213 protein-coding genes, 1 tRNA gene and 1 pseudogene (2 of these 215 running past the window's edge) are annotated in these 229811 nt (G+C 63.3%); 86 read left to right on the top strand and 129 right to left on the bottom strand.

What is annotated here, in order from left to right; genetic code table 11:
* The 3 genes from gyrB to B015_RS0102725 all read left to right on the top strand — a co-directional run.
* A protein-coding gene (gene gyrB / locus B015_RS0102735) for a DNA topoisomerase (ATP-hydrolyzing) subunit B (RefSeq protein WP_018426123.1) crosses the window boundary here: on the top strand, positions 1-2360 show its 3' portion. It extends 88 nt beyond the left edge of the window; 2360 of the gene's 2448 nt are visible here — the last part of the coding sequence; its start codon lies beyond the left edge, outside the window; its stop codon occupies positions 2358-2360.
* A gap of 210 nt (positions 2361-2570) precedes the next feature.
* Entirely contained in the window at positions 2571-2732 is a 162-nt protein-coding gene (locus B015_RS33190) for a hypothetical protein (RefSeq protein ID WP_157632678.1), read from the top strand.
* Between the two features lie 326 nt (positions 2733-3058).
* Entirely contained in the window at positions 3059-3697 is a 639-nt protein-coding gene (locus B015_RS0102725; RefSeq protein WP_018426121.1) for a Pr6Pr family membrane protein, read from the top strand.
* Between the two features lie 54 nt (positions 3698-3751).
* Here the strand turns inward: B015_RS0102725 and B015_RS0102720 are convergent, their stop codons facing one another.
* From B015_RS0102720 to ubiE, 11 genes and pseudogenes are all read right to left on the bottom strand, one after another.
* Positions 3752-4444: a response regulator transcription factor gene (locus tag B015_RS0102720; protein WP_018426120.1), complete on the bottom strand. Its 693-nt coding sequence runs from the start codon at positions 4442-4444 to the stop codon at positions 3752-3754.
* Entirely contained in the window at positions 4441-7149 is a 2709-nt protein-coding gene (locus B015_RS0102715; RefSeq protein WP_018426119.1) for a sensor histidine kinase KdpD, read from the bottom strand. Before B015_RS0102715 ends, B015_RS0102720 begins: the two co-directional genes overlap by 4 nt.
* 63 nt (positions 7150-7212) lie before the next feature.
* Positions 7213-7782 carry a potassium-transporting ATPase subunit KdpC gene (gene kdpC / locus B015_RS0102710; protein WP_026226817.1) on the bottom strand — a complete coding sequence of 190 codons (570 nt, stop codon included), beginning with the start codon at positions 7780-7782 and terminating at the stop codon, positions 7213-7215.
* An 11-nt stretch (positions 7783-7793) separates the two neighbouring features.
* Positions 7794-9866: a potassium-transporting ATPase subunit KdpB gene (gene kdpB, locus B015_RS0102705; RefSeq protein ID WP_018426117.1), complete on the bottom strand. Its 2073-nt coding sequence runs from the start codon at positions 9864-9866 to the stop codon at positions 7794-7796.
* Between the two features lie 33 nt (positions 9867-9899).
* Positions 9900-11603, bottom strand: coding sequence for a potassium-transporting ATPase subunit KdpA (kdpA, locus tag B015_RS0102700; RefSeq protein ID WP_018426116.1), 1704 nt, complete (start codon positions 11601-11603; stop codon positions 9900-9902).
* A gap of 34 nt (positions 11604-11637) precedes the next feature.
* Positions 11638-11727: a K(+)-transporting ATPase subunit F gene (locus B015_RS30310; protein ID WP_040456474.1), complete on the bottom strand. Its 90-nt coding sequence runs from the start codon at positions 11725-11727 to the stop codon at positions 11638-11640.
* A gap of 420 nt (positions 11728-12147) precedes the next feature.
* Complete coding sequence (gstA, locus tag B015_RS0102685; protein ID WP_018426114.1) at positions 12148-12753, bottom strand: glutathione transferase GstA; 606 nt, start codon at positions 12751-12753, stop codon at positions 12148-12150.
* A 117-nt stretch (positions 12754-12870) separates the two neighbouring features.
* Positions 12871-14088 (bottom strand): bifunctional phosphopantothenoylcysteine decarboxylase/phosphopantothenate--cysteine ligase CoaBC, encoded by a 1218-nt coding sequence (coaBC, locus tag B015_RS0102680; protein WP_018426113.1) that lies wholly within the window; start codon positions 14086-14088, stop codon positions 12871-12873.
* Positions 14089-14097: 9 nt separating this feature from the next.
* Positions 14098-14211, bottom strand: a pseudogene (locus B015_RS33770) (type II toxin-antitoxin system VapC family toxin); the annotation flags it as partial.
* Between the two features lie 127 nt (positions 14212-14338).
* Entirely contained in the window at positions 14339-15913 is a 1575-nt protein-coding gene (gene ubiB / locus B015_RS0102675; protein WP_018426112.1) for a 2-polyprenylphenol 6-hydroxylase, read from the bottom strand.
* A gap of 13 nt (positions 15914-15926) precedes the next feature.
* The gene (gene ubiE, locus B015_RS0102670) at positions 15927-16703 is read right to left on the bottom strand and encodes a bifunctional demethylmenaquinone methyltransferase/2-methoxy-6-polyprenyl-1,4-benzoquinol methylase UbiE (RefSeq protein WP_018426111.1); all 777 of its coding nucleotides are present in this window, start codon (positions 16701-16703) and stop codon (positions 15927-15929) included.
* Positions 16704-16813: 110 nt separating this feature from the next.
* Here ubiE and B015_RS0102665 point away from each other — a divergent pair, with 110 nt between their 5' ends.
* The 3 genes from B015_RS0102665 to B015_RS0102655 all read left to right on the top strand — a co-directional run bounded on the left by B015_RS0102665 (position 16814) and on the right by B015_RS0102655 (position 19162).
* Complete coding sequence (locus B015_RS0102665; protein WP_018426110.1) at positions 16814-17788, top strand: adenosine deaminase; 975 nt, start codon at positions 16814-16816, stop codon at positions 17786-17788.
* Positions 17789-17890: 102 nt separating this feature from the next.
* Entirely contained in the window at positions 17891-18517 is a 627-nt protein-coding gene (gene upp / locus B015_RS0102660; protein WP_018426109.1) for a uracil phosphoribosyltransferase, read from the top strand.
* A gap of 102 nt (positions 18518-18619) precedes the next feature.
* Positions 18620-19162 carry a TIGR02281 family clan AA aspartic protease gene (locus B015_RS0102655; protein WP_018426108.1) on the top strand — a complete coding sequence of 181 codons (543 nt, stop codon included), beginning with the start codon at positions 18620-18622 and terminating at the stop codon, positions 19160-19162.
* Between the two features lie 3 nt (positions 19163-19165).
* On the opposite strand, the gene B015_RS0102650 is transcribed toward B015_RS0102655, so the two are convergent.
* Positions 19166-20122, bottom strand: coding sequence for an AraC family transcriptional regulator (locus B015_RS0102650; RefSeq protein WP_018426107.1), 957 nt, complete (start codon positions 20120-20122; stop codon positions 19166-19168).
* A 72-nt stretch (positions 20123-20194) separates the two neighbouring features.
* Here B015_RS0102650 and B015_RS0102645 point away from each other — a divergent pair, with 72 nt between their 5' ends.
* Positions 20195-21409, top strand: a complete 1215-nt coding sequence (locus B015_RS0102645; protein WP_018426106.1) for an MFS transporter — start codon at positions 20195-20197, stop codon at positions 21407-21409.
* A gap of 31 nt (positions 21410-21440) precedes the next feature.
* Here the strand turns inward: B015_RS0102645 and deoA are convergent, their stop codons facing one another.
* The 6 genes from deoA to B015_RS0102615 all read right to left on the bottom strand — a co-directional run bounded on the left by deoA (position 21441) and on the right by B015_RS0102615 (position 27687).
* Positions 21441-22760 (bottom strand): thymidine phosphorylase, encoded by a 1320-nt coding sequence (gene deoA / locus B015_RS0102640; protein WP_018426105.1) that lies wholly within the window; start codon positions 22758-22760, stop codon positions 21441-21443.
* An 84-nt stretch (positions 22761-22844) separates the two neighbouring features.
* A complete protein-coding gene (locus B015_RS0102635; RefSeq protein ID WP_018426104.1) occupies positions 22845-23651 on the bottom strand; it encodes a purine-nucleoside phosphorylase in 807 nt (268 codons plus the stop codon).
* Complete coding sequence (gene cdd, locus B015_RS0102630; protein WP_018426103.1) at positions 23648-24040, bottom strand: cytidine deaminase; 393 nt, start codon at positions 24038-24040, stop codon at positions 23648-23650. Before cdd ends, B015_RS0102635 begins: the two co-directional genes overlap by 4 nt.
* Before the next feature lie 2 nt (positions 24041-24042).
* A complete protein-coding gene (locus B015_RS0102625; RefSeq protein WP_018426102.1) occupies positions 24043-25014 on the bottom strand; it encodes an ABC transporter permease in 972 nt (323 codons plus the stop codon).
* A gap of 1 nt (position 25015) precedes the next feature.
* The gene (locus tag B015_RS0102620; RefSeq protein ID WP_018426101.1) at positions 25016-26158 is read right to left on the bottom strand and encodes an ABC transporter permease; all 1143 of its coding nucleotides are present in this window, start codon (positions 26156-26158) and stop codon (positions 25016-25018) included.
* Complete coding sequence (locus B015_RS0102615) at positions 26155-27687, bottom strand: ABC transporter ATP-binding protein (RefSeq protein WP_018426100.1); 1533 nt, start codon at positions 27685-27687, stop codon at positions 26155-26157. The genes B015_RS0102620 and B015_RS0102615 overlap by 4 nt, the downstream gene beginning before the upstream one ends.
* A gap of 165 nt (positions 27688-27852) precedes the next feature.
* Here B015_RS0102615 and B015_RS0102610 point away from each other — a divergent pair, with 165 nt between their 5' ends.
* Complete coding sequence (locus B015_RS0102610) at positions 27853-28062, top strand: SlyX family protein (RefSeq protein WP_026226816.1); 210 nt, start codon at positions 27853-27855, stop codon at positions 28060-28062.
* Positions 28063-28078: 16 nt separating this feature from the next.
* On the opposite strand, the gene B015_RS0102605 is transcribed toward B015_RS0102610, so the two are convergent.
* The 5 genes from B015_RS0102605 to B015_RS30305 all read right to left on the bottom strand — a co-directional run bounded on the left by B015_RS0102605 (position 28079) and on the right by B015_RS30305 (position 31596).
* The gene (locus tag B015_RS0102605; protein WP_018426098.1) at positions 28079-28450 is read right to left on the bottom strand and encodes a VOC family protein; all 372 of its coding nucleotides are present in this window, start codon (positions 28448-28450) and stop codon (positions 28079-28081) included.
* A gap of 87 nt (positions 28451-28537) precedes the next feature.
* Entirely contained in the window at positions 28538-29527 is a 990-nt protein-coding gene (locus B015_RS0102600) for a BMP family ABC transporter substrate-binding protein (protein ID WP_026226815.1), read from the bottom strand.
* A 194-nt stretch (positions 29528-29721) separates the two neighbouring features.
* Entirely contained in the window at positions 29722-30387 is a 666-nt protein-coding gene (gene msrA, locus B015_RS0102595) for a peptide-methionine (S)-S-oxide reductase MsrA (RefSeq protein WP_026226814.1), read from the bottom strand.
* Between the two features lie 41 nt (positions 30388-30428).
* Positions 30429-30749 (bottom strand): hypothetical protein, encoded by a 321-nt coding sequence (locus B015_RS0102590; protein WP_018426095.1) that lies wholly within the window; start codon positions 30747-30749, stop codon positions 30429-30431.
* A gap of 91 nt (positions 30750-30840) precedes the next feature.
* Positions 30841-31596, bottom strand: a complete 756-nt coding sequence (locus B015_RS30305; protein ID WP_018426094.1) for a hypothetical protein — start codon at positions 31594-31596, stop codon at positions 30841-30843.
* Between the two features lie 443 nt (positions 31597-32039).
* Here B015_RS30305 and B015_RS0102580 point away from each other — a divergent pair.
* Positions 32040-32129: transfer RNA gene (locus B015_RS0102580), tRNA-Ser, on the top strand.
* Positions 32130-32872: 743 nt separating this feature from the next.
* Here B015_RS0102580 and B015_RS0102575 read toward each other — a convergent pair.
* The 10 genes from B015_RS0102575 to murA form a co-directional block, all read right to left on the bottom strand.
* Positions 32873-33286: a GNAT family N-acetyltransferase gene (locus B015_RS0102575; protein ID WP_018426093.1), complete on the bottom strand. Its 414-nt coding sequence runs from the start codon at positions 33284-33286 to the stop codon at positions 32873-32875.
* An 86-nt stretch (positions 33287-33372) separates the two neighbouring features.
* A complete protein-coding gene (locus B015_RS0102570; RefSeq protein WP_018426092.1) occupies positions 33373-34491 on the bottom strand; it encodes an anhydro-N-acetylmuramic acid kinase in 1119 nt (372 codons plus the stop codon).
* Positions 34492-34493: 2 nt separating this feature from the next.
* A complete protein-coding gene (locus B015_RS0102565) occupies positions 34494-35507 on the bottom strand; it encodes a serine hydrolase (RefSeq protein ID WP_018426091.1) in 1014 nt (337 codons plus the stop codon).
* Between the two features lie 11 nt (positions 35508-35518).
* Positions 35519-37279 carry an ABC transporter ATP-binding protein gene (locus B015_RS0102560; RefSeq protein ID WP_018426090.1) on the bottom strand — a complete coding sequence of 587 codons (1761 nt, stop codon included), beginning with the start codon at positions 37277-37279 and terminating at the stop codon, positions 35519-35521.
* 1 nt (position 37280) lies between these two features.
* Entirely contained in the window at positions 37281-38114 is an 834-nt protein-coding gene (locus B015_RS0102555) for an ABC transporter permease (RefSeq protein ID WP_018426089.1), read from the bottom strand.
* Entirely contained in the window at positions 38114-39073 is a 960-nt protein-coding gene (locus B015_RS0102550; RefSeq protein WP_018426088.1) for an ABC transporter permease, read from the bottom strand. The genes B015_RS0102555 and B015_RS0102550 overlap by 1 nt, the downstream gene beginning before the upstream one ends.
* Before the next feature lie 151 nt (positions 39074-39224).
* Positions 39225-40742, bottom strand: coding sequence for an ABC transporter substrate-binding protein (locus B015_RS0102545; RefSeq protein ID WP_018426087.1), 1518 nt, complete (start codon positions 40740-40742; stop codon positions 39225-39227).
* Positions 40743-40793: 51 nt separating this feature from the next.
* Positions 40794-41726, bottom strand: a complete 933-nt coding sequence (gene murQ / locus B015_RS0102540; RefSeq protein ID WP_026226813.1) for an N-acetylmuramic acid 6-phosphate etherase — start codon at positions 41724-41726, stop codon at positions 40794-40796.
* A 123-nt stretch (positions 41727-41849) separates the two neighbouring features.
* Positions 41850-42740, bottom strand: a complete 891-nt coding sequence (locus tag B015_RS0102535) for an N-acetylglucosamine kinase (protein ID WP_018426085.1) — start codon at positions 42738-42740, stop codon at positions 41850-41852.
* Positions 42737-43993 carry a UDP-N-acetylglucosamine 1-carboxyvinyltransferase gene (gene murA, locus B015_RS0102530; protein WP_018426084.1) on the bottom strand — a complete coding sequence of 419 codons (1257 nt, stop codon included), beginning with the start codon at positions 43991-43993 and terminating at the stop codon, positions 42737-42739. Before murA ends, B015_RS0102535 begins: the two co-directional genes overlap by 4 nt.
* A 138-nt stretch (positions 43994-44131) precedes the next feature.
* On the opposite strand from murA, the gene B015_RS0102525 reads away from it, so the two are divergent.
* Positions 44132-44983 carry a MurR/RpiR family transcriptional regulator gene (locus B015_RS0102525; protein WP_018426083.1) on the top strand — a complete coding sequence of 284 codons (852 nt, stop codon included), beginning with the start codon at positions 44132-44134 and terminating at the stop codon, positions 44981-44983.
* 67 nt (positions 44984-45050) lie between these two features.
* Here the strand turns inward: B015_RS0102525 and B015_RS30300 are convergent, their stop codons facing one another.
* Genes B015_RS30300 through B015_RS0102505 form a run of 4 tightly spaced genes read right to left on the bottom strand, consistent with a single transcriptional unit; the run spans position 45051 to position 49827 of the window.
* Positions 45051-46331 carry an amidohydrolase family protein gene (locus B015_RS30300; protein WP_018426082.1) on the bottom strand — a complete coding sequence of 427 codons (1281 nt, stop codon included), beginning with the start codon at positions 46329-46331 and terminating at the stop codon, positions 45051-45053.
* Positions 46328-47578, bottom strand: a complete 1251-nt coding sequence (locus B015_RS0102515; protein ID WP_018426081.1) for an FAD-dependent oxidoreductase — start codon at positions 47576-47578, stop codon at positions 46328-46330. The genes B015_RS30300 and B015_RS0102515 overlap by 4 nt, the downstream gene beginning before the upstream one ends.
* A complete protein-coding gene (locus tag B015_RS0102510; protein ID WP_018426080.1) occupies positions 47575-48996 on the bottom strand; it encodes an FAD-binding oxidoreductase in 1422 nt (473 codons plus the stop codon). Before B015_RS0102510 ends, B015_RS0102515 begins: the two co-directional genes overlap by 4 nt.
* Before the next feature lie 18 nt (positions 48997-49014).
* Positions 49015-49827 (bottom strand): creatininase family protein, encoded by an 813-nt coding sequence (locus B015_RS0102505; protein WP_018426079.1) that lies wholly within the window; start codon positions 49825-49827, stop codon positions 49015-49017.
* A gap of 314 nt (positions 49828-50141) precedes the next feature.
* On the opposite strand from B015_RS0102505, the gene B015_RS0102500 reads away from it, so the two are divergent.
* Positions 50142-50531, top strand: a complete 390-nt coding sequence (locus tag B015_RS0102500) for a Rid family hydrolase (RefSeq protein WP_026226811.1) — start codon at positions 50142-50144, stop codon at positions 50529-50531.
* 22 nt (positions 50532-50553) lie between these two features.
* On the opposite strand, the gene B015_RS0102495 is transcribed toward B015_RS0102500, so the two are convergent.
* The 7 genes from B015_RS0102495 to B015_RS30295 form a co-directional block, all read right to left on the bottom strand.
* Positions 50554-51684 carry a mandelate racemase/muconate lactonizing enzyme family protein gene (locus B015_RS0102495; protein ID WP_018426077.1) on the bottom strand — a complete coding sequence of 377 codons (1131 nt, stop codon included), beginning with the start codon at positions 51682-51684 and terminating at the stop codon, positions 50554-50556.
* 15 nt (positions 51685-51699) lie between these two features.
* Complete coding sequence (locus tag B015_RS0102490; protein WP_051091887.1) at positions 51700-52596, bottom strand: carbohydrate ABC transporter permease; 897 nt, start codon at positions 52594-52596, stop codon at positions 51700-51702.
* A 1-nt stretch (position 52597) separates the two neighbouring features.
* Positions 52598-53542: a sugar ABC transporter permease gene (locus tag B015_RS0102485; protein WP_018426075.1), complete on the bottom strand. Its 945-nt coding sequence runs from the start codon at positions 53540-53542 to the stop codon at positions 52598-52600.
* Position 53543: 1 nt separating this feature from the next.
* On the bottom strand, positions 53544-54773 hold the full coding sequence (locus B015_RS0102480) for a sugar ABC transporter substrate-binding protein (RefSeq protein WP_018426074.1): 1230 nt from the start codon (positions 54771-54773) through the stop codon (positions 53544-53546).
* Positions 54774-54838: 65 nt separating this feature from the next.
* A complete protein-coding gene (locus B015_RS0102475; protein ID WP_018426073.1) occupies positions 54839-56794 on the bottom strand; it encodes a TIM-barrel domain-containing protein in 1956 nt (651 codons plus the stop codon).
* Complete coding sequence (locus B015_RS0102470; RefSeq protein ID WP_157632676.1) at positions 56787-57905, bottom strand: hypothetical protein; 1119 nt, start codon at positions 57903-57905, stop codon at positions 56787-56789. The genes B015_RS0102475 and B015_RS0102470 overlap by 8 nt, the downstream gene beginning before the upstream one ends.
* A 234-nt stretch (positions 57906-58139) precedes the next feature.
* Positions 58140-59207, bottom strand: a complete 1068-nt coding sequence (locus B015_RS30295) for an ROK family protein (RefSeq protein ID WP_018426071.1) — start codon at positions 59205-59207, stop codon at positions 58140-58142.
* 201 nt (positions 59208-59408) lie between these two features.
* Between B015_RS30295 and ugpC (B015_RS0102460) the strand changes: the two genes are divergently transcribed.
* The 3 genes from ugpC (B015_RS0102460) to B015_RS0102450 are packed head-to-tail and all read left to right on the top strand — an operon-like array spanning position 59409 to position 62482.
* Positions 59409-60500: a sn-glycerol-3-phosphate ABC transporter ATP-binding protein UgpC gene (gene ugpC / locus B015_RS0102460; protein WP_026226808.1), complete on the top strand. Its 1092-nt coding sequence runs from the start codon at positions 59409-59411 to the stop codon at positions 60498-60500.
* Positions 60493-61431, top strand: a complete 939-nt coding sequence (locus B015_RS30290) for a PfkB family carbohydrate kinase (RefSeq protein WP_018426069.1) — start codon at positions 60493-60495, stop codon at positions 61429-61431. Before ugpC (B015_RS0102460) ends, B015_RS30290 begins: the two co-directional genes overlap by 8 nt.
* Positions 61432-61456: 25 nt before the next feature.
* Positions 61457-62482 (top strand): hypothetical protein, encoded by a 1026-nt coding sequence (locus tag B015_RS0102450; RefSeq protein ID WP_026226807.1) that lies wholly within the window; start codon positions 61457-61459, stop codon positions 62480-62482.
* A gap of 211 nt (positions 62483-62693) precedes the next feature.
* Here B015_RS0102450 and B015_RS30285 read toward each other — a convergent pair whose 3' ends face one another.
* The 5 genes from B015_RS30285 to ugpC (B015_RS0102425) all read right to left on the bottom strand — a co-directional run bounded on the left by B015_RS30285 (position 62694) and on the right by ugpC (B015_RS0102425) (position 68315).
* Positions 62694-63749: a TIM barrel protein gene (locus B015_RS30285; protein WP_018426067.1), complete on the bottom strand. Its 1056-nt coding sequence runs from the start codon at positions 63747-63749 to the stop codon at positions 62694-62696.
* 76 nt (positions 63750-63825) lie between these two features.
* On the bottom strand, positions 63826-64728 hold the full coding sequence (locus B015_RS0102440) for a carbohydrate ABC transporter permease (protein ID WP_018426066.1): 903 nt from the start codon (positions 64726-64728) through the stop codon (positions 63826-63828).
* Positions 64728-65636 (bottom strand): sugar ABC transporter permease, encoded by a 909-nt coding sequence (locus tag B015_RS0102435; protein WP_018426065.1) that lies wholly within the window; start codon positions 65634-65636, stop codon positions 64728-64730. Before B015_RS0102435 ends, B015_RS0102440 begins: the two co-directional genes overlap by 1 nt.
* A gap of 98 nt (positions 65637-65734) precedes the next feature.
* Positions 65735-67168: an extracellular solute-binding protein gene (locus tag B015_RS0102430; RefSeq protein WP_157632675.1), complete on the bottom strand. Its 1434-nt coding sequence runs from the start codon at positions 67166-67168 to the stop codon at positions 65735-65737.
* Between the two features lie 79 nt (positions 67169-67247).
* Complete coding sequence (gene ugpC, locus B015_RS0102425) at positions 67248-68315, bottom strand: sn-glycerol-3-phosphate ABC transporter ATP-binding protein UgpC (protein ID WP_018426063.1); 1068 nt, start codon at positions 68313-68315, stop codon at positions 67248-67250.
* Between the two features lie 477 nt (positions 68316-68792).
* On the opposite strand from ugpC (B015_RS0102425), the gene B015_RS0102420 reads away from it, so the two are divergent.
* Positions 68793-69281, top strand: coding sequence for a DUF1993 domain-containing protein (locus B015_RS0102420; RefSeq protein WP_018426062.1), 489 nt, complete (start codon positions 68793-68795; stop codon positions 69279-69281).
* Positions 69282-69322: 41 nt separating this feature from the next.
* On the opposite strand, the gene B015_RS0102415 is transcribed toward B015_RS0102420, so the two are convergent.
* Entirely contained in the window at positions 69323-70261 is a 939-nt protein-coding gene (locus B015_RS0102415) for a LysR family transcriptional regulator (RefSeq protein ID WP_018426061.1), read from the bottom strand.
* Between the two features lie 134 nt (positions 70262-70395).
* Here B015_RS0102415 and B015_RS0102410 point away from each other — a divergent pair, with 134 nt between their 5' ends.
* From B015_RS0102410 to uraD, 10 genes are all read left to right on the top strand, one after another.
* A complete protein-coding gene (locus B015_RS0102410) occupies positions 70396-71460 on the top strand; it encodes an ABC transporter substrate-binding protein (RefSeq protein ID WP_018426060.1) in 1065 nt (354 codons plus the stop codon).
* 99 nt (positions 71461-71559) lie between these two features.
* Positions 71560-72549 (top strand): ABC transporter substrate-binding protein, encoded by a 990-nt coding sequence (locus B015_RS0102405; protein WP_018426059.1) that lies wholly within the window; start codon positions 71560-71562, stop codon positions 72547-72549.
* A gap of 63 nt (positions 72550-72612) precedes the next feature.
* Positions 72613-74199, top strand: coding sequence for an ABC transporter substrate-binding protein (locus tag B015_RS0102400; RefSeq protein ID WP_018426058.1), 1587 nt, complete (start codon positions 72613-72615; stop codon positions 74197-74199).
* Between the two features lie 65 nt (positions 74200-74264).
* Positions 74265-75233 (top strand): ABC transporter substrate-binding protein, encoded by a 969-nt coding sequence (locus B015_RS0102395; protein ID WP_026226805.1) that lies wholly within the window; start codon positions 74265-74267, stop codon positions 75231-75233.
* Entirely contained in the window at positions 75230-76294 is a 1065-nt protein-coding gene (locus B015_RS0102390) for an ABC transporter permease (RefSeq protein WP_018426056.1), read from the top strand. Before B015_RS0102395 ends, B015_RS0102390 begins: the two co-directional genes overlap by 4 nt.
* The gene (gene nikC / locus B015_RS0102385) at positions 76291-77181 is read left to right on the top strand and encodes a nickel transporter permease (protein WP_018426055.1); all 891 of its coding nucleotides are present in this window, start codon (positions 76291-76293) and stop codon (positions 77179-77181) included. The genes B015_RS0102390 and nikC overlap by 4 nt, the downstream gene beginning before the upstream one ends.
* The gene (locus tag B015_RS0102380; RefSeq protein ID WP_018426054.1) at positions 77178-78029 is read left to right on the top strand and encodes an ABC transporter ATP-binding protein; all 852 of its coding nucleotides are present in this window, start codon (positions 77178-77180) and stop codon (positions 78027-78029) included. Before nikC ends, B015_RS0102380 begins: the two co-directional genes overlap by 4 nt.
* Positions 78026-78802 carry an ABC transporter ATP-binding protein gene (locus tag B015_RS0102375; protein ID WP_018426053.1) on the top strand — a complete coding sequence of 259 codons (777 nt, stop codon included), beginning with the start codon at positions 78026-78028 and terminating at the stop codon, positions 78800-78802. The genes B015_RS0102380 and B015_RS0102375 overlap by 4 nt, the downstream gene beginning before the upstream one ends.
* Before the next feature lie 22 nt (positions 78803-78824).
* On the top strand, positions 78825-79850 hold the full coding sequence (pip, locus tag B015_RS0102370) for a prolyl aminopeptidase (protein WP_018426052.1): 1026 nt from the start codon (positions 78825-78827) through the stop codon (positions 79848-79850).
* A gap of 196 nt (positions 79851-80046) precedes the next feature.
* Positions 80047-80574, top strand: coding sequence for a 2-oxo-4-hydroxy-4-carboxy-5-ureidoimidazoline decarboxylase (gene uraD / locus B015_RS0102365; RefSeq protein ID WP_018426051.1), 528 nt, complete (start codon positions 80047-80049; stop codon positions 80572-80574).
* Between the two features lie 109 nt (positions 80575-80683).
* On the opposite strand, the gene B015_RS0102360 is transcribed toward uraD, so the two are convergent.
* Positions 80684-81604, bottom strand: coding sequence for a LysR family transcriptional regulator (locus B015_RS0102360; RefSeq protein ID WP_018426050.1), 921 nt, complete (start codon positions 81602-81604; stop codon positions 80684-80686).
* Between the two features lie 116 nt (positions 81605-81720).
* Here B015_RS0102360 and B015_RS0102355 point away from each other — a divergent pair, with 116 nt between their 5' ends.
* From B015_RS0102355 to B015_RS0102335, 5 genes are read left to right on the top strand one after another with little or no spacing between them, the layout of a single operon-like run.
* On the top strand, positions 81721-82836 hold the full coding sequence (locus B015_RS0102355) for a BMP family ABC transporter substrate-binding protein (RefSeq protein WP_018426049.1): 1116 nt from the start codon (positions 81721-81723) through the stop codon (positions 82834-82836).
* Between the two features lie 25 nt (positions 82837-82861).
* Complete coding sequence (locus B015_RS0102350; protein ID WP_040456462.1) at positions 82862-84451, top strand: ABC transporter ATP-binding protein; 1590 nt, start codon at positions 82862-82864, stop codon at positions 84449-84451.
* Complete coding sequence (locus B015_RS0102345; RefSeq protein WP_018426047.1) at positions 84451-85503, top strand: ABC transporter permease; 1053 nt, start codon at positions 84451-84453, stop codon at positions 85501-85503. The genes B015_RS0102350 and B015_RS0102345 overlap by 1 nt, the downstream gene beginning before the upstream one ends.
* Before the next feature lie 10 nt (positions 85504-85513).
* Positions 85514-86449, top strand: a complete 936-nt coding sequence (locus B015_RS0102340) for an ABC transporter permease (protein WP_026226803.1) — start codon at positions 85514-85516, stop codon at positions 86447-86449.
* Positions 86450-86503: 54 nt separating this feature from the next.
* The gene (locus B015_RS0102335) at positions 86504-87832 is read left to right on the top strand and encodes an amidohydrolase (protein ID WP_040455944.1); all 1329 of its coding nucleotides are present in this window, start codon (positions 86504-86506) and stop codon (positions 87830-87832) included.
* A gap of 220 nt (positions 87833-88052) precedes the next feature.
* On the opposite strand, the gene B015_RS0102330 is transcribed toward B015_RS0102335, so the two are convergent.
* From B015_RS0102330 to B015_RS0102305, 6 genes are all read right to left on the bottom strand, one after another.
* A complete protein-coding gene (locus B015_RS0102330; protein ID WP_018426044.1) occupies positions 88053-90497 on the bottom strand; it encodes a Wzz/FepE/Etk N-terminal domain-containing protein in 2445 nt (814 codons plus the stop codon).
* A gap of 130 nt (positions 90498-90627) precedes the next feature.
* Positions 90628-91533, bottom strand: coding sequence for a UTP--glucose-1-phosphate uridylyltransferase (locus B015_RS0102325; RefSeq protein WP_018426043.1), 906 nt, complete (start codon positions 91531-91533; stop codon positions 90628-90630).
* A 42-nt stretch (positions 91534-91575) separates the two neighbouring features.
* The gene (locus B015_RS0102320; RefSeq protein WP_018426042.1) at positions 91576-92526 is read right to left on the bottom strand and encodes a glycosyltransferase family 2 protein; all 951 of its coding nucleotides are present in this window, start codon (positions 92524-92526) and stop codon (positions 91576-91578) included.
* The gene (locus B015_RS0102315) at positions 92516-93442 is read right to left on the bottom strand and encodes a glycosyltransferase family 2 protein (protein WP_018426041.1); all 927 of its coding nucleotides are present in this window, start codon (positions 93440-93442) and stop codon (positions 92516-92518) included. The genes B015_RS0102320 and B015_RS0102315 overlap by 11 nt, the downstream gene beginning before the upstream one ends.
* Positions 93439-94419 carry a glycosyltransferase family 2 protein gene (locus B015_RS0102310; RefSeq protein ID WP_018426040.1) on the bottom strand — a complete coding sequence of 327 codons (981 nt, stop codon included), beginning with the start codon at positions 94417-94419 and terminating at the stop codon, positions 93439-93441. The genes B015_RS0102315 and B015_RS0102310 overlap by 4 nt, the downstream gene beginning before the upstream one ends.
* Before the next feature lie 25 nt (positions 94420-94444).
* Positions 94445-95617: a hypothetical protein gene (locus tag B015_RS0102305; protein ID WP_018426039.1), complete on the bottom strand. Its 1173-nt coding sequence runs from the start codon at positions 95615-95617 to the stop codon at positions 94445-94447.
* A gap of 167 nt (positions 95618-95784) precedes the next feature.
* Here B015_RS0102305 and B015_RS0102300 point away from each other — a divergent pair, with 167 nt between their 5' ends.
* Entirely contained in the window at positions 95785-97125 is a 1341-nt protein-coding gene (locus B015_RS0102300) for a polysaccharide pyruvyl transferase family protein (protein WP_018426038.1), read from the top strand.
* Here the strand turns inward: B015_RS0102300 and B015_RS0102295 are convergent.
* The 8 genes from B015_RS0102295 to B015_RS32420 form a co-directional block, all read right to left on the bottom strand.
* Positions 97072-98532, bottom strand: a complete 1461-nt coding sequence (locus B015_RS0102295; RefSeq protein ID WP_018426037.1) for a lipopolysaccharide biosynthesis protein — start codon at positions 98530-98532, stop codon at positions 97072-97074. The genes B015_RS0102300 and B015_RS0102295 overlap by 54 nt on opposite strands.
* Positions 98529-99710: a glycosyltransferase gene (locus B015_RS0102290; protein ID WP_018426036.1), complete on the bottom strand. Its 1182-nt coding sequence runs from the start codon at positions 99708-99710 to the stop codon at positions 98529-98531. Before B015_RS0102290 ends, B015_RS0102295 begins: the two co-directional genes overlap by 4 nt.
* A 15-nt stretch (positions 99711-99725) precedes the next feature.
* Positions 99726-100805, bottom strand: a complete 1080-nt coding sequence (locus B015_RS0102285) for a glycosyltransferase (RefSeq protein ID WP_018426035.1) — start codon at positions 100803-100805, stop codon at positions 99726-99728.
* Between the two features lie 28 nt (positions 100806-100833).
* Positions 100834-102165 (bottom strand): UDP-glucose/GDP-mannose dehydrogenase family protein, encoded by a 1332-nt coding sequence (locus B015_RS0102280; protein WP_018426034.1) that lies wholly within the window; start codon positions 102163-102165, stop codon positions 100834-100836.
* Positions 102166-102216: 51 nt separating this feature from the next.
* Positions 102217-103029 (bottom strand): family 16 glycosylhydrolase, encoded by an 813-nt coding sequence (locus B015_RS0102275; protein ID WP_198292839.1) that lies wholly within the window; start codon positions 103027-103029, stop codon positions 102217-102219.
* Positions 103030-103135: 106 nt separating this feature from the next.
* Positions 103136-103537: a hypothetical protein gene (locus B015_RS30280; protein ID WP_018426032.1), complete on the bottom strand. Its 402-nt coding sequence runs from the start codon at positions 103535-103537 to the stop codon at positions 103136-103138.
* 5 nt (positions 103538-103542) lie between these two features.
* The gene (locus B015_RS0102265; protein ID WP_018426031.1) at positions 103543-104586 is read right to left on the bottom strand and encodes a glycosyltransferase family 2 protein; all 1044 of its coding nucleotides are present in this window, start codon (positions 104584-104586) and stop codon (positions 103543-103545) included.
* Positions 104587-104875: 289 nt separating this feature from the next.
* Positions 104876-105316, bottom strand: a complete 441-nt coding sequence (locus B015_RS32420; RefSeq protein ID WP_081623422.1) for an exopolysaccharide production repressor protein — start codon at positions 105314-105316, stop codon at positions 104876-104878.
* 428 nt (positions 105317-105744) lie between these two features.
* Here B015_RS32420 and B015_RS0102250 point away from each other — a divergent pair, with 428 nt between their 5' ends.
* From B015_RS0102250 to B015_RS0102240, 3 genes are all read left to right on the top strand, one after another.
* Positions 105745-106419 carry a sugar transferase gene (locus B015_RS0102250; RefSeq protein WP_018426028.1) on the top strand — a complete coding sequence of 225 codons (675 nt, stop codon included), beginning with the start codon at positions 105745-105747 and terminating at the stop codon, positions 106417-106419.
* Between the two features lie 98 nt (positions 106420-106517).
* Positions 106518-107771: a polysaccharide biosynthesis/export family protein gene (locus B015_RS0102245; protein ID WP_018426027.1), complete on the top strand. Its 1254-nt coding sequence runs from the start codon at positions 106518-106520 to the stop codon at positions 107769-107771.
* 11 nt (positions 107772-107782) lie between these two features.
* Positions 107783-109033, top strand: coding sequence for an O-antigen ligase (locus B015_RS0102240; RefSeq protein WP_018426026.1), 1251 nt, complete (start codon positions 107783-107785; stop codon positions 109031-109033).
* Between the two features lie 603 nt (positions 109034-109636).
* Here the strand turns inward: B015_RS0102240 and B015_RS0102235 are convergent.
* From B015_RS0102235 to B015_RS0102215, 5 genes are all read right to left on the bottom strand, one after another.
* The gene (locus B015_RS0102235; RefSeq protein WP_018426025.1) at positions 109637-110308 is read right to left on the bottom strand and encodes a TetR/AcrR family transcriptional regulator; all 672 of its coding nucleotides are present in this window, start codon (positions 110306-110308) and stop codon (positions 109637-109639) included.
* A 116-nt stretch (positions 110309-110424) separates the two neighbouring features.
* On the bottom strand, positions 110425-111405 hold the full coding sequence (locus B015_RS0102230; protein ID WP_198292838.1) for a dihydrodipicolinate synthase family protein: 981 nt from the start codon (positions 111403-111405) through the stop codon (positions 110425-110427).
* A 251-nt stretch (positions 111406-111656) separates the two neighbouring features.
* Positions 111657-112355: a GntR family transcriptional regulator gene (locus B015_RS0102225; RefSeq protein ID WP_018426023.1), complete on the bottom strand. Its 699-nt coding sequence runs from the start codon at positions 112353-112355 to the stop codon at positions 111657-111659.
* Entirely contained in the window at positions 112352-113281 is a 930-nt protein-coding gene (locus B015_RS0102220) for an ABC transporter permease (RefSeq protein WP_018426022.1), read from the bottom strand. Before B015_RS0102220 ends, B015_RS0102225 begins: the two co-directional genes overlap by 4 nt.
* Positions 113278-114684 (bottom strand): sugar ABC transporter ATP-binding protein, encoded by a 1407-nt coding sequence (locus tag B015_RS0102215; RefSeq protein ID WP_245262283.1) that lies wholly within the window; start codon positions 114682-114684, stop codon positions 113278-113280. The genes B015_RS0102220 and B015_RS0102215 overlap by 4 nt, the downstream gene beginning before the upstream one ends.
* Here B015_RS0102215 and B015_RS33765 point away from each other — a divergent pair.
* On the top strand, positions 114625-114792 hold the full coding sequence (locus B015_RS33765) for a hypothetical protein (RefSeq protein ID WP_245262367.1): 168 nt from the start codon (positions 114625-114627) through the stop codon (positions 114790-114792). The two genes, B015_RS0102215 and B015_RS33765, sit on opposite strands and share 60 nt — an antisense overlap.
* Here B015_RS33765 and B015_RS0102210 read toward each other — a convergent pair.
* The 3 genes from B015_RS0102210 to B015_RS0102200 form a co-directional block, all read right to left on the bottom strand.
* Positions 114789-115700 carry a sugar ABC transporter substrate-binding protein gene (locus B015_RS0102210; protein ID WP_040455943.1) on the bottom strand — a complete coding sequence of 304 codons (912 nt, stop codon included), beginning with the start codon at positions 115698-115700 and terminating at the stop codon, positions 114789-114791. The genes B015_RS33765 and B015_RS0102210 overlap by 4 nt on opposite strands.
* A 42-nt stretch (positions 115701-115742) precedes the next feature.
* Positions 115743-117188: an FGGY family carbohydrate kinase gene (locus B015_RS0102205; RefSeq protein WP_018426019.1), complete on the bottom strand. Its 1446-nt coding sequence runs from the start codon at positions 117186-117188 to the stop codon at positions 115743-115745.
* A 119-nt stretch (positions 117189-117307) separates the two neighbouring features.
* Positions 117308-118294, bottom strand: a complete 987-nt coding sequence (locus B015_RS0102200) for an AraC family transcriptional regulator (protein ID WP_018426018.1) — start codon at positions 118292-118294, stop codon at positions 117308-117310.
* 198 nt (positions 118295-118492) lie between these two features.
* On the opposite strand from B015_RS0102200, the gene trpB reads away from it, so the two are divergent.
* The 5 genes from trpB (at position 118493) to B015_RS0102165 (ending at position 126738) form a co-directional block, all read left to right on the top strand.
* Positions 118493-119743, top strand: coding sequence for a tryptophan synthase subunit beta (gene trpB / locus B015_RS0102195; protein ID WP_026226800.1), 1251 nt, complete (start codon positions 118493-118495; stop codon positions 119741-119743).
* Between the two features lie 2 nt (positions 119744-119745).
* Positions 119746-120570, top strand: coding sequence for a tryptophan synthase subunit alpha (gene trpA, locus B015_RS0102190; RefSeq protein WP_018426016.1), 825 nt, complete (start codon positions 119746-119748; stop codon positions 120568-120570).
* Between the two features lie 829 nt (positions 120571-121399).
* The gene (locus B015_RS30270; protein ID WP_157632674.1) at positions 121400-122038 is read left to right on the top strand and encodes a hypothetical protein; all 639 of its coding nucleotides are present in this window, start codon (positions 121400-121402) and stop codon (positions 122036-122038) included.
* 179 nt (positions 122039-122217) lie between these two features.
* Entirely contained in the window at positions 122218-123852 is a 1635-nt protein-coding gene (locus B015_RS32095) for a helix-turn-helix domain-containing protein (RefSeq protein WP_018426013.1), read from the top strand.
* A gap of 474 nt (positions 123853-124326) precedes the next feature.
* Positions 124327-126738, top strand: coding sequence for a right-handed parallel beta-helix repeat-containing protein (locus B015_RS0102165; RefSeq protein ID WP_081623420.1), 2412 nt, complete (start codon positions 124327-124329; stop codon positions 126736-126738).
* Positions 126739-126838: 100 nt separating this feature from the next.
* On the opposite strand, the gene B015_RS0102160 is transcribed toward B015_RS0102165, so the two are convergent.
* Positions 126839-127873 (bottom strand): helix-turn-helix domain-containing protein, encoded by a 1035-nt coding sequence (locus B015_RS0102160; protein ID WP_018426011.1) that lies wholly within the window; start codon positions 127871-127873, stop codon positions 126839-126841.
* Positions 127874-128556: 683 nt separating this feature from the next.
* Between B015_RS0102160 and B015_RS0102150 the strand changes: the two genes are divergently transcribed.
* Entirely contained in the window at positions 128557-130026 is a 1470-nt protein-coding gene (locus B015_RS0102150; RefSeq protein WP_018426009.1) for a nucleobase:cation symporter-2 family protein, read from the top strand.
* 15 nt (positions 130027-130041) lie between these two features.
* On the opposite strand, the gene B015_RS0102145 is transcribed toward B015_RS0102150, so the two are convergent.
* Positions 130042-132516, bottom strand: coding sequence for an AMP-binding protein (locus B015_RS0102145; RefSeq protein WP_157632673.1), 2475 nt, complete (start codon positions 132514-132516; stop codon positions 130042-130044).
* Positions 132517-133033: 517 nt separating this feature from the next.
* Between B015_RS0102145 and recQ the strand changes: the two genes are divergently transcribed.
* On the top strand, positions 133034-134833 hold the full coding sequence (gene recQ, locus B015_RS0102140; protein WP_018426007.1) for a DNA helicase RecQ: 1800 nt from the start codon (positions 133034-133036) through the stop codon (positions 134831-134833).
* 94 nt (positions 134834-134927) lie between these two features.
* On the opposite strand, the gene B015_RS0102135 is transcribed toward recQ, so the two are convergent.
* On the bottom strand, positions 134928-135779 hold the full coding sequence (locus B015_RS0102135) for a hypothetical protein (RefSeq protein WP_018426006.1): 852 nt from the start codon (positions 135777-135779) through the stop codon (positions 134928-134930).
* A gap of 500 nt (positions 135780-136279) precedes the next feature.
* Here B015_RS0102135 and B015_RS0102130 point away from each other — a divergent pair, with 500 nt between their 5' ends.
* A complete protein-coding gene (locus B015_RS0102130) occupies positions 136280-137239 on the top strand; it encodes an AraC family transcriptional regulator (protein ID WP_018426005.1) in 960 nt (319 codons plus the stop codon).
* Positions 137240-137355: 116 nt separating this feature from the next.
* Here B015_RS0102130 and B015_RS0102125 read toward each other — a convergent pair whose 3' ends face one another.
* From B015_RS0102125 to B015_RS0102065, 13 genes are all read right to left on the bottom strand, one after another.
* Positions 137356-138144 (bottom strand): DUF1684 domain-containing protein, encoded by a 789-nt coding sequence (locus tag B015_RS0102125; protein WP_018426004.1) that lies wholly within the window; start codon positions 138142-138144, stop codon positions 137356-137358.
* A gap of 38 nt (positions 138145-138182) precedes the next feature.
* A complete protein-coding gene (locus B015_RS0102120; RefSeq protein ID WP_018426003.1) occupies positions 138183-138929 on the bottom strand; it encodes an ABC transporter ATP-binding protein in 747 nt (248 codons plus the stop codon).
* On the bottom strand, positions 138926-139735 hold the full coding sequence (locus B015_RS0102115; RefSeq protein ID WP_018426002.1) for an ABC transporter ATP-binding protein: 810 nt from the start codon (positions 139733-139735) through the stop codon (positions 138926-138928). Before B015_RS0102115 ends, B015_RS0102120 begins: the two co-directional genes overlap by 4 nt.
* Complete coding sequence (locus tag B015_RS0102110; protein ID WP_018426001.1) at positions 139732-140595, bottom strand: ABC transporter permease; 864 nt, start codon at positions 140593-140595, stop codon at positions 139732-139734. Before B015_RS0102110 ends, B015_RS0102115 begins: the two co-directional genes overlap by 4 nt.
* Entirely contained in the window at positions 140592-141542 is a 951-nt protein-coding gene (locus B015_RS0102105) for an ABC transporter permease (RefSeq protein WP_051091885.1), read from the bottom strand. The genes B015_RS0102110 and B015_RS0102105 overlap by 4 nt, the downstream gene beginning before the upstream one ends.
* Positions 141543-141667: 125 nt before the next feature.
* On the bottom strand, positions 141668-143209 hold the full coding sequence (locus tag B015_RS0102100) for an ABC transporter substrate-binding protein (protein WP_018425999.1): 1542 nt from the start codon (positions 143207-143209) through the stop codon (positions 141668-141670).
* A gap of 509 nt (positions 143210-143718) precedes the next feature.
* Positions 143719-144294: an S-(hydroxymethyl)glutathione synthase gene (gene gfa / locus B015_RS0102095; RefSeq protein WP_018425998.1), complete on the bottom strand. Its 576-nt coding sequence runs from the start codon at positions 144292-144294 to the stop codon at positions 143719-143721.
* A gap of 226 nt (positions 144295-144520) precedes the next feature.
* Positions 144521-146092: an ABC transporter substrate-binding protein gene (locus B015_RS0102090; protein ID WP_245262108.1), complete on the bottom strand. Its 1572-nt coding sequence runs from the start codon at positions 146090-146092 to the stop codon at positions 144521-144523.
* A 29-nt stretch (positions 146093-146121) separates the two neighbouring features.
* Entirely contained in the window at positions 146122-147747 is a 1626-nt protein-coding gene (locus B015_RS0102085) for an ABC transporter ATP-binding protein (protein WP_018425996.1), read from the bottom strand.
* Entirely contained in the window at positions 147740-148567 is an 828-nt protein-coding gene (locus B015_RS0102080) for an ABC transporter permease (protein WP_026226795.1), read from the bottom strand. The genes B015_RS0102085 and B015_RS0102080 overlap by 8 nt, the downstream gene beginning before the upstream one ends.
* Positions 148564-149568, bottom strand: a complete 1005-nt coding sequence (locus B015_RS0102075; RefSeq protein WP_018425994.1) for an ABC transporter permease — start codon at positions 149566-149568, stop codon at positions 148564-148566. The genes B015_RS0102080 and B015_RS0102075 overlap by 4 nt, the downstream gene beginning before the upstream one ends.
* Positions 149569-149637: 69 nt before the next feature.
* Positions 149638-150894, bottom strand: coding sequence for an FAD-binding oxidoreductase (locus B015_RS0102070; protein WP_018425993.1), 1257 nt, complete (start codon positions 150892-150894; stop codon positions 149638-149640).
* 25 nt (positions 150895-150919) lie between these two features.
* Positions 150920-152887, bottom strand: coding sequence for a prolyl oligopeptidase family serine peptidase (locus B015_RS0102065; protein ID WP_026226794.1), 1968 nt, complete (start codon positions 152885-152887; stop codon positions 150920-150922).
* A 304-nt stretch (positions 152888-153191) separates the two neighbouring features.
* On the opposite strand from B015_RS0102065, the gene B015_RS0102060 reads away from it, so the two are divergent.
* Positions 153192-153839 carry a TetR/AcrR family transcriptional regulator gene (locus B015_RS0102060; RefSeq protein WP_040456445.1) on the top strand — a complete coding sequence of 216 codons (648 nt, stop codon included), beginning with the start codon at positions 153192-153194 and terminating at the stop codon, positions 153837-153839.
* A gap of 181 nt (positions 153840-154020) precedes the next feature.
* Positions 154021-155373: a hemolysin family protein gene (locus B015_RS30260; RefSeq protein WP_051091883.1), complete on the top strand. Its 1353-nt coding sequence runs from the start codon at positions 154021-154023 to the stop codon at positions 155371-155373.
* Between the two features lie 77 nt (positions 155374-155450).
* Here the strand turns inward: B015_RS30260 and B015_RS0102050 are convergent, their stop codons facing one another.
* The 4 genes from B015_RS0102050 to B015_RS30255 all read right to left on the bottom strand — a co-directional run bounded on the left by B015_RS0102050 (position 155451) and on the right by B015_RS30255 (position 159288).
* Positions 155451-156674, bottom strand: coding sequence for a cyanate transporter (locus B015_RS0102050; RefSeq protein ID WP_018425989.1), 1224 nt, complete (start codon positions 156672-156674; stop codon positions 155451-155453).
* Positions 156675-156680: 6 nt separating this feature from the next.
* Positions 156681-157157 (bottom strand): nucleoside deaminase, encoded by a 477-nt coding sequence (locus B015_RS0102045; protein ID WP_018425988.1) that lies wholly within the window; start codon positions 157155-157157, stop codon positions 156681-156683.
* Positions 157154-157744, bottom strand: a complete 591-nt coding sequence (locus B015_RS0102040) for an ankyrin repeat domain-containing protein (RefSeq protein ID WP_018425987.1) — start codon at positions 157742-157744, stop codon at positions 157154-157156. Before B015_RS0102040 ends, B015_RS0102045 begins: the two co-directional genes overlap by 4 nt.
* Before the next feature lie 65 nt (positions 157745-157809).
* Complete coding sequence (locus B015_RS30255) at positions 157810-159288, bottom strand: MFS transporter (protein WP_018425986.1); 1479 nt, start codon at positions 159286-159288, stop codon at positions 157810-157812.
* 142 nt (positions 159289-159430) lie between these two features.
* On the opposite strand from B015_RS30255, the gene B015_RS0102030 reads away from it, so the two are divergent.
* From B015_RS0102030 to B015_RS0102005, 6 genes are all read left to right on the top strand, one after another.
* Positions 159431-160273 carry a LysR family transcriptional regulator gene (locus B015_RS0102030; protein ID WP_026226792.1) on the top strand — a complete coding sequence of 281 codons (843 nt, stop codon included), beginning with the start codon at positions 159431-159433 and terminating at the stop codon, positions 160271-160273.
* A 201-nt stretch (positions 160274-160474) separates the two neighbouring features.
* Positions 160475-161020 carry an RNA polymerase sigma factor gene (locus B015_RS0102025; protein ID WP_018425984.1) on the top strand — a complete coding sequence of 182 codons (546 nt, stop codon included), beginning with the start codon at positions 160475-160477 and terminating at the stop codon, positions 161018-161020.
* Entirely contained in the window at positions 161017-161424 is a 408-nt protein-coding gene (locus B015_RS0102020; protein WP_157632672.1) for a hypothetical protein, read from the top strand. The genes B015_RS0102025 and B015_RS0102020 overlap by 4 nt, the downstream gene beginning before the upstream one ends.
* A gap of 11 nt (positions 161425-161435) precedes the next feature.
* Positions 161436-161894 carry a periplasmic heavy metal sensor gene (locus tag B015_RS30250; protein WP_018425982.1) on the top strand — a complete coding sequence of 153 codons (459 nt, stop codon included), beginning with the start codon at positions 161436-161438 and terminating at the stop codon, positions 161892-161894.
* A gap of 69 nt (positions 161895-161963) precedes the next feature.
* Entirely contained in the window at positions 161964-163355 is a 1392-nt protein-coding gene (locus B015_RS0102010; RefSeq protein ID WP_026226791.1) for a DUF1800 domain-containing protein, read from the top strand.
* Positions 163356-163358: 3 nt separating this feature from the next.
* Positions 163359-164507, top strand: a complete 1149-nt coding sequence (locus B015_RS0102005; protein WP_018425980.1) for a DUF1501 domain-containing protein — start codon at positions 163359-163361, stop codon at positions 164505-164507.
* Between the two features lie 34 nt (positions 164508-164541).
* Here B015_RS0102005 and B015_RS0102000 read toward each other — a convergent pair whose 3' ends face one another.
* From B015_RS0102000 to B015_RS0101965, 8 genes are all read right to left on the bottom strand, one after another.
* Positions 164542-166116: an FGGY-family carbohydrate kinase gene (locus B015_RS0102000; RefSeq protein WP_198292885.1), complete on the bottom strand. Its 1575-nt coding sequence runs from the start codon at positions 166114-166116 to the stop codon at positions 164542-164544.
* Positions 166117-166255: 139 nt separating this feature from the next.
* Entirely contained in the window at positions 166256-167734 is a 1479-nt protein-coding gene (locus tag B015_RS0101995; protein WP_018425978.1) for a mannitol dehydrogenase family protein, read from the bottom strand.
* Between the two features lie 193 nt (positions 167735-167927).
* Positions 167928-168704, bottom strand: a complete 777-nt coding sequence (locus B015_RS0101990; protein WP_026226790.1) for an L-iditol 2-dehydrogenase — start codon at positions 168702-168704, stop codon at positions 167928-167930.
* Complete coding sequence (locus tag B015_RS0101985) at positions 168701-169699, bottom strand: ABC transporter ATP-binding protein (RefSeq protein WP_018425976.1); 999 nt, start codon at positions 169697-169699, stop codon at positions 168701-168703. The genes B015_RS0101990 and B015_RS0101985 overlap by 4 nt, the downstream gene beginning before the upstream one ends.
* Before the next feature lie 18 nt (positions 169700-169717).
* Entirely contained in the window at positions 169718-170542 is an 825-nt protein-coding gene (locus B015_RS0101980; protein ID WP_018425975.1) for a carbohydrate ABC transporter permease, read from the bottom strand.
* A 10-nt stretch (positions 170543-170552) separates the two neighbouring features.
* Positions 170553-171425, bottom strand: coding sequence for a sugar ABC transporter permease (locus B015_RS0101975; RefSeq protein WP_018425974.1), 873 nt, complete (start codon positions 171423-171425; stop codon positions 170553-170555).
* An 85-nt stretch (positions 171426-171510) separates the two neighbouring features.
* Positions 171511-172821 (bottom strand): sugar ABC transporter substrate-binding protein, encoded by a 1311-nt coding sequence (locus tag B015_RS0101970; RefSeq protein ID WP_018425973.1) that lies wholly within the window; start codon positions 172819-172821, stop codon positions 171511-171513.
* Positions 172822-173064: 243 nt separating this feature from the next.
* Positions 173065-174021 (bottom strand): sugar-binding transcriptional regulator, encoded by a 957-nt coding sequence (locus tag B015_RS0101965; RefSeq protein ID WP_018425972.1) that lies wholly within the window; start codon positions 174019-174021, stop codon positions 173065-173067.
* A 498-nt stretch (positions 174022-174519) separates the two neighbouring features.
* On the opposite strand from B015_RS0101965, the gene B015_RS0101960 reads away from it, so the two are divergent.
* The 3 genes from B015_RS0101960 to B015_RS0101950 are packed head-to-tail and all read left to right on the top strand — an operon-like array spanning position 174520 to position 179374.
* A complete protein-coding gene (locus B015_RS0101960; RefSeq protein WP_018425971.1) occupies positions 174520-176469 on the top strand; it encodes a PrkA family serine protein kinase in 1950 nt (649 codons plus the stop codon).
* A 22-nt stretch (positions 176470-176491) separates the two neighbouring features.
* Positions 176492-177808, top strand: a complete 1317-nt coding sequence (locus B015_RS0101955; RefSeq protein WP_018425970.1) for a YeaH/YhbH family protein — start codon at positions 176492-176494, stop codon at positions 177806-177808.
* Between the two features lie 9 nt (positions 177809-177817).
* The gene (locus B015_RS0101950; protein ID WP_018425969.1) at positions 177818-179374 is read left to right on the top strand and encodes a SpoVR family protein; all 1557 of its coding nucleotides are present in this window, start codon (positions 177818-177820) and stop codon (positions 179372-179374) included.
* A 6-nt stretch (positions 179375-179380) separates the two neighbouring features.
* Here B015_RS0101950 and B015_RS0101945 read toward each other — a convergent pair whose 3' ends face one another.
* Positions 179381-180121 (bottom strand): copper homeostasis protein CutC, encoded by a 741-nt coding sequence (locus tag B015_RS0101945; RefSeq protein WP_245262107.1) that lies wholly within the window; start codon positions 180119-180121, stop codon positions 179381-179383.
* Positions 180114-181028 (bottom strand): ROK family protein, encoded by a 915-nt coding sequence (locus B015_RS0101940; RefSeq protein WP_018425967.1) that lies wholly within the window; start codon positions 181026-181028, stop codon positions 180114-180116. The genes B015_RS0101945 and B015_RS0101940 overlap by 8 nt, the downstream gene beginning before the upstream one ends.
* An 84-nt stretch (positions 181029-181112) precedes the next feature.
* Here B015_RS0101940 and B015_RS0101935 point away from each other — a divergent pair, with 84 nt between their 5' ends.
* On the top strand, positions 181113-182111 hold the full coding sequence (locus tag B015_RS0101935; RefSeq protein WP_018425966.1) for a LacI family DNA-binding transcriptional regulator: 999 nt from the start codon (positions 181113-181115) through the stop codon (positions 182109-182111).
* Between the two features lie 68 nt (positions 182112-182179).
* Here the strand turns inward: B015_RS0101935 and B015_RS0101930 are convergent, their stop codons facing one another.
* From B015_RS0101930 to B015_RS0101890, 9 genes are all read right to left on the bottom strand, one after another.
* On the bottom strand, positions 182180-182977 hold the full coding sequence (locus tag B015_RS0101930; protein ID WP_018425965.1) for a transporter substrate-binding domain-containing protein: 798 nt from the start codon (positions 182975-182977) through the stop codon (positions 182180-182182).
* Between the two features lie 18 nt (positions 182978-182995).
* Positions 182996-183919 carry an isoaspartyl peptidase/L-asparaginase gene (locus B015_RS0101925; protein ID WP_018425964.1) on the bottom strand — a complete coding sequence of 308 codons (924 nt, stop codon included), beginning with the start codon at positions 183917-183919 and terminating at the stop codon, positions 182996-182998.
* Positions 183920-183929: 10 nt separating this feature from the next.
* Positions 183930-184661 carry an amino acid ABC transporter ATP-binding protein gene (locus B015_RS0101920; protein ID WP_018425963.1) on the bottom strand — a complete coding sequence of 244 codons (732 nt, stop codon included), beginning with the start codon at positions 184659-184661 and terminating at the stop codon, positions 183930-183932.
* Complete coding sequence (locus tag B015_RS0101915) at positions 184662-185333, bottom strand: amino acid ABC transporter permease (RefSeq protein ID WP_018425962.1); 672 nt, start codon at positions 185331-185333, stop codon at positions 184662-184664. It abuts the gene before it with no gap.
* Positions 185333-186004, bottom strand: a complete 672-nt coding sequence (locus B015_RS0101910; RefSeq protein WP_018425961.1) for an amino acid ABC transporter permease — start codon at positions 186002-186004, stop codon at positions 185333-185335. Before B015_RS0101910 ends, B015_RS0101915 begins: the two co-directional genes overlap by 1 nt.
* Before the next feature lie 196 nt (positions 186005-186200).
* The gene (locus B015_RS0101905; protein WP_018425960.1) at positions 186201-187319 is read right to left on the bottom strand and encodes a hypothetical protein; all 1119 of its coding nucleotides are present in this window, start codon (positions 187317-187319) and stop codon (positions 186201-186203) included.
* Positions 187320-187443: 124 nt separating this feature from the next.
* Positions 187444-188670 carry a TadE/TadG family type IV pilus assembly protein gene (locus B015_RS0101900; RefSeq protein WP_018425959.1) on the bottom strand — a complete coding sequence of 409 codons (1227 nt, stop codon included), beginning with the start codon at positions 188668-188670 and terminating at the stop codon, positions 187444-187446.
* Positions 188671-188789: 119 nt separating this feature from the next.
* Positions 188790-189578: a GGDEF domain-containing protein gene (locus B015_RS32415; RefSeq protein ID WP_157632671.1), complete on the bottom strand. Its 789-nt coding sequence runs from the start codon at positions 189576-189578 to the stop codon at positions 188790-188792.
* A gap of 154 nt (positions 189579-189732) precedes the next feature.
* Positions 189733-190437: a thermonuclease family protein gene (locus B015_RS0101890; RefSeq protein WP_018425957.1), complete on the bottom strand. Its 705-nt coding sequence runs from the start codon at positions 190435-190437 to the stop codon at positions 189733-189735.
* A 251-nt stretch (positions 190438-190688) separates the two neighbouring features.
* On the opposite strand from B015_RS0101890, the gene B015_RS30240 reads away from it, so the two are divergent.
* The 5 genes from B015_RS30240 (at position 190689) to B015_RS0101865 (ending at position 197519) form a co-directional block, all read left to right on the top strand.
* On the top strand, positions 190689-191609 hold the full coding sequence (locus B015_RS30240) for a transglutaminase-like cysteine peptidase (protein WP_245262105.1): 921 nt from the start codon (positions 190689-190691) through the stop codon (positions 191607-191609).
* Between the two features lie 335 nt (positions 191610-191944).
* On the top strand, positions 191945-193384 hold the full coding sequence (locus B015_RS0101880; protein WP_018425955.1) for a TolC family protein: 1440 nt from the start codon (positions 191945-191947) through the stop codon (positions 193382-193384).
* A gap of 31 nt (positions 193385-193415) precedes the next feature.
* Positions 193416-195551 (top strand): type I secretion system permease/ATPase, encoded by a 2136-nt coding sequence (locus B015_RS0101875; protein ID WP_018425954.1) that lies wholly within the window; start codon positions 193416-193418, stop codon positions 195549-195551.
* Positions 195552-195607: 56 nt separating this feature from the next.
* Positions 195608-196897, top strand: coding sequence for an HlyD family type I secretion periplasmic adaptor subunit (locus B015_RS0101870; protein WP_018425953.1), 1290 nt, complete (start codon positions 195608-195610; stop codon positions 196895-196897).
* Positions 196887-197519: a ribbon-helix-helix domain-containing protein gene (locus B015_RS0101865; protein WP_026226789.1), complete on the top strand. Its 633-nt coding sequence runs from the start codon at positions 196887-196889 to the stop codon at positions 197517-197519. Before B015_RS0101870 ends, B015_RS0101865 begins: the two co-directional genes overlap by 11 nt.
* Before the next feature lie 185 nt (positions 197520-197704).
* Here B015_RS0101865 and B015_RS0101860 read toward each other — a convergent pair whose 3' ends face one another.
* Positions 197705-198163, bottom strand: coding sequence for a hypothetical protein (locus tag B015_RS0101860; RefSeq protein WP_018425951.1), 459 nt, complete (start codon positions 198161-198163; stop codon positions 197705-197707).
* Positions 198164-198656: 493 nt separating this feature from the next.
* On the opposite strand from B015_RS0101860, the gene B015_RS0101855 reads away from it, so the two are divergent.
* A complete protein-coding gene (locus B015_RS0101855) occupies positions 198657-199244 on the top strand; it encodes a transglutaminase-like cysteine peptidase (protein ID WP_018425950.1) in 588 nt (195 codons plus the stop codon).
* Between the two features lie 41 nt (positions 199245-199285).
* Here the strand turns inward: B015_RS0101855 and B015_RS0101850 are convergent, their stop codons facing one another.
* The gene (locus tag B015_RS0101850) at positions 199286-199816 is read right to left on the bottom strand and encodes a GNAT family N-acetyltransferase (protein WP_018425949.1); all 531 of its coding nucleotides are present in this window, start codon (positions 199814-199816) and stop codon (positions 199286-199288) included.
* 143 nt (positions 199817-199959) lie between these two features.
* Positions 199960-200205: a YdeI/OmpD-associated family protein gene (locus tag B015_RS0101845; protein WP_245262104.1), complete on the bottom strand. Its 246-nt coding sequence runs from the start codon at positions 200203-200205 to the stop codon at positions 199960-199962.
* A 115-nt stretch (positions 200206-200320) separates the two neighbouring features.
* Between B015_RS0101845 and B015_RS0101840 the strand changes: the two genes are divergently transcribed.
* Positions 200321-200758, top strand: coding sequence for a DUF2214 family protein (locus B015_RS0101840; RefSeq protein WP_343122965.1), 438 nt, complete (start codon positions 200321-200323; stop codon positions 200756-200758).
* Here B015_RS0101840 and nth read toward each other — a convergent pair.
* Positions 200752-201564: an endonuclease III gene (gene nth, locus B015_RS0101835; RefSeq protein ID WP_018425946.1), complete on the bottom strand. Its 813-nt coding sequence runs from the start codon at positions 201562-201564 to the stop codon at positions 200752-200754. The genes B015_RS0101840 and nth overlap by 7 nt on opposite strands.
* Before the next feature lie 22 nt (positions 201565-201586).
* Here nth and B015_RS0101830 point away from each other — a divergent pair, with 22 nt between their 5' ends.
* The 8 genes from B015_RS0101830 (at position 201587) to B015_RS0101795 (ending at position 206999) form a co-directional block, all read left to right on the top strand.
* Positions 201587-202081, top strand: coding sequence for a DUF2244 domain-containing protein (locus tag B015_RS0101830; protein ID WP_018425945.1), 495 nt, complete (start codon positions 201587-201589; stop codon positions 202079-202081).
* A 102-nt stretch (positions 202082-202183) separates the two neighbouring features.
* Complete coding sequence (locus tag B015_RS0101825; RefSeq protein WP_018425944.1) at positions 202184-203077, top strand: bifunctional helix-turn-helix domain-containing protein/methylated-DNA--[protein]-cysteine S-methyltransferase; 894 nt, start codon at positions 202184-202186, stop codon at positions 203075-203077.
* Positions 203078-203534: 457 nt separating this feature from the next.
* Positions 203535-204008, top strand: a complete 474-nt coding sequence (locus B015_RS0101820) for a hypothetical protein (protein WP_018425943.1) — start codon at positions 203535-203537, stop codon at positions 204006-204008.
* 18 nt (positions 204009-204026) lie between these two features.
* Positions 204027-204416: a hypothetical protein gene (locus B015_RS0101815; RefSeq protein ID WP_018425942.1), complete on the top strand. Its 390-nt coding sequence runs from the start codon at positions 204027-204029 to the stop codon at positions 204414-204416.
* A complete protein-coding gene (locus tag B015_RS30235) occupies positions 204383-204886 on the top strand; it encodes a hypothetical protein (RefSeq protein WP_040455939.1) in 504 nt (167 codons plus the stop codon). The genes B015_RS0101815 and B015_RS30235 overlap by 34 nt, the downstream gene beginning before the upstream one ends.
* Before the next feature lie 2 nt (positions 204887-204888).
* Positions 204889-205350, top strand: a complete 462-nt coding sequence (locus tag B015_RS0101805; protein WP_198292837.1) for a hypothetical protein — start codon at positions 204889-204891, stop codon at positions 205348-205350.
* Positions 205351-205416: 66 nt separating this feature from the next.
* The gene (locus B015_RS0101800) at positions 205417-206316 is read left to right on the top strand and encodes a ribokinase (protein WP_018425939.1); all 900 of its coding nucleotides are present in this window, start codon (positions 205417-205419) and stop codon (positions 206314-206316) included.
* A 68-nt stretch (positions 206317-206384) separates the two neighbouring features.
* A complete protein-coding gene (locus B015_RS0101795; protein WP_018425938.1) occupies positions 206385-206999 on the top strand; it encodes a LysE family translocator in 615 nt (204 codons plus the stop codon).
* 79 nt (positions 207000-207078) lie between these two features.
* Here the strand turns inward: B015_RS0101795 and B015_RS0101790 are convergent, their stop codons facing one another.
* Positions 207079-208020 carry a nucleoside hydrolase gene (locus B015_RS0101790; protein WP_018425937.1) on the bottom strand — a complete coding sequence of 314 codons (942 nt, stop codon included), beginning with the start codon at positions 208018-208020 and terminating at the stop codon, positions 207079-207081.
* Between the two features lie 128 nt (positions 208021-208148).
* Here B015_RS0101790 and B015_RS0101785 point away from each other — a divergent pair, with 128 nt between their 5' ends.
* Positions 208149-208574, top strand: coding sequence for an Hsp20 family protein (locus tag B015_RS0101785; protein ID WP_018425936.1), 426 nt, complete (start codon positions 208149-208151; stop codon positions 208572-208574).
* A gap of 61 nt (positions 208575-208635) precedes the next feature.
* Entirely contained in the window at positions 208636-208893 is a 258-nt protein-coding gene (locus tag B015_RS0101780; RefSeq protein WP_026226786.1) for a DUF1150 family protein, read from the top strand.
* A gap of 114 nt (positions 208894-209007) precedes the next feature.
* Here B015_RS0101780 and ptsN read toward each other — a convergent pair whose 3' ends face one another.
* From ptsN to lptC, 6 genes are all read right to left on the bottom strand, one after another.
* The gene (ptsN, locus tag B015_RS0101775) at positions 209008-209472 is read right to left on the bottom strand and encodes a PTS IIA-like nitrogen regulatory protein PtsN (RefSeq protein ID WP_018425934.1); all 465 of its coding nucleotides are present in this window, start codon (positions 209470-209472) and stop codon (positions 209008-209010) included.
* A 67-nt stretch (positions 209473-209539) separates the two neighbouring features.
* Positions 209540-210124, bottom strand: a complete 585-nt coding sequence (gene raiA, locus B015_RS0101770) for a ribosome-associated translation inhibitor RaiA (protein WP_026226785.1) — start codon at positions 210122-210124, stop codon at positions 209540-209542.
* Between the two features lie 277 nt (positions 210125-210401).
* Positions 210402-211937, bottom strand: coding sequence for an RNA polymerase factor sigma-54 (gene rpoN / locus B015_RS0101765; RefSeq protein ID WP_018425932.1), 1536 nt, complete (start codon positions 211935-211937; stop codon positions 210402-210404).
* A 187-nt stretch (positions 211938-212124) separates the two neighbouring features.
* On the bottom strand, positions 212125-212946 hold the full coding sequence (lptB, locus tag B015_RS0101760; protein WP_018425931.1) for an LPS export ABC transporter ATP-binding protein: 822 nt from the start codon (positions 212944-212946) through the stop codon (positions 212125-212127).
* Positions 212946-213488, bottom strand: coding sequence for an LptA/OstA family protein (locus B015_RS0101755; RefSeq protein WP_198292836.1), 543 nt, complete (start codon positions 213486-213488; stop codon positions 212946-212948). Before B015_RS0101755 ends, lptB begins: the two co-directional genes overlap by 1 nt.
* 13 nt (positions 213489-213501) lie before the next feature.
* Positions 213502-214221, bottom strand: coding sequence for an LPS export ABC transporter periplasmic protein LptC (lptC, locus tag B015_RS0101750; RefSeq protein ID WP_018425929.1), 720 nt, complete (start codon positions 214219-214221; stop codon positions 213502-213504).
* Positions 214222-214502: 281 nt separating this feature from the next.
* Here lptC and sppA point away from each other — a divergent pair, with 281 nt between their 5' ends.
* Genes sppA through B015_RS0101730 form a run of 4 tightly spaced genes read left to right on the top strand, consistent with a single transcriptional unit; the run spans position 214503 to position 217181 of the window.
* Positions 214503-215477, top strand: coding sequence for a signal peptide peptidase SppA (gene sppA, locus B015_RS0101745; protein ID WP_026226783.1), 975 nt, complete (start codon positions 214503-214505; stop codon positions 215475-215477).
* Positions 215478-215519: 42 nt separating this feature from the next.
* Positions 215520-215804 (top strand): integration host factor subunit beta, encoded by a 285-nt coding sequence (locus tag B015_RS0101740; protein WP_018425927.1) that lies wholly within the window; start codon positions 215520-215522, stop codon positions 215802-215804.
* Between the two features lie 39 nt (positions 215805-215843).
* Positions 215844-216176, top strand: a complete 333-nt coding sequence (locus tag B015_RS0101735) for a LapA family protein (RefSeq protein WP_018425926.1) — start codon at positions 215844-215846, stop codon at positions 216174-216176.
* Between the two features lie 33 nt (positions 216177-216209).
* Positions 216210-217181, top strand: a complete 972-nt coding sequence (locus B015_RS0101730) for an ornithine cyclodeaminase family protein (RefSeq protein WP_018425925.1) — start codon at positions 216210-216212, stop codon at positions 217179-217181.
* On the opposite strand, the gene B015_RS0101725 is transcribed toward B015_RS0101730, so the two are convergent.
* The 3 genes from B015_RS0101725 to B015_RS0101715 form a co-directional block, all read right to left on the bottom strand.
* Positions 217165-217605: an EVE domain-containing protein gene (locus B015_RS0101725; RefSeq protein WP_018425924.1), complete on the bottom strand. Its 441-nt coding sequence runs from the start codon at positions 217603-217605 to the stop codon at positions 217165-217167. The genes B015_RS0101730 and B015_RS0101725 overlap by 17 nt on opposite strands.
* Positions 217606-217613: 8 nt before the next feature.
* Entirely contained in the window at positions 217614-218000 is a 387-nt protein-coding gene (locus B015_RS0101720; RefSeq protein ID WP_018425923.1) for a VOC family protein, read from the bottom strand.
* 67 nt (positions 218001-218067) lie between these two features.
* The gene (locus B015_RS0101715; RefSeq protein ID WP_018425922.1) at positions 218068-218760 is read right to left on the bottom strand and encodes a YafY family protein; all 693 of its coding nucleotides are present in this window, start codon (positions 218758-218760) and stop codon (positions 218068-218070) included.
* Positions 218761-218969: 209 nt separating this feature from the next.
* Between B015_RS0101715 and B015_RS0101710 the strand changes: the two genes are divergently transcribed.
* The 8 genes from B015_RS0101710 (at position 218970) to B015_RS0101675 (ending at position 226805) form a co-directional block, all read left to right on the top strand.
* The gene (locus B015_RS0101710) at positions 218970-220097 is read left to right on the top strand and encodes a class I SAM-dependent rRNA methyltransferase (protein ID WP_018425921.1); all 1128 of its coding nucleotides are present in this window, start codon (positions 218970-218972) and stop codon (positions 220095-220097) included.
* A complete protein-coding gene (locus B015_RS0101705) occupies positions 220094-220930 on the top strand; it encodes an RNA methyltransferase (protein ID WP_018425920.1) in 837 nt (278 codons plus the stop codon). Before B015_RS0101710 ends, B015_RS0101705 begins: the two co-directional genes overlap by 4 nt.
* A gap of 9 nt (positions 220931-220939) precedes the next feature.
* Entirely contained in the window at positions 220940-221431 is a 492-nt protein-coding gene (lspA, locus tag B015_RS0101700; RefSeq protein WP_018425919.1) for a signal peptidase II, read from the top strand.
* A 398-nt stretch (positions 221432-221829) separates the two neighbouring features.
* Complete coding sequence (locus B015_RS0101695; protein WP_157632668.1) at positions 221830-222573, top strand: SH3 domain-containing protein; 744 nt, start codon at positions 221830-221832, stop codon at positions 222571-222573.
* A 73-nt stretch (positions 222574-222646) separates the two neighbouring features.
* On the top strand, positions 222647-224929 hold the full coding sequence (locus B015_RS0101690) for a PAS domain-containing hybrid sensor histidine kinase/response regulator (protein ID WP_018425917.1): 2283 nt from the start codon (positions 222647-222649) through the stop codon (positions 224927-224929).
* Between the two features lie 162 nt (positions 224930-225091).
* Positions 225092-225961 carry a GNAT family N-acetyltransferase gene (locus B015_RS0101685; RefSeq protein ID WP_018425916.1) on the top strand — a complete coding sequence of 290 codons (870 nt, stop codon included), beginning with the start codon at positions 225092-225094 and terminating at the stop codon, positions 225959-225961.
* 149 nt (positions 225962-226110) lie between these two features.
* Positions 226111-226320 carry a hypothetical protein gene (locus B015_RS33760; RefSeq protein WP_245262103.1) on the top strand — a complete coding sequence of 70 codons (210 nt, stop codon included), beginning with the start codon at positions 226111-226113 and terminating at the stop codon, positions 226318-226320.
* A 17-nt stretch (positions 226321-226337) separates the two neighbouring features.
* Entirely contained in the window at positions 226338-226805 is a 468-nt protein-coding gene (locus B015_RS0101675; RefSeq protein WP_018425914.1) for an SRPBCC family protein, read from the top strand.
* Positions 226806-226808: 3 nt separating this feature from the next.
* On the opposite strand, the gene B015_RS30225 is transcribed toward B015_RS0101675, so the two are convergent.
* Positions 226809-227156, bottom strand: a complete 348-nt coding sequence (locus B015_RS30225; RefSeq protein ID WP_018425913.1) for a hypothetical protein — start codon at positions 227154-227156, stop codon at positions 226809-226811.
* 107 nt (positions 227157-227263) lie between these two features.
* Between B015_RS30225 and B015_RS0101665 the strand changes: the two genes are divergently transcribed.
* Positions 227264-227566 carry an autorepressor SdpR family transcription factor gene (locus B015_RS0101665; protein WP_018425912.1) on the top strand — a complete coding sequence of 101 codons (303 nt, stop codon included), beginning with the start codon at positions 227264-227266 and terminating at the stop codon, positions 227564-227566.
* Complete coding sequence (locus B015_RS32090; RefSeq protein WP_018425911.1) at positions 227563-228225, top strand: SdpI family protein; 663 nt, start codon at positions 227563-227565, stop codon at positions 228223-228225. The genes B015_RS0101665 and B015_RS32090 overlap by 4 nt, the downstream gene beginning before the upstream one ends.
* Before the next feature lie 2 nt (positions 228226-228227).
* Here the strand turns inward: B015_RS32090 and B015_RS30215 are convergent, their stop codons facing one another.
* Both B015_RS30215 and B015_RS0101650 read right to left on the bottom strand, forming a co-directional pair.
* The gene (locus B015_RS30215) at positions 228228-229523 is read right to left on the bottom strand and encodes an NAD(P)/FAD-dependent oxidoreductase (protein ID WP_040455935.1); all 1296 of its coding nucleotides are present in this window, start codon (positions 229521-229523) and stop codon (positions 228228-228230) included.
* A 67-nt stretch (positions 229524-229590) separates the two neighbouring features.
* Positions 229591-229811, bottom strand: partial view of a trimeric intracellular cation channel family protein gene (locus tag B015_RS0101650; RefSeq protein WP_018425909.1) — the final stretch only. The gene runs 412 nt beyond the window's last position; the window shows 221 of its 633 coding nt (coding positions 413-633); its start codon lies beyond the right edge, outside the window — the gene reads right to left on this strand; the stop codon is at positions 229591-229593.

Genomic DNA, 229811 nt, shown 5'->3' with positions numbered 1-229811 from the left:
GCAAGCGTCCTGGCATGTATATCGGCGACACCGACGACGGCTCGGGCCTGCACCACATGGTCTATGAGGTCGTCGACAACGCCATCGACGAGGCGCTGGCCGGCCACGCCACGCTGGTGACGGTGTCGCTCAATCCGGATGGCTCGGTGACCGTGACCGACAACGGCCGCGGCATTCCGACCGACATCCACCCCTCGGAAGGCGTTTCCGCCGCCGAGGTGATCATGACGCAGCTGCATGCCGGCGGTAAGTTCGACCAGAACTCCTACAAGGTTTCGGGCGGTCTGCACGGCGTCGGCGTGTCCGTCGTCAACGCGCTGTCCGTGTGGCTGAAGCTCAGGATTCGCCGCAAGGGCGAGATCCACGAGATGACCTTCAACCACGGCAATGCGGTCGCGCCGCTGAAGGTGGTCGGCGAGGCCGGCGACGAGACCGGCACGGAAGTGACCTTCCTGCCGTCGTCCGAGACCTTCACCATGGTGGATTTCGACTACGGCACGCTGGAACACCGCCTGCGCGAGCTGGCCTTCCTGAACTCGGGCGTGCGCATCGTTTTGTCCGACAAGCGCCATGCCGACGTGAAGGTGCAGGAGCTGCTTTATGACGGCGGCCTGATCGAATTCGTGAAATATCTCGACCGCGCCAAGAAGCCGCTGATCGACAAGCCAATTGCCATCAAGGCGGAGCGCGACGGCATCACGGTCGAAGTGGCGATGTGGTGGAACGAAAGCTACCACGAGAACGTGCTGGCCTTCACCAACAACATCCCCCAGCGCGACGGCGGTACCCATCTCGCCGGCTTCCGCGGCGCGCTGACGCGCCAGGTGACGGGCTATGCCGAAACCTCCGGCACCTCCAAGAAGGAGAAGGTTTCGATCATCGCCGACGACACCCGCGAGGGCCTGACGGCGGTGCTCTCGGTCAAGGTTCCCGATCCGAAATTCTCGTCGCAGACCAAGGACAAGCTGGTGTCCTCGGAAGTCCGCCCGGTGGTGGAGAGCCTGGTCAACGAGGCGCTCGGCACCTGGCTCGAAGAACATCCGGCGGAAGCCAAGACGCTGATCGCCAAGGTAGTGGAAGCCGCAGCCGCGCGCGAGGCGGCACGCAAGGCACGCGAACTCACCCGCCGCAAGGGTGTGCTCGACATCACCTCCCTGCCCGGCAAGCTTGCCGACTGCCAGGAACGCGACCCGGCCAAGTCCGAAATCTTCATCGTCGAGGGTGACTCCGCCGGCGGCTCGGCCAAGAGCGGGCGCTCGCGCCAGAACCAGGCGATCCTGCCCTTGCGCGGCAAGATCCTGAACGTCGAGCGCGCCCGCTTCGACCGCATGCTGTCGTCCGACATGATCGGCACGCTGATCACGGCGCTAGGCACGTCGATCGGCAAGGACGAGTTCAACGCCGACAAGCTGCGCTATCACAAGATCATCATCATGACCGACGCCGACGTCGACGGCGCCCACATCCGCACCCTGCTGTTGACGTTCTTCTTCCGCCAGATGCCGGAGCTGATCGAGCGCGGGCACCTCTATATCGCCCAGCCGCCGCTCTACAAAGTGACGCGCGGAAAGAGCTCGCAATACCTCAAGGACGAGACCGCGTTCGAGGACTATCTGGTCGATGTCGGCCTAGACGAAGCCACGCTGACGCTTGCCTCCGGCGAAGTGCGCAGCGGCCAGGATCTTCGGGCGGCGGTGACCGACGCGCTCGGCGTGCGCACGCTGATCGACGGTCTGCACACGCGCTATTCGCGCCCGGTGGTCGAGCAGGCGGCAATCGCCGGCGCGCTCAACCCCGACATCTTCAGCGACCTCGGCCGCGCCAAGGCGATGGCCGAAACGATCGCCCAGCGCCTCGACCTGATCTCCGAGGACATCGAGCGCGGCTGGACCGGCCATATCTCGACCGACAATGACGGTTCCGGCGGCTATGTGTTCGAACGCACGCTGCGCAGCGTCAAGGAAAGCGTCCATCTCGACATGGCGCTGATCAACTCGGCCGACGCACGCGCGCTCGACCGGTTTGCCGGCCGTCTCACCGAACTCTACGCCCAGCCGCCCTTGCTGCGCCGCAAGGAAAATTCGGAGACCCTGGCAGGGCCGCTGGCGCTCTTGAACGCAGTGTTTGCTTCAGGCCGCAAGGGCCTGACCATGCAGCGCTACAAGGGTCTGGGCGAGATGAACGCCGAGCAGTTGTGGGAAACCACGCTCGACCCGAACGTGCGCTCGCTGCTGAAGGTACAGGTGACCGACGCGACTGACGCCGACTCGCTGTTTGCCCGCCTGATGGGCGACGAGGTCGAGCCGCGACGCGACTTCATCCAGGAAAATGCGCTGAGCGTGGCGAACCTGGACGTCTGATCGCAGCAAACTGAACATCTGATCTTTCGCCCCTTTCGCTCAGCGGAGGGGGCGATTGTGTTTCTGAGGTCTGGTGAGACACGGGGCGCGAGATCGTGTGCGCTCGAAATCAACGGCTCGCGCTTGGGTTCTCTCAGGTTGCAATCCGACCAATTGCCCTAACAATATCCAAGCAAATGCTTATGCCTCTAGAATGGCAAGCATAGCTTCTTGCTCATCACCGTCGACGGTCCCGTCAATTATGTCTCCAATCTGGTCAAATCGCCCGATGATTTGCACGATCAATTCTTCGTCGACCGCATCGTAGTCGATGTCAATTGGGTACGCCGCACCGCTGGTATTCCCCGATACGTAACCACGCCGAACAAATGAAGCCCATCGCTGGACATCATCGGCACCAAAACGACCACTCCGCCAGTTCTTCAATACCCTGATCAAGGCGGATCGCGAGATAATTAACGGAGGCAGCGTTGCTGCAGCACCCAATAAATCCGGGTGGCTGGCTGCCCGGATCGTAGAGAGCCCGCCTAGTCACCTACCACAACGGCTGTGATCGCCGCTGCTAACGTCTTCATTTAGGCTCTCCATGCACCCAGTTTCATTCCATCAAGCCATTGGGATGTAAAACTGTTTGGTCCTGGCTTCTGATAGTACATTATCGCTGTAGCTTAGCACCGTAGACAGCAGGAACAGTTCGATTGACCCTCCGGCGCGGCATCGCCATCATCACCGCAATCGCTGCCTGGGCGTCGCTCGGGCTGCAGTTCGTGCTGCTTGTCGCCCAGATGACGAGCAACGGAACATCGCTCATCGAGGCGGTCTGGCGGTTCTTCGGCTTTTTCACCATCATCATGAACCTGATGGCCGCGGTGGTGGCCAGCGCCATGGTGACGAACCCAACCAGCCACCTTGCCGGACCGCGGTCGCGGCTGGTGACGGCGGCGGCGATTGTGTTCGGTGGCCTTGTCTATTCGGTGGCGCTGCGGGCGATCTGGCAACCGACCGGCTGGCAGGCCGTCGCCGACCATGGGCTGCACGACGTGACGCCGGTGCTGTTTTTCCTGACCTGGCTCGTGTGGGACCACGGCAGGCTGCGCTGGCGCGACGCGCTGTGGGCAGCAGTGCCGCCGCTGGCCTATTGCGCCTATGCCTTTGTCAGGGGTGCGGCCGACGGCTGGTACGCCTACTGGTTCCTCAATCCCGAGACGCTGAGCAGCCAGCAACTCGTCACCAGCATCACGCTGCTCGCCCTTGCCTTTATCGTCGTGGCGATCATGCTTGTCGGCATCGACCGGCTGCTGGCAAGCTGGCGCGGTGTTGCGCGGACCACGGCCTAGATCGCTCTTCCGAAATCCAGACGGAAAGCGCTTCACACCTTTATTGGAACTGCCCTAGTCGGGCTCGCGCAGCCTGTAGCCGACGCCGGTCTCAGTGGTGATGTATTGCGGCTCGTCGGGTGTCTTTTCGATCTTCTGCCTGAGCTGGCGAACATAGACGCGGAGATATTGCACATCGGCGCCTCCGCCCCAGACCTGCTCGAGCAGAAAGCGGTGGGTGAGCACCTTGCCGGCATGCTGCACCAGTGCGCGCAGGATGTCGTATTCCTTGGGCGACAGCTTCACCTCCTGGCCGGCCAGCCGGACGATGCGCTTGACCAGGTCGACCGACAATTCGCCGGTCTGGAACACCGGCTTTTCGCCCTGCTGCTGCAGCCGGTGGCGCAAGGCCGTGCGGATGCGGGCGATGAGTTCGTTCATGCCGAAGGGTTTTGTGACGTAGTCGTCGGCACCGAGCTCCAGCGCCTTGACGATGCCGGCCTCGTCGGTGCGGCTCGACAGGATGATGACGGGCACCGAAAGCCCTTCCGCCCGCCATGCAGCAAGCAGATCATGGCCGGCCATGTCGGGCAAACCAAGGTCGAGCAGGATGAGATCGGGCTTCTCGGCCTTGGCGATGACCAGCGCCGGCTTGGCCGCCGGCGCCTCGATGATTGTGTAGTCCTGCGTGCCGAGCCCGACGCGCAGCAGCTTGCGGATGGGGGGCTCGTCATCGACGACGAGGATCTTCACTCCGGCGTTGCTCATGCCAATCCTTCGAGCCTCGATGCCTCCGGCGGCACCGGCATGGTGATGGTGAACACCGCGCCCGGCCGGTCCGTCCTGTTGGAGGCGACGATGGTGCCGCCCATGACCTCGACGAAACCACGGCAGATCGACAAGCCGAGACCGGTGCCTGCACGGACATGGTCGCCCTTGCGGACTCTGTAGAACGTATCGAAGACCCGCTCCAGATCAGCCTGAGGAATACCGGGGCCCTCGTCCATGACCTGGAGGGCAACCGAGCCATGGTCGGCCCAACCGCGAATGCGGATCAGCGAACCCTCGGGCGCATATTTGGCGGCGTTGTCGAGCAGGTTGAACAGCACCTGCTCGAACAACACAGGGTCGACCTTGAGCATCGGCAGGTCGGTTGGCATGTCGACCTCGGTCTTGTGCTCTGCCGTAATCTTGGCGGCGCGGCGCAGCGCCGAGCCGACGATGTCGCCGGCATAATGAAGCGCGTAGTTGGGCTCCATCGCACCCGACTCGAGCTTGGTCATGTCGAGCAGGTTGGCGATGAAGCGGTTGAGCCGCTCGGACTCGTCGACGACGGTCGTTACCAGCTCCTCCCTGCCCTCCTCCGGCAGCGCGCCGCCGAATTCACGCAACGTGCCCGCCGCCCCCATGATGCCGGCGAGCGGCGTCTTGAGATCATGCGAGATCGAAGTGAGCAGCGCCGAACGCAGCCGGTCGGCCTCGACGGCGAGCTTGGCACGGTCGACATCGGCGACGAGTTGGATGCGCTCGATTGCAACGGCGGCCTGATCGGCCAGCGCGTCGAACAGGCGCTGCTGCTCGGGCGTCAGGATCGGACCCTGGCGGTCATTGTCGAGGCCGACGACGCCGACGGCCATGCGGCCGGTGCGCAGTGGCAGATAGAGCCGCTTGGCGCCTGGCAACGTGTCGGCGCCGCGGCCGGCGGCGCGGTTGTGCTCCCAGGCCCATTTGGCGGCGGCAATGTCGGCATCGACAAGCGTATCATCAGGTGGATAGCCGGCCTTGACGGCGATGGTGCCATCTTCCGGCAGGAGCAGCACGACGCGGACTTTCAGCATCGAGGCGATCTGGAAGGCGGTGGCCCACAACACGTCGTCGAGCGTGCCGGTGCCGGCGAGCTTCTTGGCGAAGAGATAGAGGTCCTCGGTCATGCGCGCCCGCTCGCGCGCGGCGGCGGCCTGGCGCTGGACGCGGCCGGTGAGGTTGGAAGCAATCACCGCGACGATGAGGAAAAAGAGCAGCGCCACCACGCTTTCGGGATCGGCGATGGTGAGCGTGTAGAGCGGCGGCAAGAAGAAGAAGTTGTAAGCCAGGGCGCTGAGCACCGAGGCATAGAGTGCCGGCCACAGCCCGAGCGTGACCGCCGAGGTCAGCACCGCCATGAGGAAGACGAGCGCGATGGAGCGCACATCGAGGAACTTGTCGAGCGCAAAGCCAACGGCCAGCGCACCGGTCAGATGAAGAGTGGCAAGGACATAGGGCCAAGGGTCGAGGCGGCGTCCCTGGGCTGCGGTCTTGATGTTGCGGGCGGCAAGGGCGGCATCCTGCTCGGCGCCCGAGGTGACGTGGACCGAGATGTTGCCGGCCTGGCGGATCAAGTCATGAGTGACCGAGCCCTCGAACAGCTCGCGCCAGCGTGATTTCGAGGGCCTGCCGACGACGATGTGGGTGAAGTTGTGGGTGCTGGCATGACGGACGATGTCTTCGGCGACCGACTGGCCGGGAATGGTGACGGCCTCGCCGCCGAGCTGTTCAGCAAGCCGCATAGTGGCAGCCAGCCTGTCCTTGTCGGCGTCGCCGAGATTGGCCGAGCGCGAGGTCTCGACATGGAGGGCCGCCCATGGGCAACGCAACCGGTCGGCCTGGCGGCGGGCGAAGCGCACCAGCGAAGCACTTCGGGGATGCTCATCGACAGCGACCAGCAGACGGTCGCCAGCGGCCCACGGCCCCTCGATGGCATGGGCCTGCATGTGGGTGAGCAGCTGCTCGTCGACGCGCTGGGCAGTACGCCGCAAGGCCAGTTCGCGCAGCGCCGTCAGGTTGCCGGGCGAGAAATAGTTCTCGATGGCGCGTCGCGCCGTGGTCGGGACATAGACCTTGCCCTCGTGCAGGCGCTTGATCAGGTCGTCGGGCGTCAGGTCGATGATCTCGACGTCGTCGGCACGGTCGATGATGAGGTCGGGCACGGTCTCGCGCACGGTGACGCGCGTGATCTGGGCGACGATGTCGTTGAGGCTCTCGACATGCTGGATGTTGAGAGTGGTGTAGACGTCGATGCCCTGCCCCAACAGCTCCTGGACATCGAGGTAACGCTTAGGGTGGCGGCTGCCCGGCGCATTGGTGTGGGCGAGCTCATCGACCAGCACCAGCTTCGGCCGACGCGCGATGATAGCGTCGAGGTCCATTTCCTCGAGCGCGCGGCCCTTGTAGTCGACCGCCTTGCGTGGGACGATCTCGAAGCCCTCGACCAGCGCCTGGGTTTCGCGCCGACCGTGGGTCTCGACCACGCCGATGACGACATCGGTGCCATCGGCAAGCCGGGCGCGGCCCGACATCAGCATCTCATAGGTCTTGCCGACGCCCGGTGCTGCACCGAGGAAGATCTTGAGACGACCACGGCCTTCTCGCTGGGCTGTTTCGAGCAGCGCATCCGGCGAAGGCCTGGCCTCCTTGTCTCTGCTATCGTCTGGCATCTATGCCTGCATCAGTGGGTGCGCCGGAGTTCGCAGCATTGTTAGAACCCCAGCGCTTACTTGTCAGCGTGCAATCGCGGCGTCGAGCGCAAGGTTGAGCTTGAGCACATTGACCACAGGTTCGCCCATGAAGCCGAGCTCGCGGCCCTCTACATGCTGGTCGACGAGGTTGCGGACGAAGGCCGGATCGGCGTTGCGCGCCTTGGCCACGCGGGCGACCTGGAAATAGGCCGCCTCGGGCGAGATGTGCGGGTCGAGGCCGCTGCCCGAGGTGGTGACCATCTCGATCGGCACGGGCGTGCCGGGATCGGTCTGCTTCAGCTTTTCAGCATCGGCTTTGATACGGTCGATGAGCTTGGCGCTGGTCGGGCCGAGGTTCGAGCCCGACGAAGCGGCGGCATTGTAGCCGTCGCCGGCGGCCGACGGACGGCCGTGGAAGTACCGGTCGCCTGTGAAGGCCTGGCCGATCAGCTCGGAGCCGATGACCTTGCCGTCCTTTTCTATCAGGCTGCCATTGGCCTGCCTGGGGAACAGCACCTGGGCGATGCCGGTCATGCCGAGCGGATAGGCAAGGCCGGTGATGGCGGTGAGCGCTACGATCATGACGAGCGCGGGTCTCAATTGCTTCAACATGGAAGACGTCCTTATGCGAGGCCGATGGCGGTGATCGCCATGTCGATGGCCTTGATACCGATGAAGGGCACGACGATGCCGCCGAGGCCGTAGATCAGCATGTTGCGGCGGAGCAGCGAGGCAGCACCGACAGCGCGGTATTTCACGCCGCGCAGCGACAGCGGGATGAGCGCCACGATGATCAGCGCGTTGAAGATGATGGCCGACAGGATGGCGCTTTGCGGGGTGGTGAGCCCCATGATGTTGAGCGCGCCGAGCTGCGGGTAGAAGGCCAGGAACATCGCCGGGATGATGGCGAAATACTTGGCGATGTCGTTGGCGATTGAGAAGGTGGTGAGCGCGCCGCGGGTCATCAGCAACTGCTTGCCGATCTCGACGATCTCGATGAGCTTGGTGGGATCCGAGTCGAGGTCGACCATGTTGCCGGCCTCGCGGGCGGCGACCGTGCCGGTGTTCATCGCGACGCCGACGTCGGCCTGGGCGAGAGCAGGAGCGTCGTTGGTGCCGTCGCCGCACATCGCAACCAGCTTGCCCTTGGCCTGCTCCTCTCGGATCAGCGCCAGCTTGTTTTCGGGCGTCGCCTGGGCGAGGAAATCGTCGACGCCGGCTTCGGCTGCGATGGCCGCTGCCGTCATCGGGTTGTCGCCCGTGATCATGACGGTGCGAATGCCCATGCGGCGTAGCTCGGTGAAGCGCTCCTTGATACCGCCCTTGACGATGTCCTTGAGGTAGATGATGCCGAGCAGGCGGGCATCACGCACGACGGCCAGCGGCGTGCCGCCGAGCTTGGCGATCTCGTCCGAAATCGCCTGGACGTTGCGAACGGCCTCGCTGTCAGCCGGCGTGCCCGAGGCGGAAGCCGCGATCGACTTCACATGGGCAAGCACCGAATCCACCGCACCCTTGCGGATCGATGAGCCGTCGAAATCGACGCCGCTCATCCGGCTCTGGGCAGTGAAGGGCACAAAATGGGCGTGCAGCGAGCCCATGTCGCGGGCGCGGATGCCGTACCGCTCCTTGGCGAGCACGACGATGGAGCGTCCCTCCGGCGTTTCGTCGGCGAGCGAGGCGAGCTGGGCGGCGTCGGCCAGTTCCTGCTCGCTGACGCCCTTGACCGGACGGAACTCGGTGGCCTGCCGGTTGCCGAGCGTGATGGTGCCGGTCTTGTCGAGCAAAAGCGTGTCGACGTCGCCGGCGGCCTCAACGGCGCGGCCGGACATGGCGAGCACGTTGAAGCGGACGAGACGGTCCATGCCGGCGATGCCGATGGCCGACAGCAGCGCACCGATGGTGGTGGGGATCAACGTCACGAACAGCGCGACCAGCACGATGACCGGAATGTAGCCGCCGGCATAGGTGGCGAAGCTCGGGATCGTGGCGACGGCCAAGACGAAGATCAGCGTCATGCCGGCGAGCAGGATGTTGAGCGCGATCTCGTTGGGCGTTTTCTGGCGCTCAGCGCCCTCGACCAGGGAGATCATGCGGTCGAGGAAGGTCGAGCCCGCAGCGGCAGTGATGCGCACGCGGATCCAGTCCGACAGCACCTGGGTGCCGCCGGTGACAGCCGAACGGTCGCCGCCGGATTCGCGGATGACCGGTGCGGATTCGCCCGTGATGGCGGCCTCGTTGACGGAGGCCACGCCCTCGATGACTTCGCCATCGGAGGGGATGATGTCGCCGGCCTCGACGAGAACGACCTGGCCGACCTTGAGGCTGGTGCCCGGAACCATCTTCCAGGCGGTACGGCTGTCGCCGTCAAGCAGCTTGGCCTGGGTTTCGGTACGTGCCTTGCGCAGCGAATCGGCCTGGGCCTTGCCGCGGCCTTCGGCGACAGCTTCGGCGAAGTTGGCGAACAGCACGGTGAACCAGAGCCAGATGATGATCTGGAGCGAGAAGCCGAGGCCGCCGGCGCCGGTGGCGAGGTCCCTGACGAACAGGACCGTGGTCAGAGCCGAGACGACCGCGACGACGAACATGACCGGGTTCTTGGCCAGGCTTCGCGGGTCGAGCTTCCTGAAGGCATCGCCGATCGCCGGAAGGAGGATGCGGGTGTCGAGAAGGCCCGCTGGTTTATGGGTGCTCATGTTGAGACTCCGTATTTTTCTCTGGCGACCGCTTCAGAAAACCTGGCCGACGATCATGGCGAGGTGTTCGACGATCGGGCCGACGGCGAGCGCCGGGAAGAAGGTGAGGCCACCGACGATGAGGATGACACCGGCGAGCAGGCCGACGAACAGCGTGCTGTCGGTCGGGAAGGTGCCGGCGGAAGCGGGAACCGTCTTCTTGGTGACCAGCGAACCGGCAATGGCAAGTGCCGGGATGATGACCAGAAAGCGGCCCATCAGCATGGCGAGGCCAATGGTGATGTTGTACCAGGGCGTGTTGCCGGTGAGGCCGCCGAAGGCCGAGCCGTTGTTGGCTGCACCCGAGGTGTAGGCATAGAGGATCTCGGAGAAGCCGTGCGGGCCGGGTGTGCCGACGGACGCCACGGCGCTGGGGATCAGCACTGCAATCGCGGTGAAGCCGAGCATGGCAAGCGGCAGGCACAGGATGGCAAGCACGGCCATCTTGACCTCCTTGGCCTCGATCTTCTTGCCGAGATATTCGGGCGTGCGGCCAACCATCAGGCCAGCGACGAAGATGGCGATGATGACGAACATCAGGATGCCGTAGAAGCCGGCGCCGACGCCGCCGACGATAACTTCGCCGAGCTCCATGTTGATGAGCGGGATCATGCCGCCGAGCGCGGTGAACGAGCCGTGCATGGCGTTGACCGCACCACAGGAGGCCGCCGTGGTGACGACGGCGAAGAGCGACGACAAGGCGATGCCGAAGCGGACTTCCTTGCCTTCCATGTTGCCGCCGTCGATGCCGAGCGCATGGACGAGCGGATTGCCGGCAGCCTCGGCCCAGTAGGTGACGACGACGCCGGCCAGAAACAGGATGCCCATGGTGGCAAAGATCGCCCAACCTTGGCGCTGATTTCCGACCATGCGGCCGAAGACATTGGTCAGCGCTGCACCAAGCGCGAAGATCGAAACCATCTGGAGGAAGTTGGAAATGGCGTCGGGGTTTTCGAACGGGTGCGCCGAGTTGGCGTTAAAGAAGCCACCACCATTGGTGCCGAGCATCTTGATGGCGAGCTGCGAGGCGACCGGTCCGAGCGCGATGGTCTGCTGGGCACCTTCGACAGTGGTTGCGGTGACATAGGCGCCGGTGGTCTGCGGCACGCCGAGCCAGACATAGGCGAGCGTGAGTGCGATACAGAGCGGCAGGAGCACGTAAAGCGTGGCTCTTACGAGATCGACCCAGAAATTGCCGATCGACTTGCCCGAGGCACGGGCGAAGCCGCGGATCAGCGCCATGCCGATGGCGATGCCGGTAGCGGCGGAGACGAAGTTCTGTACGGTCAGGCCGGCCATCTGCACCAGGTAGGACATGGTGCTTTCGCCGCCGTAGTTCTGCCAATTGGTGTTGGTGACGAAACTGACGGCGGTGTTGAAGGACAACTCAGGCGGGACAGCGGTCATGCCGGCTGGATTGAACGGCAGGTCGCCCTGGATGCGCTGCAACATGTAGAGCAGCAGGAAACCGGCGACATTGAAGGCCAGCATAGCCGCGGCGTAGCCGGTCCAATGCTGGTCCTCGCGCTCGCTGGTGCCGGCGAGGCCATAGAGCAGACGCTCGACAGGGCCGAGGATGGGGGAGAGGAACGTGCGCTCGCCGCTGAAGACGCGGTACATGTAACCGCCGAGCGGCTTCACGAGCAAAATGATGATCCCACAGAAGACGAGGATCTGTATCCAGCCATTGATTGTCATGACAAATGCTTTCCGAACATGCGCGGGACGGTCTTCAGAACCGTTCAGGGCGGATGAGCGCGTAGGTCAGGTAGGCGAGCAGGAACACGGTCACTGCACCACCGAGAATGTAATCGAACAACATCGGACGCTCTCGCTTGTTGAATTTGCGCATCGTGCTTTCCGAAAATCGTTTGCGATTTTCGGGCCGATGCTCAGAGGATGTCGCAGGCTTTGACGTAGGCGAAGCACATGGCGAAGAAGACGACGCCTATGGCGAGTACGAAGATGTCCATCTCCGGGGTCCTTTCCTGAAATCGTCCCGGCAGGCCGGGCGTTAAGTCGATGCACGACGCGACGACGCCAGCGGTGCGGGCGTCGTCGGCAGAACTGTCGATGTCAGGGAGAATCTGGGGCAGAACCGCATTAAGGTTCGAGAGCGCGGCGGAACCAAAGAAATAGGAATTGCATAAAGAAAACGGCCCTCTGGCGGGTGCCGGAGGGCCGTCTGGTCATCAGGTATGAGGTTGCCGCCTCAGGCGAGACGGCAACAGTCAGGCCGGGTTCAGGCCAGGCCTTCGGCGCGCAGCGCCTTCTGCACTGCCGGGCGGGCCGCCACGGTGCCAATGTAGCGCTGGATGTTGGCGAAGGACGAGAGGTCGATGCCGACATGCTTGGCCCAGCCGAGGATCGTCCAGAGATAGGCATCAGCCGCGGTGAAGGCATCGCCCATCAGGTAGGCGCGGCCGTCGAGCTTGCCGTCGACATAAGCGAGGCGCCTGGCCAGCAGCTCGCGGTTGATTTCCTTGGTGGCGTCGGGCGTGTTGGGCTTGAAGAAGGCGCCGAAGACCTTGTGCAGCTCGGTGGCGACGAAGGCCAGCCACTGCTGGACGCGGTAGCGCGCCATGTCGCCGGCCTTGGGCATCAGGCCGCTCTCTGGCTTCTGGTCGGCGAGGTACTGCACCAGCACGGAGGATTCGGTCATCAGCTCGCCGTCGCCGAGAACCAGCGCCGGCACGTAGCCATTGGGGTTGGTGACGAGGAAATCCTGCTGGGTTTCGGTGGTCTTGGTCTTACCGTCGACCTTGACGAGCTCGAGGTCGATGCCGACTTCGTTGGCAACGATGTGCGGAGCCAGCGAACAGGCGCCGGGCATATAGAAAAGCTTCATGTCGTAGAAAACTCCAGATGGTGGTCGGCCCTCCCCTCGCACGCGCGGGCAAGGCGGCCAAGCCACCATCCGGTGAACACTATGTTCGCCGCCGCGATGGGGCAGCGCAACGTTTGGTCAGACGGTGACGGTGCGGAGCCTGTCGGCGATCAGTTGTGCAAGACGCTCGGCGACCTCTTCCTTGGGCAAATCGGGCCATTCGTCGACGCCTGATTTGCTCACGATCTTCACCCGGTTGCGGTCGCCGCCCATGACGCCGCCCTCGTGGCTGACATCGTTGGCGACGATGAAATCGGCGCCCTTCCTGGCGAGCTTGGCCTGCGCGTTCCTGAGCACGTCCTGGGTCTCGGCGGCGAAGCCGACGACAAGGTACGGCCGCCTGGCGTGATGGCCGATGCCGGCAAGGATGTCGGGGTTCTCGACCATCTGCAGCGCCGGCGGCCCCTCGCCTGCCACCTTCTTGATCTTTTCGTCAGCGGAGGCTGCGGTGCGCCAATCGGCGACGGCGGCAACGAAGATGGCGGCATCGGCCGGCAACAGTTGCTCGACGGCGTCGCGCATCTCGCGCGCGCTCTCGACATGGACTGTCTTGACCCCGGCGGGATCGAGAATGGTGACCGGGCCGGAGACGAGGCGGACATCGGCGCCGAGCCTGGCGAGCGAGGCGGCAAGCGCGTGTCCCTGCTTGCCTGACGAGCGGTTGGCTATGTAGCGCACGGGGTCGATGGGCTCGTGCGTCGGACCCGAAGTGATGATGATCTTGCGGCCCGACAAGGGCTTCGGCCTGATGTCAAGCAGTTCCTCAATGGCGCCGACGATCTGCAGCGGTTCGGCCATGCGGCCCTCGCCTGCTTCGTTGTTCTCGGCCATCTCGCCCTTCATCGGGCCGATGAAATGGATACCGTCCTTTTCCAGCGTGGCACGGTTGCGGCGCGTCGCCGGGTTCGACCACATACGCGGGTTCATGGCCGGCGCAAACAGCACCTTCTTGTCTGTGGCGAGCAGCACGGCGGAGGCGAGGTCGGAGGCATGGCCGTTGGCGAGTTTGGCCATCAAGTCGGCGGTAGCGGGCGCAACGACGATCAGGTCCGCGTCGCGCGCCAGCCTGATGTGGCCGACATCCTGCTCGTCCTGGCGGTCGAAGAGATCGGTGAAGACGTGGTCGGCGGTGAGTGCGCCAACCGACAGAGGCGTGATGAACTCCTGGGCGGCAGACGTCATGACCGCCCGGACCGATGCGCCGCGCTCGCGCAGCCTGCGGATCAGGTCGAGCGACTTGTAGGCCGCGATGCCGCCGCCGATGATAAGCAGGATGCGCTTGCCGGAAAGGAACATGCTTGGCCCTCAGACCGGCTTCAGCGCCGGCTCGATGTCGGTATGGATGAAATCGTCGCTCTTGAAAAGCAGCCGCAGGATCCGGGTTTTTGCCAGCGCATAGGCGAAACAGTCGTTGAGATTAGCCCCGAACCGCGTCCGAAGCGGCGATGCGTGGCTCCTAGCTTACCCTAGAGATATCGCCGACGGACAATCCATTCAATGACAGCGCATTCAATGACAGCATTGCTGGCAATGCTGTCATGCCCAATCAGAGCAGTTGCCAGGCGATGTAGACCAGCGTCAGCGCCATGACCCACAGAGCGATGCGGCCGGAGCGGGTGTGGCGGGCTTCGGCCTTGCCGATGGCACGCGCCGTCGCCTCATCGAAGCGCAGGCCATTTTCGGCCATGGCGTCAATCTCGCGCGACAGGCGCTCGGCGCGGGCGGAGAGATCAGGGGCCTGACGAGCGAGCGACAGCAAGGCGCCGACGCCGTCGCGTGCGTCGATCAGCAGACCGCGCGGGCCGAGATTGCCTGCGATCCAGTTGCCGACCACCGGCTCGGCCGTCTTCCACATATTGAAGGCCGGGTCGAGCGTGCGGGCAACGCCTTCGACCACGACCATGGTCTTCTGCAGCAGCACCAGTTCGGGCCGCGTCTGCATGTCGAACAACTCGGTGACCTCGAACAGCAGGGTCAAAAGCTTGGCCATCGAGATGGTTTCGGCCGGCTGGCCATGGATCGGCTCGCCAATGGCACGGATGGCCTGGGCGAAGGCCGCGACATTGTGGTGGCGCGGCACGTAGCCGGCCTCGAAATGCACCTCGGCGACGCGCATGTAGTTGCGGGTGATGAAGCCGTAGAGGATCTCGGCGAGGAAACGCTGCTCCTTCTTGCCGAGGCGGCCGGAGATGCCGAGATCGACGGCGACGATGTCGCCATTGGCATCGACGAACATGTTGCCCGGGTGCATGTCGGCATGGAAGAAGCCGTCGCGCAGCGTATGCCTGAGGAACGACTGGACCAGCGTTGCGGCAATCGCCTTGAGATCGTAGCCCCCGGCGCGCAGCCCTTCGATATCGTTTAGCTTGACGCCGTCGATCCACTCCATGGTGAGCACATCGCGGCCGGTGCGCTCCCAGTCGACCTCCGGCACGCGGAAGCCCGGATCGTCCTTGGTGTTTTCGCCGAGTTCGGAATAGGCGGCCGCCTCGAGACGGAAATCCATCTCGATCTTGGTGGTCTGGGCCATCGTCTCGGTGATCTCGACCGGACGCAGCCGGCGGCTCGACGGGACGAAACGTTCCTGCAGCCGGGCGGCGAGGAAGTAACTCTCTAGATCCTGGAAGAAGCGGCGGCGCACACCGGGGCGGATGACCTTGACGGCGACCTTGCGGGGACCGTTCGGAGTGGCGACCTCGGCGGGGTGAACCTGGGCGATCGAAGCGGCTGCCACCGGGGCGTCGATGCTGGTGTAGAGATCGGCGACCTTGCGGCCGAGCGAGCCTTCGATGGCCTCGACCGCTTCCGCCATCGGGAAGGTCGCCATGCTGTCCTGCAGCAGCGCCAGGTCAAGCGCGATCTGGTCGCCGACGACGTCGGGACGGGTCGCCAGGAACTGGCCGAGCTTGACATAGGACGGACCGAGCCGGGCAACGGCATTGGCCAGCCGGTCGCTGCGGACGCTTTTGCGGGCCCGGCGACGTGTGAGCAACCTGGCCACGCGCCAGCCGAATTTCGGCAGGCCCGACAGCTGGTCGCCCGGCAGAGCCGCGACCACGCCCTCACGCACCAGAACCCAGCCCGCCCGCGCGAGCCGGAAAGACGCCCCGATACTGCTCATCGCGCGCCGTCCGTCAAAGCTTCCAGCCCGAGTGGAGGGCCGCGATGCCGCCGGAATAGTTGCGGAAGGTGACGCGGTCGAAACCGGCATTGGTCATCATTGCCGCGAAGTTCTGCTGGTTGGGGAACTTGCGGATCGATTCGACGAGATAGGCATAAGGCTCGCCGTCGCCCGTCACGGCCTGGCCGATGCGCGGAATGGCGTTGAACGACCAGGCCTCGTAGACCTTGTCGAGCAGCGGCATGTCGACCTCGGAGAATTCGAGGACCATGATGCGGCCGCCGGGCTTGAGCACGCGATAGGCTTCCGAAAGCGCGACGTCGATGCGCGGCACGTTGCGGATACCGAAGGCGACCGTGTAGGCGTCGAAGGTCTCGTCGGCGAAGGGCAGTTCCTCGGCATTGGCCTCGACGAAATCGGTCTTTTGCGCCAGGCCGCGCTTTTCAGCGCGCTCGCGCCCGACAGCCAGCATCGACCCGTTGATGTCGAGCACGGTCGCATGGGCGTTGTCATGCGAGGCCTCGACGATGCGGAAGGCAATGTCGCCGGTGCCGCCGGCCACGTCGAGCACCTTCCAGCCTGCACGGCGCGGCGGATTGAGCCAGGCGACCAGCCCGTCCTTCCAGACGCGGTGCATGCCGGCGGACATCAGGTCGTTCATCACGTCATAGCGGTTGGCGACCTTGTGGAAGACCTCGTTGACCAGGCCTTGCTTCTCACTCTCGCCGACATTGCGGAAACCATACGAAGTTTCCATGCCGCCGGCGGCGGTCGTCCGTTGTTCTGACATTTTCTTGTCCAATCAAATCCGGCGGGACCATAGCCGATCACACCAGCCGGCGCTATTGTCTGAGGCGCGGTTTTCAGCCGCGCCCGCGCCGACATGACGAGGAAGACCATATGCCTTTGAAAGCCGAGCTGCACTGTCACATAGAAGGTGCGGCGGCGCCTGAACTGGTGATCCGCCAGGCGCAGAAATACGACAAGGACCCCACGCCGTTCATCCAGAACGGGACTTTCGTCTGGAACGATTTCACCTCGTTCCTGGCAGCCTACGACTTTGCCGCCGACCTGTTCCGCACCGAAGAGGACTATGCGCGGCTGTCGGAACATTATCTCACCAGCCTTGCCCGCGATGGGGCGATCTACTCCGAAGTGTTCACCTCGCCCGACCACGCCATCAAGGCGGGCCTGTCGCCCAAGGCCTATACCGACGCGCTCGGCGAAGGCATGGAGCGGGCCAGGGCCAAGACCGGCATCGAAGGCCGCATGATCGTCACCGGCGTGCGCCATGTCGGTGTCGAATCGATCGAGGCGGCGGCGCGTTTCGCGGCCAAGTGCAACCATCCGCTGGTGACCGGCTTCGGTGTTGCCGGCGACGAGCGCATGGGCGACTTCGAGGATTATGTGCGTGCCTTCGAGATCGCCCGCGAGGCGGGCCTCGGCATCACCATCCATGCCGGCGAGCTGCTGGGCTGGGAAAGTGTTGCGGCCGCACTCGACCACATCAGGCCGTCGCGCATCGGCCATGGCGTGCGCGCCATCGAGAACCCCGACCTGGTCAAGCGCATCGCCGACGAAGGCATCGTGCTGGAGATTTGCCCCGGGTCGAACATCGCGCTGAAGGTGTTCGATAGTTTTGGCGAGCACCCCTTCCGCAAGCTGCGCGACGCTGGCTGCAAGGTGACGTTGAACTCCGATGATCCGCCCTATTTCTGGACCAGCCTGAAGCGCGAATATGACATCGCGACAGAGCATTTCGGCATGGACGACAAGGCGCTGATGGCAACAACGCGGACGGCTATCGAGGCGGCCTTTGTCGACCGGAAGACGAAATCGGCGCTGCTGGCCCGGCTGGACGGCTACAAACGCTGATTTCAGCCGACAAAACTGTGGTTCAAGGCTGGCGCGTCATTGGTCGACGGCGCGCCAGTCGATAGAATGGCGCCAATTTTCTGAGTTCCAGGAGCGTAAGCCATGACCGTAACCGTCGTCGACCATCCGCTTGTCCAGCACAAGCTGACCATCATGCGCGACAAGGAAACCTCGACGGCCGGCTTCCGCCGCCTGCTGCGCGAGATCTCGCTGTTGCTGGGCTACGAGGTGACGCGCGACCTCGAGCTGACCACCAAGTCGATCGAGACGCCGATAGAGACCATGGAAGCGCCGACGCTTGAGGGCAAGAAGCTGGTGTTCGCCTCGGTGCTGCGCGCCGGCAACGGCCTGCTCGAAGGCCTTCTCGACCTGGTACCGGCGGCGCGCGTTGCCCATGTCGGCCTCTATCGCGACCACGAGACGCTGGAGGCGGTGGAGTATTTCTTCAAGGCGCCGAGCGACCTCGCCGACCGCCTCGTCATCGTCGTAGACCCGATGCTGGCGACCGCCAATTCGGCGATTGCGGCCATCGACAAGCTGAAGGGCCGCGGCGCCACCAACTTGCGCTTCCTGTGCCTGCTCGCCTCACCCGAGGGCATCGAGCGCTTCACCAAGGCGCATCCCGACGTACCTGTGTTTACCGCCTCGATCGACCGCGCGCTGAACGAGAAGGGCTACATCGTGCCCGGTCTCGGCGACGCCGGCGACCGCATGTACGGCACCAAGTGAGCGGTTAACCCCGGGTTTACCGCAATCGGCAGTCGGCCCCGGCCGTTAAAGCCGCGAACACCATGAGCCGGCTAGCGTGACGCCTGGAACAAGAGGCGTCACATGCTGCGTAAAGTCATCATCTTCGGCGTATTTGCTACGGCTTCGGCGTCGCTGCCATCGCTTTACGAAAAGCACGGCGGCACGGTGCAGACGCTGCTCGGGACGAGTGCAAGCAGCACTGCGCCCGACGCTAGGCCGATCGAGGTGAGTGCAGCCACCGCCCCTGCAGCCGGTCGCCGGGTGGTGATCGACCAGGACATGCGCGGCCACTTCACCGCGACCTTCAAGCTGAACGGCCGCTCCGTCGACGCCATGGTCGACACCGGGGCGACGCTGGTTGCCATGAACCTTTCGACCGCGCGCCGGGCCGGCGTGAATGTCGCGCCAGGCGACTTCACCCAGGAGGTCAACACCGCCAACGGTGCGGCCAAGGCAGCAGTGGCGCGGATCGGGCGGATGGAGATCGGCCGGATCACCGTCGAGGACGTGCCGGTTGTCGTGCTCGAAGACAAGGCGCTGTCAGGCACGCTGATCGGCATGAGCTTCCTGTCGCGACTGAAGAAGTATCAGGTCGAGAACGGCGCGCTGCTTCTGGTGCAGTGAGTCTCAGTTGCCCTGGGCCTGATCCCAGGCCCTGAAATGCCCCGGCGGCTGGCCGATGACGCGCTTGAAGGCACGGCTGAAGGCCGCCTCGGAATCATAACCCAGCCGCGAGGCGACGACCGAAATCCTCAGGCGGTCGCGGACGAGCCACTGCCTCGCCTGATGCATCCTGACCTGAGTGACGTAGCGCGCCGGCGTTTCGCCGACGATTGACGCAAAGCGATCGGCAAAGCCCGAGCGCGACGCGCCCATCATGCGGGCCAGCGCCTCGACCGTCCAGTCGCGGCTCGGCTCGAGATGGATGGCAGCCAGCACCCTGCCTATCTTGGGATCCCGGATGGCAGCGATCCAGCCGCTCGCATCGCCGCAGCCGCGCTCGACCCAGCCGCGGATGATGACGGCGGCAATCACGTCGGCCAGACGCGCGACGATGCCGCCGGAGCCGACACGCTCGAGCCTGACCTCGCGCGCCATGGTTTCGAGCAGATGGGTAATGCCGGGATCGTGGGCCTCGAGCTCGGTGGTGCGCATGACGTCGGGCATCATGCCGAGCAGCGGATGGAGGCCGTCGAGATTGAAATACATGCTGCCGCAGAAAAGCAGCGTGCCCGGCTGGCAACCCTCACTCGACAGACAGAAGACCTTTTCGCAGATCTGCTTTATCTCGTAGCCGTTGATCGGCGACGACTTGGCGCCCGGCTCGCTGGCCAGCGCGTGGGCAACGCCGCGCGGCAAAAGCACCGCGTCGCCGCAGCGAAGCTCCACCCACTCGCCTGATGGCTGGCGCAGCCAGCACGCCTTCTGGCCGACGAAGTAGAATCGCGCCGTGGCCTGGGCTGGAAACTCGATGTTCCACGGCTCCTTCAGCTCCCAACGGCCGTACTCGACACCTTCGAGGCGCAGGCCCCTGAGGATGTCAGTCAGCGGGTCGCCGACAAGTTTGGACGAATGGTCATTCATGCTGGCGTTTCTAGCATGGAAACGCCAATTCGCCAGCCCCATGTTGCACCGCACCGCAATCGGAGAGCCATCATGAACGATATCGCGACCGCAACATTGGACGGTATCCCGCTCCAGCAATCAAAACCCGAGGAGCGCGCCGAACCCCTTTGGGGCGCCGTCGTATCGCTGTCGCTTGGCGTGTTCGGCCTGGTAACGGCCGAGTTTCTTCCGGCAAGCCTTTTGACGCCGCTGGCACAGGACCTCGGCATCAGCGAAGGCACCGCGGGCCAGGCAGTGACGGCGACCGCAGTCGTCGCGGCAATCGCAGCACCAACCATGGCGATAGCGACGCGGAAGATCGACCGGCGGCATGTGATGGTCGGACTGTCGCTGCTGCTTGTCGTTTCGAGCCTGCTCGCGGCCGTGGCCTGGTCCCTGCCGTCGCTTTTGTTTGCCCGTCTGCTGCTCGGCATCGCGCTCGGCGGCTTCTGGTCGATGTCAGCGGCGATCGCCATGCGGCTCGTGCCCAGCCATGTCTTGCCGCGTGCGATGTCGATCATCCTGACCGGCGTGTCCGTGGCCACCGTCTGCGCCGCCCCCGTGGGGGCCTATGTCGGTGACGTCTGGGGCTGGCGCAGCGCCTTCATCCTTGCGGCAGGCGTCGGCGTGGTCACGTTGATCGTGCAGTTCGCCACGCTGCCCAAGCTGCCGCCGGTTGGCATCGCCAGCTTCGGCGCCCTGTTCGACGTCTCGAAGAACCCGATGATCCGGGTCGGCCTGCTGCTGGTGATCCTGACCGCATCGGGCCATTTCGCCGGCTTCACCTACTTCCGCGCCTTCCTCGAGCAGGTGCCTGCGCTCGGCATCGAAACCATCTCCCTGGTGCTGTTGGCGTTCGGCATCGGCGGCTTCTTCGGCAACCTCGCCGGCGGCTTCCTCGCCGAGCGCAGCCTGAGGTCGGCCGTAACCTTGGCTCCCCTTTTGATGGCCGTCTCGGCGTTGGCGCTCCTGCTGGCCGGGTCGTCCGCCGGAGTGGCAACCGTCGCCATCGCCGCATGGGGCTTCGCCTTCGGCGCGGTGCCTGTCGGCGTGCAGACCTGGATGGTGCGGGCAGCACCCGAGCAGGCGGAAAGCGCCGGCGGCCTGATGGTCGCGACCTTCCAGGTGGCGATCGCGCTGGGTGCGGTGTTCGGCGGCGTGCTGGTGGACAATGCCGGCGTCAACAGCGCCTTCATCTACAGCGGTGCGGCGACGCTGCTGGCGGCAATCGCGGTGGCCTGCTTCGGCCGCAAGCACGCTCACTGATTGAAGCGAACCGTCGCGCCGCGTCGGCTGATCAGCCGCGCGGCGCAATACGTTTGGCGATGACCTTGGCGGCTGCTGGCTTTGTCTCGGCCATCGTGTAGGCCGACAGTACAGAAGCGGCGGCAACCTCGGCTGCAAGCGGGCTGCGTGCATGGACGACAGCCAGGGCATCGCCCGCCCGCACCTCGGCTCCGACAGGCAGCAGGCCCGTGATGCCGACGACATGATCGACCTTGTCCTCGGGCCGGGTGCGTCCGCCACCGAGCGCGACGACGGCGAGGCCGATGTCGCGGGTGGCGATGGCGCTGACATAGCCGGATCGCTTTGCCTTCACCGCAACCTCGACATCAGCTTTCGGCAGATACTTTTCCGGGTCGGCGACGAAGTCGGCGGGACCGCCCAGGATGGCAACCATGCGGCCAAAGATGTCGGCAGCCGTGCCGTCCTCAAGTGCGATGCGCGCACGCTGAAGCCCCTCGCGCTGCGTACCGGCACGGCCAGCGGACAACAGCATCTCGGCGGCGAGCGCCAGCGTAACCTTCTCCAGGCGCGGATCGCGGAAGCGGCCGGTGAGGAAATCGACCGCGTTGCGGACCTCGACGGCATTGCCGGCGGCGGAAGCCAGCGGCTGGTTCATATCCGTGATCAGCGCCGTCGTCTTCAGGCCGGCGCCATTGGCGACCTCGACCAGACTGGTGGCAAGCGCCGTGGCATCGCGCGCGCTTTCCATGAAGGCACCGTTGCCGATCTTGACGTCGAGCACCAGCGAGCCGAGGCCGGCGGCGAGCTTCTTGGACAGGATCGAGGCGGTGATGAGCGGCACCGATTCCACGGTCGCGGTGACGTCGCGAACGCCATAGAAGCGCTTGTCAGCAGGCGCGAGGTCCGAGGTCTGGCCAATGATGGCGCAGCCAGCCTCGCGCACGGTGCGGCGGAACAGGGCAAGGTCGGGCTGGCTGACATAACCTGGGATCGAATCCATCTTGTCGAGCGTGCCGCCGGTGTGGCCGAGGCCACGGCCGGAGATCATCGGCACATAGGCGCCACAGGCAGCGACGATAGGCGCCAGCATCAACGAGACATTGTCGCCGACGCCGCCGGTGGAATGCTTGTCTGTCGCAGGGCCCGGCAGGTCGGACCAATCGAGCACGTCGCCGGAATCGCGCATGGAGGTGGTCAGGGCAACAGCTTCGTCGCGGCCCATACCGTTGAAGAAGACGGCCATGCCGAAGGCAGCGATCTGTCCTTCGGAGACGGCGCCGGAGGTGATGCCTTGAACGAAGGCCGCGATCTCGTGGGCGGACAGCGCCTTGCCGTCACGCTTGCGGCGGATGATTTCCTGCGGGAGCATCAGAAGTCGCCTGCTGTGCTTGAGGGCTGGCGCTCGACGGAGGAGCGAAGGAGCGCAGCGTTTCCCGTTTGCGCCACCCACTGCTCACGCATCGAACGAGCCCTGTTCAAACGCTTTGCGAAGAACCGAGGCCAGGCGCGCACCGCCGATGGGGGCCATGTCCTTGGTCTCGCGATGCGACAGTTCAGCGCCGGTCATGCCCGCGGCAAGGTTGGTGATGACCGAGCAGGCCAGCACCTTGAGGCCGAGGAAGCGGGCGATGATGGCCTCGGGCACGGTCGACATGCCCACAGCATTGGCGCCGAACATGCGGGCCATGCGGATTTCGGCCGGCGTCTCGAAGGACGGGCCGGAGAACCACATATAGACGCCCTTGTGCAGCTCGATGCCGGCGTCGGCGGCGGCAGCCTCGAAGGCGCGGCGCAGGCCGGCGTCATAGGCCTCGGTCATGCCGACAAAACGGCGGTCCGTCGGCTCGCCGAACAGCGGGTTGGTGCCGGCGAAGTTGATGTGGTCCTCGATCAGCATGATCGAGCCGGGCAGCATTTCCGGATCGACCGAGCCTGCGGCGTTGGTGAGCAGCAGCTTGCTGACACCGATGCCGGCGAGCGTCTCGATTGCCGGGCGCATGACCGATGCGTCGCCATGTTCGTAGAAATGGGCACGGCCGGCCATCATGATGATGGGGCGGCCGCCGAACAGGCCGGCGACGATCTCGCCGGCGTGGCCCGTCACACCGCTGCGCGGAAAGCCGGGCAGGTCGCCATAAGGAATGCGGACAGCGTTCTCGACCTCGTCGACGAGCGTGCCAAGACCGGAGCCGAGCACGAGCGCGGTCGACGGAGCGAGCCCGCCGAGGCTCTCGACGAGACGATCGACGGCTTCCTTCATTTCAACACCTCGGCCTCGAAACCCAGCGGGAAGATGTCCTTCAGCAGGACGGTCTCGACGACGCCGTTGTTGTCGCAAAGATGCAGCGGCGTGTCGGGGCCGGCAAATTCTGCGAGGCGCTGGCGGCAGCCGCCGCAGGGCGTGCACTTGGCCTTCTTCTCGGCGATGACGGCGATCTCGGTGATCTTGCCGCCACCGGCCATGACGTAGTGACCAAGTGCCGTGGTCTCGGCGCACCAGCCCTCCGGATAGGAAATGACCTCGATGTTGGCGCCGGTGAAGACACGGCCATCGTCGCAGCGGATCGCGGCCCCCACGGGGAATTTCGAATAGGGCGCGTAGGCCTTGGCCATGGCGCTCTGGGCGGCTTCGAACAGATCGTGGGACATACTCACCGCTCCTTCACGTAAGGCACGCCGCCGGCGCGCGGCGGGATGGCTTTGCCGATAAAGCCGGCAAGCAGGATGACGGTGAGAACGTACGGCAACGCCTGCATGAACTGCACGGGCACCTTGCCGATGACCGGCAGCGGCGTGCCCTGCAGGCGGATCGACAGCGCGTCGAGGAAGCCGAACAGCAGGCAGGCAAACATCGCCGGCACCGGCTTCCACTTGGCGAAGATGAGAGCGGCGAGCGCAATGTAGCCGCGGCCGGCGGTCATGTCCTTGACGAAACCGGCATTCTGGGCGAGCGCCATGTAGGAGCCGGCGAGACCGGTGAGGATGCCGGTGCAGATGACGGCGCGGTAGCGCAGCCAGGCGACCGAGATGCCGGCCGTGTCGACCGCAGCCGGGTTTTCGCCGACGGCGCGCAGGCGCAGGCCGAAGCGTGTGCGGAACAGCACCCACCAGGTGAAGGGCACGGCGAGGAAGGCGACGTAGGTGAGCAGCGAGTGCCCCGAGAGCAGGCCCGAATAGATCTGGCCGATGACGGGCACGTCGCGGAGCGCATCGGCGCCCGGCAGGTCGATGGCGCCGAAGCGCGCCTCCGGCTCGAGCGAGGGGGTGCGGCCGCCCTGCTGGAACCAGGCCTGGCCGAGGATGATGGTGGAGCCGGCGGCGATGAAGTTGATCGCCACGCCCGACACGATCTGATTGCCGCGATGGGTAATCGAGGCGAAGCCATGGACCAGCGACATGCCGATGGAGACGAGAACCGCGACCGAAAGGCCGATCCAGGCGGAATCGTAGACGGCGGCGGCGGCAGCGCCGGCAAATGCGCCGGCGAGCATCTTGCCCTCGAGACCGATGTCGAAGACGCCGGCACGTTCGGAATAGAGGCCGGCCAGGCAGGCGAGCAGCAGCGGAACCGACAGGCGAACCGTCGAGTTCAGGACATTGATGAGCGTGTCGATGAATTCCATGTCAGGCACGCTCCCCTTTCGCGGCGGCAATGCCGACGGATCTCGGACTGAAGCTGGCGAAGATGCCCTGGATGGCCGGACGGAACATATGTTCGAGCGCGCCGGCAAAGAGGATGACCAGGCCCTGGATGATGACGATCATGTCGCGGCTGATGTTGGGCATCTCGAAGGAGAGTTCGGCCCCGCCCTGGTAGAGCATGCCGAACAGGATGGCGGCGGGCACGATGCCGGCGGGGTGCGATCGGCCCATCAGCGCCACCGCGATGCCGACGAAGCCTGCGCCGCTGACGAAGTCGAGCGGCACGTTGTGCTGGTCGCCGAGGATGGGGTTGAGCGCCATCATGCCGGCGAGCGCGCCCGAGATCAGCATGGTGATGATGGTGATACGGGAGGCCGAGATGCCGGCATAACGCGCCGCCTTCGGGCTGAAGCCCATGGTGCGGATCTCGTAGCCGAGCTTGGTGCGCCAGATCAGCACCCAGACCAGGAAGGCCATGACCAGCGCCAGCAGGAACGAGATGTTGAGCGGCGCCGACGGGCGGACCTTGAGGCCGAATTCGGCCAGCAGCCAGCCGAGCTTGGGCAGTTGCGCGCCCTCAAGGAACTGGCGGGTCTGTGGCGCCATGGCGCCGACCGGCTTCAGCACGTTGACCAGCATGTAGACCATCACGCTAGCCGCGATGAAATTGAACATGATGGTGGTGATGACGATGTGGGAGCCGCGCTTGGCTTGCAGATAGGCCGGGATCAGCGCCCAGAGCGCGCCGACAAGGGCCGAGGCGACGATCGCCAGCGGGAAGGTCAGCCACCACGGCAGCACGCTGTCGAAGGAAAGGGCGACGATGGCGATGCCGAGGCCGGCGATATAGGCCTGGCCCTCGCCGCCGATGTTGAACAGGCCGCAATGGAAGGCGACGGCAACGGCAAGGCCGGTGAAGATGAAGTTGGTGGCGTAATACAGCGTGTAGGCGAGCCCCTGGCCGCTGCCGAAGGCGCCATCGACGAGGATGGCGGCGGCGCGGAACGGATTTTCACCGACGAGCAGCACCACAAGGCCTGCAACGATGAAGGCGACCAGCAGGTTGATCAGCGGAATGAGCCCGTAATCGGCCCAGGCCGGAAGTTTTGCGTAAGGCGTGCTCATTCGGCGGCCTCCTTGTGTTCGACGCCTGCCATGAGAAGCCCCAGTTCGCCTTCGCTCGCGTCCGGCCCGCGCTCGCCGACGACGCGGCCGGCAAACATCACCAGGATGCGGTCCGAGAGCGACCGAATCTCGTCGAGCTCGACTGAGACAAGAAGCACGGCCTTGCCCTGGTCGCGCATGGCGATCAGGCGCTTGTGAATGAATTCGATGGCGCCGACATCGACGCCGCGCGTCGGCTGGCCGACGACGAGCACGCCCGGATCCTGCTCGATCTCGCGCGCGAGCACGATCTTCTGCTGGTTGCCGCCGGAGAAGTTGGCCGTCTTGAGGCGCGTGTTGGCGGGGCGGATGTCGTATTTCTCGATCTTTTCCTGCGCGTCCTTCTGGATGGCGTCGAGGTTGAGGAACGGGCCCTTCAGATATTGCGGCTTGTCGTGATAGCCGAGGATCGAGTTCTCGCTTTCCTCGAAAGCGAGAACCAGGCCGACATGGTGTCGGTCCTCGGGCACATGGGCCAGGCCGCGGTCACGCAGATCGGCCGGGTCGGCATTGCCGGTCACGTCGATCGGCCTGTTGTCGAGCAGCACGGTGCCCGACACCGCCTTGCGGATGCCCGAGATCGCCTCCATCAGCTCCGACTGGCCGTTGCCGGCAACGCCGGCGATGCCGACGATCTCGCCGGCGCGGACGTCGAAGGAGACGTCGTCGACCATGGTGACGCCGCGCGAATCCTTGACGGTCAGGTTCTTGACCAGGAGCTTGACGTCGCCGGGATTGGCCTCGCCCTTCTCGACGCGCAAGAGCACACGACGGCCGACCATCAGCTCGGCCAGCTCTTCTACTGTCGTCTCGCTGGTCTTGCGGGTGGCAACCATCGTGCCCTGGCGCATGACCGAGACGTTGTCGGTGATGGCCATGATCTCGCGCAGCTTGTGCGTGATCAGCACGACCGTCTTGCCCTGGTCCTTGAGCTGCCTGAGGATGCGGAACAGGTGGTCGGCTTCGGCCGGGGTGAGCACGCCGGTCGGCTCGTCGAGGATCAGGATTTCGGCGCCGCGATAGAGCGCCTTGAGGATTTCGACACGCTGCTGCAGGCCGACGGGCAGTTCCTCGATGATCGCGTCCGGGTTGACCTCGAGGCCATATTCCTGCTCCAGCCGGCGCAGCTCGGAGCGCGCCTTTGAGATCGACTTGTTGAGCAGGGCCTCGCCTTCGGCGCCGAGGATGACGTTTTCCAGCACCGAGAAATTCTCGACCAGCATGAAATGCTGGTGAACCATGCCGATGCCGGCGGCGATGGCGTCGTTCGGGGTCTTGATCGAGGCCGTCTTGCCGTTGACGCGGATCTCGCCGCTGTCGGCCTGGTAGAAACCGTAGAGGATCGACATCAGCGTCGACTTGCCGGCACCGTTTTCGCCGATGATGCCATGGATGGTGCCGCGCGGAACCTCCAGGGCGATGTCACGGTTGGCGCGAACCGCGCCGAAACTCTTGTTGATACCGATCAGCTCGATAGCAGCTTCCGCCATACGACCGTCCCACTCACGTTCTTATGTTCTTGTTATAGCTTGTCGGAAGAGCTAGCACGCCCATCCTGCCCTGCCAATCGGCTCGCTTTTGCGCCCTCGACAAACGAACGACGGGTGCTCAATTTCGAGCAGTTGCCGTTTGCTGCGGACCGAAAAGGAAAGACCATGACCACACCCGAGGACCGGCTGACGACGCTCGAAATCCGCAATGCGGAGCAGGAGCACCTGATCGAGGAGCTTTCCGGCCAGATCGCCCAACAATGGACCGTGATCGACCGGATGCAGAAGAAGCTCGACGCGCTGGCCGAACGCTTCCTCGCGCTCGAGGAAAGCTCCGCGCCCGACACACCGGTGACCAAGCCTCCCCACTGGTAGAACCCACCACCAACGCTCACGCCAGCCCGGCATGGTCAGACGGCTGCCACAGTTCGATCGGGTTGCCCTCGGGATCGTGGATGCGGCAGAAGCGCCCGACCTCAGAATCCCATTCGGCCCGCGTCTCGACTGAGATTCCCGCTGCCTTGAGTTCGGCCATCATGCCGTCGAGGTCGTCGACGCGCAGATTGACCAACCATTGCTGCTCAGCACGCCCGAAATAGTCAGTGTCCTGCTTGAACGGCGCGAAGATGGTCGGACCGGCCTCCTGCTTCCAGACTTCCCTTGCGATGTCGAGGATGCCGAGATGCTTCTCGTACCAGGCGGCGAGCGCCTGAGGATCCCTTGCCCGAAAGAAGAAACCGCCTATGCCGGTGACCTTAGCCATCGCGTTGTCCTACCTGCTTGCAGACCCCCTGAATGAAACGAACCACCAGGCACGGGCCTGGTGGTTCGCATTGAGGTCTTCAGCCGATCAATAGGGGCACTTGTCGTCCGAGGTGTAGTCGTGGACCTGGACGGTGCCGGCGATGATGTCGGCCTTGGCCTTCTCGACAGCGGCCTTCATCTCGTCGGTGATGAGTGCCTTGTTGTTGTCGTCGAGCGCGTAGTCGACGCCGCCTTCCTTGAGGCCGAGATTGTTCACGCCGCCGGCGAACTTGTCGTTCTTGACGTCCATGAAGGCGTTGTAGACGGCGGTGTCGACGCGCTTGAGCATCGAGGTCAGGACCTTGCCCGGGTGCAGGCCGTTCTGGTTGGAATCGACGCCGATGCCGAGCTTGCCGCCGTCGGCGGCAGCCTGGAGCACGCCAACGCCAGTGCCGCCGGCCGCGGCGTAGATCACGTCAGCGCCCTGCGAGATCTGGGTCTTGGCGATTTCGCCGCCCTTGGTCGGGTCGTTCCAGGCAGCAGGCGTGTCGCCGGTCATGTTCTGGATCACTTCGGTCGCGCCCGCAGCCTTGGCGCCGCCGACATAACCGCAGCCGAACTTGCGGATCAGCGGAATGTCCATGCCGCCGATGAAGCCGACCTTCTTGGACTGCGAAGCGTGCGCAGCCAGGACGCCGACGAGGTAGGAGCCTTCATTTTCCTTGAACACGACCGAACGGATGTTCGGCTTGTCCACGACCATGTCGATGATGGCGAACTTCAGGTCCGGATAATCGGCTGCGACCTTCTCAAGCGCTTCCGACCAGGCGAAGCCGGCCATGACGATCGGGTTGCGGCCGTCTTCGGCGAAGCGGCGAAGCGCCTGCTCGCGCTGCGAGGCGTTGGACACCTCGAACTCGACATAGGAGATGCCGGTCTCGGCCTTGAACTTTTCTGCGCCGTTGAAGGACGCTTCGTTGAACGACTTGTCGAACTTGCCGCCGAGATCATAGAGCAGCGCCGGCTGGATATCGGCCGCAAGCGCCGGAAGGCACATGGCGGTGGCCGCCAGAAGGCCAAGAACGATACGTTTCATGTGATCCACACCCTGTCGGTTGTCTTTTTTTCCGATCACCGCACGCACCGTTCCTCGGGCAGCGCGCGGCAACATGGCGAGGACCATCCCCCCGCGCATGGCCATATCTTGCATGGGCCAAGACAAAATTCACGCAGAATCTTGACCTTTTGGAAAAATGCTGTGGCCTCGTAAAGCCCCCGTAAAACGGGCGTTCAGGCCGGTGCGTCCTGCGGGATGGCGCAGGCGACGCCGGTGCCCTTCAGGCCGCAATAGCCATGGGGATTCTTGGCCAGGTACTGCTGGTGATCCTCCTCGGCGAAGTAGAAACTGGGCGCCGGCTCGATCTCGGTGGTGATCCTTTCCCGGCCTGCCTGCCGGAGGGCTGCATCATAGGCATCGCGCGACGCGCGCGCAGCCTCCTGCTGGGCGGCGCCGAAGGTGTAGATGACAGAGCGATAGGTGGTGCCGATATCGTTGCCCTGACGCATGCCCTGGGTCGGATCGTGGGCTTCCCAGAAGATCTTGAGCAGGCCGGCATAGGCAACCTGCGTGGGATCGAACACCACAAGCACGACCTCGGCATGGCCGGTGAGGCCGGTACAGGTCTCCTGATAGGTCGGATTGGGGGTGATGCCGCCGGCATAACCCACCGCCGTCACCCAGACGCCTGGGGTCTGCCAGAACAGCCGCTCGGCACCCCAGAAGCAGCCGAGACCAAACATCGCCTGTTCGATCCCCTCGGGATAAGGGCCTTTGAGCGGGCGCTTGGACACATGGTGCCTGGAGGCGGTCGGTATCGGCCGGTCACGGCCGCGCAGCGCCTCGGAGGGTGCCGGCATCTTGAGCTTCTTGTTCAGCATGTCGCTGAGGAAAAACATGTCCATTCTCCCTTCGCCGGCTGCCGGTAGCGGTGGGGCCGTCAGACTTCCGCGGTGAAGCGCCCCGGGCGCCGCCTGTGGCCTATGGCATACAACAGGAAGGCGAGCACGGCGAAGACCGCGAAGCCTGGCAGATTGAGAACGGGCATGATCACGGTGTCCCAGAGTGCAGCGCTCGCCTTGTCGCGAACGAAGGCTTCGGTGGCGGCCAGCGTGCTGGGCGACGCGGTCGACCAGCTGGTGTCGAGCGGCGTCATCACCAGCCTGGAGACGGCAACCGTGCGGGTGGCGTCGAGCACCGCCATGATGACAGCCACCGAAAGTGCGATCGCGGCGGCGAGACGGAACACGAAGCGGATCATGAAAGGCCCTGATTATCGGTTTCGGGACAAGAAATAGGGCTTGGCGCCGGCGCAGGCAATCGCCGGCACCCTGAATTGACAGGCAAATGACCTATGCCGGCTGCCTCGAGCGACGGCCCAGAACACGCCACAGCGCAAAGATGCCGCCCGATATGGCGCCGACGACAATGCCGGCGAGGCCCATGAAGACAACGAAATAGCCGCAGCCGCCCTCGAAGCAGCTTATGTCTGTTGCCGAGGCATAGAGCTGCCCGCCGCCCAGCCCCGTCGCAAGACCAAGGGCGCCGCCGAGCACAACACCGAGCAGGACAAGACCGATGGAGGCCACCACCGACAAGGCGGGTTTCGGATGGGCCGGCTGCGGTTGCGTCGCACCACCCTGCCCCGGCTGCGGCGCGGCCGATGCCGCGAGGCCGGCGGTGCGAGGCAGCAGCTCGCGCCTGACAAGCACGATCATTGCCGCGCCGATGACGATCTCGCCCAGGGTCCAGGCAAGCGCTGTCAGGCTGAAGCCGAACTCGGGTGCGACCACCACATAAAGCTGCTTCAGCACCAGCGCTGCGATGACCGCTCCCTGCCAAAGCTTGAACCGGCGGGCGAAGTCTGGCGAGCGCTGATAGACGAGCCAGAGCAGATAGAGACCCCAGGCAATGGTTACGGCACCGATCGCCATCGAGCCGTAGATGAAGACACGCACCGAGCCTGGGAACGAATAGCTCCAGACGCTGGCAAGACTGCCGTCGATGCCGCGCGCGGCAAGCGCCATGACAAGGCAGAGCCACACAACAGGCAGCCAGCCCAACATGCTCCTGTCGCCTGCACGACCGTCGCCGCCTTCATCAGACATTCTTGTCCCCGCAATCTCGCCGTTCCGCTGTCAGTCTGCGCAGGTCAGCGGCCGCTGGCAAGATGGGCAGCGAACCGGACAACGCTCGTGACGCCGATCCATGGGCGAACCGGGCGGAGCGGCACAGCCGGAGGCTCAGAGAGCGCGAATGCAGGCATGCGGACGCCGAAATCCCTGGCGCAGGAGCGACTATCCCGGCCTATTTTGCCGGCAAGGCCAATTCGCCGGCAAGTTTTGCAACGCAACCGCTTGGCAAGCGTCGCGGGATCGACTAGATGAGCCCCGCGGCGGAGTGCAAGCGATTGTATTCGGCCGCAGGCGGAAGGTGCAGGCAGGTTGACTGCATCCCGATTGCCGGCCCCAGCGGCCGCAAGCCACGCCCCAGGAGATGCACGCACTCCCAACCTGCCCGGCGAAACCGGCCGGCGCAAAGCGAGCGATGCGGAGAGGTGGCCGAGTGGTTGAAGGCGCACGCCTGGAAAGTGTGTATACGGGGAACCGTATCGCGGGTTCGAATCCCGCTCTCTCCGCCAGCTAATTTCTGACTCAACAAAGCCAGCAATACTAGATACTTAGCAGGACCTGCGGCTTGGCCCGGTCCCAGCCTTGTGTCCCAAAATCAACTGTGAGTGCACCCATCGGTCACAAGAAAGAGCCTTGGCCCGAAGCTTGAAGCCGCTCGTGCCGGAGGACCTCGGTGACCTCGTATTGGGTTCGTAGACGCGTCCCGCGCCGAGACTGTTTTGCCTTGAGACGCACTAGGAGGCTGTCACCTTTGCCGAACCTCTCGCTGCCCGCCTTCACTCGCTCCAGAAAGGTTGGGGCCAGCACCGAGGCCGTAAAGGGCCTACGTCCGTCACTGAAAGTCCACTTGGCTTCGCCTTCTAGGCTTCGTGGCGGTCAGCCAGATTTCACTTTCATTTTCGAGAAGCGCTTTGTCTGTCGCGACGGAGACCATGGTGGAGGCTTCCTCTCGACTCACGGTCGCTACCGGATCGGAATTCACCTGAACGGCAAACCCACTTGCCAAGCCTTGAGTTACCGGCTTCGCAACGCGCTCGATGCTGCCGCCAACGTCGCCGTTGACGACAAGGTTTGTTGTGACTGTTGTTTAGTATGCCGAGAGATGTGATTGGCTCTGAACTGCTGGGACTGAAATCCTTGGCGGCATTAAGCTTGGCGGCCTGCGTCCAGTATCCATTCGCCCGGAATCGATGTGGGCATCGACCTCACCTCACTGCGAAGAAACTGGCTACATCGGTAGGCCCGTGACGGGTTACAGCGCCTTCGACAAGAAAGTTCGTGTGCGCCCCTTGGGGAAGTCTTCCAGCACCCCAAACGGTCTGTAGCCCTGGCGTCGGTAGACCTTAAGCGCAATGGGACTGAAGGTGTCGATGTAGGCGCCGTGGCAGGCCCGCTTGACTGCTTCGGCTTCAGCCGCGTCCAGCATGCGTCCGGCAACGTTTTGTCTGCGCAGGCTTTCGTCTACCCACAGCCACTGCACATAGAGCCAGCCCCAGGCGGTGTAGCCGGAGATGCCGGCAATGACGGTGCCGCTCTCGTCACGTACCAGTACAGCCAATGCTTGCTTCTCGGCCGGCCCGACGTCGCTCGCATTGAAGGCAGTCAGGTGATTGCCGATGACTTTGATATCTTCGGACGATGGGGTGTCAGTGACTTCGATCTTCACGGCTGCCTCGACCTGCCCAGTGCTTTGACCTTTGCCAACATCTCAAGCCGGTGTCCGGGCGGTGTCTTCAACCCCGGCCCCACCGCTCAGCCGGCGACGCGCCCGCCCTGCATCGGCTCGGGAACGCCCGTCGTGCTTGGGAAGCTGATCGGCAGCCCGCGCAGAACACGTACTGCCAGGAATGCGAAGCACTCGGCCTCCACCGCGTCGCCGCGCCAGCCGATGGTGTCGGCTGAAACCGCTTCGACGCCCGCCCGCTCACGCAACATCGCCATGAAGGTCGGGTTGTGGCGACCGCCGCCGGAGACGAAGAGTTTTTTCGGACGCTGCGGCAAAAGGTCGAGCGCCTTGCCGACGCAGGACGCACTGAAAGCAGTAAGCGTCGCAGCACCGTCCTCATTGCTCAGCCCGTCGGCCATCGCTGCGGTGAAATCGAAGCGGTCGAGCGATTTGGGATAGGCAGCCGTGAGATAGGGATGTTCGAGCAGGCGCGCCAGCCTCGCCTCGTCGACGGTGCCGGTGGCTGCGAGCGCCCCACCCCGGTCCATCTCGCCCAGGCCCCTCACTTTTACGAAGTCGTTGATCGGCGCGTTGGCCGGGCCGGTGTCGAAGGCGACGAGGTCGGACTTGCCGTCCCACCAGGTGACGTTGCCGACGCCGCCGAGATTGAGGATGGCGCTGTCGCCACTTGCGCCGGCAGTGCCGAGCAGTGCTGCATGATAGGCGGCCGCCAACGGCGCGCCCTGCCCGCCGGCGCGAATGTCGGCAGTGCGGAAGTCATAGACGACCTTGGCGCCGAGGATCGACTGCATCAGCTGGCCATCGCCGAGCTGGCGGGTCTCGCCGCGCAAGCCGCCCTTGTGCGGGCCGCGATGCAGCACGGTCTGGCCGTGGAAGCCGATGACGCCGATGTCGGCCATCGTCATGCCGGCGCCCTCGACGACCTGCCTGACGGCAGCCGACTGGGCGCGGGTCAACATCTCTTCTGCCTCGGCGAAGATCGCCGGCTCGGGTCCCTCGAAGTTCCACACACGGGCTTCGGCCTGGGCCTGTTCCAGCATTGGCCGGACGGAGGCTTCGTAAGGCACGAGCGCGTAGGGACCGAAGGCCTCAATGCGCTCGCCGTCGGTCTTGAGCAGCGCGACGTCGATGTTGCCGTCGAGCACGGTTCCGGTCATCAGCCCGACCGACCAGATAGAGTTCATGTTCAAGCTCCGTTGATGGTGTCGCCGACCAGGCGGCGCAGATCCGTTATCCCGCTGTCGAAATGGCGGGTCGGGTGGATGCGATTGGTGAGCAGGGTCCAGGCGCGGCCGGCATCGAAATCGATCCAGAGGCCCGTACCGGTGAAGCCGGTGTGGCCGATGGTGCCGGCGGTGCAGTGATCGCCGCCGGACCAGCCGGCATACGGATGCTCCCAACCATGGGTGCGCTTGTCCGACAGGGGCGTGCGCATCAATTTGATGGTACGCTCGGACGCGCCACTACCGTCGAGCAGTCCTCTGGCAAGGTCCAGCACCGAGCCGACGGTGCCAAACAGGCCGGCATGCCCTGCCCCCTGAAGCGCCGAGCAATTGTCGTCATGGACCTCGCCCGACAGCACACGGTGTCGCCAGGTGCAGTCTTCCGTCGCCGCCGATTGGTCAGGATCAGCCGAAAAGGCAAAGCCCGGGCCGGCATCCATCTCGCGCATCGACTTGCCGGACAGGCGCTCCAAGGCAAAACCGAGCAGGATGAAGTTGATGTCTGAGTAGACCGGCGCGGCGAGCTTTCGCCATTCGCGCTGCAGGACGAAGGCCCGCAGCAGGTCGGGGTCGCGGCCATAGGTATAGATCGGCTCGACCGCCGGGAACGGCGTCTGGTGGCCGAGGCACTGGCGGAAGGTAACCTGCCGCTCCCAGGCATTGGGATCATACTGGCGCAGGTCGGGTAAGACGGTCGTCAGCGGCGCGTCGAGATCGATGGTGCCTGCCTCGGCCAGCGCCAGGATGCGCGGTGTGGTGAAGATGACCTTGGTCAGCGACGCCAGGTCGAACCAAGTGTTCTCGTGCATCGCGCGCTCGGGGGGAACGCGCTGCGCGTGGCCGATGGCGCGGGTGAACCGTTGGCCGCCCTTGTCAACGACACCAAGCACGCCGCCCGGGATCCGGCCAGCGGCGACAGCCTGTTCGAGCGGGACGAAGGCACGCTCGAAACGCTGGGCGATGTCGTCGCTGACCATGTTCGCTTCCCTCAGGCCTCGGCCCGGACCTTGTGATCGGCGCCGTATTGCATCCATGTCGCCGCTGGCGGCTCGTAGCCGACCGGGCGCACAAGCGACGGCACCTGGCGGGTGTCGAGCTCGAAATGCTGCTTGCGGCGGTCGATCGTCGGCACGGCCTCGATGAGTTTCCTGGTGTAGGGGTGCTGCGGGTTGGACAGCACCGATTTCGCATCGCCGATCTCGACGATCTGGCCGGCATACATCACCGCGACACGATGCGCGATGCGTTCGACCACCGCCATGTCGTGCGAGATGAACAGATAGGCGAGACCATATTCGCGCTGCAGGTCGACCAGAAGCTCCAGCACACGCGCCTGGACGGACACGTCGAGTGCCGAGACCGCCTCGTCAAGCACCACGACCGACGGGTTGAGCATCAGCGAGCGGGCTATGCACAGGCGTTGGCGCTGGCCGCCGGAGAACTGGTGCGGATAACGCGCCAGGCTATCCTCGGGCAGGCCGACGCGCTTGAGCAGCGTGACCATGCGCTCGCGCACCGTCGTATCGATCGGCGCACCGGTCGCTATCACCGGCTCCGCCAGGATCTGCTCGACGGTCAGTCGCGGGTTGAGCGATGCATAGGGGTTCTGGAACACCATCTGCACCGGCAGCCTGCTCTGGCCGGGCCTTGCAGCCTGAGCTTCGACCGAGAAGACACCACGTGTCGGTGAGACAAGTCCGAGCACGGCGCGTGCCGTGGTCGACTTGCCAGAGCCGCTTTCGCCGACGATGGCCAGCGTCTCGCCCGCAAGCAGGTCGAAGCCGACACCGTCGACGGCATGCACCGCACCGACCGGCTTGCTGAACCAGCCACCCTTCAGCGGAAAACGTACAACGAGATCGTCGACCTCGAGCGTCGGCTTGGGTAGCGGTACGACCTCGCGTGCGCCGTCGGCGCGAGCGGCGGCACCACTGGAGAAGTGCGGCACCGCGTGCAGAAGATGCTGCGTGTAGGGGTGCTGCGGCTTGTCGAGGATCTGGCTCAGCTCGCCCTGTTCGACGATCCGGCCGTCCTGCATCACCATCACGCGGTCAGCGATGCCGGCGACGAGGCCGATATCGTGGCTGATGAAGATCATCGACATGCCTGTCTCGCGCCTGAGCTCGGCCAGCAGCGCCATGATCTGCGCCTGCACGGTGACGTCGAGCGCAGTCGTCGGCTCGTCGGCGATCAGCAGGCGCGGATTGCAGGCCAGCGCCATGGCGATCATTACGCGCTGGAGCATGCCACCGGAAAGTTCGTTCGGCGTCGCCTTCAGCCGGCGCTCGGCATCCGGAATGCGCACCCGCTCCAGCGCTTCACGCGCCGCGGCGCGTGCCTGCGCGCCGGTCAGGCCGCGATGCAGGCGGAACGATTCCTCGATCTGGGCGCCGATTGATAGCACCGGGTTGAGCGAGGTCATCGGCTCCTGGAAGATCACGCCGATCTCGGCGCCGCGAATGCCGACGAGTTCCTGCTTGCCGGCCGCGGTGACGTCCATCACCGAGCCGTTGGCGCGCAGCAGCTCGATCTTGCCGCTGGTGATGCGCCCGTCGGCATAGTCGGTCAGGCGATTGGTGGAGAGCGCGGTGACGGATTTGCCCGAGCCGCTCTCGCCTACGATCGCCAGCACCTCGCCAAGGCCGAGGTCGAAGCTGACGCCATGCACGACCTCCTTGGTCGCGGTACCCTGGCCGAAGCTGACATGCAGGTCGTGGACCGAAAGGATCGGCTTGACGTCATTGGCCATGTCACGCCCTCCTCGTCTTGGGGTCGAGGATGTCGCGAAGCGCATCGCCGAGAAGGTTGAAGCCGAGGATGGAAAGCATGATGGCGACGGCCGGGAAGGCCAGCAACCACGGCGCCTGCTCCATCAGGTTACGGGCATCGCTCAGCATCAGGCCGAGCGACGAGGCAGGCGGCTGGGTGCCGAGGCCAAGGAAGCTCAGGCCCGCTTCGGTCAAGAGCGCCCAGGCGAGCGCCAGCGTCACCTGTACGGTCAGCGGCGCCACCAGGTTGAGCAGCAAGTGCCGGGTCAAGATGTAGCTGCGGCTCGAGCCGAAAGTGCGGGCGGCATCGACGAAGTCGCGCGCCTTGAGCGACAGCGCCGGTCCGCGCACCACACGGGTGAAGATCGGCGTGTAGACGATGCTGATGGCTGCGACGCTGGTCCAGGTGCCCGGGCCGATGATGGTGACGATCAGCAGCGCCAGGAGGATCGCCGGGAAGGCCAGCAGCACGTCCATGAGGCGCATAAGGAGCGTGTCCCAGCGCCCGCCATACCAGGCGGCGGTGAGGCCGAGCACAGTCCCGGCAAGGGTTGCCAGCGCGACGGAGAAGAAGGCAACGGTGAAGGACTGGCCGACGCCCTTCATCAGGCGGCTCATGACGTCACGGCCGAACAGGTCGGTGCCCATCCAGTAGGAAGACGTCGGCGCGTGCAGGCGGTCGATCCGATACTGCATCAGTGGGTCGTGCGGGGTCAGGCCGACGGTCCCCAGCAAAGCGACCAGCAGGTAGACCAGCACGATGGCGCCGCCGATGCGGCCGCTCGGATGGGAGAAAATGGACTTCAGGATGCGCATCAACGGCCCTCCAGGCGAATGCGGGGGTCGAGCGCGGCATAGGCGAGGTCGACGAGCAGATTGACGATCATGAAGTTGAGGGCGATGAACAGAACGGCGCCCTGCACCAGCGCATAGTCGCGCTGCAGGATGGCTTCCAGCACCATGCGGCCGAGGCCCGGCAAGGCGTAGATCTGTTCGACGATGACGGCGCCGCCGAGCAGGTAGCCGAACTCGATGCCGCTCAGCGTGACGACAGGCACCAGCGCATTGGGCAGGGCGTGGCGCCAGATGACCTGGCGCTCCGGCGTGCCCTTGCTGCGGGCGGTGCGGACGTAATCGTCGCTGAGAACGTCGAGCATGGCAGAGCGGGTGACGCGGGTGACCGAAGAGGCGAAGGCGCAGCCAAGCGTGATCGCCGGCAGGATCATCTGGCCGAGATTCTGCAATGGATTCTGCCAGATCGGGGTGAACGCGCCCATGGTGGGCAGAACGCCGAAGCCGGCCGACAGGATGTAGATGATGACGAGGCCGACAACGAAGCTCGGCGTCGACTGGCCGATCATGGCGACGATGCGCACGCCGAGATCGGCAGGACGTTCGTTGCGCGTGGCGGCAAAGACGCCGGCGGGCACGCCGATCGACAGCGCGATCAGCATGGCAAGCAGCGCGAGTTCCAGCGTCAGCGGGAAGCGTTCGAGGATGACCGTCAGCACCGGTTTGCCATAGGTCACCGATACGCCGAGGTCGCCGCTGAACAGGCCGGTGAACCAGCGCCAGTACTGGACCGGCCAAGGTTGGTCGATGCCGAAATAGACGGCAAGCGAATCCCGCTGCTGCGGGGTCAAAAGGCCGGCCTCGGTGCCCAGCATGGCCGTGATGGAATCGCCCGGCACGAGCCGGATGGCGATGAAGACGATGATAGAGACGCCGATGAGAACCAGGGGAAAGGCCCGTAGGCGACGTATCACGTAACTCATGGCGTGCGAACCATCTGGGGTTGAAGGAGCGTTTCGGCTCCCCGGCTGGATCGGTCTGGGAGCCGATCGCGGATTGCAGGGCGGTCGCCATCTTGTCGAAGGCGACCGCCTTCAGGCGACGACAGGGAGAGCGCGCCGCCTGAAGCTCTGGTTACTGCTGGACGGTGGCTTTGCCGAGGCTGACCAGCGAACCTGTCGGCATCGGCACGAAGCCCTGCACGTTCTTCTGCTGGGCAGTGTAGCCGTAGCCGGTGTAGAGCCAGATCCACGGCGCCTTCTCGGCGAGTTGCTTGTCCAACTCGGCGAAGATCACCTTGCGCTTCTCCGGATCGGTCTCGGCGCGGCCGTCCTGCAGCAGCTTGTCGAGCGTGTCGTCAGCGAAGTTGGACACCTTCTGCAGGTTACCGTTCTTGGTCCAGTAGCGGTTGTACATGGTGTAGGGGTCGGGACGGCCGCCATTCAGCGCCACGGCCATGTCGAAGTCGCCCTTCAGCCAGGTGTCGACATAGACGTTGAGCTCCATCATCTTGATGTCGAGCTTGACGCCGATCTCGGCCAGCTGCGACTGCAGCACCTGCGCTTCGGCGGCAGCCGTCGGCGGCTCACCGGTGGCAGCGATTACGGTAGCGCTGAAGCCATCGGCAAAACCGGCATCGGCCATCAGCTTCTTGGCCTTCTCGACGTCCTGCTTGTAGCAGAACAGCGAGTTCGGGTCGGACGCAAAGAACGGTGCGGTAATCGGCCCGGTCACCTTGCCTTCGCCCAGGGATGCCGTATCGAGCACAGCCTGGCGGTCAACGGCGCAGGAAATGGCCTGGCGCACGGCCAGTTCGTTCATCGGCTTGCGGGCCGGATTGAGCTGAAGCACGTGGTAGGCGAGCAGCGGTGCGCGGTTGAGCTGGAGCTTGGGCTCCTTGGGCACCAGCGTCGCAATCAGCGGATCGTTGAGCAGCGCGAAATCGACCTGTCCGGTGCGCATGGCAGCCAGGATCGCGGTCTCGTCGGGCAGAACACTGATCTCGATGCCGTCGACGCCGGTGGCGCCACCGGCCCAGTCCTTGTTGGCGACAAGCGCCGCCTTGGAATTGGGATCCCACTTCTCGAGCTTGAATGGACCCGAGCCGATCGCCTGGGTGCCGATGGTGCCAGCAGCGATCTCGCTTGCCGGAACGATCGACGAGTTGGTGTCGGTCATGGCGGTGAGGATCGGCGCGTCGGGCTGCTTGAGCTTGAAGACGACGGTGCCGGCATCGGGCGTCTCGATGGCCTCGATCGACAGGTAGTTGGCGCGGTTGGCGGCACCCGTCTTCTCGTCGAGGATGCGCTCGAACGATGCCTTGACGTCGGCCGAGGTCAGCGCGGCACCGTTCTGGAACTTGGCCTTGGGGTCGAGCTTGAAGGTGAGCTGCTTGCCGTCGGCGGAAAACTCCCACGACGTGGCGATGCCCGGAACGATCTTGAGGTCGGCATCGAGGCGCACGAGCGGTTCGTAGATCAGCTCAAGCAGGCGCAGCGACGAAAACGCGGTCTGCTTATGCGGGTCGAGTCCAGTGGCGTCCTGCGCCCAGGCCATCCGCAGCGTCGCTGCATCGGCATGGCCTGCGACACCCGACAGGCCGATCATCACGGCCGTGGTTGCCCCAAGGAAATATTTGAACTTGCTGGTCATTTCATCCTCCCTGTTACTCATTCTCTGGCGCGGCCGGAATGGCCGACCGGATCACATGGATGCCTGCTTCGCATCCCGGATTGCTTGCCGCAAGAAGCCTTTCGAACCCTCCAGCGCTGATCGCGCCGCGGCGAGGTCCATCCCCGTCATGACGATGAGGATTGCCAGCTTCACGTCGTTGTCTGTCTGGGCCAGCGCTGCCTGCGCCACTTCCAGCGTACATTCGGTCGCCTGCATGACGATGCGGGCGGCGCGTGCCACGAGTTTCTTGTTCGACGCCTTGAGGTCGACCATGAGGTTCTCATAGGTCTTGCCGATGCCGATCATGCTGGCCGTGGTCAGCATGTTGAGAACGAGCTTCTCTGCCGTGCCCGACTTCATGCGCGTCGAGCCGGTCAGCGCCTCAGGGCCGACGACGGGTGAAATGGCGATGTCGGCGATTTCAGCGATGGCGGACTGCGGGTTGCACGACAATGCAACTGCCGTCGCGCCGATCTTCTTGGCGTAGTCGAGGCCGCCGATGACATAGGGCGTGCGGCCGCTCGCCGCGATGCCGACGACGACGTCCTTGGCTGTCAGGCCGATTTCGGCCAGCGCCTCGGCGCCCTTGGACTGGCTGTCTTCCGCCCCTTCCGTCGCCTTCAGCAGCGCGCTGTAACCGCCGGCGATGAGCCCCACCACCATGGTGGACGGCACGCTGAATGTCGGCGGGCATTCGGAGGCGTCAAGCACGCCGATGCGGCCACTGGTGCCAGCACCCATGTAGATGAGGCGCCCGCCCTGCCGGAAGGCAGCGATGGTCCGGTCGACGGCAGCGGCGATCTCGGGGATAACCTGCTCGACCGCGTGTGCGACAAGCTTGTCTTCGTCGTTGATCTTCCTGAGGACCTCGACGGTCGGCAACAGGTCTATGTCCATGGTGCGCGGGTTCCGTTCCTCGGAAACCAAACGCCCCAGTTCCGAAATCAAGGCTTGTTCTGACACTTGTCGCTACCTGCCCGGTTCTCAAAATGCACAGCCTCGTGGAGCCGGTTCCCCTAGGCCTTCATTAACTTTCTAGAATGTACTATTCCTATTGTCAATAAATTTTGGAATGGATTATTCCTGTCAGTTAGGTAGCGGCTTGAGCCGCCTGGCGAGGATGATCGCCCCGGACACGGCGTCACCATCGGCCGGCTTGAGACGGCGCCGAACATCGGGGGCGAGCCACGGCTCGAGCGGACTGGCCAGGCCGCCGAGAAGCGTCACGCGCGGCGCACCCTTGCTGAACAGGGTGCGCACAATCGTATCGATCTGCTCAGCTGCGGATTGCACGATGCGGCGTCCGGCGGCGTCGCCCTGGTCGGCGTGGCGCATGACGGTCGGCGCCAGTGCGGCGTAGTCTGTCGCCGTTGCCCGGTCCATCCACGCCACCGCTTCCATAGGGTCGTTGTGGAAGCGCTGCATGATTTCGGTCAGCAGTGCGGACCGGTCGTGGCGGCCGTCATGGGCACGCAGCGCAAGCTGCACCACCTTCAAGCCGAGATCGGCGCCACTGCCTTCATCCGAGATGGGAAATCCGTAGCCACCGACCCTGAGATCCCGGCCCTCGACAAAGCCCAGGCCGATCGAGCCGGTGCCGGCAATGACGATGGCGCCATCCTTGCCCGAATGGGCGCCGAGGCAAGCCCCCATGCCGTCGCTGACAAAGTCGACGGCGGCGAAGGGGTGTTCGATCTGCCGCAGCGCCTCCAGCGCACCCTTGCGGCCGATGCCCGCAAGGCCGATGCCGGCGAAGGTTCGCGCCAGTTCCGCAGCGCCAAATCCGGCTTCTTCGGCAGCCTCGCCGAAGGCACGCGCCATCGATATCCAGGCGTTATCGATGCCGAGCCGTGTCGTCGCCGGGCCAGAAAGCCCCTGCCCCAGCACATTGCCTGCCATATCGACGATTCGCGCGCGGCAGCCAGTGCCACCGCCGTCGACGCCGAGAAAAAAGGGAGGATTGGAGGCGCTGGTCATCCGGGCAGCCGCTCGATGGTGGCGCCACACATGCGCAGCTTGCGGTCGAGGCTCTCATAGCCCCGGTCGAGATGGTAAACGCGATTGACGATGCTCTCGCCCTCGGCGACGAGCGCTGCCAGCACCAGCGACACCGAGGCGCGCAGGTCTGTGGCCATCACTTGCGCCCCACGCAGCGGCACGCCGCCGCGCACCAGCGCCGTCGTGCCTTGCAGCGTGATGTTGGCGCCAAGCCGGACCAACTCCGGCACATGCATGAAGCGGTTCTCGAACACAGTCTCGCGCAACAGCGACGCCCCCGGCGCACAGCACATCAGTGCCATGAACTGCGCCTGCAGGTCGGTCGGAAAGCCGGGATAAGGTTCGGTGGTGATGTCCACCGGCGTCAGCGGCCCGTCGCGCGACACGATCAGACCGCGATCGCCGGGCCAGACGCTGACCCCGGCCGCCTCCAGCACCTGCACGACCGATGCCATGTGTTCCAACCGTGCATTGGTCAGCTCGAGCTGACCGCCTGATATGGCGGCCGCGATGGCGTAGGTTCCTGCCTCGATGCGGTCGGGGATCGTATGATGAGAGGCCGCGCGCCACGAGGTGCCGCCCTGCACCATGATACGATGCGTGCCCGCGCCTTCAATGTTGGCGCCCATGGCCGCGAGACAGGAGGCGAGGTCCATCACCTCGGGCTCGCGCGCGGCATTGACGATCTCCGTCTCGCCGTTTGCAATGGTTGCCGCCATCATCGCCGTTTCCGTCGCGCCCACCGAAGGCGAACCGAGCACGATGCGCGCCCCTGTCAGCCCCTGGGGCGCGGAGGCGACGATCGAACCGCCGCGGACGCCGATGTCGGCGCCGAGTTGCCCAAGAGCCTTGATATGCATGTCGACTGGCCGCGCGCCGATGGCGCAGCCGCCGGGCAGCGACACCTCGGCCTTGCCGAAGCGAGCGAGCAGCGGCCCAAGCACCAGCACGGTGGCGCGCATCTTGCGCACCGTGTCGTAGCTGGTCTCGCGCGAAGACGCCTTGCTCGCATCGATACGGACGCAGCCGCCTTGGCGGCCGATCTCGGCGCCATGCTGGGCAATCACCCCGAGCATGTTCTCGACATCGCTCACTGCAGGCAGGTTGGTCAGTTCGAGAGGTTCCGGGCTCAGCAGCGACGCCGCGATCTGCGGCAATGCCGCATTCTTGGCGCCCGATATGGCGACCGCGCCCTGCAGCCTCTGCCCGCCGACGATGCGCAACTTGTCCATGTCAGAGAATCCGTTCATCAGCCGGACGGGACCTGCCGGACCGACAAGAGAGTTGATCGCATTATTCTTTGCTGTCAACCTCGACTGGAATATTCTATTCCTTGACGTCAGCTGGACGAGAGAGCCCCGAGGAGCTTCATGTCGGTTCTCACCAAAATCACTGCGACGCTCGACACCATGTCGCCGGCAGACCGGCAGATCGGCCAGTTCATCGTCGACAATCCAGACGAGATGCTGCGCCTCTCGTCTGTGGCGTTGGGCGAGCAGACCGGCCGCAGCCAGTCCAGCGTGGTCAAGTTCGCGCAGAAGCTGGGCTATCCCAGCTACCAGCAGCTGAAGCTTGCGGTCTCCGAGGCCAAGGCCCAGCAATGGCAGGCCCCGCCCGGCATGGTGCACGGTAGCATCGACCGAACAGACGGTTACGTCGCCGTCCAGCAGAAGCTGGTGGCGGGCAAGCTCGCGGCCATGCAGCAGACCATGTCGGTCAACAGCGAACAAACGGTAACGCGGGTGCTCGACATGATAGACCGGGCGGAGCGTATCCACCTCTCCGGCGTCGGCGCCTCATCGCTGGTGGCGCGCGACTTCGCCATCAAGCTGATGAAGCTCGGCCGCAACGTGCTGCATGACAGCGACAGCCACGTGCAACTGGCGAGCGCCACGTCACTGGGCCCCAGGGACATGCTGTTTGCGATCTCCCATTCAGGCGTGAGCATCGAAACGCTGCGCGTAGCCGAGATCGCACGGGGGCAACAAGCAACCGTGGTGGTGATGTCGTCGATGCGCGACAATCCGCTGAGTGCCATCGCCGACATCACGCTTCATTCGGTCAGCGACGAGGATAATGTTCGCTCTTCATCGATCACCGCGCGCGATGCGCAACTGGCGCTAACCGACCTCCTGTTCATCCTGCTGGTGCAGCGGCAGCAAGATGCGAACGAACACATCCATCGCAGCGAAGCAGCCGTATCGGCTCTCAAACTGCGCTAGGCCGTGACCAGGGCTTGTGGAGGCCAGCCTCTCGTGGCTGGTCACAGTCACTTCGGTGCCCCATCGGTTAATCGAACGAAAAATCGCGCGCCAGTGCTTCTCTCACGCGGACAGACTTCGTGCGGCTCGCCGCGCTTACGATATCGGTCACCTGTCCGGTGTTCCACAGGAGCAGATCTTCAACCGCTGCATGGTCGATGTCCGGCATCGCGGCCCCCAGTGCGCTGGAGGCTTGTCCCATTACGCAAGGCAGCCATTTGCCGAAGGGCGGTTCGAGCTGAGCGGCGAGTACCGCCATCTCAAGCGCCGATGCGGGGCTGTGAGTGCCGACAGGACAGAAGGCGTCTTGGACGTTATCTGTGCCAAAGACCATGTTGACGCCGCCACCGATCAGCTCTCGTATTGCCGTCACCCCCCGCCTCAGCGGCATACTTGCGCCACGGTCCTGCAGATAGAGATTGCTACTCGGCAAAGCCGCGACGGAGAGCTTCGCCGTGGCGGCCAGTTCGATGCGACGCGCGCGCGTTGCGGCATCGACCGTCCCCAGATTGCATACGTGACCGCAAAGCACCGGCCCCTCGTGGCGGGCGACGATGAGTTCGGTCGCAATGACCTCGAGGCCGTCGAGCGCCGGATCCATGCCCTCGTCGACGTGGAAATCGAGCGCAATTCCGTGCCTTGCCGCGGCGCGGATCATATTGCGAATGCCCGCACGCCTCTGTGGCTGGCTGGCGACGAATGCGCCCAGAACGCCGTTCGTCCGCGCGATCGCGCGCGCGACGCGATCGCAATAGTCTTCGCTAGCCAGCACATCGATGGGAAGCAGCCCCGCGCGCTGCAGCACGATGCTGTCCCGCCACGTTTCGGCAAGCTCCGCCAGGGTGGTCCACGCCAGCGGCAGGCGTTCCGGATCGGCCGGATCCACCTCCCAGTCCACATGGGTACGAACGAGCCGGGTGCCGGATATCGCCAATTCCTGAAGGCCGCGCGTCGCCCGGGCCGCGATGTCCTCGCGGCTCCAACTACGCTTGTCACTTGCCTGCGCAGCGATCGCCTGTTCCAGCGTACCGCCGACATAGTCCATCCGTTCGGCCGTGAAGCATTTGTCCAGGTGGCAATGAGCCTCGACAAAGGGTTGCGTAATCAGACGTCCCCGCAAATCCATGTCCATCGGAGCGTCAATGGACATGCCCACGGCATACCCGCCACGGATGACCAGATTTCCGGCGATGCAGTCCCGATCCGGCCGGCCGCCAAAGGCATCGGGGCTGCCGAGCAGTGAACGCGGAATCCGCACGTTTCCTAGGATCGCGTCCATCCGGTACGTGTTTTCAGGCGCTGTCGTCATGCTAAATGTCGCTCGCCGTCGGAGGTGGTCTGGCTCGACCACGCCTTGAACGCATCGTTCACGCGACCGGCGAGAATGTCTGCTTCCTCCGGCTGGTAGTTCGCAGCGATCATCTTGCGGCCAAGCATATGGTCGCCGGGCCGGTTGATCGTATCTACGCCTACGAGCCGGGCGTGTTTGAAATGATATACGGCAAAGGCCCCGCCCGTGGGATCGCCAGTGACAATTTGACGATCCGCATTTGCAGACAGACCGGCCATCTGCAGCTTCATGTTGCCAATATCCGACCAGAACCAGGGAACGGTGACATAGGGATTGGGCTTGCCCATGAGGACGCCGGCGACATGCCGCGCCTGGTCGGTGGCGTTCTGTACGGATTCCAGGCGCACTGGCTGGCCGAGCTGCCAATGCGGAAACCGGGCGCAATCCCCGATGGCGTAGACACCCTGCGCCGAACTGCGCAGCATGTCATCGACGACAATGCCGCCATCGACCTCTAACCCGGCCTCGACAGCCAGATCGACATCCGGATCGGCGCCGATTCCGACGATCACCATATCGGCCGCGGTGGTTTCGTCCTCACCGGTGAACACGCCCCGCACGGCATCGTCGCCGAAAAAGGCGCGAACCTGCGTTCCAAAGCGGACGTCGACACCGCAATCAGAGAGACGCGAGAGGACGTGGGTCGCGACGACGGGCGACACCGCCCGCGCCAAAAGCCGCTCGCCGATCTCCAGCACGGTGACCCGCTTGCCGAAGGCCGCCATGGTCGCGGCAGTTTCCAGCCCGATGAAGCCGCCACCCACGATGACAACGCTTTCAACATCCTTCATGTGCTGCCTGATGCGGCGCGCGTCTGAAGCGGTGCGCAGCGCGAAAATCCCGTCCAGACTGATCCCCTCGACTGCAGGCATCCTCGAGGCGGCACCTGTCGCGATGATAAGTTCGTCAAACGCTATGTCGCCGCCGTCCAGGACGCAGCGTCGTGTGCTGAGATCGATGCGATGCACCCGTCTTGCACGGTGATAGTCGATGCCACTCGCCTCGTAGACAGCTTCGCCGCGCAACGGCTGCAGCTTATCGTCGTCCTGCTTGAGGAATGCCTTCGAGAGAGGGGGACGGTGATAAGGGTATCCGGGCTCGGCGCCGATCAATGCGATGGCGCCCGCATAGCCTTCCTGGCGCAGCGAGACCGCGGCCTGCGAACCGCTGTGGCCAGCGCCGATTATGACGACGCCGGGCTTCACGATGCATTCCGTACGGCTTGATGGCTGGGCAGCTGCTCGATTTCCTCGGCTGGAAGGTGCTTTACCGCGTCCCAGAGCCGCGATTTCGCCGAATTGAGCAGCCCGTGCGGATCGAGCCGCTTCTTCCAGGCCAAGTGGCGGAAATCCGGCTTCATGGACCCGCCCTCGACATATGGCACATGCGGATTGGAGGTGGGAAAGCCATGGTCATCGTATATTTTCGCCAACTCGAACAGCCGTTCGTCGGTGGTGTAGCGCACCACGGGCAAGTCAAAGGCGACGAGCTGGTCGTTTAGCAGCGCGAACTCGTGGTGCATCAGCACCTCGTCGCCAACCACTGCCCGCAACTCGTCGATCCTGGATCCATCCAGCGGTGGCCGGACGGTCGCCTGCAGGTTGGTGACCGTGCGGTCCTGCTTCAGCACTTGCAGTGTCGTGTGATTGTAGGAAAACTCGGTTAGCGTCGGCAGGCCGGATGCCTTCATCGCCGCATTGTCGAGTTCCAGCTCCTTGACGCCGCCATGTCTTTCCAGAATGCGCATCCCCTCGCCCGCATACTCCTCGGCGATCATGACCAGCAGCAGGTGGCGGCGGCGTTCCGCGATCACACCGAGCTGCTTGATCGAGGCGGCGATCCGCCGGTCGATGGTCGTCAACAGCTTCAGATTGAGATGCCGCGCCGAGCCCAGCTCGACGCCGGCCTCGAAGGCCTGCCTGTAGGCGTCGAATGACGCGATAATGTTGCCCCACCGCGCCGAGGGCACAGTGCCGAGCTTGAGATCCGTAATCACCCCATTGAGGCCCCAGGCGTGATGGATCGCCGATATCTCCTTGCCTGAGAATTCATGCCGCTTCGGCTCGCACTCCACCGATAGCACCGCGATGCTCTCGATGTTTTTGCCGTCGCGCAGCATGCCGTGGCGGATCGAGCCGATGCCACCAGAACCTCCGGCGATAAACCCGCCGATCGTCGCTATTGCTTCGGTCGAGGGAAACAACGGAAGCTCCCGGCCCCTCTCGGCCAGCGCCTCGTTGATCGCACCGATCTTGGCGCCGGCCTGGACGTGCAGCGTCGTCTCCCCGATTTCGATGATCCGGTTCAGGCCGGTCATGTCGATGATCAGCCCACCCTGCATCGGCACCGCTTGGCCATAATTTCCGGTTCCGCCACCGCGAACGACGACTGGCACGTTCCAGGCAACTGCGGTGGCGAGGCATACCGACAACTCTTCCGCCGACTTCGGCACCGCGACCAAGTCGCCGAAGCACGATGCCAGGTCGCGATTGAGAATGGGACTGTACCAAAAGAAGTCGCGGGACCGCTTCTTCACGATCGACGGCGTGTCAATGGTCTCGACCTCGCCGAGCGCCGCCGCGAACGCCTTCCAGTCGATGTCGTTCTTTCCCGAGATGGACATATTTTCCTCCGGCGCGGCTCAGCGGGCGCGGTCTTGTTGGTCTTGCAGGTCGCAGAAGCGGTCGTACTCGCTCAGGAAACGAGCGAAGTTGCGGGCAGCTGTTGCGAGGAGCTCTTCACCGATCTCGCGCGCGGCGGCAGCTGCATTGCCGCAGGCGCCCGTTGCGCTGATGTCCTCGATGGTCCAGGCCGGCCGTGCGCGACCGGCAGACAGTCCGATATGAACGAAATCCCGCTGCCATGCCTCCGCCTGGCTGGAAAAATCGCCTGCCCGGTCCATTGCGACGAGATCGGGCTTCAGCGCCAGCATGGCGCTCGTCTCGATCAGCCCGGCATGGATGCCGAAAGCGTTCTCGCGCGGGTCGCCATGGCGCTCGGCCTCGTTGAAATTGTACCAGTTGCAAGTTGCGATCCTCAGACCGTGAGCGATCTTCAGGTCGCGGGCGGCGATCTCGAGAACCGGCGCGTTGCCGCCATGGGCATTGAGAAAGACCAGTCTGCGGAAACCGGTTGCCGCGAGGCTTGCGGCGAGGTCGCCAAGGAGAGCCAGCAGCGTCTGGGCTGAAAGCGAGAGTGTTCCGGGGATCGCAGCGTGCTCGTTGCTTTTGCCGTAGGCGAACCCCGGCATCGCCAGTACGGGCAGGTCGTCCGCGACATGAGCAAGCGCCCGCTCCAGAACTGCCTCCGCGAGATCGCGGTCGACGGACACCGGCAGATGTGGGCCGTGCTGTTCGATGGCGCCTATCGGCAGGACAAGCACTGTGCGTGCCCGGTCCAGGTTCGCGAAATCCGGGCGCGTCAGGTCGGCCCAGCGGAAAGCACTGCGTGTCATGCGAAAGGCCCCCTGGCGGTTGACTCGCAGGTGCGGCGACTGGATGCGTCGCCCGTGGTCAGATGATCGATGGAAAATGGGCTGGCATAGGCCTGGCTTAACATCCCGCTTCTCCGCTGATCGCTGCGCGACCGGTCGAATTGCGGCTCGTTTCCGGGAAGCCCTGTGCCATGGGGTGGAAGCAGTCTTGTCGATGGGGTCCCATCTGTCAAGGCGAGCAGCCCCGTGGTCCTGCCGGCGAAAGCTGACTGTACTAACCCCACGTAAAGGCGCTCGATATACGTGTTCATGCCAGTCTGCTGGGAGGTTCCGACATGAGTAAATCCGTTCTCGCGACCGACATCGCGCCACCTTTCTCCAACTACAGCCACGGCATGCTCGTGCCTGCCGGGGCAGACATCCTGTTCTGCTCCGGCCAGCTGGGTGTGGCAGCCGACGGGTCGGTTCCCGAGGGCTGCGCCGCACAGGCCGAACTGTGTTTCGCCAATATCGAAGCGGTATTGCGCGCTGCCGGCATGGACCTCGGCGATATCGTACGCATCAATGCCTATGTGACTGCGCGCGAACATATGGCTCCCTACATGGATGTCCGGAACCGCCTCATGGCAGCGCCGTATCCTGCATCCACCCTGATGATTGTCTCCGGCTTTTCGAGACCGGAGTTCGTCGTCGAGGTGGAGGCAGTGGCGGCTCGTCGGCCTTGAGCCAACGAGCCGCCAGCTTGGCTCATTGATAGGACGCGCCGGGGATGAATGGATATTTCCCGATCAGCCCCTCATCGATCTCCACGCCGAGGCCAGGACCTTCGGGCGCCACGATCGTCCCGTCGGTGACCTCGAGCGGTGTCCCCAGTTCGTCCCTGAAAGCATTGATCGCCGACACGTCGGCCTCGTAGATGAACGCGTTTGGCGCGACGGAGAGGACGTGCGTCGACGCGGCGGTGCTCAAGACCGACGCACTGGTGTGCGGGGCGAATTGCAGGTGCCATGCTCCGGCCAGCGCAGCGATCTTGAGGATCTCCGTGATTCCGCCGGTCTTGCAGCAATCGGCCTGCACGAACTGGATCACCTGCTCGCTGATCAGCGCCCGCAGTTCATGGCGGGTGAAGTGGTTCTCGCCGGCGGCGAGCGGCGTAGAGGTGACGTCGCGCAGTCGACGGTAGCCAGGCAGATTGTCGGGCGTGAACGGCTCCTCCAGCCAAGCCAGCTTGCCGGCTTCGCAGATCTCGGCGATGCGGTGCATATCAGCGGTGCGGTATCGGGTGCCGGCGTCTGCCGCGAGAACGATGTCGTCGCCAAAGGCCGCGCGCACACCCGAGACGCGCTCAAGGTCTTTTTCCAACGTGTCGCCGACACGCAGCTTCATAAAATTGTAGCCCTTGGCGATGTAGCGCTCTATTTCGGCCTTGAGCTGGTCGACGGGCTGGAAGCCGAGGCTGATGCCGCCAGCATAGGCCGCAATGGGGCGCCGCTTGCCACCCAGAAGCCTGTAGACAGGCTGGCTTAGATCCTTGCCCTTGATATCCCACAAAGCAAGGTCGACGCCCGACAGCCCGATCACGGCAGCGGCGCCCGGGCCGTGGGTGGCAATGAAGCGTCGATAGCTCGCGTCCCAGATCGCTTCGGTCTCGTGAGCGCACATACCCAGTATGGACGGCCCGAGCGCATCGTTGATGAAGGCTGCGATCGTGCTCGGCGTCTGGGCGTGGTGCGCCTCGCCATATCCGACGATGCCGTCCTGGGTCTCTATTCGCACCAGCACCATGTCGCGCTTGGCGGAGCGGCCGACCGCGAAGGTCGCGCCGCCGGGTGTCGGACAGGACAGGGCGTAGGCCCGAACGCTCTTGATCTTGGTCATTGAAAAGCCTTCCAGTCAGCCCTTCACCGCACCGCCGCCGACGCCGGCGACCAGATGCTTCTGAAGGAAGAAGAAGATGAGCAATATGGGTGCCGCCGTGATCACGCCGCCAGCCATCAGCATGCCCCAGTCGGTCGTGTACTGGCCGATCAGCCCGGAGAGCCCGAGGGGAAGCGTCCTGTTCTTGTCCGACAAGATGAAGGTCGAGGCATAGAGGAACTCGTTCCAGGTGTGGATCATCACCCAGGTCGCCACGGCGACGATGCCCGGACGCGCCATGGGCAGGATCACGCGCCAGAAAGCCTGCCAGCGCGTGCAGCCGTCCAGGCGCGCAGCGTCCTCGAGCGAGTGCGGCACCTGGGCGAAGAAGCCCCGCATGAGCCAGACGCATAGCGGCAGCATGTAGCTGAGATAGACCGGGATCAGTCCGTACAGGCTGTCCAGCCAGCCCAGGTAGCGCAGCTGGATGTAGAAAGGGATCAACAGCAGCACCGGCGGGAACATCTGCCCGTAGAGCATGAACAGCGGCAGCAGCACCGAACCCTTGAACCGGTGGCGCGCCATCGCATAGCCGGCGGTGACCGACAGAACGACGCTGATCGCTGTGACGCTGGCAGTCAGGATCAGGCTATTCAGGGCAAAGCGCCAGAACTCCGCTCCGACCAGCAGATCCACGTAGTTCTGGAAGGTAACCGAGTGCGGTACGATCGAGGGCGGTCGCGCGAAGATCTCGTCCTTGGCGCGCAGCGAAGTGGCGATCATCCAGTAGAAGGGAAAGACGCACCAGATGAATGCGGTCCAGAGACCGGCATAGAGCAGGCCGGTGCGCACCGCCTTCGGCATGCGTGTTCGCTTGAGCGGCGCGCTGGCGCGTGCCTCGGCCGATTTGGCCTCCATGGGGACGAGGCGCATCTCAGTCGGCTTCCTTTGCCTGGATCAGTTTGAGATAGATCGTCGTAGCGATGACCAGCCCGACGAAAAGCATCGTCGCGACTGCCGAAGCCATGCCGAGATCGAAACGCTGAAAGCCGTATTTGTAGGCCAGCGTGAACAGGATCTCCGACGAGTTGAGCGGACCGCCTTCAGTCATCAGCCAGATCGCGTTGAAGTTGTTCACAGTGAGGATGAAGGTCAGTACGGCCGAGATGGCAAAGGAGACGCGGATCTGTGGCAGGATCACATACCACAGCTTGCGCCAGCCCGAGGCGCCGTCCATGGATGCCGCCTCCAGGATGGATTTCGGCACCAGCTGCAGTGCGGCGAGCAGAAGCAGCATTACGAACGGCGTACCCTTCCAGATGCTTTCGACTGTCACGGCGTAGAGCGCGGTCGCCGTATCGCCCAGCCAGGGATGATAGGCGTCGATGATACCCAGGCGCACCAGTATCTCGTTCACGATGCCGACACTGGGATCGTACATCCACCGCCAGGTGAGGACTGCAACGACGCTGGGCACCACCCAGGGCACCAGGATACCGGAGCGGAAGAAGCCGATGCCCGGCACAATGCGATGCAGCAGCAACGCCAGCGCCAGCCCGAGGACGAGCTGCGCCACGACGTTGAGCACCACCCAGATCAGGGTGTTGAGCGAGGCGAGCACAAAGTTGGGATCGGCGAAGACCCTCTCGAAGTTGCGCATGCCGACAAACGGCATGTCGCCGCTGTTGAGGGTGCGCAGCGTCACGTCGTGAAAGGCGGAGGTGATGCCAGACACCACCGGGTAGACCACAACCCCGATGGCGATCACGATCGCTGGCATGACCATCAGGTAGGGGTAGAGACGCGCACCCGTGCCGTTCTCGAAAATCGAGGACCAGTGCGGCTTCAGTCTCGTCGTATCACGGGTGCTCGTGGTCATCTTACTTGGCCAGCAACTGCTCAATTTGCGTGTTGGCCTTGGCCATTGCCTCGGCTGCCGGCTCGCCGCGGATCACGGCATCCCACATGTTCCCGAATACGTCGCCATGCATCTGGCTCCACGACGCGACAACCGGACGGGGATGACCGACACCAGCCTGCGCCATGAACGGCTGCATTTCCTCTGGCAGTTTGGCGATTGCTTCCGGCGTGGTGGCCGCTGTCGTCGCCGACAGGCGATTGTACTTGGACATCAGTTCGATGCTGCGTTCGCCGGTGAGCCACTCGACCAGTTTGAAGGCCGCGTCGGGCGATGCCGTGCCCTCGCGGATGGCGAGGTTGTAGCCACCGATGACGGTCGCTGCTTCCTTGCCCTTGGGTAGCGGGTGGATCGAAAAGTCGAGGTTCGGCGCGTTCTTCTTGATGGCGGCAATTGCCCAGTCGCCGCTGACCACCATTCCTGCACGTTCCTGGACAAAGGGCGCATGGACCTCATCCCAGTTGCCTGCGGTCAGAACCGATTCCGGCATCGCTTTGTCTTCGGTGTAGAGCTTGGCCAGGAAGTCGACCGCCGCGATCGCTTCCGGATCGCCCACATGCGACTTACCGTTCTCGTCGATGATGTCGCCTCCTGCCTGCCAGATGAACGGATAGAGCTGGAACGCACCCATCCGGTTCGAGCCGAAGCTCAAGCCGTAGGTTCCCTTGCTCGCGTCGGTCATCGCGACCGCGGCCTTACGCAGCTCTTCCCAATTGGTGGGAGCCTTGTCGATGCCTGCAGCGGCCAGCATCTTGTCATTGACGATCAGGGCGACGTTGTTGGTGTAGAGCGGCAGCGCGTATTGCTTGCCCTTGTAGCGGCCGGCCGCCAGAGGTCCGGACTGGTATAGTGCGGCGAGCGGCTCCGACTGCGCGCTGATGTCTTTCAAAAGTCCCGCATCGGCAAGGCCTGCAACCCAGGCGATGTCGAGAGCCATGACGTCAGGCCCGGCACCGCCGGACAGCGCGACGAAAAGGTTGCGCTCCATCTCCATGTGCGGAACGGCCTGGACGGACACCGTGTGTCCCGTCTCCGCCTCGAACGCCTTGAGTTCGGCGTAGAGCGGCGCATCAGCACCTGAGGCAAGCGGGGCGTTCACCCACAGCACCAGATTGTCCGACCAGGCCGGAGCCGTTCCCATGCCGGCGGCGATCGCAGCGGCCATGGCGCTGCTTTTCAGCAAGTTCTTCATATACTTCCTCCCACAATTGCGCCTGAGGCGCGATCAATTGGCCCGGACAAGCTGGCCGAGCCGTATCATTCGACCACTTTCATCCATTCGATTGCGGTCCCAAACCAGCGCGAGAACGCAGCCAGCTCCTCCGGTTCCCCCGTGGTCGCCTTGATGCCACCCTTGACGATGCCAACCACCTCGACACGCCATCCCTCCTGGCCGCGCGTGCGCGACATGCCATCGCCATCACCGAACACGATCTCAACGGCACGGCGCGAAGCCGTATCCAGCGCCAGCACCAGACGCGCGCCTTTGCGTACGAAAATCGGCATCTTCTCCAGCTGCACGTCGTGTATGCGCCAAGTCGGTCCGGCGACGAAGTCGCCCGAAAGCACGTCCAGCCATTCGCCCTCGGGCAGATAGACCGCGCGTGTGTTGCCGTAGAATGCCACCGGCGCGACCAGCACATCGTCGCCAAGCATGTATTGCTGGTCCCAGTCGTTGATGCCGGACCACTCGACCTCCGGAAACGCCAAGGGCATCATGCGCATGAGCGGCAAACCACCGTCGGCGGCGTCCGTGCCATAGCGGTGGAAGACCGGCATCAGAGCAAGATGCAGCCGGGCGTAGTCCTGGTAGACAGCGACCGATGTCGCATCCATGTCCCACGGCTCGCGACAGCCAAGCCCATGAAGCATCATCAGCGGTGTGAAGCAGGAGAACTGCGACCACCGCGCAAAGACCTGCGTGGTCGGGGTGCCAAAATATCCCCCGAGATCGCTGCCGACGAACGACCAGCCACCGAATGCAGCGCTCTGCACGGCACGGACCGCCGACGGCAAACCGGTCTTGGGACAGAAATCGGATGTCTGGTCGCCGCTCCAGATGGGCGCGCGCACGCGCGGCGAACCAGATCTGCTGATGATCGCCGGCACCTCACCGTCGAAAGATGCGATCGTCGCGTCCAGGTATTGGCGCACGAAGGCATTGTGCGCACGCCCGCCCGTTTCGCCCGAATGCAATACGGCATGTTCCGGAAGCTGCTCGCCGAAATCCGCCTTGAAGCCTTTGATGCCTCGCTGCAGTAAGCTCCGCAGATTCTGCGACCACCACGCGCTGGCGTCGGGGTTGGAGAAATCGATCAGCGCGGCGACGATGTTGGGGTTGGCGCCCGGCCGCCGGGTAATGAGCGCTCCGTTCGCATCCTTGATCGTGTAGCCCTTAGCGCTCGCATAGGCGAAGGATTTGGTACCGACGACCACCCACGGGCACAGCCACAGATAGATGTCGGTTCCGTCCGCCGCCATGCGCGCGACCATGTCCCATGCGTCGGGATACTTGGCGATATCGAATTCGAACGAATGGACCTCGCCTGCCCAGTAGGCGTCGATCAGCTTGACCGCCATCGGCAGGGAGAGGTTGCGGTAGCCGTCGATGTCTGCCCCGACGGTCTTTGCGTTTTCGATGCGCCAGTCACCGGCTTTCCACAGGCCGAAGAAGGAGTCTTCCGGCATGATCGGAGGGCCGATGCGCTGGATGAGCGTCGCGTAGAGCTGCTCGAGCGTGCCGACATGGATCTCGACCTCGAGCCGGTTCCCTTCGACCTGGATCTTCAGCACATTCGGGTCGAGCGGGGCGGCTATGTGGAACATGGCAGCCGCTTCTTCAGGCAGGTAGACCCCATAACCTAGCGATGTGGCGATCCACGGCGACGGCAGATAAGTGCCGTTGCCCAGGCCGAAGTTCTCCAGATAGTACCGCACCGACTGACCACGAAGGTCGAGCGTCTCGAAGCGCTCGCCTCCGCCGAATGCCTGGAATGCCTTCGGCACCGCAAAGGCGATCTCGATAGCTTCGGCATGTGGATGCGAAGCAACGATGCGCCAGTTCTTGCCTTGGCGGGTGACCTCGACCGCAATCTCGCCGTCCCCCGGGAATGCGGCGCTGGACCACGATCCTCCTGCCACGCGCCAGCCGATGCTGACGGGGCGATGGACTGCGTCGGCCGGGATGGTCGCCGGGTTCAACGCCTCAGGCATGATCGACCTGCACGCCGAGTTGACGGCCGAGATGCAATACGGCATCCGCCCAGCGCCCATAGACGGCAGTCACGTGGTGCTCGTAACCTTCGTCGATGAAGTGGCGCACCAGGGTTTCTGCGTCCGCCATATCAGGCCGGAAGAAACCCGCCGCCCGATTTGCCTTCGATTTTTCCGATAGCATCTCGCCTTCACTGACGAAGATGCGCAGCTCCCCGTCTGCGCGAAGCGAGAGGCGCAACAACGTCATCGGCCCGGCTTTCAACGGAAAGGTTTCCTGCTTCAGCGCGGGATCCAGCGAGCGCGGCCCGTCGGCCAGGCGTGGGCTCACGCCATAATGCCAGAGCACAAGTCTGTTCCTGGCGCGATCGATTCCGGAGATGTCGGTCAGGAAGGGGAGCGATGTTGGGTCGAAGGCGCGGGCGACCAGCGCCGTCACGGCACCCATCACATCACCTTCCGGAGCCAGCGGCACACTGCGATCCGACAGCTCGCCCAGCGCTCCCCAGGTGCCCTTGAAATCTTCGGCGTAGAGAATTTCCGGCCAGTCGCGGATGGCGATCGCGTCCGCCTTGATCTTGTCCAGGCCGGCCCCAAGGCGGGCATATGTGCGCCCCAGAGCCTTGCGGCCGACTTCGTCGTCGCCTCCATCGAAGCTGGCCTTGGCCCAGAGCCGCGCGGCGTCGGCCTCCTGGTCGGGACTGGCCTTGCAGCCGTCGAGGAACTTGACGAGCGTCATCTGTTCGATCGTCACGTCCAGGTGTTGGCGGATCGTCCAGGGATCGACCGCGAGATTGGTGAACCAGTCGGCGTGCGCGCCGATGAGCGCGATGCGCGAGCCGCGGATCCGCCTGTGGGCGCGGGATGCCGCGGCGAAGGCGGCGAGCTGAGCCGCCAACCTTTCGTCGTCGGGATTGCCAAGCAGCAAGGTGAAGCGATGGCCGAAGCGGATAAGCGTCGACGCCCAGAGCTGAGCACCACACAGCGAGTTGGTGACAATCTGGTCGGTCTCCTCCAGCGCCCAAAGCGCGATCGGCAGGCGACGATCGCCGAGGTGCGACAGCACTTCATGTAGGAGCTCTGCCGTCGCAAAGGTCGACAGCTGGATCACCAGCCCATCGAGGCCATCCAGGTCCAGCTGCGCGAATGCCTCTGCGCAGCTCGCACGATCGCGCGCAAGTTTCGATCCGAAGACGAAGCTGCCGGCCAGCGCACCCGTACCGACGAGCGCCGACGTGCGCGTGACGAGTTCGCTGGCAGCGGCCTCGGAAAAAAGCGGCGAGGCTATGAACACTACGCCTGTGTGACCGGCGGTGTTGGCCTTCGGCGGATTTCTGGTCGGCATTCAGCTAATCTCCTCCTGCGCGGCAGCTAAACCGGATCTTTCGTCCAGGCCGCCACTGCGAACAAAACAATAGGCCGCGTAGTGCAGCGCGGCCTTGGGGTCGTTCCCGATGGCCGGCTCGATGAACGACAATTCCAGGCGCTCCGGCGCATATCCGCCGAGCAAGCTCTGGTTCAGTCCCTCTCCTATCGCCGCACGATCGTCTTCAGGCATCAGCGACGGCCAGCCGCTTACAACCACCTTTGGCACTGGATGAAGATTGAGCGCGTTGCCGAGCGCCAATCCGAGCAGGAACTGACGTTCGCGCAGCGTCTCGCGGGCCGCCGGATCGACGCCGAGGGCTTCCATGAAATGGTCGCCCTTGGTCAGGATGTCTGCGTCGCTCATACCGATGATCTGCGACACCGCGCGCAATGAGGTATACGCCTCGACACAGCCCTTGTGCCCGCAGCGACAGGGCAGGCCGTCGCGTTCGATAACCATGTGGCCGATTTCAAAGGCCTGGAAAGCATCGACCGGCGCGGTGTCGTTGACGATGACGCCCGCCACGCCGTGCCCGACGAAAAGGAAGAGATGTTCCCCAGAGATGCTGTAGCCGCCGGCGCGCGCGTAGCGATGGAATGCAGCCTGGGCAATCACGGAGTTGGTGAGGGTCAGCGGAACGTCCGGTAACGCCTCGCCCAGCAATGCCTGAAGCCGGCCCATGCTCCAGGGATAGATCGAGTTACCGGCCGCACGACCGAAGCCGGGGATCGACATGGCACCCTGGCGCAGGGCGAGGCCGCGCGCCGTCGCCCATGCGCTGACGGCGGTCGCACTGTCGGCAAACAGCTTCTCGAACTCCCGCTGGGGCAGCTGCGTCGAGGCCGGCACGCGCTCCACGTAGTCCAGCGTTCCCTTGAGGTCCCCCACCCCGAACGACAGGCGGCTGTTGGACAGTTCGATACCAAGAACCGCGATATCTTTGCTTAGTGTAACCAGTGCCGTCGGAGCACCCGCACCACTGGTCTGCTGGCGCGTTTCCTCGACGGTATTTTCCTTGCGCAACTCATTGAGGATGCGCGACACGCTCGCTTCGGAGAGGTTGCACTCCCTTGCGATATCCGTGCGAAATCCGCCCCTTGAGCGCAAAAGGCTTTCAAGGACGCTGGCTCGCGTCTCCCTTCTGCTGCGCGGAACAAATCGACCGGACATCTCTCGCCTACATATTTACACTGTGTAATTATTCTGCTTTACAAACGTCCGTTGTCAACAGGGAGCGAGAAGAAAATGGCTGAGTTGACACTGCGGGGGGTGCAGAAGCGCTTCGGGAATGTCGATGCGGTGAAGGCAGTCGACCTCGACGTCGGCGACGGCGAATTCGTCGTACTCGTCGGGCCTTCCGGCTGTGGAAAGAGCACGCTCCTGCGGATGATCGCGGGGCTGGAGGACATCAGTGGCGGCGAGATCAAGCTCGACAGCCGCAGTCTGAACGCGGTGGCGCCGCGTGACCGGGACATGGCCATGGTCTTTCAGGATTATGCCCTGTATCCGCACATGACCGTTGCCGAGAACCTGGGCTTCGCGCTCAAGATGCGCGACCTTGCCGCCAGCCAGATCGATGCCAAGGTGCGCGAAGTCGCACGGATACTCGAACTCGAGCCCTATCTCGCGCGCAAGCCTCGCGCGCTTTCCGGCGGCCAGCGTCAGCGCGTGGCACTGGGACGCGCGTTGATCCGCGATCCCAAGGTCTTCCTGTTCGACGAACCGCTTTCCAATCTCGACGCCAAGCTGCGCGTGGGCATGCGGATGGAAATCCGGAAGCTCCAGGCGACGCTCGGCACCACCAGCATCTACGTCACGCACGATCAGATCGAGGCCATGACCATGGCCGACAGGATCGTAGTGCTGCGCCTCGGCGAGGTGCAGCAGATCGGCACACCTAACGAGATCTATCAGCGTCCCGTCAACAGCTTCGTCGCCACCTTCATCGGCTCGCCGCCCATGAGCCTCGTCCCGGCGGCGATCAGGCACGAAGCGGCTGGCAGCGTGCTCGACTTTGGCGCGGACCAGCAGTTGCTGTTGCCAGCGAGCAGGAACGAGATCGTCAAGCGCGCCGGCGTCGACCGTGTCGAAGTCGGCTTGCGCGCCGAACACGTCGGCCTTGCAGGCGAAGCCGGGTCAGGAACCTTCGTGTCGGACATCATCCTGGTCGAGGACCACGGCGCCGATTCGATTGCCGTGGTCGGGCTGGGGGAACGCGAGGTGATGGCCCGCGTGCGCCCCGGCAGCGCCCATGCCGGCGAGAAGGCGCGGCAGTTCGCGGTCGATCTCGACGCTATCCATCTTTTCCACCCCGAGACGGGGATGCGACTTGTCTAGTCTGCGCCAGCGCTCCGTCTTCTGCGTCGGACTTGCCCTTCAGGACACGATCCTCACGCTCGACCGCATCCCTGATCGTGCGGTGAAGGTCTACGCCAAGGACCGACGCGAGGTCGGCGGCGGCCCCGCCGCAACAGCCGCCGTGACGGTGGCTCGGCTCGGCGGGCAAGCGTCCATCGCGGCACGAACGGGCAACGACAATGTCGGCGCCGCAATCCGCAGCGAATTTGAAGCGGCGGGTGTCAACGCCAGCTGGCTGCGCGCATTCCCCGATGTCCGCTCCTCCGGCGCGTCAGTACTGGTAGATGCAGATGGCGAGAGGCTGGTCGTCGCCTATGCCGACCCCCAGATGCCAGCGGGTGCGGACTGGCTCACGCCGGAAAGCTGGGGCGATGCCGTCCTGTGCGACCTGAGCTGGCCGGACGGCGCCCTTCGCTGCCTGAGCTCGGCGCGCGCCGCAGGCATTCCTTCGGTTCTCGACGCTGACATCTCGCGCCAACCGCCGGCTACTGTGGCGGCAATCGTCGAAGCGGCCGATCACGTTATCTTCTCGCGGCCTGGCCTTGCGCAGTTCGCAGGAACGGACTCGATAGAAAATGGGCTCGCCGCAGCACGGCGCCCCGGCCACGCCCTGGTCGGCGTGACGGACGGCGCGGCAGGGCTTTACTGGCTGGACGGAAACGTGCTCCGCAACGCACCGCCGCCTCGCGTCGACGTGGTCGACACGACAGGTGCTGGGGACGCATTCCACGGTGCCTTCGCACTGGCGCTGGCGCATGAACGTCCCATTGTGGAGGCCATCGCCTTCTCCAATGCCGTGGCAGCGCTCAAATGCAGCCGCCCAGGCGGGCGGGCTGGCCTTCCGGCTCCGGCCGACGTCGCTCGCTTCGCCTCCGAACTCAATCTCGACTGGATGATGACCGATGCATGACCAGGCTACCCCTCGCAGCGCGGCCATGACGCGCGACACCCGCCTCGACGAGAAGCTCGCAGCGATCCGACGCGATCCGTTCGGCAGCAAGGAATTCCTGATCTGCGACGCCAAGGACCCCGACATGGCGCGCGGCATCAATGCGCTCGGTCTGGTGCGCGGCACGGATGAGCGGGATCGACCGCAGGATCGCGGCGGTTTCCTCGAAACCGTTCGCGCCATCGTACGGCAGGACATCGTCGACCTGATGTTGTTGTCGCCCTACAACCTGCACCAGTTGGCGATCGACGAAGAGCTGTTCGCCGGCAGCAGCATGGCGCGCGCCGCGCGCGTCAACGACACCAGCGAAATATGGCTGCCGCGCCACGGGACCTATCGCGCGACAGCCTCAATGCCCTTCCGTACCGCCGACCTGTCACGTGTCATGCATGGCGGCCGACCACCGCTGGCAAACGGCGTGGCCGGAGCCGATCTCGGCCTCTACAGCCTGACATTCACCAATGACGTCGCGGCCGACCTGCGCACATTGGCCGCCTACAACGAGTTCCGGACCGACTGCAATGCTCTCGGCTTCCGCCATTTCCTCGAAGTCTTCAATCCGAATGTCGGTCAGTTGGCAGGAGTCGAGGTTGGCGAATTCGTCAACGACTGCATCGTGCGTTGCCTGGCGGGCGTGGACAGGGAGGCGGCGCCCTTGTTCCTAAAGGTCGCCTATAACGGCCCCCGGGCCATGGAGGAACTGGTCGGCTACGACGACCAGATGATCGTTGGCGTGCTCGGCGGCAACGCCGGCACCACACGTGACACCCTCGAACTGCTGCATCAGGCCAAGCGCTACGGCGCTCGGCTCGCGCTGTTCGGCCGCAAGATCAACCAGGCTGAATCGCCGCTCGATCTGATCGAGGTCCTGCGCCGCGTCGCCGACGGCGACGTGAAACCGGCGGAAGGCGTGGCGCTCTACCATGACCGTGTCGCCAAGGCAGGCTTGACCGCGCGCCGCCATCTCGACGACGACAACAGCGTCAGTCAGCCGGTGCTCAAGGCCGCGTGAACGACCCGCAAGGAGGCTGGCCGGCCGGTCTTCTGCTCGATCGCCATTGATCAGGTCCGTACTGTTGGGCCCGAAACAAGCGATCCGATCTTCATCTTAACGAGGTCGCAACCGCGAGGCTTGCTGCTACGGCAACACATTTACACCCTAGCAGGCAGGGTCTCTGGCGAACGTTCGCCGGGATTCTCCTGTAATCTGCGGCCATGCTTAGCTAGGCAAGCGCTTCGCAAGCTTCCCGGATATGGGCAGCACTTCGCATGATGTCGGCCACAGCCTCGCGGTAGCCGAATGGCCGTGAGCCTTGCAGAATGTCACTTGCCGTTCCCGCCGCGATGCGTGCCTGAAAGGCCATCATCATCGACGTGTAGGCGGCATATTCGGTCAGCGTCAGGTCGGGGTGAGCGGCCAGCCAGCTCTCGTCGTGGATTTCGAGCAGGCGGGCGGCATAGGGCTTCTCGCCCTCTTCCGACGGCTCCTCGTTTTCGATCGTCAGGTTGACATCGGGGTTGGCGGCGAGGATGACGGCCAGCACCGCGCGGAAGTCGACCACGCCCTGGCCGCAGGGCCGGAACTGCATCAGCGCTCCCCCCTGTGCCGGCACCACGGCAGCGTCCTTCAGATGCGTCTGGCGCACGTAAGGGGCGACACGACTGGCCGCCATCACCGGGTGCTCGCATCTCTGCAGGCCGTTGGAGGTGTCGTAGACGACGCCGAGCGCCTCGGTGCCAAAGGTTTCGAGGAGACGCAGGATCTCAAAGCTGGTGATCTCTTCATGGGTCTCGATGTTGATGTGAATGCCGAGGTCACGGGCGATCGGGACGAGCTTGCCGAGGAACTTCTCGATGGCGACCATCTGGTCGTCCCAGCTCACGTCGGTGCGGAAACGGTCCACCGACCATCGGCGCGGATAGATGCCCTTCGAGCTGGCGGTGCCGACCCAGAGCTCCCTGCAATCGATCTCGGCGCAGCTTTCCATCATGCGGCGGAAGCCGAGCAGGATGTCGCCGTCTCCGATGTGCCGCAGTTCGGGCGTCTCGGGCGTAGCATAGGGATTGATCTTGCCGAGGCCGGTTTCAAGATACATGCCAAGCTCGTCCGAACGCTGCCGGATGGCGCGGAGCTCACCACGGTCGAGCGCCGGGCTCATCTCGAGCACGGTGCGGAAGAACGTCCCTTCAAGCCCCAGTTCGGCTGCATGCTCGATGCTGCCTACCGGTCCCCTCTTGCGGGCTTCGGGAATCTTGCGGCCATCAATACCCAGGCGCATGGAAAGCTCCTCTGGAATGCGTCTATCGAAATTGGAAGGTCGTGCCCGGCCGCCAGGCGTGCGGCCGCGGCGAGGGCTAGCGGATGCCTGAGGTCATCAGGCCGCGCACATAGTGGCGCTGCAGGACAATGGCCATGACGATCAGCGGCACCGTCACGAAGGTCAGGCCGGCAAACAGCGGGCCGTCGAGCGAATAGTTCGGCGACCCCTTGAGGCCGGCAAGCATGACCTGGACGATCTGCCTGTTGGGGTCCTGCATGATCACCAGCGGCCACAGATAGGCGTTCCACGACCAGATGAACTGGATCAGCACGAGCGTCGCCAGCGCCGGTTTCACATTGGGCATGGCGATGCGCCAGAAGATGCGCCACGTGCCGGCGCCGTCGACGCGGGCGGCGTCGTCGAGTTCGGTGGGGATCTGCATGAAGCTCTGCCGCATCAGGTAGATGCCGAAGGGCTGGGCGGCAAAGGGCAGGAACAGGGCCGGATAGGTCGAGGTCAGGCCCATGCCCGAAACCACCTGGTAGAGCGGAACCAGGATCACCTCGAGCGGGATGAAGGCGGTCAACAGCGTCAGGGCGAAAAGAACCTCGCGCCCGGGAAAACGCAGGCGGGCGAAGGCATATCCGGCCAGCGTCGAGGTGATGACGACGAGGATGACCTGCCCGCCGCTGGCAATGGCGGTGTTGAAGAGGTAACGGCCGAAATTCAGCTCGGTGAACAGCGCCGAATAGTTCTCCAGCGTCGGCTCGGGCGGGAAGAAGCTCCAGACCGACAGGGGATAGCGTGTGGCGATCACCGAAGCCGTCGACTTGAAAGAGGTCAGGGCCGCCCAGACGACCGGGAAGGCAAAGACGAAGGCAATGAGCAGGAGGCTGAGAGAGCCGATCAGCTTGACCGGATCGCGTGCGGCAGCCGTCGACGCGGCGGCCTGGGGAAGTGCCGTCAGCTGCACCTCGGCGTTGACGTTTTCAGTCATCACGGCCTCCTGCCGTTCGGGTCGCGGATCAGATAGGCCTGCAGGACCGTGATCCCGATCAGCACGATCATCATGAACATCACGCTGGCCGAGGCGGTGCCCGGCGACGAGAACTCGAAGGCCTGCGCATAGGAATAGAATGGAAGGTTGGTTGTCTGGCCGTTCGGTCCGCCCTGGGTCAGGAGGATGATGGGGGTAAACAGCCGCGCCGCTGCCACCGTGACCATGAAGATGGCCAGTATGATGCTGGGCCGCAGCAATGGCAGGGTGATGCGGCGGAATATACGCCACGAGCTGGCGCCGTCGAGCGCGGCGGCTTCCATCACCTGCGGCGAGATCGCCTGCAGGCCGCCGAGGAAGATCAGCATGGGCAGGCCCACATCCTTCCAGGCGGTCATGACGACGATGGAAACGATGGCGTAGGGACCGGAGGTCAGGAACGGCTGCTCGGGCAGGCCGACCGCCTTCAGGATCGCGTCGAAGAGACCGGTGCCGGGCTCATAGAGCTGCCCCCAGATGAGAGCCGCCACGGCTTCGGAAGATGCCAGCGCACCCAGAATGGCGGCACGCGCAAGCATCGTTCCGCGCATGCGCTTGTCGAGCAGAATGGCAAGGCCGAGCGCCATCGGCACCACGACCACGATCATCAGGACGATGTAGACCAGCGTGATCAGCATGGCGTTGACGAACACATGATCGGCGAAGATCTGGGTGAAGTTGTCCCAGCCAGCCCAACCATTGGGGCGCTTGGTGAAGGCGTTGAAGGTGCGGAAACTGTTCAGCACCGCCGAAGCCAGCGGCCAGAACTGAAACAGGCCCAATCCCAGGAGCACCGGAAACACCATGACCGGACCGGCGAACACTTCGCCGCGCCGGGTGGGGTCGGGGGTCCACAATCCTTTGAACATTGGCCAAGCCTTTTTACGAATGAAGTTCTTGCCCTCCCTCGCCACATGACGCAGCGAGGGAGGTGAGCGGCTGTCCCGAGGGAGGCTGGGGGCCGCTGCTAGCGGTACTTGGCGAGCAGGCGGTCGATCTGGGCCGCGGTGGTGTGGAGGCGCTCGCCGACATCGACGCCGAGCGCGATGTCCTTGACCGCCGGGTTGACGGCATTGACGTAATCGAGCCAGCCGACCGACTTGGGCGAGCCATAGGCCCGCTCGCCTACCTTGGCGCAGAGTATGGCGACCGGATCGGTCTGGTAGGCCGGCGCTTCATCGGTCAACGACTTGCGCGAGGGCATCGAGCCGCGCACCTCGTAGAAGGCCCTGCGGTTGGCGTCGTTGAGCAGGAAGGCCAGGAGTGCTGCGGCTTCCGGAACATGCTGGCTGCCCGAATAGATGAAGGGCGCATCGGCGACGCTGGAGGCGAAGGGGATCTTGCCGCGGATCGGCGGGGAAACGCCCCAGTCGAAAGGCGCGCCGTTCTTGCGGAAGGTGTTGGCGAAAGCCATGGACGAGAAGTCGATGGCCGCAGCACCGCCCTTGTAGTGATCGGCGACGATCCCCTTGGGCGAGAGGCCCTCGGAGAACAGCGTCTGATAATTCTTCATGCCCTGGATCGCCTCGGGCGTATCGAGATATCCCGATGCGGTCAGCCCGTCCTCGGAAATGCCGGCAAAGGTCTTGTAGGCGGTCGAATCCCTGGGCGCGCCCGGATCGCCCATCATGCGCACCCACATGCTTTCCAGCTGCGAGTAGTTCGAGCCCGGCCCACGATTGCCGAAGCGCGACGAAGCCATGCCGAAGGTCGCCTGGTCGCCGTCCTTGCGCAGCTTCTCGGTGATGGCACGCAAGGCATCGAGCAACTGGTCGGCCGTCCAGCCGCCATCCACATCGGTGACCTCAGGTGGGGTGTTGACGCCGGCGCGCTTGAAGATGTCACGGTTGAAGTAGACGAAGCAGGAGTTCGATTCCCAGGCCAGGCACATGACCTTGCCGTCGATCGTGGCAGCGTCCCGCATCGCCGGATAGATGTCCTGGATGAAGTCCTGCGAGAAGTAGTCGTTGAGCGGCACGGCGATTTCGCCGGCGGCGTAGACCGGGGCCAGTTCGGTGCTGCCCATCATGATGTCGGGGGCAGAGCCCGAGGCGACGTAGAGCTGGACCTTCTTGGCGAGGTCGCCATAGGGCACGCGCTCTTCTTCGATGGTGATGTTGGGATAGGCTTCGCTGAAGGCCTTGTAGGCCGCCGCGATCGGGGCATTGATTTCCGGCGAGAACTCCTGGCGCATCACCTTGATGGTGATCGGGGCGTCGGTGAGCTCCGGCCCGGTGTAACCGCCAAGGTCGAGCTTGTATTTTCCCGGATTGGTGCCCGGTCCGGCGGCGAAGGCGCGCCGGGGCAGAATGGCCGCCGCCGCCAGAAGCGATGCGCCCCCCAAAAGCACCGAACGGCGCGACACGCCGGGGCCGGTTGTCATGCTCTTCTTGCAGTCCATGATGTTCTCCATCCCTGTTGGAACTTCACCTGGCCGGCGGGTTTGTTTTTCCTCCACCGCGTCGGCCCTTTCGAAAGACCTAGATCCTCTTGCCAGTCTCGCCGTCGAAGAGGTGCATTTTCGCCGTGTCGATGCGCAGCGAGATCTTCTCGCCGCGGCTGAGCTGTGCGCGGCCCTTGAGGACCATGGTGATGAGCTGGCCGTCGAGACTGGCGCTGACCTGGGTTTCGGGGCCGGTCGGCTCGACGACCACGACCTCCGCATTCGGCCCCCGATCGCCAACCTCCAGGTCTTCGGGGCGGATGCCGACTTCCACCCTGGCTCCCGCCTCGACCCTTGCCGACACCGGCAGCCGCGCGAGAATCTGGTTGCCCGCGGTGACGCATACGGGGCCCGTATCGCCGTTGGCGATCGTGCATTTCACCAGGTTCATGGCCGGGGAGCCGATGAAGCTTCCGACAAAGGCGTTGGCTGGAAAGTCATAGAGCTCAAGCGGCGTGCCGATCTGCTCGATGACGCCGGCGCGCATGACCACGATGCGGTCGGCCATGGTCATCGCCTCGAGCTGGTCGTGGGTGACATAGATCATCGTCGACTTGAGACGGGCGTGCAGGTCCTTGATCTCGGCGCGCATCTGCACCCGCAGCTTGGCATCCAGGTTCGACAGCGGCTCGTCGAACAGGAAGACCTTGGGATTGCGCACGATGGCGCGCCCCATGGCCACCCGCTGCTGCTGGCCGCCCGACATCTGGCGGGGGTAACGGTCAAGCAGCGCGTCCAGCCCCAGGACCGCGGCGGCCGATGCCACGCTTCGTGCGATCTCCGCCTTGCCGAGCCCTTGCATCTCAAGCGCGAAGCTCATGTTCTCACGGACGGTCATGTGCGGGTAAAGCGCGTAGTTCTGGAAGACCATGGCGATGTCGCGGTCCTTGGCGGCAAGGCCGTTGACCACCTTGCCGTCGATCGCAATGTCTCCGCCCGAGATCTGCTCCAGCCCGGCGATCATGCGGAGCAGGGTGGACTTTCCGCAGCCGGATGGCCCGACAAGGCTCAAAAACTCGCCATCACGGACGTCGACGTCTATGCCCTTGAGCACCGTCGCCACGCCGAACGACTTGACCAGCTTGCGCACGTTAACGTTCGCCATCGGCTCCTCACCTCCTATGCGGGGTCGTCTGATTGTATGTCATTTTGGGTGTTTGATTGCATCCAATGTTCTTCATTTTGGATACAATTTGACACTCCACTCGGCCATACTGGCAGCAGGCCGACGTGGTTTGCGGGCAACAACAATCACCTCGACCCACGTCGCGTGGGCCGGAATAATTATTTTAAATTCAAAATGTTATGGGTCTGAGTTCTACTCTCGCCACGAGCTCCGGCCTGGGGCGGCGCGGATCCTCTCGATGGCTGCCATCAACTCTTGACGGTTCGACATTCTCTCTCCTCCCGAGAAAGTGGTCTTATCAAAACGCTAGTGTATCAATTTGGTGTTGTCAATGGATACAAAAACTGCAACGAATTCGCTGGTCGGACAGCTTTCGCGAAGGCCCTGACCGCCCGACGAAGTGTTCGACGCAGGCCCGGCCGCACCCCCGAAAACGCGCAAAATCTGGAGATCGACATGCGTTCGCCAATCCCCGCCCTGGTCCGCTCCCTGGGGGCACTCGATGGCATCCTGCGCAAGGGCGAGCGCTTCTGCGTCGACAACGGGATCGATGCGTCGGAGCTGCTGGAGGCGCGCATCGCCCCAACCATGAAACCGCTGACGCACCAGATCAGGCTGTGCTGCAATCACGCGGTCGCGGCAGCCACGCTGCTGGCCGACAAGGAGGCGCTACGGATCGACGGGGCCTTCGACACCTTCCCCGATCTGCATGCCCGCATAGCGGCGACACGGACCGCCATCGGGGCGATTGCACCGGAAGCTTTCGACGCCGCCGACCAGTCGATCCTGCAGATCACCCTCGATGACGGGGTCACCTCGGTGCCGGCCTGCGACTATTTGATGGAGCACGCGATGCCGAACTTCTATTTCTCGATGACGACCGCCTACAACATCCTGCGCGGCAAGGGCGTGCCGCTGGGAAAGACGGATTTTCTTGGGGGGTGACGGGCAACGCGCCGAACGTCGATGTTCGGCCAGCTGGACGTTCACCCGTCAGCAGGCCCGTTGCGGGCTTCGCGCAACACGGTTTCCAGAACCCGCACGGCGCAATTTGCGACGATTTCCACGATCGAGCTTAGGGGCTTCGAGGCAGCCACGGCGACGCCCGAGGTCTGCCGTATCGCGTCGCTGTCCACAATCGGCACGAAGCGGAGCACGCCGCTGGCCAGTTCCTCGGCAGTGTCGAGTTCGGACGTCAGCGCGACGTAGTTGCCGCTGCGCGCTAGGTTCTTGACCAGATGCAGGGAGTTGGTTTCGACATGCCCCCGCGGCTCGGCGAAGAGCCAGCTGTAGCGCGTTTCCAGGAGCCTTCGGATCAGCAGCGATTTGCTCTGCAGCGCGATCGGATAGGCGATGACGTCGTGCAACCGGACTTCCGGCAGATCGAGAAGCGGATGGTTCGGACGAACCACGCATCCCAGCGGCAGGGTCGAATTCCAAAGCAGGCGCAATTCCCTGAGCACCGGCAGGTTGAAGGCGACGATCAGGTCCGTGTCGCCGTCGACGAGTGCGGCGACGGCCTCGTCGGTCGAGCCGATCTGAACCGACAGGCCGATGCGGGGATGGTCGACCGCAAGCTGCTGGACGAGCCGCGGCAGGATGCTGCTTGCGTGGCTGTCCATCGCGAAAATCTTGACCTTGCCCTGCTGGATCCCCTGCAAGCGAAAGATCTCGGTCACGGCCTTGCTCTCTTCGGCCTGCCAGCTGCGTATCAATCCGATGAGGATCTCGCCGGCCGCCGTCAATCGCATGCCCTTGGGCATTCTCTCGAACAGCCTGGCGTTCAGCCGGTCTTCCAGGCCGATGATCTGCCGGTCGATCGCCGAAGCGGCGATGTTCAAGCCGCGGGCCGCCCCCTGAATGGACCCCTCCGTCACGACTCGGTCGAAGTAGATGAGCGACACGGGAATCAGGGTGCGGGACATCGGCCAGCCAGCATTCTATTTTCGGCAATGGAGCGTTGCACATTCTGAAATAGACGGCAACGCCAGAAACGAGGAAGCTCCAGCAAGGTTCTTGGCCACCGCCAGACGCGGAGGCACCTTGGAGGAGGGGAAGCATGGGAACGACGCGTCGCGATATCGTCAAGGCAATGGGGGGCGCCGCTATCCTGGCGTCCGCGGTGTCCCCGGCTGTCGCCCAGGCTGCCGCTTCCGGCGACCTGTTGAAGGTCAAGCTCCTGTTGAACGGCGGCATATCCGGCCCGCACGCCTTTTTCTGCCTTGCGCATGAGCGCGGTTATTTCAAGGAAGCCGGGCTGGAGGTGGAGTTCTCGCCTGGCGACGGCGCGGCCTCGGTCGTCACGCGCATTCCCCAGGAAGGCTACGATGGCGGTTATGGCGACATGAACGCGCTGATCAAGCTTGCCGGCCTGCGCCCCACGAACTGTCCGACAGCCGTCTTCGTCGCCTTCAACACGACGCCGCTGACCATCGGGGTGCGGAAAGGTGGGCCGATCAAGCAGCCCGGGGATCTCAAGGACAAGGTCATCATCGGGCACCCGATCGACGCAGCGATCGAGGCCTTCCCGCCTTATGCGAAGATCGCCGGCATCAATGCGGAAGACGCCCACATCCTGCGCTCGAACTCGAGCATGGCGATCAACGCCAAGGAGGTTGTCGACGGCAACGTCGACGGCGTCTTCGGGTTCGTCAACACGATCATCGCCGCGCTACGCGGCATCGACATAGACGGACGCGAGAAGCTGGATTTCCTGGAATTCCAGGATCTGGTGCCGGAGTTCTACGGCAACGCGCTGATGATGAGCCCCGATTTCATCGCCAGGCACCCTGACGCGGTCAAGGGTCTGGTCGGGGCGGTCAACCGTGGTCTGGTGGAGACGCTGAAAGACCCCGAAGCGGCACTGAAGGCGGTCGAGAAGATGGCGCCGAATTTCCGCCGCGAAGTCGATGGTCCGCGCCTGATGGGCACCTTGCAGGTGGAGATGGCCCATCCGGAAGGCTTCATCCATGGCATCGGCGACGTCGACGACAAACGCATCGAGCGTTCGATCGCCTTGATGGCGGAGGCGTGTCGCCTGCCGCGCACGCCCAAGGCCGAGGAAATCTTCACGCGTGCATTCCTGCCGCCCCTTGAAGAGCGTGCGAAGCCGCTCGCCAAGTAACGCCGGATCGGAAACCGCGTGAGGGCCTGGCCTTGCCATTGCGACGATGGCTGCGTCCCGGGCTTTCACCTTCCATGAAACCGCATGGCCGGAGGGCGGATGCACAAGGTAAGGCTGCTGACGAATTCCGGCTTCACCGGGGCGAATGCCTGGTTCCCGCTGGCCCATGATCGCGGCTACTTTCGCGATGAAGGGATCGACGTCGAATTCATCGACGGCACTGGGGCATTCAGCGCGGCCGGGCGCATGGTGAAGGAAGGAGTCGAGTTCGGCTATGGCGACTTCCAGGCCCTGATCGAAGAAGCTGCCCGCAAGCCCGAAACCTCTCCGGTCGGCGTCTATATGGTCATGGACCAGTCGCCGTCGGTGGTTGTCCTGCCGGCCCGCTCGCAGGTCGCATCGCCTGCCGATCTGTCTGGTCTCACGATCACGGCACATGCGGTCGACGTCGGACTGAACACGTTCGAACAATATGCCAGCAAGGCCGGGCTCGATCCTCGGTCGGTCAGGGCGGTGAGCAATGACGGCGACTGGATCGCACTTCTCAGCCTGCTCAAGGAAGGCAAGACCGACGCGCTGTTTGGCTATCTTTCTACGGTGTCGGCGGCCATACGTGCGAGCGGCAGGGATGTTCGCTCCGAAGTCCGCTTCCTCAAATTCAAGGACTTCGCGCAGGATTTATATGGCAGCACCCTGATGGTCTCGCCGACCTTCGCGCGCGACAAGCCGGCAGTCGCAAAAGCATTCGTGCGGGCAATCAACAGAGGCGTGCTCGCGGCGGCCAGCGATCCGGACGCGGCCATCCGAGCCCTCGTCAACCACGCTCCCGATCGTTCGCTGCAAGTCGATCGGCTGCGCCTTCTCGAAACGATCGAGGAGGACATGGGTGGCTGGCAAAGGCTCGCCGATGGCGTGGGTGATATCGACAGAGCCAGGATGGAACGCCTGCTGAAACTGACTGCGGACACACGCAGCCTGCCCCGGCAACCGACAGTCGACGAGGTGTTCACGACAGCCTTCCTGCCCAACTCTGACGACCGCAGGATTGCCCCTGAGCGCGCCATGACGGCCGGTCACATACCCAAGTAACTTCCCCAAAAAAGCGGCTGAGTTCCGCAAGTTCTTCAACAAACACAAAACACCGAGGGAACCATGAAATCGCGCTTTCTGCACGGCGCCGCGCTGTCGGCCCTTCTTCTCACCAGTACCGCCTATGCCGAGACACCGGGAAACACGCTCGTCGTCGCCAAGGCGATCGATGACATCATCTCGCTCGATCCGGCGTCGAACTACGAACATTCCGGCACGGAAACGATCAACAACGTCTACGAACAGTTGATGCAATTCGAGCCTGAGGACGTAACCAAGCTCGTGGGTGGCGCGGTCGAGAGCTGGACCGTGTCTGGCGACGGCAAGACGTTCGAGCTGAAATTGAGGCCTGGCCAGGTGTTTCATTCTGGCAACCCGATGACGTCGGACGACGTCGTGTTCTCGCTCCAGCGCATGGTCAAACTGAACAAAACGCCGGCAATCGTCGTTGCTCAGTTCGGCTGGAAACCAGACAACATTGAAAAACTTGTCGTGGCGCGCGACCCGATGACGGTCGAGCTGGCCGTCACGGCCGAACTGGCTCCGAGCCTGGTGCTCAACGTTCTTGCCAACAACATCTTCTCGGTCGTGGACAAGAGACTGGTGCTGGAACACGAGACGGACAATGACCTCGGTGCCGGCTGGCTACGCAACAATTCGGCCGGGTCCGGTCCCTACGTCCTGAAATCCTGGCGCCCGAACGAAACGCTCGTGATGGACGCAAATCCGAACTTCCGACTTGGCGCCCCCAAGATAAAGCGAATCCTGATCCGCCATGTGCCGGAGCCTGCATCGCAGCGTCTCCTGCTGGAGCACGGTGATGTCGACATCGCCCGATCGCTGACCCCTGATCTCATGCAGGGTGTCGCGGGCAATCCGGACATCGCAATAGAGGAGTCGGTAGAGGCCTCCATACAATATCTGGGCCTTAATCAAAAGTTCGAGCCTTTCAAGAAGCCCGAGGTCGTCAAAGCCCTGAAATACCTCGTCGATTATCAGGGCATGGCCGACAGTTTCGTGAAGGGCCAATGGGCCGTGCATCAGTCGTTCTGGCCGAAGGGTTTCGACGCGTCGATGGACAAGATTCCCTACAAACTCGACGTCGAGAAGGCCAAGGAACTGCTGGCGAAGGGCGGCTATCCCGACGGGTTCACCGTCAAGCTGAACGTGCGCAACTACTCGCCCTATCTTGATATGGCGCAGTCCGTCCAGAACACGATGCGTCTCGCCAACATCAAGGTCGAGATCAACGCGACCGATTTGAAGCAAATGGTCACCGCTTACCGCGGGCGCCAGCATGAAATTACGCATAGTGCATGGATTCCGGATTACCGTGACCCGCAGTCCCATGCCTTTGCGTTCATCCAGAACCCCAATAATGCCGACGACTCCCCAGACAAGACCGTCGCATGGCGCAATGCCTGGGAAGCCCCACAGGACGTCAGGGAACTTGCCGACGCGGCGGTCAAGGAACGTGACACCGAAAAGCGCATGCAAATGTATGTGGATCTCCAAGAACGGCTGCAGGACGACAGCCCATACATATTCATGTTCCAGGGAATGACCCGCATTGCTTCCAGAAAGAACGTCCAGAACATCTCGATCGATCCCGCCAACGGCGTGCTCTACTACCGCCTGACCTCGAAGTAGCGATCGCACCGCCTGGGCCGAACCCGGGGTTCGGCCCATCTTTCCAATCCAAATTGAGTATCAACATGAAGAAGTTGCGTGTCCGGCTGAATCATACCCCAATGGGGCCCCTTGCAGGCTTCTTCCTCGCTGAAGACCGCAGCTACTTTGCCGATGAGGGGCTCGAGATCGAATGGTCCGGCGCTCGCGGGGCATCCGCCGCCATCGCCGATATCGCGACGGGGAACTATGACGCCGTCTATGGGGATATCAATTCGCTGACGACGCTGCTGGCGTCGCTCCCCGAAGGAACCGGCCCGCAGGCGGTTTTCGTGGCGTTCAACCGGACGCCACTGACAGTGTCGGTGCGCGCAGAAGGCCCCGTGCAGATGCCCCGCGACCTGATCGGCAGAACGCTTTACGGTCATCCCCACGATTCCGCGCGTATCTTCTTTCCAGCCTATGCGCGTGCTCTGGGCTTCGCTGTCACCGACGTGGATATCCGGGATGCCCAAGGCAGCCTTGGTGAGCTTGTGCGCGCCATGATCGAAGACAAGGCCGGCGAAGGTGTCTTTGGCTTCGTGAATTCCACCATTGCGTCGCTCAGCGATATGAACTCGCCGCACGAGGCCAATACGCGCTTCCTCGAATATTCCTCCGCCCTCCCGGACTTCTACGGCAACGCCCTCGTCGTGACGAGAGCGTTGCTCGACCGCGATCCTGAAGCCGTTCGCGGTCTTGTGCGTGCAGTGAGCCGCGGCTTCCGGGATGCGATCCGCGATCACCGCGCCGGGATCGATTCCGTCATGGCTCACGGAGCTGAGATGAGCTACGCGGTCAATCTTCGTCGGTTCACGGGAACCCTCGAGCGCGAGATGAGCCATCCGGAGCGGGAGCACCTCGGCATCGGCGACGTGGATCCGGCGCGGCTTTCCCGCAGTTGCGAGCAGGTGGTCACCGCCCTTAACCTTGCCCGACAGGTCAGCGCAGAGGAGCTTTTCTCGCCAACCTTCCTGCCCGCTCTCAACGAGCGCCGCTTCGAGCCTTCGACATGACGACGTCAGGCAACGACAGCGCAGCGGGCGGCATCTCGCTGCGACGATATGGTTCCACAGGCCGGATCCTTGTGCGCGAGACCTCGACGATCCTCGCCACCTTCTTCGGCCTGCTGGTCGTGACCTTCCTGATCGGCCGAGTCGTGCCGATCGATCCGGTTCTCGCCGTTGTCGGCGAGAATGCACCGGCCGACGTCTACGAGAACATGAAGACCGAGCTCGGCCTCGACCAACCATTGTTCGTCCAGTTTGGCGACTACATCGGCAAGGTTCTCCATGGCGATTTCGGCGTCTCGAACCTGACAGGCAATTCGGTTTTCTCCGACATTGCGACGGTCTTCCCCGCCACGCTGGAACTCGCGACCCTTGGGACAATCATCGGCGTGCTGATCGGTGTACCGATCGGCGTCATCGCGGCCGTGCACCGAGGGAAGTGGATCGATCATCTGGCGCGTGTCATCGGACTGTGCGGTTACTCCGTTCCTGTCTTCTGGCTCGGGCTAATGGGGCTGCTTCTCTTCTATGCGAAGCTGGGCTGGGTCGAGGGACCCGGGCGCCAGAGTGTGGCGTATGTCGATATGCTGACGCCCGTGACCGGTGTCATTCTTCTCGATGCCGCCATGGAAGGCGAATGGGAGGTCTTCCGGGACGCCTTTTCCCACCTGATCCTGCCGGCAACACTGCTGGGCTTCTTCAGCCTTGCTTACATCAGCCGGATGACGCGCAGCTTCATGCTGACCGAACTCCAGCAGCAATATATCACCACGGCCCGTGTCAAGGGATTGTCTGAGCGCCGGATCGTGTGGGGGCACGCGCTGGGTAACATCATGGCGCCGCTCGTCGCCGTCATCGCCCTTTCCTATGCAAGCCTGCTGGAAGGCTCGGTCCTGACCGAAACCATATTCGCCTGGCCGGGCCTTGGCCGCTACATCACCAACTCCCTGCTCAATGCCGACATGAACGCCGTGCTTGGCGGCACCGTGGTGATCGGCGCCATATTCATCGGCGTCAACCTCCTGTCCGACATTGCCGGCCGACTCTTCGATCCGAGGACGAGATGACAGATATACGCACCTATCTCCTCACCGACGAGGCGCAGTCGCGGATGCAATCGCGGCTTGGACAAGCCTATCGCCGATGGCTCGTGTTTCGCGGCAATCCGCTGGCGATGGTCGGCCTCGTCATCGTCGTGACGCTCCTTTTGATCGCTGCCTTCGCGCCGTTGATCGCTACACACGATCCGATCGACCAGAGCCTGGCGCAGCGTCTGCAGCCGGTGAGCGCCGAACACTGGCTCGGGACCGACTCGCTTGGCCGCGATATCTTCAGCCGCATCGTCTACGGTTCGCGCATCACACTCTTCATCGTCCTGGCGGTGGTGGTCACGGTGGGGCCGGTCGGGCTGCTGATCGGGGCCACAGCCGGCTATTTCGGCGGGTGGGTCGATACACTCCTGATGCGCATCACGGATGTGTTCCTCGCCTTCCCGCGCCTGATCCTTGCGCTAGCACTGGTATCCGCGCTCGGGTCGGGTCTTGAGAATGCGATTCTCGCCATAGCCCTCACCGCATGGCCTCCTTATGCGCGCGTTGCACGGACGGAAACTATGGTCATCCGCAAGTCCGACTATATCGCAGCGGCGCGCCTGCAGGGGGCATCGCCCGCCCGCATCATCCTGGGACAGGTGACGCCCATGTGCGTTCCGTCGGTGATCGTCCGCTCTGCGCTCGACATGGCCGGTATCATCCTGACGGCTGCAGGTCTCGGCTTCCTGGGTCTTGGCGCTCAGCCGCCGCTTCCCGAATGGGGTGCCATGGTGGCCACGGGCCGCGAGCAGGTCTTTGATCAGTGGTGGGTATCGGCTTTTCCAGGTCTTGCCATCTGCATCTGCGCCCTTGGCTTCAATCTGCTCGGCGACGGGCTTCGGGACGTGCTGGACGCCAGATGACCTTGCAGAGCACAGATCAGCCGCTGTTGGAAATCTGCAACCTCAATGTTCACTTCCACAGCAAGGTCGAAACGACCCACGCGGTACGGGGGCTGTCGTTCTCGCTCGGCCGGGAGCGCTTGGGTATCGTCGGAGAATCCGGTTCCGGCAAATCACTCACCGGCCGGGCCATTCTCGACCTGGTCCCTCATCCCGGACGCGTGAGCGCCGACCAGATGACCTTCATGGGTCAGGACCTGTTGACGATGGACGCAAAGCAGCGCGGTGCGCTACGCGGCGCCCACATGTCTATGGTCATGCAGGATCCAAAATTCTCGTTGAATCCGGTCATGACGGTTGGCCGCCAGATAGCTGAGTCCTACCGCGCCCACCGCAAAATGAGCCATAGGCAGGCGAAGGAAGAGGCGCTGCACGCACTTGAATCCGTCCATATCCGGGAGCCGAACCGGGTCTATGATCTCTATCCGCACGAAGTGTCCGGCGGCATGGGCCAGCGCATCATGATCGCTATGGTGCTTGCTGCCGAGCCCGAACTGCTCATCGCCGATGAACCGACATCCGCGCTCGACGTCACCGTCCAGATGCAGGTTCTGGCCATCCTTGATGATCTCGTGAAGGAGCGCGGCATGGGACTGATCTTCATCAGCCACGACCTGCCTCTGGTCGGCTCGTTTTGTGACCGAGTCATCGTTCTTTACAACGGAAGAGTCATGGAAACGCTCGAGGCCAAGGATCTGGCCAATGCCAAGCATCCCTACACACAGGGGCTTTTGAACTGCATGCCAGACCTCGACCACAGGAACGAGACGCTACCCGTCCTTCAGCGCGACAAGGCATGGCTGGTATGAGCGAACCCGCGATAAAAATCGAAAACCTCAACATCCATTTCGGCGGCTTGCATGCCGTGCGCGACGCAAGCTTCAGCGTGAACCGGGGTGAATGCTACGGTATCGTCGGGGAATCCGGCTCGGGAAAATCGACCATTCTGCGTGCCATATCCGGCCTCAATCCGAATTGGACCGGTACGGTCGAAATCGACGGTCAACCGCAAACACAGCACCGCCCGAAGAGCTTTTATAGAACCGTGCAGATGGTGTTCCAGGACCCCTACAGCAGCCTGCACCCGCGCCACACCATCGATCGCACCCTCTCCGAACCGATTTCGATCTTTGGCCTGGATCGATCCGAAGAGCGCATCCGCACAGCTCTCGAACGGGTCGGGTTGCGTGCCGGTTTCAGATTCCGCTATCCGCACCAGCTGTCCGGCGGCCAAAGGCAGCGCGTCGCCATCGCGCGCGCCGCCATCCTCGAGCCGTCGATCCTGCTGCTCGACGAGCCTACTTCGGCACTCGACGTGTCGATCCAGGCGGAGGTGCTTAACCTGCTGAAGGAGCTTCTCGCCAATTCCGGACTGACGATGATCCTGGTCAGCCACAACCTTGCCGTAGTCGCTCATATGTGCCAGCGCGTCGCCGTGATGAACGGTGGCCGCATCGTGGAGGAAACCACCTCTGACGCGCTACGTGACGGCCGTGTGCGAGAGGACTACACCGCTCGGTTGCTCGCAGCAACGCGTAGCTACAACCGCGCCGCAGCGCATGGCCTAAACACCTTCGACTGAAATCGGTTTTCGGGCGGCGTATTTGCGGCGGCGCTGGCCCATTTTCCTTTGTTTCGCCGCGGTGGTTCAGGACGGTGCCGACATGGATTCGACACAGGCGTTGCGCGAATTGTGGCCCGCTATCGAACCCTACAGAACGGGGCGGCTGCGGGTCAGCTCTCTCCACGAGCTGTATTTCGAGGAGTCGGGCAATCCGGCGAGTAAGCCCGTTGTGCTGGTCCATGGCGGGCCTGGATATGGGACCGAGCCCGAGGATCGTCGTTACTTCGATCCCGCGCGCTATCGCATCATCGCCTTCGACCAGCGTGGTGCCGGCAAATCCACGCCGCTCGGCGAGACGAGGGACAACACGACTTCCCTACTCGTCGAAGACATGGAAACCCTGCGCAGGGAGCTCGGCCTCGAACACTGGATGCTGTTCGGCGGCTCATGGGGTAGTACGCTCGCAATCGCCTATGCGCAAAGCCATCCCGACCAGGTCACGGCAGCGATCCTGCGCGGCATCTGGCTGAACAGCAAGGCAGAGATCGACTGGTTCATGACCGGCATCAGCCGGTTCTTTCCCGAACTATGGGAAACCTTCGCCAACTGTCTGCCTGAAGCCGAACGCGCCGACGTAGTTTCCGCCTATGCCAAGAGGCTTCAAGGCGACGACGCTGTGCTGCGCGACGCGGCCGCACGTGCGTGGGCCTGCTACGAGGGGGCATGCTCTACGCTCCTCCCCGATCCGGGAACAATGAACGGGTTCCAGGAGCCGCATGTCGTCGAAGCGCTCGCCCGGATCGAGGCATCGTACTTTATCAACGAGGCGTTTCTGCCGCCCAACCATCTCATGGACAACATGCACCACATGGCCAAGATCCCCGGCCTCATCATCCAGGGACGCTATGACATGGTCTGTCCACCGCGAACGGCCTTCGAAGTGCACAAGCGGTGGCCCGCATCGCGCCTGGAGATCATTCCCGATGCCGGCCACTCCAGCAGCGAGCCGGGCATTCGGCAAGCGCTGTTGGCCGCAACCGAACAATTCAGCTGGCAGGGTCGATGATCCTGCTTGAGACGATCGGTTTTCCGCCGTCGGAGACGCTCACTCGCTCCCCCCATTCAGCAGCGTTGATTGGGTGAGCACCTCGAACGCCGTTCCGGATGGACCGGCTGTAACGAGCTCTTTCGACAACTCAGTTGCAGCGGCTGCACGCCGCTGCTGACGGTAACCACCAACCCATCCAAGGGAATAGGAAGAAATGCTCACCATCGACAGGATCAACCGTATGGGATCCGAGGAATTCGTCTCCGCCTTGGGACTGATATTCGAGAACTCGCCGTGGGTCGCACGTAGCGCTTGGGACAGCCGTCCCTTCGTCAATGCCGAGACGTTGCATGGCGTCATGTTTGACCAGGTGCTCCAACGTGACGCCTCGGCTCGAATTGAGTTTCTGCGCGCGCACCCAGATTTGGCAGGAAAAGAGGCCAAAGAAGGACGAATGACAACAGAGTCTACCGCCGAGCAGGGAACGGCCGGCCTCGATCGCCTGTCTTCAGGTGAAGCTGCGCTCATAGACGATCTGAACCGCCGCTATCGCGCAAGACATGGCTTTCCTTTCGTCATCTGCGTACGTCATTACACCAAGGCCGGCATCTTTGCCGAGTTCACCCACCGACTTGAGCGTGGCACCGACATGGAACTGGAGGAAGCGCTGCGGCAGATCTCTTACATCAGCCGCTACAGGCTGGGGTCCATGCTTGCGCCAGCGGCAGCGCCGCACGAATGACCAACATGTCGCCTCGGCACTGTCAAATTTTGACGAGACTTCCAGCAGGTGAAGATGGTCTTCGGCAGGGGCTGCACACTGCTCCTGCAAGGAACTTTGGAGCATGCAATCAGGCACTGTTGAGTGATAACGCTTGGACCTCCTCCAGTGAACTGGCGATGATGCCGGCCATTGCCTTGCCGGCATCCGTCAATGCGTTCACGTCGCGGGAGCTGAGTGAAAGCGCCACTGACATGCGAGTTCCAGAAAGCGGCACAAAACCCAGCTCTCCGCGTCTGACTTCTTCATAAACATCAATCAATGTCAGTATGCTTATTCCCAGCCCTTCTTGAATTGTGGCCTTTAGAAGAGCAATGGAATTGGACACGGCGATTTTGTAAATCGGCGATCTCAGCCTCTGGATGAGCAGGTCGGCCATAGGACCTATCGTCAAGCTGTCGTCTGTCGAGATAAATCGCTCACTCAAAATATCTTCGATATCAACGTGCTTTCTCTTCATCAATTGATGAGACGGCTGCGCGACTATGCCAAGTCGCAAATGCGCAGTCTTGACAATATTTAAGCCTATGTCCTGGGGCGTATTGAACGCGATCGCCAGATCTATCGAGCCCGACTTGACCTTGTCGAGTATGAAGTTGGTGCCGTCGACATGCGCCCGTAGGCTGGCGCCGGGATGCTGGGCCTGAAGCCTGCGGAACGCCTTCGGCAGGAATCCTGTCGCCAGACATTCCATGATCCCGATACTGACCGTGCTGCCATGCGAGGGACGCAGTCCCTCCACCTCAGCACCCGTCGCGATGATCTCCTGCTGCAATTTCCGAACCTGCCCCACCAGGATTCGACCTGCTTCCGTCGGCCGCATGCCGCGTGGCAGCCGTTCAAAAAGCGGCTGCCCATACTCCAGTTCGAGGTTCAGTATCTGGCGGTTCACCGCTGAGGGTGTCGCGTTCATCTGCTCTGCGGCCTTACGGATCGACCCATATCGAGCGACCATCTCCAACGCCTTCGCGCCTTGCGTAATCAAGGGCATTCTCGACACCTGAAATGCGACCGTACGTTTTTTTGATACAGTAGTGACGCAAATATTCGCTGGTCAATAAGGGGTTTGAAAAACTAGCCTTCACCTCGATTTCGGGGGGAATTTCTATGAACTATCATCATGACTTTTCTCGTCGCCGGTTCTTGGCTCTTTCGGCCGCTGCTTCTACGTCGCTCATCATGCCGCACTGGATCGGCCAGGCGCGCGCCGCCCCTCTCGCAGCCATCAAGGAAGAGGATGCCGTCATAGCCTTTGCCTTGACGGGGCCGGTCTCGGACGAAGGCTGGAACACCAAGCAGAATGAAGGGGCCAAGGCGATCCAGGCGGCTTTCCCGAAAGCGAAGACGCTGGTGGTCGAAAGCATTCCGTTCTCTGCCGACGCAAGCCGCACGTTCCGGCAGTTCGTGCAGGAGGGCGCCCAGATGGTGTTCTCAACCTCGAACTATGGCGATTTCTTCTCGTCCGTCGTCGAACGATCACCTGAAGTCGCCTTTCTCGAGGCGGACGGGCGCAACGTCGCCGACAATCTCGGCTGGTATTACGCCGCCCATTGGCATCCAACCTATGTCGTCGGCGTGGCGGCGGGGCTGCTCAGCAAGTCCGGCAAGCTCGGATTCATCGCGTCCTTCCCCGTGCCCATGGCGATCTCGTCGAGCAATGCGTTCTTGATGGGTGCTCGCTCGGTCAACCCATCGGCCACCCTCCAGGTCATCAGCATCAACTCCTGGTTCGACCCACAAGGCGCCAACCAGGCAGCAAGCGCACTGATCGACAATGGCTGCGACTTCCTCTTTGGTGTCATGAACGAGGCCTCCTACCTGCAAGTCGCCGAACAGCGCGGCGTCCGGGCTGCGATGTGGAACACCGATATGCGGCGCTACGGCAAGAATGCCTATGTCAGCTCGATCGTGCCCGACTGGACGTCGTTCTATGTCGATCAGGTAAGACAGCGGCTAGCCGGCACATGGTCGGGTGGTGGCCAGACCCTGCTTCCCCTTGGCGGTGGCATCGACCGTGATGCCTGGGGCGAGACGGTTCCAGCCGACGTGGCGGCCAAGGCGGATGCCGTGCGCGCGAAGATCATTGGCGGCTGGAGCCCGTTCACCGGCGAGATCAAGGATACGACAGGGGCAGTGCGGGTGAAAGCAGGCGAAACGCTGGACGAGTTCGCGCTCTACAACTGGGACTGGTCTGTCGAGGGCGTATCCGGGCTCGTTACGTAAGCCTGGCCGATCAATGGACGCTGCAATGCCTGATCCAGTACCTCGCCTTGCGAGCAGCGACACTGCGCCGCCGCTCGTGTCGCTGCGCGGAATCGCCAAGTATTTTCCCGGCGTCGTCGCCAACGCGGATGTCGACCTCGACATCCGCGCCGGTGAGATCCATGCGCTTCTCGGAGAGAACGGTGCCGGCAAATCGACCTTGATGAACATCCTCACCGGGATCTATCAGGCCGATGCCGGGGAGATTGCCATCAATGGCAAGCCGGTTCGTTTCGGTTCGCCTCTCGATGCGATCGCGGCAGGCATCGGCATGGTTCATCAGCACTTCAAGCTGGTCCAGGCCTTCACCGTGGCCGAAAACATCCATCTGGGATGGGGGCAGACGCCACGGCTGGCGTCGGCCAGCCAATTGGAAGCAAAAACGGCTGCGATCGCCGAAAAATTCAATCTCGCCGTCAAGCCCAACGCTCGTATCCACACCTTGTCGGCGGGTGAGCAGCAGCGTGTCGAGATCCTGCGCGTGCTGGCGCGAGACGCGCGCCTTCTGATCCTCGACGAACCGACAGCCGTGCTGACACCGTCCGAGGCTCGGGAATTGTTCAAGGCACTCGACGCCTTCCGCAAATCCGGCAACGCCGTCGTCTTCATCAGCCACAAGCTTCATGAAGTCCTGGAGATTTCCGACCGGGTGACAGTTCTTCGCGGTGGCCGCAAGGTCGCAACCCACGAAACGAAGGACTGCGATCATCGCATGCTCGCCGGGCTGATGGTCGGACGCGAAATCGTTCTGGGCAACTACCGCGACCGATCGGAAGAACCCGCGCGCGATGCCAGTCCTGTCGTGTTGGAACTCAAGAATGTTTGCGCCGACGATCAACGCGGCCTGCCGGCACTCCGGAACATCGACCTCGTCATCCGGGCCGGCGAGATATTGGGAATTGCAGGCGTCGCAGGCAATGGCCAACGCGAACTGAGCCAGGTCATGACAGGTATCCGCCCACTTGTTTCGGGCGAGATATTGATCGGCGGAAAGGCCGAAAGCCGCAGGGATGCAGCGGCCTTCGCAGCACTTGGCATCGGCCATATACCCGAGGACCGCTTGCGTAGCGGCTTGGCGCCTTCGCTTTCAATCGACGATAATGTGGTGATCCGGGAATACAAGACCGACGCCGTCTCGCGCGGCCCGCTCTTCGATCCGCGAGCCGCCAACCGGCTGGCCCGGACGATCGCCGCAGACGCGGAGGTGGCGATTCCTGATTTTGGCATGCCGGTGCGAAACCTCTCAGGTGGCAACCAGCAGCGCCTTGTCGCCCGACGCGAGATCCGCATAGCGCGGAAAGTCCTGGTCGCAGCATACCCCAGTCGTGGCCTGGATATCGGCGCAATCAACACGATGCTTCGCCATTTCGTCGAACTTCGCAACCGGGGCGTCGCCGTCGTCCTGATTTCGGAAGACCTCGAAGAATTGCTCAGCCTTTCGGACCGTATCGCGGTTCTTTACGAGGGCCGGATCATGTCCGTTTTTGACACCGAAAGTGCCGATATGGAGACCATCGGTCTCTTGATGGGCGGGCAGACGGTGGGTTCGTCCGCAGCCAGCGGCGAGAGGTCGTGATGGCCTGGCGTCTGCAGCGCTTCCCTTCGCCCAAGCCTTCCGTCGCCATTGCGGTTCGCGTCGCGGCGATCATGCTTGCGCTCATCGTCGGCGGCGTCGTTGTCGCCGTCTCCGGGCACAATCCGCTTGCCCTCGGCGGCCAGGTCATCACGTCGACGTTTGGCTCGAGCTTCGGGCTGGAGGACCTCGGGCTACTTGCGACGCCGCTTATCCTGACAGGCCTTGCGGTCATGATCACCCGGCGCATCGGGCTTTGGAACATCGGCGCCGAGGGCCAGTTCTATGCAGGTGCGCTTGCAGCCGCGGCGATCGGCCTTTTTGTCGAAGGCCCGGCCTGGCTGATGCTGCCGGCGATGTTCCTGGCGGGCGTCGCCGGCGGCATGGCATGGATCACCATCCCGACACTCGCCCGGGCGTTTGTCGGCGTCAATGAGCTCATCACCACTCTGTTGCTGAATTTCGTGGCGACCCTGCTCGTCTACTACTTCGCCACCGGACCGTGGCGGGATCGGGGTGCCGGAACGCTCGGCTCCACCCCACGCATTCGCTACGAGATGCCGGAGCTGTGGGGCATGGTTCATTGGGGCTTTGCGATCGCGGTAGCATTGACGGTGCTGGTGGCGGCAGTGCTGTCCTTTACCCGGTGGGGGTACGAGGTGCGGATCAGCGGCGCCAATCCCGAGAACGCCCTCTATGCTGGCATACCGGTACGGCGGCGCATCATTGCGGTGATGCTGCTTTCGGGTGCGGTCGCGGGCATTGCCGGAATGCTGGAAGTGGCAGGAACGGTGCATCGCCTGCAGGGCGGTATCTCCAACAATTTCGGCTATCTTGGCATCATCGTTGCGGTGCTCGCACGCACCTCATGTCTTGGCGTCCTTGCCGCCGCAGCGCTGATGGCCTTCATTCTCAACGCCGGCATCATTCTGCAGACGCAGGGACTTACCACCAGCGCGATCGTTGCGCTGACCGGCCTCGTATTGATGTTCACCGCCATCGGCGACGAGTTTGCGCATTACCGCCTCGTCCGCACCGATCGGGTCACCGCATAGGGATGCCGCCATGGATCTCATAACGGGGTTGCTGACGACCGCCGTCCTTGCCGGAGGCGTCCTGGCACTGGCAGCACTTGGCGAGGTCATCTGCCAGCGCGTCGGAGTGGTCAATCTGGGCGTTGAGGGCTTGATGGCACTCGGCGCGGTGACGGCGGTCGCTGTCACCATCAGCGTCCCGAACCCGTCGATCGGCTTTGCTGCAGCGCTCTTGGTCGGGCTTTGCTTTGGCATGGTCTTTGCCGTGGCGACGGTGCTCTTCCGCGCCAATCAGGTGCTGTGCGGACTTGCGTTGACCCTGATGGGGACGGGGCTTGCCGCCACTGTAGGCAGGGCGTTTTCCGGCATGCCGGCCAAGGCGACCTTCCAGCCGGTGATCGTGCCCTACTTGAGCGAAATTCCCATTTTGGGACCGGCCTTCTTCTCCCAGAACGTACTTGTCTATCTGATCTTCATTATCGTGCCCGTCGCCATCCACTGCCTGATGTTCAAAACGCGTCATGGCCTCAACATGCGCGCGGTCGGAGAAAATCCCGCGGCGGCCGACGCGGCCGGCATCCCGGTCCTGGCGATGCGCTTCTGGTACGTATCGCTGGGCGCGGCACTGGCGGCTGGGGCCGGTGCATATCTCACTTTGGCTTTCGTCCCGTCATGGTCGGACGGAATTGTCGCCGGCCGGGGCTGGATCGCCGTCGCGCTGGTCATCTTTGCGCGCTACAGGCCGCTGAATGTCGTGATGGCAGCACTTCTGTTCGGGCTGATCACTGCACTTGGCTATGTCGGGCAGGCACGCAACTGGCCGGTCACCCCTGCCCTGCTCGGCATGCTGCCATATCTCGGGACACTGGGCTTCATCATCGTTCCCGTCATCGTCCTGCATCGCATGAGGCAATTGTCGGCGGCGCCAGCAGCACTAGGCATGCCCTATTTCCGCGATGTGCGCTGAACATCTGAATTTCTGAAAACCGGGTCCTGAAACGGATCGCGTAGGAGGATACGCATGACCATCGATATCGCCATCATAAACGGTACCGTAATGCCCATGGGCGGCGCCAAGCCGATCGAGCATGGAGCCATTGCCATCGCCGGCGGCAAGATCCTGGCCGTTGGGGCGCAGGAAAGCATCGACATTAGCAATGCTGCGAAAGTCATCGATGCTTCGAACTGCGTGGTCATGCCCGGTTTCTGCGACAGCCACACGCATATTGCCTCGAACCTGCTCCTGCGTGGTCTTCTGGAGGATGTCCGGCTGTTCGAATGGCTATCCACCATGTGGCAGCTCAAGCGCAATTTCGATCCCGAAACGCTTTACTGGGCAAGTCTGAACGGTCTCGTTGAAATGGTGAAATCGGGCGTCACCTCCTTCAACGAGCATTTCGATGCCTATGCAGTGGAGCCGCAGATCGAAGCACTTAAGAAGATCCCGCTTCGCGCTACCCTTGGCTATGGCTTCGCTGATCGCGGCGTTTACGCATCGATCACCGACTGGTCTTGGAAAACATTGCACAGCTTCGGCGATCTCATCGCCAAGCATCACAAGTCGCAAAATGGATTGCTGCAGATCGGGCTGTCGCCGCATGCCACATATTCGTGCGGGTCTGAAATGTTCCGCCTGTCGCGCGAGGTTGCAGACGCGCACAATGTGCCGATCCACATCCACCTCGCCGAGGCGCCCCAAGAGACCGTCTATGTCGCCGAAACCTACGGCACATCGGCGGTCCGCTGGCTTCATTCACTTGAATTCCTGAAGTCTGACGTAACTGCTGCCCACTGCACGCAGCTCGACGAAGATGACGTAAGGATATTGGCGGCAACCAACACAAAGATCGCCCATTGTCCATGCTGCAACGCCAAGGTGGCCTCCGGCACACTGCCACTCAAATGCGTGCGCGAGCATGGCGTCACGGTCGGCCTGGCAACCGATGGGCCAGCCAGCCACAACACGCTCGACATGTTCCAGGAAATGAAATTCGCCGGCCTAATTCACAAGGACAAGACCGCCGACCCGGAATTCCTGAGAACAACCGAAATCCTGGAAATGGCGACCTCCGAGGGGGCTAAGGCAATGAACCGCCCGGAAACCGGCAAGCTGGCACCCGGCATGGCCGCCGATGTCATCGTCGTAGACCTCGACAACGCCCACACGCAGCCGGTCTATGACACTGCTGCTGCGCTGGTTTATTCAAGCCGTGCCGACGACGTGCTTCATAGCATAGTCGGCGGACGGCTGCTGATGGAGAACCGCATCGTCGCCGGCATCGACGAGGCAGAAATCCGGGCCAATTTCCGCAGCAAGGCACACGCGCTGCGCAAGCGAAGCTTGGGGTGATCGAAGCGCAGGATGGCGGAGTTCACGCTCAATGACTTTGAAAGGTTCGATCTCCGATCCGAACAGCTTACTTGGTCGAGATTGGTTTTTCAGTCTGAAGCTGGATAAATTGCATGTTGGCCCTGACAGCAAACATCGTCGACCAACATGCTGGCGGTCGCGACTGCGCCTCTTGTGGACTTTCCAGGTGCCGCTCCAAAGCGGAACTGCCAAGCAGCTGCTAGGCCTCGGTACGATCCTTTTTCCGCTCGAACGGCGCTTTGACCCACTGCAGCAGCCCTTCATATGCGGCTTGGAATTTGTTCCGGGCCGCGGTGCCGCTGCCATTACGATCGAAATAATAGCTCGAATAACGGTCGAGAAACTGCTCCGAACCGCCGTAGGCACCGTAATGCGGCAGGCGCTTGAGATCGACCTTGTTGAGCACTAGTCCCAGCATCTTGGATGCGATCTGCGGCTCGGCTGCGAGCACCGAGCGCACCAGAGGGCGTGGCGTCGCGCCCCATTCGGCAACCAGCACGAAACCATCTACCAGCGGCGCAAACGCCTTGGCGTCCACCACCGGGCCAAGTGGCGGCAGATCGACCACGATGTATTCGAAGGTCGACTTGGCGTCCTCAACGAAGCGGCGCATGCCGGGCGACGACAGCAACTCGCTCGTATGCGAGAAGCGAGCGCGCCACGCCGCCGGCACAATGGCGAGCTTGGTCTGTCTGTCGACCTTAATCGCCGACTGCCAGCCCTGACCGTCGACCACGGCCTCGACCAGCCCGCGTTCCGTCACGATGCCGAGCGAGCGACTGAGGCCAGGATTGCGCAGGTCGGCGTCGATCAACAGTGTCCGTGCCCCATTGCCGGCAAGCAGGCCGGCGAGATTGGCGGCGACCATCGACTTGCCTTCGCCCGGCAGCATCGAGACGATGCCGATCACCTTGCAGGGCACGTCCTGCAGCACGACGTCGCCGGCAATCCTGGTATTGCGCAACGTCTCGGCAAACAATGACGCCGGTGCATCGACAGTCACCCGCATACGTGCCCGCCTTTCGCTCGCCGCCGACACCCGCGGTTGCTCGGTGCCTTCCGCCGGGACTGTCGGCTTCTGGTCGTAGCCGCCGAGCAGCGGCAGGTAACCGAGGAACTTGAGGCCGAGGCGCTCACGCACATCCTCGGCCGTGCGGAAGAAGCGCTCGTTGAACTCATTGAATGCGCCTGCGGCAGCGCCCATGATCAGACCGAGCACCAGCGACAGGCCGAGCACCAGCGAAGTTCGCGGGCTTGATGCGCTGCGCGGCAAGGTCGCCTCGGAGATGACCCGGACCTTCGCGATCGGGAACGAGCGCTGCTGCGAGGCCTCCTCGTAGCGAGACAGGAAGGTCTGATAGAGCGTGCTGAGTGCGGTTGCCTGCTGCTGCAATTCACGCAACCGCACCTGGGCCTGGTTGGCCGAGGAGTTTTGGCCCGTGGCACCAGCGACACTTTCGGAGAGTGTGGTTTCGCGCGAGCGCGCCACCTCATATTCGTTGCGATAGGTCTCCGACAGTTGGCTCAACTCGCGGAGGACCTGCTTGGCAATATCGGCCTGCTCCTTGCGCAACGCCGTCGCCTGTGGATGGTTCGGACCGAAGCCCGTGGCGATCTCCTGCTCGCGCTTGGAAACCGCCGCATAGCGCTTCTTGAGCTCGGACAGCACCGGATTGCCCGGGTCAGCGGCCGACAGCGTCGAGTTCTGCACGGCAGCCTCCGGCCCACCATCGACGATCGTGCGGTACTGCTCATAGCGTGCCCTTGCCTTGGCCGTGTCAGCCTTGGCAAGGGTCAGTTGGGCATTGAGATCGGAGAGCTGTTGCTCGGCGATGGTTTCGCCGCGCGCCGCCGCCAGCCCGTTGTCGGCGCGGAATTTCTCGACCTCAAGTGCAGCCGCCTGCGAGCTGGCGCGTAACTCCTCCAGTCGTCCCTGCAGCCAGACTGCCGCCTTCTCGGTGGCCTCAAAGCCGGCGTCCAACTGGTCGGCGACGAATGCATCTGCATAGGCCCTGGTAATTGCAGCCGACAGCTGCGGGTCGATCGAGCGATAGGCGATGGAAATGACGTAGCTGCGACCGATGCGCTCGGCCATGACATTGGCCTGCAGCGCCAGGACCGCCTGTTCCTTGCGCGCGGCCTCAGCTGCCGCCCTGCGCTCCGCCTCGCTCAACTCGGCTCCGACCGATGCATCGGGGCGCGAGCGGAAAATGCCGACGAAGCCGCGTGCATAGCCAACCAGCGTCGAGGCCAGGGATTGTGGCGGCTGCATAAAGGCAGGGTTTTGATCGAGCTTCTGCTTGTCGACGACGACGGCTGCCAACCGCGCCGATTTGATGATCTCGATCTGGCTGAGGATCGCCGCATCGGTCTGCATGTTGACCGGGGCCGCCGATACCTCGTCGACGATCTTGTTCATGCCTTCGTCGATCAGGACGCGCGTGGTCGCGGTGAAGCTCGGCGGCGTCGTCTGGAGATAGACGAGCCCGAGAACAATGCCGATCGCAGCGCCCGCGCCTACCACCTTGACCTGGCGCCGAGCCATGGAGAACAGGCGTTCCAGGTCGATGAAATCGCTCCCTTCGCGCGCCTCGTCCTGCTCGGCGTTGCGGCGATTGCTGAAGGCGAAGCTGGCATAGTTCATAGGCATTCCAGTCTTTTGCGGAGCACGAAGCTGCACTCGGAAGGGTCAGACGCCCTCTGCAACGTGCTGCCCTGAAACAGAAAGCCGGCCCCGGCGACACGCGGCCGGCCGAGTCCTGGTCGTCGCCCGATCAGGCCGCTGCTGCCCTGTCATTCTCGGCGATCATCTCGCGCAGCGCTTCCAGCACCGAGCCCTTGAGATCGGCCCGTTTCAGCGCGAACGCCACATTGGCCTGGATGAAACCTTCCTTGGAGCCGCAGTCGAACATGCGTCCCCCGAACGGGCGGGCGAAGAACGCCTGGTTGTCGGCAAGCCTGACCATCGCATCCGTCAGCTGGATCTCTCCGCCGGCGCCACGCGCCTGGGTGCCCAAAAGCGTGAAGATCTCCGGCTGTAGGATGTAGCGGCCGTTGATGTAGTAGGTCGACGGTGCATCGGCCGGCTTCGGCTTCTCCACCATCGCCGTCACCTCGAAGCCCGAGCCGGTGGCTTGGCCCTGGCCGACGATGCCGTATTTGTTGGTCTCATGCGACTGGCATTGCTCGACGGCAATCACATTGCCGCCGGTTTCGCCATAGAGCTCCATGATCTCGGCCAGACAGCCGCGCTTGCCGAACGACACCATATCGGGCAACAGCAGCGCGAACGGCTCGTCGCCGATGATGTCGCGGGCGCACCAGACGGCGTGGCCGAGGCCATGCGGCGCTTGCTGGCGGGTGAAGCTGGTGGTGCCGGGCACTGGCAGCAGCGTTTCCAGCGACTTGATCTCGGCGACCTTGCCGGCCTGCTCGAGCGTGCCGATCAGTTCGGGATGCAGGTCGAAATAGTCCTCGATGACGGCCTTGTTGCGGCCGGTGACGAAGACGATGTGCTCGACGCCGGCTTCCAGCGCCTCGTCGACGGCATACTGTACCACCGGCCGGTCAACCACCGGCAGCATCTCCTTCGGCATCGACTTTGTCGCCGGCAAAAACCGCGTGCCAAGACCAGCCACCGGGATGACTGCCTTGCGGACTTTCCTGAAACTCGACTTCATATGCTCTCCTCGTGTTGTCCGATCGAAAATGAGGCCGCCACCTCACCTGCCCGACCGGGATGCAAATTGTTGTGCGAGCCGCTGCAAGCGAACCGCGATCGGCATGCGCAGGTGGCGCACCGCCGACGGATTGCCGAGCGCAGTCCTCACCGCCTTGAGCGGCGAACGCGATTTGATGTGCTCCACCAATGACAGGAATGTGGCGGCCTGTTCGAGGCTTCGGGTCCTAAGCGTGAACGCTTCGCGAGCCGCCACATCGAGGCTGTTGACTTCGGCGAAGATGCGGTCGGCGCGCTGCATGGCCTCGACGTGAGGCAGCTTCAGCACCCGCGAGATAGACCCCTGAAGCACATGGTAGCTATAGCCTACCGCCGGTTCGACGGCGCAGCCGCCGCCCCGAGCGAGCGCGCTCGCAAGCAGGACGTAATCCTCGCCGATGCGCAGGCTCTCGTCATAACGCAGGCCGTGCCCGTCGAGATATCCACGCAGGAATATCGGCTTCATGTAACCAAAATTGAACGTGGATTCGAAGACGAGATTGCCGGCGATGAAGTCGGCAAGAGATAATTGTCCGAGACCTTCGAGAAAGTCCCCCGAAAACATCACATCTAGGGTGGTTCCGTCTTCACGAATCACCTCGAGATTGTCGACGGCCATCGCAGCACCGCGCTTTTCGGCGCACGCGATCATTGCGGCCAATCTTTCCGGGCGCACCGTATCGTCGGAATCCAAAACCGCCACCCAACGCCCGAGCGCGGCGTCCAGGCCGGCATTCCGGGCTCCGCCCGGGCCGCAGTTGCTCTTGAGCGCAACCACCCTGACTCTTGGGTCGGAATGAGCGCGGGCAATTTCCAATGTTCCGTCGGTCGAGCGATCGTCCACCACCACGACCTCGACCGAAACGCCCTGCTGCGCCAGCGCGCTGTCGATGGCACGGCCAAGTGTCAGCTCGGCATTGTAGGCAGCGATGACGAAGCTGACATCAGGCTGCATGCGTAGTCTCCTTGCCGCCGTAGAGCCGCAGTTCGCGCAGGCCCAGGAGGCCGCTGGCCACGCCGACATGCATGATGCAGCGCAGCAGGTTGCGGTTGCGGCAGACCGGTCGGAAAACGGCAAGCGCTGCGGCTGCAAAACAGTAGCCGGCCTTCGCCGCGGCGAGGCCCAGCTCCGGAATCACGGCCAGGCCTGAGCGGCGCGTTCCGATAAGACGCCCATGCGTCTGGCCCACGCGATAGCGCCGCCTGGACAGCCAGCCGAAGCTGGCGCGCCCAACCGGAACCGGCTCTTCCACCCAGGCATCAGAGGCATAGGCGAATGTTCCGCCGCTGCGATGGACCTGGTCGAAGAATTCGGTGTCCTCGCCGCCCGTCTGGCCACGCAGCAGGCTGAACCGTCTGCCAGCGACCGATGCCGCCCGCGCCCGCAAAAGCACGTTGCAGGTGTAGCCGGTGCGGATTTCACAGCCGACGAAGACCGGATAGGTCGAGTGAAAATCACCCATGCGCATCCAGCGCGGCGCCGTGCTGGCATAGCGTGCCCTGACCGGCCCAAGCACGACATCGGCGCCCGTTGCGTCGAGCCGCTCGACCAGCCGCATAAGCCATTGGTCGGTCGCCTTCTCGTCGTCGTCGATGAAGGCGACCAGATCGGCCGAACTTGCGTCCAGGCAGGCGTTGCGTGCGACCGAGATGTTGCCTGCCGGGGCATGGACGTAGCGCACGGGCAGCGACAGCTTGCTGGCAAGCTCAGTAACCAACGCCGATGCGCTCGGCATATCGTCGTTGTCGGCCACGACAACACCGACGCCGTATCCCCTGGGCAGTTCCATGGCTTCAAGCGAGCGCAACGTGTCGGCCAGTTCCGGGCGCCGAAACGTGCAGACGCAGATGTCGATGCGAGCGCCGGTCATGCGGGGCGGCCTCGCACGCCCGCGCCGACCATCTGCTGCCAGAAGCCCAGCGACCAGGCGAAATGCATGACCATGGCCGACACACCGGCCAAGGCGAGCTTCGGATCGCCGGCGCGCCAGGCCAGGCGTCCGCCATAGGCAAGGCAGATCGCCGCCCACAGCGCCAGCGGCGGCGCGAACAGCCAGTGGAGCGGCGTCAACATGGCAACCAAGGCGGCGGGGAACACCATCAGCGGCACCATCTGCCTGAGCTTCGGTACCAGCCGATGCTTGAGCAGGTTGCGTGCCCTCCCCCGGCCGTAACCGAGATATTGCCGATAAAGCCCCTTGAGCGAGTTGCGCGGAAAATAAGTCATCTGCGTCCTGCCGCTCAGCCAGATGCGGAACCCCGCCTGCTTCAGCCTATGGTCGAGTTCGGCGTCCTCGTTGTGGCTGAAGCTCTCGTCGTAACCGCCGACGGCGGAAAAGGCATCGACGCGCAACAGCGCGTGATGGCCGTGGTCGATCCACTCGCCCAGCGAACTGTGCCGGTGTTTTGAACCGCCGGTACCCAAGCGCGAATTCTGCGCGGCCGCCGCCGCCCGTTGTACAATCCCTGAGCCTCTGGTCAGCATCGACACGACGACAGCGTCCGCACCGGTGTCGTGGGCATCCTTGATCAACCTGTCACAGTAATCGTCAGGGTAGCCACCATGGGCGTCGATGCGGATAAGATACTCGGCGCTACCACCGAACCGGCTAACGGCGAGGTTGACGGCCGCGCTTTGCAGACGGCGCGGGTTGTCGATCAGCACCACATCAGGATTGTCTGCTGCGACGGCCGAGACGATGTTGCGCGTCGCATCTTCGCTGCCGCCATCGGCCACGACGACAAGAGCCCCAAGCCGGCGCGACGACGGCAGTAGCTGGGCAAGCAGCGGCCCGATGTGACGTGCCTCGTTGAGGCATGGAATGACGATGATGCAGGATCCAGGCATTGCTCAGCTATTTTCTGTTGAGATTTCAGGCGGCTACGGCGGCGATCTCGCCATCGGCGAGGCCGGCAACCTTCACCAGCTTGGCCACAAGCACGCGGCAGTCGGAACTGTTGCAGCTCCAGGTCGACGGCTCGCAGGCCGTCACCTGGTCGCGCAAGGCGCGATAACGCTCCGGCGTCATGGTGCCGAGCGCCTTGTCGAGCGCTGCCACGGATGCCTCTTCCAGGACAATGCCGATGCCCTGGCGCTGGAGGAAGGTCGCCGTCTCCGTGCCGGCCATGGCGATCGGCACCGTTCCAAAGCGGCAGCCTTCATAAAGCCGGTTGGGCAGAAGCCATGTCGAGTTCAGGCCTTCTTCGAAGAAGTCGATGGCCCACGAGAAATGTACGCCGCCATAGATCGCGGCCATGTCCTCGGGATTGCGGTAGGTACCGCCGAAGGACAGATGCCTGGCTGCATCGACCACGCCGAGGAAATCGTCGAATTCGGTCAGCGCCGGTCGGCCGCGTAGGACGACTTCGAACGCGCCGTCTGCGCTCTCCGTGAAGGTTTGCAGCAATTCCAGCGATTTGCGACATCGGAGCGCGCCGAACCAGCCGATGCGCCATGGCTGCGCTGCCAAAGGACCTGCCAGTGTCGGCGCGACGGGCCCCTTGGGCCCGAGTTCGAGCAGCTTGTTCTCCAGCAGTTCGATGGGCGCATCGATCTGACCGAACTTCTGGAAGTAATGCCTTACGAAGGCCGGCGAACTCGTCAGCAGCAGCCTGACGTCGCGTCCGAGCCTGCGCTCGGCACCGCGCAGCGCGCGTCCGACCATGTCGTCGCGCAACACCAGACGGTGAATATCCAGGCACTCGTAGACAACCGGCGCAGACGTGCCAAACGCGCAGCGCGCGCGTTTGGCCAGCGCCAGCATTTCGAGATTGCGCGCTAGAATGACGTCGGGCACCGGCTCGCCTTTCAGCGACGCGGCGATACCAGCGGCGGCCTTGGCAACAGCCCCAAGACGTTGCGCAAAGCGTCCGTCACGCGTGTATCCGAGATCGATCGGCGTTACGCCCTCGATATCAGAAAGAGGTAATTTAGTCCTGCGGAAACCGGCTAACGTCAGACGTGCGCCACCGGCCTTGAGCATGATGACCCGACGGCGAACAGCTGGATCGGAAATATCATGCACGAGGTACAGAACATGCAGCATGAGATCACGCTCGCAGTTTGGCCCACCGAGTCGGGATGCTAGGGAAGCACTTGTTGCATCGCAACAAATACTACCTCCATCCGCCTCAACTTTTGTTGCGTCGCAAAATAGCCCGTTTGATCTGCATGGATCGCGGGCGGCGGGCCTCACCACGGAGACGCAGCTGCATGAAGAAAATCATTGTCGAAAACACTGTTTGCCTGAACACCGGCGACGCGGCGATCCTCCTGGCGATCAGGCATATCTTGAAAGCCGCCACCGACGATCAACTCCAGTTCCATGTCTTCGATAGCCAGCCGGACGTAGCCGCGCGGCTCTACCCCAAGCGCGACTATCCTGACATCGACATCCGCCGTCTGCCCTCCGAGACGGTCTTCAAATACCCCTATGACGACAACCCGCTGAAGAACTTCGCCAAGCCGATCTACAACCGCCTTGTCCACAGCGCCCTGCGCCACTACGGCCAGAGCCGAGCGCTCGACGAGACCATGTTCAGCGACGACGAGCGCAGCAGCCTCGATCTCTACCGGCAGGCCGACATGGTGATCACGACTGGCGGGACCTATCTGGTCGAGACCTACAATCTCGAAAAGCGCCTCAACCAGTTCCGCATCAATGCCGTTTTCGGCAAGAAGACGGTCTTCTTCACCCAGTCGCTCGGACCGTTCGACAAGGCCTACAACCGTCGCGAACTGAAGCCGGTCCTTGACCGCAGCCCGTTGATCCTGCTCCGCGACGAGCGTTCGCGCCGACATCTCAAAGGCCTGGTCGAAGACATCGGCAAATGCCACGTCGTTGCCGATTCCGTCTTCGCCCTGGCTGACCGGCAAAAGATCGAAGGCATCCTCGCGGCAGCGAAGCCGCTGGAGACGACAGGTCGTGTCGGCATTTCGGTGCGGCACTGGAACTATGTCCGCGGCGGCGAAGGCGGCATGGACCGCTACAGGGAGTCGATCCGGCGTATCGCCACCGACCTGGTGCGCAATCACGGCAAGAAGGTGACGTTTGTGTCGACCTGCCAGGGCGTGCCTGAGTATGCCCATGACGATTCGAAGACAGCACGTGCCATTGTTGCCGAACTCGACACAGACGTCGCCGCCCATGTCAGCGTCGACGGCGCATTTCATACGCCGGAACAGCTCATGCAGCTCGTCAAGGGCTTCGACTTCGTCATCGCCACCCGCATGCACATGATGATCATGTCGTTGTGCGTCGGCACGCCGGTTCTGCCTATTGCATATGAGTTCAAGACCAGGGAGCTGGCCAAGCGGGTCGGCCTCGCCGACCTGCTGCTGGACATCGACACGATCACGCCGGATGAGGCAGCCGACAAGCTCGCGGCCTTCGCGACCGCTCTCGACGTCAGAAGGCGCACGACGCTCAACGCCGTGTTCGAGGAACACGCCTCGGCAATGTCGGCGGCCGACCTGATCCGGCCGCTGCTCGCACAAGGTTCAGCCCTTGCGGCGGACGACCATGCGCCACGCATCACCGAGGGCGCGGCGTGACTGCGGCACCGCGACCATGAAGGTCAGCGCCACCGCGTAGCTGAGCACGGCCGCGGTGGCCGCCAAGACGAGATTGCTGTGCGAGGTAAGCATGGGCTGCAGCTCGGCATAGACCAGCCAGGCTATGCCGGCCGCGACGATCAGCAATCCCTGGACGAGCAGGAAATCCACGGCCGAAACCGGCCCGACCCGCTGCAGCAGCACGGCAAGCACCGGCAAGCGCAGCACGTAGCCGCTGATTGCATAGGCGGCGGCAACGCCGACCGCCCCCCATCTGAGGCCGACGACGAAGGCAATCACTGTCGTCAGCGCAGAATAGATGCCCCATCGGAACATCGTGCCGGTTTTGCCCTGGCAGATGAACACCCAGCCGGTGGTGCTGGAGACCGGTTGCATCAGCCCCGCAATGCCGAGCCAGGCAAAGATCGGCGCCACCGCCAGCCAGCGCTCGCCAAAAAACAAGGCGACGACCGGCTCGGCCGCCATTGTCAATGCGGCGATGCCAGGCACGGTGACGAAGGCGAGCAGCCAGTTGGCGCGGAGATAGGCGTCGCGGAACCGGACCTTGTCGTTCTGGATACGGCTCAACAGCGGCACCATAAGGCGCGACAGCGGCTGGTTGATGTTTTGCAGCGGAAACAGAAGCAACTTGTAGGCGCGGTCGTAATAGCCGAGTTCGATCGCGCCTGAGAACTTGCCAATCAGGATGTTGTCGAGATTGCGTGAGAAGAAATTGACCAGGTTGAAGCCGGTGAGGTTGGCGCCGAAGGACAGGATATCGCGGTCAACGCGCAGATCCGGTCTTTTGGGCAGCCAGCCAGTGGCCCGCCATGCAGCCAGCAGCGTCACCAGCGCGCCGACGGCAGGGCCGATGACCAACGCCCAATAGCCGAGGCCGGCATAGGCGGCGGCAATCGCGGCCACCAATCCGGTAACGCCCGTCAGCACATCGTTGATCGCCAATTGACCGAAACGCATGTGCCGGTTCATCAGCGCCAGCGGCAGCGCCGCAAGGCTGCCGAGCAGCAGCGGCATTGCCGCTGCAAGCGCGATACCGGTCATTCTGGCATCGCCGTAGAAGGACGCGACCAGCGGCGAGAGCGCCGCAACGACGACCGTGCAGACAAGGCCCGCAAGCGCACTGATCCAGAACACCTGGTTCAGCTGTGCCGGCGCAATGTCCGGCCGCTGAATCACCGCCTGCTGCAGGCCGAGATTCTGGAACAATCCGACAAAGGCGACGATCGGCCCGACCGAGGCGACGAGGCCGAAATCCTCGGGCGCAAGAAGACGTGCCAGCACGACCACCGAGACGAACTGGATGCCCATGCGCACGGCCTGCGCCGCCCCGGTCAGGGCGCCGCCGCGCAGGGCGATGCGACCCAGTTGCTGCGGCACGGCATTCATGCCGCTGCCTTTGTTTCGGCGAGATGCACGAGCATGCGAACGAAGTCGTCGTTGAGGCTGGTGGAATCGAACTCTTGCTCAATCTTGACGCGCGCCACGCGCGCCATCCGTGCGCAGACGTCGGGATTGTCGGCGACCCAAATGAGCTTCTCGGCCAGCGCTGCGGCGTCCCGCTCGGGCGCGAGCAGGCCGCTGCGTCCGTCCTCGATCAGCTCGGGAATGCCGGAATGATGGCTGCTTACGACGGTCAAGCCCGCCGCCATGGCCTCCATCAGCGCCACCGGGATACCTTCGACGTCCCCGTCACTGGCCTTGACGCTCGGCAGCACGAAGACATGCGCCTTCCCAAGCCGTTGCTTGACCTCGGCATGGGGTCGCGGCCCGAGGAATTCGACGCGGTCGGCAATGCGCAGATTCTGCGACATCAATTTCAAGCTCTGCAACAATTCGCCGCCGCCGATGACGGCATAGGTCCAGTCGACATCGGGCCGCCGCGTCGTCACCTGCGCCAGCGCCCGCAAGGCAAACTCGATCCCCTTCTTCTCGGTGAGGCGGCAGACCGAGATCAGTTGCAATGCCCCCTCGCCTCGGACGGCCGGACGAAACTCAATCTGTTCCGTCCGCACCCCCATGTGGTGGACAACCACCTCGTCGGCGTCAGCACCCACACCCAACAGCGCATTGCGGAAATAGGCATTGACCGGCAGTTGTCGGGCGCCCTGCTCGAAGACCACGCGATAGCGGCCGAGCGTGCCATCATCGATGGGGCCGCCGACATCGTTGCCGTGGAAGATGGTCACCAGCGGCGCATCGATGCGCCGGCGCTTGATCGAGCGCGCGACCCGCAGCCCATTGTTGCCGAAATGGGCGACGATGACGTCGTATTTCTCGAGCTTGCTGGCGAAGGCGATGTCGAGCGCCGTCGACGTCTTGTCCCAGAGGGGACCCGACCATTTGCGCAGCGCCGGGCGCAGCGGCGCCAACCCGCCCCACCAGCGCTCAACACCCAATGGCAGATTGCGCCAGCGCTCTGCATCGACATGGCGATCCTTGCCGAAGGTCGTCACGTTGCAGACGACGCCGACTTCGAGACCCCTTTCGAGACAGCCTTCGATCTGGTCGAGCACGAATGTCTCCGACAGCGACGGAAACCGGTCGACGACGAAACACACCTTCATCGAGCTCTTCCTGCTTCAGGCCGCATGATCGAGCCGCCGGGCGGCCGCCTTTTCCAGCACCCCCATGAAGGTGGCGAACTGCTGGTCGGGATCGAGCTGCGGCCGGCGCGCAAATTCCCGCGCCGCGCTCGACAGGCGCTCATGCTCGGCGCCGGAGTTCCAAAGGCTGCGCATCGCAGTGACCCAGTCGTCGAGCGGCGCGTCGTGGTCCAGCACCAGCCCGCCGGGACCGACTGCTTCGGGCAGGCCGCCGCGGCGCGAGGCTATGACCGGGATGCCGCTGCAATGCGCCTCGGACGCCACGCGTCCCCAGGCTTCCTCCCACTTGCTCGGCGCAAGCAGGATGCGGGTACGGCCGTAGACGGTCTTCATGTCGTTGGTGCGCCCCTCGAGCCTGACATTGCCGAGCGGCGCGATCGTCGCCTCGATGCTGGTGCGGTGCTCGTCCGACAGCTTCCAGCTTTCGACGAACAGGAACGGGATTTCCGGGCAGCGTCCGGCGATGCGCACGGCAAGCTCAAAGCCTTTCTCATTGTAGGGATTGATGAGGGTGACGAAATCGCCCGTGCTTTCCGTGGCATAGAAGGCCGGGTCGATGGTTGGCGGGATGACGGTCGATTCAATGCCGAAGCGCTGCCGGTAGGTGCATGCGGTGAACTCTGAGTTGGCAATGTAGTGTGCGGATTTGAGTTCGCGTAGGTCACCACCCAGTTCGTGGAATTCGACGTTGCGGAGGTAGATCACGACGGGAACGCCGCGTTCTTCGAGCGCTGCAGCTATCGGTACCGACTTGTGGCACTGCACGACCGCGACATTGGGCCGAAGCTTGTCGATGGCGAATCCGGCAGCCTCCCAGGGGAACCAGGCGCGGACCACGGGATAGCCTGGAAAAGTGTCGATGACGGCGCGCTGCCGCATCAGTTTCATCTTGGCGCGGGCCTTAAGGCCGAACATTCCGTCGCCGAACAGGGCCGCCAGCACCGATGCCTCGTGGCCATGAGCGCGCAATTGCTCGACCAGATGATGCGTGCTCGATTGTACACCGCCGCTGAACTCAGGCGTGTATCCGTTGCCGCCGGCAAACAGAACCTTCATGTGCCTCTCCTTGTCGGTTGATGTTCGCTCAGCTGGCCTTGCGGCCGATGGAGACGTAGGTGATGCCGTGGCGGGCGACGACCGCCGGGTCGTAGAGATTGCGCCCGTCGAAGATGACGGCTGTCGAGAGCTGCTGCCTGATCAGCTCGAAGGATGGCGCCCGGAAGTTCTTCCATTCTGTGGCGATCAGCAGCGCATCCGCCCCGCGCAGGGCCGCCTCCTTGGTGCCGCACAGCAGAAGGTCGTCGCGCTGGCCGTAGATCTGCTGCGCCTCGTTCATCGCCTCGGGATCGTAGGCCTGGACCTTGGCGCCTGCGGCCCACAGCGCTTCCATCAGCACGCGCGCCGGCGCCTCGCGCATGTCGTCGGTGTTGGGCTTGAACGACAGTCCCCACAGCGCAAAGGTCTTTCCCTGGAGATCCCCGTTGAAATGCGCCTTCACCTTGTCGAACAGCACCGCCTTCTGGGCGTTGTTGCGGTCTTCGACCGACTGCAAGAGCACCGGCTCGAAACCGACGTCTTCGGCCGTGCGGATCAGCGCACGCACGTCCTTGGGGAAACACGAGCCGCCATAGCCGAGGCCGGGATAGATGAAGTGGTAGCCGATGCGCGGGTCCGAGCCGATGCCCTTGCGCACCTCCTCGATGTCGGCACCAAGCAGCTCAGCGAGATTGGCCATCTCGTTCATGAAGCTGATCTTGGTCGCCAGCATGCAATTGGCGGCGTATTTGGTGAACTCGGCCGAGCGCACGTCCATGACGATGATCTTCTCATGGTTGCGGTTGAACGGCGCGTAGAGCTCGCGCATCACCGCTTCGGAGTTTTCGCTCTCGGTGCCGACGATGATGCGGTCGGGCTTCATGCAGTCGGCAACCGCCGAGCCTTCCTTCAGGAATTCCGGATTGGAGACGACGTCGAAGGCGAGATCGTCCCGCCCGCGCGCCTTCAGCGCCGCCGCAATCGCCTCGCGCACCTTGTCGGCGGTGCCGACTGGCACGGTCGACTTGCCGACGACGATCTTGGGCTCGTCCATCTCGCGGCCGATCGCATCGGCCACCGACAGCACATATTTCAAGTCCGCCGAGCCGTCCTCGCCTTGCGGCGTGCCGACAGCGATCATCTGGATCTCGCCATGGCGCACGGCCATCGCCGCATCGGTGGTGAAAACGATACGGCCGGCAGCGTGGTTCTCGCGCACCAAAGCCTCCAGCCCGGGCTCGAAGATCGGGATGAAACCCTGGTTCAGCCGCTCGACCTTGGCTGCATCGATATCGACGCAGACGACGTCATGCCCGACCTCGGCCAGCACCGCCGCCTGTACCAAACCAACATAGCCAATGCCGAAAACAGTCAGATTCATCAGGAAAGATTCCAGTTCGAAATGCGAATGAAGAGACAGGAACAGGAGCGGTCACTGCAGCTTGCAGGCAACCGAGCCTTCGAACTGGCAGGCATCGCCGGGCGCTGTGTAGGCGACGCGGTCCACTTCCATCGTGACGGCTTTGCCGGGGTCGACGAACTGCCCCATCCACTCGTCGAGCGTACCGCTGCCCCACAAGCTGAAAAAGATCTTCTGCGGGTGGCTCGGCAGCTGGGATGGGCTTGTCAGCTCGTGCACCAGCTTCCCGTTGACGTACCACTGCAGCCTCTCCTTCTCCCAGACGAAGGCATAGTCGTTGAAGTCGCGGTCAGCGCCGCCGGGCACGTCGACTAGTTTCTCGTTGCCCGCCTTGCCATCGATGTAGGCGTTGAGCTGGACCTTGGTCGGATCCTTGGTCAGGATTTCGAAATCGATCTCGTCATGCGGTTGCTTGTGCACGGGGCCGATATAGCTGAAGAAGGCGGCGTTCAGACCCGGCGCCACGCCGCTGCTCTTGATGCGCGCCTCATAGACGCCATAGCCGAACCGCGACTTGGTCTGGATCTCGCCGCAGGAATAGTCGCGCGCCTTGTAGGGCTTAGGCTCAAATGACAATGTTGCGACCCCGTCCGTTACCTGCACCTGGTCTTTTGCCCAGGTGCAGTTCTGGTGCTTGCCGTTGTCCCAGCCGTCCGACACCAGCCAGCGCGAACGATCGAGGGTGTCGAAGTTGTCGACGAACGACTTGCCTTGGGGGTCCTGGGCAGCGGCAGCACCTGCCGAGGCGCACAGCCCAACAAGGGCCGCGATCAGCTTGGCAGGAAGCGGAGAAGCGAAGGGCGCGATTGCAACATTGGTGTTCATGATCGTCCTCGTTTCGGCGCGCTTCCTGATGGAAGCCCGCATCAAGTTCCACCCGTCGGGTGTCGCCGACAGGCAAGTTTCCCTCCCGATTTCCTTCCTGAATGGGCTATGTGCCCGTCGACGCCTCCCCGCACAGCGGCAGAGCCCCCGCATGTGTGTCGACCTGCCGGTCCTCGACGGCAAAGTCGTCGACCCGGTTCTTGAGGTCGGCGACGAATTCCTTCTGCCGCCCCAAAGCCTCGATACGGCACAGGCAGCTTTTGATCGCTTCGGTCAGTTGGTCCATCTCCGCCGCATGGCTGGTTGACACCGCATCGTTGCTCACCGCCTCGACCAGGAAGGCGGCGTTGGCAGATACAGCCTCGTAACGGTTCCTGATGCCGGTTCGCTCTGCCTCAATCTCGGCCGCCAACTGGTCGAGCGCGCGGGTCAATTGTTCGAAGCGCACGCCGTCATTTAGGCGGTCGCGGTCGGGACTGCGGGTGCGAAAGGCGAAGATGGAAGCCATGGCGCCTACTCCGATTTCGAGTTTGGAGGCCAAGCGAGATCAGCCGCATGATCTGTCGATGCAGCAAGCATTGTGCCGGGCAAGAGATAGCGAACTTGCGGCTCGCCCCCCCGACCAACGCTCAACCGCAGCAATGGTTCGAACTTGTCCCGTGCGACGCCCGAGAAGACAGCGCGGAAATGGCCCTGAGACCCAAAGGCAAAGGTCGCGGCATCAACCAGCCCCACCTCGGCCTTGAGGTCGAGGAAACGTCGCAAGCGATACTTGTCGCGCATATGGCGCTCATGCCGCTGCAGCGCTTTCCTTGCATCGCCGGACAATCCAGGCAGCGTGAGTAGCGTCTGGTCAACGTCGGCAAGCCGCCACAAATCGTCGGTGCTATGCCGACCGCTCAGCGAATTCGGCCGCACCACCGCCGCATAGCCGCAAGTACGCACCAGCCTGAAGCGGGCGCCGTGGAGCAACGCCCAGGCGTAGAGCGCATAATCCTCACCGAGCCTGAGGTTCTCGTCATAGGCGAGCCCATGCTCGTCGAGAAAATCACGCCGGATGATCGGCTTGAGGAAGCCGAGTTCGCCGCGTTGTGCGCCGCGACGGGAGATGTTGCCCTCGACGAAGCTCGCTAAGTCCAGCGATGCTGGCTCGGCAGCGAAGCTGGGCAACTTGCTGCCGAGCGCTCGAGGATCGCGAACGAAGACAAGATTGTCGGCGACGATGTCCCAGTCGCTGGCTAAGACCAGCGGGCCGAAACGCCCTGGCAGGAAGAAATCATCGGCATCGAGAATAGCGATCAGCGGCGATGTGGAATGGCGGATCGCCATGTTGCGCGCGAAGGATGGGCCTCTGTTGACGTCGAGCCGCAGCACCATGAGCCGGCCGCTGCCGTCTTCCGAAGCGTGTGCCACGGCTTCCGTTGCATCCGTGGATGCATCGTCGACGACGATAACCTCGACAACTTCAGGTTCCCGCAACGCCGAAGCGATTGCGGTGCCGATCGTGTCCGCTGCGTTGTGCGCAGCGATGATGACGCAGACGTCGGTTCCGCTCAAGTCGGTTGCCTTTCCGTCAGTGCCCGCCGACGGAAAGAGCTATATTGCAGGTGCGAACAAGTGAACCCAAACTTTTGTTACGACAGGTCATCTGCCGCCCGCAGCCTCATTCCCGACCGGACGCAAAGCATAGCCTCGCCTGCTCGCCAGCAGTCCAAAGGCGATCACATAAATAGGCTTTGCGAAGCTTGGGCCACAGCTTTCGCCCGAGGGGTCATCAGCTGTCCAACGGCGCAAGAAGTCTCGACCGCACCCACGTAAAGTGAAGAAAGACGACGAATCGCAGGCTTCAGTGCGCCCCACCTTTGGGCTTCATCTCATCGATGGTCACAGCCGGCTCCGCCGGCTTCCTTTCAGGCGCCGCCTGAGGCTTGGGCTCTCGCGCCACCATCAGGAGGACAACGACGAAGTATCCGACCTGTAAAATTACCGCGCAGAGCACAGCGCGAAGCAAGACCGTGCCCCAGCTGGCAGAATCCAGAACCGACCACAGGGTGACGACGGCAATAACGATTGCCAGCCCAAGCACGAATTTGGGTAAAGTCATTGCCCTTCCCCACCCGCAGGCGGCATCGGCGGAGTCTTTGTGACGATGTTGCTTGCCATGCCCGAGCCCTTGCAAGCTTCCGACCGAGCCGGTGGCCTGCCATTGCTTTACTGCGCTCATAACCTCGATCAAGGCCCGCGAGAAATGCCGCTCGATTATATTGGCCGCGTCACCTGGCAGCAAGTCAAACGAGTGTTGCCCCGACTCTGCCGCTGAGACAACCGAACCCGGCTATGCTGCCTTGCATCTCAAAATAGCCGGGTTTCACTTGAAGCCCAACCATCTCGATCACGAAACAACGGGAGCTCATAAAAATATCATCAATCATGTTTTTGAGCATAATCCGCAATGTTCAAAACTCGTTGCGACAACGCTATAATATCTACTGAAAACATCAGTCGGTCGATCCAAATCACGATATGAGAATCCACTTAAAGTTTGATAGGTTGACCACGAAACTGTCATATTGACCACTTTTCATGCAGAAACCGCTGAGGACAACGGCAGCTCGTTGCAGAAATATTTCACGCGCCAAAAAATCGTGTTTTGCAGCGCAACATGCCATCAGTATCGTCGCGCCAGCAAATCGACCGACCAACCGGAGCTGCAGGATGCGGGATATCGCCAAGTCGAACAGCCTGGAATTCGCGCATGCGAATGCCGATTGCCCGCCGGTCGGCGGGGCGCTCAAGCGCGGCTTTGACATCCTCGGCGCCGGCGCAGGGCTCGTGGCATTGAGCCCGCTGTTTCTGCTCTTGGCCATGCTGGTGAAGTTTTCTGACGGTGGCTCGGTCCTCTACGGCCATCGTCGCATCGGCCGCGGCGGGCGCATTTTCCACTGCCTGAAGTTCCGCACCATGGTGCGTGATGGCGAAGCAGTGCTGGCGCAGCATTTGCGTGACGACCCGGAGGCCAAGGCCGAATGGGATGCGACGCGCAAGCTCAAGAACGACCCCCGCGTCACCCGCGTCGGCGCTGTGTTGCGCAAGCTCAGCCTCGACGAGCTGCCGCAGATCGTCAACATCCTTCTTGGCGACATGAGCATCGTCGGCCCACGCCCCGTCGTGCGCGACGAGCTCGACTATTACGGCAAGGCCGTAGTGTTCTACTTCCGCTCGCGTCCAGGTCTCACCGGCCTGTGGCAAATCAGCGGCCGCAACGATGTCTCCTACGACAGTCGCGTCGCCTTCGACCGCCACTATGTCGAGAACTGGTCGTTCGTCCAGGACGTCCGCATCATCCTCAAGACGGTTCCGGCCGTCTGCATGTCGCGCGGCAGCTACTGAGCCGACCGCGCAAGAAGCTGCGCCCAAGGTGGGGCGGCGCAGCATTTCTGTCCTTGCAGCCATCGGGCGCGCAAGGCATCGACAGGAGCCACCGTCCCTTGATCATTTTCTCCGCAACACGCCATCACCCGCCCGTGGCTCGCAGCCTGATTGCGACTGTCATCGCAGGCATCATCCTGTTCACGACTGACAGCTCTGCCTTCGCCGACGAGTACCGCCTGGGCACACTCGACAAGCTGACGATCCGTGTCGTCGAGTGGCAAACCGTCGAAGGCACCTTCCGCGACTGGTCACCTGTCAGCGGCGACTACACCGTCGGCCCGTCGGGCAGGCTGTCCCTGCCCTTCGTCGGCGAGACAGACGCTGCGGGCAAGACAACCGCCGAGATTGCCGCCTCGATCGGCAAGTCCCTGCAAGACAAGTTCGGGCTGTCGGACCGGCCGGAAGCTTCGGTCGAGATCGCGCAGTACCGGCCTTTCTACGTCTCCGGTGACATCCAGGCCCCAGGACAATACGCCTATGTGCCCGACCTCACGGTGCTCAAGGCGATCAGCATGGCCGGCGGCATGCGGCGCGGTAGCGATGGCGCTGGCACCGAGCGCAATCTTATCAATGCTGCGGGCAGCCATGCCGTGCTGACCGACCAGCAACTGCGGCTGATGGTGGCCAGGGCGCGTATCGATGCCGAACTTGCCGGCAAGTCCGAGGTCATGGCACCGGAGGCAATCGCCTCGAACCCACTCGTCCCGGACATGATCTCGGAAGAGACGGCAATCATGGCTTCGCGCCAGAAGAAGATCGCGCTGCGGCTAAAGGCGCTTGACGACCTCAAAGGCCTGCTCACGCGCGAGATCGAAGCCCTTGCCCGGAAGTCTGAAACGCAGAGCCGACAGGTGGAGCTCGCCAAGAAGGAACTTGGTGGCATCGATTCGCTCGCCCAGAAGGGACTGGTGGTGAACACCCGCGTGCTGTCGACCGAACGTTCCATCGCAGAGATGGAAGGCAAGATCCTCGACCTTGAAACGGCGATGCTGCGTGCCAAGCAAGACATCAGCAAAGCCGAGCAGGATGCGATCGACCTGAAGAATGACAATGAGTCCGAACTCGCAACTGAACGGCAGAAGGCGGTCGCCGAACTCAACGCCGTGACCCTCAAGCTCAACACCCAGAAGGGTCTGATATCGGAGGCCGGCGGCGTTGCTCCCACGACAGGCTCGGAATCCGCACTGTCCTACGTCCTGGTGCGCAAGGGCAGTGGCAAGAGCAGTCAGATCACAGCCGAGGAAGACACCCCGGTGCTGCCAGGCGACGTACTGAAGGTCGAGCGCTCCGGCGCTGTTCCGGTGAGATAGCCACAGCCGGCATGAAGATCAGGAAGGCACTGCTGGTCGCACCAGACCACAACAGGCTCTACGGCGGCTTCGCGGTCGCCGTGTCGCTGTTCGTCTTCGCCTATTCATTCCGCATCGGACAGGTTTCGGTACTGGCCTACTACGCACTGTGGATGCCGCTGATCTTGGTCGACTACCGTTTCACGCTCGGCCGCCTTGTCCATTCGCCGCAACTGCTTGCCTTCGCGCTGATCGCATGCCTGTCCTGGTTCTGGTCCGACGCACCCGACATCACTGCGCGGGCCGGGCTCCAGTACCTGTCGCATGTCGTCTGCGCCGTCATTGCCGCCCGCGTCATCGACGCCAGGACGCTCACCGTCGGCGCACTGTCAGGCATCGCCGCTATCCTCGCCTACTCGATTGCCGTCGGCGGTTCAGTCTACGATGCGCTCGACGGCACCTATTCCTTCGTCGGCGCCTTCGCCTCGAAAAATCAGCTCGCCTTCTATGCCTCGCTCGGCATCCTGTTCGGCTGCTATTTTGTCCTGTTCCTCGGCACCGGTCGCCTGTCGCGCCTTTTGGCACTGGCCGTGGCAGTGCTCTCGGCAGCGCTCCTGGCGATGTCGAAATCGGCAACCTCGATGCTGGCGACGCCGGCGGCCCTCACGCTTATCCTGGTCGGCGCAACCTTGCAGGCATTCTCGCCAGCGCAACGCCGGGTGTTCTTCGCCGCCACCGCTGCTGTCGGCATCGTGGCCGTTCTGGCCGCTCTCAACCTCGGCGCCGTCGACATGGTGCTCGGCGCTTTCGGCAAGGATTCGACGCTTACCGGACGCACCTATCTGTGGCAGCAAGGTTTTGACGCAGCCGCCACCCAGCCTTGGCTTGGCGTCGGTTACCAGGCCTATTGGGTCCAGGGCTTTTCAGAGGCAGAGCGGCTGTGGAAGGAGTTCTACATTGACTCGCGCTCCGGCTTCCATTTCCACAACACCTACATCGAGGCATTTGTCGAACTCGGTTATGTTGGGACGGCGGCCATCGCCCTGCCGCTGATCGCGGCTCTCGGCCTTTGCATTCGCGGCCTCCTCGGCAGCCGCGTCTGGACAGAACCGCTGCTCTTCAGCGGCATTCTCGCGCTGCTCGCCATCCGCTCTTTCTTCGAGGTCGACATGCTGCAGCCCTATGCGGTTGGCTCGTTCCTGCTCTATTTTTGCTGGGCACGTGCCCAGGAAAATGCGGCTCAATCCAGTATTACCCGCCCGGCATTCGCTAGGACGGCCTGAGTCAAGCCGGTCCGTTGGCATCCCTCTATGCTGAACAGCGCCCATCGACCGGACTCGCGCGCGGCCGGTCGATGGGCTTGTCTTGCCTGACGTCAGATATCCGATAATCAAAACACTGCACACTCCGAGGTGGGGGCGCGCTCACGGTCCCCGTTAATGCTTCAGGGATTTATTTCCCAAGCTTCTCAATTTCGTGGCCAATTCGGCGGACGGTGAAATGAGTATTCGCAGTTTATGCGGGCCCCCTGTTTCCCCGCGAAAACAGCGACGCCAACCTACGGACGAGTTCGCTCAAGACTGCCCGCACCGCCAGCTATCTTCCGACTCCATAACCAGCTGATTTTGCTTCGCTTCTTCGAGAGCCGCGAAGCTCGGCGCCCGACAACGGTGCCTCAAGAATGATCTGCCAGCCCCCAATCGCACGAGCCCCGGCAGCCCGTTCTTGAGGATGGCCTGCGTCCGCACACAACAGTGCATGGGCGCTGCGCAAGCCGTCCACGACCTTGCTCCGCTTGGTCGGCTCGGGCAGTGCGGCGACACCTAGAAGCAAGCTGCCAACACCTCTCCCGTGAGCGCCGTCGGCGCTTGTCCGGCGGCCGATGATCAACAGCTACGTGAGTCAGCCACCTGAAAGCCAGTGTCGCAGAAGCTGATGATGTCGTCTATCAGCTCGCTGTTGCTGACATGATCCTGGATATCCTCGAGGCCGGGCATGCGGCGGGCATTTGGATCGAGGTCAGCTAGGACGTGCAGAATGGCACCGCGGATATATTCGTAGCGTAGCGCGATTTGGCTTTCGCTGAGATGGGGTGCCACCCGCTGCAGCATATGTCGGGACAGGCGATGGAGTTCGTCGAACTGCTCGGCAAAGATCTCATTGGTCAGATCTCGAGGCAACGCCTTGGTTTGCAACATCAGCCGGATTGCCGCGCGCCCACCGCGCTCATCAAGGCTGAGTTCAACGAGCGGCGCCACGATCGCGTGCAGCACCATGCGCAGGGTTGGCTGCCGGGCTTGCTCGCACGACTTCATCGCCTCCAGGCGCGCCGCGTTCAACGGGCCCAGGCATTGTTCTAGCGTCAGGCGCAGAAGTTCGTCCTTGGAGCGGAAGTGGTAGTTGACCGCGGCAATGTTTGCTCCGGCCGCCCGGGTAACTTCCCTCAATGTCGCGGCGTCGAAGCCGCGGTCGGCGAACACGAAGGTGGCCGCGCGCAACAACGCACCACGAGTGTCGCGATCATCCTGCTGGCCGATGCTGTTGTCAGTCGCCTCCATATGACCCTCATAGCCGAAAGGCGGCGCAGGCGCTCGTGCGTGCCGCATCAAATCTGAGGATATGTGCGCCGACACACATCGCGCCCGAGATGGGGCACGGCAACCTTGTCTGCCATTCAGCGCGGCAGGCGGTAGCCGTAGACCTCGTCCAGACGGAGCTCACGGGCGATACGGATGCCGTCTTCAAGCAATTTGGGATCAGCGGCCCGAAGTGGCTTACGCAGTGGCCCCGCCGGCAAGCCGACCGCCGCCATGAGCGACTTCATCGAAACGGGATTAACGGCCGCATAGGCAAAGTGCAGCATCGGCAAGTTGCGCAGCCAGGCCGAGCGACAGGCAAATGCGTCTTCGCCTGACGCCCACGGCTTGGAGATCACCGCCATCTCGCGCGGGATGATGTTGCCTGTCATGTTTGCGGTGCCATGGCCGCCAAGCGCCATCGTCGGGACCACCAGCCCAAGATTCGGCGAGCAGCAGCACATGACGGAAAGATCGAGTTCGGCCCGGCAGACCTGCGCCACCTGGCCAACGCGCGTCGTCGATTCCTTAAGCACGACCATGTTCGGATGGGCTGCGATGCGCTGGATGTCGGTCCAGTGCAAATCGGTCTTTACGCGTGGGGGATTGTTGTAGAAGCCGATTGGGAAGTCAACCGCATCGCAAACTTCCAGAACATACTCGACGATGGAGTCGTTGTCCGCGCAGATATAGGAAGGAGCTGCAACGATGGCGCCGTCGCCGCCTTCGTTCTTGGCATAACGCACCAGGTCGATCGTTGCCTGGGTGTTGGTGCCCGTGCAGCCGAAATATAGGAGCATGTCGCCGCGCGGCATCTTGGCCGTTTCGGTGATGATCATGCGCCGCTCTTCCGGCGTCAGCAGCGAAACCTCACCGGTCGATCCCATGATCAGGATCGCCTTGGTATGGTTCTGTCGATGAAACTCAAGCAGGCCGCGAAAACCAGCCAGATCAATGGAACCATCGGAGTTCATCGGCGTGACCAGTGCCACGAACGACCCATTCGGTTTGATATGCATGAGACCTCCAGACAAACGCCAACAGATGCAACGTATATTTGAATTGTATGTTTCAAACATATGTTTGATTCTTATGAGCGCGCTGTCAATGGCGTGTATTGGCGATCGTCGACCCAAGGTGCGATCGCGACGCTCTCTTTTCATGAAGCTGAACGACGGTGAGTTGCCCCGATGAGCGACGTGGTCGCTTGCCTTGTGCACCCGGCACAGTTTCTGCAATTCCAGAAAGGCCCGGAGCAGTCTGCTACCCGGAATTGCACGAAAATAAAGAGATAGGCAGGTACTGCGTTTCGAAGAGAAGCAGGACCGCTCTAGAAGCGAAAGAGCGGTCCAAGCAGAACCGAGTTGGAATATTCGACCGGCCCCTTCGCACCTGCGACGATGCGCGTCACACGCATCACCGGCCGGCTCTCCTCGACGAGGGCGAAGCAGGCCTCGCTTGCCGTCACCTGCGACGGCGAAAAATGCTCTTCGGTAACGAGAAGCTGGCCGACATCACTGTCGCGACGAACCAGATCGTAGAGCGAATGGCGAACGAGGTCGGCAGGAACGATCGACGCCAGGATGTCGACCGGAAGCACCGATCGTTGCTGGACCATCGCCTTGCCGTCGAGCAGCCTCAGCCGCCAGAGTTCGGTGACTGGGGTACCGAGAGGCAGACCGAGGGCACGCGCCTCGCTGAGCCCGGCCGGAACCTCACCGATCTTCAGCACCCGTGTCGATAATCTGAGGCCCGCGCGTCGCGCCGCCGCCGGCAGGCCCGTCACCATGTCGTGAGACCAGTCGATGGTCTTGCCGCGAAAGCGTGTGCGCCGCCCCTTGCCTTTCGTGATCAGACCATCTTTCTCGACGATCGCCAGCGCCTTGCGGACCGTGCGGCGGGCGACATTGAAATGGGCTGCGAGGTCCGCTTCCGATGGCAGCTCATCGCCGGCGCGCCACAGGCTGTTCGTCAGCTCGATTGCCAGCGACTGCGCGACGCGATCATAGGCGAAATGCGTGACGCTCAATCCGCTGTCCGCCCAAAATTGCGGACCATCACCGACGCAATGATGATGAGGCCTGTGAAGATGTCCTGAAGGTAGTTGGGGACACCGAGAATGGTCAGGCCGTTGGCGACAACCGCGATGATCGCCGCGCCCAGCAGCGTCCCCGCGGCGTTTGGCTGCCCGTCACGAAAGGCAGTCATGCCGAGATAGACCGCTGCGTAGGCCTGCAGCAGAAAACCGTTTCCGCCAGTCGGATGGGCGCTGCCAAGCCTGGCCGTCAACAGCAGGCCGGCCAATGCCGCCATGAGCGTGCAAAGTCCAAAAGCCCAGACTGTCGCCGGGACCACACCGACACCTGCGAGGCGTGCAGCCTCGCGGTTGCCGCCTATGGCAAGGATGCGCCGTCCGAGCTCGGTCCAGTCGAGGACGAACGCGACAAACAGCGTACCGGCCATCGCCCAAAGAGTCAGAACCGGGATGCCGCCGAGATAGCCGCGACCGATGTCGCGAAAGGCAACGGGGATGTTGCTGAACAGTGTGGCGCCGCCGCTCGCCCAGAATGTAAAGCCGCCGACGATCGTGCCCATGGCCAACGTCATGATGAAGCTTGGCACGCGCCAGGTCGCTACGAAGAACCCACTTACGCAGCCCACGGCGAAGCCGGCGGCGAGCGTGGCGATGACGGTGGGAATGATGCCCCAACCCAATCCGAACAGGCTGACGGAAACGATACCAGCCATGGACACGACCGCGCCGATCGACAGGTCGAATTCCGACAGCGACATCACGAATGCAGCGCCCAGGGCGACAATTGCCAGCAAGGACATCTGCTGGGTGATGTTGATCAGGTTCGAGCCCTGCGCGAAGCCATGCGGCGACAGCACCGAGAATACGGCGACAATCGCGGCAAGCCCCAGAAGCGTGCCGAAGCGCGAAACCAGGCTCATGTCAGTTCCTTTGTCGTTTCGAAAGCGGCATGGACGATATCCTGGCGGGTCAGATCTCGATTGGCCGCGTCAAGGGTGATGCGGCCATGCGCCATCACCAGGACCCGGTGGGACAGCATGACGAGTTCTTCCATATCGCTGGTGACGAACATCACTGCCGTTCCCTCGGCCGCGAGCCGACGGCATAACGCATGAATTTCGGCTTTGGATCGCACGTCGACGCCACGCGTGGGCTCGTCGAGCAGAAAGAGGCGGCAGGATGGCCCGACCCAACGCCCGATCATGACCTTCTGCTGATTGCCGCCGGAGAGGGTCGAGATGCGATCACCAAGCCGGCCGTATTTGACGCTGCGCTCTCCCAGGAGCTGTCGCACAGCACGGCGCGCCAGTTGCCAGGAGACAACGGGCAGCCGGCGCATCGCGCGATAAAGCGGCAGGCGGGGCAGAAGCACATTGTCCAGAATGGAGTGCTGCATGACCAGCCCGCTGCCGCGCCGGTCTTCCGGGACATAAGCAACACCCTCCCTGATGCGACTGGAGATGCCGATCGGAGATAGCTGCTTACCATCGAGCGTCAGCTCGCCGCGCGCCAGCGGATTTGCGCCCCAGATCGACTTCAGCAAGCTGGAACGGCCACTGCCGACCACGCCGTAAAGACCGACGATCTCGCCTGCGCGGATGGTCAGATCGAGCCCGTCGCGCACTGGCGACGGACTGAAGCCGGACAGCTGCAGCAGGGGCGCCCCGACAGGGCCCGGCACACCAACCCGCTCCTGGTCAAATTCGCCGCCGGCCATCAAGGAGACGACGCCGGCGCGGTCGATGTCGGACACCTGGCCAGAGCCGACCGAGCGGCCGTTGCGCAAAACGGTGTAGTCGTCGGCAATTGCAAAAACCTCGTCGAGGCGGTGTGATACAAGGATCACCACACAGCCATGGCTCGCCAGCTGTCGGATGATGCCGTGCAGGGTTGCGGCTTCTTTTTCACTCAGCGATGCCGTCGGCTCGTCGAGGACGAGCACCCTGGCCTCGTCCATCAGGGCACGCAGGATTTCGACGATCTGGCGCTTGGCCACCGACAGACGCGCCACCGGAACGTCGATGTCGATATCCAGGCCATGCCGATCCCGCACAGCCATGAAGCGGGTCCGCATCGTCGCCCAGTCGATCACGCCTCCGCGACGCGGATAGCGCCGGCCGACAAAGGCGTTCTCATAGGCGGTAAAACTTGGCACCAGGTTGAGTTCCTGGTGCACGAAGCGGAGCCCCATCTCCTCCGATCCCGCTGGGTTTGGCGGGGCAAAGCTCTGCCCTGCGAACGCCATGCGGCCGGAATCCGGCCGATGGACGCCCGAAAGGCATTTGAGCAGCGTCGATTTGCCGGCGCCATTTTCACCGAGCAGGGCATGTACGCGCCCGGCGGCAGCGCGCATCGAGACACCGTCGAGCGCCGCGACCCCGCCGAACCGCTTTTTCAATCCCTCGACTTCCAGCATGCAGCCGCCAGCTAGTTGCAGGTCACACCGAGGCTGGCCCGGTCGATCACATTGGCGCTGACGAAGATTTCGGATTTCTCAGGCTTCTTGCCGTCGATCACCGAAGCGATTTCTTGCACTGCCGTCTTGGCAATGCCGGGGAAATCCTGCCGGACCGTCGCCACCAGATTGGTGCATTGCTTGATCAGGTCGATGGCCTGCGGGTTGCCGTCGATGCCGGCGATCAGAGCCTTGGAATCGGGCTTGTCGCTCTGGATGGCGAGCAAGGCGCCGATTGCCGGCTCGTCCCAGGCGGCCCAGACGCCATTGATCTCGTCGCCATACTGACGCGCGAAGGTCTCCATGGCCTGACGGGCGTTGTCGATGGGACCGGGAACCTGCACATAATGTTCGGCTATCACCTTGATGCCGGGATGCTCACCGAGTGCCTTGTCGAGAGCCAGTTCGCGCTGGCGCACGCCGGGATGCGCCGAGTGGAAGAACTTCACGATGTTGCCCTTGTCGCCCATCGCCTTGAACAGATAGTCCGAGAGCAAGGTGCCGAGCGCAAAATTGTCGGTCGTGATGTTGATTGCCACACCCTTTGCCAGCGCACCGTCCAGCGCGATGACCGGAATACCCTTGTCGGCCGCGGCGGCCACCTGATCACCAATCTGGTTGGGATCGACGCTGACCAGAACAATGGCTTTCACCCCGGCATTGGCCACATCCTCGACGCGGCTCGCCAATTGCTGGAAGTCTCCGCGCGTGTCGACGACGTTGACTGTCCAGCCCTTTGCCGCGGATTCGGACTTGAAGGTCTCGATCATTTCGTTGGTGGCGACCGAACTGAGATATGGCGTCAGCACGGCGATGTCTTCCGCATGCGCGGACGCCGTGAACTGAAAGATGCCGGCGGCCAGCAGTGTCGTAAGCATTCTCATGACTTCCTCCTTGTCGATTGAGCGCTCTAACGTGCTTTGGGTTCAATTCAGATGTTGTGACAGATCCCGAGCGAATGAAGATGCGGCGAGATAGGCGGCGTATCGTCGGCCGTGGCGTGCTGCTCGCTCGGGTCTCGGATTGATGACGGTTGCCGGTGTTGCGTGATCGAGGGTAATGCCGGCGACATCGGCGACCATCCTCAGAACGCCCGTCGCGGTCATCGTCTCGCTGTCGCCGGGTATGGCAATGCTCCGCCCTAGCGCGTCCGCCAGAATCTGCCGCTGCTGGGCATGACGAGCGGCGCCGCCGATTACCGGCAAGGTTGAACACACCAGTCCGGCAGCCTCCAGATTGTGCCGCACGGCAAAGGAAATACCCTCCATCACCGCAAGAGCCAACTCGCCGGGGCTGGTTGTGTGGCTAAGCCCCAGCAAGGCGCCGCGCACCTTGCTGTCTTCGAACGGCGCTCGCTCGCCGCCAAGATAGGGCAGGAACAGGGCGTCGCCGGGCGCTGCAAGCGCTGTGTCGTCGAGCAATTGTTCAATCGGTCGCCCTGTCGTCCTCACGAGCCAGTCCAGTGCGGACCCGGCAGTCAGGAAGGGAGAGATGACGATCACGCGATCCGGCCGCACTGCGTCCGCCAGCGTGTAGGTGTCGCGCGGGGGTGATGCGACGGCGTGGTCGAGCGTGGCTGCGACCCAGCCGGTGGTGCCGAGGTAACAATATGCCGTACCCGGAACATCGGCTGCTGCACCCCAAGTCGCAGCACCTGCATCGCCAGATCCGTTGAAGACCGGGATGCCGGCCGGAAGACCGGTCTGCGCCGCCGCTGTCGACGTCACATAACCGACAGTCGCATCGGCAGGCCGGATGCGCGGCAGCGCGGCTTCGTCGACGCCCGCCGCCGCAAGCAGATTGGCATCCCAACAGCGCTGCGCGATGTTCATGAGGCCCGTGGTCGATGCCGTCGTTGGATCAATGACAGCTTCTCCGGTCAGCCGAAACGTCAAGGCATCCTTGGCGCCGAAGGTCCAGTGAACGGGCTGGTTGGCTGCATGTGCTGCAAAGCGTCGGCGCGCCATCAGCTTGAGGATGGTGTGGGCCGGATCGAGCCGGTTGCCGGTTCTCTGCGCATAGTCGCGGGGCAGGCGCTCGCCCAACTGCTCGACCTCAATTCCGTCGAGACGACGGTCGGAATAAAGCACCGCGGGGCCTGTCGGACTGCCGTCGGCACGTAATGCGATCAGGTTCTGCATCGAGCCGGAAAAGGCGATGGCAGAAACCGGGGCGCTGGAGACCAAGGTCTTGACGGCTGCACGCAGTGCGGACCACCAGTCGTTGGGATCCTGTTCGTGCAATCCGTCGGAGGTGGAGCGCGTCGCGATCGATTGAGTCGCCGACGCCAATGTCTCGCCGCGCGCGCCGAACAGCACAGCCTTCAACGCCGACGAGCCTACATCCACCACAAGCAGGGTATTGTCGCCCAATCTACACCTCCATCCCCGGTGTCAGGTGCAGGTCTGACGCGGCTGCTTGTCAACATGCCTTTGCGGTCCGGGACCGTTCCGTTTCCGGAAACGGACAGGTTCTTCCTGGAATGTCCAGCTCAGAGGTTGGCGCAGTCGGGCAGGCGCGATGGACTGACGCCGCAATAGGCGCGGAAGGATGCGGCAAACCGCCCTGCATTGGCATAACCGACATGCTCGGCGACCTGCGCGATCGTCATGCCGCCCTGATCGAGCAACCTGCGGGCATGTTCCATGCGGCGCATGGTCAGATAGCCATGTGGAGAGTAGCCGGTGAAGCGCCGCATACCGGTCGTCAGCGTGCGCGCTGAGACTTCCAATCCCGCCGCGAGTTCCCCGACCGTCAGCGGCAGGTTCGAAGGAGTGTCCAGCAACCTGCGAAAATTCCTGACATAGGCCGGAACCGGGCCCGCTGCGGCAGCCTCGACCGTGGCGACAGAAGCTACAGGGACATGTTCAAACAAGGTCTCGATCACTGCATTGACCAGCGGCATCGGCGAGAGCGCCGTTGCCGAACCACCTTCCATCTGTTCGGCAACCATCATTCCGATCAGGCGCGCAATACGCCTCCCGGCTGAAGTCTGAAGATCGAGTTCGGCCTGGAAGACCGGCGTGTGCCTTCTGGTCTCGCCGGTATGGCGCTGCCAAGCCCGTTCCACGAAGCCGCGCTCTAGCCGCAACATCACTTGCGTGGTGTCGGCCTGCCAGGTCGAGCGAATGTAGTCCCCCGGCGACAATATGAGGCCGGTGCCCACGCGCGAGGATACGCGCCGGTCGCCATACAGGATGTCGACGCCGCCGCTGAGCGGAAATTCCAGCATGTAGAAAGTGTCGAATGAACCGGCATCGACGACGAGCTCCGGACCGTAGCGGAGAAGATTGAGGGAAGCGCTTTCACACGCAATCGCGTGATGGCGGAAATCGAGACCGGCCTTGCTGTCGGGCAGCAGCAGCCGGTGCGGACGGTAGCGGGTGGATAAGGCAGCCACAGCTTCGGGCGCGCTGCCGAACCGAAGGCCCGGCACGCTGGCGAGCCGATTTGAAGCATCGATCAGGTCGGGCACCATTCTGTCGAGAAGGATAGGCGTCGCGGAACCGGTTGTCCATCTGAGGCGACGGTACAGGTTCAGCAGGACCCTGTCTGCCCATTTCGATATAACCATTTGAAAATACTGACTTAAATAATCCCAGTAATGACGCTGGAACGATTTGACCTGTTCCCTTCCGGCAAGGTGACAATGTCCCATGCCAACCAGGAAACGCCCATGAACCAGCCGGCAGAGCCCAATTCCTTCCGCACCGGCCCCGACGAGCAGGGCATGTTCGGCATTTTCGGCGGCCGCTTCGTCGCCGAGACCTTGATGCCGCTGATCCTCGACCTGCAGCGCCACTGGGACGAAGCCAAGAACGATCCGGCCTTCAAGGCGGAGCTGAGCGAGCTGTCGACCCATTATGCCGGCCGGCCGTCCAAGCTCTATTACGCCGAAGGCCTGACCCGGCATCTTCGTGACGTGTCCTCGGCAAAAGGCCTTGGCGGCGGCGCCAAGATCTACTTCAAGCGCGAGGACCTGAACCACACGGGCTCGCACAAGATCAACAACTGCCTGGGCCAGATCCTGCTCGCCAAGCGCATGGGCAAGACCCGCATCATCGCCGAGACCGGCGCCGGCCAGCATGGTGTCGCTTCGGCCACCGTCGCAGCGCGTTTCGGCTTCCCCTGCTTTGTCTATATGGGCGCCACCGACGTCGAGCGGCAGAAGCCCAATGTATTCCGCATGAAGCTGCTCGGCGCCGAAGTGCGCCCGGTCAGCGCCGGCCACGGCACGCTGAAGGACGCCATGAACGAAGCCTTGCGCGATTGGGTTACCAACGTGCACGACACCTATTATCTGATCGGCACGGCCGCCGGTCCGCACCCCTATCCCGAACTGGTGCGCGACTTCCAGTCGGTGATCGGCTCCGAGGCGCGCCAGCAGGTGCTGGAGCAGGAGGGCCGCCTGCCCGACATGATCGTGGCTGCCGTCGGCGGCGGTTCCAATGCCATCGGCCTGTTCCACCCCTTCCTCGACGACCGCAACGTCAAGATCGTCGGCATCGAAGCCGGCGGACGTGGCCTCGACGGTGTCGAACACTGCGCCTCGATGAATGCCGGCCGCCCGGGCGTGCTGCACGGCAACCGCACCTATCTTTTGCAGAACGAGGACGGCCAGATCCTCGACGGCCACTCGATCTCGGCCGGCCTCGACTATCCCGGCGTCGGCCCCGAGCATTCGTGGCTGCGCGACACCGGCCGCGTCGACTATCAGCCGATCCTCGACGACGAAGCGCTGGAGGCGTTCCAGCTGACCACCAAGGTGGAAGGCATCATTCCGGCGCTCGAATCGGCGCATGCGATTGCCTATGCGGTGAAGACCGCGCCGACGATGGGCAAGGACAAGGTGATGATCGTCAACCTGTCGGGCCGCGGCGACAAGGACGTGCATACGGTTGCCAAGATGCTGGGCATGGAGATCTGAACATGACGACCACCCGCATCGACCGCCGCATGGCGAAGCTGAAGGCCGAGGGACGCCCGGCACTCGTGACCTATTTCATGGGCGGCGACCCCGACTATGAAACGTCGCTGTCGATCATGAAGGCGCTGCCCAAGGCCGGCAGCGACATCATCGAGCTCGGCATGCCCTTCTCCGACCCGATGGCCGACGGCCCGGCGATCCAGGCTGCCGGCCTGCGGGCGCTGAAGGCCGGCCAGACGCTGGCCAGGACGCTCGAGATGGCGCGCGAGTTCCGCAAGGACGACAACGACACCCCGATCGTGATGATGGGCTACTACAACCCGATCTACATCTATGGCGTCGACCGCTTCCTCGCAGATGCAGTCGCCTCGGGCATCGACGGCCTGATCGTCGTCGACCTGCCGCCCGAGATGGACGCCGAACTCTGCATCCCCGCACTCAAGGCAGGCATCAATTTCATTCGCCTCGTATCGTCGAATGCGAGCGATGACCGACTTGAAGAACAACTGAAACAGGCCAGCGGCTTCGTCTATTGCGTCTCGACACACGGCACCACAGGTCTCGCCATCCCAAACCCGGACAAGGTGCGTCACCTCGTTGGCCGCATCCGCGCCTTGACCGAATTGCCCGTCTGCGTCGGTTTCGGTATCAAGACGCCTGAAGACGTGCAGACATTTGGGGCCATTGCAGACGGTGTTGTCGTCGGGAGCGAAATCGTCCACGCAATCACACGTGGCATCGCGGCGGGCTCGGCCACGTCAAGCATCACCGCATTCGTGACGGATCTCGGCAAAGCCGCGCGGCTGGCATCTACCCAACCCCGCTAGGTGCGCGACCGCCGGTCGAGTGCCTTTTGCCACCAACTCTTCAGCGCTTTCGTGTCACCGCCCACTGCGCTGAATTGCAGGCAGGAAAGGACAGTCGCGGCAGGAATTTCAAGCAAGGGCAAGTTCTCGGCCGTGCGGCAGATCCATCGAGACCTCATCATTCGAGCCACGCCTTGACCCTGCGGACTGGCTCTCCCCTTCCCCCTGTCGAGGGGGAGCAACCGCGACGCACCCGAAATGGCCTCGCAAACCAAGACACGGCGCCAAGACGAAGCGTTTCGTCCGTATTCCTGGTCACCGCGTCGAAAGAAGACGGGCGAACAAGTTCCGCATCGACAGGCCCACTCCCCATCGAACCGCTTGATTTCGTCAAGCTCAAATATTTCCACAACAATCGCTCGATAACCATAGCAGGTACCGGAAGAGCATATCTGCAACGCCTTCGGCAGAGCGCGGCTTAGGCCTCCTGCCGGAAATACAGTCGTGTCGACATTGGCAAGGCAGCATGGCGGGGGAGCGCAAATGATACGCTTTTGGCTGCGAGATACCTCCGAAACACTTCGCGATGCCATCAGGCTGTTGAGGTTGATGCAGACGCCTTCCAGCTGGAACCAGCGCCAAAAGGACCGGCCGCCGCTCGGTTTCGACGAGCGATGACCGGAGGCGCCCCACCCCTGAAGCCAAAGCCAATTTCCCGAGCCGGAGACCTGCGCATGCCTATGGCAAACTCGTCCCTCGCCATCGGAATACACCCACATGACCAAGCGGTGCTGCAGTGACTCACGGCAGCGCTCGCCAGCGGATCGAAAGCCGCATGCGGGATCCCGGCATGCTCTACAATCTGGGCAATTCGCTGGGCTTCATCATCGGGCTTGGCGTCGCGCTGGCAGCCGATATCTCCCGCGATGACGGGGCCAGTGTGTGGGGACGCGGTGTTGCCCATGTCGTAGGCAGTCCGGCGGCGACTGCGTTAACCGGCGCGACGTTGGTGTTTTTCTGGGGCGGCCTCGTCTACACTAGGGCCTGGTCAAACGGTGCGCCGCCCCACCCCGGGCTCAATCGGCAAGGCGATGTGCTTTCCGGCATCGGCGCGATCCTTCTCGGGATCGGATTGGTCATCATGGGCAATCCGTGGCTTGCCGCTTCGGCAGGCTTGCTGCACGCCGCGGGCAAATTCGGCAGTGCCTTGGGTGGCACAGCAGCGAGGCTGGGCTCCTTTGCCCGATTGCGTGTTGCCGATTTCTGCAAGGATCTGGTCCTGGTAAGCCGCGTGCCGGCGGTCCTTGTGGGCGCGGCCGCGCTTTGGCGGGAGCTTGTGCTGCTGGAAAACATCCCGGAACTGCTGTTGGCCCTGAGCTTCATGACATGTTGCCTGATATGGGCCGCGGCCGACTGGATGCTGCTGTCGCCAGACGGATGGGTCAAACCGGCTGCTGTACGTCTTGCAAGAAGAGCACCGGACGCCTGATCAAGAAGGAAGAGGAGCTCGACAGCGAGCAAAGACCGCAATGGTCGGCAGGCAAGACAATGGAGTACCTCGTCTAAAAGACGTCATTTCTGGTATATAAGGCGCATTCCATTTCGCCTCGATTCCAGATTTGCTTTGCTGTAGACCTGCACCAGGCAACTCCGGCTTGGTTCTAGCAAATGGCGGGCGTTCATTACCAAAACCTGACCTTCGCACCAGACTATTCGTACGCACATGGCGACGATGGAAAAATGATAAAATTCACGCGGGCGGAACGACTGTTGCTCGCGGATCTGATCGCCCATGCAGGAATTCTGCGAAGTCGTGAACAACTGCTGGACGCGGTCTTAGAAGTTGGATCCGACTCTTCGGACCGCAACGTGGATTTTTTCATAAATCGACTTAGAAGCAAGATCGGGGACTCGGCCAAGAACCCGAAATTCATCGGCACGCGGTATGGCGAGGGATATGTTTGGGTTGGGGCCCATTCCGTGCAGACTGGTCAGCTGGCGGAATGCTTCGTCGCCGTAGGGCCCATTGTCACCATCGGGCAGGAGCACGCTGACAGCCACGCCATCGAGTTTGCCGAAGGGGTAGCGCAGGCCCTTAGGAAGCAACTGCCCGCCGGGCGCGTCGTGTCGGTCAGACCCGATGAAGCCGAAGCTGGTTTCACGTTTCGGATAAATCTGACTTTCATCGTATCTGGCGGCAGGAGGGAATGCGTTTCCTGTCTGCAAAGCAAGGAGAACACAAAGGTCATCCTTGTGCGGCGCGATAGCTGCCACGACATCGACTTCAACGTCCTGGCCGATCGTCACCTTTCTGCACTCTGGCAATTCCAGGTCGACCGACCGGGCGCCTCGGATGTGGCGCCCCTGGCCGTCAGAATGGTCGAGGCCGGCGAGTTGTTTGCCGACGACGGGCCAGCCGGATTGTCCGGCGAAATAGCCAAGCTGAAGGGAGAAGCGTTCCCGTCTGCTTCCATCTGGCGCAAGAACGATGCGCGGTTGCGCCAGTTAATTCGCAACGGGAATGCAACCCCCGTGACGCGCCTGATGCTGGCGGCCAACATTTACACTGGTTACATCATCGACGGTTGGCGCTTTCTGGCCAACGAGGATCCCCGCGAACGCGATCAGGCCGCTATGGAGAGCCTCGTTCTCGAGGTTCTTCCCGACCTGCTGGACGATCCAGAGAATGCGCTGTCTGCGGCACATGTTCTCAGTTTCATGGGGCCGGCTCACCAGGTGCTTGCGTTGGAAATCGCCGAGGAGGCGTTTGCCCGGTCCACGGCGCTGGCCGACGGTCTGTCGATACTTGGGCGTTTGCGCGGCTTCGCGGGCGACTTCGACGGCGCGCTTGACTTGCTTCACCGCGCGCGGCCCTTGTGCAAACCCGGCTCTGTGTTCGAGCGCTACGTTACGTCATGCATCTGCCAGAACCTGCTGGCTTCGGGCAATTTCGAGGCGAAGGACCGCGAACTTGAAAAGCTGACCAAAAGCCCGATAAGCAAAGGTCCCTACAGGCTCGTATATGCCAGTCCAAACGAGACTGTGCCGTCTTTGCCCGTTCGCATCCACCTGGCACTCAGCCCGCGAAAATATGCCCGCGCAGCGGTGCTCTGGAGCTACTACACATCCGCGCGCCTTTATCGCCCCCGCGAGGCGAAGGAAAACGTGATTGTAGGCTTGGCCCGCCATATGCGCCGCCGCTTTGGCGACGAGATCATTCCAGATGAAGTCAGCGCAGCGATACCCGCGACAATGGGTGGTGTCGTCCGGCCCGCGGCCGAAGACGTATCTTCCTACGTCTGACTGCTGGTAAGTGCTTCGTTCGTGTCCCCATTGCTCATCTGACCCGCTGGCCGCCTTAGCGAACATCTCGCGGCCGAGCACATTCGTGCAGGAGACCCAGCATCGCCGCTCAAGACCGGATTGAGCCCTCAAGCTATCAAAAGCGTCCGCCAAGCCCGAGTTTTGTACCTGCCGACATTCGTCCATCATCCTCGATGCTGAGCAGGACGTCTGCATCGATCAGCCGGCGGACGGTGAGATGAGTCTTCGCGGCTCAGGCGAGAAACTCCCTGTTTCCCACGAAAACAACGGCACCAACCTAACGATCGGTTCGCACCAGACGAACAAAATCTGAAGCCCGTGGCCGGTGCTTTCCAGGCCGACGTGCCCTGGGATGAAAAGCCGGCATTTCGGGACAGAATGACGGCGAAGCGTTCTGGCTGGGTTCGTCTGTTCCTCCTATGACTCCGCCCAAACGGATCAAGGAAGCTTCCCGTGCCATCTTCAGCGTGTTCGCCTCGCGGAATCCGCCGCGAAACCCAGACCATCGGACGGGAGCTCGCCGGCTTGCCGCGTGCCGCATTTTCCCTGCACACGCTGACGCGCACGGCATGGCTCGCATCTGCCTCGATAGCGGCAATCTGTTCGGTGTCTCCCGCCCACGCAGACGACGTCTTCGCCACGCGCTGGGCGCCATGGGTCGAAACCGGAGCGCAGGTGAGCAAGGGACGGTCGCTCGGCGAGGCGAACCTGTTCGTGCCGATACTCCAGAACGACGACACGCTTGTCTTCACCGACCTGCGCGGCAAGTTCGACAATAACGACTCCGTCGAGGGCAATTTCGGCCTCGGCATCAGGCACATGCTGCCGTCGGGCTGGAACGTGGGCGCCTATGGCTATTATGACGTCCGCCGCTCGTCCCTCGGCAACACGTTTCATCAGCTGACACTGGGTGCCGAGGCGCTGAGCGAGGACTTCGACCTGCGCGCCAATGCTTATCTGCCCATTGGCGACAGCGAGAAGCGGATGGATCTTGGCACCACAACCACGGTCGGCCCCTGGAGCAGCGAAGCCGTCCTGACCGGCACGTCGCTGGCGATCCAGAGCCGGGCGATCCAGACGGACACCACCAGTTACCTGGTTGAGAAGGCACTGGCAGGTGTGGATGCCGAGGTCGGGGTCCGGCTGCCGGTGTTCGAGCCGGGCTCCGGCTTCGATATGCGTGCTTTCGTCGGCGGCTATTATTTCGACGGCTCCGGCGTAGACGCCGTGGCCGGACCACGGGCACGCTTCGAGTTGACGGCCGACGACGTCGCCGGCCTGCCCGGCGTCAAGGTGACCGGGGGCTTGACCTTCCAGCACGACAACGTCCGCGGCGAACAGGTGATCGCCCAGGCGCGGCTGCGCATTCCGCTGCAGGCTCCGTCCTCAGCTCCGCGCGAACCGCTCTCCTACATGGAGCGGCGCATGGCCGACACGGTGGTGCGCGACGTCGACATCGTCTCGAACACCGGCAACACGGCGAGCATCAGCAAGAAGACGCTCACCTCCACCGAAGACGCAATCAACCTGTGGAACGGCAACACCGTCGCCTCGGTTATTCGCATCGACGGGACGACGCAGGACCAGGCAGCCCTTCAGGCCGCCCTCGACAGCGTCGGCGCCAATGGCATCGTGCTGTTGAGCGGCAACCTTGCCGCCTCGGGCGGAATTTCGCTCAACGCCAACCAGATGCTTGCCGGCGGTGGCGCGGTGCTGAAGCTCAAGGGCGCCACCAGCGGCGTCGAGGTGGATTTTGCAGCGCCTGGAAGCGCCGGGCGCATCTCGGGCGCGGCTAGCAACACCCTGGTCGCCATGGCGACGGGCAGCAGCCTGCGTGGCATCTCGGTAGAGAACACCTCGTCTGGCGGTGCGTCCTCGGCGGTCACCGGCGCGAGCGGCGCCAGCCTGCACGATGTCACCGTCGTTTCGGCGGCCAATGGCATGGAGGTCAACAACACCACCGGTTTCAGCCTGTGGGGCGGAAACATCACCGCGGCCCAGGGCATTGCCCTGTCGATCAACGGCAGCACGGGCTTCACCATCGACGGCGTCACCATCGTGCAGAACGGCGCCAGCGGCATCGGGATCGTCGCCGACAATGCCGCCGGCATCATCAGGAACAGTACCATCACCACCAATGGCAACGGCAACGGCTTTGGCGACACCGAGCCCGACGCGCGCCCGTCCCATGCAATGGCCATCCACAACAGCGGCGGCCTGACCATCGCCAACAACACGATCACCACCAACGGCACCCAGGCCAACGGCATCCATGTCACCGACAGTGCCGGCATTGCGATTACAGGAAACCGGGTGACCACGAACAACTACATGAGCCGCGGCATCCACCTGCTCAACAGCAACGGCGCCACCATCGCCGGCAATACGGTCGCCACCAAAACGACGAACGACACGAATTGGTGGTACCAGACGATCGCCTTCGGCATCCTCACCGACCGAAGCAGCAACCTGGCCATCCGCGACAACGTCGTCTCGACCCAGATGCGGGGCGCTACTGGCATCTATCTGCGTTATGGCGACAACAATGCGGTATCTGGCAATACGGTCACCACGAACGGCGAAAGCGCAGCTGCCATCCAGGCGGTGCGATCGACATCCAATACGATCAGCGGCAATGTGCTGACGACGACAAATCTGAGCCTTTCATACGGGATCAATCTTGGGCCCTACAGCCACAATTCGGTTGCAGAAAACAACGTCATCAATGCAATCGGCGGAGCCGGCATCATGATCAACACGTCCACCGGCGTGACCGTGCGCAACAACCGCGTGGTCGGCCGGGGCAACGCCGGCGTCCACGCCTATGACAGCGACGATGCCGTTATCGAGGGGAACACGCCGTAAGACCAGGTTGAGGCGATTGCGACGATTGCGGTCACCCTCTTCTCAGCAGCCTGGCAGCTCGTCCATGCGGCACCGCATGTGGGCGAGATGCTCGCGAATGTCAGGCCATGGAGCGCAGCTTGTCCAGCCAGTCCTGCATCCAGTTGTCTTCTCCGGCGATAAGCCCGGCCTTCAGGCGGACGCCCGCCTCCGCATTGCGGATCGCTTCGCTCGGGCGGACGCCGAAATGCTGCTGGAACGCGCGTGAAAACCCACTCTCGCTGGCAAAGCCCGTCGAATAGGCGAGCTTGGCGACCGAGCCCCTTGAGGAACCGACCGAAGTGAGTTTCAGGTAGGCCAGCTTGAGCCGGCGCTCGCGAATGTAGTCGGCAATGCCGCCGATCGGCTCGAACAGGCGATAGAGAGCAGATCGTGACAGCGCGAAATGGCGCATGATCATGTCGGCGGACAGGGCCGGACTGGTCAGGTTGCGTTCGATGAAAATCTGGATCGTCTGGAGTGTGGCGTCCGTCAGGGCTTCGCGCTCGGCCGCGACCGCCGCCGAAAATCCGCTCGACACGATGGCGGAAGCAACCTCTGCGGCCAACCGTCCGTCCGGACCGGCGAGCTTGGGCGCCAGCCTGGCCATTGTCTTCATGTGCTCGCCAAGCAGGATGCCCAGTGTCGACGCCCCATCGACCCTTGCCCCGTGAAGATCGTCGATGACCCGGGGGGCCAGCCGGATAAGCGAGCGCGGCAGGATCAGGCTGACGATGTCCATGTCGGTGGTCTGGCTGCGCATCGGCCGGCTGAGATCAAAGCAGACGATATCCCCGGCCACGCCATGGCCGATCCCGCCATCCGCGTCGTAGCCGCATTCGCCCTTGACGTAGAGCTGGATGAGCAGGTGATCGACGCCGGTCGCAGCCACCCGGTCCGGGGACCGGACGAAACGCTGCGCGCTCGCCGAAGAGGCGCCGACCAGGAAATGGCCGAGATTGTAGCTGCTGAGGTCAGCCCTGAAATCGTCCAGGCCATCCTTCGACGGAATGGCGTCGAACAGGCTCGCCACCCCCATGCGCCAATATTCGTAGTTCTCATCGCGGTTCAACTGCGACGAGCGGATGACCTGGTTTTCGACAGTGTCCGTAGCCAATCCGCGCCTCCCCCAATCGCCACTGCAGTTCGGATCGTCAATCCGACTTCCGGAAGGACAAAGACCAGTTACATCGGTCGCAACGACGCATTTTTCGTCAAGACAACGAGCATCAAGGCGAGCTTGCAGCCGAAGCACATACATGATCCGAGCGGATCGAAGTGATGCCATGGTTTTTCTGGCTGTCAATGCGAAATGCATAATGGTTTCAAGGACTCAAGCCCAACCACCGGTATCACCGAGGAGCGGCTACAAGGAGCCGAACAGAAAGATGCATCAATGATCGCTGACGTGGCGAAGCTGTTATGAAGGATGCTTCCATAATTGTCCGTGCTGCTGCCGATGAGTGCTCTCGAAATCCTCAAGACCGTTTATGGCTATGATGCCTTCAGGGGATCGTGGGCGCGTATCGTCAAACATGTGATCTGAGGCAACATGCCTTCGTGCTGATGCCGACGGGTGGCGGCAAGTCGTCGTGCCGCCGCAAAGGTCCACTGACCACGCGATTTCCCACAATCCCCGAGCACGGCATGTCGGATCAAGGCCATGCCCGGCAGGGACAATGCGCCTCCACCTTCTTGATCTATGCGAAAATGCTTCACCAAAAGCCTGCCTACACGCGGCGCTGCGTGTCCCCCCAGAATGGATCATCGCCTTGTACTCAAGCTGGGAGGAGACCTGCTTTGGTTGCGACGCTCGCAAAGACGGCCGAAACGACACGGCCGGAGGATGAACATCTCGGCCTTGGCGCCAACCTGGCTTATGGCTTTCAACACGTGTTGACGATGTATGGTGGCATCGTCGCCGTCCCGCTCATCATCGGACAGGCGGCAGGCCTGTCCATGGACGAGGTCGGGATGCTCATCACCGCATCGCTGTTTGCGGGCGGTCTGGCGACAATGTTGCAGACCCTCGGCATCCCGTTCTTCGGATGCCAGCTGCCACTTGTCCAAGGCGTTTCCTTTGCCGGCGTGGCGACCATGACCGCCATCGTGTCATCCGGCAGCGGGCTGCAGGGCGTGCTGGGCGCGGTGATCGTCGCATCGTTGATCGGCCTGCTGATCACCCCGATATTCTCGCGCATCACCAAATTCTTCCCACCTCTGGTCACCGGCATCGTCATCACGACCATCGGCCTGACCTTGATGCCAGTCGCCGCGCGATGGGCCATGGGCGGGAACAGCAGTGCCCCCGATTTCGGCAGCAAGGCCAATATCGGCCTGGCGGCCCTGACGCTCGGCATCGTGCTTTTGCTCAGCAAGCTTGGCAGTGCGCGGATTTCGCGGCTTTCGATCCTGCTGTCGATGGTGATCGGCACCGTGATTGCCTGGGCCCTCGGCATGGCCGATTTTTCACGGGTCATAACCGGGCCTATCTTCGCGCCCCCGACCCTGTTCCATTTCGGATGGCCGACCTTCAGCGTTGCAGCAACGCTCTCCATGCTGATCGTCGTCATCGTCACCCTGGTGGAAACCTCCGCCGATGTGCTCGCGGTCGGTGAAATCATCGGCACCAAGGTGAGCTCGCGCCGGCTCGGAGATGGCCTGCGCGCCGACATGCTTTCGAGCGCAATCGCACCGGCATTCGGTTCGTTCACGCAGAGCGCCTTTGCGCAGAACGTCGGGCTTGTCGCGGTGACGGGGGTGAAGAGCCGTTATGTGGTGGCTGCTGCCGGCCTGATCCTGGTCACGCTCGGGCTCTTGCCGATCATGGGTCGCGTGATTGCAGCAATACCGCCCTCGGTCCTTGGCGGAGCCGGCATCGTGCTTTTCGGCACCGTCGCAGCAAGCGGCATCCGTTCATTGTCCAAAGTCGACTATGCCAACAACATGAACCTGGTGATTGTCGCGACCTCGCTGGGCTTCGGCATGATCCCGATCTCGGCCCCGCAGTTCTATGAACATTTCCCCGCCTGGTTCGTCACGATCTTCCATTCCGGTATCAGCTCGGCCGCTCTGATGGCGATCAGCTTGAACCTCTTGTTCAACCATTTTCGCGCCGGAAATTCGGAGCAGCAGTCCGTCTTCGTCGCGGGAACGGAACGCATCCTGCGCTATCAGGACATCGCCGAGCTGCATGATGGCGACTATTTCCTGGGCGGCAGGCTCTACGATTCGACAGGAAAGCCCGTTCGCGTCACTTCAGACCATTGAATCGAGTGGCAGGGCTTACGCCGACGAGGTCGAGGGAGGGCCGCTTAGGGCCCCGCCTCGATGCTTCCTTGCGAACGCACGCACTTTGCCGTCGGCCCAGTTGTATGTGCGTGCAAAGACGATTCCGACGCCAATGGCAGCGAAAAGGGAGAGCCACGGCATCGGCCCGTGAAACAGCCGGGTGACCAGGGACTTGGTCTGGCCATGGCTGAGATACATGAACATCGACGATGCTGCGATCTCGCCGACGACCGTCTTGACTGGAGCGGGAACCGATATCTCCGGCCAGAAAAGCAGCAATGCCGAGGCACCCACGATATAGGCGCTTGCCGACGTGAAGCCATGATGCATCAGGACTGCGACGGTCACGATCACCATGGCCGCCACGCGCCCTTTCAAGTCGCGCGCGCTGGCCATCAGCATGCCGGCACCGACTGTCCAAAGGTACCACATGGGCGTGCGATGGTAGAGGTAGGTCGTGTCCCAGACCTGCTCGACCATCCAGCTGACCACCATGGCCAGGACGATCAACCCGGTGCAGGTCGCCATCGGCCACTTGCGAAGTGTCGCCCGTAGTAGGGGAATTGACAGCAGCGCGGCAATCACCAGCAGCAACTGCATGTAGATCTCGGCGAAGTAGTAGAATGCGACCTGATACTCGCGCGCGTCAAACCAGTTGGAAATCAGCAGCAGCGGCTTCAGCTCGAAGGTCCTCGCCCACAGCTGCATCGTGACGGTGACCAGCAATGTCGGGATCGCGACGCGCAGCACGGTCCCGAAAATCGTGCCGACATTCCCGGTCCGGCTGATTTCGGGCCACTGGAAGCGCATGACACTGTAGCCGCACAGCATGAACAGGAAATACGCCGCGCCCCAATTGCTGCTGTAGACGAATGTATCCAGGTGCAAGGCAACAATGCAGATCATGAAGAAGGCGCGCGTCAATGTCGCGGATTCCAGCCGCCGCCAGGCCCATCCCTTGGACGCGGCATGCGTTTCCGCTTGCGCTGCGCTCAGCGCCTGCAATTGGGTGACCGTCAGCGCTTCCCAACCGCTGGGCAGCGGGCCAAATCGATCCTCGAACCCAAGCGAGAACTGGATGTAGCTGAGCGAATCCCCACCCATGGTTTCAAAGCTGTCGTCGGGGCCGATCTTGCTTCCGCGGAAAAATTCCCCAAAGAATGCCTGCACATCGCCCGCTCGCGACCCCGCCGCCTGGTCGGCAACCGGAACGGCCGCAGCGGCCTTGGCCTGCTGGACAAACTCTTCGGTCAGGACGCGACGCAAAGGCTTGCCGGTCGCAGTCCGCGGAATTGCCGGCATGACCCTGACATGCAGTGCATCGCCTGCATATAGCCCGAGTTCCCTCAGGGCCTCGGCCGAAGTGGCATGGAGCTGATCGGGGGCAAGGTCCTCGGACTCGGCGACGACAAGGACACCCTCGCCGCGCAATGCGTCCGGCACCTTGGCCACGACGACCTTGCCGACCTGCCCCAGCAGCTTGCCGATCCGTGCCTCGAGCATGTCGGGATTGATCTTCACGCCGCCACTGTTGATCAGGTCGTCGGCCCTGCCGTCGAAATAGACATAGCCGTCCTTGATGTGGCCCAGATCGCTGGTCTGCAGCCAGCTGTCGGCATCGCAAAGGTCCGCCAGTTGATCGGTTTCCACGCGCCAGCGGGCGACATGCGGGCCGCGAATGCGAATACGACCATCTTCAGATATGCCGACCTCGGTCTTGCCGACCGCCCGGCCGACTGACTCCAGCAAAGCATCGGGAACGTCCGATATCTGCAGGAAGGTGCTGCGCGAGGCCTCCGTGAGGCCGTAGTGCTGAACGATCCGGGCATTGGGGAACAGGTCGCGAATCCCGCGCTTCTCGGCGCCCGTCATGTATTGCGAGCCAATTTCCAGCCAACGCAGCTTCTTGCCGGCCTCGCCGATGACTGACGGGTTCTGCAGCAGAATCCGCAAGAGGGTCGGTACGGCGGAAAGGGCGTTGACCTCATCCGCCTTGAGCATTCGAGACAGCTCGAGCGGATCGAAGCCGCGCGGCGGCAGATAGGTTCGGCCGCCCGCCGCGCTGACCGCGCGGATGCGACCGATGCCGAAACTGTAGGTCACCGGCACGCCAACATATTCACGGACATCAGGCGTCAGGCCCATCTGCTCGATGATCCGCTCCGCCGCATCCGCCAGGTTCGCGTAGCTCAGGACGATGCCCTTTGGCTTGCCCTCGGTGCCGGAGGTGTAGGTGATCTGGGCCGGCCGATCATCGTGGATGAGCGGGTGGCTTGCCGTAAACCAGCCGGTTCCCTCATCGGGAACGATGCAGCGCTCGATACGGATGCCTGTCAGTGCCTTGGCGAAGGCCTCATCCGGAACGTTGACCAGTGGCTGGCGCGCTTCGTTGAGCGCAAACACATGTTCGAGATAGGACAGGGAATTCTGCGTAACGAGCGCGGTAGCCGTTAACTTCATGTGTTGCATGGAGCAACTCTCCGATAATCGCCGCGCAGACCTTTGTAATAGATTTTGCATGAAAGAGCCATGCTATCCAAGCAGCCGGATTCAGAAAGTTACTTCGTGCTTAATTTGCTTGCTGCGTTAACCAAGCCAAGAGGCAGTCGTTGCCAATCTGGCGCGCACTGTGAGTTGCGTGTTTGCTATTCTCTAACAATACACCTGCAGATCTTTCGCCGATCAGCCCTCTCAACCCAGGTTCGCTTCTTGGAGTAGAGGGGGCTGGAGCTACGCGACGGCCTCAAGAACAGGTATTGAACCGCCCGACGTGCTTCAGATGCAGTCGTATCGCGGCAACAACACCGATAGTTCCGATATCGCGTCTGGGCTTCGTCCGTCCGGCAACTGAAGCGGCAGTCGGGCAATGCGAGGTGCGAAATTCCCGTTCGGCTGCATGACAGGCGAACAGAAAGACGCATCGATGATCGCGGACGTGGCGAAGCTGCTATGAAGGACGTTTCCGTGATTCTCCGTTCTGCTGCCGATGACCGCCACCGCCCTCGAAATCCTCAAGACCGTTTATGGCTATGATGCCTTCAGAGGGCCGCAGGCGCGGATCGTCGAGCATGTGATCTCAGGCAACAATGCCTTCGTTTTGATGCCGACAGGCGGCGGCAAGTCGTTGTGCTACCAGATTCCCGCGATCGTCCGTCCCGGCATGGGGCTTATCGTTTCGCCGCTCTTGGCACTCATGGCCGATCAGGTGGCGGCGCTCAGGCAGGCAGGCGTGCGGGCGGCCGGGCTGAATTCCGATCTTTCGCCCGACGACCGCCGCGCGCTGTGGCGCGACATCCGTGCCGGGGCACTCGATCTGCTCTATGTCTCTCCCGAAACATTGCTGCGACCCGATGTGCTGGAGCTGCTGGATGGCGTGAAGCTGTCGCTGATCGCCATCGACGAGGCGCATTGTCTGTCGCAATGGGGGCACGATTTTCGGCCGTCCTATCGCCAGCTCGACGCACTGGTGGGTCGCTTCGCCGGCACGCCGCGCATGGCACTGACGGCCACCGCCGACGAGCCGACGCGTGCGGAAATCCTGTCGCATCTCGAGATAGACGAGGCGGATGCCTTCATAGCCGGCTTTGACCGACCCAACATCCGCTACGCCATCGAGGAAAAGGACAATCCGCGCGCCCAGCTCAAGGAGTTCCTGAAGCGTTACGAGGGCGAGAGCGGCATCGTCTACTGCCTGTCCAAACGCCGGACCGAGGAAACCGCTGCCTGGCTGCAGGGGCTGGGCTACGACGCGCTCGCCTACCATGCCGGCATGGACAAGGCGGCGCGCGAGGCCAACCAGATGCGCTTCCAGCATGGCGAGGCGGTGATCATGGTCGCCACCGTCGCCTTCGGCATGGGCATCGACAAGCCGGACGTGCGCTTCGTCGCCCATATCGACCTGCCTGGCAGCATCGAGGCCTATTATCAGGAGACCGGGCGTGCCGGCCGCGACGGCCTGCCGTCCGATACGCTGATGCTTTACGGCTACGACGACATCGCGCTGCGCAGCCGTTTCATCGAGGAGTCCGAGGCGCCCGACCAGCGCAAGCGCATGGAGCGGCAAAAGCTCGATGCACTCCTTGGACTGGCCGAGACAGCAAGCTGCCGCCGACAGGTTCTGCTGTCTTATTTCGGCGACGAGTGCGAACCGTGTGGCAATTGCGACACCTGCGCCGAGCCGCCAAAATTGTTCGACGGCGCTATTGCCGCGCAAAAGGCATTGTCGTGCATCTACCGCACCGGCGAGCGTTTCGGGCAAGCCTACATCGTCGACGTGCTGCTGGGGGTGGACAACGAGCGCATCGCCCAGTTCGGCCATGACCGCATCTCCACCTTTGGCATCGGTACCGAGCACGACAACAGAACCTGGCGGGCGATCCTGCGCCAGATGATTGCGCTGCGCCTGGTCGACGTCGACCTCGCCGGCCATGGTGGCCTGTCGATCGCGCCCGCCGGCCGCGACTTCCTGCGCGACAAACCCGAGTTGATGCTGCGCGTGCCGGCACCGACGCGCGCCAGGCGCGGCAAGGTGGCGCGCAGTGCGGCGCAGTCTGCCGTCACCGATGCGGACCAGGACCTGTTCCAGGCACTGCGGCGGAAACGCACCGAAATAGCGCGCCTGCAGAACGTGCCGCCCTATGTGATTTTCCACGACAAGACCCTGATCGAGCTGGCGGCGGCCCGGCCGGCGTCGCGCGCGGAAATGGCGAACGTACCCGGTGTCGGCGAAGCCAAGCTCGACCGTTACGGCCCGGCTTTCCTCCAGGTGATCGCCGAGCACATCTGACAAGAGCTTTCGGCAGCCGGCACGCCGCGCCGGTTTTCTAGCCGTACCAGTGCGCTCTGCGATCCCCGAGCATCTCGACGGTCGGACTGGTCCCTCAGTACAGGAACGACCGTTCACAGGCGGCGTCGATGATGGATAGTTTGAGTGCCTGGGCACCGATCATCTCGGCGACGAAGCCCGAGGACAACCACATGGCAGATTCGCCGCGCTTACCGCTCCAACCAAGGCTGCCCATGACTTCCGCCTCGCGCAGCTTGCGGGCGAAGTGCGTGCGGGACAGGTTGATCCGCTCCGCGATCTCGGTGATCGACATGATCGAGGTCAGGTAGGAGCGGCCGTCCGGGGCCACCTCGCCGAGACTGGTGATGAGCCAGTCCATGATGACGCCGCCATTGTTGAGCCAGGTGAACAACGAGAACGTGTCCTGCGGCTCGCGGATGGCGGCACTCGTCAGCAGGCCGTGGGCAATCTCCGTCTGCAGCCGCGCGAAGGCGGTTTCGTCGGCGTGGAAGGCAGCGAGGCGGTTGCGTCCGTCGAGACCGTCAAGCGTGACGAGGTGCGCCATCGCCCAGCCGCGCAACAGCATGAGCCCTTCCTTGGCCACTGCAACGGGACGCGACCGCCGATCCCGCGGGTCCTCCATGGCGATGGCATAGCCGTAACGCAGCATCTCCTTGACGAAGGCGTCGGCAGTGTTGCGGCTCGCGATCTCGTGGAAAGCCACTTCTTGCAGGAAGCGCGCCACGACCATGGACGGCATATCCTCGGGACTTTCACGAAAGCAAAGGGCAACCGCAGCATGCGCCAAGAGCCAGCGCTGTTGCGTGGCGAAGACCGACGACAGCCTGGGATTGAGGTTGAACATCTGCAGCATCACCGATGACTGGTGCTTGACCATCGGCAGGATCAGCCTGTTACCCGATATCGCCTCGACGCTCAGGCCCATATACGACCTCCGCGCAACAGGGCTGCCACAGAACCGTTCCTTGTCCAGCTGAAATGCACAACCGCCTCCTTGTCCGAACCGGACGGCACTGTCCGATGCCGCCCGACCCGTCATCCACAGGGGATCCCGCTGCCCGCCCGCAGCGCCAGCCACTGCCCGGCTGAGGCAACAGGAGGGCGGCGGGCGGGAACGCCCAATTCCCGCGACGGCTCTACGAAAGGCGGGAGGCGTCGTCTTCTCATTGCGTGCAGAACGAGGCGGCCGCTGCTGCGAAATCGACGCAATCAAGGGGATACGGATCGGTCGTCACCTGCTGAAGAAAGCGCAGTATTCCGCGGTTTCCAACAAATGCGGCCAACGAAACTGGCTACGACGGCAGCCGCGCGCGACATACCCAGCAAATGCCAGATGCGACGGCTGTCATTGGAGCCTGTTCTTGTTGTAGGGTTCCGCGAACCAGCCGATATCCCTGCCGCCCGCCTCTGCCCAAGGCCCGCAACATGATCAGTTTCACCACCGACGACATAGCCCCCGAACGGCGGTTCGATCAGTGGCGCGAAGTGCGCGGCAAGAGCCTGTTCGGCGTGACCATCGAACTTGCGGCCGAGAAGCGGCTGTCTTTCCACGGCTCGTTCCGGGCCCATGCCGTGGGCGGCGCCGTCGCCTCGGAAATGCGCGCCTCGTCCTACCGGATCAAGCGCACCGACACCGACATCGCCAGGATATCGGGCAACAGCCTGTGCATTGCCCACCAGGTGACAGGCGGCGGCCTGCTCGACACCGGCCGCGGCAGGGTCGACACCATCCACGACGGCGACATGGTGGTCAGCCATTCCGACCTGCCCTACAGCGGACAACCGGATGGAGAGCGCGGCTTCCTGTACCGCATGCTGAAGATTCCGATCGAGGGCGAGATCCTGTTGGGACGGCGCGCCGACGATCTGTTTGCAGCCAAGCCCATCGGCGGCACTTGGTTCCTCAGACCGTTCCGAGCGCTGTTCGATGCGCTGATGGCTCCCGAGCGCACCGGCTCGGATCCGTTGCGCGACGTCGCCAGCATCGCCCGTCTTGCCCTGGCTGCGAGGGGCCGGCTACCGCTCGGCATGCCCGAGGTTCGCGCTGCCCTGCGGACCGGTGTGCGGCACGCCGCACTCGAGATCATGGAGCGCGACAAGCGCCTGCCGGGACTCAACCCGGCACGCGTAGCCATGGAACTCGGCATCTCCAGGCGGCAGGTCTATGTCGTGCTCGAAGAGGCAGGACTCACCTTCTCGCGTACACTTGCCGCAATGCGCGTCCGCGACGCACGCCGGCTGCTGGTCGAGATCCCGAGCCTGTCGATAACGCAGGTGGCATTCGCCTGCGGCTTCGACAGCCTCGCCACCTTCTACCGCGCCTTCGCCACGACCTACGGGATGACCCCGAGCGACATGCGCGGGATCGGCGGCCGCTGGCAATAGCGGTGCGCCAGGAGTGTGCTTCCTCCGAGGGCACCGAACTGTGCGTTCTGCTCCGGATGGGAAGCACTTGGCGAGGTTGTCCGGATCGCGCCGCGGCACCCTCGGAGTGGACGATCTTAGCCGTGGGCCCGGAGCTCGCCCGCTTCGATGCGGATCGGCAGGACGTTTTCTGCCGGCGGCAGCGGGCAGACGGCGTGCTCGGTGAAGGCGCAGGGCGGGTTGAACGCCTTGTTGAAGTCCAGAACGATGGTGTCGACCGTGATGCTTTCACCCAAGAGGAAACGCGAGGCGGGGTAGGTCTTATCGCGCGAGGTCAGGTCCTTGAGCACGAATTGCGGCACCTCCGATGTGCCGTGGGTCGGCAGCAACTCGTAGCGCACGCCGTCGCGGGTGAATGCCGCCTTGTGAGTGATGGTGACCTCGGTCGGGATGCCGAGTACGGTATCAACAGTCATCTCGACCGGCGTCGCCAGCGGGATCCAGTCGGCAATGATGCGCCAACTCGGATCGATGGGGAACGAACTGATGCCGGCAAATTCGTCGGGCGCGGTCGAGGCCGTATCGCGGATGCGCAGGGCATTCTCGCCGTTGAGCGTTGTCACCTCGAGCAGCAGCTGGCCTACGCTGAAGCGCGGCGGGTTCTTCTTGTCGAGCTTCAGACGAATGGGGGCAGTGCCGTCGGCTGGCGCGAAGGTGACGCCGCCGTCCTGTTCCTGGGTGATGGTGCCGACATGGGCCGGTCCGGCCGACAGCACGACATCGTTGTCCTCGGCGGTGCCGACCGTCACCGAACCCGGTTCAAGCCACCAGCGGCCAATGATGTTGAGCCAGCCATTGCCAGCCTTGAGATCGGCCAGTCGCTTGGCGCGCCAGTCCTCGATGTGGCTGATGTAGTCGGTCGTCATGCTGCTTGTGCCTTTGGTCTGAAGTTGCCACGCCTGCCCTAGCTGGGCATGCGCGGAACGCTCTGCAAGAGCTTTTGCGTATAGGGATGCTGCGGGGCGTCAAGGATGGCGCGCGTGTTGCCGCTTTCGACGATCTGGCCGCGCTCCAGGATGATGATCTCCTCGCAGAGCGAAGCGACCACGCCGAGATCATGCGACACGAACACCAGCGTCATGCTTTCCGACAGGCGCTTGAACAGGTCGACGATGCGGATGCGCGTCGACAGGTCGAGCGCGCTCACCGCCTCGTCGGCGAGCACCAGCTGCGGCCGCGATACGATGGCGCGGGCAATGGCGATACGCTGGCGCTGACCGCCGGAGAACTCGTGCGGGTAGCGATTGACGGCATCGGCTGGCAGGCCGACAGCCTCAAGCGATGCCGCCACCGCCTCGCTGTGCGAGCCGGGAATGGCAAGCGACTGCAGTGGCTCGGAGATGATGTCGCGCACCTTCTGCCTGGGATCGAGCGAAGAATAGGGGTCCTGGAACACCGCCTGAACCGAGCGACGATATCCGCGCATGAACGTCCGGCTGGACGGATCGACGACAGCGTCGCCGAAGTTGATGGTGCCGCCGGTCGGCCGGGCGAGCCCGAGAAGAAGGCGCAGGAGCGTCGTCTTGCCCGAGCCGGATTCGCCGACGAGGCCGACGCTGACGCCCTTTTTGACCACAAAGGAGACGCCATGCAGCACCTTGCGCTGGCGGTCGTAGCCGAAGCTGACATCACGCACGTCGAGCATGGTCATGCCGTTCCCTCAAGCGCTTTGTCGAAGGAACGGGCAGCAGCCACAAGCGTCCTTGTGTAGTCGTGTTCGGGATCCCCGAAGACCTTGTCGACAGGCCCCTCCTCGACCGCGCGGCCATTGCGCAGCACCGTCACGCGGTCGACCACGGTGGCCACGACCGGCAGATCGTGGCTGATGAACAGAAGCGCCATGCCGTGCTCGCGAACCAGGGTGTCCAGCAATTTGAGAATTTCGGCCTGGGTGGTCACGTCGAGGGCCGTGGTCGGCTCGTCGGCGATCAGCAGCTTTGGCCGGCATGCCAGCGCCATGGCGATCGCGACGCGCTGGCGTTGGCCGCCCGAAATCTCGTGCGGATAAGAATTGGCAACCCGCTCCGGCTGCGGCAGCGCGACATGGTCGAGAAGCGTCAGCACCTCGCGCTCGACGTCGTGGCGCGAAGCGCCTTTGCCTTCGCGCGCCAGGCGACGTGCCACCGGCCCAGCCACCTGCCGGCCGAGCTTCATCAGCGGGTCGAGTGCAGTCAGCGGTTCCTGGAAAACCACTGCGACGGAAGAGCCGCGAAGCTGGTTGAGCGCGCGGTCGGGCGTGCCGACGATCTGCCGGCCGTCGAGTTCGATCGAGCCGCTCGGCACGATCGTCTTCGGCAAAAGCCCCGTCACCGCCATGGCGGTGAGCGACTTGCCAGAACCGGACTCACCGATCAGCCCCATGCGTTCGCCCGGCGCGATCGAAAATGAAAGATCCGAGACCAGCGTCTTGTCGCCGGTCTTCAGCATCAGGCCCTCTACGGAGAGAAGCGAGGTCATCGCGTGATCCTCCTGGTGGGATCGCCGATGTCGCGCAGGCCGTCAGCCAGGAGGTTTATGCCGATCACCAGCGTGACCAGCGCGATACCAGGCGCAATCGCGCCGATGGGAGCCGAGTAGACCGTGCCCTGGGCTTCCTGAAGCAGGCGGCCCCATGAGGCATTGGGCGGCGGCGCGCCGAGGCCGAGATAGGACAGCGAAGACTCGGCAATGACCGCAAGGCCGAACTGCAGCGCGAAATTGACGGTGAGCGTCGGCCAGATGTTGGGCAGGACGTGCCTGACCATGACGCCGGGCCAGGAAGTGCCCGAGGTCCGCGACGCGATGATGTAGTCGTTCTGGAGCACCCGCTTGGCAAGGATGCGCGTCAGGCGCGCCACGATTGCCGACATGGCGATGCCGAGCGCAACAATGGCCGACCACAGGCCCGGGCTGTCGCTGGCAGCCACCACCAGCATGGCGAGCAGCAGGGTCGGAAATGCGATCAGGATGTCCAGTGTCGCGGCCAGCGCGTCGTCAAGGAAGCGCGTGGCAAAGGCCGCCAGAAGGCCAATGGTGACACCGATGGCGGCACCGATGGCAACGGCGCCGGCGCCGACGGTCAGCGCGATGCGCGAACCGATCATGATCTGGGTGAACAGGTCCCGGCCAAGCCGGTCGGTGCCGGCCCAATGGAGCAAGGACAAAGGCTCGAGCCGCCCACCCGAGGTGCTTGTCGGATCGTAGGGCGTCCAGAACAATGTCAGCAGCGCAACCACGACGTGGATGCCGACCAGGATCAGGCCAACCACAAGGGTCAGCGACCACAGCGACTTGCGCGGGCCGGGCTCCGGCTCGATCAGTTCGTCGACCGCGCTCATGAGCGTGCTCCTGCCTTATCGCGCAGCCGGGGGTCGATCAGCCGCTGGACGAGGTCCGCGGTGAAGCCCACCAGAAGCACCAGCAGCGTGGACACGAAGAGCACACCTTGCACGTTGGGGTAATCGCGCTGTTCGATGCCCAGCAGCAGCATTGAGCCCAGGCCGGGCAGCGTGAAGACGCGTTCAACAACGACGGCGCCGAGCAAGGTCGACGCCAGCTCGATACCGAGAATGGAAATGATCGGCACCACGCCATTGCGGATGCCATGCCGGACAATTGCCTCGGTGAAGCTGGCGCCCATGGAGCGCGCGGTGCGCAGATAGTCGCTGCCCAGCACATCCTGCGTGGCCGAGCGGACATAACGCAGCAGCGAGGCAGACATGACGATCGCAATCGTCAGCACCGGTAAGGCGAGCGCACGCAGGGCTTCGGCCGGCGCGTGCCAGCCGCGCGAGGGAAAGCCGCCCGACGGGAGGATACGAATGTTGATGGCGAAGGCCGTGACCAGGAGGATACCGACCCAGAACACCGGGATGGCAATGCCGAGCTGCGAAACGGTCGAGATCAGCGCGCCATACCAGCGGTCCGCCTTGACCGCCGACACGATGCCAAGCGGCACGGCAATGACCACGGCCAGAGTGAAGGCGAGCAGCGTCAGCGGCAGCGTGACAGTCAGGCGCGCGGCGATCTCGCCGGCAACGGATGCGCCGCTGACGAAAGAGTTGCCGAGGTCGAAGCGCACGAGATTGCCGAGAAAGCGGAGGAACTGTTCCCAAAGTGGCAGGTTCGATCCGACCTGCTCACGCGCAGCCTCGATCTGCCTGGCGTCCGCGCCCACCGACAGCAGGGCGTTGGCCGGGTCGCCCGGCAGCAGTCTGAGCAGGACGAAGAGTACCAGGGATGCGATGAAGAGCGACAGGACCAGAATGGCGAGCCGCCGAAGGATGTAGGAAAAAATTACCGGGTTCCTTTCGTCCCCTACGGAAACATCGTGCGGAATGGCTCCCGCACGATGCTCATCGATTTATGGCCGCGACCTTGCGATCAAGGCGAACGGATCAGCCTGACGGCTCAGTTCGCGTTTTTCTTGATGCCGTAGGCAAAGAACTGCGAATTCAATCCGTTGACCGGATAGCCGCTGACATTGGCCTTCGATATCACGATTTGCGGATAGAGATACAGCCAGCTGCTGGCCGCATCCTCGGCGATGAGCTTGTTGGCGTCGGTCAGCTTGGCGGTCTGCTCGTCGACAGTCGTGCTGGTCTCGGCCGAGGCGATCAGGTCCACGACCTTGGGGTTGTTGTAGCCCCAGTAGAAATCGGGATTGCCGTAGAACACGATGTCGCGATGGTTGACGTGCTCCTGCAGCGTCGCCTGGAAATCATGCGCCTTGTAGACCTTGGTGTACCACTCGTTGGCGGTGATCACGTTGATGTTGACGGTGATGCCGACCTTGGCCAGCTCGCTTTTGAGAAACTGGGCGACGATCGGATGCGGGTCGTAGTTCGGCGTGTCGAGCGTGAAGGTAAAGCCATCGGCGTGGCCCGCCTCGGCCAGCAGCGCCTTTGCGCTGGCAGGATCATAGGGATCGACGCCGGTGAGATCGACATACCAGGGGTCGGTCGGCGGCACGAACGAGCCGATCAGCGAGCCGTAGCCACCCCAAATCGAATCCAGCAGCTTCTTCTTGTCGATGGCGCGGGCGATCGCTTTGCGCACCTTGACGTTGCTGAAGGGTTCGACACGGTCGTTGAAGGCCAGAAGCTCCTTGGTGGTGGACTTGCCTTCGCTGACCTGGAACTCGGGATTGCCCTTGAACTGGGCAAGCGAATCCGGGCTCTGCACACCGGTGATGATGTCCACCGCACCTGTCAGCAGCGCGTTGTTGAGCGCGGTCGCATCGGTGAAGTAGTTGAACACCACCTCGCCATTCGTCGGCTTCTCACCCCAGTAACCGTCGAAACGCTTCAGCGAGAGCGTCGAGCCGCGGCGCCAGTCCTGAAGCTTGTAGGGGCCGGTGCCGTCTTCGCTCGCGGTCAGGTTCTTGGCCGCGTCGTTGACGATCCAGACGTAGCTCAGATTGTAGGGCAGCGAGATCGAGCGCGATGCAAGCTTGACGACGACAGTGCTGTCGTCGGGCGTCTCGATCGAGCTGATCGTCGACAGGCTCTTCTTGCGCGAGCTCTTGGAGTCGGGTCCGACCACGCGCTCGATGCTGAACTTCACGTCCTTGGCGGTCAGCGGATCACCGGAATGGAAGGTGACCTTCGGCTGCAGGGTAAAGGTGTAGGTGAGGCCGTCTTCGCTAATCTTGTAGTCGCTTGCCAGAGCGTTTTCGACGCTGCCCGCATCAGTCAGCCTGAACAGCGCCTCATAGACATTGCTATTGAAGGCTTCGTTGATGCCCTGGCCGGCGCCGGCGGTGTTGTCGAGGTTCTGCGGCTCGTAGAGCGAGCCGATCGCGATGGCGGCATCGGCGTCGAAGTTTTCGGCAGCCTGCAAGGAAGAGCCAACCGACAGGGCGCCGACGAATGCGACCGTGGCCGCGAGAGCACTGAACCTGCGCCGACCCGGCTTCGAATATTTGTCCAACAGGACGGCGGCACCAATCATTCAAATTGCTCCAGATCTAATTCTTGTTACGCAATGGAGGAACGAACGGTCTACCGATCGCCTCCCCTTCAACCTGCTGCAGCGGATCGCTCCCGCAGCCCCGATAGAGGCCGGAACGTTCAGCCGGTATGCCGTGCAGTCGCCCCAAAACTCTCCAAGGCGCAAATAATGCAGTGAATGACCCTCATTGCCGAGGATTATTATCGCGCCACCCACGGAAAGAAAGAAAATCCTTCTCACCGAAATCGCCGCCGTCGACGCGGGCATTTCTGGCATGCCTCTGCGCACATCGCGAGTCGCTGCGGACAACGGCTGCAAGTGGGCAAAGGCAAAGCCGGAAACCCAGACAAAGTGCAGACGGATGCGAAGCGCGGCGAAAAAGCCGGGATGCGACAAAGCAGTCCCGCCAGGGCCTAGCGATGCCGCGGGACATCTTGGTTTTCTCGACCAGCAGATTGCGATGCGCTGGAAAGTGTTGTGCTCCCCCAACGCACCGCCGGTCGACGTGCTTATGCCTTCAGCACCCCGGATTTTTTCGCCACCCAGGTGGCGATGTAGTCCATCAGCGCAGGCGACAGGCAGTCGTAGGGTTCGAGCCCGAGTTCCCGCAGCCGGGCGCGCACGCCGTCCATCTCCGAGGGGGCGACACCAGACTCGATGATGGAGGAGACGAAAGCGGCAAAGCCGGGCTCGGCCCAGCCCGTCTCTTCGAAGCGTTCCGGATGAATGAAGTCGAGGCCCTTGAAGGCATGGTCGCGCTCGACCGGGCCATACATGTGAACGCCGCATGTCTTGCAGGCATGGCGCTGGATCAATGCCGACGGATCGACCACGGCGAGCTTGTCGCCATTTTCCAGCACCGTCACATTCTCATGTCCGGTCACCGCAACGATCGAAAACTTGGCGCCTTCGGGCTTCCAGCATTTGGTGCAGCCGCAGGCATGGTTGTGGGCAACCTGCCCCTTGATCGCCACCCTCACCGGCCGGTCGACGCAGGCGCAGACCAGCGTCCCCCCGGAGAAACCCGGGCTGCCGGCCTTTACGCCGCCATCGATGGCCGGATGTATCGAAACTGAACTTGCCATGACCTGCTACTCCCTGTTCTGGCATCGTCGCCCTGGAAATCAGCTGAAATCAGGTAACGTCCCAACATACCACGACGCCGCGCGGCTGGAACAAGAGTCATCAGGCAATGCATCGACGTGAGCTAAGACTGGGCATGCACAGGGGCACTGCCTCCGGGCCGAGCCAACGGTCAGCCCGATGAGGTGGCCGGCATGCAGCGCCGGCCACCGTTGGACTGGGGCGTGCCTACGCCTCGAGCCAGACGCGCGAGGCGACATAGCCGTTCGACATGTCGTTGCCGACGTCGTCGACATAGCCCTTGAGGGCCGATGTCGCGGCGTTGATGTTGTTGTTGAACACCGGGATAATCGAGCCGCCTTCGTCGCGCACCATCAGTGCGGCGGCACGGTACAGTTCCGCGCGCTTTGCCTCGTCTTCGACCACACGCGCTTCCTTGATGAGCTTGTCGAAGTCCGGCCGATTGAAGTTGGTCTCGTTGGCTGGCGAACCCGACAGGTGCTCGGTGGCATACATCAGGTCCTGGGTCAGGCGGCTGCCATAATAGGACATGCAGAACGGGGCCTTGCGCCAGATGTTGTTCCAATAGCCGTCAGCCGGTTCGCGCTTGACCTCGATCTGGATGCCGGCCTTCTTGGCATTCTCCTGGTAGAGGATCGCCGCATCCACGGCGCCGGGGAAAGTGCCGTCGGACGTTCGCAGCACCACCGGTCCGTCATGGCCGGACTTCTTGAAATGGAAGGCGGCCTTGTCCGGATCATATGCCCGCTGTTCGATATCGGATGGGAAGTAAGGATAGGTGGCGTTGATCGGGAAGTCGTTGCCGACCGTGCCGAAGCCACCCAGCGTCGTCTGCAGCATGGCCTCACGGTCGATGGCATATTTCAACGCCAGACGCAGGTCGTTGTTGTCGAAGGGTGCGGTGTCGACAAGCATCGGCAGCGTGTAATGGCCCCGGCTCGGTGCGTTGAGGATCGCGACGTTCTGAGCGCGCTTGAGAAGCGTCACCGTCTTTGGGCTGACAGCATTGATGAAGTGAACGCGTCCCGCCGATATCGCAGCGATGCGCGCGGTGGCGTCGTTCATGGCGATCATCTCGACGCTGTCGACGTAGCCGCGGTCCTGCCAGTCATTCACGTTCTTCTCGAACACGGCGCGCACACCCGGCTCGAAGCTGACGAGCTTGTAGGCGCCGGTGCCGATACCTTCGGCAGGATTGTCCATGCCGCCATTCGGCTGAATCATCAGCAGGTGGATGGTGAAGACCAGCGGCAGGTCGACGTTGCTCTCCGAGAGCCTGACGTGGAGCTCCTCGCCCTTGGCCTCGACGGTTTCGATGGAGGCAATCATGCCCCGCGCGCCGGAGCCCGACTCTTCCTTCATGTGACGGCGGATCGTCTGGGCGCAATCCTCTGCGGTCAGCTTCTTGCCGTTGTGGAAGGTGATGTCATTGCGGATCTTGAACACCCAGTCCTTGGACTGGTTGCTGGATTCCCAGCTGGAGGCGATGCCAGGGAGGGCCTTGCCGGTGGCAGGATCGCTGGCGACCAGCGTATCGCCGATCGTGCGCGCGACCAGGAAGGCGAAGGCGCCAATCACCTTTGCAGGGTCAAGCGTATCGGTCGTGGCAGCACCGTCGATGCCCAGCTTGAGGGTGCCGCCCTTCTTCGGCGTTGCCGCCGCCTGGGCATGGGCCACGCCGGCGAGCCCGCCGAGCAGAAGGCCGGCGCCAATCGTGCCCTTCAGGAAGTCACGCCTGTTGGCCGCAAGGTCCAAGCCGATCAAGTTAGATTTCTTCATTTCCATTCCCCTCTTGTCTTAAAGATCCGTCATCCAGCCGGAACCAGAGCGCGTCCGGCAAGGACGCGTTCCAGCCAGCCGATTTCCATTTCGGGCACCGAACTCAAAAGCTTCTCGGTGTAGTCGTCATAGGGTGGTGCAAAGACGGAAGCCTTGACGCCCTGACGAACGATGCGGCCGCGGTGCATGACCGCGACGCGATCGGCGATCGCCCGCACAATTGCGATGTCGTGGGTGATGAACAGGTAGGACACTGAAGTCTCCTCCTGCAGTCGCATCAGCAGCTTCAATATGCCCTCAGCCACCAGCGGATCGAGCGCCGAAGTCGGCTCGTCGCACAGCATCAATTCCGGTTCGGCGGCCAGCGCGCGGGCGATCGCGACGCGCTGTTTCTGCCCGCCCGAGAGCTCGGCCGGATAACGGTCGAGGAATTGCGGACCCATCTCGATCTGGCCAAGCAGTTCTGTGACCCGCCTGGTTCGCGCAGCGCCCCTGAGACCGAAATAGAGGGTGAGCGGCCGCCCGATGATATCGCCGACTTTCTGGCGCGGGTTCATCGCGGTATCGGCCATTTGGTAGATCATCTGGATGCGGCGAAGCTGCTCGAGCGTACGCCCCTTACGGGCGGCGGGCAGCCTCTCGCCTTTGAAAGCGACGGTGCCCCGCTGCGGCGGCAGCAGCCCGGTGACAACGCGCGCCAGGGTCGATTTTCCCGATCCTGACTCACCGACCACCGCCAATGTCTGGCCTTTCGGCAACGACAGCGACACGTCGTGCAGGACATTCATGTTCGAATAGCCTGCTGTCAGTCCTTCGATTTTCAGCAGCTCTTCCTCAGCCTGGCGGACAGGTTCGCGCACTGCCTGGCGGATGCTCACCAGCGCCTTGGTGTAGTCCTCGCGCGGCGTCTCGATGATCTGCCGGCTCGAGCCATATTCCACCGTCTTACCGTGCCTGAGCACCATGATGTCGTCGGCAACCTGGGCGACGACCGCCAGGTCGTGCGTGATGTAGAGCGCGGCAGTTCCGGTCTCTGTGATCGCATGCTTGATGGCGGCCAGGACCTCGATCTGCGTGGTGACGTCGAGTGCTGTCGTCGGCTCGTCGAAGACGATGAGTTCGGGTTTGGCACAAAGCGCCATGGCGGTCATGGCGCGCTGCAGCTGACCGCCCGAGACCTGATGGGGGTAGCGCTCGCCAAAGCGCTCCGGTTCGGGAAGGCCGAGCACCGTGAACAGATACTGGGCGCGCTTCTTCGCTTCCGCCGGTGTCATGAGGCCATGACGAACGGTTGCCTCGACGACCTGCCGCCCCAGCTTGTGGGCGGGGTTGAAGGCTGCGGCGGCCGATTGCGCAACATAGGCCACGCGTGCGCCGCGTATGGTGCGCACGCCACCCGGCGACAGGGCCGTCACGTCGACACCGTCTAGCACGACCTGCCCGCCCGAGATGCGCACGCCACCGCGCCCATAGGCCATAGTCGACAGGCCGATGGTCGACTTGCCTGCACCTGACTCGCCGATCAGGCCGAGCACCTTGCCCTTTGCGACATCGAAGGAGACGCCATCTACCAGCACAAGGTTGCTGGTAGATCCATCAGCCTGGTGCGCGCGCACCTCGATGCGTAGATTGCGGACCGAGAGCATCTCAGCCATCTCCACGCTCTCCCTTGAGGCTCGCCGTGGTATTGATCATCCAGTCGACGACCAGATTGACCGAGATGACCAGGCCGGCGATCGCAGCACCCGGGATGAGCGAGGCCGAAACGCCGAAAATGATGCCGTCCTTGTTGTCCTTGACCATGCCGCCCCAATCGGCGGCCGGCGGCTGGATGCCGAGGCCAAGGAAGGACAGCGTCGACAGAAACAGGATGGAATAGGCAAAACGCAGCCCGAATTCTCCGAGCAGGGGCGCCAGGGTGTTGGGCAGGATTTCGCGGAAGATAATCCACAGCTTGCCTTCGCCGCGCAGCCAAGCGGCTTCGACAAAATCCATGACGCTGACGTCGAGCGCGACCGCCCGGCCGATACGATAGACGCGCGTCGAGTCGATCGCAGCCATGACCAGGATGAGGATCAGTGTGCCTTGCGGTAGGACCGCAAGCACGACAAGTGCCAGGATCAGCCCGGGAACGGACATCATCAGGTCGTTGAACCGCGACAGAAGCTGATCGACCACCCCGCCGCTGACGACAGCGGTGAAACTGAGCAGCATGCCAATGGCGAATGACAGCGTGGTTGCTGCCAGGGCGACGAAGAGCGTGGCGCGCGCACCATAGATCAGGCGTGACAGCAGATCGCGACCGAGGCTGTCGGTACCAAGCAGGAAATCTCCGCCCATCGGGGCCCAGACTTCACCAACGATGGCACTTTGATCGTAGGGTGCGATCAGCGGCGCAAAGAGTGCGCACGCCACAACGACCAGGATCCCCGCCGCCCCCACGCGTGCGCTTGTTGGCATCGACCTCAATCTCATCGCGGATGCCTCAAGCGTGGGTTCGCCAGGATCGAAACGATGTCGGCCAACAGGTTCAGCACGATATAGATGGCTGCGAATATCAGTCCGCAGGCCTGGACCACGGGCATGTCGCGAACGGTCACGGCATCCACCATGTACTGGCCGATGCCCGGGTAGACGAACACCACTTCGATGACGACGACACCGACCACGAGCGCCGCAAGATTCAGTGCAATCACCGTGACGATCGGCGCCACGGCATTGGGCGCGGCATGTTCGGCAATGATACGCAGCGCCGAAAGCCCCTTGAGTTCGGCGGTCTCTACATAGGGTGACGACATGACGTTGAGGATCGCCGAGCGCGTCATGCGCATCATGTGGGCCAGCACCGCAATGACGAGCGTGAGCACAGGCAGGGCAATCGCCGAGAGCCGCTCGCCAAGGCTCATCCCGTCATAGACAGTTGCCGGAAACGCGGCGACGCCGAGCTGAACGGTGAAGAACTGGATGAGCAGGTAGCCGATGAAAAACTCGGGCAACGAAACCGCGGCAAGCGACAGGATGCTGATGGCCCGGTCAGGAAAGCGGTTGCGGTAGCGCACCGCGATCATGCCAAGGCCGAGCGCCAATGGAACCGCAATTGCCGCCGAGGTAGCGGCAAGCAGCATCGAATTGCCCAGGCGCTTCCAGAGTTGGTCGGCAACCGAGTTGCGGTTGGACCACGAGGTTCCGAAATCGCCCTGGACGATGCCTCCCAGCCATTCGCCGTAGCGCTGGATCATCGGGCGATCGAGGCCCAGTTCCTTGCGCAGATGCTCGACAGATTCCGGTGTCGCGTCGCGTCCGAGATAGGTCGCTGCGAAATCGCCCGGCAGCATCTCGACCCCGCCATAGACCAGCATCGAGGCCGCCAGCAGCAGCCCGAAGCCAAGCAGGATGCGGCGCAGGATCAGCCTTGCGAGCGGGTTGCCAGAGCGCCCCGCGTAAGCCTCGATCTGGTCGTTGCCCGGTGCGCTCATCCGTGCCGCGCTCCCAGCTCTTCACCGCAGGCGGACATGTTCAAGGCAACCGGGCGGCTGCGTTGCACGTCACGCACGCTGCGCATCCGCGAAATGCCCTCTTTGCTTGCGCGACCATTTGGGCATGGCAGCCTCGACTTCCGCTTCGGTCGGGAAAGAACCACGCTCGAAGCGGTCGAGACGAAAGCGCGTAGGGTCGACGAAGGGCTTCTGGTCGAGGATCAGTTCTGCCGACAGGCGGCCGAGGCCCGGACCATGGCTGACGCCGCTTTCGTTGTCGCCGCCCACCGCCACGACATTGGTCGTGCCGGGCACGCGGCCGACCAGCAGGCCGCGGTCTGGCGTGTAGCAGGGCACGCCCTGCGCCCAGCTCGCGATCTTCGATCCACGCAGCGGCGGGAACACTTCTTGCAGGCGCGCCAGATCGCCATCGGCCATTGCCTGCATCAGGTCAGCCTTGTGCGGCTGTCCGGGCTCAATCCATGCGTCGCTGAGCTTGTGATACGGATGGTAGTGGCCGCCCGTCCCCCACATGATGGCGCCAAAGGTTTCGCGCAGCCAGAGGCCCAGTTCGCGGCACTGGACGGTCGGGATGGTGGAAGGCAGGCCTCGATTGTCGGTGACGATGCGGGTCGCAAGCACGCGCAGCAACGGCAGTCTCCAGCCAAGCTTCTCAAGCAGCTCGTTGTTCCATGCACCGGCTGCGATCACCACACCATCGGCCTGCAAAGTGCCCCTGTCGGTCTCGACCGTCACGCCGTTGCCGCTATCTTCGATGGCGGTGACCTTCGTGTGGTCCCGGAAGGTGCCGCCCAGCCTGGCGATTTCTCCTGACAGCGCGCGCAGGCCCAGCGTCGTATCGAACTGGATGCCGAGAGGGTTGTACGCGCCCGAGTGGACCTTCGACGGATCGATCAGACCTTGCATCTTCTCACCGATCTCGGCGGCGTTGAGATCCTGCATCTCGGCCGGCGCATAAGGCGAGTCCAACACGGGGCGCAAGAAATCTTCGCGCCCCTCTTCCGTCAGCGCCATGATGAGCGTGCCGTTCGGACGGTAGCCGATTTCCTGGCCGAGCTCGCTCAACGCCTTGTAGAAATCGAGCCCGTATTGCTGAAGCCTGAACCCCTCCTCGCCGAGCGGGATCATGCCGGCGGACCAGTGCGACACGAAGCCAGCGCCTGCGCCGCTGGTCGCCTTGGCAAGCTCGCCAGCCTCGACGACGGTAACGTCAGCGCCTGCCTTCAGCAAATGATAGGCCGTGCAGCAGCCGATGATGCCGCCACCGACGACGACAATCCGTTCGCGCTTTGCATTCGTGGTCATGATGTTCTCCCCTCTTGCCGACTGCTCAGGCGGCCGGATGCACGTATTTGTCGAGCCAGCACAGGATGCGGGCAGCACTGTCGAGATATTCGGGGTAGCTGCGCATGCTGTGCCCGGCATTGGGATAGATGACGAGCTCGGCAGGCGAGCCGGACCTGACGGCCGCGAAGTAGCACTCCTCCGCCTGGCCGGGCGGCGTGCTGCGATCGATGCCGCCGGCCATCACCAGCGTCGGCACCTTCTTCCTGTGCTTGAAGAAGGCCGGGCTGCGCTCGAAATAGGCGCCAGCCTCCGCCCAGGGCGAGGCGTCGAGCATGATCTCATCAAATTCGGGGATCTGCGTCGTGCGGTGCTGGCTGTACCAATTGCCGACCGGCGACATGGGGATCGCCGCGGCGAAGCGCTCGCTCTGCGACGGCAACCAGGCCGACATGAAGCCGCCATAGCTCGATCCCGCAACGGCGACCTTCGCGTCATCCGCCCAACCTTTGGCAACCAGGGCATCGACGCCGCTGATGATGTCGAGCACATCGGCACCGCCCATGTCGCCCTTGACCGCACGGGCGAAGGCGTCGCCCCTGCCGGTGCTGCCGCGAGGGTTGGGAAAGAAAATCGTCCACCCCTGCTTCACCAGCATCGGCGCAGCACGCGTCCGCCCCATCCAGTGATTGCCATGGGCGGAAATCGGTCCGCCGTGAACGTCCACAAGTAGCGGTGTCGGCCCGTTGACATTGCGGGGGCGGACCACCCAGCCCTGCATCTCCAGGCCATCGGGCGCTGTCCAGCTGAATGGCTCGACGGTGCCGCAAGACGACATTGCCTGCGCTGCGCCAGGCGCAGCCAGCGTTGCCACCTCGCGCACACCGCCGGCGGACGCTTCTGCCAGGAACGGCGCCCGCGAATAGGCTTCCCCCAGAAACAGGGAACCGGTTTCGCCTGTCGGATATGAGGTCGGGACCCATTCGACATGGGAGAAATCTTTCGAAGCCCAGCTTTCGGTCGCCACCGGGCGCCGGAGATCATAGTCACCGGCAAGCACTTCGTGGCCACGGAGGCCCGCAAAATGGATGACGGCGGGCGAACGCCACTCGATCGAGGTGACGTCAGCGCCCAAGCTTTCCAGCACCTCGAGCGCCCCACTGCGTGGGTCGAGCAGGCAGAGCTGGCCATAGACGATGCCGCGGTCGCTGCAGAAGGCTTTGACAAATGCGACCTTGCCGCCATCGGGCGCGGCCTTGACACAGCCGATCTGGTCGGCCGGCCTGTACATCGTCGTCGCAGCGCCAGAGGTTGCATCGACGAGGGAAAGAACCGCCCGATACCAGCTGCCCTCGCTGTGATGGTCGCTTGATATCGCCGCAATCGAACCGTTGCCGCACCAGCTGGCTTCCCACACGTTCAAGGGCGCCGCCGTCAGCTGGCGCGGTGTGCCCTCGCCATCCCAGGTCCAGATCGTGCGCCACAGTTCGCCGCCTTCGTCGGAGCGGACTTCCGGGATCCAGGCCGGCGCGCTCGACTTCTGCTTCTGCGCAAAACCGCCATGGATTCCGGCGAGGTCGGCGGCCGTACCCGCCACCACCATCAGAAGCCTCGATCCGTCCGCCGCCCAGTCGATCTGCTCGATCCGCCCGGCGACGGTTTGCGCCTTCAAGCGGCGGCCGTCCGACCAGATCTCGATCCGGTCGGCAGCGGCATCGTCGCCGGCACATGCCACGGCCAGTTCGTTGCCTGCGGGAGACAGCCTTATCTGACGGGTTTCCCGTTCGTTCAGGCGCTCGACCGCGCCGCCGCTGCGTGCAACGCGGCAAAGGCGATTGCTCACACCATCTTCGAAACCGCGCTCGAAACTCTGGCCGATGAAGTGGAGATGGGGAACATTCTCATGCCCGCACAGCGCACGGCCGTTGAATATGTGCCCGCCCGGCGCAAGCAGGGCTTCGTACAATTTCAAGGTCGCCGTGAATTCGGGCGACGAACGGAGATCTCGCTCCATGGGCTCTCCTCCAAGGGCCGCTTCGGCACACGCCGGACGCACCTCTTGCGCACCGGCACACGTGGTGCGCCGGCTGGAAAATCCATGAGCTTGGCGAGGTTGCCTCTGCGTTAGGCGGTAACATTACAGGCAATGTCGCGCCTGTCTAGACATAGATGTACATTTCTATGCCATAAAAGTCCGGCGTCTCCGACATGACGAAAAATCCGCTGCCAAGCACCCGGCGCTGACCGTATAAGGATCAAAAAGGGGAAGACGGACCATGCCAGAAAAAGAACGGAAGGCAGCCGCTTCGGAGGAGGACATGAAGCCGGCTGAAGAAGCTTCGATCGACGGATCGTCGCGGACGTCGAAGCAGGACTGGCTCGACCTGGCGATCAAGACGCTGATCGAGGACGGCATCGACCAGGTGAAGATTCAGGTCATGGCCAGGAAGCTGGACGTCTCCCGCTCCAGTTTCTACTGGTTCTTCGAGAGTCTGGGCGACTTGCACGAACAGCTGCTGCAGAACTGGCTGCGCAGTAACACCGATCCCGTGGTCGACCATGCATTGAGGCCGGCACCGAGTATCAACCGCGCCATCCTCAACGTCTTCCAGTGCTGGATCGACGACCGCCTGTTCGACCCACAGCTCGACATTGCCGTGCGCATCTGGGCGCGACGCGATCCCTCGATCCGAGCCGTCATCGACGAGGCCGACAAGCGCCGCATCGAGGCGATCACGGCCATGTACCAACGCTACGGCTATGACGAAGAGAACGCCTTCATCCGTGCACGCGTGCTCTATTTCATGCAGATCGGTCACTATACGCTCGATGTCGACGAAGCACTCGACGTCAGGGTCTCGCATGTGCCGGCCTATCTGCTGGCCTTCAGCGGCCAGGACGCCGAGCCCGAAGACATTGCGGCCTTCGACGAATTCGTCGCCCGCCTGACCAAGTCGAGGGTCTGATCTGACCCTAGCCTCAGTCGCTCCTGCGGCACTGGCAAGTGGCGCGACGTGGCAATTGCGGCTAGATCGGAAACCTCATCATGTTGCCTGGGGGCGGCATGGTGACTCGCGGCGGCACCTGCGGGCGCCGCTTTTTGTTGCAGACGACGCCCTGTGGCGTCACAGACTTAGAGAGGAGACCATGCCTACCGGCGATGGCAGTAGTAGCTGGACCGATATTGTTGGAATCATATCAGTTCTCGTTTTGGTGGCCGCGAATGGATTTTTCGTCGCGGCTGAATTTTCACTCGTAGCCGTCCGAAAAAGTCGCGTGGCCGAACTCGTCGCTGCAGGACGGGCCAACGCGACAGCCCTGCAGCGGGCCCTGGACAATCTCGACGCAAATCTCGCGGCAACGCAGCTCGGCATCACGATCTCCTCGCTGGCTCTGGGCTGGGTCGGAGAGCCGGCGCTCGCGCACCTCATCGAACCTCTTTTGAAGGCCCTGCCTGCTTCGCTTGCCGTTGCAGGCTCGCACATCATTGCGGTCGTCATCTCGTTCATCATCATCACCACGCTGCACATCGTGTTGGGCGAGCTCGCCCCGAAAAGCCTGGCGCTGCAGAGGAGCGAAGCCACAGCACTTCGGATCGTCCGGCCACTGGGGCTGTTCCTCACGGTTCTGCATCCGGCAATCGTGACCCTCAACGGACTTGGCAACCTGGTGCTTCGGCTCTGTGGCCTGCGCCCGGGAGGTGGCGAGGGAGCTCTGCATTCGCCGGAAGAGCTGAAGCTCCTGGTTCGGGCCAGCCAGGAGGCGGGGATTCTGCACGAAGCCCAGCAGGACCTCGTCGTCCGCGTGCTCAACATCGGCGAGCGACGGATCGGCGACATCATGACGCCGCGCCCGCATGTGGAATGGGTCGACATCGACGATGGCAGCGATGCCATGCTGCGCACCATCCGCTCCTGCCGACACCAGCAGATGCTCGTCGGGCGCGGCACCATCGACGAACCGATCGGGATGATCCTCAAGAAGGATCTTCTCGACCAGCTTCTCGAGGGACAGCAGCCCGAGCTGACAGGCATCATCCGCCAGCCGCTTCTGGTCCATGAGGCGATGACGGTGTTCAAGGTGCTGGAGCAGTTCAAGCGGGCGCCGGTCAGGCTGGCCATGGTCGTCGACGAATATGGACGGCTCGAGGGGATAGTCACCCAGACCGACCTTCTGGAGGCGATCACCGGCGACCTTGCCGACATCGAAGGCGACGAACCAGATGTGGTCGAGCGCGAAGACGGCTCACTGCTCATCGAGGGCACAATGCCTGCGCACGAGGCATTCGAGCGTCTCAGGCTGCGAGAGCGGCCCGCCGACGACGGCTTCCACACCATCGCCGGTTTCGTGCTCGCCCAACTCGGCCACTTGCCCGGCGTCGGCGAGGCCTTCGTCTATGAACACTGGCGCTTCGAGGTCGTCGACATGGACGGACACCGGATCGACAAGCTGCTGGTGTCAAGGACCGATGTCCACGAGGTCGCAGAACCTCGCATCTAAAGGACACCAATTGCACGAGCCGGGACAGCAGTCCCGGCTCGTGCAGCACTCTTCAGACGATCATCTGAAGCCGAAGATCAGAATGCGCTGGCCTCCCTGGGCGCCTCCAACCCCATGATGGCGGGGTAGTTCCCCGGATCGAAGCGGCGATAGAGCAATGCTGTCGCGGCCACGCATGCAAGGTGCATGACCCAGCCGCTGGCGAAGCTTCCGGTCCAACCGTGGAGCAGCGCCATAGCGAACGGTCCGAAGGCAGCGATCAGGAAACCGCCGCCCTGCATCAACGCCGCAAGCGCGCCGGCCTGATCCGGGCTTGGCAGATGGTCGAGGGCGGTGACGATGGCGAGTGCGAAACTGCCGCCGAGGCCTGCCCCGCAGATGCCCGCCCAGAAGGCAGGTGCCGTCGCCGGCAAAAAGGCAAGCCCGGCAAAGCCTGCCGCCTGCATGGCCAAAGCAAGCAGCAGCCACGGCCGCCGGTCGTTACAGCGGCGCGCCAGAAGCGGCAGGCCAAGGGCTGCAACCGCCTGACACAGGGCCATGACCGCGACGAGGTTGCCGCTGGCCGCACTGCTCCAGTCCTGAGCCTGATAATAGGGCGCAAGCCAGGCCACCATCGAGGAATAACCTGCGTTGACGAGCCCGAAGGCGGCCATCAGCGCCCATGTTCGCGGACGCCTGAGCAAAAGCCCCGTCACGGCTCGGTCCGGCCGCGCAGCCTTGCTGTCGGCAAGGACGCGAAAGGAAATGGCCAGCGCCACGGCGACCGGAACCGCCAACCAGGCCAGTGCCGCCCGCCAGCTGTAGCCCGCACCGACCAGCACCGGCATCAATCGCGCGCCAAAGGCTCCGCCAGCCATGATCATCGCCGAATAGAGGCCGGTGACCACAGCGACGCTGGCCGGAAACCGCTGTTTGATGATGCCGGGAAATACCGCCTGGATGAACGCCACGCCTGCCCCGCACAGGGCCGCAGTAAGGACAAGGGCGAGACCGCCGGTGGCCCCGAGGCGCAGGAGCGAGCCGAGCATCAGCAGCACCAATGCCGCGAGCAGACCGCGGCGCGTGCCGACCGCAGCCTGTATGCCGGGTGAAACGAAGGCGCCGACGCCCATCAGGAACATCGGCAGCAAGGTCAGCATCGCAAGCCCGCCATAGCCGAGTCCCGTGTCGGCAACGATGTCGGTCAAAAGCGGCCCGGGTGCGGCCAGGAACGGGCGCAGATTGATGCCGATCAGCACGACCAGGCCCAACATTGCCCATTGCCGGCCGCTGCCGGGCTCGACGTCCTGCTGCCGCATCATCCCGGCCTAGCTCGCCTGCGCCATACGCGCCTGCCAGGCGCGATAGAGATGGCTCTGCTCCTCGCCTTCACGGGGGCGATGGCTGATCGAGGCCCAGGCCTGCCGGTCAAGCGGCTGCGACAGCTCCTCGGCAATGGCGGCCGTGGACAGGCCGAAGGGCTCTGCCTGCTCGTTGGAATAGGCGAAGGCGATCTCCGTGACGCCGGCCATGCGCATGGCGGCCAAACACATCGGGCATGGCTGGCCGCTGGCATAGACGGCGCAGCCATCAAGGCGCGGCGACTGCAATGCCTTGCCCGCCGCCCGCAGCGCCATAAGCTCGGCATGAGCGGTGGGGTCGCAGTCGGCCTGCATGCTGTTGACGCCGCGCGCGATCACCTCGCCGCCCTTGACGACGACGGCGCCGAACGGCCGGCCGCCCTGCTCGACATTGGCAAAGGCGAGCGCCACCGCCTCGTCGAGGAACCTTTCGACGTCGCTCATTTCGCGCCAGCCTTTTCCAGTAACTGGACCATTTCGCGGTAGCCATGGGCGCGAGCGTGCTGCAAGGGCGTCACCCCATCCTTGTCGGCAAGGTTCACATTGGCGCCAGCGTCGATGAGCAGCTTGACGATCTCCGTGTGCCGCCCCCCGCCATTGCCGAGGATGATCGCCTCGAGCAGTGCGGTCCAGCCGAGATTGTTGACGTGGTCGACATCGATGCCAGCCGCGATCAGCGTCTTCACCGTATCGACATGACCGCGCTCGGACGCCGGAATGAGTGCGGTGCCGCCATAGCGGTTGGTGCTCTTGAGGTCGGCCCCATGTGCCAGCGTCAATTTGAGGATGTCGAGATGGCCGCGCGCGCCAGCGTAGAGATAGGGGCTGTCGTTGATGTTGTCCTTGGCGTTGACGTCGGCACCAGCCACGATTAGCGCCGTTGCGGCGTTGACCTTGTTGGCGATGGTCGCGACCAGCAGCGCCGTCTGGCCGTTCTGGTCCCTGGCGTCGATCGCAGCACCCTTTGCCAGAAGCGCCTTGATTGCGGAAGCGTCATCGTTGGCGGCAGCAATGTGGAGTTCGGTCTGCATGGATTGTCCTGCGGCGGAGAGAGGAGCGAAAACGAGGAGGCAAAGGACGAAGAAACTGCGGATCATCAGGCACCTCCTGGTTTGTCGCCGGCGAGCCCCGGAGCGGAGCCGGCTGGATGAAGAAGAGACCTGTCGGCCGGGATTGTCGATGGTCGGGCGGATGCAGCGGACTTCAGACGCAGCCGCATGAGGCTCACAGCGGCGCCGACGCCTGCGAAGACGGCACCGAACCAAAGGGCAGACATCGCGCCCTCCTGTCCGAAGATGTTGAACAAGGCAGCAACGAGTGCCGCACCCATGGATTGGCCGAGCACTCCGATGACGCTCGATGTGCCCCCTGCACCGCCGCTGCGCTCGCGTGGTACGGCCATCATGATGGCGCGCATATTGGGCGACTGGAAAAAACCGAAGCCGGCGCCACCGACGGCCATCCGCCAGGCAATTTCGACCGCATCGGGATGCGGCGGCAACGTGGCGAGGAGCACGAGCCCCGCGCTCATGACGGCAAGGCCCATCCCGCCAAGGATGCCGGCCGGAATGCGGTCGGAAAGCCGACCTGCCAAGGGTGCTGCCAGCGCGACCATCGCCGGCCAGGGCGTCAGAAGGAAGCCCGTCTCGACCTGAGAAAAGCCGAACCGCATCTGGAACATGAATGGCAGCGACACGAAGGTGAGTGCTTGGGCCATGAATGAAAAGAACGACGTCAGCACCGAAAAGGCAAACATCGGCCGCCGCAAGAGGTCGACCGCCAGCATCGGCGCCGGGCTGGCGGACTGTCGTTTCAGCAGCATCAGCAGCGCGGTGAGCGCAACCGCAGCACTGACCGCGACGGCTGCAATGGACGCGCCTTGCGCCGCGGCGTTGAGCGTGACGACGGTGACGGTGAGGAAAAGCGCGCACAGCAGGGCAGCGAGCCCGTCGAAACGCCAGCCGTTGCGGGGCGTGGCGGGCAGCGCATAGATACCCATCACGATGCCCAGCGCACCCAGCGGCACGTTGATGAGGAACAGCCAGTGCCAGGTCGAGAGGCTGAGAATCGCCGATGCGACGGACGGGCCGGCGGCGAAGGACAGGGCCACGACCAGGGCGTTCAGCCCCATGCCGCGCCCAAGCAAGTGCTGGGGAAAGATGAAGCGCATCATCGCCAGGCCAATGCCGAGGATGCCCGCTGCGCTCATGCCCTGGATGACGCGCCCGACGATGAGCCACTCGAAAGACGGCGCGAGGCCGCAGATCAGCGAGGCCAGGGAAAACAGGACAAGCCCGCACATCGAGACGCGTCGCAGGCCGATGATTTCACCAAGGGCGGCGGCAGGCAGCAGCGAACCGATCATCGCCAGCTGATAGGCGCTGACGATCCAGATCGACTGCGCGTCCGTCGCATGCAGATCGCGCGCGATCGTCGGCAGCGCGGTGTTGGCAATGGCCGTATCGAGATTGGCCATGCAGACATTCATCAGCACGGCGGCGGTGGCGATGGCACGCTCGCGAACGGGAAGGCCTTCGCCCGAAGCCGGAACCTGCTGAAGTCGAAATGCAAACACGAAACTGCCTTTGGCGCGCGCCGCGGATCTAACCGGCCGCCAGCCGACGGGCCGACGGCGACCTGAAGCTGGTTAGCGCTTGCATCAGTCATGCGCAAATTAGATATTCAGATAAAGAACATGCACATCATCGATGGATAACATGCTTGATCCACGCCTGCTGCGCGCCTTTGTGACGATTGCAGACACCGGAAGCTTCACGACGGCCGCCGACCGGCTGCACATGACCCAGTCAACGATCAGTCAGCAGGTCGCGCGCCTCGAGGAGGCGATCGGCCGGCCGCTGATCGACCGGGCGGCGCGGTCTGTGCAACTGACCGCAACCGGTGAACGGCTGCTTGGGCACGCCCGGCGCATCCTGGCCCTGCAGAGCGAGGCCGTAACGCTGCTGGCCGATACAGCCGGCACGGCGTCGGTGCGCATCGGTATGCCAGACGACATCGCAACGACGGAGATGACGCGCATGTTTGCCGCCTTCTCGAAGAGGCACAGGGAGGTCCGGCTCGACGTGACGACCGGCCTCAGCATCGACCTTACCAAACGTTATCGCGGCGGCGAGTTCGACATCGTGGTGGTCAAGGAAGGAGCACCGAGTTCCGACCATCTCGCGGCGTATCCCGAACCCATCGCCTGGTATGCGGCTGAAGATATCGACTGGTCGGATCCGGTGCCGCTGGTGACCTTCCCGCCGGGCGGGCTTTATCGCGACGCCATGTTCGAGCGCATCGAACGCGAGCGCAAACGCTGGTATGTCGCCTTCACCAGCAGCAGCCTCGGCAGCGTGCTCTCGGCGGTGGAGGCCGGACTTGGCCTGTCGCTGCTCCCATCTGGCACGACACGCGGCCGGCAGGTGCGTCAGTTCACCGAATTCGGCACCCACCCCGCCATGGTGGTGTCGCTCTATTCCTGGGAGGCTGGCGGTATCGTCGGCGAACTCGCAGCCGAAATGCAGCTGGCGCTCAAGGCGCGTTTCGGCGCCACCTGATCCGGAAACCGACATGCGGCGCGACGACCATTCCATGGCGGTCTTGCGAGCGACGGATTTCGGCCCGCTGCCCGTACAAGCTTCAGAACACAGATGATGGCACCTTTCACGGGGGTTCCGTCATCCGTTTCGGCGCGTCGGCTCTCCGCGGCCGGCACACGCCCTATATGAAATGGAAACGAGGATCGCGGGCTGCCGGGCTTGACGACACATGATCCAGACGAGGCGCTTCTGGCGCAGGTGGCGGAAGGCGACGACCATGCCGTGCGCGCCATGGTCGCACGCAAGCTGCCCCGGCTGCTGGGGCTTGCCACACGCATGCTCGGCGACCGCAGCGAGGCCGAGGACGTCGCCCAGGAGACCTTTCTCCGACTATGGCGCCAGGCGCCCGCCTGGCGGCGCGGCGAGGCGCGCCTCGACACCTGGCTCTATCGCGTCGCCCTCAACCTGTGCACCGACCGGCTGCGCAAGCGACGCGAAACCTATGTCGCCGAACCGCCCGAACAGACCGATCCCGACGCAGACCCCGCTCGCGGACTGGCCGAGACCGAGCGCAACGATGCCGTTCAGGCGGCGCTCGACGCCCTGCCCGACCGGCAGCGCGAGGCGATCGTGCTGCAATACTATCAAGAGCTTTCCAACATCGAGGCCGCTGCCGTCATGGGCATCGGCGTCGAGGCGCTGGAAAGCCTGCTCTCTCGCGCGCGCCGTGCCTTGCGTGCGCGCCTTGCCGGACAACGGACATGAGTGACATGACCCTTGAGCGCTTCACCGAAATCCTTGACGCCTACGGCGCCGATCCGGCGCGCTGGCCGGAAGGCGAGCGCGCTGCCGCCACGGCCTTTGCCGAGGCCCGGCAGGATCTTGCCGATCCCGTGCTTGCCCAGGCGGCATCCCTCGATAGCGCCCTTGGCGGCCATGCCCTGCCGACCGCAAGCGATGCGCTTGCCGAGAAGATCGCGGGTTCGGCCCGCATGCGAAACCGGACGAAACAGCGGGATTGGCGTGGCCTGATCTGGCGCGGTCTGGGCTTTGCCGGCGTCACCTTGGCCGGAGCCACCGCCGGCGCGCTGCTGGTGGCGACGCTGATGCCGATGAGCATGCCCGGCGACGAAGACCACGTCATCACCGCCTTCGACAGCGCCTTCTGAGGAGCAGGGAAATGTCCGAACGCTCGAAACGACTGCTCCTCGCCGCCTCACTGGCGCTCAATGTGTTCTTCATCGGCGCTGCCGCCGGCGGCGGCTACATGTGGTTCCAGTCCGGGCAAAGCCTTCGCGCCGGCCAGCCGCTGGCATCAGCGGCGCGCTACCTGACGCCTGAGCAACGCCAGGCATTCCGGCAGGCGCTTCAGGCGGCGCGGCGCGACAGCCGGGAAGACATCCAGACAGGTCAGGCAAGCCGAGCGCTTCTGGCGCAACTGCTCGACGAACCACAGATCGACCGCGCCGCCATCGACGCATCGCTTGCAGCGACCAGGGCAGCCGACATTGCCGCGCGCACGCGCATCGAGACCGTCATCGTCGACTTCGCCGCAAAGCTGAGCGTCGCCGACCGCACCAAGCTGGTCGACGGGCTGGAGGAGCGCGGCCAGATGCTGCGCGGCGTCAGGAAAAACTGAGGCCTATCCGACGGATCGGCCGGCCTCCTCCGTTCAATGGCGCACGACCATGAAATGCGGAGGCCGCTCGTGACCACGCCCGCCCAGCCGCTCGCTCTGGCGATCGCACAGAACCGCTTCGGCCTCGGCGCCCGCGCAGGCGACGCCATTTCCGCCGAGCCGAAGCAATGGCTCAATGACCAGTTGGATCGTTTCCAGCCGGCGCCTGCCACATCCACCGATCTGCGCAAGACGCCCGATATCATCGCTGAATATTCCGAGGATCGCGCCGAACTGCGCGACCTCAGCGAGGCCGACCGCATGGAAGCGCGCAAGAAAATGCGCCAGGCCGGCCGCAAGCTCTACCAGGACGAAGTCAACCAGCGCGCGCTGTCGGCGACCACGACCGACACGCCCTTCGTCGAGCGGCTGGTGCATTTCTGGTCGAACCATTTCGCCGTTTCGGTCGAAAAGCCCCAGGTCACGGTGCTGGCCGGCGCCTTCGAACGCGAGGCCATCCGCCCGCATGTGCTCGGCCGCTTTGAGGATATGGCGCTGGCGGTCGAGCAGCATCCGGCGATGCTGTTCTTCCTCGACCAGGTCCGTGCCACCGGACCGAACAGCATGAGGGCACAGCGGGCGCAGGAGAACAACGCCGCGCGCAGGCCCGGCTTCAACGAGAACCTTGCCCGCGAGATCATGGAGCTGCACACGGTCGGCGTGCGCACCGGCTACACCCAGCAGGACGTCACCGAATTCGCCAAGGCGATGACCGGCTGGACTGTCGACGGGATCGGCGGCAGCGCTCAGGCGGACGAGCCTGGCGCCTTCCTGTTCCGGCCCGGCATGCACGAACCCGGCAGCCGTGTGGTCATGGGCAAGTCATACGCCCAGAAGGGCGAACGCCAGGCGGAGGCGATCATCCATGACCTGACGGCCTCCGAGGCCACCGCCACCCACATCGCCACCAAGCTCGCACGCCATTTCGCCGCCGACGATCCGCCGGCAGAGCTGGTCGGCACGCTCAAGCAGGCATTCGTCCGGTCGCGCGGCGATCTGCCGACGGTCTATCGCGCCCTGATCGACGCGCCGCAGGCCTGGCAAGCCGATGCCCGCAAGTTCAAGAGCCCGTGGGAATGGACGGTATCTGCCCTGCGCGCGCTCGGCCCGCACGAACTCGACGGACTGAACGTCGTCCAGCTGACCAACCAGCTCGGCCAGCCTGTCTGGCGGCCGGGCTCGCCCGCCGGCTATGACGACGTCGCCGCCAGTTGGGCAGCCCCCGATGCGCTGGTGCGCCGTGTCGAGACGGCACAGCGCCTAGCGCGCATGGCCGACAGCTCGACCGACGCGCGAGCGCTTGCCGGCGAGGTGCTCGGCAGCGCGCTGTCGGATGCCAGCCGCACCCAGATCGAGCGCGCCGAATCGCCCCAGACCGCACTTGCGCTGCTTCTGGTCGCCCCCGAATTCCAGAGGAGATGAGCCATGATCCACCGCCGCCAGTTCCTGACCTCGGCAACCTTGGGTGCTGCCGCGCTGCTGATCGCGCCGCGCCTGGTCTTCGCCAATGTCCAGAGCGAGCGCCGCTTCGTCTTCATCATCCAGCGCGGCGCGGCCGACGGGCTTGAGACGGTCATTCCCTATGGCGACCCTGCGCTCGACGGCTTACGCGGCCAGCTGGCGCTCGACACCGCAAGCCTGCACAAACTCGACGGCATGTTCGGCCTGCATCCATCGCTCGAGCGGTTGGCGGGGCTCTATGGCGACAAGCAGGCGCTGTTCGTGCAGGCCGTCGCCTCGCCCTATCGCGAGCGCTCGCATTTCGACGGCCAGAACGTTCTGGAAAGCGGCGGCTCGAGCCCCTACGAATTCAAGGATGGCTGGCTGAACCGCCTGGCGACGCTCCTGCCCAAATCCAAGGAGGAGGCGATCGCGTTTGCGCCGACCATTCCGCTGGCGCTGCGCGGTGCCGCCCCGGTCTCGTCCTATGCGCCTTCAGCGCTACCGGAGGCGCCCGACGATCTGTTGATGCGTGTCGGCGCGCTTTATGACGCCGACCCCGAGCTGCACAAATTGTGGAGCCGGGCCATGGAAACGCGTGGCCTCGCCACCGACGCCCAGGCGCGCCAGGATCCGGCAGGCGTCGGCAAGACGGCGGGCGAATTCCTTGCCCGGCCAGACGGTCCGCGCATCGCCATGATCGAAACCGGCGGCTGGGACACGCACAGCGCCCAGAAGGGCCGGCTCGCCGCGCAGCTGCGCGGCCTGGATACGCTTATTGGCGCAATGAAGGACCAGCTCGGCGACGCCTGGAACCAGACGACGGTGCTGGTGGCGACAGAGTTCGGGCGCACCGCCGCCGCCAACGGCACCGGCGGCACCGACCACGGCACCGCCTCGTCTGCGATGCTGATCGGCGGCGCGGTCAAGGGCGGACGGGTGCTGGCCGACTGGCCGGGTCTAGCGCAGGCAGCGCTCTACCAGGGTCGCGACCTCGCGCCCACGCTCGACCTCGACACACTGATCGCAACCGTGGCCGCTGAAAGCCTGCGCCTCGATCCAGTGCTGACCATGCGCACCCTGTTCCCCGACCGCCCGATCAACAAGGGCTTGAATGGACTGGTCGCGGCCTGACCGCAGCGCCATCATTTGACGCCAGCTCGAATTGCTACGTCAGCCTGTCGAGTTCCTGGCGCTGGCGGTGCATTTCGAGGAAGACGCGGTAGTCATGGTCAAAGCGGTGCCTCGCGGCAGGATTGGGCAGGCGCTGGTGACCTTGCTGGCGCATCGCCGTGCAGGCGCTGGCCAAATCCGGATAGTGGCCGGCGGCGGTGGCGGCGATCATGGCCGTGCCCAAAAGCATGGCATCCCCGCCCGAGGGCTCGACGACGGTGCAGCCGGTGGCGTCGGCATAAAGCTCCATCAGAAGTGGATTGCGGGTGTGGCCGCCGGTGACGTGCAACGTGTCGATGCCGTAGCCATTGGCGTTCAGGGCATCGAGCACATGGCGGATGCCGAGCGCGATCGCCACCGCCGTACGCCAGTAAAGCCGGCAGAGGCTGTCGAAGGAGGCGTCAAGCGTGAGGCCGCTAATGACGCCGACAGCATGCGGGTCGGCCAGTGGAGAGCGGTTGCCGTGGAAGTCGGGCAGCACATGCAGTCGTCCGGCAAGGTCCAGGCCCTCGATGGCGCGCAGCTGCATGATGCGGTCGGTGATGCGCCGATGCGTTTCGGCGGTCGGCTCGCCGCCCTGGCCGTGCCAGCGGATGACGTGGTCGAGCAGCGCCCCGGTGGCCGACTGGCCGCCTTCGCTCAGCCACAGGCCCGGTAGCGGTGCTCCATAATAGGGTCCCCAGATGCCGGACGCGGCGCGGGGCTCGCGCGACATGGCCATGACGCAGCTCGACGTTCCCGCGATGAGCGCCATGTGCCGGTCGACGTCAGGCAGGCCGCCGACGACGCCGAGCGCGCCGGCAAAGGCGTCGATCACACCGGCGCCGACACGGCATGCTGAGGTCAATCCCAGTTGCTCGACCGCCTGTTCCGTGAGTGGACCGAGGTCGGTCCCAACAGGGCTGGCGCGGTCAGGCAGGGCGGCGTGCTCGAACATGTCGGCAAGGCCGACGGCGGCGAAGAAATCCGGCCGCCAGGCCGCGCGCTCATGAGCGAGATAGGTCCATTTGGCGGTCAAGGTGCATTGCGAGCGCGCCAGCGACCCGCTTGCCTTGCAGGTCAGGAAGTCGGCGAGGTCGAACAGCCTGCCGGTTCGCGCCCAAGTCTCGGGCAGGTGGCGCTTCACCCACATCAGCTTGGGTGTCGTCATCTCCGGCGACATGACGCCGCCGACAAATTTCAGGACCTCGTGGCCGGTCGCCGTGCATTCGTCGGCTTCGGCCAGAGCGCGATGGTCGAGCCAGACGATGGTGTCCCATCTGCTCTGGCCATTACGGGACACGGAGACCTGTTCGCCTTCCCGGCCACGAAAGACGGTGGAACAGGTGGCATCGAAGCTGATGCCCGATATTGCGTCAGCGGCAGCTCCCGAAGCAGCGCGGGCAGCCTGCACCGATGCGCAGACGGCCGACCAGATGTCTTCGGAATCGTGCTCGGCATGTCCCTCGGCAGACCGGTTCATGGCGATGGGCCGTTCGGCCCGGCCAAGCAGCACACCGCTGTGATCGAAGATGCCGGCGCGGGCGCTGGCGGTGCCGACGTCGACGGCGCAGAGATAATGCGCCATCAGTAGCGCCCCGCGAAACGACGCAGGCAAGGGCATGCCGACCGGATTTCTGTTGTGACGGGTTCTGCATGCGAGACCATGGCGCGCAGTCTATATGCGCGTCCTGGGCAATTCCAGCCGGCAGCAGCTGACCTGGCCTGGCTCAGAGCGTCCCGTCCAGATAGCGGGTCAGCGTCTCCTTGGCTCCAACTTTCCAGACGGTGTCGAGATTGTGGGCAAAGGCTTGCGCGAAATCAGGGGACCGGCCGACGTCGCCATAGATGTCCTCCATCTCGAGCCATGCCTGCGGGGTTGCCTTCGCCATCTTGGCCGTCGCCTGCATGCGATGCCAGTTGGGGTCGTTCGGCTCGATGACGGCGCCAGAATCGGTGACCCCGAAACAGTATCGGCACCAGAACGCGCTTTCGAGCGCTAGCCCCGATATGCCGGCGCCAGCCTTCAGCCGATCGGCGATGGTCGGGATGATAAATTTGGGTTGCCGGTTCGAGCCGTCGAGGCAGAGCCGGCGCACGGTGTCGCCGATCTTGGGATTGGAGAAGCGCCGCTCGATCAGCTGGCAATAGTCCTCCAGCACGACATCGGGCACCGGCGGCACGGTCGGCATGATCTCCTCGCGCTCGAGCTTGGCGAGGAAGGCGCTGACCAGCGGGTGCTGCATCGCCTCGTGAACGAAGTGGATGTCCATCAATCCCGCCGGATAGGCGATGGTGGCGTGGCCGCCATTGAGGATCCTGATCTTCATCAGCTCGAAGGGTGCTACCTCGTGCACGAACTGGACGCCCGCCTTTTCGAGCGCTGGCCGGCCATCGGTGAAACGATCCTCCATCACCCATTGCTTGAACGGCTCGCAGAACACGGGCCAGCTGTCTTCCATGCCGAACTGCTCGGTCAGCATCGTGCGCTCGCGGTCGGTGGTCGCAGGCGTGATGCGATCAACCATGCTGTTGGGAAAAGTGACATGTTCGCTGACCCAGTCGGCAAATGTTTCGTCGACGAGCCGTGCCAGGCCGATCACGGCGTCCGCAGCGACCCGGCCATTGTGGGGGATGTTGTCGCAGGACATGACGGTGAAAGGCACGGTACCTTCGTCGCGTCGGCGCATCAGGCCGGCGAGGATCAGCCCGAACACCGTCTTTGGCGCCGTGATGTTCTCGGCGTCGGCGGTGATCTGGGGATGGGTCGGGTTGAAGACACCTGAGGCGGGATCGATGAAATAGCCGCCTTCGGTGATCGTCAGCGAGACGATGCGGATCGACGGATCGGCCAGGCTATCGATGATGGCCGCGGTGTCGCCCGGCTTGATGAAGTCGACCATGGCGCCGGTGACGCGCGCGCTCATATGGCCGCTGTCCTGCTCGACGACTGTCGTCAGCCAGTCCTGCGCCATCAACTTTTGACGACCGGCCTCCTCGGCGTCGAACACGCCGGCCCCGACGATGGCCCAATCATGGTCGAGCTCAGCGCCAAACAGCTCATCGAGATAGACCGCCTGGTGCGAACGGTGAAAATTGCCGACGCCGAAATGGACGATGCCAGCCTTAAGCGATGCGCGGTCGTAGTTCGGACGCGCGACGTTGGCCGGCAGCTGGTCGAGGGTTGCGAGGGAGAGTTTCACGGTCATGGTTCGACGCTTTCTTTTTTGGGCGCGCCGAAGTTCGCGATACCTCCTCCCCTTGCGGGAGGAGGTGGATCGGCGCGCAGCGCCGAGACGGTTGAAGGGGGTTGGAAGACGTGAGACGCCAGCGATCCGCCAACACCCCTCATCCGACCTCGCTCCGCTCGGCCACCTTCTCCCATAAGGGAAGAAGGACAATTCAACTCATCCAGTTGCCGCCATCGACGTTGTAGGTCTGGGCGACGACGTACTCGCTCTCCGGCCCAGCGAGGAAAATCGCCATGCCGACAAGGTCCTGCGCCGTGCCCATGCGGCCGAAGGGGACGGCCTCGCCGACAAGGCGCTTTTTCTCGCCGCGCGGGCGGTTTTCGTATCGGGCGAACAGTTCATCGACATGGTCCCAATGTTCGCCGTCGACCACGCCGGGGGCGATGGCGTTGACGTTGATGCGATGCTTGATGAGGTCGAGCCCGGCCGACTGGGTCAGGCTGATGACGGCCGCCTTGGTGGCGCAATAGACGGCGACGAGCGCCTCGCCGCGCCGGCCGGCCTGGCTTGCCATGTTGATGATCTTGCCGCCCTTGCCGGCCGAGATCATCGACCTCGCCGCCGCCTGCAGCATGAACAGCGTGCCGGCGACATTGACTGAAAACAGCCTGTCGTAACTTGCCCTGCCGATTTCCACGATCGGCGCCAGATCGAACAGCGCCGCGTTGTTGACCAGGATGTCGATGCCGCCGCAGCGGGCTTCGACGGATTTGATCGCGGCCTCTATCGATGCCTGGTCGGTGACATCGAGCCTTACGGCATAAGCGGACGGGCCGATCTCGGCGGCAGTCCTTTCGGCGGCCTCCAGGTTGATGTCGGCGATGGCGACGGTTGCGCCTTCGCCGACATAGGCCTCGGCGAAAACCCGGCCGATGCCGCGCGCGGCGCCTGTTATCAGCGCCGATTTGCCCTGCAACCGTCCGTTCACATCGCTCTCCCTTCGGCGTCGAAGCGATGGACCTTGGCGGGGCTCGGCGTCAGGAAGACCGTCTCGCCGTGATGGACCGCGATCTCGCCGTCGGCGCGGACCGTCAGCGGACCGACATCATCGGCGTGCACATGCAGGAAGGTATCGGAGCCGAGATGCTCGGCAACGCCGACGGTTGCCTTCCATTCGCCTGCAGTCGTCGAAATGCCGAGATGCTCGGGCCGAACGCCGATCGTCGTCGCACCGTGTTTGGCAGCCGCTGCGCCGTTGATGAGGTTCATCTTGGGCGAGCCTATGAAACCCGCGACGAACAGGTTCCTCGGCGACTTGTAGAGTTCCATCGGCGAGCCGACCTGCTCGATGTTGCCGGCGTTGAGCACGACGATCTTGTCGGCCATGGTCATCGCTTCGACCTGGTCGTGGGTGACGTAGATCATGGTGGTCTTGAGCTGGTGGTGAAGCTCGCTGATCTCGAGCCGCATCGTGCCGCGCAAGGCAGCGTCGAGGTTCGACAGCGGCTCGTCGAACAGGAAGGCGGAGGGCTGGCGGACGATGGCGCGGCCGATGGCGACGCGCTGGCGCTGGCCACCCGAGAGCTGGCCCGGCCGGCGCTCGAGATAGTTGGTGAGATTGAGAACGCGCGCCGCATCCTTGACCTTCTTGTCGATGGCAGCAACGTCCTCGCCCGCCATCTTCAGCGGAAAGGCGATGTTCTTGTAGACGCTCATATGCGGGTAGAGCGCATAGGACTGGAACACCATCGCCAGCCGGCGCTTGGCCGGCGCCTCGTCGGTGACGTCGCGGCCGTCGATGCTGATCGTGCCGGCGGAGGTGTCCTCCAGCCCGGCGATCAGCCTGAGCAATGTCGACTTGCCGCAGCCCGAGGGGCCGACGAAGACGACGAACTCGCCGTCTTCGATCTCCAGATCGATGTTGGGGATGATGGTGGTTGCGCCGAAGGACTTCGACACTTTTTTGAGATTGATGTTTCCCATGGTTTCCTCCCGCGGGGTCTACTTCACGGCGCCAAAGGTCAGGCCGCGGACAAGCTGGCGCTGGGAGAACCAGCCCATGATCAGGATCGGTGCGATGGCCAAAGTCGATGCGGCCGACAGCTTGGCCCAGAACAGCCCTTGCGGACTGGAGAACGACGCGATGAAGGCGGTCAGCGGCGCGGCGTTGGTGGTGGTCAGGCGGATGGTCCAGAAGGCCTCGTTCCATGCCAGGATGATGTTTAGCAGCATGGTCGAAGCGATGCCCGGCACCGCCATCGGCGTCAGCACATAGACGATCTCGCCCCAGAGCGTGGCGCCGTCCATGCGCGCGGCTTCAAGGATCTCGCCGGGAATTTCGCGGAAGTAGGTGTAGAGCATCCACACCACGATCGGCAGGTTGATCAGCATCAGCATGACAGTCAGGCCGATGCGGGTATCGAGCAGATGCGTGTCGCGGAAGATCAGGTAGATCGGCACCAGCACGGCGACCGCAGGCATCATCTTGGTGGAGAGCATCCACATCAGGATGTCCTTGGTCCGCTTCGTCGGCGAGAACGCCATCGACCAGGCGGCGGGAATGGCGATCAGCAACGCCAGGATGGTCGAGCCGACGGCGATGATCACCGAATTCAGGAAGAACTTGAAATAGTTGCTCTGCGCCTGGACCTCGGCATAACTCTCCAGCGTGCCCGACGGGATCAGGCTGAAGCCGGCAATCGCTTCGCTCTCCGACTTGAAGCTGGTGATGATGGTGTAGAGGATCGGGAAGAAGATCAGCAAGGCAACCACCCAGGCGGCCACGGTGAAGCCGATCTTGCGTCTGGTCGAGACTGCGCGGGCCATCGGTTCCTCCTCACTTGTCCAGGTTCTTGCCGACGGCGCGCATCAGGAAGAAGGCGACGATGTTGGCAAGGATGACGGCGATGATGCCGCCGGCCGAGGCGCCGCCGACGTCGTAGCCGAGCAGTGCCGTGCGATAGATCAGGAACGGCAGGTTGGTGGAGGCATAGCCCGGGCCGCCATTGGTGGTGACCAGGATCTCGGCGTAGACGCCGAGCAGGAAGATGGTCTGGATCAGGATGACCACCGTGATGGCGCGCGAGATATGCGGAATGGTCAGGTAGATGAAGCGGCTGACGAAGCCCGCACCATCCATCTCGGCGGCTTCCTTCTGCTCGCCATCCAGCGACTGCAGCGCCGTCAACAGGATCAGCGTCGCAAAAGGCAGCCACTGCCAGGCAACGATGATGATGATCGACAGCAGCGGATATTGCGCAAACCAGTCGACGGGCTTGAGCCCAAAGGTCCTGTTGATGTCGGCGAGCACACCGTAGCCGGGGTGCATGATCATGTTCTTCCACACAAGCGCTGCCACCGGCGGCATGACGAAGAACGGTGAAATGACAAGGATGCGCACGATGCCCTGGCCGAACATCGGCTGGTCGAGCAGCAGTGCCAGCGCGATGCCGCCAATGACGGTGATCAGAAGCACCCCGCCGACGATCAGCAGCGTGTTCCAGATCGACTGGAAGAAGGCCGGGTCGGTGTAGAAATACTTGTAGTTGAACAGGCCGGCGAAGCTGACATTGCCTGGATTGAGCAGGTTGTAGTTCTGGAACGAGAACCACAAGGTCATTGCCAGTGGCACGATCATCCAGATGAACAGCAGGATGACGGAAGGCGCCATCATGAAGCGCGCCAGCGTGCGGGTCTGTCGGGTAGCCATGGCGATCACCTCTGCATCAGGGCGGATCGGAAAAGGTGGCCGCCCGACTGGGAAACGGGCGGCCGAGGCTGGGGGAGGTCCCTGCTTATTTGATGTAGCCGGCGCGGGTCATCTCGCGGACCGAGACCTGCTGGGCCTGGGCCAGAGCGTCATCGACCGAGGTCTGGCCGGCTAGTGCCGCCGAGAACAGCTGGCCAACCGTCGTGCCCAATCCCTGGAACTCGGGGATGGCCACGAACTGGACGCCGACATAGGGCACCGGCTTGACGGTGGGCTTGGTCGGGTCGGCCGAATTGATCGAGTCGAGCGTCATCTTGGCGAAGGGTGCCGCCTTCTCATATTCGGGATTGTTGTAGAGCGAGGTACGCGTTCCAGGAGGAACGTTGGCCCAGCCTTCCTTCGAGGCGACGAGGTCGAGATAACCCTTGCCGGTCGCCCAGGCGACGAACTTTTCAGCCGCCGCTGCCTTCTGCGTGCCGGCAGGAATGCCGAGCGACCAGGCCCACAGCCAGTTGCCGCGCTTGCCGAGGCCATTGTCGGGCGCCAGCGCATAGCCAACCTTGTCGGCGACGGTCGAGTTCTTCGGATCGGAGACGAAGGAGGCGGCGACGGTGGCGTCGATCCACATGCCGCACTTGCCCTGCTGGAACAGCGCCAGGTTCTCGTTGAAGCCGTTCGAGGACGCACCCTGCGGGCCGGCGTCGTTCATCAGCTTGACGTAGAAGTCCAGTGTGTTCTTCCATTCGGGCTGGTCGAACTGCGGCTGCCACTTCTCATCGAACCAGCGGGCTCCGAAGGAGTTGGACATGGCGGTCAGGAAGGCCATGTTCTCGCCCCAGCCAGCCTTGCCGCGCAGGCAGACGCCGTTGATGTCATTGGCGCGGTCGGTCATCTTGCGCGCCGCCTCGCCGATGAACTCCCAGGTCGGTGCCTCCGGCATCTTGAGGCCGGCCTTGTCCATCAGGTCCTTGCGGTACATGACGAAGGAACTCTCGCCGTAGAAGGGCGCGGCGTAGAGCTTGCCGTCGGCCGACAGGCCACCGGCGATGGCCGGGATGATGTCGGCTGCGTCATAGTCGGCACCAAGATTGTCGAGCGGGAGAAGCCACTGCTGCTTGGCCCAGATCGGAACCTCGTAGGTGCCGATGGTCATGACGTCGTACTGCCCGCCCTTGGTGGCAATGTCGGTGGTGACACGCTCGCGCAGCACGTTCTCTTCGAGCGTGACCCATTGCAGGTCAATCCCGGGATTCTTGGCTTTGAAGTCGTCCGTCAGCTTCTGCATGCGGATCATGTCGCCATTGTTGACCGTGGCGATGGTGATCGTTTCGGCGTGCGCGGCGAACGCAAGCGCGCTCGCACCACACAGGCCCAGAATGAGCGTGGTCAGTTTCATCGAATTCCTCCCATAAACCAAGGTGAGCATTTGCCTTAGTTGTGGGCAATTATTCATCTCGTATGATTTATGTCAAGCAAGATTCTGGATGCGCCCGATCCGCGGCCGCCCAATGCGGCATCGATTGCCCACGCTTTGGACAACTAGGGTCACCGAAGGACCCGCCCAGATGCTGCGCGCATGGTCGTCGAGACGGCAGGAAAACACCTGCCGTCTTCAGTCGACCGAATTGGAGATGTGGTTTCAGCCCGCCAGCAGGGCTGCCGCGGTGCGCTCGTCGGTGATCAGGCCATTGACGAGCCGGCGTGTTATGGCCGCCAGGATTCCGGGGAGTTTGCGCTCGCCCATGGCAAGCGCCACGACCAGCGAACGCTCGCGCGACGGCAATGGCGCAGAGGCGACACGTTCGTTGGTGATGCCGTCGATCAGCCTGCCATCGCGGTCGAAGGCCCAGCCGACGATCTCGCCGACGGCTCCCGCCCGCTGCAGCGCCTTGAGCTCGGTCTCGGTGATGAAGCCGTCGACGAGCAGCGGCGCCCTGGGACCGAGATCGCCGACGCCGACAAAGGTGACGTCGGCCTGCGCTGCCAGCGCCAAGGTGGGCTGGATAAGCGGCTGGCTGTGCAGCATTTTTCGCTCCTCAGGCGAAGACGCGATGGCCGGCAGCGGCATCGGGAAACTGCGCGCCTTGATGGTGTCGGCCATGGTGAAGATGACGTTGTAGAAGGCGGCCGAGCCGTCGGGCGAGATGTTGCCGGTCAGTGACACCACCTTGTGCTGCGGACACTCCATCGGCGGCAGCTGCTCGATCGCCGCCTTGAGCGTGCGGCCGGTGCCGATGGCCATGACAATCGGCTCCGGATTGCGCAACCATTTCTCAATCTCGACCGCCGCCGCCTGGGCGATGCCGATGGTCGACGAGGTGGAGTCGGGGTCGCTCGGCGTCACCTCGACAAGGTCGAGCGCGAAGCGCGATTTCAGCTTGGCCGCCAGGTCGAGGCAGGAAGCGATGGGGTGGTCGACGCGTACCTTGATCAACCCCTCGGACATGGCCAGCGAGACAAGGCGCTGGGCCGTCTGGCGGGAGATCCCGAGCTTGCTGGCAATCTGGTCCTGGGTGTTGCCGGCCACATAATAGAGCCAGCCGGCACGCGCCGCATCGTCGAGCCTGGGATTGCTGCTTTCGGGCCGGGCACTCATAACGGACGTCTCACCTGTAACTTGCAGCGCCAGTTTCGCAGTATTTTCAAAAATGCGCAATTGCTCAGAATTGAGCATATTTGCCCGACCTGCCGAATAGCAGGAAACCTGTTCGCCACCGGACTCGTATCTGAGTGAAGGGAGCCCGATTTTCTACCGCCATCTAACGACCTTGATGCGCGATGGCCCGAATCGGGTGTATTAATGGAATCAGTTCCGGCTGTTCCGCATAAGAAGCCAGCCCGACCCGCTTCACGCGCGATTGCAGCCGACAGTTGAAATGCCGCGTGCATAAATCAGCGTAAATTACCGACGAAGACAGCGGTCATTGCGGCCATGCTGATGGCCTCTTCAACCAGCTGTTCGATATGTCCGCAGCAAATATTCGATCACAAGATTCTGTGACGGAACTTTGCTTGTTCAGGGAAGTTGAGATGTAGGCAAAGAGCTGAAGTTGGCGATCACTCCCGACACCGGCTTCGGCATTGTGAGGGTGCCATGCAAACGCGCGAAACCGACGTCTTCAATCTTTTCTCGGAGATCTACGGCAGTCAGACCACCGAGGAGATGAGCCTCCAGCAATATCTGCTCGCCTGCCGCGAGCAGCCGTCGATGTATGCCACTGCGGCCGAACGGATGGTGGACGCCATCGGCGCCCCCACACTGATCGACACCAGCGCCGACGCAAGGCTCGGGCGCATCTTCGCCAACCGGACCATCAAGATTTATCCGGCCTTTCCCGAATTCTACGGCATGGAAGACACGATCGAACGCATCGTCGGCTACTTCCGCTACGCCGCCCAGGGGCTCGAGGAACGCAAGCAGATCCTCTATCTGCTCGGCCCGGTCGGCGGCGGCAAGTCGTCGCTCGCCGAGCGGCTGAAGAAGCTGATGGAGGAGCGGCCGATCTATACGCTGAAGGTCAACGGCCAGATCAGCCCGATCTTCGAATCCCCGCTCGGCCTGTTCCACCCCGAACGTATGGCGGACCTTCTTGAAGACAAGTATGGCATCGCCCGGCGCAGGCTGACCGGCCTGATCTCGCCCTGGGCCGCCAAGCGGCTCGAGGAAATCGGCGGCGACGTCTCCAAGTTCTCGGTCGTCAAGCTGATGCCATCGCGTCTGCGCCAGATCTGCATCGCCAAGACCGAACCCGGCGACGAGAACAACCAGGACGTTTCGGCGCTGGTCGGCAAGGTCGACATCCGCAAGCTCGAAAATTTCAGCCAGGCCGATCCCGACGCCTATTCCTACAGCGGCGGCCTCAACCGCACGACGCAGGGCCTGCTGGAATTCGTCGAGATGTTCAAGGCGCCGATCAAGGTGCTGCACCCGCTTCTGACCGCGACCCAGGAGGGCAACTACAACGGCACCGAAAGCTTCGGCGCCTTCCCCTACCAGGGCATCGTGCTGGCCCATTCGAACGAATCCGAATGGCTGCAGTTCAAGAGCAACAGGAACAACGAGGCGTTCCTCGACCGCATCCTGGTGGTCAAGGTGCCCTATTGCCTGCGCGTCACCGAAGAGCGGCTGATATATGAAAAGCTCTTGCGCGAGAGCGAGCTGGTCAACAACCCCTGCGCACCCGAAGTGCTCGACATCCTCAGCCGCTTCACCGTGTCGACGCGTCTCACAGAGCACGAGAATTCGCCGCTCTACACCAAGATGCGCGTCTATGACGGCGAGAACCTGAAGGACGTAGACCCCAAGGCCAAGTCGATGCAGGAGTATCGCGATGCGGCCGGCGTCGACGAAGGCATGACCGGCGTCAGCACGCGCTTTGCCTTCAAGGTGCTGTCCGAGACCTTCAATTACGACACCAAGGAGATCGCCGCCGACCCGGTGCACCTGATGTATGTGATGGAACAGGCGATCAAGCGCGAGCAATATCCGAGCGAGATCGAGCAGTCCTATCTCGACTTCATCAAGTCGGAGATCGCCACCCGCTACGCCGAGTTCATCGGCCACGAGATCCAGAAGGCCTATCTCGAAAGCTACAGCGAATACGGCCAGAACCTGTTCGACCGCTACATCGCCTATGCCGACGCCTGGATCGAGGACCAAGACTACAAGGACCCCGACACCGGCCAGATCCTCAACCGCGGCATCCTCGATTCCGAGCTGTCGCAGATCGAGAAGCCGGCGGGTATCGCCAACCCCAAGGACTTCCGCAACGAGGTGGTGAAGTTCACGCTGAGGGCGCGCGCCAAGAACAACGGCCGCAACCCGTCCTGGACCAGCTACGAGAAGCTGCGCGAGGTCATCGAGAAGCGCATGTTCGGCCAGGTCGAGGACCTGCTGCCCGTCATCAGCTTCGGCGCCAAGCGCGATACCACGACCGAAAAGCAGCATGCCGAATTCGTCCAGCGCATGACCGAACGCGGCTACACGCAGCGCCAGGTGCGTCGGCTGGTCGACTGGTACATGCGCGTCAACAAGGCTGGCTGACCGGCGAGAAGGCGGGGACACAATGCCCAATTTCATCGACCGGCGCCTGAACCCCAAGGACAAGAGCCTTGGCAACAGGCAGCGTTTCCTCAAGCGCGCCCGCGACGAGCTGAAGCGGGCGATCAACGAGCGCGTCAAATCGGGAAAGATCGACACAGCCGACACAGACCAGACGATCCGCATTCCGACCAAGGGTATCGGCGAACCGACCTTCCAGCGCGCCACCCACACCGGCACGCGCGAAGAGGTGCTGCCCGGCAACAAGGTGTTCGGCACCGGCGACCGCATCCCGCGCCCGGCGGCCGGCGGCGGCAAGGGCTCAGAACCGTCGGCCTCGGGCGAAGGCGAGGACGACTTCCAGTTCGCGCTGACCCGCGAGGAGGTGCTTGACCTGTTCTTCGAGGACCTCGAGCTGCCCGACCTGGTGAAGCTCAACCTCAAGGAGGTCGTGACCTTCCGGCCGCGCCGGGCCGGCTACACGATGAGCGGCAACCCGACCAGCATCAGCGTGGCGCGCACGATGTTCAACAGCTTCGGCCGGCGCATCGCGCTGCATCGGCCGAAGCAGGACGAACTCGACGCACTCGCCGAAGAGATCAAGCAGTTGGAAGAGGAGAAGCGGCCCATCCCGGCCACGTTGCAACGCCTCGCCGAATTGCGCGACAGGCACGCCACGCTGCTGCGCCGGCGCAAGCTCATTCCCTACATCGATCCCATCGACGTGCGCTTCAAGCGTTTCGAGCCGCAGCCGGTGCCCAATGCCAATGCTGTGATGTTCTGCCTGATGGACGTCTCCGGCTCGATGGGTGAACGCGAAAAGGACCTGGCCAAGCGCTTCTTCGTGCTCTTGCACCTGTTCCTCAAGCGGCGTTACCAGAAGACGGACATCGTCTTCATCCGCCACACCCACGAGGCCTCGGAGGTCGACGAGGACACGTTCTTCTACAGCACCCAGAGCGGCGGCACCGTCGTGTCGACGGCGCTGGAAGAGATGCTGCGCGTCATCCGCGAGCGCTATCCCAGCCATGAGTGGAACATCTACGCCGCCCAGGCGTCGGATGGCGACAACATCCCCAACGATTCCGACAAGTGCGTTTCGATGCTGAACGACACGCTGATGCGTCTCTGCCAGTATTACGCCTATGTCGAGATCATCGACGAGCGCGAGAGCGAGATGTTCCGCCACGCCGACAACGGCACGTCGCTGTGGAACGCCTATCGCTCAGTCAGCGAAGAGTGGCCCAATTTCGAGATGACCCGCATCGCCAAGCCCGCAGACATTTACCCCGTCTTCCACGAGCTGTTCGCCAAGCAGCCGCCTTCGGGCAAGCGCAGTTGAGGATGCAAGGTGGAGAAGCGTTCGAAAGCCCCGCAACTGCTGTTCACCAGTTCCGACTGGAATTTCAGCGACCTATCGCGCGCCTATGAGGCGATCCGGGAGATCGCCGTCGACGAGATGCATCTCGACTTCTACCCCAACCAGATCGAGGTGATTTCGTCGGAACAGATGCTCGACGCCTATTCGTCGATCGGCATGCCGCTGATGTACCAGCACTGGTCCTTCGGCAAGCATTTCGTCCACGAGTCGAACCTCTATCGCAGGGGCCGCATGGGCCTCGCCTACGAGCTGGTGATCAACTCCAATCCCTGCATCACCTATCTCATGGAAGAAAACACCATGGCGATGCAGACGCTGGTCATCGCGCATGCGTCCTTCGGCCATAACCACTTCTTCAAGAATAACTACCTGTTCCAGCAATGGACGGATGCAGGCGCCATCCTCGCCTATATGGAGTTCGCCAAAAGCTACGTTGCCCGCTGCGAGGAGCGCTACGGGCCGGCTGCGGTCGAGGCCGTGCTCGATGCCGCGCACGCACTGATGCCGCAGGCAGTGTTCCGCTATCGCCGCAGGCCTCGGCTCTCGGTCGAGCGCGAGCAGGCGCGCATCCGCGAGCGGCTGGAGCACGAGGAACGCACCTTCAGCGATCTGTGGCGTACCCTGCCCCAGGCGCATGAGACAAGCGCGCCGCGCGAGGTCGAGACCGACCTGTCCGAACGCCAGCAGGCAATCGAATATCCGGAAGAAAACCTGCTCTACTTCCTGGAGAAATACAGCCCGGTGCTGAAGCCATGGCAACGCGAGGTGCTGCGAATCGTGCGCGTCATCGCGCAATATTTCTATCCGCAGCGCCAGACCAAGGTGATGAACGAGGGCTGCGCAACCTTCACCCACTACACCATCATGAACAGCCTGTTCGACCGCGGGCTGATCAGCGAAGGCACCATGCTGGAAGTGTTGCAGAGCCATTCCAACGTGGTGTTCCAGCCAAGCTTCGACGACCCGCGCTATGGCGGGCTGAACCCCTACACGCTGGGCTTCAACATGATGCGCGACATCCAGCGCATCTGCATGGAGCCGACGGCGGAGGACAAGGACTGGTTCCCCGATTTCGCCGGCAATGGCGACTGGCGCGCGACGCTGATCGACGCCTGGGCCAGCCACCGCGACGAATCCTTTATCCGCCAGTTCATGAGCCCGGCGCTGATCCGCGAGATGCGGCTGTTTTCGCTGCGCGAAGAATCGTCCGACCCCTATTACGAGGTGACCGCAATCCATGACGAGCGCGGCTACGAGCGGGTGCGCTCGAAGCTGGCGGACAGCTACGATGTCGGTATGACCCAGCCCGACATCCAGGCTGTCGACGCCGACCTCAAGGGCGACCGCAAGCTGCGTCTCAAGCACACCGTCCACCAAGGCGGAACGCTGGTCGAGCAGAGCCGCGACGCGACCCTGCGCCACGTGCAGCGCCTGTGGGGGCACGAGGTGAGCCTCGTCGGCGTCGATGCGCAGACCGACAAGACGCTCTATGAGATTTCGAGCAAGGACCTCGCCGAGCAGCCCTGAACCCGATTAGGACAGTGCGGCCTTCATTGCCCTGACGGTGTCGATGTCGGTGTGCTTCGGGCGTGGCGAGACAAAACCGAGTTCCAGCGCCTTGCCGCCGGCAACATCTGACGCCACCGAGCAGGACGAGTGGATTTCGCGGAAGGGCAGCCGCGCCAGGATGGCGCCAAGGGTTTCGAGATTGACCCCCGATCCCGGCATGATGGCGATGCGGTCGCCGGCATGGGTGAAGCAGGCCGCGAGAGCGTCCAGCCCTTTCAGCGCTGTCGTTTCACCGCCGGAGGTGAGGATGCGTTCGAAGCCCAGTTCGATGGCGAGGTCGATGGCCCCGTCAAAGTCCGGGCCGGCGAGGTCGAAGGCGCGGTGCAGCGTCATGCCCAGCCCCTGGGCATGCGCCGCCAGCTTGGCGAGCACATCGCGGTCGAGGCTGCCGTCGGCGTGGTTAGCGCCGAGCACGACACCTTCGAGGCCAGCAGCGCGCACCGCATCGATATCCGCCAGGAGAGCGGCCATGTCGCCATCGTCGTAGACGAAATCGCCGGGTCGGGAGCGGATCATCGCGTACACCGGGATCGGCGCATTGGCCGCCAGCGCCATCAGGCCGGGCGACGGGGTCAACCCGCCGGTCTCGAGCGCGGCGCAGAGTTCGATGCGGTCGGCGCCGCCCGCGATCGCCGCAGCGAGGCCCTCCGGGCTGTCGACACAGACTTCGAGCAGGACGGTCTCAGACATTGTCGCCTCAGACATGGGCAATCTCCTGCAGGCCGAGCGCTGCTGCGCCGATCAGGCCGGGTTCGGTGCTCAGCGCTGCCTTGACCACCAGCGGATTGGCGGCGCGGCGCAGGGTGCGGCCACGCACCTCGCGGTCCAGCGCTTCGATCAGTTCGGGCACGTTGGACAGGCCGCCTCCAACAGGCACGATGGACGAGCCGATGATGTTGAGCGTCAGCGCCAGCGGCACGCTGACCAGTTCGAGATAGATGTCGATGGTGCGGCTCGTCTTCGCCTCGCCGGCGCGCCAGCGGTCGATGACCTCGGTGCTCGACAGCACCTCGCCACAGAGAAGCCTATGCAGCTTTTCCATGCCGCGGGCGCCGCCGATGGTGTCGACGCAGCCGGACTGGCCGCAGCCGCAGGCGAAATGCGGCACCTCGACGGGCGGCTGGCCAACGCTTGTCTGCAACGCCTTGCCATGCCCCCACTCGCCGGCATAACCGCCGGCACCCGCAACGATGCGGCCATCGATGACAAGCCCGCCGCCGACGCCAGTGCCGAGGATTACGCCGAAGACGTTGCGATGGCCCTTGCCGGCGCCACTGGTCGCCTCGGCGAGCGCAAAACAATCGGCGTCATTGGCGATCCACACCGGCAGGCCGATGGCCCTCGCCAGGTCGTCGGCGATCAGGCGGCCGTCGACGCAAGGGATGTTGGCGCATTTCAGGCTGCCTGAGGCGGGGTCGACGACGCCGGCGATGGAGATGGACACGCCCTTCGTGCGCGCTTCGCCTGTCCCGACGCGCTCGGCGATGACGGCGGCGAAGGCGTCGAAATCGTCGAGTGGCGTCGCCACCCGGTCGATGATCTCGATTTCGCCGGCCGATCGGGCGCGGGCGCTTTTTATCGTTGAACCGCCAATGTCGAAGCAGGTAATCATCAAATCAGTTCCCGAATGAATTCTGCGGCCGGGCGCCCCGGCCAGGACGCCGGATCCAAAGACCGACACTTAGCAAAGGCAGCAATGGACAGTTCGCGCAAACGACGGACATCGCCGACCATCGCCGATGTCGCCGAGCTTGCCGGCGTATCGCGCGCCATCGCCTCGCGGGCGCTGTCGAGCGAAAGCCGCCCGGTCTCGGCCGACAAGCGCGCGCGTGTGCTTGAAGCAGCAGAGAAGCTCGGCTTCAAGCCCAATCTCTTGGCGCGCAGCCTGACCACCAAGACCGTCAATCTGATCGCCGTCATCGTCAACCACATCCACGACTTCTCCGACCTGGATCTGTTCGACCTGCTGATCGGCGAAATCCAGTCGATCGGCAAGCAGGTCATCTTCCTGCGCGTCGGCTCTGTCGAGCGCATCGAGGAGTTCCTGCGCAACGGCGTCGCCTACCATGTCGATGCAGCACTGGTGTTCTCCGACTTCGCCGACGCCAAAAGCGTGCGCAAGATGTTCCGCAGCGACGACGTCCTGATGCTTAACGGCATGCATGACGGCTCCTCGCCCTCGGTCGTGCCCGACGAAGCCATCGGCATCGCGGAAGCTGTGGCCGACGCCGCCGGCAAGGGTGTCGGCACGGCGGCGCTCGTCACCGGCCGCGTATCCTCGCCGGTCGAGCAGAGCCGCATCGCCGCCTACAAGGCCGAGATGCATCGGCACGGCATCCGCCTCGTTGCCGAACTGCGCGGCGACTATTCTTATGCGAGCGGCCGCCAGATGGCCCAGTCGGGCGATTGGCCAGATGTCGATGCGGTGTTCTGCACCTCGGATGCCATGGCCATGGGCGTGATGGACGTTCACCGCGCAGCACTCTCGCACAACCGGCCCGGGCGCTTCAGGCTCTACGGCTTCGACAACCTGTCGCTGACCGACTTCGAGGCCTATCCGATCTCGTCCATCGGCTACGACAAGAATGCCTATGTCGCCGAGATCCTGCGTTTCCTGACCCGACCCGGCGAGTTCGCTAACGGCAAGGCCGACGTGACGGTGCCGACCTTCTTCGTGCCGCGCTCGACGTCCTGAAACCAGACGAGCCGAATGCAAAACGGGCAGGCCGGAATGTCCCGCCTGCCCGTTGTCTCAACTCCGTATTACCAGAGCGGGGTCAGTGCCGGCGGGTTGGCGGTCTCGCCCCACCACTTCTTGTAGTTGGTCTCATAGGCGCCGCTCTGGATGTAGTCCGACACGAACATGTCGATCCAGCGCACGAAACCATCGTCGCCCTTGGCGACCGCGATGCCGATCGGGTCGTTGGAGTGCAGGCCCGGCAGCGTCACCAGGTTTTCGTTCTTGGTGGCGAGATAGTCGAGCAGCGAGGAGTCCTCGATGGCCGCGTCGACGCGCTTCTGCTGGAGCAGCAGCACGCCCTCGGGCGAGAAGTTGTCGGTGTAGACGAGCTCGGCCTGGGGCGCCGCCTTCTTGATGAAGGTTTCGCCGGTCGAGCCGCGGCCGACGACGATCTTCTTGCCGGCGAGGCCCTCAAGCGAAGTGATGCCGGCGTCCTTCTGGACGATGATGCGCAAGCCGGCGCGGTTGTAGGGGATCGAGAAATCCACCGACTTGGCGCGCTCGAGCGTCGCGGAGGTGTTGGCGACCGCGATGTCGATCTGGCCCGACACCAGCATCGAGATGCGGGCGTCGCCCGACACGTCGACGAACTCGACCGGCACGCCGAGCTTTTCGGCGAGCATGGTGGCCACGTCGACGTCATAGCCGACGGGGTTGTTCTGGGCGTCGCGGAAGCCGATCGGCTCGCCGCCGAGCGACACGCCGATGCGGACGGTGCCGCGCTCGCGGATCTCATCGATCTTGCCGGCCTGGGCTGCGCCCGTGGCCGCCAGGCCGATGGCAAGCGCTGCGCCCGCCAGTTTTGCAATCAGGTTCTTCATTTTCCTCTCCCTTGAGTTTTAGGATGTAAACGGTTCGGCGAAGCGGTGTTCCGGTTCCGGCAGGGTTTCGTCCCAGTACCAGTAGCGGATCTGTTCTTCGCAATTCAGACTGACGACCTTGTGTTTGCCGTGAGCGTCGAGCGCGTGGATGACGACACCGGCGAGAAAGCCACTTTTCAGCTCAAGCAACTCCTCGACAGCCAAAGCAATCGCTTGTTCGAGCGAATGGCCAAGCCGCATGGCCAGCACGATGGTGCGCGCGGTGCCGCAGCGCATGGTCATCTCGCCGGTGTGGGTGCAGGCGGCAGCACCAAAGCGGCTGTCGGCATAGAAGCCGGCACCGGGAATAGGCGAGTCGCCGAGGCGGCCAGGATATTTCCACGCCCAGCCCGAGGTCGAGGTGACGACGTTGAGGCCGGCGGCACTGTCCTTGGACAGGAACACGGTGGTGTCGCGGACACGCTCCGGATCGGTGATGGTGCGGCTCAGCGGCGCCAGCGGAATGTCGGGGAATTTTGCCAGCTCTTCCGACGAAAGCTCCTTCTGCAGACGCTCCCACCAGACGCGCTTGCTGTCTTCGTAGAGCGTCTCGTCGATGCCAAAGCCGATCTCGGTGGCAAAGCGACGGGCACCGTCGCCTGTCAGCATGACATGCGGCAGGCGCTTCATCACTTCATGGGCGAGCGCCGACACCGGCAGCGTATCAGGCACGGCGCCAACGGCACCGACCTCGCGGCTTGTGCCGTCCATGACACCGGCGTCGAATTCCATGCGGCCGAGCATGTTCGGCCAGCCGCCGAAGCCGACGGAACGGACCTTCACTTCACGCTCGACTTCGCCGATGCCGGCCACCATGGCATCGAGGCCGTGGCGACCAGCCTTCAGAAGGTCGACGCTCTTGGAGAAGCCGGGCCAGGCCTCGGAATTGGCAAGCAGGATCATTTCGGTCTTTTCAGTCTTTGCGCATCTTGGAGAGGAACTGGGCTACGCGCGGCAGCGCCATGCCCTTGTCGGAAAAGAAGTCGGCAGTCGGCAGGTCGGCGATCATCTGACCCTTGTCGAGGAAGGCGATGCGCGTGGAGATGGAACGGGCGAACTCGATCTCGTGAGTGACGAACACCATGGTCGTGCCGCCCTTGGCGAGATTGGCCAGGATCGACAGCACCTCCGCCGTCATCTCGGGATCGAGCGCGCTGGTGACTTCGTCGAGCAGGAGATAGCTCGGCTTCATCGCGAGCGCCCGGCAGATGCCGACACGCTGGCGCTGGCCGCCCGACAGCTGCGCCGGATAGGCGTCGGCACGTTCGGACAGCCCGACCGAACGCAGCAATTCACGCGCTTCGGCCTCGGCCTGCTTGCGCGGCACCTTGAGCACCTCGACCGGGGCAAGCGCTACATTCTGCACCGCCGTCATGTGCGGATAGAGGTTGAACAGCTGGAACACGGTGCCCGAGCGCTTGCGCGCTTCAGACAGTTCGCGCGGCTTGGAGACGTCGAAACCGTCAACCGTGATCTTGCCGGCATCGATCTTTTCGAGACCGTTGATGCAGCGGATGAGCGTCGATTTGCCCGAGCCGGACGAGCCGAGCACCGAGACCACCTCGCCCTGGCGGATCTCGAGGTCGATGCCGTTGAGGACAGTGGCGGCGCCGAAGGATTTGCGCAGGCCGGTGATGCTGATCATTTACAGACCCTTCCAGGCGGTATGGGCGCGAAGCCGCTTCTCGAAGCGGGCGCCGGCATAAGCCACCAGCTTGGCGGTGAGATAATAGAGCGCACCGACGGCGGCCCAGACGGCGAAGGGCTTCAGCGTGCGCAAGTTGAGAATGTTGCCGACCTTGGTCAGGTCCATGACGCCGATGACCGAGATCAGCGAGGTGACCTGCAACTGGTTGACCAGCAGGCCCGTCAACGGGCCGATGGCGAAGGCCGCCGCCTGCGGCGCGATCACCCGGCGCAGGATCTGCCAACGGCTGAGACCAAACACGCGCGCGGCCTCGATCTGGTCGCGGCCGACCGATTCGATGGCCGAAACAGCGATGACGTAGATGAAGGCGGCACTGTTACCCGACAGCGTGATGACGGCGGCTTCCGTCGGCGTGACGTTGATCTTGAGGAACGCTGGCAGGCCGAAGAAAACCAAGAACAGCTGCACCAGAACAGGCGAGTTCTTGAGCAGCTCGGCGACGAAGGCCACAACCTGTGCCAGCACCGGCACACGATAGAACCGGATCACCGCCCACAGCGCGCCGATGACCAGACCGATCAGCGTGGTCGACACGAACAGCGCCAGCGAAACACCCAGCCCCTGGAGCAGCAGCACCAGATCGTAAGGCGTGAAGTCTCCGTAGCGCATCAGACCGCCCCTTCCGCCTGGTTGCGATTGAGGTAGCGGTGCAGCAGGCCGATCAGGATCGATACGAACCAGGTCAGCGCCGCATAGGCGACGAGCAGGACGAAATAGACCTCGAAGGGCCTGAAAGTATTGGACGCGACGATCTTGGCCGAGCCGGTCAGTTCATTGAGCGTGATGGTCGACAGGATCGACGAGGTCAGGATCAGGTTGATGAACACCGAGCCCAGCGGTCGAACCGAGGCGCGCAGGGCAATGGGCATGACGATCTTGCGAAAGATCGTGCTTTTCTTCAGCCCGCTGACCTGCGCAGCCTCGATGATGCCCGGGTCGATTGCCAGGATGCCCGAGCGAATGACGTCAGAGGTGAAGGCACCGCCTGCGATCGACATGGCGATGACGCCGGTCGTGAAGGCATCGATGTAGATACCGATCTCGGGCAGCCCGAAATAGAAGAAGAACAGCTGCACGATGAAAGGAATGTTGCGGAAAATATCGACATAGATAGCCGACAGCCGGTTGAGCAGCGGCGAGGCGGACGTGCGCGCCGCTGCGACCAGCAGCCCGAGCACCAGACTGCCGACGACGGCAAGCAGGCAGACCTGAAAGGTCAGCCACGCCCCTTCCAGCAGGAAAGGGATATGCTTGGCAAGGATCGACAGGTCGAACTTCAAGCGGCATGTTCCCGGAAAGTGAAACCGGTTTCACTCTGCAAAACAGATAGGGCGGAGTCAACGGGGAACGAGCGAGTTCCGGTTGTTTTTCCCATGCCGGCGCACAATGGCGCCGGACCATGCCCTCCGCAAAAATGAAACCGCCGCCGGGAGACCCGGCGGCGGTCGAGAATTCTTCAGTGGCTGACCCGAAGCGTCAGTTCGCCGGCAACAGGACAGGAAGCACTGCCGGGGCGGCTTCGACAACGGGCTCGACCACCGGCTCAGGCTCGGGCTCGACCGACGCGGTCTTGGTTGCCAGCGCTTCCTTGACCTGATCGATCTTGCCGTAGGCGTCGCCGACGCCGAGCACATCCTTGGCCCAGTCCATCACCTGGTCGTTGATGTATTCGTCGCCATATTCGGCAACGCGGTTCTTGTTGGCGGCCGCCATCAGGGCCTCCTTGAGATCCGCGTCTGTGGTGCCTACTGCCGCAGCATCCGCAGCAGCCTGGGCGTCGACAACCGCCTGTTCGTCCGTCGCCAGCTTGTCTGCAGCGGCAAGCGCATCAGACAACGCCTGCTTCTCGGCGTTGAAGGCGTCAAGTTGAGCTGGATCGACGGGTGGCTCCATGCCGTTCAGCTCATCCAGGCGCGCCTGGAGCGCGTCGGCAGTCGGATCGGCGACCGGCGCGCTGCCGTCGAACGGCTCGATGGCCGCCAGGGCGGCATCAAGGGCAGCCTGCGACAGCGCCGCCTTGTCGGCGGCAGCCTTCAGCGCGTCGCCCGCCAGGTCGGCGTTGGCCGACGCGAGCACATAGTCCCTGATGAGGGCCATGCGCGGCGACTGCGAGCTGAGATAGGCGTGGTAGTTGCGATTGAGCGAATTCAGGCCGGCCAGCCGGGCATTCAGGTTCTTTTCCTTGACCGGCTTGCCGCCAGGCGTATCAAGCGCCGCGACGTCGACGGACTTGGCCTTCTTGCTCGACTTGGCGCCCTTTTCAACCGCCGGCTTGGCTTTCCGGTTCTCGGGCTTGCCGCCGCTGAGCAGCGTGTCCAGCAGGTTGCCGGCCGATGCCGACTTGCCCCCGGACTTTTCCGCCCCTCCGCCCTTGCCTTTGCCATTGTCATCGCTTTTGCCACGGCCAGCGTTGCCGCCGCCCCGATCGGCGCCCTTGTCGCTCCCACCACCCTTGTCGTTGCCACCGCCCTTGTCTCCACCCTTGGCATGCGCCTTGGCGAAACTGACGATGGACGACGAATCGAGCGTGATTGGCAAGACGCTGATGGCGATTGCCGAGACTGCGCTGAAGAAGATCTTCCTGCTTATGAACACCGGGGTTTCTCCCTCTCCAAACGGTGTGCGAATCAAGCCCCGCCTCAGATTAGAGGCTTGGGATATGAGCGCCAGCAACCAACTGTTGCAGGCGGAGACACAAGGTGCGCCGACATTGCCGGGCTCACCTAACCAAAGAGATGATGCGGCCGGCATACATCTTCTTTCCGCCAAGCTCGGCATCGCAGTTGGACTTCACCGATGAGTTGCCGGTCATCTCGATGGTGTTGCCGACGATGCGAATGCACAGACCATCTCCCGTCATGTCGGAATTGCCGGCGTAAAAAACGTGGGCGGCCGGCGCGTAGATGAAACCGGCGACGTTCGATCCCGAACCGCCATTGATCTGAACATCGTTGGTGTTGGTCTTAACCTGGTAGATGGTGATGCCTGCATAGGGGCCGGTGGACGGCGGCGACAGATTGATCACCTCGTTGGCATTGGAGACAAATTGCGCATCCTCCATCAGGAAGATGGTGACACCAGCTCCGGTCAGCCTGCCATTGCCACCAAGCTTGATCTGTCCACCCCGCAGGATGTAGTTGCCCGGCTCGAGCGTGACATCGCCCGAGATCGTCTTGTTGCAGAAGGTGCCGGGCGACAGCGTCTTGGTCTTGCCGCCAGGAACGTTCTGGCAGGCGGTATAGGGCGGCGGCACGACATTCGCCAACGGGTCGAGCGACGCCAGCTGGCGCTCATGCGGGAGCCCGCAGGCCAGCTTGGTACTGGACGTGCCAAGACCCATCGTTGTGCCGACCGTTACCACACATTCCGCCTGCACAAGTGCCGATCCTCCGCGCGAGACGGAATCGGCGGCATCGGAATTCGAGGCGATGATGCAGCCATCGAGCGTGACCCGGGTGGACCCTTGCAGCTTGACCGAGGCCGAGGCGTGAGGATCAAGCGCAAGCACGCAGGCCGGCTGACCAGGCGCCACCTGCACGACTGACCGGCGATGTGCGGTCCAGTCTATCGAGCCACCGAACATTCCCAGCTGGTGAATGCTGGACTTGACCTCGATGAAGTTCTTGTCGCCGGACGAAGACGCCGACGCTTCGAAATCACTGACCTGCTCGTTGTAAATCAGGTCGTCCGCGTTCTCACGGATGCGGACCAGGTTGGCCTCGAAGAAGCTTCGACCAAGCTCTGTCAGCTCGGTCTTGGTCATACCCGAATAGTACTTCGTGCCAATGGCCAATCCGGCGGTGTCGAGTGAGTTCTGAAGCTTGTCAGCCTTATTGTTGATGCTGACGAAGTCGACCGCTCCGGCGACCGCCGCCATGATCGGCACCATGGCGATCGCCGTCATGACGCCGAAATTTCCATTCTCGGCCCGCAGGAACTTCCACATGGCCTGACCCCCGCCAGTTGCTGCGGCACATTAGGACATGCTGAGATTTCAGGAAGTCTTGCACGAACCGTTAAAATGCAAGCGGTCTCGCGATTAGGCAGCGCAGGGTTGCGCGAACCTCAGGAGTCGTAGCTTGGGCGGCCTTCAGGCTGGTCCGACAACTCGGCAAACTCGATGCGGTTGCGGCCACGTGCCTTGGCTTCGCTGAGGCGATCGTCGGCATGACGGAACAGATCGTCAAACTCGACCTGGTCTTCGAACAGCACCGCGCCGACGCTGACCGACAGTGGCAGTTGCCGGGCGCCCGGTTCGAGAATGGTGTCGGAGACGGTACCACGGATACGCTCGGCGACACGCTCGGCATTCTCGCGGCTGGTGCCGGGCAGGAAGATACCGAACTCCTCGCCGCCGATGCGACCGACCAGGTCGCCGGCGCGGACCGACGACTTGATGGTTCCGGCGACGCTCTTGAGCACCTCATCACCCCAAGCATGGCCGAACTTGGCGTTGATGGCGCGGAAATCATCGATCTCGACGACCAGCAACGCACCCTGCCGGCGGCCGCCGGACGCGGAGTTGCCGCGGAAGGCATCGATCAGATTGGCGAAAACGCCGCTGTTGAGGCAGGAGGTGAGCGCGTCGGTCGAAGACAGCCTGCTGACTTCCGAGCGGAGCGAGGCAAACTTGCGCCGTTCATTGGCGACCAGGGCCAGCAAGGGTGCAGCCACCAACGAGGCACCGGCACCGGCGCCGATCACACCGCGCCAGAAGGTCCCGTCGGGCTGACCACTGAACAGCACCGCCGCCGCTCCCGCAGCCACCACCGCGCAAGCGGCAGTGCCGAGAAGCGAATAGCGAACGATCGGCGCCCAATCCCGACCCGAATGCCCCGCACCATTATTGTCCACGCCAGATCCCTCCGTACTCGTCACGAATCGATCTACAGGCGGAGAATGAAACATTCCCTCTGTGAATACGAACAATTTGAGGGATGTGTTCGAAAGGCGCTCATTTTCCCTATTCAGCTGCCATAAAACCTCGGTGCGACCCGGGTTCGGACGCTCAACCCGGCGGCCCGAAAATGCCCATCCGGGCACTGCGCGCGACGCTCTCTGCCTTCTCATATGCACCGCCCGGCCGCGCCAGCGCCCAGCCATTGGCAACCAGCCATGCGCCCACATCCTGCTTGCCCAGTCGGCACGGTACCGCGGCGGCAACACGGTCGGCAGCCGGTTTCACGGCGCACACGAGCGCGCGACCGCGCAGCCAATATCTGAATGCAAGCATGGCGCGCCCGCCGCATGACCAGGTAACGCCTTCATAGTCGCAGGTCTTGCCGAGCGGGACCGCCTCCACATCGGCAATCGAGATGACGTACCCCATTGTCTCGAACGAAGCCGAAGACGTCACCACAGGTCGGTAGAGAAGCGTGCCTTGCCAATCGCCTGAAGGCGTTCGTCTCGGCTGGGCGGCAACACCGAGATCGCCGAGCGGCGGCCGCGCCGCGACACGCTGCAAAGGGTGGCCTGCGCTGGCTGGCGGGGCGACGACATCGGCGGCGACGGTCCGAGCTGCAAGGGAGGCTACTTCTGCGCCTCCGAGTGGAGCCAGAGCGGCCTCCGACTGCCCGCCCTGCGGTTGCCGTTGGTCGCCAAAGACTGGCTGCGGCGGCAGGCGGGTCCGGTCGCTGGGCATGAGCAAGACGGCAACACCCGCCATCGCCGCTATCGCCGCACAATAGATCATGGCCGTACGCGAAACGATCATGCGCGCCACTCGGACGACGGCCTGCGGTCAAATTCGCGGCCTGCTGCCATGCCTTTGTTCCCTCCGCCGACCAAAATGAAGACACGTAATGTGGCAACGCACCAGCCTTCCATCTGCTCGATTAAACAAAGCAGAAAATTTTCGGCAATTTTGATACAAAGTATAACTTGGATTTTATACTGTGATTACCTGCGTTCGTTTCCGATAATTTGAGACCACATCTGTAACGTCCACTTCAAATGGTGGGCGTCATGAAATCAACAGCAACAAGCTGCTCAATATTCGCGCTGAAGAGTTTTACCGTTGCAGCACTGCTGGCGGGAACGATGCAAGTCGCCGCTGCAAGCGACGGCCAAGCAGCGGCCACCACTACGGAATGGCAGCCGCCGCGCTTGCTCGGCGGACTGGTGCTAAGCGAAGTTCGCCCCGCCTCCACGACCGTCGTGTTCGGCTTCGGCAGGGACTTTGACGGTTACGGCCTGGTCGAGCGTAGCAAAGCAGAAGAGCAGCCCTCCCCCGGCGTCGATCCGATCAAGACTGCAGCGATCATTCCCGGTGTCTTCGGCTCGGTTGCCATTCCAATGCGCAACTTCCCGGTCGCTGCACGCTGGGCCAAGATCTACAGCGCCATCGACGGCTGTGCCGACGCATCCGCCTGCGGCAAGAATGGCGCTTCCTTCGCCGCACTGGTGACCAAAGCACGCGACCAGAAGTTCCTGGACAAGCTGGCGGCGGTCAATCGTGGCATCAACACATTGATCGCCTACCGCAAGGACGAAGCCAATTACGGCGACATGGACTACTGGGCCAAACCCACCGAGATCCTGGCGCGCGGCGCCGGCGACTGCGAAGACTACGTCATCCTCAAAATGGCAGCACTGATCGAGGCCGGCGTTCCGGCGCAGAGCATGTCGCTGGTGGTGCTGCAGGACAGGAGCCGCGGCGTCTTCCACGCGGTGTTGTCGGTCGCGACCCAGAGCGGAACTTTCATCCTCGACAACCTCAGCAATACGGTGGCCCGCGACGGCGCCTACCGCAGCTATGTGCCGCTTTATTCGTTCAGCACGGACCGCGCCTGGATCCACGGCGCCAAGCCGGGTTCGGCGCAGGTTGCATCGGTCGGCAACAACTTTGCCGCCATTGCTCCCGGCGAAGGCCCGGTGCCGCAGTGATGTGAGTGAGATCGAGTATGCCACCGCAAGGAATTTGCGACTCGGTCCGCTCGAGACTCGGCAATCTGCGGTTGGACTCTGACGGAAAGGTAATAGCCCCGCAAAAGCGACCTCAACACTTGGACCAACGCATCAGCAAAAGTAGTTTTAGCCGCTGGAAATGTAGCATTTTTGATACAGTGCTTGGGCAAATGTTGGGAATCCCCCTGAATCGGGAAAAGGCCTATCAATTTGCTGTCGATTTTCGTGCGGTGCTGGATAATTGCTCGCGGTGGATGTGGACGGGCTCTCCAGCGCAGCGGGGTGCTGGGGATGAGTGGGAGAATGAAATGCCGATGAGTATCGGACGCGTGGCCAGGCGCCTTGCTATCTTGCTGACAGCGACAATGCTGTCGGGCAACGGCGCCAGTGCAATGAGCTTGCAGGAGGCGATGGCGGTGGCCGTCGAATCCAACCCGGAGATCGGTCAAGCCATCGAAAATCGCGAAGCCATCGAGTTCGAACTGCGTCAGGCCAAGGGACTTTACCTGCCAAGCGTCGACTTGGAGGCTTCGAGCGGCGTGCGCCGGCTCGACAATCCGTCGCGCCGCGCCCTGTCGATCGAAGACGACGCGCTCTATCCGTCGGAAGCCGGTATCGTCGTCACACAGAAGCTGTTCGACAACGGCGCCCGGCGCGCAGAGCTCAACCGCCAGGCTTCGCGTGTCGACGGAGCATCGTTCCGCGTCCTCGAACGCTCGGAATTCATCGGCCTGTCCGTCGTCCAGGACTATCTCGAATACGTCCTGCAAGCCCAGATCGTGGGCGACGCCAAGCGCAATCTCGGCTTCCACCAGTCGATCCTCGGCGACATCCGCGAAGGCATCCAGGGCGGCGCGCTGACCGATGCCGACCGCCAGCAGGCCGAAGAGCGCCTGTACGCCGCCAAGGCGCGCGTCCAGGAAGCCGCCGAAGAGCTGGAAGCAGCCAAGATTCGCTTCTTCAAGACCGTCGGCAAGCCGCTGGTCAGCCCGGCCAAGCCCGGCTCGGTCGCCAAGGCCTTGCCGCGCTCGCTCGATGACGCGATCGGGCTCGCCCGCCGCAACAATCCGCGCGTTCACATGGTCAACAGCGATATCGACTCGGCGGCTGCGCTGGTCGACGCCGCGCGCGCCAAGTATGGCCCAGAAGTCGTGGCCGAAGGCCGCGCCCGCATCGGCAACGACATCGACGGTTCGGCCGACGAGACCAATGACCTGCAGGCCCGCGTTGTGCTGCGCTGGAACCTCTATCGCGGCGGTATCGACAAGGCCAACGAGCAGGAACAGATCCGTCGCGTCAGCGAACAGCGCCTGGCTCTGCACCAGGTCCAGCGCGAAATCGACGAAGCCGTGCGTATTTCGTGGGATCGCCGCTTCCGCCAGGCAGATCTCGCCAAGACGCTGCGCCAGCAGGCCGTCGCCAACGACAGGCTGGTCGTGTCCTACCGCGAGCAGTTCAAGGTCGGCCAGCGTTCGCTGCTCGACGTGCTCGACGCGCAGAACACGCGCTTCAACACGGAGACCCTGGCAAATACTGCAGCATTTGCGTCGCTTTTCGCCGAGTATCGCCTGCTTGCCGCAACCGGCCAGCTGCTGAAGACGATGAACATTGCACCGGCCAAGCAGGCCACCGCCTACGCCCGCAGCGAATTCAACGTGCCAGCGACAGCCGACACCGAGACCTATGCGCGGACGCCGTCGGAGCAGGTCAACGACATGCCGTTCGACCTGCTTGCCCCGGTCAGAAAGAAATAGGGTGTCTGCCTGACGGCAGCCCCCGACCGTCATGAACCAGCAGACGCATATCCAGACTCCGGTCGAGGCGTTCAAATCCTGTTTTTCGGCGGTGGCGGCCTATCTCGGCCGCCCCAGCGCCGAAACTGTGCTGTTTTCCGGTGTTCCGATCTCAGAGACGCGGATCGAGGTGCAGGAAATCAGGCACCTTGCCGAACGCATCGGCCTCGAGGTCCACGACTTTGCCCAGCGCGACTTTTCGCGGGGCCGCTTTGAGCTGCCTGCGATCGTCTTCCGTGCCAATCGCCTGCCCATCGCCATCCTGGCCGAACAGCGCGACGGCGCTGAGTTCCTGACCGGACCTCAGGAAGACGGGCGCACGTCGATCTCGCGCGCCGACCTGATGGCGACACCGATCTCGGGCGGCGTTGCCTTCTCCATCACCTACGCCAATGCAGCCGAGGACATGACCGTCGGCACAGCGGCGAAAATCGAGCGGCCGCATTGGCTCTATGGCACGCTCGGCTCATTCTGGAGATCCTATTCGCGCGTCGCATTGGCTGCGATCTTCATCAATCTGCTGGCCATCGCCTCGCCGATCTTCACGATGAACGTCTACGACCGGGTCCTGCCCAACAAGTCGATCTCATCCCTGTGGGTGCTGGCGATGGGCGTGGCGACGGCAATCCTGTTCGACCTGCTGCTCAAGACCGCGCGCGCCGCGCTGATCGACCATGCCGGGCGAAAGGCGGACCTGCGCATCTCCTACATGCTGTTCGAGAAAGTGCTGAACACCTCGCTCAGCGCGCGCCCGGCTTCAACAGGCGAATATGCCAACCGCGTCACGCAATATGAATTCGTTCGCGAGTTCTTCACCTCGAACACGGTCAGCACCTTCATCGACACGGCGTTCGTGTTCGTGTTCCTGCTGGTGATCTACCTCGTCTCGGGCTGGCTGGTGATCGTGCCAGTCATTGCCTTTGTGCTGGCCATCATCGTCGGGCTCGTCGCACAGCACCGCATCGGCAAGCGTGTCGCCGCCTCGCTCAACGAAGCCTCGCAGCGCCAGTCGCTGCTGGTCGAGTCGATCTCGACGGTCGAGACGATCAAGTCGCTGCGCGCTGAAGCCTATCTGCTGCGCAAGTGGCGCGAGCACTCCAAGAACGCCGCCAACACCTCGGAGAAGATCAAGGAGCTGTCGGCCGCAGCAGCCAACTTCACGGCTTTCATCCAGCAGCTGGTGACCGTGGCGCTCGTCGTCGCCGGCGCCTACGCCTTCGACAAGGGGGCAGTTTCGACCGGCGCCATCATCGCTGCCGTCATGCTGTCGGGCCGCGCCGTGGCCCCGCTCGGCCAGCTGGCCATGACCATCTCGCGCTTCCGCCAGGCGATGCTGTCGCTCAAGGTGCTAAACACCATCATGCAGCAGCCGGAAGACCGCCCTGACACGGTCGGCTTCGTCAACCGGCCGATCCGCATGGGCGCGCTGACCTTGCGCAATGTGGGCTTCGCCTATCCCGGCACGGAAACCGAAGTGCTGACAGGCGTCAACCTGACGGTCAATCCCGGCGAACGCGTCGGTATCATCGGTCGGATCGGCTCCGGCAAGACCACCTTCGGACGCCTGATCGGACGCCTGTACCTGCCGACTTCGGGCGAACTGCTGCTCGACGGCATCGATGTGCGCCAATATCATCCATCAGAAGTTCGCGCCGCCGTCGGCATTGTCGCGCAGGCCGGCGACCTGTTCTCGGGTACGATCAAGGAAAACCTCCTGATGGCGCGGCCGGAGGCCAGCGACGAGGACATCATCGCCGCCGCCAAGGCGGCCGGCGTCGATGACTTCGTCTCGCGCCATCCGCGCGGCTACGACATGAATGTTGGGGAGCGTGGCACCAATCTTTCCGGCGGCCAGCGACAGGCGGTCGCGATTGCCCGCCTGCTGATGACCAAGCCGAAGATCGTGTTCCTTGACGAACCCTCGGGTTCGATGGACCTTGCCTCCGAGCGGCTACTGATCAGGCAATTGAAAACAGCGTTCGACGACAAGACGACACTGATCATCTCGACCCATCGCTACAGTATGCTTGAGATCGTCGACCGCCTTATCGTGGTCGAGCAGGGTCGCATCGTTGCAGACGGGCCAAAAGAAAAAGTCATTCAGGCACTGCAGAAGCCTAACGGCTGAGGGCAGGCACTGGCGGGGAGTGTTATATTGAATTCGTTCAATATAATGGGGAGAACATGATTACCAGGGAAGACCGGCCACCGTTGTTTGCATCGGCCGCGGTGCTGATCGTGGGCGCGCTATTTGTCGCCTTCGTGATCTGGGCGTCGGTCGCCGAGGTCGACGAGATCGCGCGCGGCGAAGGCAAGGTCATTCCCGCCTCGAAGACCCAGATCGTGCAGGCGAGCGAACCCGGCGTGGTGCAGGAGATCGCCGTCAAAGTCGGCCAGATCGTCAAGAAGGACGATCTCATCGTTAGGCTCGACGACACGCTGAACGAGTCCAGCCTTGGCGAGCAACAGGCGAAAGCGAGGACGCTGCGCGCCCGCATCGCCCGCCTCAAGCAGGAGCAGGAAGGCCGGATTGCCGAGCCGCTGATGTGCCCGGACGAGTTGGTCAAAACAGCACCGCAGATCTGCGAGAACGAGCAGAAGCTTCTGGTGGCGCGGCGACAGAATTTCGACACCAAGCTTTCGGTGCTGAAGTCGCGCCTCGACCAGCGCGAGAAGGAACTCAACGAAGCCAAGGTCAACGTGACCCGGCTGACCGACAGTCTCACCGTCAGCGACAGGGAGGCCGAGCTCGTCACCTCCATGGTCAAGCGCAAGTTGATGGCCCAGACCGAGCAGATCCGCGTCGACCGCGAGCAGACTGAAATCAGGGGCCAGCTCAACCTTGCCCAGGAAACGATCAAGCGCACCGAGGCCGCGATTGGCGAAGCCAAGCTTCAGGTGGACGAGTTCGGACTGCAGTTGCAGCAGGAGGCGCTGGACGAACTGACTCAGGCGTTGGCCGAGCTTTCGGTCGTGGACGAGACCATCCGCGGTGCTACCGACCGCGTCGCGCGTACCGATATCCGCTCGCCCGTCGACGGCATTGTCAACACGCTCGACGTCAACACGCTCGGCGCCTTCGTGCAACCGGGCACCGTCGTCGCCGGCATCGTGCCAACATCGGACACGCTGCTGGTGGAGGCCCGCGTTTCACCGCGCGATGTTGCCTTCATTCGCCCCGAACAGCACGCGCTGATCAAAGTCTCGGCCTACGACTTCTCGATCTTCGGCGGCCTTGCCGGCAAGGTTCAGAATATCACCGCCGACAGCCTCGTCGACCAGAATACTGGAGAGCCCTACTATCAGGTGCTCGTCTCGACCGACCGCTCGGAGTTGGAGAAGGACGGCAAGTCGTATTCGATCATCCCCGGCATGATTTCGACGGTCGATATCATCACCGGCCGAAAGACCATTCTCAGCTACCTTCTCAAGCCGATCAACAAGGCACGAAACGAGGCGTTGCGTGAGCGATAGTGCCACAGCACCTGATAGCCTCAGGCTCAATGTGTTCACGCCGGACGATCTGGCGACCGACTTCCGTGTTGTCGTGCGCCAGGGAACGCGGCGCGGCATCCGTCTCGAACGCCTGTTCTGGACGACGCTGAAGCAGCTTGCCGAACACAATCATCTCACGATCGGCGAGATGGTGGAGGAGATCGCCCAGGCCAATGGCGACACCAGCAATCTCGCATCGGCCATCCGCGTCGCCTGCCTGCGCTGGATGGCAGACCAGAGCAGCGCACTTGCCAAGCTGGCTTCGCTGCGAACGATCAATGCCATCCTCGGCGCATGCCCCGCGCCCGCTTTCGCGTTGTCTTCGGGCAAGAAGATCCTGACGTTCAATCCTGCCTTCCAACATCTGGTGCGGCGGCAGCTGCCGGTAGGTTTCGGCGAAGACACGCATCGCGACCTCAGGCTGTCACTCGATCTCAACGTCACCGATATCTTTGCCCGACTTGACGCCAATGACGGCGTCCCGATCGCCAGCGGTTTCGTCATAGGTGCAGCCGAGCGGCGCTATCGCGGTCAGCTCAACATCGTCCGCGCCCCGATAAAGGTACCGGAACTGCTGCTATCGTTTGTGGTGAATGCCTGACCAGAGGGCCGCAGCGGGGTCGAAGAAGCTAAAGACCGGGCGTCCCCCGAAGCTCCTCGAACTTGCCTCGGGTAACAGGACGCCCGGCCGGCGCTTTCCCTCAAAGCAATTCGTCTAGATAGTTGAACGGGCGCCCTATCGCCGATCCGGGATATGCTCCGGCCAGCCGCCCTGTTCTTTGCCTTTCACGCAGCCAGCAGACTATTTGCGGCCACCGTGGTCATGGTCGGCATGGTCGTGACCACCTTCATGATGGTCACCGCCTTCATGATGGTCGCCTCCCTGGTGATGGTCGCCGCCCTCATGATGGTCGCCACCCTGGTGGTGGTCGCCGCCTTCATGATGGTCGCCACCCTGGTGGTGGTCGCCGCCTTCATGATGGTCGCCACCCTGGTGATGGTCGCCGCCTTCATGATGGTCACCTTCATGGTGATCGCGGTCATGATGGTCGCGATCGCCGTCATGGTGGTCACGATCGTGATGGTCGCGATCGCGATCATGGTGGTCACGGTCATGGTGGTCATGATCGCCATGATGGTCGTCACCATTGTGATCATGATCGCCAGGGTGGTGGTGGTGATGATGGTGATGGTCATCGCCGTCGCCGCCACCATGATGATGGTGATGGTGGTGGTGGCCGTCATCAGGCGGCGTCACAGTAGGGGGAACAATCGGGGTAACGCTATCGTCACCTCCCTCCGAATCCGGCAACGTATTTGCAACAATAACCGCCGTCGTCCAGGGCGGGCATTGGTCGAGCTGAGCCTGCGTCAGAATCTCCGAGCGATTCATGGCAAGGCAGCAGCTCTGATAGTTGGAGCCAGTCAAAGGGCTGCATTGGGCGGCTGCCATGCGTTGCGGAACGGCAGCGCTAGCATATCCCGTTATGTAAAGAGATGAACCTGAAACGGAAAGCGCCACGAATAGTGCTTTGGCTATCGATTCCCTGATTGCAGACATTTGCTGTCTCCTTGGGAGGGGGTGCCGCAACCACGCTCATCTAGCCTCTTCAAATGTTATATAATCAAGTTACAATTTGTTAACCAACCTGCCTCGGTTCAGCCCGATCCGAATTTTAGCAACGCCTTATTAACCGCCCTACAGCACCCTTTAATCCACGCATCGGGGACATCAACTGTGAAACGCTACATCGCGCTAGCCGCGCTTTTGACTTCGTTTGCCACCACCTTCGCCGCCGAGGCCGGAACATCCATGACGACAACCGGAAGCGCCTTCGCGCCGCCGGCCTTCTACCCATTCTGCAGCAGCAACCCACGCCTTTGCAGCACCAAGGGCGGCCAGAAAGTTGTCGACCTCGCACCAGAGCGGAAGGCTGAACTTCAGCAGGTCAACCGGTCGGTGAATTCGCGTGTGTCGGAACGAAGCGACATGTCCACGGTCGGCAAGGAAGACGACTGGCGCATGGCCGGCGCCACAGGCGATTGCGAGGACATTGCCATCCTCAAGAAGCACGAGCTTATGAAGCGCGGCTGGCCGGCGTCGGCGCTGCTGATCACCGTGGCCCGCTACCGGGGCGACGGTCATACGGTGCTGACCGTGCGCACCAGCGAAGGCGATCTGATCCTCGACAACCTGACCAGCTCGGTGCGCGACTGGTCGAACACACCTTACAAATATTTCGCCCGCCAGGCCCAGGGCAATGGCGGACGCTGGGAACGCATCGGCGGCGCCAAGCCGGTGCCGGAGACGGCGGCTCGCCGCTGACCCGAAGGCTATCAATGCCGAGCGCCGTGGCTGGCTCCAGCTCAGCCGTGGCGCTCGAGCATGATCGTCGGCTCGCCGTGATAGGTGGTGCGGGCGTATTCGCGGTAGCCGTTCTTCTCTGCCACACGCAGCGACGCGCCATTGTTCGGATCGATGATGCAGACGGTGCGCGGGAAACGGCCGTCAGCCCATTTGACGAACCCGCCGACGACTTCACTCGCCAGCCCCTTGCCGTGCATGTCGGCGGCGAAACCCCAGCCGGCTTCCGGCAGGCCTTCGATCGACGGCACGAGATCGCGCTTGAGATCGTGAAAGCCGGCCTCGCCGACGAAGCGGCCAGAAGCCTTGTCCTCGACCGCCCAGAAGCCGTAGCCGATCAGCGACCACGAACCGGCATGACGCAGAAAGCGCTGCCAACTTTCCTCGCGCGTGCGCGGCTTGGCAATGAAACGGGTGACGACAGGGTCGGCCCACATTTCCGCGTAGGCATCGAAATCCGCGAGCCGGTGCGGCCTGAGTATCGTCCGCTCGGTTTCGATGACAGGGATATCTGAAAGGGAAAAGGCGGTCATCTCTAGGGCTCCATGCGTCTTTGCCCGCCTCTAGCACAGGTGGCCGGCCATCCGGCAGGCCAGAATTCGCTTTCATAATCCGCCCTTGCGAAAATCCACCCCTGCGAAAAGCAGAGGACCTTTTCGCCAGGCTGATCGGCGCTTTATCCGTTCCACGCCATGCGCATGTAGACGCCGCCACGCTTGAGTTCGTCGAGCATCTGGTCGAGACGCTTGCGGCGGGTGACCTCGAGCTTGGCCTTAGTTATCCAGCCAAGATAGTCGTTTCGTTGGTAGGCCGGCCGCGCCTCGTAAGCCTCGAACACCCCACGCGAAACGAGTTCGCTGCGGATCCAGTCGGGCATAGGGTTGAGATCGCGGATAAGGGCCATGGAGCATGAAATGGCCAAATCCTGCCCTTCCAGTCAATCGGCCGAGTGCCAGCCTTGCTGACAGGCTCTGTCAGTAGCGACATCAGCACGGCCGCTGATATGGTTGCGTGCGAAGCAGCCAAGCGAGGCAATTGTGACCGATCTCGTTCTAGCCATTGCCCATCATTTGCTCGCCTTTGCGCTGGCCGGCGTCATCGCGGCAGAGTTGGTCCTGATCCGGCCGGGGCTTGGCGGGCGGGCACTGGCCATATTGACCCGCATCGACGCAGCCTATGGCGCGCTTGCCATGCTCTTGATCATCATCGGCGCATCGCGGGTCTATTTTGGCCTCAAGGGATGGGAATTCTACGTCTACAACCCGACCTTCTGGGCCAAGATGGCCGCCTTCGCGCTGGTCGGGCTGCTGTCGATCGTGCCGACCATCCGCATCCTGCGCTGGCGGGCGGCGAACGCCGAAAGCTATGTCGTTCCGGACGCGGACGTTCTGCGCGTTCGCACTTTCCTCAAGATGGAGGCTGTGGTCTTCGCGCTGATCCCTGTCTTCGCGGCCACAATGGCGCGCGGCTACTGAGCCGCCACTTCGGCTTCGGCCACCTCGATCTCATCGATATCGTCGAGCGGTACAAGCGGCGCCGGCACATCGGTCGATTTCTCCGGCGACTTGCAGATGTCGGCGATGACGCAACGCCAGCAATCTGGCTTACGCGCCTTGCAGACATAACGCCCATGCAGGATCAGCCAATGATGGGCATGACGCATGAACTCGTCGGGGATGATCTTCAAGAGCCCCTGCTCGACCTGATCGGGTGTCTTGCCCGGCGCCAGCCCGATGCGGTTGCCAATGCGCAGGATGTGCGTGTCGACGGCCATGGTGTGGTGGCCGAAGGCCATGTTGAGCACCACGTTTGCCGTCTTGCGGCCGACGCCGGGCAGCTTGGTCAACATGTCGCGATCGTCGGGCACCTCGCTGCCATAGTCGCGGATCAGCGCCTCGGACAAGGCGATCACATTCTTGGCCTTGTTGCGCCAGAGCCCGATGGTGCGGATGTGCTCGCCGACCTTTTCCTCGCCGAGAGCCAGCATCTTCTCAGGCGTGTCGGCAATGGCGAAAAGCGCACGCGTCGCCTTGTTGACGCCGGCGTCGGTCGCCTGCGCCGACAGCACCACCGCGACAAGAAGGGTAAAGGCATTGACGTGTTCGAGCTCTCCCTTCGGCTCCGGCCGCTGGACGGCGAAACGGCGGAAGATCTCGCGCACCTCATCGGCCGAATAGAGTGAACGCCGGCGGGTCGTACGAGGCTTGGGCTTTGCCTTCGAAACCTGGCTGCGACCCGCAGGTGCCGTCCGCGCACCATCTTTTGTCTTGGGGTTTTTCATGGCGCTTCTATAATCGACAGGCATGAGCGAAACAAACGCCACCTTCGCCGCCGACGAGCCATTCTTCAAGGCTCTGCTTGTGCCATACAGGTCGATGGGCCACACCGGGTTCATGATCCTGATGGGCGCGCTGATGTTCGGCTGGGTCGTCACCGGCATCGTCTTCCTAAGCAACGGCGCATGGCCGATCTTCGGCTTCTTCGGCCTCGACGTCATCGGCCTCTACATAGCCTTCCGGCTCAACTATCGCGCCGCCCGAACACGCGAAGAGGTCAGCGTCTCTCGCACCAGCCTCGACATCCGCAAGACCGCCCCTTCGGGCCAGTCCGAGCAGTTCCACTTCAATCCGTTCTGGACCCGGTTCGCCATCTCCCGCCACGAAGAGATCGGCATCACCGGCATGGCGGTCGTGTCGCGCGAGAACAGCGTGTCGCTGGGCAGCTTCCTCAATCCCGATGATCGCGAAAGCTTTGCCAAGGCTTTTTCGCGTGCACTGGCGACGGCAAAGACCCGCTGACGCAATTCCTGGAAAAGTACGAAGGAAGCTCAGCCTTTCGGCAGGAATCGGGTGGGAAAGCCTCGACCTCGGGGCGATATTGGCGTTCAAGGAGATAAAGCCATGAACGCCCAGACAAAGATCATGCCTGTCGCCACATTGCAAAAAGACATCACACCCACCGGCTCGGAATATGAGACCGTCCGGCGGGTGATCGAGAAGATCAGCCTCGACTATCGCGAGCAGCCATCGCTGGAAGCGCTCGCCGACGAAGTCGGGGAGACGCCGACCTCGCTGCAGAAGCTGTTCAGCCGGTGGGCCGGACTTTCGCCGAAGGCCTTCCTGCAGGCCGTGACGCTCGACCATGCGCGCCGATTGCTCGACGACGGCATGCCGTTGCTGGAGACGTCGTTCGAACTCGGCATGTCCGGGCCAGGCCGGCTGCACGACCTGTTCGTGACGCATGAGGCGATGTCGCCCGGCGACTACAAGACACGCGGCGCCGGCCTGACCATCCGCTATGGTTTCCACATCTCGCCCTTCGGTGTGGCGCTGATCATGGTGACCGATCGCGGCCTCGCAGGCCTGTCGTTCAACGATGCCGGCGAAGAGCGTGCGGCCTTCGCCGACATGGCTGGCCGGTGGCCGAACGCCACCTATGTCGAGGACATGAGTGCGACCGCGCCCTATGCCGCACGCATCTTCGAGCCGAGCCAGTGGCGCGCCGACCAGCCGCTCCGTGTGGTGATGATCGGTTCGGACTTCCAGCTGCGCGTCTGGGAAGCGCTGCTCAAGATCCCGATGGGGCGAGCCTGCAGCTATCAGGCCATCGCCAAGGACATCGGCCAACCCACGGCGAGCCGCGCGGTGGGCGCAGCAGTGGGCGCCAACCCGTTGTCCTTCGTGGTGCCCTGCCATCGCGCGCTGGGCAAATCAGGGGCGCTCACCGGCTATCACTGGGGCCTGACGCGCAAGCGCGCCATCCTCGGTTGGGAGGCCGGCAAGGTCGCGCGATGAATTTCGCGCGACCTCACCGCCAAGTTGCAGCTCAAACGCAAGCCAACAAAAGATTGAAAACTCGCTGTGCCTGGCCAGTCTTCCCTAGATGAGCTGTTACGCATGAGCGAGCTTTTGGCGATGACAGTCATTCAACGTTGAACAATGCCCTGGGGAGGCGGGCCACCTATCGTGAACCTGTCAACGACCAAAGCTCAAGCCGGTTCCTAACTTCCTACGCCGACAACACCTCATTTTGACGATATTCTGTATTTTTACTTTGTACCCATAAAGCAAATATCTAATATCGAATATTTTATTCACTGACACAGTGTCAAAAAACTTTCTTTTGCGTCAAGTAAAAAGCAACGTACACAAACGAACTCTGGCGAACAATTTGGTGTTAACACCAAATTAACCATACCGGGAGCACGGTCGACCCAGGAACGCGACACCAGCGCCATCCTGGGAGAGCAGAATGAAATACTGCATACTCACATCCGGACTGATCCTCACCGCCGGCGCATCGATCCAGACGGCGTCGGCCGCCACCGGCAACATCACCTTCAACGGCACCGTGGCCGCCATCTGCACGATGGTCGTGAACAACTCGGCCGGCGTCATGACCGTCAGCCCCAGCCTGCAGTCCTTGAGCTCGAAGAATGCCGGCGGCGTGGCAGGCGTGGTCACGATCACCACCACCGGCGGCGTTTCGCTCAGCGTCGGGTCGGCGACATCGATCACGGTTCCGGCGCACGACACGGCGGCGACGACATGGACGTCGACATATCTGGCGACCGGGACACACACGATCGCGGAAACATCAGCGGCAACGCCGATCACCACGCCCGGGGTCGACACGGTCACCGTGCACCTCACCGGCACAAAGGGCGGCACCGACGTGTTCGCGAGCGGCAACTATTCCGCCACCGTCGTCGTCACCTGCCAGTAGCCAAAGGAGCAGCACGCAATGAAGGCCAGTTTCCTGCTCCCGCTTGTCACCGCAGCCATGCTCAGCCCAGTGGCCCTGGGACAGTCGATGTCGCCGATGCGCGGCGAGGTCACGAGCTTCACCGACGCCTTTGCCGTCAGGGTGTTTCCGGCAAACCCCTACAACACGAAGATCCGGGTCGACGTCCGTGTCTATGACCAGAACTTCCAGCCTGTGAAGGCCGATGTCGCACCCAACAGCTTCATGCTGGGCGCCGAGGCCTCGCGCCCTGTCCTCGTCGTCATTCCGTTCGACGGCGCTTCCGAGCGTAAAGTGCGTATCTGTACCGAAAGCGTTCCATTCCCCAACGAACAGACGCAGATAAAGGCTCAGATATGCGGAAAATTCCTGGGACAGCGGCGTTTCTGACGCTCGCGTGCCTGGCCGCAACTGCGCCAGTCACCGCATGGGCTGAAGACGTCTACAACCTCAACCAGAACCAGAACGGGTTCACTCTCCCGGGCGTGACCCTGCCCCAGGGCCAGGACGAGGTGCGCGCCGCCGACGGCACCACCTGCCGCTCGGCGGTTTCGGGCAACGGCGCCTATCTCGATGTCGGCGTGATCCAGGGCAGTGGCCGTAACAACACCGACATCGCCACCTATGGCCGCGTGGTCATCCCAATCGGCAGGACGCCGAAGCGGCTCGACTGCGCAAGGCTCTACGAGCTCGAAGTGGCGCGGCTTCAGATGGAACTGCAGCTTCTGAAGATGGGGCTTGGCGGCCAGGGCAACGGTGGCGGCGACATCACCGGCTCGGTGCAGCATTCCAAGTCTGGCTGGGCCGAAAGCGGCTGGACCGACGGCACGCAGAAGCCACAGAAACAGCCAGGACAATGATCATGCGCACCGGCACCCGCGCTTTCTGGATCGCGTGCCTTGGCCTCGTCAGCACGCCCGCGCAAGCCGCCATCATCGGCACCTGCACGATCAACATCACGTCGAACGGGACGCTGACAGCCAATCCCACCATCAACACGCTTGGCTCCACGCAATCGGGCGCCGCCGCCGCATCGGTCAGCGTGACCACCAGCTCGCTGCTGTGCAGCCTCCTCAACCTGCTCGACTGCTATGGCCTGTCGGCGCCTGCACCGGTCAACTTCCTGTCGGCTCCGAGCGGAGGCGATACCAACGTGACCTTCGCCTCCACCTACACCGTGGATGGCGTGACCTATGGCGGCAGCACGGTCACACGCGTGTCGAACGGAACCAGGATCGTCCCGGTCAACCTGACCGCCACCAAGTCGACTGGCATCTTCCCCGCCGGCCCCTACCAGGCACAGGTCGTCTTCCGCTGCGAATGACGCCGCGCCATCTGGCAAGAGCGCGCAACACAGGCTAGTTTCCGCCCGACTTTTCAGGAGACTGCCGTGATCACCGTTGTCGGATCCATCAACCTCGACCTCATCGCCACCGTCGGCCGCCTGCCCGGACCGGGCGAGACCGTGCCCGGCGGCGACTTCAAGTCGGCCCCGGGCGGAAAGGGTGCCAACCAGGCGCTCGCCGCCGCCCGTGCCGGCGCCCCGGTCCGCATGGTGGGTGCAGTCGGCAAGGATGCATTCGCCGGCGAAGCGCTCGCATATCTCAGGGATGGCGGCGTCGATCTCGGCGGCGTGGCCGAGATGCATGCGGCGACCGGCATCGCCCTGATCCTGGTCGGCGGCGACGGCGAGAACATGATCGCCGTGGTGCCCGGCGCCAACGGCACGGTCGTGCCGGGAGACCTCGACAAGGCCAAGTTCGCCAAGGGTGACATCGTGCTGCTGCAGCACGAGATTCCGTTGTCGACGGTCGACGCAGCGATCGGCGCGGCGCGTCAGGCCGGCGCGATCACCCTGCTCAACACGGCGCCTTTCCGCGCCGAAGCCGCGGGCTTTGTCGGCAAGGCCAACTATGTCGTCGCCAACGAAACCGAATTCGACCTTTATGCCGAAGCGCTGGCCCTGCCGGCCGGCGAACGCCCGGAGCGCATGAGCGAATTTGCCCGCCGCACCGGCGCCGCCCTCATCGTCACGCTCGGCGGCGAAGGCGTGCTGGCAACCAAGGACGGCGGCATCATTCATGTCGACGCACTCAAGATCACCCCTGTCGACACCGTCGGCGCCGGCGACACCTTCTGCGGCTATCTCGCAGCCGGACTTTCCGCCGGGCTTGGCCTTGAGGATGCGCTCAAGCGCGCCGCTGCTGCCGGCTCGCTGGCCTGCCTGAAGCCAGGCGCGCAGCCCTCGATCCCTCTGGCAAGCGAAGTGGACACGGCACTCAGGGGTTGAATGCCGCCGCTTCTGGACACGCGCAAAATCTCGGTGCTTATTATCGAGCGACATCTGGAGGAACGGAAATGTCGCTCGAACTCTACGTCGCCTATGTCGTCGCCTGCATCGTCATCGTGCTGATACCGGGACCGACCGTCACGCTGATCATCGCCTCGAGCATCAGGCATGGCACGCGCGCCGGGCTGGCCAACGCCGCTGGCACGCAGATCGGCGTGGCGGCAATGATCGCCATCGTCGGCATCGGCCTCAACCAGATGATCGAGGCGATGGGCCACTGGTTCGAATGGGTCAGGCTTCTGGGCGCGGCTTACCTGATCTGGCTCGGCATCCAGATGTTCCGCTCGGGCGGCGAGCTCGCCGCCGACGGATTGCCAAAGCGGCCGCGCGGCGGCTTCTTCCTGCAGGGCTTCCTGGTTGCCATCTCCAATCCCAAGACGCTGATCTTCTTCGGCGCCTTCATTCCGCAATTCATCGACCCGAGCGCCAACTACGCGCAGCAGATCGTCATCATGGGCATCACCGCGATGGTCTTCGCCGCCATGTCGGACTCGGCTTACGCGATCGCCGCCGGCCGCGCCGGCAAGTTCCTGTCGGCCAAGCGCCTCAAGCTGATGACCCGCATATCGGGCACGTTCCTTGTCGGCGGCGGCGTGTGGCTGGCATTTTCGAGGACACGATAACGGCACCTCGCCCTGCATCAGAAATGAAAAAGGGGCGGCCTGGTGCCGCCCCTTGTTTGTTGCTGGTCGCTTGGCCCGCTCAGAGCCGACCGAGACGCTCGACCAGAAGCGCGAAGAAACCGTCATGGTCGATGTCGCGCATGACGGTGGCGTTCTTCGGGCGCTTGGTGACGCCCCACCAGTCGATCACGGTCATGCCCATGGTCAGCTCCGACGACGTCTCGACGGTGACGTTGACGAAGCGGCCCTGGAACAGCTCGGGCTTGATAAGGTAAGCAATGACGCACGGATCGTGCAGCGGACCGCCGTCGGTGCCATACTTGCCTTCGTCGTAGCGCTCGAAGAACTCCAGCATCTGGGCGGTGGCGAGGCCAACCTTGGTGCCAAGCTTGCGGAAGGCGTCGATGCGCTTGGTGGTGGTCAGCGCCTTGTGGGTGACGTCGAGCGGCATAACCACGATCGGCACGCCCGAGCGGAACACCACGTCGGCCGCATGCGGGTCGACATAGATGTTGAACTCGGCCGACGGCGTAACATTGCCACCCTCGAAGAAGCCGCCACCCATCAGCACGATTTCCTTGATGCGCGGGGCAATGCGCGGCTCACGGATCATGGCGAGTGCAATGTTGGTCAGCGGGCCGAGCGGGCACAGCGTGATGGTGCCGGCCTCTTCGCGCATCAGCGTCTCGACCAGATAGTCGACGGCGTGCTGCTCCTGCAGCTTCATCTGGGGCTCGGGCAGCTCGGGGCCATTGAGGCCGGTCTTGCCGTGCACTTCCTCGGCGGTGACCAGTTCGCGCATCAGCGGGCGGATGGCGCCGGAAAAAACCTTGATGTCGGGACGGCCGGCCAGTTCGCAGATCTTGCGGGCATTGGTCTCGGTCAGCTTCAGCGGAACATTGCCGGCAACAGCGGTGATTCCCAGGATTTCGAGCTCGGGGCTTCCGAGCGCCAGCAATATGGCGACGGCATCGTCCTGACCGGGGTCGGTGTCGATGATGATCTTGCGCGGTTCGGGCATTTTCTTTCCTTATTGGGCAGGTTCTGTAGTCTTGAAGTTGCCGAAGCGGCGGACCATATCAGCAACAGGCGGAGAAATGCCATCCGGGTTTTTCCGCTTTATGTCGCTCCAAGAGGACACGTTGTAACATGAGCCGCATGACGCCCTTTTCGAGCCCGCTTCTTCTGGGTTTCGATACGATGGAAAAGACGCTGGAGCGCCTTGCCAAGACGGGCGACAGCTATCCCCCCTACAACATCGAACGCATCAGAAGCGCGGATGAGCGGGGCGAAAGGCTGCGGATCACTCTGGCGGTGGCCGGCTTTGCCGAAAACGATCTCGATGTCACCGTCGAAGAGAACCAGCTCATTGTTCGTGGTCGACAGAGCGACGACAAGGAGCGCGAATTCCTGCATCGCGGCATCGCCTCACGGCAGTTCCAACGCTGCTTCGTGCTGGCAGACGGGATGCGGGTGATCGCGGCCGAACTGAAGAACGGACTGCTCTCGGTCGATCTCGACCGGCCGGAAGCAGAAAGGCTGGTACGGAAAATAAACATATCGGTAGCAGAATAGCTGTTGCCGAAGCTCTCATGCGGGATGGCCGCGTCGGCATCCTCGCTAGAAGGAGGCTGAAATGCCAAATACTGTCCAGAGACTCATCATGACCACGGGCGAACTCGCCCATCTCGGCGAAGGCTCCGTCGCCTATCTCAGAAAGGTCAACAGCGACGATCTGCGCGGCCGTTTCCCCGGCCTGACGGAGATCGATCCCGGCCTTGAGCTGTGGGCGCTGTTTGCCGCGACCGGTGAACCGATCCTGTTGTCTGATGCCCGTGACCGCGCGCTTGCGGGCGCGATGGAAAACGATCTGACCACCGTCGCCATCCACTAGTGCGCCGCGCGTCCGGAAGGACGCCTGACGCCTGGCCTGGCTTAGACGGCAGCCTGAACGGAAAAGGGCCGCGAATCGCGGCCCCTCCAGGCTTTTTTCCAAGATTGGGCGAAATCAGGCCGCGTGCGAGGCCGGCGTTTCGGACAGCAGCGCATGGATTGCAGCTGCATCGCGCGTGCCCCTGATCTTGGCCACGGTATCGGCATCGCGCAGAACGCGGGCGATGCGCGACAGCGCCTTCAGGTGATCGGCGCCCGCCCCTTCGGGCGCCAGAAGCAGAAAGACGAGATCGACCGGCTGGTCGTCGAGCGCTTCGAAATCGACAGGCGTTTCCAACCGCGCGAAGACACCGGTAATCCGCTTTACCCCTGCGAGCTTTCCATGCGGGATGGCAATTCCGTTGCCGACACCAGTCGAGCCGAGGCGCTCGCGCTGTAGGATGGTGTCGAACACCTCCCGCTCGGGGATGCCGGAAATCGTAGCGGCCCTTTCGGCGAGAAGCTGAAGCAGTTGCTTCTTGGAGTTCGCCTTCAAGGCCGGCATGATTGCCGGTACCTCGATCAGATCACTCAGATCCATTCTGAAATATCCCTTGCTGTGCATACCGCCGCATGGCCCCAAACGCCCCGCATACGGTCGGTATCGACTATCCCTGGCCGACCTTAGCGGTCGAGGGATCTATCCAGCCGATGTTTCCATCCGGCCGGCGGTAGACGATGTTGAGATGTTCGTTGCCAGCATTGAGGAACACCACGACCGGGGTGTCCTTGGTGTCGAGTTCGATGACAGCCGAGGCCACCGACATGGTTTTCAGAACCACCGTCGATTCTGCGACGATTGCGGGTGCGAAGTCCTCAGGGATTTCGTCCTCGTCGTCGCCGAGCGGCGCGACCACCGAATAGGCAACGTCCGTCAAGGCACCGTTGCCGCTCCCCGAGCTATGCGACCTGAGCCTGCGCTTGTAGCGCCGCAGGCGGGTTTCGAGCTTGTCGGCCGCCACATCGAATGCGGCGGTCGGTTCCTGGGCCTCTCCGGTCGCCTGCAGCGACATGCCCGAATCCAACCGCACCATGCAGTCAGCGGTGTAGCGAGACCCGGCCTTCACCACATTGACGTGTCCGGAGAATCCACGATCGAAATATTTATCGATCGCTTCGCCGATACGACCTTCGATGCGCGTACGAAACGCATCGCCGATATCCATATGTTTTCCCGAAATACGCAAGCTCATCTGAAAACTGACCTTTTCTGTTCAGACTTCAAACTCGTCCGAGTTTATACCCGTGGCCGGTGCAAACAAGCGCTGGCTCGCTTGGCACACCGAAATTAAGTCCGAACTTCCCGATCGATGATGGGTTGCCCCACAGCGCTCCGGCTCGCATCGCAAGCCAGTTCGCACGGCATCGACCCTTGGCGGGTTCAGCCCCCCTTCATGCGGGCGGGCTTCTAGACACTTCATTAGGGATTGTCAATCAACGCACGGAATCCGCGAACCTGCGCCACCAGACTCAACCGGCAAGGCCGGCCAAAGCACGCTTTTCGCGCCGCCGCTGCACCGAGGACGCAATGTTCATGGCCTCGCGGTATTTGGCGATGGTGCGGCGGGCGATGTCGACGCCGTCCTTCTTCAGAATGTCCACGATGGCATCGTCAGACAGCACCTCGGAGGGCTTTTCCTCCTCGATCATCTGGCGGATGCGGTCACGTACGGCTTCCGAGGAATGGGCATCGCCGCCCTCGGCCGAAGCAATTGCCGCAGTGAAGAAGTAACGCAGTTCGAAAACGCCACGCGGCGTCAGCATATACTTATTGGCGGTGACGCGGCTTACAGTCGATTCATGCATGCTGATGGCATCGGCCACCGTGCGCAGGTTGAGCGGCCGGAGATGGCGTACGCCGTGGACCAGGAAGGCATCCTGCTGCCGGACGATCTCTGAAGCGACCTTGAGGATCGTCTTGGCGCGCTGGTCGAGGCTGCGGCTCAGCCAGTTGGCGTTCTGCAGGCACTCGGCGAGGAAGTTGCGCTCGGTCGCATCCTTGGCACGGCCGGTCACCTGGGCGAAATAGACCTGATCGACCAGCACGCGCGGCAGCGTCTCCGGGTTGAGTTCCACAGCCCAGCTGCCATCGGCCGCCTGGCGCACCTCGACGTCAGGCACGACCGTGTCGGCCGCGCCGACGGCAAAGGCGCCGCCTGGCCGGGGGTCGAGCGCGCGGATCTCAGCCAGCATGGCCAGCAGATCCTCTTCGTCAACGCCGCACAGCCGGCGCAGACTCTGGAAGTCGCGCCGCGCCAGAAGCTCGAGATTGTCGACCAGAACTGCCATGGCGGGATCGAGCCGGTCGCGGCGGGCAAGCTGGATGCGCAGGCACTCGGCCAGGTCGCGGGCAAACAGGCCGGCAGGATCGAAGGCCTGGCAACCTTTCAGCATCGCAAGCACGAACGCCTCGTCGACGCCAAAGCGTTCGGCGATGTCAGCCGTGTCGCCACGGAAATAGCCTGCCTCGTCCAGCCAATCCGTCAGCTCCGCCGCCACCAGCCGCTCCACCGGATCGGCAAACGCAAAGGCGACCTGTTCGCCGACATGATCGCGCAGCGTCACCGCCGCAGCAGCTATGTCCTCCATGTCGAAACCGTCGCCCCCGCCGCCAGGGGCAGCACCCGGCGACGCCGACTTCCACTGCATGGCAAGTTCGGGGCCGACATGCTCTACGGTGCCGGGATCGTCGGGGAACAGGTTTTCGAGCGAGGTATCGAGTTTCTCCGAGATGGCCTCGGAGCTCCAGCCGGCCTCGCCCTCGAACCAGTCGTCATTCGACTGTCCGGCAGCTTCGCCCTGTGTCTCGATCTTCGGGAACTGGTCGGTGGCGACGTCGTCCGGGGTTTCGGCCCGATCAAGCAGCGGATTGCGCTCGATCTCGTCGTCGATGAAGCGCTCAAGCTCGGCATGGGTGAACTGAAGCAGCCTGATCGACTGCATCAGCTGCGGGGTCATGACCAGCGACTGGGACTGCCGCAGCTGCAATTTCGCCGACAGCGCCATCGTTCTGCCTGACCCGATCCCTTTTTTCATGCGGCCGAAAACCGGCTCGCCTGCCAGCTTCGATAAAACTGGCCCGGCTTTTGCATGTCAAGCAGATTGGGGTTTTGCCGGAACCATATTGACCGCTTTGCCCGCGATGCGGCACCGGGACTGCCCCTTCAGAGGGCAACCCGCCGGGAAACAGGCCCTAAAGCGTAAAGCCTTCGCCGAGATAGAGCCGGCGGACGTCGGGGTTCGACACCACCTCGTCGGCGCGACCATGGGTCAGCACTTCGCCGGCATGGATGATGTAGGCGCGGTCGATGAGGCCGAGCGTCTCGCGGACGTTGTGGTCGGTGATCAGCACCCCGATGCCGCGCTTGGTCAGGTGGCGCACAAGCTGCTGGATGTCGGCCACCGCGATGGGGTCGACACCGGCAAAGGGCTCGTCGAGCAGCATGTAGTTAGGCCGGCTGGCGAGCGCGCGGGCGATCTCGAGGCGGCGGCGTTCGCCGCCCGACAGCGCGATCGACGGCGATTTCCGGAGATGGCTGATGTGGAACTCCTCGAGCAGCGAATCGAGGGTCTTCTCGCGCTCCTTGTGGCTTTTTTCGACCACTTCAAGAATGGCGCGGATGTTGTTTTCGACCGACAGGCCGCGGAAGATCGAGGCTTCCTGCGGCAGATAGCCGATGCCGAGGCGCGCCCGGCGGTACATCGGCATGTGGGTGACGTCGAAACCGTCGATCTCGATGGTGCCCTGGTCGACCGGCACGAGGCCGGTGACCATATAGAAGCATGTCGTCTTGCCGGCACCGTTGGGTCCAAGCAGACCAACAGCCTCGCCGGCCCGAACGCCGAGCGTCACCCCGCTGACAACCTGCCTGCCCTTGTAGGCCTTGGTCAGGCCCTTGGCGATCAGCGTGCCCTTGAACGTGCCGTTCTTGGTGCCACTGATGGCCGCAGGCGCGGCAGGTTTGCGCGCCGAACCGGGCGTAAGACGCGACAACAGCGAGGATGTATCGGACATTATTTCTTCTGCGAACTCGGTGTGATCGACATCATCACACGACCGTTGCCGCCGGCGCCCTTGGTGCAGCCGTCGACCTGGGCCAGGCCCGTCTTCATCTGCACGGTAAGCTTGCAACCGACCAACACGTTGTCGCCTTCGGACAGAACGACCTCCTTGCCGGACATCACCAGCACTTCGGTCTTCATGTCGAAGGTGCCGCGGTCGCCGGTCGCCACCTGCTTGTCGGACTTCACGTAAACCTTGTCGTCGACTTCAAGCCGGTCGATGGCCGCCGATCCCGTGGCGGCCGAACCGCCCTTGGCGTCCTTGGCGTAATAGACGGTCATCTTGCCAGACTTCATCACCGTCGGCCCCTGGGTGACGCTGACATTGCCGGTGAAGATCGCCAGATTTTCCGATTCGCGAACCTCGAGCTTGTCGCTCTCGATCTGGATCGGCTGGTCGCCAGAAAGCTTGAGGCCCGAAAGCCTGCTCTGGCTGTCCTGGGCATGGGCACCGCCAGTGGCGAGCACCAGCCCCATGAACGATAGGGCGGCCATAGACCGCCACGAATTAATTGCCCGCACTCCCGCCTCCGCTGCCAACCCGCGCCGCCTTCATCCGCGCGGGATCAATGTCCACGCGCACCCTGTTTTCGAAGACGACAACCTTGCCGTTATCATGCATCGACATCGAATCGGACCTGATGGTCGAACCGTCAAGGCTTATTTCAACCGGTTGATCGGTCTTCATCGCGCCGCTGCCCATGTCGAGATACGCCGATTTGAGCCGCGCTACCATCCCGTCGCTGGTCTTTACAGTAACGTCGTCGGTGAGATTGAGCGTGTTGCCGTCGCGATCGTAGACACCGCGCGTCGCATCGACCTTGGCGACGTCCTTGGCCGAGATCGGCAGATTGGCATCGATGCCCAGAAGCTCGACCACGCCCTGGTTGCCCGGATCCTGCACGGCGCGATCGGCCGTCATCGAATAAGGCAGGTTGTCGCGGGTGAAACCGTTGAGCTGTGGCTTGGCCATGACCAGCTTGCCTTCGGAGAAGGCAGCGCCTTCGGCCTTGACCTGCAGCGCCGGCGGGGCAGCGAAATAGGAATAGCCGCCGAACAGGACCGCGAGCGTCACCGCCGCCAGCGGCAGAGCGAGCTTCAGGAAGCGGACACGGCGCGAATGGCGGGTCGCCCTGTCGAAGGCATCGGCGCGCGAAGTCGCAAGCGCGATCGCGGTTTCCACCGCAACGCCGCCACCGCCGCCGCTCGTCTCGATTGGTCGCGCCAACGCCAAAGCCCTTCTTCGAACTGTCTGTGCCGTTCTGTCTGTGCCGTTTCAGGCACGGCACCGTGAAGCGGATGAAAGCCACGAAAATATGACCATAAGGTCAAGGAGTTGCAGTCAAATGCACGAATCGCGAAGCTTTCGGCAGCCAAGATGCAACCTGCAATATGGGTATTTACTCCAGAAAACCAACGTCCCGCAACGGCAGCTGCGTCAGGAAAGCGGTGGCTCTCGCCGGGACCTTGCTTTAAAAGCCTTGGACTTAGCAAAATTCGAGGCACGCGATGTCCATGAGAGCCGACGATCTGATCGACCGCCGCCGGTTGCGGCGCAAGCTGACCTTCTGGCGTATTGCCGCATTGGTGATTGCTGCACTGGCCATCGTCGCCGTCTCGACCTGGATGGCCGGCGACAGGCTACCGGGCGTGGCCAGCGACCACATCGCCAAGGTCAGGATCGAAGGCACGATCACCGAGGACGAGGACCTGCTCGACCGCCTCGACAAAATCCGCAAGTCGCCGTCGGTCAAGGGCGTGATCCTGTCGATCGATTCGCCCGGCGGCACCACCGCCGGCGGCGAGGCGATCTTTGACGCCGTGCGCAAGCTCGCCGCCGAGAAGCCCGTGGTGACGCAGGTCGGCACGCTTGCCGCATCGGCCGGCTACATGATTGCTTCCGCATCCGACCACATCGTGGCGCGCAAGTCCTCGATCGTCGGTTCGATCGGGGTGCTGGTGCAATATCCCGACCTGACCGGATTGATGGACAAGCTCGGCATCAAGCTCGAGGAAGTGAAATCGTCGCCGCTGAAAGCCGCACCCTCGCCCTTCAAGCCGACGACAGACGACGAGCGCGCAATGGTCCGCAACATGATCATGGACAGCTACGACTGGTTCGTCGGCATCGTCGCCGACCGCCGCGCGATGTCCAAGGCCGATGCCACGGCGCTTGCCGACGGCAGGGTGTTCACCGGGCGCCAGGCGCTCGCCAACAAGCTGATCGACGAGGTCGGCGGTGAAGACCAGGCCATTGCCTGGCTCGGCACCAAGGGAGTCGACGTCAAGTTGACGGTCGTCGAATGGAAACCCGCCCGCACGGGCAGCTTCTTCCTGCCGAACTCGCTGGCCAAGGCACTCGGCCGCGCGTTCGGCGTCGGCGACTTCTCGTCCGAAATCATCAAGGAAATGGGCGCCGAACGCTTGTTCCTTGACGGTATGCTGTCGCTCTGGCACCCTGAAAAAGCTGTGTCAGGCAATTGAAAAACAAATAAAATCATCGACATTTCGACGGGGACCGCGCGCATGATCAAGTCCGAACTTGTGCAAATTATTGCCACTCGCAATCCGCATCTGTTTCTGCGGGACGTCGAGAATATCGTCAGCGCCATCTTCGACGAGATCACCGAGGCACTGGCCGAAGGCAACCGCGTCGAACTGCGCGGGTTTGGCGCATTTTCGGTCAAGAACCGTCCAGCCCGGACCGGCCGCAACCCGCGCACCGGCGATTCCGTCGAGGTCGAGGAAAAGTGGGTGCCGTTCTTCAAGACCGGCAAGGAACTGCGCGAGCGCCTCAACGCGGCCAAATAGTCGATTTACGGTCGCCGCCAGTTTCAATCGGGAATGCCCATGTTTAACCGCGTCATGCTCATCGTGGTCCTGGTGCCCCTGGCGATCGTGCTGATTGCGCTCGCCGTGGCCAACCGCGCGCCCATCGCCTTCACGCTCGACCCCTTCAATCCCGGCAATCCAGGCTTGACCGTACAGGCGCCGCTGTTCGTGCTCTTGTTCCTGGCGCTCGGGCTCGGCGTCATCCTCGGCAGCGCGGTGACCTGGGTAAAGCAGGGCCGTCACCGCAAGGTGGCGCGCCAGCGCAGCCTCGAGGCCGAGAGCCTGCGCCAGGCGGCGAGCCAGCGTCCGCCGGCCGCACCGCAAGGCCCGGCACTGCCGCGCCCGCACTGACAGGCGCCAGGCGCGCCTTCTGGGGGAAAATCCATGCTGCAATTTTCGGCCGGCGATATCGATCGGGCCCTGACCTTTCCCGGTCTTGTCGAAACGCTGAGAACCGCCTTTCGCGAAGGCGCGGTGCAGCCTGTGCGCCACCATCATACGGTCGAGCGCGCCAAGGGTACTGACTCGACGCTGCTTTTGATGCCGGCCTGGACCGACTTCAAGGCGCCCGCCGCCGCTGCCGAGGGTCATATCGGCGTCAAGATCGTCACCGTTTCGCCTGACAACAACGATATCGCCAAGCCGGCGGTCGTCGGCATCTATCTGCTTCTCGACGGCGTCACCGGCGAGCCACAGGCCTTGATGGATGGCCCACGGCTGACCCAGTGGCGCACGGCCTGCGCCTCGGCGCTGGCTGCCACCTACCTCGCCCGCGAGGACGCCTCGAAGCTCCTGGTGATCGGTGCCGGCGCGCAGTGCCGGTTCCTGGCCCGCGCCCACGCAGCCGTGCGCCCGATCACGGAAATCCGGATCTGGAACCGTACGATCGCCAATGCCGAGACGCTGGCCGCGTCGCTGAGGAGCGAAGGCTTTGACGCCAAGGCGGTGTCCGACCTCGATGCAGAGCTCGGCTGGGCCGACATCGTCACCGCCGGCACGATCTCGACCACCCCGCTGGTGAAGGGTGCGAGGCTGAAGCCGGGCGCCCATGTCGACCTCGTCGGCGGCTTCACGCCCGGCATGCGCGAGGCCGACGACGACGCCATCTCGACTGCGCGCGTCTATGTCGACACCCGCGCCGGCGCCACCAAGGAAGCCGGTGACATCGTCCAGCCGATCGCGTCCGGCGTGCTCAAGGCCGACGCCATCATCGGCGACCTGCATGAACTCGCGCGCGGCCAGAAGGCCGGCCGCCAGTCGGCGGACGAGATCACCCTGTTCAAGTCGGTGGGTGCCGCTCTCGAGGATCTCGCCGCCGGCATCGCCGTCTACAAGTCGCTCAAGCCGAAAGCCTGAACTCGACGTCGGCAGCCATGGCTTCCGCGATCAGGCGAAAGTCGTGCTCGCTGAGCGGACAGAGGCCGAAGCGCAGTTGGTAGCCCCAGTTGGGCCCCGCCGTGAAATCGAGCTGCCCGGCGAGCGCTGCGACAGGCACTTCGTGTGCAACGGCCCAATCGACATCCCTGCGGGATGGCACGAAGCCTCCACCCATGTCGAAACGACAGGGTTCGCCCGGTCGCACCCGGCCGATTGCCGTGAAGGATTTCAGCCCATCCTTGCCGCCCATGACTGTCGACGGCGAATAATAGACCACGCCGTCGCCGGCGCCGATCCGGCGCAGCGGGCCTACCTTGCCGTGGCAGACCTGCATGAAGCCGCTGGCCCGGCCGATACGGACATGATCAGCCGAGGCGACGGCCAGCCAGTTGCCGGTGCTCATGCCCGTACTCATGGCTGCGCCACAGCTGCTTCGTCGAGGCAATAGACGCGCAGGCGATGGCCATCCGGATCGAGCGCCACGAAAGTGCGGCCAAAATCCATGTTGCCGGGCGCCTGCAGGATATTGAGCCCGCTTTCGGCCCATTCGGCATGGGTGGCGTCGACAGCGTCAGGGGTCTCCAGCGCAAAGACAAGTTCGGCTCCGCCGCCTGCCGCAGCTGCCGCCGGCGCGACTGTGTGGCGCGACCACAGGCCGAGCTTGAAGCCGTTGTCGAGCACGAACATGACGAAGGTCGCTGATGTCTCGACCGGCTGGCAGCCAAGCAGCCTGGCGTAGAATGCGCCGCTGGCCTCGGGGCTGTCGACATAGAGGATGATGAAGTTGGGGCTGCGCATCTGTGCTCTCCTTTTTGGGACGAGGACAGGTGTAACCGGCGCCACTGTCAGATTCTGGCAGTAGCGTTCAAAGCCTCCTGGAGGTGCCGAGCGTCGCCCGCCATTCCTTCAGCATGACGACGCGGCGGCGAGGGTAACGCGTGTCGGTGGCGGCGAGGTCGGAGATGCGGTCGGCACGAAAGTGCCTGAAGTCCTGGCGCATCTCGCACCAGGCGACCATCACCCGAACCTTGTCGAAGAAGCCGAGCGCAAAGGGCCACACCCTGCGTCGCGAGCTTGCTCCCGAAGCATCCTCATAGGTCATCTCGAGCTTGCGCTCGCCGCGGATCGCCTTGCGAATGATCCCGAGGTCGGCGCCCTCACGCGTCGCCTCGGCACTTGGGCCGACCAAAAGCGCGGTGGCGTCGAGCTCTTCGCGCAAATCGTCGGGCAGGACGGAAGAGATCTTAGCCAAGGCGTCGGCCGCGGCTGCCGAAAGCCTGGTGTCAGGCTGCTTGGCCACCCAGCGCGATCCAAGCACGATGGCCTCGATCTCCTCGTCGGTGAACATCAGCGGCGGCAGCATGAAGCCGGGCTTCAGCACATAGCCCAGCCCCGGCTCGCCCTCGATCGGCGCGCCCTGCCCCTGCAAGGTGGCGATATCACGGTAGAGCGTGCGGATCGATACATCCAGCTCGCCGGCAAGCACAAGCCCGCTCACCGGCCGGCGGTGGCGGCGCAAGATCTGGATGAGGTCGAGCAGGCGTTCGGAGCGCGACATGATTCTCGGGCGAGTTTGGCGTGTACGATAGGCCGCGGCATGCATCGCCGGAAGGCATGGAGTGGCGAAAGCCCTTCAATAGCTCTTATCGTCCAACGGGTTCACCATCAGGGCTTTGAGAGAGCCGCGACCTGCCCGCGACCGCCCGTCCGGTTGCGGTGCGAGATGGCCTGTGTCAAAAGCGGCCAACCATCTGGAGACGCCGTTCCTTGAAGCATCCGCGCGACAAACGCCGCGACAGCCGCCCGCAACCGCCCCGCAAGAGCGGTGCCGCGCCCGCGCAAGCGCGCGAACGCACCGAGCGGCAGCCGGAGCGCAGGCAGGAGCAGAGGCCAGCTCCGCGCCAGGACCATAAGCCAGAACCCAAGCATCAGTCCGAGCCAAGGCATCAGGTCGAGCCGAGGTCGGAACCACGCAAGCTTACGCGCCGCGAAGGAGAGTTGCCGGCCGAGCGCCTGCCGCTGATCCTCGAAGTCGCGCCCAACGACGACTACGCCTTGCTCGACTCGGGCGACGGCCAGAAACTCGAACAATACGGCCCCTATCGCATCGTGCGCCCCGAGGGGCAGGCGATCTGGCAGCGCGCGCTGCCGGCAAAGGAATGGGACCGCGCCGACGCGGTCTTCACCGGCGACACCGATGAAGAGGGCCTGGGCCGCTGGCGCTTCCCCAAGGAACCGCTCGGCGAAACATGGCCGATGCGCCATGACGGGCTGCACTATCAGGGCCGCTTCACCTCGTTCCGCCACGTCGGCGTATTCCCCGAACAGGCGACGCACTGGGACCACATGGCGCGGATGATCGTGGAGGCCAAGCGCCCGGTGAAGGTGCTCAACCTGTTCGGCTATACCGGGCTTGCCTCACTGGTAGCCGCCCGCGCCGGCGCCGAGGTCACCCATGTCGACGCCTCGAAAAAGGCCATCGGCTGGGCGCGCGAGAACCAGGAGATGGCCGGTCTCGCCAACAAGCCGATCCGCTGGATCTGCGAGGACGCAATGAAGTTCGTCGAGCGCGAGGAGCGCCGCGGCAGCCGCTACGACATCATCCTGTTCGATCCGCCGGCCTATGGCCGCGGACCCAAAGGCGAGGTGTGGCAGCTGTTCGAGAGCCTGCCCGCCATGACCGACATCTGCCGTTCGATCCTGACGCCGAAGCCGCTGGCGGTGGTGCTGACGGCCTATTCGATCCGCGCCTCGTTCTTTGCCATCCACGCTTTGATGCGCGACACCTTCGCCGGCATGGGCGGCACCATCGAGTCGGGCGAACTCGTCATCCGCGAGAAATCGGCCGGACGGGCGCTTTCGACATCGCTTTTCTCACGCTGGGTGGCCAAATGAGCGAACATCGCACCGGAGCGCCCGGCCGCGTCAAGGAAGTGACGAGCCTTGCCAACCCGCTGGTCAAGGACATCAAGTCGCTGGCGCTGAAGAAATTCCGCGACCAGCAGAACGCCTTCATCGCCGAAGGCCTGAAGCTGGTCATCGACGCGCTCGACCTCGGCTGGACGATCAAGACGCTGATCTTCGCCAAGTCAGGCCTCGGCAATCCGGCCATCGAGAAGGTCGCGGCGCGCACCCGTGCCGCCGGCGGCGATGTGCTCGAAGTGTCGGAAAAGGTCATCACCGCGATCACCCGCCGCGACAATCCGCAGGCTGTCGTCGGCGTGTTCGGCCAGCGTTTCGTGCCGCTCAGGGACATCAGGCCCAAGGACGGCGAGGTCTGGGTGGCGCTCGACCGGGTGCGCGACCCCGGCAATCTCGGCACCGTCATCCGCACGGTCGATGCGGTGGGCGCGAAGGGCGTCATCCTGGTCGGCGACACCACTGACCCGTTCTCGCTTGAAACCGTGCGCGCAACCATGGGCTCGATCTTCGCGGTGCCGGTCGCCAAGACGCACCCGGATGCCTTCCTCGAATGGCGCAAGGGTTTTGCCGGCATCGTCGCCGGCACGCATCTCAAAGGCGCGGTCGACTATCGTTCGGTCGATTTCGGCACGCGACCGGTGCTTTTGATGATGGGCAACGAGCAGCAGGGCCTGCCCGACAATCTGGCCGACGCCTGTGACAAGCTGCTGCGCATCCCGCAGGCGGGCCGTGCGGATTCGCTCAATCTCGCGGTCGCCACCGGCGTCATGCTGTTTGAAATCCGGCGCGGCGCGCTGAAGCTTTAGGAGCCGCCGGTGAAGCCAGTCGCATTCTACGGGATCGTCACGGCGCTCGCGGTTGCGATCGACCAGTGGATCAAGGTGCTCGTCGAGGCCAATCTGGTCATGCACGAGAAGATCGACCTGCTGCCCTTCCTGGCGCTCTACCGCACCTACAACACCGGCATCGCGTTTTCGATGTTCTCCAATGTCGGCGACACCGGCCTGATCGTGCTGACCGGCGCGGTCGTCGCCTTCGTCACCTTTCTCGCCATCAAGACCACGCCGGAGCAGACCATTTCGCGCTTCGGCTTTGCCCTGATCGTCGGCGGCGCGCTGGGCAATCTCATCGACCGTACGGTCTACGGCCACGTCATCGACTACATCCTGTTCCACACGCCTGTATGGTCGTTCGCCATCTTCAACCTTGCCGACGCCTTCATTTCCGTAGGTGCCGCCCTGGTCGTGCTGGACGAATTCCTGGCCTGGCGGCGCGGCCGCGCCGAGAAAGCCAAGGCGAACGATTGACACCCCGTCCGGGAACCGAGTTCGGCTTCCGGCCAGAATGATGTTCAGATTCAACAGATTAGATTACGCTCGGTGTGCCCGGCCGGACGCGCATAGTTCCAGCCGGAATGGCATTCTACGATAGTCGTGACTTACGCACAGAATTCGCTTGGCGATTAGCAAAAATTTCAGGAAGGTCGCAATCGGGTCCAAGCTCTGCCACAATCGCTATCCATGATGCAGGGTGTGGGAGGAGCCAATAAGGCACTGTCTGGACTGTTCTTCGGTCACGCGGCGTAGATTCGTGGGCTGGAACGGCGGGTGGGACGCTCGGTATTTTCGAGCAAACGGGGCCTAGTGGAGAGTTGTTTGTGAGAATGCCCTTCAGGTCGGGCGCTGCCAATCAGCCGCGCTCTTCGATGATGTTCACGAAAACCGACCAGTCATCCTGGCGCGACAACGCGCCGAACCGTGGCTTGGTCTGCGGCGTGTTGGCGATGACCGCTCTGATGAGCGTGACCGCCGTTTCCGCGCTTTTCATCGTTCCCCACCTCGGACAGCATTCCGCCAACAGCGCGCAGGAAGTGCGCCGCGCTGAAGTCCAGCCGGGGGCCGAGCCAGCAAAAGACAAGATCACCACCATCACGGCAGAGCCTACAGGCCGCCAGAACCGGCTGGCCTCGACCAGCTCGTCGATCATTGTGTCCAGCGCCATGGCCGAAGAGGCGACCGACATGCCGCTGGCCGCTGATCCGCGCTGGGCCCAGGTGGTGGCGGCGAGCGCCAACAAGCCGCTCGAGGCCATTCCCGCAATCCCCGGCGCCGAAAAAGTCATAGCCAAGGATCCGGTCGAGACCGATGCCCTGGCTCTGGTCGAGCCGGATGCCAGTGCCACTGCAGCCGTTCAGGCGATCGAAAACGAGACCGCGGACGCCGAAATGGCGCCCGAGGCTGCGCCTGCAGCGGCCAAGCCAGCCCAGCAGGCCCAGGCCGGCGGCCAGATCACCATCAAGCGTTCTGTGAACATGCGCTCCAAGCCCGGCGGCGCCGTACTCGAAGTCATCCCGGCAAAGGCTTCGGTGGAAGTCGTGTCATGCACCAAATGGTGCGAGATCGTCTTCAACGGCCAGCGCGGCTTCATCTACAAATCCTACGTCCAGTAGCGCCCGACACGATCGTTAAAACTCGAACGATCCGCCAAAATCTTCCCTAAGCTCTGCCTGCTAGGCTTCCGCCATGATGACGGAGTCAGGCGTTACCGAGGAGAGCAAGGCAAGCGACGCAGCCGCGACCGAGGCTGAGACGTCGACGCCCAGGCGTATCCTGACCCCGCAACCGCTTGAGGCGGAACTGCCGAAGGAGCCGCCGCGCGGCCTCTACTTTGCGACGCTGGTCACCGTGCTCGTGCTTGCCGGGCTCGCCCATCTCACCGGCGCGCCAAGCTTCATCAGCATCGGTCTCATCTGTGCCGGCACCGCCGGCCTCGTGCTTCTGGCCCGCAGTCTCAGCGAACGCGAACGCGCCGCCGGCGCCATCACCAAAAACGCCTCGCGCAACCGCGCCGAGATCGAAACGCTCGCCGACCGCATGTGGGAATTACAGGAAAGCGAAGAGCGCTTCCGCGGCCTCATCGATGCGCTCGGCGACCTGGTCGTGCACCGCGACCGCGACGGCCGCATCGTCTATGCCAACAAGGTCTTTGCCGACCTCGTCGGCAAGGACCTGCGCGACCTTGCCGGCAAGACCCTGTCGGAACTCGGCGTCGACGTCGGCGTGGTGCCTGATGCCGCCTTTGCCGAAGGCGAGTGCCTGAGTTCGACCGATGTCGGCATCCGCTCGGCCGGCATCGTGCGCTGGTTCTCGTGGATCGAGCTGTCGGTCCGTGACAAGGCCAGCCATGCGGTTTCGCACCGGGCCATCGCCCGTGACATCACCGCCCGCAAGCGCGCCGAGACCGCGCTGATCGGCGCGCGCGAACGCGCCGAATTCGCCAGCCAGGCCAAATCGCGCTTCCTGGCGACCGTCAGCCATGAAATCCGCACGCCGATGAACGGCATCATGGGCATGGCGAAGCTGCTTCACGACACCGAACTGTCGCCCGAGCAGCGCACCTATCTCGGCGCGATCTCGACTTCGGCCAGCGCGCTTCTGGCGCTGATCGAAGATCTGCTCGATTATTCCAAGATCGAGGCAGGGCGCTTCGATCCCGAGCCGCAGCCGATGTCGCCGCGCGAGATGGCCGACAATGTGGTGGAACTGCTTGCCGCACGCGCCTTCGCCAAGGGCATCGGCCTCGGCTGCCATGTCGCCCCCGATGTGCCCGCGATGATGACGGCCGATCCGGGCCGTGTTCGCCAGGTGCTGCTCAATCTGATCGGCAATGCGGTGAAATTCACCGACGCCGGCGGCGTACGCCTGACTGTGCGGCGCATCGACGACGGCAATCCCGGCAAGATCCGCTTCACCGTCTCCGACACCGGTACCGGCCTGCGCCCGGAGGACATGGAACGCATCTTCGAAGAGTTCGAACAGGCCGACGGCACCTCGACCCGCTCGCATGGCGGCGCCGGTCTCGGCCTTGCCATCTCCAAGCGCCTGGCCACCTCGATGGGCGGGGCGCTGACGGTCACCAGCGTGCCCGGCCAGGGCTCGGAATTCTCGTTCGACCTGCCGGCCTATGGCGCCTCGGACGAAGCCCCGATGCGCGGCGACGCGCTGGCCGGCCGCCAGGCGGTGATCCTGTCACGCAACACAACCGAAGCCGAGGCCATTGCCGAGACCATCCGTGCCCATGGCGGCAGGGCTGACATCGTGGCGACGCCGGAACAGGCCCGCCTTTACGCCGACGGATGCAATGCGCTGCTGGTCGATGCCGCCATGGAAGACACCGACGGCCGCTTGCTGCGCCATATGCGGGAACGCGGCTTTGCCACGGCGGATGCCGTGACGCTGATCGCGCCCACCGACCGCGGCCTGCTTGGCGAACTGCGTGCCAGCGGCTACGCCACGTTCCTGGCCCGGCCGGTGCGCGGCGAAACGCTGATGCGCGTCCTCCTGGCGGCCAAGGGCAGCCTTGCGAACCAACCGCAGGCAGCGAATCGCCTGAGGGCGGCAAAGCCTGCCGCAGGCGGCAGCCTGTCGGTGCTGATCGCCGAGGACAACGACATCAACGCCATGCTGGCTCGCGCGGCGCTGACCAAAGCCGGCCACCGCGTCGAGGTGGTCAACAACGGCAAGGCCGCCGTCGAAGCCGTCACCAGCGGTTCGCACAAACATCGCTACGACGTCGTGCTGATGGATATGCACATGCCCGTGATGGACGGCCTGGACGCAATTTCAGCCATCCGCCGGCATGAGGAACAGCACGGGCTTGCCGCCGTTCCGATCATGGTTTTGTCGGCCGACAGCCAGGAAAAGACCCGCCACGCGGTGCTCGCACATGGCGCCAGCGGCTTCATCACCAAGCCTCTGGACCCCGATGTGCTGATCAGTCTGGTCGAGCAACGGGCAGCTGCCTAGAGGTCATCTCTCTGATTTTCCTAGCCGGCTAGACGAAGTTGCTTGCCGTGCAAGTCTTGCCCGGGCGGGTCGATCACGATACTGTCACAATCCTGTAGCACCGACACCGTATCCCCGCGCCAGGAGGGATGGCTCGAAGGAGAATCACCCGTGCATACAGCCTTGCCGGACAGTGACACCCAGAAAGCCAATGGCGCCAAGGTGACAGTGCCTTCCAATCCAATATTGCCCGGAACGCCCCTCGGAAAGATCGGCACGCTCGAGGTTCGCCTCGCCCGCGACGAATCGGAGATCGCTGCCGCGCAGCAAGTACGCTACCGCGTCTTCTTCGACGAGCTGGGCGCCAAGAAGCAGGCGCTGCACACCATCGACCAGCGCGACGCCGACCGATTCGACGACATCTGCGACCATCTGCTGGTCTTCGACACATCGATATCGGGCCCCACGCACCGGCAGATCGTCGGCACCTACCGCCTGCTGCGCCAGGAGCGCGCGGCCGAGGCCGGCGGCTTCTATTCCGACGACGAATTCGAGCTCAAGAAGCTGATCGCGCGCCATCCCGGCCAGCGCTTCCTTGAGCTTGGCCGCTCCTGCGTATTGCCCGAATACCGCTCGAAGCGGACCATCGAGGCGCTGTGGCAGGGCATCTGGTCCTATCTCAACCGCTATGACATCGACGTCATGACCGGCTGCGCCTCGTTCCACGGCACGGTGCCAGCGGCGCATGCAGAGGCGCTGACCTATCTCGCCCACCACTGCCGTACCAGCCCCGACTGGGACGTGCGCGCCGTGGCCGGCCGCTACTGCCAGATGGACCTGATGCCGATCGAGGCAATCAATGCCAAGGCTGCGATTTCGTCCATGCCGCCGCTGGTGAAGGGTTACCTGCGCGTCGGGGCCAAGATCGGCGACGGCTGCGTCATCGACCATGACTTCGGCACGGTCGACGTCTTCATCGTCATGCCGGTCAAGGAAATCGGCGCCCGCTATATCAACTATTACGGCGGCGAAACCCAGCGATTCGCCGCATAGAGCGATGGCCGACGACCTCCAGCCCGCCTTCGACAAGCTGCTCATTGCAGCCGAGGGGCTGGCGGAGGTGGTCGCGGGCACGTCCTACGGCACGCCGTCCCTTCACGTCCGCAAGAAAGTTCCTCTGCCGGGTCAAGGATGCCGACACGGTGGCGGTGATGTGCGCGCTGGAGGAGAAGGAGATGCTGATGGAGGCGGATCCGCATCTCTACTTCGAGACTGCCCACTACAAGGGCTGGCCCATCGTGCTGGTGCGCGTCCACGACATTCCGCTCGACCAACTGCGAAGCCGCCTCGACCGGGCCTGGCTGATGCAGGCGCCGAGAAGCCTGCTCAAGACCCGGCAGGCAGCGCACTGAACGCCGGGAGGGCTAGCGTGATCGAACTCAGGCGCACCGACACCGGCTCCCGGCTGATCAAGGCCTCGGCCGAAACGATCTATCGCGCGCTGGTCGATCCCGAAGCTGTGGCAAGCTGGCGCCCGCCACAGGGTATGCGGGCAGAAATCCTGGCATTCGAGCCGCTCGAAGGCGGCACGTTCCGGATGGCCTTCATCTACGAAGATGCCGGATCGCACGGCAAGACGTCAGACAACGCCGACGTCTTCGAGGGCCGTTTCGTCGAACTGGTGCCCGACAGGCGCGTCGTCGAAGTGATCGAGTTCGAATCCGACGACCCGGCCTTTGCCGGGGCCATGCGCATCGTGACCACGCTGGAACCTGTCGCAGGCGACACGCGGGTGACCGTCAGCTGCGAGGACGTGCCACCAGGCATCAGTGAGGACGATCATCGGGAAGGCATCGCCTCATCGCTCGCAAACCTCGCCGCGTTTACGGAAAGCTAGGTCTCAGCCGCAGGTTTCGGAGGCGAGATCGTTGATGCGCTGTTCTCTCACGGCGTCGGCGACATTGGGCACCATTGCAAGGCAGACGAGCGCGCAGGCGCCGGCGATCAAAAGCCTGGCAGGCCTTCTGAAATGTCGCCCGTTCAGCACGACCCCCGCACCATAGATCGCAATTGCCACGGCGCCGAAAAACAGCACCGGGCCCGGGCCGTCGCAATCGATGCCACCGCCACCCCAGGCCTTGTATTCATTGGCAGGCAGCAGCCCGAGGAAGGCTATTGGCAGCGCGGCAACAAGCACGGCATAGCCGAAAACGGCCCAGCGGCGGCGCACTCGATTCGGTTCTTCCATGCCCGATGGTCGCATTGCGCCCGAAAGGCGGCAATGGTTCCGAGGTCAGGTCGCAACCAAGCTGAAAGGCACTTTACTTTATTTCGGTATTTACCTAAATACAAAACATGGACCGTATCTACAAAGCTCTGTCCGACCCGACACGCCGCGAAATCATCCGGCTGCTGCGCCAGCGCGAGATGACCGCCGGCGAGATCGCCGGCCACTTCAGCCTGTCAAAACCGACGCTGACCGGCCACTTCGGCGTGCTGCGCGAGGCTGGCCTGATCCAGGGCGAGAAATCGGGCACCAGCATCACCTATTCGCTGCAATTGTCGGTTCTCGAGGATGCATTGGCACTTTTGATGGACCAGTTTCGCATCGGCCAGCCCCGCGCCGGCACGGCCAGCAACCCCAAGGTGACGTCATGAACAACGCGCTTCCGCTGAAATTCAGCGCGGCTGCCCTGCTGGCGATGGCAGCTGCTTCCGCCTGGGCGCTTACAGTCGTCCCCGGCGATACACAGGTGGCCGTGCATTTCAACCTCGAAGGCGCGCCCGACCGCTTCGCCAGCCCACTCTTCGCCTTCGCCATCATGCCGGTGGCCGTGCTGCTGTTGTCGCTGATATTTGCGGTCGCACCGCGCTTCGAGCGCAGGCGGGACAATCTCCAACGCTCCGGAAATGCCTATGCCACTTTCTGGATCGGCAGCCTGGCGATCCTTCTGGTCGCCCATGCGGTCATCATAGCAAGCGCGCTGGGCATGGCTTTGTCGATCCCGCGCGGGCTGACCGCCGTGCTTGGCCTCTTCCTGATGGTGACCGGCAATGTCGCGAGCCGGATCAGGCCGAACGGCATCATGGGCGTGCGCACGCCATGGACACGCGCCAGCGACCGCATCTGGGCCAAGACCCACCGCGTGTTCGGCTGGGCCTCGGTGCTGCTGGGGCTTGGACTGGTCGCGCTGGCCATCGCCAATGCCGCGCCCGCCATCATGGTGTCGGCCATCGTCGGCGGCGTCGTTGCGATCAGCCTGGGCAGCATCGCCTATTCCTACTGGGCCTGGCGGCAAGAACAGGCGGGCGCTTGAGCTTACGTTTGCCGCAGGTCCGACCCGCTATCTTTGCCCGGCGAGCTCTCGGCCGCCTCGCCCTGTGTGATCAGCCGGGCGCTGCGCTGGTTGCGGGCATGGATCCACAGCCAGTTGATCGCCACGCTGAGCCGGGCCCGCGAACCGATCAGAAAGTAGATATGGGCGATACCCCATAACCACCATGCCAACGCGCCCCGCAGCTTGATCCGGCCAAAATCGATCACCGCGCGCCGCTTGCCGATCTGGGCGAGGCTTCCCTGATGGCGATAGCGGAATGGCATCTGCCCTGTCTCGCCACGCAGCCGCGCCTTGATGATGGCGGCCACATGCTGGCCCTCCTGCTTGGCCGCAGGCGCGATGCCCGGCACCGGCTTTTCGTTCGGGCCATTCACCGTGACGGTGTCGCCTATGGCAAAGATCTCGGGATGACGGGGGACCGTGAGGTCGGGCATCACCTGGAGACGCCCGGCCCTGTCGGCAGGCACGCCCAGCCACTCGGCTGCGGGAGAAGCCCGCACGCCGGCAGCCCAGATGATCGTGCTTGTCGCCAGCCTGGCGTCGCCATAGGCAACGCTGTCGGCCGTGCAGTCGGAAACGGCGCGCCCAAGCTCGACCTCGACGCCAAGCTTGCGCAGCGAGCGCAGCGCATAGTCGGAGAGTTCGTCGGGAAATCCGGCCAGCACGCGCGGTCCGGCTTCGATCAACACGACCCGGGCTCTTGCCGTGTCGATGTTGCGAAATTCGCGCGGCAGCGTGTCCCGCGCCAGTTCGGCGATCGTGCCGGCCATTTCCACGCCGGTTGGGCCTGCGCCGACGATGACAAAGGTCAGCAACGCCACCTGCCTGGCAGGATCGGTTTCCCGTTCGGCCTGCTCGAACGCCACGAGGATGCGTCGCCTGATCGTCGTGGCATCTTCCAGCGTCTTCAGGCCGAGCGCATAAGGCTCCCACTCGTCATGACCGAAATAGGCGTGGCGAGCGCCTGTCGCCAACACCAGCGTGTCGTAAGGCACCGAGGCGCCATCCTGCAGCTGCACGAGGCGACGCTCCGCATCGATACCCGACACATTTGCCAGGACGGTCGTCACCTCCGGCCTGTCGCGCACGAGCGAACGGACTGGCCAGGCAATCTCCGATGTCGCAAGCGAGGCTGTGGCCACCTGGTACAGCAAGGGCTGGAACAGATGATGATTGCGCCTGTCGATGAAGGTGATGTCGACCGCAGCGCCAGCCAAACCCCTGACGACTTCCAGACCGCCAAACCCCGCGCCGACGACCACTATTCGCTGATGCATGAATGCTGCCCTTGCTTGCTGGGTGCATAGTAGAAGCAAATTTCAGGACAGGATATAGCTTGGAAGCTCAGGGAATGTCTTCGGGCCGGCGGCCGGGGCGGCTGCGATAGGCGGGAAAGGTCCAGCCGAACTTCAGCGCCCCGCCACGCACCATGAAGGCAGCGACGAAGGCGACAAAGGCCGACACTTCGGTCGGCAGCTCCGCCAGTTCGGCGAGCGTATAGATGCCGGCACCCGTCATCGCGGCCGACACATAGATTTCGGGCTTCAGCAGCACCGATGGCTCGC

Origin of the sequence: Hoeflea sp. 108 (genome assembly GCF_000372965.1) — a bacterium.
Classification (GTDB): domain Bacteria; phylum Pseudomonadota; class Alphaproteobacteria; order Rhizobiales; family Rhizobiaceae; genus Aminobacter.
Note: the sequence above shows the minus strand (reverse complement) of the source record. Positions and strands in the feature narration are given on the sequence as shown.

What these genes read in the sequence shown, in the direction of transcription:
- B015_RS0102065 (WP_026226794.1), bottom strand. Translation starts at nt 152,887, where the DNA reads ATGGAGCGAGATCTCCGTTCGTCGCCCGAATTCACGGCGACCTTGAAA.
- B015_RS0102500 (WP_026226811.1), top strand. Translation starts at nt 50,142, where the DNA reads ATGAGTAAATCCGTTCTCGCGACCGACATCGCGCCACCTTTCTCCAAC.
- B015_RS30310 (WP_040456474.1), bottom strand. Translation starts at nt 11,727, where the DNA reads ATGTTGTTCGATTACATTCTCGGTGGTGCAGTGACCGTGTTCCTGCTC.
- B015_RS0101945 (WP_245262107.1), bottom strand. Translation starts at nt 180,121, where the DNA reads ATGTCTGAGGCGACAATGTCTGAGACCGTCCTGCTCGAAGTCTGTGTC.
- kdpB (WP_018426117.1), bottom strand. Translation starts at nt 9,866, where the DNA reads ATGAGCACCCATAAACCAGCGGGCCTTCTCGACACCCGCATCCTCCTT.
- B015_RS0102110 (WP_018426001.1), bottom strand. Translation starts at nt 140,595, where the DNA reads ATGAGCGCGGTCGACGAACTGATCGAGCCGGAGCCCGGCCCGCGCAAG.
- B015_RS0102625 (WP_018426102.1), bottom strand. Translation starts at nt 25,014, where the DNA reads ATGGAATTCATCGACACGCTCATCAATGTCCTGAACTCGACGGTTCGC.
- B015_RS0101920 (WP_018425963.1), bottom strand. Translation starts at nt 184,661, where the DNA reads ATGATCAGCATCACCGGCCTGCGCAAATCCTTCGGCGCCGCCACTGTC.
- B015_RS0102620 (WP_018426101.1), bottom strand. Translation starts at nt 26,158, where the DNA reads ATGAGCACGCCTTACGCAAAACTTCCGGCCTGGGCCGATTACGGGCTC.
- B015_RS0101815 (WP_018425942.1), top strand. Translation starts at nt 204,027, where the DNA reads ATGAAGGCCAGTTTCCTGCTCCCGCTTGTCACCGCAGCCATGCTCAGC.
- B015_RS0102085 (WP_018425996.1), bottom strand. Translation starts at nt 147,747, where the DNA reads ATGGCTGAGATGCTCTCGGTCCGCAATCTACGCATCGAGGTGCGCGCG.
- B015_RS0101860 (WP_018425951.1), bottom strand. Translation starts at nt 198,163, where the DNA reads ATGACGGCCACCACCACCATCACCATCATCATGGTGGCGGCGACGGCG.
- kdpA (WP_018426116.1), bottom strand. Translation starts at nt 11,603, where the DNA reads ATGACAATCAATGGCTGGATACAGATCCTCGTCTTCTGTGGGATCATC.
- B015_RS0101785 (WP_018425936.1), top strand. Translation starts at nt 208,149, where the DNA reads ATGAGCCGCATGACGCCCTTTTCGAGCCCGCTTCTTCTGGGTTTCGAT.
- B015_RS0102210 (WP_040455943.1), bottom strand. Translation starts at nt 115,700, where the DNA reads ATGAGAATGCTTACGACACTGCTGGCCGCCGGCATCTTTCAGTTCACG.
- B015_RS0101665 (WP_018425912.1), top strand. Translation starts at nt 227,264, where the DNA reads ATGGACCGTATCTACAAAGCTCTGTCCGACCCGACACGCCGCGAAATC.
- B015_RS0102380 (WP_018426054.1), top strand. Translation starts at nt 77,178, where the DNA reads ATGACCTTGCAGAGCACAGATCAGCCGCTGTTGGAAATCTGCAACCTC.
- B015_RS0102545 (WP_018426087.1), bottom strand. Translation starts at nt 40,742, where the DNA reads ATGACCAGCAAGTTCAAATATTTCCTTGGGGCAACCACGGCCGTGATG.
- B015_RS0102335 (WP_040455944.1), top strand. Translation starts at nt 86,504, where the DNA reads ATGACCATCGATATCGCCATCATAAACGGTACCGTAATGCCCATGGGC.
- B015_RS0101830 (WP_018425945.1), top strand. Translation starts at nt 201,587, where the DNA reads ATGAGCGAAACAAACGCCACCTTCGCCGCCGACGAGCCATTCTTCAAG.
- B015_RS0102305 (WP_018426039.1), bottom strand. Translation starts at nt 95,617, where the DNA reads ATGCTGCATGTTCTGTACCTCGTGCATGATATTTCCGATCCAGCTGTT.
- B015_RS0101930 (WP_018425965.1), bottom strand. Translation starts at nt 182,977, where the DNA reads ATGAAGAACCTGATTGCAAAACTGGCGGGCGCAGCGCTTGCCATCGGC.
- B015_RS0101955 (WP_018425970.1), top strand. Translation starts at nt 176,492, where the DNA reads ATGCCCAATTTCATCGACCGGCGCCTGAACCCCAAGGACAAGAGCCTT.
- B015_RS33765 (WP_245262367.1), top strand. Translation starts at nt 114,625, where the DNA reads ATGGACGCCCGAAAGGCATTTGAGCAGCGTCGATTTGCCGGCGCCATT.
- B015_RS0102450 (WP_026226807.1), top strand. Translation starts at nt 61,457, where the DNA reads ATGACGCGCGACACCCGCCTCGACGAGAAGCTCGCAGCGATCCGACGC.
- ugpC (WP_026226808.1), top strand. Translation starts at nt 59,409, where the DNA reads ATGGCTGAGTTGACACTGCGGGGGGTGCAGAAGCGCTTCGGGAATGTC.
- deoA (WP_018426105.1), bottom strand. Translation starts at nt 22,760, where the DNA reads ATGCTCCCGCAGGAAATCATCCGCCGCAAGCGTGACGGCAAGGCGCTG.
- B015_RS0102475 (WP_018426073.1), bottom strand. Translation starts at nt 56,794, where the DNA reads ATGCCTGAGGCGTTGAACCCGGCGACCATCCCGGCCGACGCAGTCCAT.
- ubiE (WP_018426111.1), bottom strand. Translation starts at nt 16,703, where the DNA reads ATGTCAGAACAACGGACGACCGCCGCCGGCGGCATGGAAACTTCGTAT.
- B015_RS30240 (WP_245262105.1), top strand. Translation starts at nt 190,689, where the DNA reads ATGAAATCAACAGCAACAAGCTGCTCAATATTCGCGCTGAAGAGTTTT.
- B015_RS0102420 (WP_018426062.1), top strand. Translation starts at nt 68,793, where the DNA reads ATGCGTTCGCCAATCCCCGCCCTGGTCCGCTCCCTGGGGGCACTCGAT.
- B015_RS0102285 (WP_018426035.1), bottom strand. Translation starts at nt 100,805, where the DNA reads ATGAAGGTTCTGTTTGCCGGCGGCAACGGATACACGCCTGAGTTCAGC.
- B015_RS0101805 (WP_198292837.1), top strand. Translation starts at nt 204,889, where the DNA reads ATGCGCACCGGCACCCGCGCTTTCTGGATCGCGTGCCTTGGCCTCGTC.
- B015_RS0101755 (WP_198292836.1), bottom strand. Translation starts at nt 213,488, where the DNA reads ATGGCCGCCCTATCGTTCATGGGGCTGGTGCTCGCCACTGGCGGTGCC.
- B015_RS0101795 (WP_018425938.1), top strand. Translation starts at nt 206,385, where the DNA reads ATGTCGCTCGAACTCTACGTCGCCTATGTCGTCGCCTGCATCGTCATC.
- B015_RS0102230 (WP_198292838.1), bottom strand. Translation starts at nt 111,405, where the DNA reads ATGTTTGAAACATACAATTCAAATATACGTTGCATCTGTTGGCGTTTG.
- B015_RS0102080 (WP_026226795.1), bottom strand. Translation starts at nt 148,567, where the DNA reads ATGAGATTGAGGTCGATGCCAACAAGCGCACGCGTGGGGGCGGCGGGG.
- B015_RS30235 (WP_040455939.1), top strand. Translation starts at nt 204,383, where the DNA reads ATGCGGAAAATTCCTGGGACAGCGGCGTTTCTGACGCTCGCGTGCCTG.
- ptsN (WP_018425934.1), bottom strand. Translation starts at nt 209,472, where the DNA reads ATGGATCTGAGTGATCTGATCGAGGTACCGGCAATCATGCCGGCCTTG.
- B015_RS0101940 (WP_018425967.1), bottom strand. Translation starts at nt 181,028, where the DNA reads ATGATTACCTGCTTCGACATTGGCGGTTCAACGATAAAAAGCGCCCGC.
- murA (WP_018426084.1), bottom strand. Translation starts at nt 43,993, where the DNA reads ATGGACAAGTTGCGCATCGTCGGCGGGCAGAGGCTGCAGGGCGCGGTC.
- B015_RS0101995 (WP_018425978.1), bottom strand. Translation starts at nt 167,734, where the DNA reads ATGACCGTGAAACTCTCCCTCGCAACCCTCGACCAGCTGCCGGCCAAC.
- B015_RS0102435 (WP_018426065.1), bottom strand. Translation starts at nt 65,636, where the DNA reads ATGTTCAAAGGATTGTGGACCCCCGACCCCACCCGGCGCGGCGAAGTG.
- B015_RS0101960 (WP_018425971.1), top strand. Translation starts at nt 174,520, where the DNA reads ATGCAAACGCGCGAAACCGACGTCTTCAATCTTTTCTCGGAGATCTAC.
- B015_RS0102480 (WP_018426074.1), bottom strand. Translation starts at nt 54,773, where the DNA reads ATGAAGAACTTGCTGAAAAGCAGCGCCATGGCCGCTGCGATCGCCGCC.
- B015_RS0102100 (WP_018425999.1), bottom strand. Translation starts at nt 143,209, where the DNA reads ATGATTGGTGCCGCCGTCCTGTTGGACAAATATTCGAAGCCGGGTCGG.
- msrA (WP_026226814.1), bottom strand. Translation starts at nt 30,387, where the DNA reads ATGTTTTTCCTCAGCGACATGCTGAACAAGAAGCTCAAGATGCCGGCA.
- B015_RS0102565 (WP_018426091.1), bottom strand. Translation starts at nt 35,507, where the DNA reads ATGGTCAGCGACGACATCGCCCAGCGTTTCGAGCGTGCCTTCGTCCCG.
- B015_RS0101890 (WP_018425957.1), bottom strand. Translation starts at nt 190,437, where the DNA reads ATGATCGTTTCGCGTACGGCCATGATCTATTGTGCGGCGATAGCGGCG.
- trpA (WP_018426016.1), top strand. Translation starts at nt 119,746, where the DNA reads ATGACGACCACCCGCATCGACCGCCGCATGGCGAAGCTGAAGGCCGAG.
- B015_RS0102525 (WP_018426083.1), top strand. Translation starts at nt 44,132, where the DNA reads ATGTCGGTTCTCACCAAAATCACTGCGACGCTCGACACCATGTCGCCG.
- B015_RS0102410 (WP_018426060.1), top strand. Translation starts at nt 70,396, where the DNA reads ATGGGAACGACGCGTCGCGATATCGTCAAGGCAATGGGGGGCGCCGCT.
- nikC (WP_018426055.1), top strand. Translation starts at nt 76,291, where the DNA reads ATGACAGATATACGCACCTATCTCCTCACCGACGAGGCGCAGTCGCGG.
- B015_RS0101880 (WP_018425955.1), top strand. Translation starts at nt 191,945, where the DNA reads ATGAGTATCGGACGCGTGGCCAGGCGCCTTGCTATCTTGCTGACAGCG.
- B015_RS0102350 (WP_040456462.1), top strand. Translation starts at nt 82,862, where the DNA reads ATGCCTGATCCAGTACCTCGCCTTGCGAGCAGCGACACTGCGCCGCCG.
- B015_RS0101850 (WP_018425949.1), bottom strand. Translation starts at nt 199,816, where the DNA reads ATGACCGCCTTTTCCCTTTCAGATATCCCTGTCATCGAAACCGAGCGG.
- trpB (WP_026226800.1), top strand. Translation starts at nt 118,493, where the DNA reads ATGAACCAGCCGGCAGAGCCCAATTCCTTCCGCACCGGCCCCGACGAG.
- B015_RS0102310 (WP_018426040.1), bottom strand. Translation starts at nt 94,419, where the DNA reads ATGCCTGGATCCTGCATCATCGTCATTCCATGCCTCAACGAGGCACGT.
- B015_RS0101965 (WP_018425972.1), bottom strand. Translation starts at nt 174,021, where the DNA reads ATGAGTGCCCGGCCCGAAAGCAGCAATCCCAGGCTCGACGATGCGGCG.
- B015_RS0102200 (WP_018426018.1), bottom strand. Translation starts at nt 118,294, where the DNA reads ATGGTGCCCGACCTGATCGATGCTTCAAATCGGCTCGCCAGCGTGCCG.
- B015_RS0102290 (WP_018426036.1), bottom strand. Translation starts at nt 99,710, where the DNA reads ATGAAGGTGTGTTTCGTCGTCGACCGGTTTCCGTCGCTGTCGGAGACA.
- B015_RS0102220 (WP_018426022.1), bottom strand. Translation starts at nt 113,281, where the DNA reads ATGAGCCTGGTTTCGCGCTTCGGCACGCTTCTGGGGCTTGCCGCGATT.
- B015_RS0102070 (WP_018425993.1), bottom strand. Translation starts at nt 150,894, where the DNA reads ATGACCACGAATGCAAAGCGCGAACGGATTGTCGTCGTCGGTGGCGGC.
- B015_RS0102715 (WP_018426119.1), bottom strand. Translation starts at nt 7,149, where the DNA reads ATGCCAGACGATAGCAGAGACAAGGAGGCCAGGCCTTCGCCGGATGCG.
- B015_RS0102510 (WP_018426080.1), bottom strand. Translation starts at nt 48,996, where the DNA reads ATGTCCATCTCGGGAAAGAACGACATCGACTGGAAGGCGTTCGCGGCG.
- B015_RS0102130 (WP_018426005.1), top strand. Translation starts at nt 136,280, where the DNA reads ATGATCAGTTTCACCACCGACGACATAGCCCCCGAACGGCGGTTCGAT.
- ubiB (WP_018426112.1), bottom strand. Translation starts at nt 15,913, where the DNA reads ATGAGCAGTATCGGGGCGTCTTTCCGGCTCGCGCGGGCGGGCTGGGTT.
- B015_RS30250 (WP_018425982.1), top strand. Translation starts at nt 161,436, where the DNA reads ATGTCCGAACGCTCGAAACGACTGCTCCTCGCCGCCTCACTGGCGCTC.
- upp (WP_018426109.1), top strand. Translation starts at nt 17,891, where the DNA reads ATGACCGTAACCGTCGTCGACCATCCGCTTGTCCAGCACAAGCTGACC.
- B015_RS0101975 (WP_018425974.1), bottom strand. Translation starts at nt 171,425, where the DNA reads ATGGCTACCCGACAGACCCGCACGCTGGCGCGCTTCATGATGGCGCCT.
- uraD (WP_018426051.1), top strand. Translation starts at nt 80,047, where the DNA reads ATGCTCACCATCGACAGGATCAACCGTATGGGATCCGAGGAATTCGTC.
- B015_RS0101980 (WP_018425975.1), bottom strand. Translation starts at nt 170,542, where the DNA reads ATGGCCCGCGCAGTCTCGACCAGACGCAAGATCGGCTTCACCGTGGCC.
- B015_RS30270 (WP_157632674.1), top strand. Translation starts at nt 121,400, where the DNA reads ATGCTCTACAATCTGGGCAATTCGCTGGGCTTCATCATCGGGCTTGGC.
- ugpC (WP_018426063.1), bottom strand. Translation starts at nt 68,315, where the DNA reads ATGGCGAACGTTAACGTGCGCAAGCTGGTCAAGTCGTTCGGCGTGGCG.
- B015_RS30280 (WP_018426032.1), bottom strand. Translation starts at nt 103,537, where the DNA reads ATGGCTTCCATCTTCGCCTTTCGCACCCGCAGTCCCGACCGCGACCGC.
- B015_RS0102320 (WP_018426042.1), bottom strand. Translation starts at nt 92,526, where the DNA reads ATGCAGCCTGATGTCAGCTTCGTCATCGCTGCCTACAATGCCGAGCTG.
- B015_RS30300 (WP_018426082.1), bottom strand. Translation starts at nt 46,331, where the DNA reads ATGACGACAGCGCCTGAAAACACGTACCGGATGGACGCGATCCTAGGA.
- B015_RS0102635 (WP_018426104.1), bottom strand. Translation starts at nt 23,651, where the DNA reads ATGAAGGAAGCCGTCGATCGTCTCGTCGAGAGCCTCGGCGGGCTCGCT.
- B015_RS0101820 (WP_018425943.1), top strand. Translation starts at nt 203,535, where the DNA reads ATGAAATACTGCATACTCACATCCGGACTGATCCTCACCGCCGGCGCA.
- B015_RS0102395 (WP_026226805.1), top strand. Translation starts at nt 74,265, where the DNA reads ATGAAGAAGTTGCGTGTCCGGCTGAATCATACCCCAATGGGGCCCCTT.
- B015_RS0102400 (WP_018426058.1), top strand. Translation starts at nt 72,613, where the DNA reads ATGAAATCGCGCTTTCTGCACGGCGCCGCGCTGTCGGCCCTTCTTCTC.
- B015_RS0101925 (WP_018425964.1), bottom strand. Translation starts at nt 183,919, where the DNA reads ATGATCCTGCTTGCCAATTCCGAGGCCTGGCCCGGCTTCTCCAAGAGC.
- B015_RS0102325 (WP_018426043.1), bottom strand. Translation starts at nt 91,533, where the DNA reads ATGAAGTCGAGTTTCAGGAAAGTCCGCAAGGCAGTCATCCCGGTGGCT.
- B015_RS0101870 (WP_018425953.1), top strand. Translation starts at nt 195,608, where the DNA reads ATGATTACCAGGGAAGACCGGCCACCGTTGTTTGCATCGGCCGCGGTG.
- B015_RS0102440 (WP_018426066.1), bottom strand. Translation starts at nt 64,728, where the DNA reads ATGACTGAAAACGTCAACGCCGAGGTGCAGCTGACGGCACTTCCCCAG.
- B015_RS0102315 (WP_018426041.1), bottom strand. Translation starts at nt 93,442, where the DNA reads ATGACCGGCGCTCGCATCGACATCTGCGTCTGCACGTTTCGGCGCCCG.
- B015_RS0102405 (WP_018426059.1), top strand. Translation starts at nt 71,560, where the DNA reads ATGCACAAGGTAAGGCTGCTGACGAATTCCGGCTTCACCGGGGCGAAT.
- B015_RS0102645 (WP_018426106.1), top strand. Translation starts at nt 20,195, where the DNA reads ATGAACGATATCGCGACCGCAACATTGGACGGTATCCCGCTCCAGCAA.
- B015_RS32090 (WP_018425911.1), top strand. Translation starts at nt 227,563, where the DNA reads ATGAACAACGCGCTTCCGCTGAAATTCAGCGCGGCTGCCCTGCTGGCG.
- B015_RS0102535 (WP_018426085.1), bottom strand. Translation starts at nt 42,740, where the DNA reads ATGACCAGCGCCTCCAATCCTCCCTTTTTTCTCGGCGTCGACGGCGGT.
- B015_RS0102650 (WP_018426107.1), bottom strand. Translation starts at nt 20,122, where the DNA reads ATGAATGACCATTCGTCCAAACTTGTCGGCGACCCGCTGACTGACATC.
- gstA (WP_018426114.1), bottom strand. Translation starts at nt 12,753, where the DNA reads ATGAAGCTTTTCTATATGCCCGGCGCCTGTTCGCTGGCTCCGCACATC.
- B015_RS0102330 (WP_018426044.1), bottom strand. Translation starts at nt 90,497, where the DNA reads ATGAACTATGCCAGCTTCGCCTTCAGCAATCGCCGCAACGCCGAGCAG.
- B015_RS0102485 (WP_018426075.1), bottom strand. Translation starts at nt 53,542, where the DNA reads ATGACCACGAGCACCCGTGATACGACGAGACTGAAGCCGCACTGGTCC.
- B015_RS0101720 (WP_018425923.1), bottom strand. Translation starts at nt 218,000, where the DNA reads ATGCGCAGCCCCAACTTCATCATCCTCTATGTCGACAGCCCCGAGGCC.
- B015_RS0102430 (WP_157632675.1), bottom strand. Translation starts at nt 67,168, where the DNA reads ATGGACTGCAAGAAGAGCATGACAACCGGCCCCGGCGTGTCGCGCCGT.
- B015_RS0101705 (WP_018425920.1), top strand. Translation starts at nt 220,094, where the DNA reads ATGAGCGAACATCGCACCGGAGCGCCCGGCCGCGTCAAGGAAGTGACG.
- B015_RS0102295 (WP_018426037.1), bottom strand. Translation starts at nt 98,532, where the DNA reads ATGAATGCCGTGCCGCAGCAACTGGGTCGCATCGCCCTGCGCGGCGGC.
- B015_RS0102490 (WP_051091887.1), bottom strand. Translation starts at nt 52,596, where the DNA reads ATGCGCCTCGTCCCCATGGAGGCCAAATCGGCCGAGGCACGCGCCAGC.
- B015_RS0102600 (WP_026226815.1), bottom strand. Translation starts at nt 29,527, where the DNA reads ATGAAACGTATCGTTCTTGGCCTTCTGGCGGCCACCGCCATGTGCCTT.
- B015_RS0102415 (WP_018426061.1), bottom strand. Translation starts at nt 70,261, where the DNA reads ATGTCCCGCACCCTGATTCCCGTGTCGCTCATCTACTTCGACCGAGTC.
- lptB (WP_018425931.1), bottom strand. Translation starts at nt 212,946, where the DNA reads ATGTCCGATACATCCTCGCTGTTGTCGCGTCTTACGCCCGGTTCGGCG.
- B015_RS0101825 (WP_018425944.1), top strand. Translation starts at nt 202,184, where the DNA reads ATGAACGCCCAGACAAAGATCATGCCTGTCGCCACATTGCAAAAAGAC.
- B015_RS0101780 (WP_026226786.1), top strand. Translation starts at nt 208,636, where the DNA reads ATGCCAAATACTGTCCAGAGACTCATCATGACCACGGGCGAACTCGCC.
- kdpC (WP_026226817.1), bottom strand. Translation starts at nt 7,782, where the DNA reads ATGTTGAAGCAATTGAGACCCGCGCTCGTCATGATCGTAGCGCTCACC.
- B015_RS0102235 (WP_018426025.1), bottom strand. Translation starts at nt 110,308, where the DNA reads ATGGAGGCGACTGACAACAGCATCGGCCAGCAGGATGATCGCGACACT.
- B015_RS0102030 (WP_026226792.1), top strand. Translation starts at nt 159,431, where the DNA reads ATGCTTGATCCACGCCTGCTGCGCGCCTTTGTGACGATTGCAGACACC.
- B015_RS0102120 (WP_018426003.1), bottom strand. Translation starts at nt 138,929, where the DNA reads ATGACCATGCTCGACGTGCGTGATGTCAGCTTCGGCTACGACCGCCAG.
- B015_RS0102495 (WP_018426077.1), bottom strand. Translation starts at nt 51,684, where the DNA reads ATGACCAAGATCAAGAGCGTTCGGGCCTACGCCCTGTCCTGTCCGACA.
- B015_RS0102720 (WP_018426120.1), bottom strand. Translation starts at nt 4,444, where the DNA reads ATGAGCAACGCCGGAGTGAAGATCCTCGTCGTCGATGACGAGCCCCCC.
- B015_RS0102555 (WP_018426089.1), bottom strand. Translation starts at nt 38,114, where the DNA reads ATGCGCATCCTGAAGTCCATTTTCTCCCATCCGAGCGGCCGCATCGGC.
- B015_RS30225 (WP_018425913.1), bottom strand. Translation starts at nt 227,156, where the DNA reads ATGGAAGAACCGAATCGAGTGCGCCGCCGCTGGGCCGTTTTCGGCTAT.
- coaBC (WP_018426113.1), bottom strand. Translation starts at nt 14,088, where the DNA reads ATGTTCCTTTCCGGCAAGCGCATCCTGCTTATCATCGGCGGCGGCATC.
- cdd (WP_018426103.1), bottom strand. Translation starts at nt 24,040, where the DNA reads ATGTCCCACGATCTGTTCGAAGCCGCCCAGAGCGCCATGGCCAAGGCC.
- raiA (WP_026226785.1), bottom strand. Translation starts at nt 210,124, where the DNA reads ATGAGCTTGCGTATTTCGGGAAAACATATGGATATCGGCGATGCGTTT.
- B015_RS30305 (WP_018426094.1), bottom strand. Translation starts at nt 31,596, where the DNA reads ATGTCTGATGAAGGCGGCGACGGTCGTGCAGGCGACAGGAGCATGTTG.
- B015_RS0102090 (WP_245262108.1), bottom strand. Translation starts at nt 146,092, where the DNA reads ATGAAGAAATCTAACTTGATCGGCTTGGACCTTGCGGCCAACAGGCGT.
- B015_RS30285 (WP_018426067.1), bottom strand. Translation starts at nt 63,749, where the DNA reads ATGCGCCTGGGTATTGATGGCCGCAAGATTCCCGAAGCCCGCAAGAGG.
- B015_RS0102340 (WP_026226803.1), top strand. Translation starts at nt 85,514, where the DNA reads ATGGATCTCATAACGGGGTTGCTGACGACCGCCGTCCTTGCCGGAGGC.
- gfa (WP_018425998.1), bottom strand. Translation starts at nt 144,294, where the DNA reads ATGGCAAGTTCAGTTTCGATACATCCGGCCATCGATGGCGGCGTAAAG.
- B015_RS0102050 (WP_018425989.1), bottom strand. Translation starts at nt 156,674, where the DNA reads ATGATGCGGCAGCAGGACGTCGAGCCCGGCAGCGGCCGGCAATGGGCA.
- B015_RS0102060 (WP_040456445.1), top strand. Translation starts at nt 153,192, where the DNA reads ATGAAGCCGGCTGAAGAAGCTTCGATCGACGGATCGTCGCGGACGTCG.
- B015_RS0101875 (WP_018425954.1), top strand. Translation starts at nt 193,416, where the DNA reads ATGAACCAGCAGACGCATATCCAGACTCCGGTCGAGGCGTTCAAATCC.
- B015_RS0102655 (WP_018426108.1), top strand. Translation starts at nt 18,620, where the DNA reads ATGCTGCGTAAAGTCATCATCTTCGGCGTATTTGCTACGGCTTCGGCG.
- B015_RS30215 (WP_040455935.1), bottom strand. Translation starts at nt 229,523, where the DNA reads ATGCATCAGCGAATAGTGGTCGTCGGCGCGGGGTTTGGCGGTCTGGAA.
- sppA (WP_026226783.1), top strand. Translation starts at nt 214,503, where the DNA reads ATGTCCATGAGAGCCGACGATCTGATCGACCGCCGCCGGTTGCGGCGC.
- B015_RS0101690 (WP_018425917.1), top strand. Translation starts at nt 222,647, where the DNA reads ATGATGACGGAGTCAGGCGTTACCGAGGAGAGCAAGGCAAGCGACGCA.
- B015_RS0101970 (WP_018425973.1), bottom strand. Translation starts at nt 172,821, where the DNA reads ATGAAACTGACCACGCTCATTCTGGGCCTGTGTGGTGCGAGCGCGCTT.
- B015_RS0102040 (WP_018425987.1), bottom strand. Translation starts at nt 157,744, where the DNA reads ATGCAGACCGAACTCCACATTGCTGCCGCCAACGATGACGCTTCCGCA.
- B015_RS0102045 (WP_018425988.1), bottom strand. Translation starts at nt 157,157, where the DNA reads ATGAGCGACGTCGAAAGGTTCCTCGACGAGGCGGTGGCGCTCGCCTTT.
- B015_RS0102145 (WP_157632673.1), bottom strand. Translation starts at nt 132,516, where the DNA reads ATGCAACACATGAAGTTAACGGCTACCGCGCTCGTTACGCAGAATTCC.
- B015_RS0102355 (WP_018426049.1), top strand. Translation starts at nt 81,721, where the DNA reads ATGAACTATCATCATGACTTTTCTCGTCGCCGGTTCTTGGCTCTTTCG.
- B015_RS0102345 (WP_018426047.1), top strand. Translation starts at nt 84,451, where the DNA reads ATGGCCTGGCGTCTGCAGCGCTTCCCTTCGCCCAAGCCTTCCGTCGCC.
- rpoN (WP_018425932.1), bottom strand. Translation starts at nt 211,937, where the DNA reads ATGGCGCTGTCGGCGAAATTGCAGCTGCGGCAGTCCCAGTCGCTGGTC.
- B015_RS0102075 (WP_018425994.1), bottom strand. Translation starts at nt 149,568, where the DNA reads ATGAGCGCACCGGGCAACGACCAGATCGAGGCTTACGCGGGGCGCTCT.
- B015_RS0102135 (WP_018426006.1), bottom strand. Translation starts at nt 135,779, where the DNA reads ATGGGCCTGAGCGTCGAGGCGATATCGGGTAACAGGCTGATCCTGCCG.
- recQ (WP_018426007.1), top strand. Translation starts at nt 133,034, where the DNA reads ATGACCGCCACCGCCCTCGAAATCCTCAAGACCGTTTATGGCTATGAT.
- B015_RS0102280 (WP_018426034.1), bottom strand. Translation starts at nt 102,165, where the DNA reads ATGAATCTGACTGTTTTCGGCATTGGCTATGTTGGTTTGGTACAGGCG.
- B015_RS0102605 (WP_018426098.1), bottom strand. Translation starts at nt 28,450, where the DNA reads ATGGCTAAGGTCACCGGCATAGGCGGTTTCTTCTTTCGGGCAAGGGAT.
- nth (WP_018425946.1), bottom strand. Translation starts at nt 201,564, where the DNA reads ATGAAAAACCCCAAGACAAAAGATGGTGCGCGGACGGCACCTGCGGGT.
- B015_RS0101935 (WP_018425966.1), top strand. Translation starts at nt 181,113, where the DNA reads ATGGACAGTTCGCGCAAACGACGGACATCGCCGACCATCGCCGATGTC.
- B015_RS32095 (WP_018426013.1), top strand. Translation starts at nt 122,218, where the DNA reads ATGGCGGGCGTTCATTACCAAAACCTGACCTTCGCACCAGACTATTCG.
- B015_RS0102275 (WP_198292839.1), bottom strand. Translation starts at nt 103,029, where the DNA reads ATGAACACCAATGTTGCAATCGCGCCCTTCGCTTCTCCGCTTCCTGCC.
- B015_RS0102560 (WP_018426090.1), bottom strand. Translation starts at nt 37,279, where the DNA reads ATGGCCAATGACGTCAAGCCGATCCTTTCGGTCCACGACCTGCATGTC.
- B015_RS0102665 (WP_018426110.1), top strand. Translation starts at nt 16,814, where the DNA reads ATGCCTTTGAAAGCCGAGCTGCACTGTCACATAGAAGGTGCGGCGGCG.
- B015_RS0102390 (WP_018426056.1), top strand. Translation starts at nt 75,230, where the DNA reads ATGACGACGTCAGGCAACGACAGCGCAGCGGGCGGCATCTCGCTGCGA.
- B015_RS0101985 (WP_018425976.1), bottom strand. Translation starts at nt 169,699, where the DNA reads ATGGGAAACATCAATCTCAAAAAAGTGTCGAAGTCCTTCGGCGCAACC.
- B015_RS0102115 (WP_018426002.1), bottom strand. Translation starts at nt 139,735, where the DNA reads ATGACCTCGCTTCTCTCCGTAGAGGGCCTGATGCTGAAGACCGGCGAC.
- B015_RS0101730 (WP_018425925.1), top strand. Translation starts at nt 216,210, where the DNA reads ATGCTGCAATTTTCGGCCGGCGATATCGATCGGGCCCTGACCTTTCCC.
- B015_RS0102610 (WP_026226816.1), top strand. Translation starts at nt 27,853, where the DNA reads ATGACCACACCCGAGGACCGGCTGACGACGCTCGAAATCCGCAATGCG.
- B015_RS0102550 (WP_018426088.1), bottom strand. Translation starts at nt 39,073, where the DNA reads ATGAGTTACGTGATACGTCGCCTACGGGCCTTTCCCCTGGTTCTCATC.
- B015_RS0102375 (WP_018426053.1), top strand. Translation starts at nt 78,026, where the DNA reads ATGAGCGAACCCGCGATAAAAATCGAAAACCTCAACATCCATTTCGGC.
- B015_RS0102240 (WP_018426026.1), top strand. Translation starts at nt 107,783, where the DNA reads ATGAAGATCAGGAAGGCACTGCTGGTCGCACCAGACCACAACAGGCTC.
- B015_RS30260 (WP_051091883.1), top strand. Translation starts at nt 154,021, where the DNA reads ATGCCTACCGGCGATGGCAGTAGTAGCTGGACCGATATTGTTGGAATC.
- B015_RS0102005 (WP_018425980.1), top strand. Translation starts at nt 163,359, where the DNA reads ATGATCCACCGCCGCCAGTTCCTGACCTCGGCAACCTTGGGTGCTGCC.
- B015_RS0102570 (WP_018426092.1), bottom strand. Translation starts at nt 34,491, where the DNA reads ATGAACTCTATCTGGTCGGTCGGGCTGATGACCGGAACCGTGCTCGAC.
- B015_RS0101740 (WP_018425927.1), top strand. Translation starts at nt 215,520, where the DNA reads ATGATCAAGTCCGAACTTGTGCAAATTATTGCCACTCGCAATCCGCAT.
- B015_RS0101900 (WP_018425959.1), bottom strand. Translation starts at nt 188,670, where the DNA reads ATGTGGAAGTTCCTGCGGGCCGAGAATGGAAATTTCGGCGTCATGACG.
- B015_RS0102250 (WP_018426028.1), top strand. Translation starts at nt 105,745, where the DNA reads ATGCGGGATATCGCCAAGTCGAACAGCCTGGAATTCGCGCATGCGAAT.
- B015_RS0101915 (WP_018425962.1), bottom strand. Translation starts at nt 185,333, where the DNA reads ATGCGCTACGGAGACTTCACGCCTTACGATCTGGTGCTGCTGCTCCAG.
- B015_RS0101735 (WP_018425926.1), top strand. Translation starts at nt 215,844, where the DNA reads ATGTTTAACCGCGTCATGCTCATCGTGGTCCTGGTGCCCCTGGCGATC.
- B015_RS0101715 (WP_018425922.1), bottom strand. Translation starts at nt 218,760, where the DNA reads ATGTCGCGCTCCGAACGCCTGCTCGACCTCATCCAGATCTTGCGCCGC.
- B015_RS0102360 (WP_018426050.1), bottom strand. Translation starts at nt 81,604, where the DNA reads ATGCCCTTGATTACGCAAGGCGCGAAGGCGTTGGAGATGGTCGCTCGA.
- B015_RS0101695 (WP_157632668.1), top strand. Translation starts at nt 221,830, where the DNA reads ATGATGTTCACGAAAACCGACCAGTCATCCTGGCGCGACAACGCGCCG.
- B015_RS0102300 (WP_018426038.1), top strand. Translation starts at nt 95,785, where the DNA reads ATGAAGAAAATCATTGTCGAAAACACTGTTTGCCTGAACACCGGCGAC.
- B015_RS0102615 (WP_018426100.1), bottom strand. Translation starts at nt 27,687, where the DNA reads ATGGCGGAAGCTGCTATCGAGCTGATCGGTATCAACAAGAGTTTCGGC.
- B015_RS0102505 (WP_018426079.1), bottom strand. Translation starts at nt 49,827, where the DNA reads ATGACACGCAGTGCTTTCCGCTGGGCCGACCTGACGCGCCCGGATTTC.
- B015_RS0102590 (WP_018426095.1), bottom strand. Translation starts at nt 30,749, where the DNA reads ATGATCCGCTTCGTGTTCCGTCTCGCCGCCGCGATCGCACTTTCGGTG.
- B015_RS0101725 (WP_018425924.1), bottom strand. Translation starts at nt 217,605, where the DNA reads ATGAGCACCGGCAACTGGCTGGCCGTCGCCTCGGCTGATCATGTCCGT.
- B015_RS0102125 (WP_018426004.1), bottom strand. Translation starts at nt 138,144, where the DNA reads ATGACGACCGACTACATCAGCCACATCGAGGACTGGCGCGCCAAGCGA.
- B015_RS0102020 (WP_157632672.1), top strand. Translation starts at nt 161,017, where the DNA reads ATGAGTGACATGACCCTTGAGCGCTTCACCGAAATCCTTGACGCCTAC.
- B015_RS0101790 (WP_018425937.1), bottom strand. Translation starts at nt 208,020, where the DNA reads ATGCCCGAACCGCGCAAGATCATCATCGACACCGACCCCGGTCAGGAC.